Here is a 227,916-nt window from a genome sequence, read left to right as displayed (position 1 = left end):
CCGCCGCGCACCCCAGCCCGCCGGCCACCTGGTCGGCGGCCCGCCAGGCCGGGCCGAGGCTCTCCGCGACCGGGATGGACTGCGAGCTGACGGCGGCGAAGCAGGCGGCGAAGAGGAACAGGGCCAGGTCGGCGGCCCAGTCCCGGCGGGTGCGGTGGATACGGCGCATGTCCCGGGAATCTACGCGGGCGGGCGCGGGAGCAGGCTGCCTCGTCCCGTACCGAATACTTAAGTACGAGCGCGGGCAGCCCTAAGGCCGATGTCCGGCCCGGCACCCGGCTCCTAACGTCGGAGCATGACCTCCACCTCTGCGAAGTCCCCGAAGTCCCCGTTGACCACCGTCACGGGTGCGCTCTGTTTCGTCCTCGTCGTCGGCGGCGCGAGCGGCCTGCTGCACGAGTGGCTCGGCTGGATCCACTTCATGGGCTTCGTCCGGTTCCTCGCCCCCGACGGCTACGAGATCTACAGCTACATCGTCATGATCGTCCTCGGCCTCGCGGTGGGCGCCGCGGGCGACACGCTCACCCGCCGTGGCCGGGCCTGATCCCCGGGCTGCCGGCGCAGCGCCCCGTGACCGGGCCTCCTCCCCCCGTGCGGGGGAGGAGGCCCGGTCACGGGCGGGGAGCGGTCAGCTCTCCTGAGCCGGGCCCTCAGGCTTGGGCTCGGGCTGGGGGGCGGTCCGGGCCGGTTCCGGCTCCGGCTGCGGAGCGACCGACTGCGGGGCGGACGGCGGCGGGGCGGAAGGCCGCGGGGCGGTCGGGCGCGGCGCGGTCGGGCGCGGCGCGGGAGACGCCACGGTCGCCGGAGCCGTGGGAGACGCCACAGCTGTGGGAGACCCGGGAGTCGCAGGCACGGACTTCGGCGTCGGTGACGCCGCAGCCGGCGAGGAGGGCGGCTTCGACGGCGCCTCCGAGGCCGGCTTCGAAGGCGACTTCGACTCGGCGGGCGACGCCGAGGGTGACGCCGAGGGTGACGCCGAGGGTGACTCGGCCGGAGTCTTCTTCGGTGACTCCGACGGGGACTTCGAAGGGGACTCGGAGGGGGTCTTCTTCGGTGACTCCGACGGAGACTCCGAAGGGGACTTCGAGGGCGCCTTCGACGGGGACTCCGAAGGAGACTTCGACGGAGACTCGGACGGGGACTTCTTCGGAGACTCGGACGGGGACTTCTTCGGAGACTCGGACGGGGACTTCTTCGGAGACTCCGAGGGCGACTTCGAGGGTGACTTCGACGGTGTCGGCGTCGTCACGGACGTGCTCGGGGTCGGGGACGTCCCGGACGGGGTCGGCCTCGGCGAAGTCCCGGACGGGGTCGGCCTCGGTGAGGTCCCGGACGGGGTCGGGGCCGTCACGGACGAGGTCGGTGTGATCACGGGATTGGGGGTGAGCGGCGGCGTCGGGACCGGCGGCGGCGGAATCGGCCGGTCGGGCTTGGGCTTGCCCTGGTGGTCGCCCTTGGGGCGCTCGTACCACTGGTTGTCACGGTGGTCGTAGATCACGATCTTGGTGACGACGGTCGGCGCCGGTGCGATGGCCACCACCTTCGCCGGCTGGTAGGAGGGCCACGTCTGCCCGAAACGCTTCGGGGAGGCCTTGAGCGGCACCGGCGGACCCAGCGGGTTCCCGCACGCGCAGCGCACCCGAGGCACGCCCCGGTCGTCCACCAGCACGGCCGTCCCGGCCTGGAGCACCGCCTGGTAGGGGACGAGCGTGCCGTCCCGGTAGCTGTGGTTCGTCACCCGGGTGTCCATCCGCAGCTGCACCGAGGTGAGCGAGCGGAGGTAGCCGGGAACGGCGGCCGGCTGGATGCCTTGCGCCTGGGCGAAAGCCGCGTTCTTGGCGGGATCCGCGCTCAGCGATCCGATCAGCTTCTCGACGTCACAACTGGCGACGTTCCTGGTGCCGCCGTACACGCCCGGCGCGGAACCGCTGACGCTCCTGGTGCCCACCGGCCCGGTCGGGCTGGCGCTCGGGCCGACCGTGCCCTGGGGAGAGGGCGGCGGGCTCTCCGGCGGCGGCGCGTCCTTCACCACCGCGGACTCCGTGAAGGGGTCGGGGCCGGAGGCGGCGACCGGCTGCAGGAACACCTCGCCGCCCGCGTTGTCGGCCTTCCCGCCGGGCCGGGTGAGGACCACGGCCAGAGCCACGACCGCCGCCACCGCGACCAGCGCGGTGACGAGCCGTGGCACGGAGCGCCACCAGGGTCCTCCGGCCGCCGGTCCCGGGGCCGGTCCTCCGGGCCCACCCGGCGGCGCCGGCGGCGGCGGTGGCGGAGGACCCTGCTGCCCGCCCGAGAGCGGGCCCGAAGGCGGCCCGGTGGGGCGTTCTGAAGACGGCGGTCGGCCGGAGGGCTGTGTGGTCACGGGCTCTTCTTCCCAGGAGGAGTGAGTTCCCTGGGGACCATTGTGTGCGCCGTCCGGGTGGTGCCCGCAAGCCGGGGATGTCACGGTGGCAGGGTGAGTCGGACGCCGGGATCGTCATCGTCGGGGGGCTCCGCGAGGGCATGGCGGGACGCCCTCGTCGCCGTCGTCGCGGGATTCGTGGTGATGGCCGCGGTCGCCGCCGCCGGGCTGATGTGCGCGGGCGCGGGCGGCCTTCCGGACGGCGCGTTCCCGCATGTGGTCGCCGCGGTCGTGGTGATGGCGGCGGGCGGTTCGCTGGAGGTGTCGGGCGGTGCCGGTTCACTGGCGGGGGCGGAGGTGAGCCTGTCGGTGGTCCCCCTCTCCGTGAGCCTGGCCGGCGCCCTCGTGACCGGTTACCTCTTCCTGCGCCCCCTGCACAACCGGGCCGTGGCCCGGCCCCGCGAACTCATCGGCCGCGCGGTCCCGTTGGTCGTGCTGTGGCTGCTCGCCCTGACCGGCGCCGCCTTCCTCGCCCGCGAGACCTTCGGCATCTCCACCGGCGACTCCCCCATCGGGACCATCACCGAACTCCTCGACTCCGCGCCCACGGTGGGCTTCCAGGCCGACCTGCCGGCCACCCTCCTGTACGGACTGCTGTGGATCCTCGGCCTGTTGCTGATCGCCCTGCTCGTCTCGCGGCGCGCCCCGCTGCCGGCCCGGCTGGTCCGCTTCCACACGGCGCTGCGCCCGGCCGCCTTCGCCACGATGCTGCTGCTCCTCGCCTACGTCGTCCTCGGCATCGGGGTCGGCGTGGTCGTGGCCGCCACCCAGGGCCATGCCGACCGGACCTTTGCCGTGATCCTGCTCGGGCTGCCGAACCTCGTCTGGCTCGCGCTCACCCTGGGCTTCGGCGGGGCCTGGGAGGGCAACGTCGAGGGACCCTTCGGGCTGCCGATGCCGCAGTTGCTGGACCAGGTCCTGCGCGGCTCCGCCCCGTCCCGGATCGACGTGGCCACGCTCGCGGAGCAGGACTCCCGGGCCTGGTGGCTGGTGGCGGTGGCCGCCGTCCTGCTGCTCGGCACGGGCGTACTGGCCGCCGTACGCTCCCCCGCCCATGTCCGCCCCTGGCAGCACGCTCTCCACCTGGGCGTGGCCCTGGCCCTGGCGACCCTGGCCGTCTGTCTGCTGGGCCGGATCCAGGCGCAGTTCGGCCTCTCCCTGCTGGGTATCGGTGAGGTGGACGGCCTCGGCGGCCAGGTCCAGCTGCAGCCCGTGCTGTGGCGCAATGTCGGTCTCGGGCTCCTGTGGGGCGCGGTGGCGGGGTTCCTGGGCTCCCTGCTGGCCCGTCCGCTGCACCGCGGCGGGCGGGTCGACGAACCGGCCGCCGCGACCCGCGCGACACCCGAATAGCCGAACAAGCCGAGCGTGCCGAACAGGCCGGGAGCGGCTCAGGCCGGGAGCGGTCCGGCCGTCCCTCTGGAGGCCGGCAGACGGAACACCGGCAGGGCCCACGGCGGAACCGGCGGCGGGGCGGGCAACTCGGGCCGCGGGGGCTGCACCGCGCCGCCCGCCGCCTCGCCCACCGCCCCGCCCGGCTCGCCCGTCGTCGGCGGCCGGCCGGCCTCCCCCGCCCGCCGCAGGGCTCCGGTGAACTCCAGACAGCTGTTCCACCGGTCGTCCGGCGACTTGGCCAGCGCCTTCGCCAGGACCGCGTCCACCTCCTCCGGCAGCCCGGGCCGCCGCGAACTCAGCGGTGGCGGGGGGTCGTACTGGTGGGCCCACAGCAGGGCGATGTCGTCGTCCCGCTGGAAGGGCGGTTCCCCGGCGAGGGCCTCGTAGACGACGCACCCCAGGCTGTAGACGTCGCAGCGGCCGTCCACCGGCTTCCCGGAGATCTGTTCCGGGGCCACGTAGGTCACGGTGCCGACGAACTGCCCGTCGGTCGTGAACCCGGTCAGCGACAGCGACTTCTTCGTCAGACCGAAGTCCGTGAGGTAGGCGTGTTCGGGGTGGTCCCGGTCCGTGCCCGGGGCGATCAGGATGTTGCCCGGTTTCACGTCCCGGTGGACCAGGTCGTGGGCGTGGGCGGCGTCCAGGGCGGAGGCCACCTGGCCGGCGATCCGCGCGGCCGTCTCCACCGGCAGCGGGCCCGTCCGGTCCAGCATCACCCGCAGGTCCGGTCCCTCGACGAGGCGCATGGCGATGTAGAGCAGTCCGTCCGCCTCCCCCGCCTCGAACACGGGCACGATGTGCGGGTGCTCGATGGTCGCGGCCACCTTCGACTCGTGGACGAACCGCTTCCTGAAGGTGTCGTTCCGGGCCAGCTCGGGGGCCAGGAGTTTCAGTGCCACCCGCCGGTCGAGGCGCAGGTCCCGCGCCTCGTAGACGACAGCCATGCCGCCGCGCCCGATCTCGCTCTCCACCAGGTACCCGGCGATCTGCTGCCCGCGCAGGTCGGTGGGGGACCCGCCGCTGCGCTCCGCCCGTTCCTCGTCCACCGTCAGCCGCCTCCGGGGTCGTGAGTGTCCACGATCCGCGTCGGGTCATGGGCAGCCGCCCGGTCGGGCTGCTTCCCGGGGGCTTCGCGCGGGACGCCGACCGCGTCGGTCGGTGGCGGCTCCCTGCGTACGGCGGCCCCGCCGCCCGGATCCGTGTCCGCGGGCGGCGGCGGGGCGGGCGGCGGCGCGGGTTCGGGCGCGGACGGGCCGCCCGGGCCGGCGACGACCGCGTAGGTCGTCATGCGGTCCCCGTCGTCGTACAGCCACCGGCCCGACTTCTCGTCGTAGAGCCACACCGACTCCCCGTCGATGACCACCCCGGCCCGCAGCCCGCGCACCGAGCGGCGGAAGGCGTCGGCGTCGATCCGTCCCGAGGCGAGCTCGTCCACGGCCCGCCGGTAGCGCTCCAGGGCCTCGGAGCCGCGGGTGAGCAGCGGCCGCGGGTCCTCGGAGCGCACCGGGGGCCGCCCCCCGGCCGTCGGCGGCGGCTGCGGCACGGCGACCAGCAGCCGCCCGTCCACCCAGGCGGACCACCCGTTGGCGCACAGGACCTCCCCCCACTCCCCGCGCCGGGACAGCAGCTGCACGGGCAGGAACGGGTCCAGGGGCACGGTCGGCCGGGTGACGTCGGGGCCCTCCCAGGCGGGCAGCCCCTCCTGCGGCACCACATGGGTGGGCTGGAAGTCCGCCACCTCGCCTCCGGGTCCCAGCGGGCTGGTCATGAGGCCTACTTCCGCATGATGGTCGGCTCGTGGCGGCGCAGCAGCCGGAGGACCAGCACGCCGAACAGCACGGACAGGACGACGAGCATGCCCATTTCGAGGAGCCACAGATGGGCCTCGTGGTCGAACAGCGGGTCCTGGGTGATCTTTCCGGGCACGATCGCGCCGAGGTCGATGGTGCCGGCCATCGCTCCCATGGCCCACCGGGCCGGCACGAACCAGGCCAGCTGTTCGATGACGGGGACGCCGGTGAGTTTCAGCAGGGAGCCGCAGAAGACGACCTGGACGATCGTGAGGAGGACCAGCAGCGGCATGGTGACCTCCTCCTTGGTCACCAGGGCGGAGATCAGCAGGCCGAGCAGCATCGCGGTGAGGGACAGCAGGGCGACGGCGAGGGTGATCTCAAGCAGTGGTGGCATGAAGAGGCCGCGGCCGCCGGGGGCGTTGATGGTGACGCCTGCGAGGCCGACGAGGGTCAGGACCACGGCCTGGGCGACGGTGATCGCGCCGAGGACGACCACCTTGGACATCAGGTAGGCCGACCGGGACAGGCCGACGGAGCGTTCTCGCTGGTAGATGACGCGTTCCTTGACGAGTTCGCGCACCGCGTTGGCGGCGCCGATCAGGACCCCGCCCACGCACAGGATGAACAGGGCGTTCAGCGCGGTTTCGGCGTTGAGGGTGTTGCCGGCCAGTGCGCGGGTCATGGCGCCCATGACGAAGGGCAGAGCGACCATGATGATCAGGAAGGTGCGGTCGGACCTGAGCACGGCGGCGTACCGGCGGATCAGGGTGGAGAGCTGGGAGCCCCAGCTCTGGGCCTTGGGCCGCGGCTGCGCAGAGGTGCCGGCGGCTCGTTCGGCCTGCGCCGTGAGCGGGGGCCGGCCGGCGGTGACGTCGACGTGGCGGCGGTACAGCGGCGAGGCCCGGTACTCCCCGGCCCAGTCGCGGTCACGCTGGTTCTCGAAGGCTTCGAAGGCCTCGGGCCACTGTTCGAAGCCGAAGAAGTCGAGGGCTTCCCCGGGGGCGCCGTAGTACGCGATGCGCCCGCCGGGCGCCAGGACCAGGAGGCGGTCGCAGCCTTCGAGGTTGAGCACGCTGTGGGTGACGACGATGACCGTGCGGCCGTCGTCCGCGAGGTCGCGCAGCATGTTCATCACCGAGCGGTCCATGCCGGGGTCGAGTCCGGAGGTGGGCTCGTCCAGAAAGAGCAGGGAGGGCTTGGTGAGGAGTTCCAGGGCGACGGAGACGCGTTTGCGCTGGCCTCCGGAGAGGCTGTGGATGGGCTGGTCGGCGCGCTGTTCGAGGCCGAGTTCACCGATCACCTCGTCGACCCGGGCCTGGCGTTCGGCCTTGGCGGTGTCCTGCGGGAAGCGCAGTTCGGCGGCGTAGGTGAGGGCGCGCCGGACGGTGAGCTGGGAGTGCAGGATGTCGTCCTGCGGGACGAGGCCGATGCGGCTGCGCAGTTCGGCGTAGTCGCGGTAGAGGTCGCGTCCGTCGTACAGGACGGTGCCCTGGTCGGCGGGGCGCAGGCCGGTCAGTGCGCCGAGCAGGGTGGACTTGCCGGCTCCGCTGGGGCCCACGACGGCGAGCAGGCATTTGGCGCCGACGGGGAAGGAGACCTGGTCGAGGAGGGTCTTGCGGCCGCGGTCGACGGCGACGGTGAGGCCCTGGACGTCGAGGGATACCTCTCCGGTGTCCACGTACTCCTGGAGCTGGTCGCCGACGAGGCAGAAGACCGAGTGGCCGATGCCGACGATGTCGCCCTCGGTGACGGGGGTGGCCCGGGTCACGGCGGCGCCGTTGAGGTAGGTGCCGTTGTGGCTGCCGAGGTCGACGATCTCGTAGCTGCCGTCGGCGAGGGCGTGCAGCTCGGCGTGGCGGCGGGACACGGTGAGGTCGTCGACGACCAGGTCGCTGTCGGGGGCGCGGCCGATGCGCACGGCGGTGCGGACGGGCAGCGGACGTACGGTCGTCGGCTGCCGGAAGGTGCCGGTCATGGCCGGGTTCGCGATCTGGGAGGGGCGGCCGGTGCCGGGCGCGGGGGGTGGTGCGGGCGCCGGCGGCGCGGGACCGATGACGGCGGCGCGCGGCCCGTCCTCGACGCTGCCGAAGCGCAGCTCGGTGCCGACGCCGACGCTCCACTCGTGGACGCGGTGACCGTCGGCGAAGGTGCCGTTGGTGCTGCCCTCGTCCTCAAGCGTCCAGTGGTCGCCGTCCGGGCGCAGGATCGCGTGGTGCCAGGAGACGCGGGCGTCGTCGAGGCAGATCTCGCAAAGGGGGTCCCGACCGACGTGGTAGATCCGGTCGGGATCCATCTCGGTGGCGCCCCAGTCGGTCACCAGGACGAGCTGGGGCGCGGTCGGCACACTTGGGCGCTGGACCATGACCAGATTTTCCCACGATCGCGAAGGTCCGGCACCGGTCGAGCATCGTCGCAGGTCAGAGCCCTCTTATGGGTAATGACAACGGTCCCCGTTGCAGCCTTTGCCGATCCTGGCGGGGTGCGCTTCACTTCACGCGACGGACCCGAACACACGGGCGCCGCGACGAGACGGGGGACGCCATGAGTGGGCACGACCACGCGCACGACGGCCACGGGCACGGGAACGGCAAGGGGCGCGGCAACGGGTCCGCGGGCCACGACCACGGCCACGGTCCCGGAGGGCACAGCCACGGCGTGGCGGCCGATGCCGACCGGCGCTGGCTGGCGATCGCGCTCGCCCTGATCGGCGGGTTCATGGCCGTCGAGGTGGTCGTCGGCGTCATGGCCAACTCGCTGGCGCTGATCTCCGACGCGGCCCACATGCTGACCGACGCGGTCTCGATCGTCCTGGCGCTGATCGCCATGCGGCTGGCCGCGCGCCCCGCCCGCGGCGGCTTCACGTACGGCCTCAAGCGGGCGGAGATACTCTCCGCCCAGGCGAACGGGCTGACGCTGATCCTGCTGGCGGTCTGGCTGGCGTACGAGGCGGTGCGGAGGCTGATGAACCCGCCGCCGGTGGAGGGCGGGCTGGTCGTCGTGACGGCGCTCGCGGGCATCGCCGTCAATGTGGCCGCGGCCTGGTGCATCTCCCGGGCGAACCGTTCGACGCTCGTCGTCGAGGGCGCCTACCAGCACATCCTGAACGACCTCTTCGCCTTCATCGGCACCGCGATCGCCGGTCTGATCGTGCTGACCACCGGTTTCCGGCAGGCGGACGCGATCGCCACGCTGGTCGTGGTGGTGCTGATGATCAAGGCGGGTTACGGGCTGGTCCGCGAGTCCGGCCGGATCCTCCTGGAGGCCGCCCCGGCCCATGTGGACCCGGACGCGGTCGGCGACCGCCTCGTCGGGCACCCGCCCGTCACCGAGGTGCACGACCTGCACATCTGGACGATCACCTCGGGCCAGGCGGCCCTGTCCGCGCACGTGCTGGTGGAGCCGGCGGGAGACTGCCACGCCGTCCGCCGGGACCTGGAGCAGCTGCTCGACAAGGAGTACGGGATCACGCACACCACCCTCCAGGTGGACCACGCACAGGACTCCCTGCTCACGGTCGGCCGCGCGGGCGGGGGTCCGTCCGACGCGCACTGCGCGGACGCGCACGGTCCGGTCCACCGGCAGGGCCCGCACGCCCACTGACGGCAGAACCCGTACCCGCACCACTGACCCGGGTCCGTACGGGGCATGGATGTACCCATGACGCACAAACGCAGTGCCGGACTGCTCCTCTTCCGGCGGACCGGTCCGGAGCCGGAGCCCGGTGTCGAGGTACTCCTCGGACATATGGGCGGCCCGCTCTGGGCCGGGCGGGTGACCGGGGACTGGGCCATCCCCAAGGGTGAATACGGGCCGGAGGAGACTCCGCGGGACGCGGCCCGCCGCGAGTTCACCGAGGAGATCGGGCTGCCCCCGCCGGAGGGCGAGTACCTCCCGCTCGGCGAGGTACGTCTGACCAGCGGAAAGCTGGTGACCATCTGGGCGGTGGAGGCGGATCTCGACCCCGCGCTGATGGTGCCCGGAACCTTCTCGATGGAGTGGCCTCCGCACTCCGGGAACGTCCAGGAGTTCCCGGAGCTGGACCGGGTGGCCTGGTTTGCTCCACCACTGGCGCAAAACATGCTGATGCCCTCCCAACTTCCGTTCCTGGAGAGGCTGTTGGAGCTCCTGAAGGTTTGACCCACACTTGCACTTGCCAACACCCTTACCTGCATGGACATTGCACACATGACGAACGTCGTGCTGGTGGGAACCTTGGACACCAAGGGTGTGGAGTACGGCTGGCTGCGGGAGAGGCTGCTGCGCGCCGGCGTCGAAGTGGTACTGGTCGACACAGGAATCATGGGCGAACCCCGGGTGCCCGCCGACGTACCGCGTGACGCGGTGGCCCGGGAGGCCGGAACGGAACTGTCGGAACTGCGCACGGCCGCCGACCGGGGTGCGGCCGTGACCACCATGGCGAGGGGCGCGGAGGCGACCCTCTTACGCCTGCACGCCGAGGGCAGGCTGCACGGGGTGCTCGCCATCGGCGGGAGCGGCGGCACCTCCATCGCCACCCGGGCGATGCGCGCCCTGCCGCTGGGCGTACCGAAACTGATGGTCTCGTCCATGGCGTCCGGGGACGTCCGCCCCTATGTGGGCTCTTCGGACATCACCATGATGTACAGCGTGGTGGACATCGCGGGGATCAACAGCATCTCCGCACCGGTCCTCGCGAACGCCGTGGCGGCGATCACCGGGATGGCCCGGGCCTACGCCCGCACCTCCGCGGAGGGCCACCCGCCCCGGCTGGGCGAGGGCGGCCGCCCCCTGGTCGCGGCGAGCATGGCGGGCGTGACCACGGCCGGGGTGGACGCGGCACGCGAGCGGCTGACGGAACTCGGCTACGAGGTGCTGGTCTTCCACGTCAGCGGCACCGGCGGCCGCACTCTGGAGACCCTGGCCGGCCAGGGGATCTTCGCGGGCGTCCTCGACCTCACCCTCAGCGAGCTCGCCGACGACCTGTGCGGGGGCATCCTCACCGCGGGCCCGGACCGGCTCAGCGCGGCCGGGCGGGCCGGAATCCCGCAGGTGGTGAGCCTGGGGGCGCTGGACATGGTGAAGTTCGGCCCGCTGGAGAGCCTGCCCCCGCAGGTCCGCGACCGGGGCGTCCACGTCCACAATCCGTCCATCACGGTGACCCGTACGACCATGGCCGAATGTGCGGAGCTCGGCCGCCGGGTCGCCGCCAAACTGCGCGTGGCGAACGGCCCCACGGCGGTCTGCGTCCCGCTCCGTGGACTGTCCACGCTCGGCGCGCCGGGCGGGCCGTACCATGACGCCGGCGCGGACCGGGCCCTGTTCTCGGCACTGCGCGAGGGCCTGCGGGGCAGTGCCACCAGGCTCTACGACTACGACACGCACATCAACGATCCGGCCTTCGGGCGGGCGGCGGCCGACCGGCTGCACGCCATGATCGGGGCCCTGTCGGCCGCGGCCTGAGCCGTCCGCCGTGGTTGGGAACCGGCCACGGCGGAAACCACGTCCCAGGGGGCGTCCGGTCCGGGGAGGGCCGGTGGACGCCGGTCCGGGACCGGTCGTCCGAGCGATGCGGCGGCGCCACACGGCAGGCAGGGGGCAGGAACGATGAACGACACGCGGGCGGCATGGTCGGTCCCCGGTTACACCGAGGTCCGTGAGCTCGGTTCGGGCGGCAGCGGCCGCGTGGTCCTCGCCGTCCACGACGGCACGGGCACCCCGGTCGCGGTGAAGTACCTCAGCGACCGGCTGCGCCAGGATCCGGCGTTCGTCGGGGAGTTCCGGGCCGAGGCCCGCCTCCTGGGCGGGCTGGAGACCCCGTACGTGGTCAGGCTGTACGAGTACGTGGAGGCGTCCGGCGGCGCGGCCATCGTCATGGAGCTGGTGGACGGCATCTCCCTGCGCGCCCTGCTGAAGCAGTCCGGGCGGGCCGACGCCGAGGCCGCGCTGGTGGTCCTCAAGGGGTCCCTGCTCGGGCTCGCCGCGGCGCACCGGGCGGGCGTCGTCCACCGGGACTACAAGCCGGAGAACGTACTGGTCGCCACGGACGGCTCGTCGAAGCTGGTGGACTTCGGGATCGCGGCGAACCGGGGCAGCACGCCCGGCGTGGCCGGAACGCCCGCCTACATGGCTCCCGAGCAGTGGCAGGGCCGGCCGGCCTCGCCGGCGGCCGACGTGTACGCGGCGACGGCGACCTTCTTCGAGTGCCTCACGGGCCGCAAGCCCTACGACGGGGAGAACTTCGCCGAGCTCGCCGTCCAGCACATCGAGGCGCCGGTACCGGAGACGGAAGCGCCCGAGCCCGTCCGTCCGCTGATCCGGCGGGGCCTCGCGAAGGCGCCCGAGCAGCGGCCGGAGAACGCCGAGGCGTTCGTGGCCGAGCTGGAGGGCGTGGCGCTGGCGGCGTACGGGCCCGACTGGGAGGAGCGCGGGCAGCGCAAGCTGGCGGCGCTGGCCGCCCTGCTGCCGCTGCTGTTCCCCTCGGCGGGCGGCCCGGCGGCGGGTACCACGGCGTTCGCCACGACCAAGGTGCCCAGCGGTTCCGGCTGGGCACCGGGGCGCCGCGGCTGGCTCGCGGCGGGCGTGGCGCTGGTGCTGGGAACCGTGCTGGTCCTGACGACGGACGCGATCGGCGCGGCCCCGGACGCGGCTTCGGCGGTGAGCGCCTTCGCCACGACGAGCGCGGCCCCGCCCGGTTCGGCCTCGCCGAGCCCGAACCCGAGCCCGACGGACTCCGCCTCCCCTTCGCCGAGTCCGAGCCCCTCGGCGTCCCCGAGCCCCTCGCCGTCCGCGTCCACGTCCACCTCCCCGTCGGCTTCTCCGTCGTGGCCGACGAGCCCCACCCCGAAGCCGACGGTGAGCTGGCCGCCCACGCCGACCCCGACACCGACGCCCACACCGACACTGAAGGTCACGGACGTCTCCGTGTCGCTCAAGACCGGCGTCTACCGGGGCGACGCGACGATCTCGGTCACCTCCCAGGGCACCGGCTCGGTCACCGTGACGGTGGAGTGGTTCCTGGACAGTGCGCAAGGCTCCTACTCCGTCCGCGACGGCGACGCGGAGTCGTTCGTCGTCCAGGCCGGCTCGACGGCCACCCAGGTCAGGTCCCACACCTTCGCGCGCGACCGCGGCTGCTACGGCGGGGTCCGGGTCACCACCAAGCCCACCGCCGGGAACAAGTCCGCGTCGGCCTCGCAGTACCTGCTGCGCTGCCAGGAGGTGCCCCGATGAGCGGTTCCGGCGCCCCCGAGGGTGACGACTACAGCGCCACCGTCCTCGGCAGCCACTGGTTCAGCGGTCCCCCGGACACGACCAAGCGGATGGCTCCCGAGGAGGTGGCCCCCGACCGGGTCGAGGGCTCCGTGCTCCGGTTCGGGCCCGGGGTCACCGCGGCCATGCCCGCGCCGTTCCCCGTCGACGTCTCGACGGCCGTCGTACCGCCGCCCCGGCGGCGCCGCCTGGCCGGTCTGCGGCGGTACGCCCTCGCTGCGCTCGTCCTGGCCGCGGTCCTCGCGTACCTCGGGTGGCAGCGGCTCGGGCCCGGCATCGAGGTCCGGGACGTGGCCGTGAGCACCGATCCCAAGGGCCCGGCCTGTGACGCGGCGGCCGATGTGGTGGCCGTGGTGGCGACCAACGGGCGCCCGGGCATCCTCACCTACCGGTGGGTGCGCAGCGACGGCACCCGCTCCGAGCAGCTGACCGAGCGGGTGCCGCGCGGGCAGCGGGAGGCCCGGCTGCACCTGCTGTGGACCTTCCAGGGCAAGGGGAGCTACCCGGCGAAGGCGGAGCTGCAGCTGGTGTCGCCCGGTCAGCGCACGGCCGCGGTGGACTTCACGTACCGCTGTTCCCCGTAGGCCTCTTGCGGATCGTGCCGGGCAGCCGGATGACGGCGAGTCCGCCGTCGAGGTCGACCCGGGTGCGCGGCGGTGCGCCGTCCTCCTCGTCGTCGCGCATGACGAGGGCGCTCTGCCGCTCCTTGAGCTCGTTCTGCTTGCCGGGCGAGAAGCTGGCGTGCAGCTGCTCGAAGCCGGTGGCGGACATCTGCCCCTGGCGGCCGTTCCAGCGCCAGGGCAGCAGCCCGGCGCGGCCCGCGCGGACCAGTGCCAGGTCCAGGAAGGCCATGGCGGTGAGCACCAGAGCCAGACCGGGAAGGGTCATGAAGACGACGAAGCCCATGCGGCGACGGTAGCCGAAGCGGCTGCCGCGTCCGCGCGGGAAGGCCCGCGGCCCCTTTGGGGAGTGGCCGCGGGCCGTTTCGCATTCCGCCCCCGCCGCAACCGGGGGACGGAAGTCAGGGGGCGACCGGGGTCAGAACCGGGCGTGCGCGGTGATGTCCGCCTCGAACTCGCCCGTCATCGCCGGGGTCACCGTCGGCCGGCACTGCCGGACCGCCGCCAGGTAGTCCTCCGTGGTCGCGCCCAGCTGCGCGGCCGCCGCGCCCCGCGCGCCCACCGCCTCCAGGTCCCGCTCGAAGGACACCTGCGCCGCGATCCGCGCCGCGTGCTCGATGTCGGCCGGCGTGAACAGCTCGGTGGCCGCCACCAGGGCGTTCACGTCGACGTCGGCGCGGCCGGCCGTGTAGCGGGACCAGATGGCGGCGCGCGCCCCGGCGTCCGGGGTGCCGATCGGGATGAGGTAGTCGAAGCGTCCGGGCCGCAGGAAGGCCGGGTCGAGGGAGCGGATGGAGTTGGTGGCGCACACCAGCAGCCGCTCGTCGCCCTCCCGGAAGCCCGGTATCAGTTTCAGCAGCTCGTTCGTCACCCCGTGGATCCCGCCGGGCTGCGCGGGCTCGGTGCGCACCGGTGCGATCTCCTCGACCTCGTCGATGAAGACGAGTACGCGCTCCAGCTCGGCGATCCGGGCGAACGCGTCGCGCAGCGCGGCGGCCAGGTTTCCCTCGTCGGCGAGGCGGGAGGGGAGCAGTTCCACGAAGGGCCAGCCGAGCCGGGAGGCGATGGCCCGGGCGAAGGTGGTCTTGCCGGTGCCGGGCGGGCCGAAGAGGGTGATGGCGCGCGGCGGCCGCACCCCGTGCGAGGCGGCCCGCTCGGGCTCGGCGAGCGGCAGCACCACGCGCCGCTCGATGAGGTCCTTCTCCTTCTCCATGCCGGCGACCTTGGTCCACAGGTCGTTGGGCAGGAAGCGGCCGCCGAGGTCGTCGAGGAGGCCCGCGGCCGGTCCGTGCAGCGGCTCGGTCTTCTCGAAGTAGGCGACGGCCGGCTGCCGGGTGTATCCGGCGTTGAGGAGGCCCTCGCCGAGCATGTCCTCCTCGGGCAGGACGTACGCGATGCGGCCGACGCGCGCGGCGATGAGCCGTCGCTCCAGTTCGACGAGCAGGGCGCTGGCCAGGCCCCGGCCGCGCCAGCCGGCGGCGATCGCGATGCGCATGACCCAGGCCCGTTCGCCGGTGACGCAGGCGAGCGCCGCGCCGATGGGGACGCCCTGGTGGACGGCGACCACACAGGGCTGGCGGTCGGTCAGCGCGCTGATGCACTCGGCGAGCGAGAAGACGGACTCCTGTCCGAGTTCGGCCGTGGTGTCGATCAGATGGACCACCGCTGCGAGATCGCTCTCGCGGTAGTCGTGGATGAGCCAGTTCACCGGGTACCGCCCCTCGTTCGTGCTCCTGCGGCGAGGCTAGGGGCGGAGGGGCCGCACGATCACGCTCCGTGGTGCACAACACCCGGTCCGGAAACCGTCCGTGGCGTCCATAGACTGGTGCTTTCCGCCGAAGCCCCGTACCGAGGATCCGCGCACCTTCATGCCTTCCGACATATCCGCCATATCCGAATCCCGAAGTCGGCGCGTCGTGGTGTGGCTGGTCCCCCTGCTGTGGACCCTGGGGCTCGGTCTGTGGGGGCTCTCCCGGCAGGACAGCGTGTGGCGGGACGAGGCGGCTACCTGGCAGGTGGCCGGCCGGTCGGCGGGTGAGATATGGGCGATGCTCGGACACGTGGATGCCGTGCACGGGCTCTACTACCTGCTGATGCACTGCCTCTTCGAGGTCTTCGGGGCGAGTACGGCGACCCTGCGGCTGCCGTCGGTGCTGGCCGTCTCGGCCACCGCGGCGTGCGTGGCGCTGATCGGGCGGCGCCTGGCCGGGTTCTGGGCGGGCCTCGGCGGCGGGCTGGCCCTCGGGCTGCTGCCGGCGGTCCAGTTCTACCTCCAGGAGGGCCGCCCGTACGCGCTGGTCGCGGCGGGGGCCGGGCTCTCCACGCTGCTGCTGGTCTCGCTCCTGGAGCGCGGGCCGGGCAGGCGGGCCTGGCCGCGCTGGGCGGCGTACGGGATCACCGTGCTGGTGTGCGCCCTGCTGAACTGGCTGTCCCTGCTGGTCCTGCCCGCGCACGCGGCGACCCTGGGGTGGGCGCGGGCCGGGCGGCGGGTGTGGCTGCGCTGGGCGGCGTACGGCTCGGGCGCGGTGGCGGGGGCGCTGCCGCTGATCCTGTTCAGCCGCGGCCAGTCCGACCAGGTGTCGTGGATACCGCCCCTGGGCTGGCCCATGCTGATCGGGCCGGGAATCCTCCTGTCGATCGGCGGGCTGGGCGCGTGGGCGGACCGGCCGGACCGCTCGGTCCGCCCGGACCGCAAGGCGCTGTCGGTGGCCGCGGTCGGCCTGCCGCTGCTGGCGGTGCCGCAGCTCGGGCTGATCGGGCTGTCCCTGGTGCAGCCGCTGTTCCAGGACCGGTACGTGCTGTTCAGCATGGTGGGGCTGGCGCTGCTGATCGGCGCCGCGCTGGGCGCCGCCGTACGGGCCTGCGCGCCCCGCCTCCCGAGGGCGGCGGGTCTGCTGGTGCCGGGCGTGGTCGGGGTCTCGGTGCTGGCCCTGCTGCCGGTGGAACTGGACAAGCGGGCCCCGGCCAGCCGGATCGACGACGTGCTCGCGGTGGCCGGCGAGGTGGCCGGGCTGAAGCGGGACGGGGACGCGGTGGTGTTCGTCCCGGCCGCGCGACGGGACACGGCGCTGGTCTCGCCCGGCGCCTTCGGGGGTCTGGCCGATGTGGCGCTGGCCGCGTCCCCGGCCGACTCGGCCACCCTCAAGGGCGAGGAGGCGGACCCCGCGCGGATCCGGGCGGCGCTGCTCGGGCAGCGGCGGGTGCTGCTGGTGACGGACGCGGAGAAGGTGGCGAAGCCGCCGTCGGCGGAGCGGGACCGGGCCAAGGCGGCGGTCCTGCGGGAGCACTTCGCGGTGGTGGCGGACCGGCAGGTGCGGGGGCGCCGGGTGACGGTGTACGAGCGGCTCGGATAGCCGCCGATCGGCTGCCGACATCCGACATAGCGGGGCCTGTCCGGGCATGCCCCGGCCTTCACACGGGCTTCACAGGATTCACAGGGGATTCATACGGAACTCCATCCTCCGGACATAGGTTCGGCGGGCAGGGTGGAAAAATGATCCACTCCACGCTCCTCCGACCGGCCCGGCGCACCCGTGCGCGGCGGGCGTCGCGGATCCTGCTCGCACTGACCGCGATGGCCGCGCTGGTCGGCGTGGACCTGCCCGACGCCGCCGCCGGACCACCGCTCGGCGTCACCGCGTGGGCGCTGCCCGGCGCCACCACCAACCGGGTGGGCGCGCTCTTCGCGGGCGGGCAGGGCGGCGGACATCACTGCACCGCCGCCGTGGTGCACAGCGAGGAGGGCGATGTGATCGCCACCGCCGCGCACTGCCTGGAGAGCCCGGACACCACCGTCTTCGCGCCGGGCTACCGCGACGGCAAGGCCCCGTTCGGATTCTGGAAGCTCACCGGCGCGTACATCGCACCGGGCTGGACGGACGGGCAGGACCCGGACGACGACATCGCCTTCGCGACAGTGGCCCCGGTGGACGGCGGGCGGACCGGGACCGTGGAGGACCTCGTGGGCGGTTTCCCGGTCGCCGCCGAGCAGCCGGACGACGCCAGGGTGACGGTCATCGGCTACCCGCGGACCCTGGAGGCCCCGGTGCGCTGCGCGAACACCACCGACCTGCTCTCCGCGACCCAGCGCCGGATCGGCTGCCCGGACCTCACCGGCGGCACCAGCGGGAGCCCCTGGCTGGTGAACGGGGCACTGGCCGGCGTACTCGGCGGCTACGAGGGCGGCGGAAGCGTCCCGGAGATCTCGTACAGCGCGGTCATGGGCGACCGGGCGGCGCAGCTGTACCGGGAGGCACGGTCCTGAGGCCTTGAGGTCTGCCAGGACACCCCAGCGGACACGGTCTAGTGCTGTGACCGGCAAGGTTTGCCGGGTTGCGGCGTCCGGTGTGGTGCGTCGCAAGGCGGAGGTCCGCGGCTTGTACTGGACGTACTTGCGCGGTCCGACAACGCGGCGAGGTGCCGTACCGGGCGTCGCAACCCGGTGAACCTTGCCGGTCACAGCACTAGCGGCCGGCCGGGATGCGTTCCGCGTCGGGCGCCGAGGGCTGGGCGGGAAGCCGGTCGATCGACGGGCCGCGCGGGGTGGCCGACCGGATGTCCTGCACCCCGCTGCGCAGCCGGTCGCGCAGGCGTCGGCCGAGCGGGCGTTCCACGAGCCGGTGGATGAGCCAGGCGAGCAGCAGCATCACGGCGGTCACGCCGATGACCAGGGGTACGGGCGCCACGTCCCGGCGGAAGTGATGGATGAAGGTCAGCCCGGCCATCATGTGGATCAGGTAGAGCGGGTACGTGAGCGCTCCGGCGTGCGGGAGCCAGCGCCACCGGACGCCGTCGAGGGCGCCGAGCGCTATGGCCGCCATCAGGGCGAACCCCAGCACGATGACCAGGTGGGCGGGCCAGGCGGGCGTCCGGTCGGTGGCGGCCCGGCCCAGGCTGGAGATCATGCGGGCGTGCACATGGTGCTGCGCGAGGAGGAACTGGACGCCGACGACGGCCCACAGGACGGCGTTCGGCCGGAACCGGCGCATGAGGTAGAAGGCGATGCCGGCGATGAAGTACGGGGACGAGGTCGAGACCGCGAAGAAGGACAGCACGCCGTTGTCGGCGGTGGGTGCCACGACGCCGGCCAGGGTCCACGCCGCACAGAACAGGACGCAGTTGCGGTAGGTCACGCCGCGCATGACCACGATCGCGAACAGCATGTAGAACTTGAGCTCGACGAAGAGGGTCCAGTAGGCGTCGTCGATGTTCGGGACGCCGAGGCCGGTCTGGAGCATCGACAGATTCACCAGGACGTCACTGAACGCCTTGACCTGCCTGACCTCGGACCAGGAGTACAGCACGAGGGCCGTGAAGGCGACGGCCGCCCAGTAGGCGGGGAAGAGCCGGGAGACCCGGGACACCGCGAAGTCACCCACGGAGCGGCCCCAGGCGCTCATACAGATGACGAACCCGCTGACGAGGAAGAAGATCTCGACGCCGAGCCAGCCGTAGACGGCGAACGGGTGGGCGGTCGGGAAGATCTCCGCGGGCGCCTTCCCCCAGGCGCTTTCGAGGGCGAAGTAGTGGTAGAAGAGCACGCCGAGCGCGGCGAGCACCCGCACCCCGTCGAGGGCCGCCAGGCGCCCGCCGGGGACGGCTCCGGCCGACGCGCGGCCATGGCCGCCCGCCTGCGACTCTCCGGCTGAACTGCGCGAGCCCATCCTCCGACCACCCTCTCGAATGTACGACTGTCCGATAACCGCCTTGGATCAGCGGAACCATACAGCGCACGTCCGCGCAGCCCGCCATGCCGGTCCGGGTGCTACGTGAGAGCGGCGGGGGCCTCGAACCAGGTCGGCTCATCGAGCAGGGACCGGTGGATCCGGTCCAGGCCGAAGGGATCCAGCGGCGGCAGCGCGTCCACCTCGAACCAGGCCACTTCGAGGGACTCGTGGTCGTTGGCCCGCGCCTCGCCGCCCGTCGCGCGGCAGCGGAAGGTGATGTCCTGGAACTGGCAGATGTCACCGTTGGGGTAGGTCATCGGCTCCGTCATCTGGACGAGGACCACGCGCTCGACGACGCAGCGCACCGCCGTCTCCTCGTACACCTCGCGCACGGCGGTCTCGGCGGGCTGCTCCCCCGGCTCGGCGATTCCGCCGACCACCGCCCACTGCCCGGTGTCGGAGCGCCGGCCGAGCAGCACCCGGCCGAGATCGTCGAAGACGATGGCCGTGACTCCGGGCAGCAGGAGCAGCTGGTGCCCGGCGGTGGCGCGGATCCGGCGGATGAAATCGGGTGTGGTCATGTCCCGACCCTACGAGGCCGCCGGACCGGATCCGGACTCAGGCGGCGCGGCGCGAGCGGATCCGGCGGTTCAGGATCCACCCGAAGCCGCCCGCGGCCAACAGGAGCAGTGCGTACTCCGGGAGCGGACCGACGACCGTGGCCGGGGTGCGGCCGGAGCGCAGCGGGATCTCGGCGACCAGCGCGTCCGCGGTGAACATCCTGGTCTGCGAGACGATCTTCCCGTCGGGGCGGATGACGGCGCTGACCCCGCTGGTGACGGGGACGAGGACGGTGCGGCTGTGCTCGACGGCGCGGATCCGGTCCATGGCGAGCTGCTGGTAGGTCATCTGGGTCCGGCCGAAGGTGGCGTTGTTGCTGGGTACGGCGATCACCTGGGCGCCGTCCTGGACGGTGGACCGGACGGCGTCGTCGAAGGCGGCCTCGAAGCAGGTGACCATGCCGACGCCGGTGCCGGCCATGTCGAAGACGCCGGGGTCCTTGCCGGGACCGAAGTCGCGGCGCACCCGGTCCACGTCGGAGCTGAAGAGGCGGACGACGGAGCGCATCGGGATGCGCTCGCCGAAGGGCTGGATCTTGCGCTTGTCGTAGGTCGCGGTGGGGCCCTTGACCGGGTCCCACAGGATCATCGTGTTGCGCAGCGGGCCCGTCTCCGGGGCCACCACGGCGCCGATGGCGACGGGCACGCCGATGGCCTTGACGGCCTGGTCGATGACGTCGTGGGCGTCGGGCTCGGCGTACGGGTCGAGGTCGGAGGAGTTCTCCGGCCAGACGACGAAGTCGGGCTTCGGGGCGCGGCCGGCCTTGACGTCCTCGGCGAGCTGGACGGTGCGCCGGGCGTGGTTGTCGAGGACGGCCCGGCGCTGGGAGTTGAAGTCGAGGCCGAGGCGGGGCACGTTGCCCTGGATGACGGCGACCACGGCGGTGCCGTCCTCGGCCGCGTCGGAGACCAGCGGGCGGGCGGCGAGGCCCACGCCGATCGGGGCGGCGACGGTGAGCGCGGTCAGCGCGGCGGTGGTGCGACCGGGGTGGCGGCGGGCGGTGCGCAGGACCTCGTAGAGGCCGAATCCGCAGACGGCGACACCGAAGGAGAGCAGGGGGGTGCCGCCGAGGGCGGCGAGGGGGGTGAAGACGCCGTCGGCCTGTCCGAAGGCGAGCTTGCCCCAGGGGAAGCCGCCGAAGGGGGCCCGGGCCCGCAGGGCCTCGCCCGCGACCCAGACGGCGGCGGCGAACAGCGGCCAGGCCGGGAGCCGGCTGACCAGGGCGATACCGAGGCCGGTGAGGCCGATGAGGAGGGCTTCGAGGGTGCTCAGCGCCAGCCAGGGCACCGGGCCGACCTCCTCACCGGTCCAGACGAGGAGCGGCAGCAGGTAGCCGAGTCCGGCGAGGAGTCCGAGGCCGAAGCCGGCCCGGGCGCGGCGGCCGTGGAGGCAGCCGGCGAGCAGGGCGAGGGCGAAGGGGGCCAGCCACCACAGCGGGCGGGGCGGGAAACTGAGGTAGAGCAGTACGCCCGAGAGGGCGGCGAGCAGGGCACGCAGCAGCCACAGTCCCTTCCGGTTCGCGGCGGACCGGGCGGTCGCGGGGGGCGTGGCCGCCTCGGCCCGGGGCCCGTCGGCGGACTGCGAGGGCTCGTTCCCGGTCGCGCGGGTGACACTGCTGCTCATCTGGCGGAGTGTACGTCCCCGCACCTCGCGGAGCGGTATGCGCCCGGCCGCGCTCCGCAGGACACCTCTACCGGGCGAGGGCGCGCAGGTGGGCGCGGATGACGCGGACGGCGTTCTCGGCGTCGTCGACGGTGACGGTGAACCGCTTGCCGTCGTCGAGGACGAGGGCCAGGCCCTCGCCGCGCCGGACGATGATCGCGGTGCCCTTCTCGGGGCGCCAGCGGTGCCCCCAGCCTCCCCATTGCTGCGGGGTGATGCTGGGGACGAACTCGGCGGAGGTGACCTGCGTGAGCCGGATCCTGCGGCGGGGCACCCCTATGTGGCCGCAGCGCACTTCCATGGCCTCGGCGTCGACGGTGACGGCGACGTGCACGAAGGCCAGGGTGCCGTAGAGGATGAGCAGCCCGACGGCGAGGCAGCCGATCACGGACATGAGCAGCGGGATGATGCCGGCGGTCCAGGCGTAGTCGACGGCGAGTTCGACACCGAGCGCCAGACAGGCCGCGCCGACGGCGGCGAGCAGCCACTGCACACGGTTGGAGGCGCGGCCCGCCCAGAGCGGACCCGAAGGGTGACCCGTCATGAGTAGCAGCGTACTCACGTTCCGCTTGCCCGCCACCGTCCCTCGCCCACTCGGTGCAGCGCGGCTCCCGCACGGCGGACGAGCGCGTCGCGCAGGGCCGGGTGGCGGCCGGTCATGAAGCGGTGCAGGTTCCGGGAGGCGAAGGCGACGCGCTGGGCGCTGCGGCGGCGTTCGCTGTCGTACGCGCGCAGGGCGCCGGGCAGCCCGGCCGGCCCGGCCGCGGCGACGGCGCGGGTCAGGGCCTCGGCGTCGAGGAGGGCGGTGCAGGCGCCCTGGCCGAGGTTGGGTGTCATGGCGTGCGCGGCGTCGCCGACGAGGGCGATCCGGCCGTCGGCGACGAAGCTGGGCAGTGCGGGGTACAGGTGGCGCATCTCGTACCGGATCCAGGTCGCGGGATCGGTCTCGGCCAGCACGCGCGGGATGGGGTCGTGCCAGTCGGCGAAGGCCTCCCGTACCTCCTGGGCGGTGGTCGCCCCGGGGACGGCGGCGTACCAGTTGGTGCGGCCGGCCTCGACGGGGGTCATGCCGAAGAAGCGGCCCGCGCCCCAGGTCTCGCCGTAGCGGCCGGTCTCGAATCCGGCGGTGCCGATCCAGGCGGCCGTGCCGACCGGGCGCGGGCCGCAGGCCCGGCCGAAGTGCGCCGTACGCACCGCGCTGTTGATGCCGTCGGCGCCGACGACCAGGTCGGCGGCGAGTGCGGCCGGGTCGGTGAGGTGCCGGCCGTACGCGATCCGCTCGCCGCCGAGCCGGTCGAGCGCGGCGAGCAGCGCGTCGATGAGGTGGGGCCGGGATATGAGCAGTTCGGGGCGGCCCGCCCTGCGCTCGATCCGTTCGAGCGGGAGGGCGGCCAGCACCGTCCCGTCGGGGCGCCGGATCCGGGCTCCCCGGTACGGGACCGCCCGCGCCCGCAGCGCGTCGCCGAGGCCGAGCCGGTCGAGCGCGGTCTGGGCGGAGGGGTGGATCCCGAAGGCGGTTCCGTAGCGTTCGAGCGCGGTGCGCCGTTCGAGGACGGTCACCTCCCAGCCCGCGCGGCGCAGGCCGACGGCGGTGGCGAGTCCGCCGACCCCCGCGCCGACGACCACGGCCGTGCCCGCTCCGTGCCCCGGTCCCCGCCCGCTGGAGGTTTCGCTCATGGCCCGCCCCTTCGCCGCACGCCGGCAATCACCACAGGTGTGGTACTACATCTGTGGTACCACGGTTGTGGTTAAGGTGGCAACGTGAATCAGGACCGGAGGGACCGGCTGCGGGACGCGGCCATCGCCGTACTGGCGCAGGAGGGCGGGCGCGGGCTGACCCACCGGGCCGTCGACGCGGCCGCCGCGGTGCCGACGGGCACCGCCAAGAACTATTTCCCGACCCGCGACGCCCTGCTGCGGGCCGCGGCCGAACGCTGCGCGGAGCAGTACCGGGCGCTGGCGCGGGCCCTGGCGGGCGCCGGGCAGGGGCAAGGGCCCTTTCCCGGACCGGAATCGGGACCGGGACCGGAATCGGGACCGGGACCGGGACCGGGACCGGGACCGAAATCGGGACCGGAATCGGAATCGGGACCGGAGTCCGGGCCGGGACCGGAGTCCGGGCCGGGTTCCGGACCAGTGCCTGCCGACGCGCCGCAGCTCGCGGCTCTGCTCGCGGGGCTGCTGCGCAACACGGCCGGGCCCGGCCGCACCCGCGTGCTGGCGTATCTGGAGCTCCAGGCCGAGGCGGCGCGCCGGCCCTGGCTGGCCGCGCTGCTGGACCATGTCGCGGCGGCCGATTTCACCGCGCACGCCTACCTGCTGCGCGCGGCCGGACTGGCGGCCGGGCCGGAGCGGGCCCGCGCGCTGACCCTCGCCCTGCACGGCGCCATCCCCCACCTGCTGACGGGCGCCCCGGCGACCCTGGCGGCGGCCGGCCTGGACGACCTGGACCGCTTCACGCGCGAACTGCTGGCGTCCGTGTGCGAGGAGGAGACCAGGTGATCACCCGACTGGACCGGGCCGTGGGAGCCGTCATCGGCTCGGCGGCGGGCGACGCACTGGGCGCGCCCTACGAGTTCGGGGCGGCTGGGGAACTGACCGCGCGCGGCGCGGAGATGGCCGGGGGCGGCGGCTGGGACCCCGGCGAGGCCACGGACGACACACAGATGGCCGTCCTGGTCGCGGACTCCCTGCTGGAGTGCGGCGGTCTCGAACTCCCCGACCTCTTCGGCCGGTTCCAGCGGTGGGCGGCCGGGCAGCCCAAGGACATAGGGCTGCAGACCGAGGACGTGCTGACCAACGGCGAGTCCTGGGAGCTCGCCGCGGCCCTGCACTTCCAGCTCAACGCACGGGCGGCGGGCAACGGTTCCCTGATGCGGGCCGCCACCTCGGCGGTCTACTTCGCCCCCGCCGGGCGGGAGGGGACCATGGAAGCCGCCCGGCGGATCGCGGCCCTGACGCACGGCGACCGGGCCGCCTGGGAGGGGACCGCGATCCTCCACGAGCTCGTCCGCGTCGCCCTGGAAGGGGCCGACCCGCTGGCCGCTCTCCCCGCGACGCTCGACGCGGTGCATCCGGACCACCGCGACCGCTACGGTCGCGTGCTCGCCCCCGACTGGCATCCGGAGCTGGCCACGGAGTTCAACGGGGCGGTCTGGCCCTGCCTGGGCTCGGCCGTGTGGGCACTGCGGACCACCACCGGCTTCGCCGAGGCGGTACGGGCCGCCGTGGACCTGGGCGGGGACACCGACACGGTGGCCGCGGTGACGGGTGCCCTGGCCGGGGCCCGGTACGGCCAGGGGGCGGTCCCGGCCCACTGGACGGCGGCGCTGCACGTGCCGCTGCCCGGCTTCGGGGACCGGGTCCTGGACGCGGACGACCTGCGTGCGCTGGCTCAGCGGCTCGCGGCGGCCGGCTCCCACTGATGTTCCCGGCGCCGCCACCCGGAAGGTCCGGATCACACGCAAGACGATTCGTCTCGCCGGGCGGTGGGGCTCCGTCAGCCGACGGGCGCGCCCTGGCCCGCGAGCAGCCTGCCTTCGGCGTACGCGAGCGCGGCGGCGGGCAGGGCCCCCTCGCGCCCGCTGCGCAGCACGGCCAGTCCGCCCGTGCGCGGCAGGTCGGGCTCGGGCCGCAGCCCCAGGCGGCGCAGCGCCTGGACGGCGACGGGCTCGGCGGAACCGTGGTAGACGAGCTCCGCCCCCTGGGTCCGCGCGGCGAGGGCGGCCCGGATGGGGCCCTCGACCAGCTCGTAGTGCGTACAGCCGAGCACCACGTCGGTGATGTCGGCCGGGGTCAGCGCGGCGGCCGCGGCGACGGCGGCCGTCACTGCGGCGTCGTCGGCCGCCTCCACCGCGTCGGCGAGCCCGGGGCAGGGCACCTCGGTGACCCGGGCCCCGGCGGCGAAGTCGCGGATGAGTCCGCGCTGATAGGTGCTGCCGGTGGTGGCGGGGGTGGCCCAGATCGCCACCCGGCCGCCTGCGGCCGCGGCGGGCTTGATCGCCGGCACGGTCCCGATGACCGGGATGGCCGGCTCCAGCTCCGCCCGCAGGACGTCCAGGGCGTGCACGGTGGCGGTGTTGCAGGCGACGATCAGCGCGTCCGGGCGGTGCACGGCGGCGGCCCGGGCGACGGCGAGTGCCCGCTCGGCGAGGTCGGCGGGGGTCCGCGGACCCCAGGGCATCCCGTCGGGGTCGGAGGACACGACCAGATCCGCGTCCGGCCGCAGCCGCCGCACCACCGCGGCCGCCGCGAGGAGGCCGATTCCGGAGTCCATGAGCGCGATCTTCACCGGGCCACCTTAGTCGACCCCCGCCCCGGCGAAGCCCTCCCTCCACCCCACCCGAAGCCGGCCGCCCCCCACCCGGGGCCGGCCACGGCAGGACGGGATGGCCCCGGAGCGCACGACGCGCCGGCCGAATCCGGCACGCGGAGAACAGCAAAGCCGTCACACGCCGGCCGAAAGGCCGGCGCACCCGTGCCGGGAGGCGACGGCACCCCGTGCGCCGGGATGCACAGCGCACCCGCCGGAGCCGGCACGCGAAGACAGCGCAGCCGTCACTTCCAAGCCGGAAGGCCGCACCCCCACCGGAAGGCGTGACATCCTGGCCGAAGGGCCGGCGCACCGGGGCCGGAAGGCCACCGCGCCCGGGGCGCCGTGCGCGCCCGACACGAACCGGGCCCGGTACAGGAAGACGGCAAAGCCGTCACACCCCGGCCGGACGGACGCCACCCCGGGCCGAAAGGCCATCGCACCCGGGCCGGGAGGCCATCGCGCCCCAGCCGGAAACGCCGCACCCGGGCCGGAAGGCCACGCACCCCGGCCGGGAAGCCACCACGGCCGGGCGAGGAGGCCACCGCACACGCGCCGCGAGGCCGCCGTGCCCCCGGCCCAGGAGGCCACCGCGCCCCCCGGCCCGGAGGCCGCCGCACCCGGGGTGTCCGGGTGCGGGACACCCACGCCCCGGCCCGGCACACTGCCGGCATGGGCCTCCTCACCGCCGCCTGCGCGGCCTACGCCTCCCTCGCCGCCTGGCTCTGGCTCACCCTCGCCCAGGGCATGTTCTGGCGGACCGACGTCCGCCTCCCGCCGCGCACGGCCCCCGCCCGCTGGCCGTCCGTCGCGATCGTCGTCCCGGCCCGGGACGAGGCCGAGATGCTGCCGCGGAGCCTGCCCTCGCTGATCGCCCAGGACTATCCCGGCGAGGCAGAGGTGATCCTCGTCGACGACGGCAGCACCGACGGTACGGGCGAGCTCGCGCGCCGGCTCGCCCGCGAGCACCCCGGGCTCCCCCTCACCGTCGCCTCCCCCGGCGACCCCGCACCCGGCTGGACCGGCAAGCTCTGGGCGCTCCGGCACGGCATCGGGATCGCCCGCACCGCGCACGCCACCGAGCCCGATTTCCTCCTCCTCACCGATGCCGACATCGCACACGAACCCGACAGTCTGCGCGAATTGGTCGCCGCCGCCACCTCCGCGGACCTCGACCTCGTCTCCCAGATGGCCCGCCTGCGGGTGGTCGGCCTCTGGGAGCGCCTCGTCGTACCGGCCTTCGTGTACTTCTTCGCCCAGCTCTACCCCTTCCGCCGGATCAACCGGCCCTCCGCCCGGACGGCGGCGGCCGCCGGCGGCTGCGTACTGCTGCGCACGACGGCCGCCGTGCGGGCCGGGGTCCCCGACTCCATCCGCCAGGCGGTCATCGACGACGTGTCCCTCGCCCGCGCGGTGCACCGCTCCGGCGGCCGGATCTGGCTGGGGCTCGCGGAGCGGGTGGACAGCGTGCGCCCGTACCCCGCGCTCGCGGACCTGTGGCGGATGGTCTCCCGCAGCGCCTACGCGCAACTGCGCCACCAGCCCGTCCTGCTGGCCGGGACGGTGGCCGGGCTGGTGCTCGTCTACCTCGTGCCCCCCGCCGCCCTGCTGACGGGGATCGCGGCCGGGCGTCCGGACATCGCCTGGGCGGGCGGCCTGGCGTGGCTGCTGATGACCGGCACCTACCTGCCGATGCTCCGGTACTACCGCCAGCCGGCCGCCCTCGCTCCGCTGCTTCCGTTCACCGCGCTGCTGTACCTCCTGATGACCGTCGACTCGGCCGTGCAGCACTACCGGGGCCGCGGGGCGTCCTGGAAGGGCCGAACCTATGCCCGTCCCAGTGAATCCTGAAACGGCGAACTGCCGCCCGGAACAGCGTCATCCGAGGTCACCGCGTTGTGACGCTGCGTCAGCACGAAGTCGGTGCAACACCCAACCGGTGAGTACGAGTACGAACAAGGTGGGGCGGAAGTGGCGAATTCGTGCACGTGAACGTCAAGTGAAAGGTGAGGCCCTGACCTGCGAATATGCAGGTCAGCGCGGGGTTGACGACACCTCGCTATGGACCCGGTGAAGTCGTGGGCTTAACTTAGGTCCCATGACCTCCCCCCGCTCCACTTATGGCGGCGGTTACTACTCCGCGCCCTCCTTCCCGGACACCCCCATCTACGACTCCCTCGTCGCCGAACGCGGCACTCCGCAGATCGCCCCGATCCGCGTCCCGGCCGCCTACGAGTCCCCGAGTGCCGGATACTCGAGCGGCGGGTACCTGCCGGCTCTCGCATCGTCGATGCCCGCGCTGCCGCCGGCCCAGCCCCAGCAGCAACAGACCTCGGGGTACGGATACCCGTACCAGCAGCAGTCGGCCCCGCAGCCGATGCCGCTGCAGCAGGCCCCGGCCCCGTACATCCCGCAGCAGCAGCCGATGGCGGCCCGCGGCGGATACATGCCGCAGCCCCAGCCGCAGCAGCCCCGCCCGGTCGCCATGGCCACCGGGTACGAGGCGATGCGCCCGGCCGCGCCGCGTCCGATGCAGGTGCCCGCACCGGTGCCGGCCGCCTCGTACGAGGACCCGTACGGCCGCCCCTACCAGGGACGCGGCTACTGAGGGGGCTCTGAGACGCGGGGCAGCGGAAGGGCTGGCAGGATGCCCTCATGTCGAACTTGCACGTCCAGGCGCTCCACGTCCATCCCGTCAAATCGGTAGCGGGGACCGCTCCCGACGAGGTGGCCGTGGAGCCCTGGGGTCTGTCCGGGGACCGACGTTGGGCGCTGATCGATCCCGAGGGCACGGTCATCACCCAACGCCGCCATCCACGCCTCGCCCTGGCCACGGCCCGTCCCGCGGGCGGCGGCCGGATCGCGGTGACGGCGCCGGGTATGGCGGAGCTGTTCGTGGAGGTGCCCGAGCCGGGTCCGCTGGAGCCGGCGATGCTGTTCGGGAAGAAGGTCGAGACCGTGGCCGCGGCGACCACCGCGGCCGACTGGTTCAGCGCGTACCTCGGGGAGCCGGTACGGCTGGTGCACATGGATGATCCGGCGGTACGCCGTCCCGTGGATCCGGACTACGCCCTGCCGGGCGAGATGGTGAGCCTCGCCGACGGCTATCCGCTGCTGATCGCCACGCTCGCCTCGCTGGACGCGCTCAACTCGCTGATCGCGCGGGGGGACCATCCTGAGGAAGGCCCCCTGCCGATGAACCGTTTCCGCCCCAATGTGGTGGTTTCCGGCGCCGAGGCGTGGGCGGAGGACGGCTGGCTCCGCATCGCGATCGGCGATGCCGTCTTCCGCGGTGTGCGCGAATGCGGCCGGTGCGTCGTCACCACCACCGACCAGGAGACGGCGCAGCGGGGCAAGGAGCCGCTGAAGACCCTGGCCAGGCACCGGCGGATCGGCAAGTCGCTCGCGTTCGGGCGGCTCCTGGTACCGGTGCGGCTGGGTACGGTGCGCGTCGGCGACGAGGTCCGTGTCCTCGCGTGACGCGCCCGGCGCCGTCCTGGGGCAGGTGGGACATGAGGGGCGGGCGGGTGGTCGCGGACCGGCGACCGGCCGCCCGGATTGACACCTTCGAGGGGCTCGGCGCCCGCGCTGGAACCAACTGGCACGACCAAGCCGTTGGATCAGTCAGGACAGAGGCGCAGACAGGCGGAGACTGGCACAGGTTGGGGGAGCCGGACCGTGCGGACAGCAATGGGAGTGTGGCGTTGGCGGCGCAATCCGCTGCGCCGGCCGACCGATCTTTTCGAGGCGTGGGTGGCGTTCGCCGCGCTGGTGTGTGTCCTGGTGGTGGCTCCGGCCATCGGCTGGGTCGCGGGCCTGCAGGTGGACGGTACCCTTCAGCAGGCCGCGCACGAGCAGCGGCAGGAGCGTCATCTCGTCCCGGCGGTGGTCCTGCGGCCCGCCCCGGAGCCGGCGGCGGCCACGGGCGCGGGCGCTTCGGCGAGCGCCTCGGCCGACACGTCGGCGCAGCGGACGGCCCCGCACCGGACGCAGATCGTGGCCTCGTGGACCGCGCCGGACGGCAGCAGTCATCAGGGCACGGTGCCGGCCGCGGAGGAACCGCCGCGGCCCGGCGAGCGGTTCCGGATCTGGACCGACGCGCGCGGCCGGCTGGTGGGGCAGCCGCTCGACCCGTCCGCGGCCGTGTTCCACGCGGGGATGGCGGGGCTGGCCGCCGCGATCTGCGTGGCCACACTGGTGGAGACGGTCCGGCGGCTGGTCGTACGGCGGCTCATGCATCGGCGGTACATACGTCTGGACCGGGCCTGGGCGGCGGCAGGACCGGACTGGGGCCGAGCGGGCGCGGGCAGTTGACCTGGCAGCTCATCGGCTCCGCGCGCGCTACGGTGGAGCCGCCGGATCGGTCGCTCCAGTGACTTCGGTGGCTGCGGTGACGTCAGACTTCAGTGGCATCGGTCGTATCGGCAGCGCGAGTACGAGGGTGGGGGCACGACAGCACCATGGTTCAGGGCACGGTCCAGGTGACGCACGGCGGGACTTCGCGGTGGCGGCGCCGCTCCGGTGAGTATCCGACGCTGACCGCCGCGCTCGCCGTCGCGGGCGACGGGGACGTGCTGACCATCGCCCCCGGCACCTACCGCGAGAACCTGGTGCTGGACCATGCCGTCACCCTGCGCGGGCCCGAGGCCGGGGCGGGGTCGGTGCGGATCGCCCCGCTCGACGGGGTCGCGCTGACCGTGCGCGCCTCGGCCGTGGTCCAGGACCTGCATCTGGAGGGCCAGGACCGGGCGGCGCCCGCGCTGCTGGTGGAGGAAGGCTGCCCCGAGCTCACCGATCTACGGGTGAGCACCCACTCCGCCGCCGGCATCGAGGTACGCGGCTCCGGCGCCCGGCCCCTGGTGCGGCGGTGCACGGTGGAGAATCCGGCCGGCGTCGGCATCGCCGTACTGGACGGTGGCGGCGGGGTGTTCGAGGAGTGCGAGGTCGTGTCCGCCGGGCAGAACGGCGTCTCGGTCCGCGGCGGCGGCCGGCCCCGGCTGGAGCGCTGCAGGATCCACCACGCCACGGGCGCGGGCATCGGGGTCACCGGCGAGGGCTCGGGGCTGGAGGCGCTGGGCTGCGAGGTGTACGAGGTCAAGGGCGCCGGGGTGCAGATCGCCGCGCGCGCCACGGCCCGGCTCACCGACTGCTCGGTGCACCGCACCTCGGCCGACGGGGTCACGCTCGACACCGACGCGGTGCTCACCCTGGCCGGCTGCGACATCCACGACATCCCGGAGAACGCGGTCGATCTGCGGTCCCGTTCGGTGCTCACCCTCAGCCGCACCACCGTGCGCCGGTTCGGCCGCAACGGCCTGTCCGTGTGGGACCCGGGCACCCGGGTGGACGCCGAGTCCTGCGAGATCCACGACAGTACGGGTGACTATCCGGCGGTGTGGATCAGTGACGGGGCCACCGTCTCCCTCGACTCCTGCCGGGTGCACGACGTGCCGGACGCGCTGTTCGTGCTGGACCGCGGATCGCGCGTCGACGTGGTCGACAGCGATCTGTCCCAGGTGCGCAACACCGCGGTCTCCGTGAGTGACGGGGCCACGGCGCAGCTCGACGACTGCCGGATCCGCGAGGCGGCGACCGGGGCCTGGTTCCGCGACCACGGCAGCGGCGGCACGCTCTCCGGCTGCACCATCGACGCCGTGCAGACCGGTGTGATCGTCACCAAGGGCGCCGACCCCACGCTGGAGCGGTGCACGGTCACCTCCCCCGCCGAGGCCGGTTTCTACGTGTCGGCCGGTGGCCGGGGCACCTTCTCGGCCTGCCGGGTGACGGGCAGTTCCGGCTTCGGCTTCCACGTCATGGACGGCTGCCGCACCACGCTGACGCGCTGCCACACCGAGCGCTGCGCCCGCGGGGGCTACGAGGTCCCGGAGGACGGGCCGACCGCCGAGGAGTGCACCGGCGACGAGTCCGGTGCCCGTCTCGCGGACCGGGCCGCCCCCGGAGGGGCACCCACCGGGGCGCGGGCGGGTATCCGTACGGCCACCGGGACGCAGAGCCCCGTGGCGCAGCCGGCACAGTCGCCCCCGCCGTCCGTACCGCGGCCGGCGGACGGGGCGGAGGGCGGTCCGGGCGACGCCGCGCCGGATTCCGGCGAGATGCTGGGCCGGCTCGACGCGCTGGTGGGCCTGGACAGCGTCAAACGCGAGGTGCGGGCGCTCACCGACATGATCGAGGTGGGCCGGCGGCGGCAGCAGGCGGGCCTGAAGGCCGCCTCGGTGCGCCGGCACCTGGTCTTCACCGGGTCCCCCGGCACCGGCAAGACCACGGTCGCCCGGCTGTACGGGGAGATCCTGGCCTCGCTCGGGGTGCTGGAGCGCGGGCACCTGGTCGAGGTGTCCCGGGTGGACCTGGTCGGCGAGCACATCGGCTCCACGGCGATCCGTACGCAGGAGGCCTTCGACCGGGCGCGCGGCGGGGTGCTGTTCATCGACGAGGCGTACGCGCTGGCGCCGGAGGACTCGGGCCGGGACTTCGGGCGCGAGGCGATCGACACGCTGGTGAAGCTGATGGAGGACCACCGGGACGCGGTGGTCGTGATCGTCGCCGGGTACACGGCGGAGATGGAGCGCTTCCTGACGGTGAATCCGGGGGTTGCCTCGCGGTTCTCCCGGACCATCACCTTCGGCGACTACGGGCCCGGGGAACTGCTGCGGATCGTGGAACAGCAGGCGGAAGAGCACGAGTACCGGCTCGGGGACGGCACGTCGCAGGCGTTGCTGACGTACTTCACGGAACTGCCCAAGGGCCCGGCCTTCGGCAACGGCCGCACGGCCCGCCAGACCTTCGAGTCGATGGTGGAGCGGCACGCGGGCCGGGTGGCCCAGCTCGCGGAGCCCAGTACCGACGAGCTCACCCTGCTGTTCCCGGCGGATCTGCCGGCGCTGCCGGCACGGCCGGTCCAGCCCGCTCCTTGCTGACCACGACCCGCTGACCCGGTACCTCGGCCCGTGCGGCGGCGTCCAACCGGGCGAGCAGGGCGTCGCGTTCGGCGGCGAAGGCCGGATCGGCCTGGTAGTCGGAGTGGCCCAGGACCGGGGCGGGCAGCGGATGGCGGGCGCTGCGCCCGTAGGCGAGCGGGTCGGCGAGCGGGCCACGGTCCACGTCCGGCTCCGCGCCGGGCAGGGCCGGCCCGCCGATGGGGTCGGTGGCCCGCCAGAGGTTGCGCCAGCAGTCGACTTCGCGGTGCAGGGCGGTGAGCGGCCCCGGGCCGAAGTAGGCGGGGAACCAGCGGCCGTAGAGGCGGCCGAGCGGAGATCCGTAGGTGAGCAGGGCGACCCGGCGGCGGGCGGGCGGCGGCAGCTGCCAGACGGCCGCCGCGGCGAGCACGCTGCCCTGGGAGTGGCCGGAGATGACCAGGCGGCCGCCGGTGCGGCCGGTCCAGCCGGCCATCCGCCAGGTCAGGTCCGGTACGGCCCGCTCGGCGTAGCAGGGCGGTGCGAAGGGGTGGGCGGCGCGCGGCCAGAAGGTGCCGACGTCCCACAGGATCCCTATGGTCCGGCGGGCGGCGGGGTCCCGGTAGGCGCGCCGGCCCCAGGCGATGAAGGCGGCGATGCCCAGACCGATGAGCCAGGACCCGGCGTCCTGGGCGGCGCGGGCGGCGGCTTCCAGCACCGGCACGGTCCCCCGGGCGGCCTCGCCCGGGACCTTGCCGCTGAACCAGGCCCCGGCCAGCGCGCCCGCACCCAGTACCAGGGTGATCCCGGAGACGGCCGCCACGAACCAGGGCGCGGAGTCGGTGAGCGCGGCCGCGGTGCGCGCCCCGGCGATCCTGCGGCTGCGGGCGAGGTCCGGTGTCTCCCCCGGGTACTCGGCGGCCACGGAGGCGGCGAGCCGGCCCCGAGCCCGGGCTCCGAGCACCGCGAACCAGCCCGCGAGCAGCGCCAGTACGAGGAGCAGCGGGGGCAGTACGGCGGCCTGCCAGGACAGCAGGACCGGCGGCCCGGCCAGCGGGGCCCCCGGCATGCCGGGCGTGGCTCCCCCGTCCAGCCAGTCGGCGACGCGCTGCGCGACCCCGCCGGACATCACCCCGCCGAGCGCGCAGCCGAGCATGGCGACGGCGGGCCCGCCGAGGCCGTACAGGGCCGTCGCCGGGTCGGGGGCCCTGCGGTACAGGTGGCGGGCGACGGCGGCGAGGGCGAGCACGCAGAGCCCCTGACCCAGCATGAGCACGCCGAAGGCCAGGTCCCCGGGGAGCCGGCCGCTGGCAATCCAGCCCGGGCGCGACCAGCAGGCGTGCACGAGGACGGCGGCGAGCAGGGCGAGGGCGGCGCCGGGCAGCAGGGTGACGGCGGCCCGGTCGAGGCGGTGGTCGGCCCGGTCCTCGGTGCGGCCGCGCCGGCAGACGACCCAGGCCACGGTGACGGCCCCGGCGGCGAGCAGGACGTGCGTGAGCGTACCGAGGGCCGCGAGGACGGGTGCGCCGGCCCGGCGGTCGTGGCGGGCGGTCGGCACGGAGACGGCCACCGCCACGGTGAGCAGCCCGGCGGCGGTGTGCGCGGCGCGCAGCCGGGCCACGAGGCGGCGGCCGTACCAGAATCCGGGGCGCCCGAGCGCGGGCGCGGGGTCCGACGCGGTGTCCGGATCGGCGGTCCCGGCGGGCGGGGGCTGGGACTCGTAGGCGCTCCAGGTGCGGTTCGACAGGTACCAGAGCAGCCCGGTCAACGCGGCGGGGACCAGGGCCCCGAGGGCGAGGCGCCGCCCGGGCTGGGCCCACCAGCCTGCGCCGGGCGCGAGGAAACCCAGCCAGGAGCGGAATCGGGAGCCGGCACAGGTCCCGGAGCCCGCGCACTGCCAGGCGAGGAGGTCGAGCGCGACCTCGCAGGCGGCGGCGATGAGCAGCACGGTCAGGCTGAGGGCGAGGATCCGTACGAGGACCCCGTACGTGCGGACGGCGCGCGGTGCGGGGTCGGCGGCGGGCGTGGTCGGCCGGGCCCAGTGGGCGAGGTTGGCGATCATGAAGGGCAGGAGCAGCAGCCACAGGGCGCGGGCGCCGTTGCCGGAGGTGAGCCGGGACCAGCAGTAGGCCTCGGGCACGGGCCGCCCGGCGTACCGCTCGGGGTGGGCCTCGGCGTCGGCGTCCTCGGTGCGGCGGAAGACGGCGGCGGTGGAGTCGCCGGTGACACGGACGGTGCGCGGGTCGCCGAGCAGCTCGCCGGGGGCGGCGCCGGCGACTCCGTGGACCAGGAGTTCGAGGGCGAGGGGGGTGTGGGGCGGGGAGGGGTCGGGCTGGGGGCGGTCGGGCACAGCGGCCTCCGCTCGCGGGGCGGGATCGGCGCGGCTCCAGCATCCCGCGCGGCGGACCCGCTGCCCAGGTCCCGCGCGGGGATCGGCAGAGATCGGCAGAGATCGGACGAGGCCGGACAGGGCCGGACAGGGCCGGCCCGGTTCGCTCGCGATCGGTCCGGATCGGTCGGGATCGCTACGGACTTCTCACGGGTACGGGGCTATGGTGACGCGCACGCCTGTTCAGCACCTCACCCCAGGGGGTACCGCCCATGGCTCGCCGACTCCGACCGGTGGGGCTCGACTTCATCGACGACGCGCCGGTCCGGCTGGTCTTCGCGACCGACACCGTGGCGCCGCCCGAAGCCGTGTACCAGGCGCTCGCCGAGGAAGTGGAGGGCTGGGCCGACTGGTTCGGGGCGGTGACACTGGCCCGCCCCACGCACGGGGGCGCGGGCCGCGAGGTCAAGCTGACGGGCGGGGTGCGCTTCCAGGAGACCATCATGGCCGCGGATCCCGAGCGGCGTTACGCGTACCGGGTCGACACCACCAACGTCCCCGGGGTGCGGGCCCTGCTGGAGGAGTGGCGGCTGACCCCGGCCGGTACCGGCACGCACGTCCGCTGGACCTTCGCGGCGGACGGGCCGACCCCGTTCCGCCTCGGCCTGGCCGCCGCCCGCCCGGGCCTGGGCCACTCCTTCCGCACCGCGGTCCGAGCCCTCGACCGGCGGCTCACCGCGCGGCGCGGGGCCGATCAGTGACCGGGGCCACGGCCGCCCCGGACACGCGGTGGACCTCGGCCGGTTCTCCGTAGCCGCCCGCGCTCCGGACGGCCGTGCGGAACTCCTGCGGCGTCATCCCCGGCCCGGCGGCGAAGTGGACCACCGCGCAGCGTGTGCAGCACCAGCCACGGGACCAGACGTCCTCGGCGGCGACCCGCCCGGCCGCGACCCGGGCCCGGAACGCCCGTCGGGTCCGCGCGGTCGAGGCAACCGGCAGGACCGCCCCCAGCAGGGCGAACCCTGAGATCCAGGCCAGGAACAGAAGCTCGGCCCCGGGCTCGGCCGCGGGGGCCCATGTCGCGCCGCCCCAGAGCGTCGTCGGCCCGTGGTTCACTTCGGCCGCCGGCGCGCCGGTGAACCAGTTCCCGCCCAGCGCGCCGCCGATGAACGTACCGATCGACACCAGGACGAGCAGCACGCCCGGCCCGGTGCGCCCCGACGTCTCCGGGGGCGGCAGGTCCGGGGCCAGCGCGTCGGCCGGCCGAGGGACGACCTCGCGGACGTCGGTGCGCCGGTCGCCGTCGCCGGTCTCCTCATGGAACCGGCGCTGCCCGCCGAGACTGACGGCCGGGACGGCGCGGACCTCGTCGGAGCGCCCGCAGCTCGGGCACTCCGGATCGGCTCCCCCGCGCTCGGCTCGGCTCTCCGTTCCGGGCCGGTCGCCCGGACCGGTCGTCCGTGTTCCGAGTCCGCCCGAGCGTAGCCAGGCAACCCCGGTGCCACCAGGGCGTTTTCGTCACGGGCCCGTCACCGCGGCACCACCCGGCCGCGGGCCCCGGGGGAGACCCCAGGGGCGTCAGGCGGCCGGTTCGCGCCAGACCCCGGTGGTCAGCAGCGTGTCGATGGTCTTCGCGTACGGGGCGATGTCGAGCCGCTGCGCCGCCAGCCATTCGTCGGAGTAGTACTTGTCCAGGTAGCGGTCGCCCGGGTCGCACAGCAGGGTGACGACGCTGCCCGTGCGGCCCTCGGCCACCATCTCAGAGATGATCTTCAGGGCGCTCCACAGACCGGTGCCGGTCGAGCCGCCCGCCTTGCGCCCTATGGCGGTCTCCAGCGCGCGGCAGGCGGCGACGCTCGCCGCGTCCGGGACCTTCATCATCCGGTCGATGGCCCCGGGCACGAAGCTCGGCTCCATTCGCGGCCGGCCGATGCCCTCGATGCGCGAGCCGCAATCGCTGCTCGCGTCCGGGTCGTTGTGGGTCCAGCCGTCGAAGAAGCAGGAGTTCTCCGGGTCCGGCACGCAGATGCGGGTGTCGTGCTGCATGTAGTGCACGTAGCGCGCGATGGTCGCCGAGGTGCCGCCGGTGCCGGCGGTCGCCACGATCCAGGCGGGCTCGGGGTACCGCTCCAGGCGCAGCTGCTGGTACATCGATTCGGCGATGTTGTTGTTGCCGCGCCAGTCGGTGGCCCGCTCCGCGTACGTGAACTGGTCCATGTAGTGCCCGCCCGTCCGGGCGGCGAGCTCGGCCGACTCCTCGTACATCTTCATCGGGTCGTCCACGAAGTGGCATGCGCCGCCGTGGAATTCGATGAGGCGGCACTTCTCCGGGCTGGTCGTGCGCGGCATGACGGCGATGAAGGGGACGCCGATCAGCTTGGCGAAGTACGCCTCGGAGACGGCGGTGGAGCCGGACGAGGCCTCGATGACCGGGCGGCCGGGGCGGACCCAGCCGTTGCAGAGCGCGTAGAGGAACAGCGAGCGCGCGAGGCGGTGCTTGAGGGAGCCCGTCGGGTGGGTGGACTCGTCCTTGAGGTAGAGGTCGATGCCCCAGGCCTCGGGGAGCGGGAAGCGCAGCAGGTGGGTGTCGGCGGAGCGGTTGGCGTCGGCCTGGACCTTGCGGACGGCCTCCTTCAGCCAGGCCCGGTAGTCCGCGTCGCTGCGATCGACGTCGATGGTCGTGGCAGTCGTACCGGTGGTACCGGTGGTTCTGGTGGTGCCGGTGGTGCTCATGTGCCGCGCTCCTTCGTGGGTGAACTTCGCCCCCCTTCTTCGCAATGTACCCCTCCCACCTGCACAAACGTTCGCTTTGGGGATCCATGCGAATCCCTTTCGATCGCGTTCGGTTGCACTGTGCGGCACCGTGGGTGACCCTGGTGGAGCATTACCGAGGGTGCAGCACCCGTAACACTCATGTCGGGGAGTCGCAGCCGTGATCACTCATTCCCGCAGGCACTGCGTCGTCGAACTGCAGGCCTTGCCGTCGCGGATCGGCCAAATCCGCAGAATCGTTTCTGCACAACTGCGCCACTGGGAGCTCGACCCGCTCATAGACCGGGCTGCGCTCGGCGTGACGGAGCTGCTCAGCAACGTCCACCGCCACGCGCAGCCGGACAAGACCTGCACCGTGGAGATCGAACTCCGGCTCGGGCGACTGACGGTCTCGGTCATCGACAGCGATCCGCGGCTGCCGGTCGTCCACCGGACGCGGGCGGAGGCGCTGGAGACCTGCGGACGCGGGCTCGCCATGGTGGAGGCGCTGAGCGAGGCCTGGGGGGCGCGCGAGCGGCCCGACGGCCCGGGAAAGGCGGTGTGGTTCTCACTCACGGCGGCCCCGGCCAGGGCGGCGCCGCTACGGCCGGCCCCCCTCAGGGCCACGCCCGTACGGGAACCCGCGCGCGCGGTGCTCCTGGCCGTCGATCCGGCGGCCGTCGCGACAGGCCTGCCGGTGGCATCGCCGGTCGGCGCCCGGCCCGGGTGACCGACCGCCCTGGCCCCGGGGCCAGGCCCGATCCGCGGGAGCGGCCGGGGACGGCCGGGGCCGGCCGGGGACGACCTGGCCCGGCAGGATCGGCCTGATCCGGCCGGATCCCGCTCGGGCCAGGGCTCGCGCTCAGGCCAGGGCTCGCGCTCGGGCCAGGGCTCCCGCTCAGGCCAGGGCTCCCAGCGGGTCGTCGAGCACCGGCTGCCACGCCAGCTCCGCCGCGCCGACCAGGCTGTTGTGGTCCAGGGTGCACGGCAGGATCGGCACCCCGCCGCTGCGTCCCCACAGGCTGCGGTCCGCGACCACCGCGCGCAGCCGCTCCGGGTCGGCGTGCAGCAGCTCCCGGTGCAGCCCGCCCAGGATGATCCGGTCCGGGTTGAGGATGTTCACCAGGCCCGCGAGGCCGAGCCCGAGCCGGTCGATCAGCTCCTCCGTGGCCGCCCGTACCGCCGGTTCCGCGGGCTCGTCGCGCAGCAGGTCTCGGGCCTGCTGGAGCAGCGACACCTCGGGGCCGGGGCTGCGGCCCGCCGCGGTGAGGAAGGCCAGCGGGTCCGCCTCCACGTCCAGGCAGCCGCGGCTGCCGCAGTGGCAGGCCCGTCCCTCGGGGTTCACGGTGAGGTGGCCGACCTCCAGGGCCAGGCCCGAACTCCCGCTGTGCAGGCGGCCGTCCAGCACCAGCGCCCCGCCGACCCCGCGGTGCCCGGTGGCCACGCACAGCAGGTGCTGGGCGCTGCGTCCCGCGCCGTGCCGGTGCTCGGCCAGGGCCGCGAGGTTGACGTCGTTGCCGGTCAGGGCGGGGCCGTCGATCCCGGCCGCCTTCACGCACTCCGCGAAGATGGCCCGTACGGGAGAGCCGGCCGGCCAGGCCAGGTGCAGCGGGTTCAGCGCCGTACCGTCCGGCTCCGCGACCGCCGAGGGGACCGCGAGACCCGCGCCGACGCAGCGGCGGCCGCTCTGCGCGAGCAGCTCCGCGCCCGCCTCCACGACCGCGCCGAGCACCTGCGCCGGATCGGCGGAGACGGTGACCTTGCCGGGGGCGGTGGCCACGATGCGGCCGCCGAGGCCGACCAGGGCGGCGCGGAAGCCGTCCGAGTGCACCTGGGCGGCCAGCGCCACCGGGCCGTCCTCGGCCACCGAGAGCCGGTGCGACGGGCGGCCCTGGGCTCCGCCGGTCCCTCCGGCTCCGCCCGGGCGGGAATCGACGCGGATCAGCCCGAGGGCCTCCAGCTCGGCGGCGACCGCTCCGGCGGTGGCGCGGGTGACCCCGAGTTCGGCCGTCAGCACGGCGCGGGTCGGGGCCCGGCCGGTGTGGACGAGCTCCAGCGCCGGCCCGAGCGCGCCGCGACCCCGTTCCAGCCTGGTCCGCGCAGCCGCACCGGACGCGGATGACGTGGTCGCATCCCCCACCCGCGGCGGGGCCCCGTTGCCGTTCATGGCAACGATCCTCGCATGATCGGAGGGCGCCGGGTGCCGCCGCTCAGCCCAGCCCGCCGACCCGGAGTGTGATGTTCAGCCGCCCGGTCAGCCCGAGCTCCCGCGGGCCCGTGCCCGGCAGGACCTTCGGCACCCCGTGATAGGCCAGTCGGCTCGCCTCCCCGAAGACGAAGAGATCCCCGCTGCGCAGCTCGACGTCCTGGTACGGGCGCCCGCGCGAGGCGGTGTTCCCGAAGCGGAAGACACAGGTGTCGCCGAGGCTGAGCGAGACCACCGGCGCGGTGGACCTCTCCTCGGCGTCGCGGTGCATGCCCATGCGGGAGTCGCCGGCGTAGAAGTTGATCAGCGCGATGTCGTAGGCCGCCCCGGGCTCCGGCGCGGGTTCCGGCCCGGGCGGGTCCCCGTACGCCGCGGCCACCGCCTCCCGCCCCAGCTCGGCGAGCCATGGCGGCATCGGCTTGACCGGTGCCCCGTCGCCGTCGACGGCGGTGCGCGCGTATCCGTACGGGTACCAGTGCAGACCGAGGCACACCTGGCGGGCGGTCATCACCCCGCCGCCCGGGGTGCGTACGGTGCGCAGGCCGGCGGGCGGCCGGGCCCACGCACGGCAGGCCGCCAGCAACTCGCCCTGGCGCCCCGCCCCGAGCCAGTCCGGCACGTGCACGGCGCCGGGGGCGATCACGGTCCGCTCGCGCGGGAAGAGTTCCCCGTCCATGGTGTCCATTGTCGCGGGCGGGCTGATAGGACTCACGCTATGGAGATCACCGAACATGTGAAGACCCTCGCCCTCGAAGGCGAGCTGCTCGCCGAGGTGGCCGAACGCGCCGGTACGGAATCCGCGGTCCCCACCTGCCCGGGGTGGCGCGTCACCGACCTGCTGCGGCACACCGGCTCCGTGCACCGCTGGGCCACCGCGTACGTCGCGGAGCGGCGGCTGGAGCCGGTGGGCTTCCCGGACGCGCCGGAGCTGGTCGGAGGCGAGCTGCTGGCCTGGTTCCGGGAGGGCCACGCGGACCTGGTACGGACCTTGAACGAGGCGCCGGCCGATGTGCAGTGCTGGACCTTCCTGCCGACGGCCCCGCCCTCGCCGGTGGCGTTCTGGGCCCGGCGGCAGGCGCACGAGACCACCGTGCACCGGATGGACGCGGAGGCGGCGCTCGGCGTGGTCTTCTCCGCGGTGGAGCCGGAGTTCGCGGAGGACGGGGTGGACGAGCTGCTGACGGGCTTCCACGCCCGGCCGCGCAGCCGGGTGCGGACCGCCGAGCCCAAGGTGGTGCGGGTGCGGGCCGCCGACACGGGCGCGGTGTGGACCGTACACCTGTCGGCGGAGCCGGCCCGTACGGTGCGGGGCGACACGGGCGAGGCGGCCGACTGCGAACTGACCGGCGAGGCGGCCTGGCTGTACGAGGCCCTCTGGAACCGGACCCCGCTGGCGGGTCCGGGGGTGACGGGCGACCTGGCACTGGCCCGGCTGTGGACGGACACGGCCGGAATCTGACCCGGCCGACGCCGGGCGCGGCAGGGGGGCTTGTGACGGGCAGTGCGCGCTGTGACACTCCATGCATGGAGCGACGTACGCAGGCGGACCGGGACGCGATCACCATCGAGATCGGTTACGCCTTCGTCAGTGCCTGCTTCGCGGCCGCCCTCGCCTTCGGCGCGGTGTACGGGCCCGCGCTCGCGTTCTCCCTCCCCCCGTCGACGCGCCGCACCCTGGCCGTGGCGGGCGTGATCCTGGCGGCGGCCGTGTTCCTGCTCCGGGTCACCCACGTGCTGCTCGGATTCGCCCGCCGTCCGGAGAACGACGGGCGCTGACCATGGGCACGGCGAGGTGGCCTCGGTAGGCTCGGGCCCTCGACGATCACGGGGGTACGCGATGCGGTTCGGTTCAACGGCGGTGGGTACGGCGCTTCTCGCGGTGGCGCTGGCGGGCTTCACGGTCTCCTGCGACCTGGAGCCGGCCGCGCCGCCCGCCCTGTCGGCGCCCCCGGACGGAGGCGCGCTGGGCCCGTCGGATCCGAGCCCGTCGGCCCCCTCGCCGACCGGTGAGCCGATACCCCCCGCCAACCAGCCTGACAAGGTCCGGAACGCCTTCGCAAGACTCCAGGCGACGCTCGACGATTCGTGCGTTCCGGGCAACTGCGCATACGTGCTCGGCCGGCTCGACGACGAACTCCACGGCATGGACCGTGCGATGAAGGCCGACCCGAAGGGCCCCGGCCACTTCCCCGAGCCGATCGCCCTGATCGCGAAGCTCGACGGGGAACTCGCCGGCGACCGGAGCACGGCGAACCTGGAGAAGCACAAGGCGTTGCTGATCGACACCCGCGACAGGATCAACACCTGGATGCAAGGGCACCCCGACGACTACCGCTGACGCGGCACCCGCGAAATTCGGGTGCCGCGCTCGGGTCGGCCCGCCAGGATGACGGGCATGACCGGTGAGACGCGCGCGGGGAGTCGGCAGGGCACGGACGAGGCGGGGCGCCCGCTCGCCTTGGTCACGGGGGCGGGACGTTCGGCGGGGATCGCGGCGTCCGTCGTGCTGAACCTGGCCCGGGCCGGGTGGGACGTGGCCTTCACCTACTGGACCCCGTACGACGCGCGGATGCGGTGGGGCATGGAGTCGGGCGCGCCCGAGGGGCTGCGGACCGAGGTGACGTCCTTGGGGGCGAGAACGCACGCGGTCGAAGCGGACCTGAGCGACCCGGCCGTGCCGGCGCGGCTCTTCGACAGCGTCGAGGAGGCGCTGGGGAACGTCACCGCGCTGGTGCTCTGCCATTGCGAGTCGGTCGATTCGGGCCTGCTGGACACCACGGTGGAGAGTTTCGACCTGCACTTCGCGGTCAATGCGCGGGCCACCTGGCTGCTGATCCGGGAGTACGGGCTGCGGTTCCGCGGGCGGCACGGCAGCGGGCGGATCGTCAGCCTGACCAGCGACCACACCGCCGGCAACCTGCCGTACGGGGCGAGCAAAGGCGCGCTGGACCGGATCACGACGGCCGCCGCCCACGAGCTCGCCCACCTGGGAGTGACCTGCAACGCGATCGATCCCGGGCCGACCGACACCGGGTGGATGGGCGAGGAGCAGAAGGCGGACCTGATCCGTTCGACTCCCCTGGGACGCCTCGGTGTGCCGCAGGACTGCGCGCGTCTCGTCACGTTCCTCTGCTCCGCCGAGGGGGGCTGGATCAACGCCCAGCTCCTCCGGAGCGACGGCGGCCTGGGCCGGGCCTGATGCGCTTCAGGCTTCGTCGCGGTGGGTGAGTCGGCCGTCGGTGAGCCGCCAGTAGTGGCGGTGGGGGGCCTGCCGCCAGGTCTCGTCGGCGGCAATGGCCTGCGTGATCCATGCGTGCAGTTGCGGGAGGGCGTACGCCTGGAGAAGGGCCCGGGTGGCGGCACGCTCGGTGGCGTCGACGGGGTGGACGTCGATGCGGAAGCCGACCATGTCCGGGTGGATGCCGCGCCCGTAGGTGCGGGACTCCGGAGCGACCCACGCGGCTCCCAGGACGATCGTCCCGCTGTTGTGCCCGGTGAGGAACCGGAGTTCCGTGACGCGGTCCAGATGGGCGCCGAGACAGTCGTTGATGTCGGTGGTGGTCAGTGGCCAGGCGCGGTGGCGCGGCAGCCGTCGGTTTCGTGCGGACATGGAAGGAAGAATCGCAGAGGGCCGGTGACGGCCCTCAGCCGAGGGTGGCCGCGTACGTGGTCTGGGTGCGGTACTTCCATGTCGGGCCCGCGTTCCAGGGGTTGGGCATGACCGTGCTGGTCGCGTAGGCGTAGCCCGCGCCGCGGCCGAAGGCCGTGCGCAGGGTGGCGCGCATCGCCGCGGGGTCGGGGACGTCGTGGACCAGGTGCCAGAACGCGGTGCCGCTCGGGTCGAGTTCGGCGCCGGAGCGGTAGCCGGAGAGGTGGTCGAAGACGTTGCCGCCGAGCCAGCCGGCACCGGTGTACGCGGCGTACGTGTCCTCGAACGTGACGAAGATGTCCGCGGTGCGGTGGCCCGGCTCCAGGTAGCAGTCGGCTATGGCGGTGCCGGGGTTGTTGACGACGAGGTCGGGGGCGGCCGGGTCGGCGGCGTCCATCGCGTCCTGGACGTAGCGGCGCAGCTCGGCGTAGTAGTCGCGGGTGGCGTTGGCGGGGCCGCAGTCGCGGCTGACGACGTCGAAGAAGATGCCGTCGACGTGGAGGCGGCCGTCGGGGGTCTTGAGGTAGTTGTCGACGGAGGCCTTGGCCGCGGCGATGTCGCGGTTTCCGTGGTCGGTGTGGACGTAGCCGAGCACCCGGGTCTTCTCGCCGGTGGAGGTGGTACGGGTGCGCAGCGCGTCGGCGCGGGCGCGCCAGGGGCCGTCGAACGGGGAGTCGCCGTTGCCCGGGTTCAGCACGACCACCGAGGGGGCCGGAGCGGTGGCGGTGAGGTCGGTCAGCATGGGGTCGTTCGCCCAGACGTACGCGGGGACGGCGATCTCCAGGCCCCGCACCCCAGGCATCCGGGGGGTGGGGGGCGGGTTGGGCGCCGGCGGGCCGGCCTGCTGGGGAGCGTCACGTGCCGCGGCGATGATGGCGGGCGCCGATGCGGCCAATAAGGCGGCGACCAGGGCGGCGTACAAGGCCTTCACGGCGCGAGGCATGAACGTTCCTTCGGCGGAGGCAGGGGGTCGACCCGAGGAACACTAGACGGGCGGCCCATCGTTCAAGGCTGAACCGCCCGCATTCGTATGAGGAACAGAAGAGCGAGCCGTCCCCTCATCATGTGAAATCTCATGGATCTCCAGGACCTCTTGGGCGTCTTGGGCGTCCCAGCCCTCCCGGACCTCTTGGGCCTCCCGGGCCTCCCGGGCGTCCACAACGGTCCGCGCCGCCGCCCGCCCGTCATACGGCCGGCAGTCCGACCCCGTGCGCGAGCTGGCCGGCGGCGTGCGCGAAGAAGGCGGCGCGGTCCTCGACGACCCGGTTGAACTGGCCGAACAGTTCGAAGGAGACCAGCCCGACCAGCTGGGCCCAGGAGGCGACGAGAGCGGCGGTGACCGCCGGGGGCAGGCCCACGGCGAAGTCGGCCGTCATCCGGTCGGCCTCGGGGCGCAGGGCGGGCGGCAGCGGCGGGAGGGCGAGGCCGGGGCCCTCGTAAGCGGTGCGGAGGATGCCGATGAAGGTGTTGGCGACGCGGGAGGCCGGACCCACGGTGTCGATGGGGGCGCTGTAGCCGGGAACCGGGGAACCGTAGATGAGGGCGTATTCGTGCGGGTGCTCCAGCGCCCAGGAGCGGACGGCCTCGCAGACCGCGATCCAGCGGGCGCGGGGCGGGGCCCCGGCGGCGCGGGCGTGGGCGTCGGCCGCCTCGGCGGCCGCGCCGACGCTGTCGTACGCGTCGATGATGAGGGCAGTGAGCAGTTCGTCCCGGCTGGGGAAGTATCGGTAGAGGGCGGAGGAGACCATGCCCAGCTCGCGGGCGACGGCGCGCAGGGAGAGTTTGGCGGCGCCCTCGGCCGCGAGCATGCGGCGCGCTTCGTCCTTGATGGCGGCGGTGACCTCGATGCGGGCCCGTTCCCTGGCCCCTCGCACGGTGTTCATGCGGGTCAGTCTGCCACGCGAACGGAGCACTGCCCAGGAAACGGATTGCCGCTCCATTTCGAGAGCAGTGCTCTTGTTTTGGCGCACCGATCCGTGCACACTGCTCTCAAGCGAGAGCAGTGCTCTCTCAATGAAGAAAGCGGCCCCGGAGGTCACCATGAACGCGCCCACCCCGTACTACGTCCAGGCGACCCCGTTCGAAACCCGCTTCAACGCGCTCTTCGGCAAGCTGGCCCGCTTCGGCATCAGCCTGGCGGGCAGCGCCGAGCTCTCCGTACGCGGCCGCAAGTCCGGCGCGATGCAGCGGATCCCGGTCAACCCGCACACCTACGAGGGCGCCCAGTACCTGGTCTCGGCCCGCGGCCACTCCCAGTGGGTCCGCAACATGCGGGTGGCGGGCGGCGGCGAGCTGCGCGTGGGGCGCAAGGTGCGCGCGTTCACCGTCACCGAGATCACCGACCCGGTGCAGAAGGCCGACATCCTGCGCACCTACCTGGAGAAGTGGGGCTGGGAGGTCAACCGGTTCTTCCAGGGGGTCACCGCCAAGTCCTCCGACGCCGAACTGCAGGCGGCCGCCGGCGACCACCCGGTCTTCCGGATCACAGTGTCCGGCTGACCCGGGGTCCGGCCGGCCCCGTGGACCACAGGTCGTCGTCGGCCTCGTGGCCCCGGTGGGCGACGACGCAGCAGTGCCGGACAGCGCCGGTCCACCGTGCCGTGGAGCCGCGCGACGTGCGCCAGGGCGATGACCCCTGTCGGCGGACCTCCCGGTCGGCCGGCTCCCACACCCTCCCGACCACGGGGAGCCCGGCCTCGGGGTCGGCGTGGTCGAGGCCGAGCCCGATCACCGCCGCCACCGCGAGGAGATGCGGGCCGCCCCGCCGGTCGGGACCGCCGGCACGGCCCGAGGCCGCCCCGCCGGTCGTACCTCCGCCGCCCCCGCGCACGACAGGAGCCAGGCCGGCCGTCTCTTTCGACCTGGTGCTGTGACCGGAAAGGTTTGCCGGGTTGTGCGTCCGGCGCATGGGGTCTCCCCAGGCCCGCAGGGCCTGGGGGAAACATCGCAAGGCGGAGGGCCGCGGCTCGTACGGGGCGTACTTGCCCGGTCCGACAACCTGGGGGTCCCTCCGGACGGAGTCTGGGGGATGAGGCGCCGTACCGGGCGTCGTGACCCGGCAAACCTTGCCGGTCACAGCACTAGCCCTGGCCGCCGCCGCGGGCCGCCGCCTGCCGGGCGTCCATCATGTGCAGCGCCTTGCGGGCGAGCGGGTACGTACGCACCAGGTCGGCCAGCGTCGTCGAGCCCCGCGTGATCCGGGCGAACGCCCGCCACGCCGGACCGAAGCCGGTGATCGCCGCGTGCAGCATCCGCGGCCGGACCTCGAAGAGGTTCAGCATTCGTTTGCCGACCCCCATCTCCACGCCCAGCCCGGCCTTCACCGCGAAGGCGTAGTTGAGGGCCTGGCGGCGCGCGTCCACCGCGTCCTGCGCCTCGGAGATCTTCACCGCCCACTCCCCCGCCAGCCGACCGGAGCGCAGCGCGAAGGAGATGCCCTCCCGGGTCCACGGCTCCAGCAGTCCGGCCGCGTCGCCCGCCACCAGCACCCGGCCGCGCGAGAGCGGCGAATCGGGCTTGCGGCAGCGGGTCAGGTGCCCGGAGGAGACGGCCGGTTCGAAGCCGGCGAGTCCGAGCCGGGCGATGAAGTCGTCCAGGTAGCGCTTGGTCGCGGCGCCCTCGCCCTTGGCCGAGATGACCCCGACGGTCAGGGTGTCGCCCTTGGGGAAGACCCAGCCGTAACTGCCGGGCAGCGGGCCCCAGTCGATCAGCACCCGTCCCTTCCAGTCCTCCGCGACCGTCTCGGGGACGGGGATCTCCGCCTCCAGGCCCAGGTCCACCTGGTCCATCTCCACCCCGACGTGCGCGCCGATCCGGCTCGCGCTGCCGTCCGCGCCGACCACCGCGCGGGCCAGCACGGTCTCCCCGTCGGCGAGCACCACGGCGACGGTGCGCCGGTCGGGAACGGCCGCCCCGTGCTGTTCGACGCGGGCCACGGCCGTACCCGTACGGACGGTGGCGCCGGCCTTCTCCGCCTCGGCGACCAGGCCGGCGTCGAACTCCGGGCGGTTGATGAGCCCGAACAGCATGTGCTTCGAGCGCCGCGTGCGGGTCAGCTTCCCGTCCATCGAGAAGGTGACCGCATGGATGCGGTCCTTGAAGGGCAGCACGAAGCCCGGGGGCAGGGCGTCGCGCGAGGGGCCGATGATGCCGCCGCCACAGGTCTTGTAGCGGGGCAGTTCGGCCTTCTCCAGCAGCAGAACGCGCCGCCCGGCCGACGCCGCCGCGTACGCGGCCGAGGACCCGGCAGGTCCCGCCCCGACCACGACCACGTCCCACACCTCGCCGGTCTCCCCGGTCTCCCCGGCCGCCTCGCCGCCCGCCTCGTCGCTCGTCGCCCGCTGGGCGTCCCGCCCCGTGCCCGTGCCCACGCCTGCGCCTGCGTCTGCGTCTGCGTCTGCGTCCGCTTCCATGCCCGCTCCTGCGTCCATGCCCGCGCCCTCGCCTGCGTCTGCGTCGCGTACGTCGTCGTCGCTGCTCACGATGTGTTGCCGCTCCTGATCACCCGGTTGCTCCGATGCCGGGGAAATCCTACGGCGAGACACCGCCCGGTCCCGCTGTGCGAGGATCAAGACTGTCTTTCGCCGTACCCGGCATACGCACACCCCGCGGATGCGGGCGGCGTACACGGAGAACAACGTCGCACCCAAAAGGAGCGTGCCCATGTCCCAGAATCCGATCGCCGAGACCATCGCCTCGCTGATGCCCCGCGCCAAGCAGGAGCTGACCGAGCTGGTGGCCTTCCAGTCGGTGGCGGACTGGGCGCAGTTCCCCCAGAGCGAGAGCGAGGCCGCCGCGAACTGGGTGGCCGACGCCCTGCGCGTCGAGGGTTTCCAGGACGTGGCGCTGCTCGACACCCCCGACGGCACCCAGTCGGTCTACGGTTTCCTGCCCGGCCCCGAGGGCGCGCCGACCGTGCTGCTCTACGCGCACTACGACGTCCAGCCGCCGCTCGACGACGCGGCCTGGACCTCCCCCGCCTTCGAGCTGACCGAGCGCGACGGCCGCTGGTACGGGCGCGGCGCGGCCGACTGCAAGGGCGGGTTCATCATGCACCTGCTGGCGCTGCGCGCGCTGAAGGCCAACGGCGGTGTGCCGGTGAGCGTGAAGGTGATCGTCGAGGGCTCGGAGGAGCAGGGCACCGGCGGCCTCCAGCAGTACGCCGAGGCGCACCCGGAGCTGCTGACCGCCGACACCATCGTCATCGGCGACGCGGGCAACTTCCGCCTCGGCCTGCCTACGGTGACGGCCACCCTGCGCGGCATGTGCCTGGTCAAGGTGAAGATCGACACGCTGGGCGGCAACCTGCACTCGGGCATGTTCGGCGGCGCCGCCCCCGACGCGCTGGCCGCGCTGATCCGCGTACTCGACTCGCTGCGCGCGGCGGACGGTTCGACGACCGTGGACGGGCTGGCCTCGGACGAGGTGTGGGACGGTCTGCAGTACCCGGAGGCGGACTTCCGCGCCGACGCGAGGGTCCTGGACGGTGTCGAGCTCATCGGCGAGGGCACGATCGCGGACCGGCTGTGGGCCCGCCCGGCCGTCACGGTCCTCGGCATCGACTGCCCGCCGGTGGTCGGCGCGACGCCGTCGGTGCACGCCAGCGCCGGCGCCCTGATCAGCCTGCGGGTGCCGCCGGGCGTGGACACCTCTGCGGCCGTCAAGCTGCTGCAGGCCCACCTGGAGGCGCACACCCCGTGGAAGGCGCGCCTCGAACTCGAGGTCGTCGGCCAGGGCCAGCCGTTCCAGGCGGACACCGACAGCCCGGCGTACGCGTCGATGCGCACGGCCCTGGAGGCCGCCTACCCCGGCCAGGAGATGCAGATCAGCGGCATGGGCGGGTCGATCCCGCTGTGCAACACGCTGACCTCCCTCTACCCGGACGCGGAGATGCTGCTGATCGGTCTGAGCGAGCCGGAGGCGCAGATCCACGCGGTCAACGAGAGCGTGTCGCCGCAGGAGCTGGAGCGCCTGTCGGTGGCGGAGGCCCTCTTCCTCGTCAACTACGCGGAGTCCAAGCGCGCCTGACCCCCGCGGGGGCGGTGTCGGCCGCAGCGTGTAAGCCCAGGGCGCAGTGCGCCCTGGGCTTACTGCGCTCCCGGCGAACTCGGCGCCGAACGGGGCCCCGCCGTCCGTACGTTGGCCGTATGGATCTTGTCAAAGTGCTCCCGAACCGGCTCCACATGCTCCGCTTCCCCATCGGCCAGGCCTACCTCTGGCAGGACGGGGAATCCCTCACCCTGATCGACGCGGGCCATGCCGGGTCCGCCGACGGGATCGAGGAGGCGATACGTTCCCTCGGGCTGGCGCCCGAGCGGCTGGAGCGGATCGTCCTCACCCACTGCCACCGCGACCACGTCGGGGCGGCGGGTGAGCTCGCCGCCCGCCGGGGCGCGCGGGTGCTGGCGCACCGTCTGGACGCACCGGTGATCCGGGGCGAGCTGCCCGTGCCCGAACCGGTGCTGCTGGACTGGGAGGTCCCGCTGTACGCGCACGGCCTGACGGTCCCCGAGGCCCCGCCCACCCGGGTCGACCACGAGCTGGAGGACGGGGAGGCGCTGGGCTTCGGGGACGGGGCGTACGTGGTGCACGCCCCGGGCCATACGGACGGCAGCATCGGCATCCACCTTCCGCGCCACGGCGTGCTGTTCACGGGTGACTGCGTCGCGGCCGTGGGCCCGCTGATGCCGGGCGTCTTCAACGTGGACCGCGCCCGGGCGATCGAGACCTTCCGGCGCCTGGCCGCGCTCGCCCCTTCGACCGCCTGCTTCGGCCACGGCGATCCGCTGACGGAGAACACGGCGGAGGCCCTCGCCAAGGCGGCGCAGGAGGCGGCCCAGGAGGCGGCCGCTTCCGGCTGAGGCCCGCCCCCCCTGGGGCCGCCCGCACGCTCGCGGCGGCTCCCGCGGGTCAGCACAGCCTCGGTGGTTCCCGGGCGTGGCCACCTCGATCAGGCGGAACCGCAGGCGACGGGCGAGCAGTTCTCCCTCCTGCGCACCGCCGGGGAACCGGTGGACGGCATGGCGCTGCTCACCCGTCGCCGGCTCACCGGGGAGAGCCGCCGCCGCTCGCCCGCCCGGTACGCCTGCACCGTGGAGAGCGAGCGCGACCCGGAGCTGCGCGAGATCCTCGTACCGCGCGCGAACGCCGGACGCGGAGCCGTTCGGCTCTTCCTCGCCGGGCACGGCGTGCGCGCGACGGACGTCGAGGGCCGCACCCACACCCTGCTGACCTGCATCGACGGACTGGCCTTCGACCGGCTGGTCAACGGTGGCGACGTGCCGCGCGAGGCCCTCGAAGGCCTGGTCGCCGTCGCCCTGCGTCCGGCGGGGCGGGCGGGCGGGCGGATCAGCCGGTGGGGACGCCTGCCTCCAGGTAGAGGGGGCGGCCGCGTTCGCGGGCGCGCAGGGCCCAGCGCAGGCGTTCGTGGCGGTGCTGCGGGAGCAGGTCGGCGGCCTCGGCCTCCGTGACGAAGCGCCAGGCCCGCAGTTCCGGGCCGGGCAGCCGGAGCCGGGCCGCCGCCTCGTCCGAGAGGTGGCCGCCGTCGAAGAGCAGGCGCAGCCCGCCGTAGCCGGGCGGCTGGGGCGGCTCCCAGTCGACCACCAGCAGCCCGGGCGCCCGTTCCAGTACGACGCCCAGTTCCTCCGCGACCTCCCGTACGCCCGCGGCCGCGGGTGCCTCGCCCGCTTCGACGACCCCGCCCGGGAACTCCCAGCCCGCCTTGTACGTCGGATCCACCAGCAGCACCCGGTCCTGCTCGTCGAAGAGCAGCACCCCGGCCGCCACCGTCTCCCGGGTGGGCTCCGGGGTCTGCACGATGTCGCAGACCTTCGCCGTCTCCGAGCGGACGGCCTCGGCGACGCGCTCCGCCGTCTCCCGCGGGGTCAGCACCCCGTTGTCGATGACGTGCGCGTCGCCGGCCAGCCAGCCGAGGGCCTGCTGGTAGACCGGGATGTGGTCGTACGCCCACTGCCGGACCCGGAGCTCGACCTCCGCGGGTTCCCCGAGTTCCTGCCGTGTGGCGATCCGCTCCCGAAGGATCGTTTCCTCAGGAGCCAGCAACACATGCCGCACCGGGATCCGCCGAGCCGCCAGCCCGCCGAAGATCTCGTCCCGGTACTCCTGGCGCAGCAGCGTCATCGGTACGACGAGCACCCCGCCCAGTTCGGCGAGCATCGCCGCGGCCGTGTCCACCACCAACCGCCGCCAGCTCGGGAGGTCCTGGTAGTCGGTGACCTCCGCCAGTCGTTTGGCCGGCAGCAGCATGCGCAGCGCGTCGCCGACGAACTCCGGGTCGAACAGGGTGCTGTCCGGCAGGATTCCGGTCAGTTCGCGGGCCGTGCTGGTCTTTCCGGCGCTGAATGTGCCGTTGATCCAGACAATCACGTCTACCCCTTTCCCCATGGCTCGTCCGGAGCCCCCAGTGGCTTGCCCGCCCCAGCCTGCCACGAAAACCTCACGATCGGCCCAGTGCTTATCCTCAAGGTCACAGCCCTGCACGTGAGCCCCGGAGGATTCGCCACCGTGCCCCACAACCGCCGCCCGTCCGAGCCCCGCTACGGCAACCGGCCGACCATGAAGGACGTGGCGTCCCAGGCGGGCGTCGGCCTGAAGACGGTGTCGCGCGTGGTCAACGGTGAGCCAGGGGTGACCCCCGAGACCGAACGACGGGTCCAGCAAGCCATCGAGGCCCTCGGCTTCCGCCGCAACGACAGTGCCCGCGTGCTGCGCAAGGGCCGTACCGCCACTGTGGGCCTGGTCCTGGAGGACCTCGCCGATCCCTTCTACGGTCCGCTGAACCGGGCGGTGGAGGAGGTGGCCCGCGCGCACGGGGCGCTGCTCATCAACGGCTCCAGCGCCGAGGATCCGGACCGGGAGCGGGAGTTGGCGCTCGCGCTGTGCGCCCGCCGGGTGGACGGGCTGATCGTGATCCCGGCCGGGGACGACCACCGCTACCTGGAGCCGGAGATGCGGGCCGGTGTGTCCACGGTGTTCGTGGACCGCCCGGCCGGACGGATCGACGCGGACGTGGTGCTGTCGGACAGCTTCGGCGGTGCCCGGGGCGGGGTGGCCCACCTGATCGCGGGCGGCCACCGCCGGATCGGTTTCATCGGCGACCAGCCGCGCATCCACACGGTGGCGGAGCGCCTGCGCGGCTACCGCGCGGCGATGACGGACGCGGGCCTGCCGGTGGCGGAATCCTGGATCTCGCTCGGGTCCACGGCCCCGGCACGGGTCGCGGCGGCGGCCGGGGCGATGCTCACGGGCCCGGACCCGGTGACCGCCGTCTTCGCGGGCAACAACCGGGTGACGGTGACCGTCGTACGGGTCCTCGCGGCGTACGGCCGGCCGGTGGCGCTGGTCGGCTTCGACGACTTCGAGCTGGCCGATCTGCTCCGCCCCGGCGTGACGGTGGTCGCCCAGGACCCGGCGGCCCTGGGCCGGGTGGCCACGGACCGCCTGTTCCAGCGCCTCGCGGGCGCGGACCTGACCCCGACCCGCATCGAACTCCCGACCCGGCTGATCCCCCGCGGCTCGGGCGAACTCCCCCCGGCCGGCTGACCCTTCACCGGATCAGGCCGCGCAGCACGACGGCGGCGTGCGGAGTCACGAAGGGCGCGTCGACGCCCGAAGGCGTGGACATGCCTCGATGGGAACAGGCCCCGGGCCCGGCCCCGCCTCGGCCGAACGGATCCGCGGCTCGGCGACATCCACCGGCCTCCCTTGATCGGACGGCGGTGTCCGCGACCGATCGGTGACGTTCGGGACCCGGTGGCGGGCGGCCCATCGGCCTGGCGTTCCGCACGGTTCGGGGAGCCGGACGGACGGGCAGAGCGCCTTCGGGTACGAACTGGGCCGCTTCGCGGCGGACTTGCGCCGTCTGCGCATCGAGCGGGGCAGTCCCTCGTACCGGGAGCCGGGTTCGCGTGCGGTGAAGACCGGGGTGGGCGGGCGGCCGCCCGACCGCCGTCCCTTCCCACACGTCCCCCGCGTTGAACCCCTGCCGGCAGCCCTGGCGGGCTCTCGCCGCTCAGCAGCCGCCCGCGCCGGTCCGGTCCGGGAGCGCGGCGTCCGGGCCCCGCAGGGCCAGCCTCCCGCCGAAGCGGTAGCCTCCGGCCCGCCGTCCCCGCCGCCCGGGCCGTCCTCGTCCGAGGCGTACACGAGGACCCACGTACTGACCTGCGCGCGCAGCAACATCGGGGTCACGCTCTCCCCCGCCCCCGGCCTCCTCGCCGTCATGGGCGAGGACGGGACGGTGCAGTTGTGGGACCCCGCCGACAGTCGCCCCGCGGGCGAGATCAGGACCGACGCGTCCCCTTTCACGTTCGCCTTCTCGCCGGCCGGCCCCGGGCTGGCGGTCGGGGCGGAGGGCCTCCAGGGCGCGGTGCAGCTCGGGGAGGCCGAAAGCCTCACCCCGGTGGGTCCCCGTCGCTGCCCTGCGGCAGCGCCATCGACGTGCTCGCGTACACCCCCGACGGCCGGATGCCGGCCGTGGCCGTGCACGACAGGGTCGAGATCTGCCGTCCGGACGCCGCCGGGAAGGTCGGTCCGGTACTGAACGGGCACCGGACCCCGGTCAGGGCCGTGCGGTTCTCCCCGGACAGCGCACTGCTGGCCACCGCCGATGATCAGGGAACCGTACGCCTGTGGGACGCGGGCGGCGATCACCCCGTCGAAGCCCGGGCCGTCGACGCCCACGCCGGCCCCGGCAACGACCTCGCCTCCGCCGGGGAGGACGGCACCCTGCGGTTCTGGATGCTGCCGGGCCCGCACACGGCGGCGGCCCGGCCCCCGTGGTCCGGGGCCGGGCCGCTCACGCCGTGAGCCGGGATCAGCTGGTCGCCGTCAGTGTCGCCGAGCGGCGCGGGATGGCGAAGGCGTCCAGTTCCGCGCGGGTCAGGCCGGTGAGGGCGGTGACCTCGTCGGTGCCCACCGCGCCGCAGTCGAGCCCGCGGACCAGGTAGCCGGCCAGGGCCTTGGCGGTGGCCGGCTCGTCCATCACGTCGCCCTCGATCTTGGCGACGTACGCCTTCAGGCGCGCGGCGGCGGTCTCCAGGCCCTCGCGGTAGAAGGTGAAGACGGCCGCGTACCGGGTCGGCAGGTGCGCCGGGTGCATGTCCCAGCCCTGGTAGTAGGCGCGGGCCAGGGCGCGCCGGGTCAGGCCGTAGTGGAGCTTCCAGGCCTCGTGGACGTGCTCGGTGGTGCCGATCGGCAGGACGTTGGTCGAGCCGTCGGAGACCCGTACCCCGGTGCCGGCGGCCGCGACCTGCATGATCGCCTTCGCGTGGTCGGCGGCGGGGTGGTCGCTCGACTGGTACGCGGCGGACACGCCGACGCAGGCGCTGTAGTCGAAGGTGCCGTAGTGCAGGCCGGTGGCGCGGCCCTGGGAGGCCTCGATCATCCGGGCGACGGTCGCGGTGCCGTCGGAGGCGAGGATGGACTGGCTGGTCTCGATCTGGATCTCGAAGCCGATCCGGCCCGGGCGCAGGCCGCGGGTGGTCTCGAAGGCCTCCAGCAGCTTGACGAAGGCGGTGACCTGCTCGGCGTAGGTGACCTTGGGGAGGGTCAGGACCAGGTTCTCCGGCAGGCCGCCGTGGGCGAGCAGGCCGGAGAGGAAGATGTCCGTGGTGCGGATGCCGCGGTCGCGGACGTTGGACTCCATGCACTTCATGCGGATGCCCATGTACGGGGCGTTGGTGCCGTTGGAGTACGCCTCGGAGATCAGGCGGGCGGCGCGGGCCGCGGCCTGGTCCTCCTCCTCGTCGGAGCGGACGCCGAAGCCGTCCTCGAAGTCGACGCGCAGGTCCTCGACGGGCTCGCTGAGCAGCTTGGCGCGGACGCGGTCGTAAACGGGTACGGCCAGCTCGTCGGAGATGCCGAGCACCTTGGCAAAGGTGGCGGCGTCCGGGGCGTGCTCGTCGAGGGCGGCGAGGGCCTGGTCACCCCAGGAGCGGATGGTGTCGGCGGCGAAGACGTCACCGGGTACGTAGACCGTGTGGATGGGCTGCCGGGTGCCGGGGTCGCCCGGGTAGTGGCGCGCGAGTTCCGCGTCCACCGGCGCGAGGGAGGCGCTGATGCCCTCGCTGACCGCGCCTGCGAGGCTCGTTGCCACCTTCTCCTGCTGACCCATCGTGCACTCTCCTCTTTTCCGCTTCACGGAAGCTTAGATCCGCATAGCAGAATTTAGTCACGGGGTTCCGCTCCGTCAATGGTCCCCCCGCCGTCCTGGACAAACGACTCGGGGGCCACGTGGTGACAAACACCACACAGCCCCGGAGTCGAAGAGTACGCAGGTCAGCAGCTACGGAGCCGGATCAGGCCGGGGCCTGCGCCTCCTGCAGGCGGGGAACGGAGACGGCCGTGACGAGGGCTGCGGCCGGCCACACCGCCAGCCCCCAGCCCACCGCCGCGTAGACGGCCCTGCCGTCGGCCGCCAGGATGCCGGCGAACACCACCGCGTTGAAGAGCCCGGCCTCCGTGCCGAGCCAGGCCACCCAGGGGTCCCGCCGGGTCACCGCGCCGACCAGCCCTCGGACGAAGTGGGACAGGAACAGCAGCACGAACCCCGACAGGAGCAGGACCAGCACCCCCGCCCACCACGGGGCCGGCGGCCAGAACAGCAGCAGCACACCGATGAGGACACCGGCCGTCAGCGCCGCCGCGACCCCCCGGCTGTCCTCGTCGGTCACGTCGGCGGAACTCCTGGAGACGAAGAACGCCAGCAGGCAGGCGAGCAGTGCGGCACCGAGCGCCCGGAGGGTCAGCGAGCCCCATTCGCCGAGGACGACGAGCTGGGTGTACACCCCGGCGGCGGCGAGCAGCGAGCCCCACAGGAGCCGCGGCCGGGTACCGGGTACCGACGAAGCCGGAATCGGGTGGCGGGTCCCGGCGCGCGCAGCGGGGGCCGCCGGAGGCGGATCGGTTCCCAGGGCGGTCTCGGTGTCGCGCCGGGGCGCCGGATCGGTCACCGTCCGGGAGCGGGACCGGGAGCGGGCGCCGGTCGCCCCCTTGCGCAACCGGTCGATCACCTGCTGCGCATCGGCCGGTCGCGCCGCGGGCTCCTTGGCCAGCAGCTCCAGCACCAGCCGTTCCAGTTCCTCGGGCACCGCGGGCCGGAGGTCCCTGATCGGGGCGGGCTCACCGGTGAGGTGCTGCGAGAGCACCGACAGCCCGGAGCCGGTGAACGGCGGCCGGCCGGCCAGCAGTTCGTACAGCATGCAGCCGAGGGAGTACAGGTCGCTGCGGCCGTCGATGCGACGGTCGCCGCGCGCCTGTTCCGGGGACATGTAGGTCGGCGTGCCGATGGCCGCGCCGGTGGCCGTCAGACCGGTCCCGGTCTCCTCCGCGAGGCGGGCGATACCGAAGTCGCAGATGGTGACGTCGGCCTCGGCGGGCCCGTGGACCATGATGTTGGCCGGCTTGATGTCCCGGTGAACCACACCGGCCCGGTGTGCCGCGGCCAGGCCCTCGCAGATCTGGACCGCCCACCGGACCACGGCGGCGGGGTCCACACCCGAGCGGTGGTCGCGCAGCACGGCGGTCAGGGGCCGCCCCCGCACCAGCTCCATCACGAGGAAGAGCACCGGGCTGCCGTCGACCTCGACCTCGCCGTGGTCGTGGACGGTCACGATCCGGGGATGGGTCAGGCCCGCGGCCGTGCGGGCCTCCTTGCGGAACCGCTCCTCCAGGAGGTGGTCACCGGCCACGCCCCGGGAGATCACCTTGACCGCGACCTCCCGGTCGAGCCGCAGGTCCCGGGCCTGCCACACCTCGCCCATCCCACCGGCCCCGAGCCTGCGCTCCAGCCGGTAACGCCCCTCCAGTAACGCGCCCCGCATCGGAAGAACTCCCTCCCCGCTCCCTGGGGGGTGTCGTGTCGATCAGGCCGGGCTCGCGGGCCCGGTCGACACGACACCCCCTAGCCCTCCCCGGGCCGATCGCAGCCTACGCCCCTCCCGCGACCGCACGAGATGGGTTGGAGGAGAGGTCCCCCGCCCCGGGGACAAGGAGGGCACGAAGACGACGAGGGCCTCCCGGTCCGGTGTGGACGTCGCCGTCCCCACCGGCCCCGGAAGGCCCTCGCTCGTTCGTGCACCCGGTACGCGTCGCGTCGTCGTCCCGGGGTCGGGGCGACTAGCCCTTGCGCGCCTTGATCTCGTCCGTGAGCTGCGGGACGACGGCGAAGAGGTCGCCGACGACGCCGTAGTCGACGAGGTCGAAGATCGGGGCCTCGGCGTCCTTGTTGACGGCCACGATGGTCTTCGAGGTCTGCATGCCGGCCCGGTGCTGGATCGCGCCCGAGATACCGGAGGCGATGTACAGCTGCGGGGAGACCGACTTGCCGGTCTGGCCGACCTGGTTGGAGTGCGGGTACCAGCCGGCGTCCACGGCGGCACGCGAGGCGCCGACGGCCGCACCGAGGGAGTCCGCGAGGTCCTCGATGATGTGGAAGTTCTCGGCACCGTTGACGCCACGGCCGCCGGAGACGACGATCGCGGCCTCGGTCAGCTCGGGGCGGCCGGTCGACTCGCGGGGGGTGCGACCGGTGACCTTGGTGCCGGTGGCCAGGGCGCCGAAGGTGACGGCGAGCGCCTCGACCGCGCCGGCGGCCGGAGCGGCCTCGACCGGGGCCGAGTTCGGCTTCACGGTGATGACCGGAGTGCCCTTGGAGACGCGGGACTTGGTGGTGAACGACGCGGCGAAGGCGGACTGCGTCGCGACCGGACCCTCGTCACCCGCCTCCAGGTCGATGGCGTCGGTGATGATGCCCGAGCCGATACGGACGGCCAGGCGCGCGGCGATCTCCTTGCCCTCGGCGGAGGACGGGACGAGCACGGCGGCCGGGGAAACGGCCTCGTACGCGGCCTGGAGGGCGTCCACCTTCGGTACCACGAGGTACTCGGTGAACTCGGGGGCGTCGGCGGTGAGGACCTTGACCGCGCCGTGCTCGGCGAGCACAGCGGCGGTGGCGTCGGCACCGGCGCCCAGGGCGACGGCGACGGGCTCGCCGATGCGGCGGGCCAGCGTCAGCAGCTCAAGGGTGGGCTTGCGGACGGCACCGTCCACGTGGTCGACGTAGACGAGAACTTCAGCCATGGGACTGCTCTCCTGCGATTGCGAAGTGTCTGGGGGCTAAGAGGGGTGGCCGAGGTTCTTAGATGAACTTCTGGCCGGCCAGGAACTCGGCCAGCTGCTTGCCGCCCTCGCCCTCGTCCTTGACGATCGTGCCGGCGGTGCGGGCCGGGCGCTGCGCCGCGGAGTCGACCGCGGTCCAGGAGCCCTCAAGGCCGACCTCGTCGGACTCCAGGTCCAGGTCGGACAGGTCCCAGGACTCGACCGGCTTCTTCTTGGCGGCCATGATGCCCTTGAAGGACGGGTAGCGGGCCTCGCCCGACTGGTCCGTCACCGAGACGAGCGCGGGGAGGGAGGCCTCCAGCTGCTCGCTCGCGGTGTCGCCGTCGCGGCGGCCGGTCACGGTGCCGTCCTCGACCTTGACCTCGGAGAGCAGGGTGACCTGCGGGACGCCCAGGCGCTCGGCCAGGATCGCCGGCAGCACGCCCATGGTGCCGTCGGTCGACGCCATGCCGGTGATGACCAGGTCGTAGCCGGCCTTCTCGATCGCCTTGGCGAGCACCAGCGAGGTGCCCATGACGTCGCTGCCGTGCAGGTCGTCGTCCTCGACGTGGATGGCCTTGTCGGCGCCCATCGAGAGCGCCTTGCGCAGCGCGTCCTTGGCGTCCTCGGGGCCCACCGTCAGAACGGTGATCTCGGCATCGTCGGCCTCGTCGGCGATCTGCAGCGCCTGCTCGACGGCGTACTCGTCGAGCTCCGACAGCAGGCCGTCGACGTCGTCACGGTTGACGGTCAAGTCCTCGGTGAACTGCCGGTCGCCCGTGGCGTCGGGCACGTACTTCACACAGACAACGATCCTCAGGCTCACGCCGGCTCTCCTACCGCATCGTCTTTTCTGGTACCGCCTTATGCAGGCAGCATAGGCGCCTTGTCGGGCGGATCCCGGTCGGGGCGGCCCGCGCTCCGAAGGGAATGTTACTCGTCAGTACACAGTGGGTCCCGCCAAGTCGCAAGGCTGGTGAGCTGTGATCTGCCCAACGCCACCCGACCCTTCCAAGCAGGGACGATTCAGTCGCGCAACGCGTTGAAGCGCCCCTGGTGGTACAGCAGGGGGCGGCCTTCCCCGGCCGGATCCCCGACGACCGCCTCAGCGATGATCACACGATGTTCGCCTGCGGGCACACGTGCGACGACCCGGCAGACCAGCCACGCCAGTACGCCGTCCAGCACCGGCACCCCGTGCGGGCCGGTGGCCCAGCCGGTCGGCGGGCCGAAGCGGTCGGCTCCGCTCCGGGCGAACAGTCCGGCCAGCTCCCGTTGGTGCTCGCCGAGTATGTGGACGCCGAGGTACTCGCTGTCGCGCACCGCGGGCCAGCTGGAGGCCCCGGTGGAGATCGTGAAGGACAGCAGCGGCGGATCGGCGGAGACGGAGTTGAGCGAGGTGGCGGTGAACCCCACCGGGCGGCCGCCGTCCTGGGCGGTGATCACGGCGACCCCTGCGGCGTGCTGCCGGAAGACCGAGCGCAGCAGGTCGGGCGAGCCGGTGCGGACCGTGCCGGTGGCCGCTGCGGCGCCGGAACGGGGGGAAAGAGGGGAACGGGGGGACGGAGCCGTGGGAACGACCGGGACCGTCGGGACTGTCGGAGCAGTCATCAGGGTTCTGCCTTCTGCCGCGGGACACGCGGGCGCTGTCGGGGATCGGGGGCCGGGCTGTTCAGTGGCCCCGACAGCGCGCGCTCGCGTGGCGGACGAGGTCCACATGGACCCGTCCGTAGAGCAGGAGTTCATACCGCATACGGCCAGCGTGGCGATCTCCCGTGGACGCAGTCAAGCGAGATCGGGCAGATGTCAGGCGCGTCACGCTGTGTGCGGGCGCGCGCACCGGCGCCCCCGGTCCTGCCGTGTCGGTCCGCCCGGCGGCCGGGCCGCGCGTCATACGGCGGCCCCGAGGGCGGCGATCACGTCCACCTTGCGCGGCATTCCGGCCGCCCGCCGCACGATCCTGCCGGCCGAGTCCAGGACCAGCACGGTCGGGGTCTTCTCGATCCCGAGGGCCCGCACCAGTTCGAGCCGCTCCTCCGCGTCGATCTCGATGTGCGCCACCCCGTCCACCATCGCGGCGACCTCGGCGAGGATCCGCCGCGTGGCCCGGCAGGGCTGGCAGAAGGCGCTGGAGAACTGCACCAGGCTGGCCCGCTCCCCCGGTTCCGCTCCCAGTTCGGCCGCGCCCAGCCGGGTCCGCGCGTCTTCCTGCCCGGGCACCCCGCGCTCCCCTCGCCGTATTCGTCCGTGCACATCATCCTCGTACGCTCGTCCGTGGATCGGAGCGCCCCACGGGCCCGCGGCATTCCCGGCGTGATGAGAATCTCCCCTGGCAGGGGCTTCTGGACTGGCCAGCGGGCCGCGTATGGGGCACGATCCCCATGGTCGCGTACCTACGCTTCCGTAACTTCCGGCCGGGAGCACCTCCCCAGGCAGAAAGCGGGGTCTCCCCACCATGGCTGAGCTCGTCTACCCTCCCGTGATCGGCGCCGCGCACGGACTCTTCCGCGCGCTGGACATCCGTATCGACATGAAGGGCACCGAGAACATCCCCCGCAAGGGCGGTGCGGTCCTGGTGTCGAACCACATCGGATACCTCGACTTCATCTTCGCCGGCCTGACGGCGCGGCCGCAGAAGCGCCTGGTCCGTTTCATGGCCAAGGAGTCGGTGTTCCGGCACAAGGTGTCCGGTCCGCTGATGCGCGCGATGAAGCACATCCCCGTCGACCGCAAGCAGGGTGAGGACGCGTACCAGCACGCCCTGGACTCGCTGCGGGCCGGCGAGATCATCGGCGTCTTCCCGGAGGCGACGATCTCCCAGTCCTTCACGCTCAAGAGCTTCAAGTCGGGCGCCGCGCGCATGGCGCAGGAGGCCGGGGTCCCGCTGATCCCGGTGGCGCTGTGGGGCACCCAGCGGCTGTGGACCAAGGGCCGCCCGAAGAACCTCAAGCGCAGCCACATCCCGGTGACGATGCGCGTGGGCGAGCCCGTGGAGGCCCCGGCCGACCAGTACGCCGGCGCCATCACCCGCCGGCTGCGCGAGCGCGTGCAGGAGCTGCTGGACGCCGCGCAGCGCGCCTACCCGGACAAGCCCAAGGGCGCCGACGACTCGTGGTGGCTCCCGGCCCACCTGGGCGGCACCGCGCCGACGGCGGCCGAGGTCCGCGAGGCCGGCTGATCCCCTCCGCTCATGACGTCGGTCTCCCGGACCACCACCGGGTCCTGGAGGCCGAGACCGGAGCCCGGATGGCCGGCACTCACTTCCGGGCACCGCTGGGGGGCTCGCACGGAGCGGCGAAGCACTGCCACTGCTGCTCCCCCTCCGGGACGTGCACCCCGCCGCCGTCGTTCCTGCCGGGACGGTGCTCACCGTTCTTGTCGTGGCGGTCCCACTTGTCGTGGCGGTTCCCCTTGTCGTGGCGGTTCCCCTTGTCGTGGCCCCGCTTGTCGTGGTGGTCCCCCTTGTCGTGACCGTCCTTTTCCGGGCCGGTGCTGCCGGGGGGTTCGCACGGGGCGGCGAAGCACTGCCACGTGCCGTCCGCCACGACCTGGTGCGGCGCCGTCGGGGTGGCGGCGAAGGCGGTCGTGGGCAGGAGCGCGCCTCCCGCTGCGATGGCGGTCGAGGCTACGAGCAGGGCGAGGCGTCGGGGGCGCAAGGGGTGGGGCATGGCCGTTCTCCTCGTGAAGGAAGCCGGAATGGTCCCCTCCAGTACGCCCCGCCGGCCGCGTCCCGTCATGCCGCTGGATCTCGTGGCTTGACGGATCGAAGAGCCCGCGACCTCAGCTCGGGTTGTCGGCGTGCGTGAGGGTCTCCCAGGCCTCGAAGTGGTTCTCGGTGCCCGCCGGGCGGCGGCCCTCGGTGAGCCTGCGGGTGTTCTCCAGGGTGACGCCGAGCCGGGTGTGCAGGGCGTTGTAGCCGACCTCGGTGGCCGGGCCGATGCCCGTGGTCAGCTTCCCGCCGCACAGCCAGGAGGGCACGGCCGCGCCGAGTTCGTAGGCCGCGTGGAAGCCGAGCGCGTGCCGGAACCGGTCCTTGAACTGCGGGTAGAGGTCGCGGCCCTGGATCCGTGAGGTCTCGGCGACGTGCATGGCCGCGGCGATCCCCATGCCGGTGTGGCCGAAGTCGCGGCAGGTCTCCTGGGCGAGTCCGTCCACGAAGGTGCTCTGGCCGTGCCAGTAGGCGATCAGCTCGGCGCGGGTGTCGATGGACGAGCGCGGCGGGTACGCGGGCTGCGGGCCGTCGGCGGCCAGGTAGAAGTAGGCGGGGACGCGCCCCAGGTAGACGGCCATCGCCTGGTCGTAGCTCGCGCGGTCGTCGAGGTGGACCGCGATGCCGACGGCCGCGTCCATCATGATCAGCTCCCAGTTGCCGTTGCTGTTCGGCCTGCCGCCGATCACCTCGGGCAGGTAGACGTCGCGCAGCATGGCCGCGAAGCGCCCCTGGTTCGGCCAGCCGCCGGTGTACGTGTGCTTGACGATCTCGGCGGCGCGCGGCCAGGTCGAGCCGGCCCAGCCGCTCTGCAGCGGCGCGTTGCTGTTGGTGTGATCCTTGATCTTCGCAGACCAGGCGTCCATCAGCTCGATCGACTTCTTCGCGTACCTGGCGTCCCGGGTGATGTACCAGGCGAGCGCGTGGCTGTACGCGGCGATGGCGTCCTCGCGCTCCTCGGAGCAGCCGTTGTCCGGGTTGGAGTAGGAGCCGCACTCGACGACCTCGCGCGGCCGGGGGGTGCGCGAGAGCGAGCCGTACCCACTGGCCAGCATCTGGTCGTAGGCCGCCTTCCAGGGCTGTCGGCCGGCCTGCACCTGGGTGCGTACGAAGTCCAGTTGGGCGCGGCTGTTCAGGACTCCGGGGTGGGCGAACTTCGCGGGAGCGGCAGGTGCGGCGGCGGTGGGGGCGGGGGCGGCCGGAGCCGCGGGCGCCGCGAGGGTGGGGAGGGGGATCAGGGTCATCGCCAGGCCGAGGGCGAGGGCGGTGAGACCGGCGGGGATTCCGAAACGCATGGGGGGCCTTCCGGTGGGAGGGGTTCCGGTGGCCCGAAGATACTCATGCCCATGCCAAGTGACAACGATGTCTGACAAGAAAGTTTCCTATCAGCGCCCCGCCTCCCCCTCCCCCTCCCCCTCCTCCCGCCTCCGGCGGCGGTGGGCCGCGACCCGCGCCCGCGTGGCACAACTGCGGGAGCAGTAGCGGCGCGCGCTCCCCGGCCCGGTGGCGAGGAAGAACCGCCCGCAGCCCGCCGCGGCGCAGGCGCCCCAGGCGATCCGCCCGTACTCCGTGAGCAGTTGGGCGAGCGCGAGCGCGCCCGAGGCCAGGAACCAATCGCCCCAGCCGGCCTCCTCGCCCCGGTCGACGTGCAGGTGCCAGGGGTGGCCGTCATGCCGGGTCAGCCGGGGGCGGGTGCCGCACTCCGCGAACAGTGCGTTCAGGGCCTCGGCGGCGCGGTCTTCGTCGCCCTCTCCGAGCACCTCCGCCATCCGCCGGGCCGCGGCGCGCAGTTCGGCCGCGCTCGCCTCGGGGAACGCCTCCTCCGTGAGGTCGGCGGGACGTTCCCCGTGCCCGGCCAGCAGCTCCGCGAGCTCGGCGCGCGGCAGTTCGGGGGTCGCCCGGACCGCTTCGGCGAGGTCGATCAGCCTCCGCGCCGCCGAGAAGCCGTCCCGCGCGTCACCCATCCCCACATCCTTTCGCCCTACACGCGTATGACGTAACGTCTTGTGCGTCTATTGCGTTACAGCATACCGGGGAGGGGTCCCATGGGCGGTTTCGGGCGGTACCTGGCGGCGGCACTGGCCGCGCGCATCGCCTCGGAGGGCATGGGCATGGCCGTGGTGCTGCTGGCCCTGGAGCGCACCGGGAGCGCGGCGCACGGGGCGTTCGTCCTGACGGCCTGGCTGGCCCCGCACGTCCTGGCGGCCCCGCTCGCGGGTGCCGCTGCCGCCCGGGCCCGCCGGCCGCGGCTGTTCCACGCCGGCGCCCTGGCCGGGTTCGCGACGGCCGTCGCGGCGCTGACCGTCCTGCTCGGCCGGGCTCCCGTACCGCTGGTGCTGGCCGTGGCGGCGCTCGGCGGCTCCTGCGGGCCGATGGTGACGGGCGGGCTGTCCAGCCTGATCACCGGCCTGGTTCCGGCAGGACCCGGTCGGGACCGGGCGTACGGCTGGGACGCCGCGACCTACAACGCGGCGGCCGTCACCGCGCCGGCAGCGGTCGGCCTGGTCGCGGCGCTGGGCTCGGCCGGGCCCGCCATGGCCGTCCTGGCGGGGTCCGGAGCCCTGGCGGCCGCGCTGGCGGCCACCCTCCCGTACGAGGGCCGGGGCGCGGGCCCGGTCCCGGGCGCACCCCGGGCCGGGCTGGGCGCGGGGCTCACGGCCCTGTGGCGGGTCCGTGAGCTGCGGGCGGTCACCTCGGCCACGACCCTGGGCTTCGTGGGCATCGGCTCCCTCACCACCGTCTCGGTGCTGCTGGCCACGGAGCTCGGCAGCCCGGGCGGCGGGGGCGTGCTGATGACGGCCTTCGCGGTGGGCGCGCTGGGCGGCTCGCTCACGCTGGGCCGCATCACGTCCATGGACTCCGGCCGGCTGGTGCGGTGGGCGCTGGCCGGGACCGGGGCGGCACTCGCGGCGGCCGCGTTCGCCCCGTCGGTGGCCGTGACGGCGGCGCTGTTCGCGCTCGCCGGGGTGTGCGACGGGCCGCTGCTCACGGCCACACTGCGGATCCGCGCGCGGTACGCGCCGGACGGGGTGCGGACCCAGGTGTTCACCCTGGGCGCGGGGCTGAAGGTGACGGCGGCGTCGACCGGGGCGGCCCTGGTGGGGGTCGCGGCCGACGTGCCCGCGGCGGCGCTGCTGACCGGGATCGCCGGGCTGCTGCTCGCATCGGCGCTGCTGCACGCCCTGACGGCGGTGCGCGAGCCCGGGCGGCCCGGGCTGCCCGGTCGGCCCGCCCGCACCGGGGCTACAGAGCCGTCGGCAGGTTCCGCCACAACTGCGACCGGTCCGCGGACTCCTGAAGGGCCTTGAGCGCGGCCGGGTGCGGGGCGGCGTAGAGCTCGGGATAGTCGATCTCGCCGAGTTCCGGGCGTACGGGAAAGGCCAGTCGTTCCTCGTCGAGGTCGAACCGGGCGTCCACGCCGGGTTTGTTGCCGCGCGGGTCGAGGCGGGACCAGCGTGCGCCGCCGGGCAGCCGCAGGGCGACCAGGCCGTGCACGACGGGGTTCGTGCCGTCGTCGTCGGCGAGGCGCTGGTAGCACAGGGCCCCCGGGATGCCCTGGGCGCGCAGCAGGGCGACGAGGGCGTGGGCTTTCGCGTAGCAGATGCCGCCCGGCGCGCTGAGGACGTCGGACGCGCGCCAGGCGACGCGCGGGTCGCCGGAATCGCCCGAGTGCGGGATGGCGTCGCGGACGAACTCGAAGGCGGCCTTGGCGTATGCATATGCGTCGCCGCTGGCGGACCACAGGGTGTCGGCGGTTTCCTGTACGACCGGATTCCAGTGGTCGATCGCCTCGTCGGACGCCAAGTAGGCGTGAATATCGGGGCTCTGTTGGATCAGCTGCATGGCCGGAGCATAGGCAAACCCCCGACCGTAGATCAATAGATTTACGGTCGAGGGTATAGCTATGCAGATCGCCGTGTGGATCCTCGTGAGGTGCCCGCTAGCGCGCCAGCTCTTCCTTCAGCGCCTGGAGGAAGCCGTCCACGTCCTCTTCCTGGGTGTCGAAACCGCACATCCAGCGGACGTCACCCGCGACCTCGTCCCAGAAGTAGAAGCGGTAACGCTTCTGCAGTCGCCGCGAGACCTCGTGCGGCAGCCGCGCGAACACCGCGTTCGCCTGCACCGGGTAGAGGATCTCCACGCCGTCCGTCTCGCGCACGCCTGCGGCGAGCCGCCGCGCCATCGCGTTGGCGTGCCGGGCGTTGCGCAGCCACAGGTCCTTGGCGAGCAAGGCCTCCAGCTGCACCGACACGAAGCGCATCTTGGACGCGAGCTGCATCGACATCTTGCGGATGTGCTTCATCTGCCGGACCGCGTCCGGGTTGAGCACCACCACGGCTTCGCCGAACATCATGCCGTTCTTGGTGCCGCCGTACGACAGCACGTCCACGCCCACCGCGTTCGTGAAGGCGCGCATCGGCACGTCGAGGGAGGCCGCGGCGTTGGCTATCCGGGCACCGTCGAGGTGGACCTTCATGCCGAGCCCGTGGGCGTGCTCGCAGATCGCCCGGATCTCGTCCGGGGTGTAGACCGTGCCCAGCTCGGTGTTCTGGGTGATCGACACGACCTGCGGCATCGCCCGGTGCTCGTCCTCGAAGCCCCAGGCCTCCTGGTCGATCAGCTCGGGGGTGAGCTTGCCGTCCGGGGTCGGTACGGCGAGCAGCTTGAGGCCCGCCATCCGCTCCGGCGCGCCGCCCTCGTCCACGTTGATGTGGGCGCTCTTGGCGCAGATCACGGCACCCCAGCGGTCCGTCATCGCCTGGAGGGCGGTGACGTTCGCGCCGGTGCCGTTGAAGACCGGGAAGGCTTCCGCGTACGGCCCGAAGTGGCTGCGTATGACCTTCTGCAGGTGTTCGGTGTAGTCGTCCTCGCCGTAGGCGACCTGGTGGCCGCCGTTGGCGAGCGCGATGGCGGCCAGGACCTCCGGATGCACGCCCGCGTAGTTGTCGCTCGCGAACCCGCGCACCGCCGGGTCGTGGTGGCGCCGGGCGTCGGTCTTCCCTGCCTCGGTTCTCACGGTTGCGGAGTGAGCCACAGACGCTGTCCGTTCACATCGATGGCGGGCCGCTCCCAGACGCCGGCGATGGCCTCGGCCAGCTCCGTCACGTCGGTGAAGCCCGCGAACTTCGCATTGGGACGCTCGGCGCGCATCGCCTCGTGCACCAGTGCCTTGATGACCAGGATCGCAGCTGCCGCGCCGGGGCCCTCGTCACCCCCCGCCTTGCGGAAGGAGTCAGCCATGGCCAGGGTCCAGGCCTCGGCCGCCGCCTTGCCCGCGTTGTACGCGGCGTTGTTGGCGACCGGCTTGTGCGCCCCGGACTGGCTGATCAGCACGTAGCGCCCGCGGTCGCTGCGCAGCAGCCCGTCGTGGAAGGCCAGCGAGGTGTGCTGGACCGTGCGGATGAGGAGCTTCTCCAGGAAGGTCCAGTCCGCGAGGTCCGTATCGGTGAAGGTCTTGCTGCCGCGCCAGCCGCCGACGAGGTGCACCAGGCCGTCGATCCGGCCGAACTCCTGCTCGGTCTGCTCGGCCCAGGCCTTGGTGGCGTCCAGGTCGAGCAGGTCGACGGTGTCACCGGTGATGGTGGCGCCACCGTGGGCGTAGCGCGCCGCGTCCACGGCCTCCGCGAGCCGCGCCGGATCGGCGTCGGACGCGATGACCACCGCACCCGCCTCGGCGAGGCGGAGCAGGGTGGCGCGGCCGGCGGGCCCGCCGGCCCCGGCCACCGCCACCACCGCTCCGTGCAGCTTTCCGTTGCCGTTCCCGGAGCCGTTCATCTGTGCAGCCTCCTGTGGGCGAGTGCTCACGCGGCGACTCGCTCGGCCTGCTCTGCGTTCAGGGCGGTGATGCCCTTGGTTGCGGCGATCGTCCCCTTGAGCTTCTTGGCGAGCGCCTCAAAGAACATGCTGAGCGGAAACTCGTCCGGAAGCACGTCGTCCACGAGCTTGCGCGGCGGCTGCGTCAGGTCCAGGGCGTCGGCGCCCTTGGCCCACTTGGAACCCGGGTGCGGGGCGAGGTAGGTGGAGACCAGCTCGTACGCCTTGAACCAGTGCACGAGCTTCGGGCGGTCGATGCCGGCCCGGTACAGGTCCTCGATCTCGCCGCACAGCTGGTTGGTGACCTGCGGGGCGCGCATCCAGTCGATCTTCAGCTTGTTGTCCGTCCAGCGCACGACGTCGTGCTTGTGGAGGTAGGCGAAGAGCAGCTGGCCGCCGAGACCGTCGTAGTTGCGGTTGCGGTCGCCGGAGACCGGGAAGCGGAACATCCGGTCGAAGAGGACGGCGTACTGCACGTCACGGCCGTGCTCGTTGCCCTCGGACTCCAGCTTCACGGCCTCCTTGAAGGCGGTGAGGTCGCAGCGCAGCTCCTCCAGGCCGTACATCCAGAACGGCTGGCGCTGCTTGATCATGAAGGGGTCGAACGGCAGGTCGCCGTGGCTGTGGGTGCGGTCGTGGACCATGTCCCACAGGACGAAGGCCTTCTCGCAGCGCTCCTGGTCCTCGACCATGCGGGCGATGTCCTCGGGCAGGTCGATGCCCAGGATGTCGACGGCGGCCTCGGTCACCTTGCGGTAGCGGGCGGCCTCGCGGTCGCAGAAGATGCCGCCCCAGGTGAAGCGCTCGGGAGCCTCGCGCACGGCGATGGTCTCCGGGAAGAGCACGGCGGAGTGGGTGTCGTAGCCCGGGGTGAAGTCCTCGAAGGTGATGCCGAGGAAGAGCGGGTTGTCGTACCGGGTGCGCTCCAGCTCGGCGAGCCACTCGGGCCACACCATCTTGAGCACGACGGCTTCCAGGTTGCGGTCCAGGTTGCCGTTCTGGGTGTACATGGGGAAGACGACGAGGTGCTGGAGCCCGTCGGCGCGCTCGGCGGCCGGGTGGAAGGCCAGCAGGGAGTCGAGGAAGTCCGGCACCTTGAAGTCGTCCGCGGCCCACTTGCGCAGGTCGGCGACGAGGGCCTGGTGGTACGCGGCCCCGTGCGGGAGCAGCGGCGACAGCGTCTCGACCGCCGTGATCACACGTTCCACCGCGGCCAGGACGGTGGCACGGCCGTGCGCGCCCTCGACCTCGAAGTCGATGGAGCCGTCCTTGGCCTGCCAGGGCCGGATCTCCTCCACGGCGGCCTTGAGCTCGGGCCACGCGGGGTGGTCGACCACCCGCGCTCCAGCGGTTATCACGGCGCCGCCGGTACCGGGCACAAGAGTTTCCGTCATGTCACTTCCTCCACAGGAGAACCTCACGTATGGGCAGCGTATGCGTGCGAGGCTCTCCCCCTCAAGAGGGAACTCGGGAAATTATCCTGCGTCACCCCCCATTTCACCGGAAGTCTTCCCGTTCGTCAGCGCGGAACCGACCACTCCGCCCAATTGCGCCAAGGCTTCCCGGCCAGCGGCAGGCAAAGCGGCCGGGCCGGGGCGGGCGGGACCCGACGGGCGACAGAGGCGCACATCACACACCCATCATGCGCCCCGGAAGTACGGAATGACCTTTTCGCCCCATTGCCTCAGGGTCTCCAGGCAGGCCTCCTGCTCCACCGTGCCCATCTGGATCAGGCACATGATCTCGTCGGCGCCCGCCTCCCTGAGCCGCTCGGCGTACGCGATGGCGTCGTCGGCGGTCCCGTAGGCGTGGTCGGCGTTGAAGGTGGCCGCCCCGGCCGGCCGGACCGGGATGTCCAGCTCGTGCAGCCGGGCCACCACCTGCTCGGCGGCCCTGCGCATCTCCGCGGCCTCGTCGGCGCCCGCCACCACGGCCTCGTCCGGGACGCCGGCCCCGCCGTACCAGTGCCCGATGGACTGGGCGAAGAACCGCTGCCCGCGGGTCCCGATCCGGCGCGCCTCCTCCCGGTCGTCGAGCACGACGGTCGGGCAGAGGACGGAGAAGTGGTCGTTGACCACGGTGGACACGAACCGGCTCCCGTCGCGCCCGGCGATCGCCGCGTCGTAGACGGACCGCATCCGCACGATGGACTCGGGGCCGGCGAAGCCCATCACCAGCGCCCCGATCCCCAGCTCGGCGGCCTGGACCAGGGTCTCGCCCCGGCTGCACGCCAGGAACAGCGGCGGGTGCGGGGTCTGCCGCGGCCTCGGCAGGATCGGGTGCGGGTCGATGTCGATCAGCTCGCCGTGGTACTCCAGCTCCTCCTCCTGCCAGGCGCTGCCGATGATCCGCAGGGCCTCCTCGACCTCGGCCGTGGTGCGGTCCCGGTCCACCCCGCACAGCGAGGTCTCCTGCTCGGTGCCCCCGCGCCCGGCCCCGAGGTCCAGGCGCCCGCCCGAGAGCAGGTCGAGCATGGCTGCCCGCTCGGCGACCCGCACCGGGTGGTTGAAGTTGAAGGGCATGCACACGACGCCGTGACCGATGCGTATGGTGTTCGTCCTGGCCGCGACCCAGGTCAGGAAGATCTCGGGGGCACTCATGTGGGCGTACCACTTGAGCGAGTGGTGCTCGACCGCCCAGATCCGGTCGAATCCCATGCGTTCGGCGAGCACGGCCTGCTCGACGCAGTCACGGATGAGCCGGTGCTCCCGCTCCACCGTCGGGTCGGCAAGCTGAGCTTCGAAGATCACGGAGAATTTCACTGTGCCTCCAGGGTTGCGTCGCGTACCCGGTCTCACTTCAATTCGAAATATGACTAGTAGTCAGGAGTCGAAGAAGCAAGAGCTGCCGCCGACCGCGTGGGCCGTTCTGGGCCTGCTCTCCTTCCCCGGCGAGCGGACCGGCTACGAGCTGAAGAAGTGGGCGGACTCCTCCCTGCGCTTCTTCTACTGGTCACCGGCCATCAGCCAGATCTACGCGGAGCTGCGCCGTCTGGAGGAACTGGGCTACGCGGCCTCCGTGCGCTCGGGACCCGAGGAGGCGCGGGCCAAGCGGCGCTACGCCATCACCGACGCGGGGCGGGGCGCGCTGGCCGGCTGGGCCGCCGACACCGGCGAGGCCGGTCCCCCCGTGCTCAAGCACGGGCTGCTGCTGCGGATCTGGCTCGGCCACCTGGCCGAGCCGCAGCGCCTGCGCGCCATGGTCGGCGAGCACCTGGAGCGCACCCGGGGCGAGCTGGCCGCCGTACGGGAGGCCCTGGAGCACGCGAGCGGCGTACCGGAATGGACCTTCCCGACCCTCGCGCTGCGCTGGAGCGAGCGGCAGCACCTGGCCGAGCTGGAGCTCGCCGAGGCCCTGCTCACCGACCTGGAGGGGCTGGCCGGAACCCAGGAGGACCCGGGCCGTCAAGCCGGCGGGGACGCGCCCACGCCCGGGTGACGCGACAGGCGCGGCACCGGTCCCGGTGGGGCGCACAACCCTGGCGGGAAGCGGCCGGGGCGCTCCTCCGGGGCCGTGCACGCCCGGTCCCTTCGCACCCGCGGCGCACTAGCATGCGACCTCATCGCGCGCGGCCGGTCGGGACACCGAAGCCGCGCGGGGAGCCGCCGTCGACGGAAGCGAGAGAACCTTGACTTTCCTCACCATCGGTCACCGCGGGGTCATGGGTGTCGAACCGGAGAACACCCTGCGGTCGTACCTCCGAGCGGAACGTTGCGGCATGGACGTCATCGCTCTGGATCTGCGCCTGAGCAAGGACGGAGCCCTCGTCGCCGTGCACGACCCCGAGGTGGACCGGACCACCGACGGCTCGGGGGCCGTCGCCGATCTGACCCTGGCCGAGCTGCGCGAGCTGGACGCCGGTCGGGGCGAGCACGTGCCGGTCCTGGAGGAGGTCCTGGACGCGGTCCGGGTGCCGCTCCAGGCCTTCGTCGCCGACCTGGCCACCGCCGCGGTGCTCGCGGAGCTGATCCTGCGCCACGACCTGACCTCCCGGGTGGAGGTGGCCTCCGCCCAGGAGGCGGTGCTCGCCGAAACGGCCCGGCTGGTGCCGGGCGTACGGACCGTCCTGTACGCGGCCTCCCCCGGCGTCGGAGCCGGGTCCGTCGTGGACCGGGCGCTGGCCGTGGGCGCCGCGACGGTCGCCGTGGACATCCACCGGCTCAGCCTGGAGACGGTGGACGCGGCGCACGCGGCGGGCCTGCGCGTGACGGGCCGGGCCGTCGACACCCTGGACCTGCTGCGGCTCGCGCGGGCACTCGGACTGGACGGCGCCGCCACGGACTTCCCGGAGATCCGCAGCACCGGACGCTTCACCGCCTGACGACGGCGCCCCGGCTCCGGACGCAGCTCCGGATACGGCTCCGGCCCCGGCCCCGGCTCAGAGCGACTTGACCAGCAGCTCGAAGGCCAGGTCGTCGCGGAGCGGGACGCCGAAGCGCTCGTCACCGTAGGGGAAGGGGCTCAGTTCGCCGGTGCGCCGGTAGCCGCGGCGCACGTAGTACGCGATGAGCTCCTCCCGTACGTGCACCACCGTCATCCGCATCTCCTTGGCGCCCCACGTCTCGCGGGCGCGGCGCTCGGCCTCGGCCAGGATCTCCTTGCCGAGGCCCCCGCCCTGGAGGCCGGGGCGGACGGCGAACATCCCGAAGTAGACGTGGTCGTCCCGGTGTTCGAGCTGGCAGCAGGCGACGAGCTCGCCCGCGCGCTCGACGACGAGCAGGACCCCGTCCGGGGCGGCGATGACGCCGCGGACCCCGTCCGGGTCGGTGCGCTGCCCGTCCAGGTAGTCGGCCTCGGTGGTCCAGCCGGCCCGGCTCGCGTCGCCCCGGTAGGCGGACTCGACGAGTTCCACCAGTTCCGGCACGTCCGCCTCGACGGCACTTCGGAAACTCAGGGCGGCGGGCTGGGCGGTCGACATCGGGCGCTCCGTTCAGTGCGGCGGCATATGACATGCCTGGAAGGCAGGGAGAGCGTATCCCGGAGCCGCGTGAGCGTGGTGTGAGAGGGGCATCTCTCCCCGTGACGCCGACGAACCGGGAGGTTCTGCCGTGCACGGTTCCGCCACGTCCCTGACCACCTCCGTCTCCTCCTGGCTGGTGGTACTGCTGTGTGCGGTGAGCGGTGCGTACTGCCTGCGCCGGGCGCGGGGTTCGGACGGCGGCGCCGCCGGGGAGGCGGTGATGGGATTCGGGATGGCCCTGATGGCCGTGCCCCTCGGTGGGCGCGGCGACGGGTGGCGGGCGCCCGTGCTGGGTGTGGTCTTCTGCGGTGCGGCCCTGCACGCCCTGTGGCTGCTGCGGGGCGGACCGCACCACGCGCACCACCTGGTGGGCTCGCTGACGATGGTCTACATGACCCTGCCGGCCGGGCCCGGGGCGGGGCACGGGCCGGAGCACTCCCAGGTGGCCGGGCCACCCCTGCTGACGGGTGCGCTGCTCCTCTACTACGCCGGGTACGTGATGCTCGGCGGGACCCGGCTGATCACGGCGGGCGACGCCGTGTCCCCGCGGCCGCCCGCCGGCCGGGGCGGACCCGCCGAACTCGTCCGCGCCTGCCGACTCGCCATGGGAATGGGGATGTTGGCCATGCTGCTCACGATGTGACGGCGCCGGCGGACGTGTCCTGCGTCACCAATGACCCGAGGGCGTACCCGCAGGTAGTCCCTCGCTCATAGGCTGGCGGCCATGATGGTCCCCGCCGTTCTCCTGTTGCTCGGCGCCCTGACCGCGGTGCTCGCCCCCCGCCTGCTGGCCCGGGCCCGATGGCCCGAGCGTGAACCGGTCGTCGCCCTGTGGGTATGGCAGTGCGTGGTCGGCGCCGTGCTCCTGTGCTTCGGACTGTCGATGCTGCTGAGCGCGGCGGCCGCCTGGCAGGCGGTCCGGGGCCGGCTGTTCGCCTCCGCCCCGCACGGGGTGGTCGACGCCTACGCCCTGGGCGCGGCCGGCGGGCCCTGGGCCGCCGTCACCGCGCTCGCGCTGGCGGGCGGCGGGCTGTGGACCGGGGCGATGCTGACCGGCGAGGTGCTGCGGGCCCGGGCCCGGCGGCGTGCGCAGGGCAGCGACCTGCTGGTACGGGCCCCGCTGCTGCCCGGGGAGGACCCGGCGGGCGCGCGGCTCGTCGTCCTGGAGGGTCCCCGGCCGGACGCCTGGTGGCTGCCGGGAGCGGCCCCGCAGCTGGTGGTCACGACGGCGGCGCTGGGCCGGCTGAAGGGCAGCCAGCTGGACGCGGTGCTGGCGCACGAGCAGGGGCACGCGGCGGCCCGGCACGACTGGCTGCTGCACTGTTCGCGGGCGCTGGCCCGGGGCTTCCCGCAGGTTCCGGTCTTCGCGGCGTTCGAGGCGGAGATGCACCGGCTCGTGGAGATGGCCGCCGACGACGTGGCCTCCCGGCGGTTCGGACGGCTGACGATCGCGCTGGCGCTGGTCGGACTCAACGAGGACCGGGGGGTGTTCGGGACCTCCTCGCCCGAGCACGCGCACGTTCCGCAGCGCGTGCGCCGGCTGCTGTCGGCGGCGCCGCGGCTCTCCCCCGGTCGTCGGCTGCGGCTGACGGCACTGGCCACGCTGGTCCCGGCGATCCCGTTGCTGGTGGCCTTCGTACCGGGGCTGAGCGCCCTCGCCCAGTAGGTACGCCCCGGCGCCGTCCGGCGCCGTCCCACGCCGCCCGGCAGGCGGCGGTGCAAGGATCTCCACATGCGGAACGATCACTTGCGGTGGACGGGCATCGGCTGCGCCCTGCTGGGGGCGGTCCTGACGGCGCTGGTGGTCGCGCAGTGGCGGCCACTGCTCGCCTACGACGAACGGGTCGCCCGGGACCTCCACGCCCACGCCGTCACCCACCCCGGGGTCACGCACCTGATGCAGGTGCTCAGCGACTGGGTGTGGGACCCCTGGACCATGCGGGCGCTGGCGGCGATCGCCTGCGTGCTGCTGTGGTGGCGGGGCGACCGGGGGCGGGCACTGCGGGTGGCCCTGGTGACGCTGGCGGCCTCGGCACTGCAGCAGGGGCTGAAGGCACTGGTGGGGCGGGAGCGTCCGGTGTGGCCGGATCCGGTGGACTCGGCGCAGTATGCGGCCTACCCGTCCGGCCACGCCATGACGGCGACGGTGGTGTGCGGGCTGCTCCTGTGGCTGCTCCCCCGCCCGGCCCGGGGCCGGGCGCCGGTCGCCGAGGGGCAGGTGGTCCGGGTGCCGGTCGGCTGGGTCGTGGCCGCCTGGGCGGTGGCCGTGGTCTCGGTGCTCGGGGTCGGCTTCACCCGCGTGTACCTCGGGGTGCACTGGCCGTCGGACGTGCTGGCGGGCTGGCTCCTGGGAGTGGCCCTGGTGGCTCTCGCGACGTCCGTGCCCGTCCGCGAACGCGGCTGCGACCCGGTGGAACGGTGAGGGTACGGCGTGCCTGCCCTGGATGATCCCCCGTGTCACCCAGAGCAGGCGACCCCGTGCGCTGAGTATATTGGCCAGGAGCCAGTCAACGCAGGAGTAAGCATGTCCCCGCGCAGCGCATCGGTCAATGAAGAATTGCGCAGACGTTCCCGGGAGCGGCTGTTGCAGTCCACGGTCGAACTCGTGGCCGAGCACGGCTACGAGGCCACGACGCTCGGCGACATCGCCGACCGGGCGGGCGCGGCACGCGGCCTGGTCTCGTACTACTTCCCGGGCAAACGGCAGTTGCTGCAGTCCGCGGTGCACCGGCTGATGCACCTCACCCTGTACGCCGCGCTGGAGCGGGAGCCCCGCAGCGAGTGCGGGCGCGAGCGGCTCGCGCGTGCCGTCGACGCGGTCCTGGGACTCGCCCGGGACGAACCCCTGCTGATGCGCACGCACATGGCGGGCATCCTCACGGCCGAGGGCTTCGTGCAGTGCCCCGAGCAGCAACGGCTGGCGGAACTGCTGCGGGACACCGTCGTCCGGTACGGCTCGGCGGACCCGGACACGGACTATCCGCTGCTGCGGGCCCTGCTGATGGGCGCGGTCGTGGCGATCCTGCTGCCCGGCGCCCCGATGCCGGCACAGCGGCTGCGGGCGGAGCTGTTCCAGCGCTACGGGCTGGACTGGGAGCTCGGCGTTCCGCCGGACGGCGGGCCGCCCGGCGGAACGTTTCCCTCACCCCCCTCGCACCCCTCGCACCTTTCGCACCCGTCGCACCCCTGAGGTCAGTGGTACTCGGGCTGGGTCTGCACGTTGAGCCGGTCCATCCGCACCCACCTGGCGCTCTCGGTGCGCCGGTCGTCGAGCCGCAGCACGTCGAGGCCCTTGACGATGTCGTTCGAGTAGATGTGCCCGTTGTAGTAGTACGCCGACCAGGACCCGCCGAGTCCGAGCTGGTCCGTCGTCAGCGGTCCGCGCTCGAAGTAGGCGATCTCCCTGGGCCGGGCGGAGTCGGTGAACTCCCATACGGAGACGCCGCCCTGGTACCAGGCCTGCACCATGATGTCGCGGCCGCCGCCTACCGGGACCAGCGAGCCGTTGTGGGCCACGCAGTTCTCGGTGTCGGCCTGGTGGCGCGGGATCTTGAAGTAGCCGCGGAAGGCGAGTTTGCGCTGGTCCCCGCGGCCGGTGATGTCGTAGATCCCGTCGGCGCCGCGGTCGGGGCCGGTCGCCTCGTTGCAGGTGGCACCGCCACCGCCGCCGAGTTCGTCGGTGAACACCACCTTGTTCGCGCGCTCGTTGAAGGTGGCCGAGTGCCAGAACGCGAAGTTCACGTTGTCCTGGACCCGGTCGATGACCCGCGGCTGCTCGGGCCTGCTGATGTCGAAGAGGATGCCGTCACCCATGCAGGCGCCGGCGGCCAGGTTCTTCGACGGCAGCACGGTGATGTCGTGGCAGCCGGTGGTCTTGGAGACGCCGGGGTTGGTGGGCGCGCCCGGGTTGCCGCCGTCGGGGAAGAGGACCGGGAAGGCGACGACCGCGGCCTTCGTCGGCGACTTCTTCGGGACCTTCACGACGGAGATGCCGTCGTGCGGCGGCTTGCAGTCGGGGAAGGCCTCGTTCGGGGAGTACGAGGCGACGTAGAGGTAGATGTCGCGGTCGCCCGGCACCAGGGTGTGGGTGTGTGAACCGCAGGCGGTCTCGACGGACTTGATGTACTTGGGGTTCTTCTTGTCCTTGATGTCGAAGATCTTGATGCCCTCCCACGAGGACTTCTCCGTGGCGGGCTGCGAGACGCTGTTGCAGGAGTCGTCGCTGCGCGAGGAGTCGGTGGAGAGGAAGAGCAGGTCACCGTGGACGGAGATGTCGTTCTGGCCGCCGGGGCAGAGCACCTGGGTGACCGTCTTCGGTGCCTTCGGGTTCGCGATGTCGTAGATGGTGAAGCCGCTGTAGCTGCCCGCGTAGGCGTACCTGCCCTGGAAGGCCAGGTCGGTGTTGATCCCTGCGGGGTCGCTGCTGGGGATGTTGGCCAGGTGCGTGACGTTGGCGCTGTGCACGATCTCGTCCTGGCCGGGGATGTCGCCCGGGGTGAGCTCCCGGCCCTCGGCGAGGCCGGTGCCGTGCTGATGCGCGCTGCCGGGCGCCAAGTCGCCCGGGTCGGGGGTGGCGGCCGCCGGTCCGGCCGCCAGGAGCGTGGTGAGGAGCCCGGCCGCGGCGACGGCCACCCCCACCCTCCTGTTCCGTACCCGCCTGCTGTGTAGCGAGGTCACTGTGCCCTCCCTTGAGAGCCCGATCGGCTCCGCCCGCGAGGGAGCGGAACCAGGACCCCGGCAGTATCTTCCCTTCATGGACATGGCAAAAGACCTCAGGGACCGCCCCCGGTCCTTACCGGCCCCGCCCGTCCGGTCGGCCGCCGTGGTGGCGGCGGCGGCCGCCGGCCTCCTGCTGACGCTCTCCGGCTGCCAGGGGGACCGGGGGCCGGACCGGGCCGACGACGGACGGGCCGCGGTCCTCGCGCCGGGCAGGCCGGGCGAGAAGGCCCGTCACCTCACGCCCGAAGAGGCCGCGAAGGCGAAACCGGACGACAGCCCGAACGCCGCCGACCACGCCTACGTGTCGCGCATGATCGAACACCACCGGCAGGCCCTGACGATGAGCGCGCTGGCCCCCGAGCGGGCCTCGGCGGACGGGGTCAAACGGCTGGCGGAGCGGATCACCGCGGCCCAGAAGCCCGAAATCGGCGCGATGGAGAAGTGGTTGGCCCTCCATCCGGCCCCGGCTGCCGGCTCCGGCGGGCACGGGCAGGGCCACGACCACGGCGCGATGCCGGGCATGGCGACCGAGCGGCAGCTGGCGGATCTGACCGCGGCCAGGGGGACCGGCTTCGACCGGCTCTTCCTGACACTGATGACCGCCCACCACGAGGGCGCCGTGACGATGGCCGGCGAGGCGCTGGCGGGCGGGAACAACGTGGCGGTGGAGGAGATGGCGACCGAGGTGGTGGCCACGCAGAGCGCCGAGATCCACCGGATGCGCACGATGGGCTGACTCCGCGGGGAGCCGGTGTCATGCTGGGACCACCTGCGGGAGGAGCTCCGCCGTGCTTCGAGTCGCCGTTGTCGGATCGGGCCCCAGCGGGGTCTACGCGGCCCAGACGCTGGTGCAGCAGCGCGAGGTGCCCGGGGTACGGGTGGACGTGCTGGACCGGCTCCCCGCCCCCTACGGGCTCGTCCGGTACGGGGTCGCCCCGGACCACGAGAAGATCAAGTCACTCCAGGGCAGCCTGCGCACCGTGCTGGAGGACGAGCGGATCCGCTTCCTCGGCAACGTGGAGGTCGGCGGAGAGGCGCTGCCCACGGACCGGCTGCTGGAGCTGTACCACGCGGTGGTGTACTGCGTGGGCGCGGCCCGCGACCGGATGCTGGGGATCCCCGGTGAGGAGCTGACCGGGGTGCATTCCGCCACGGCCTTCGTGTCCTGGTACAGCGGGCACCCGGACGCCGCCGCCGAGGTCTTCGACCTGCCCGGCGTGGATGCGGCGGTGGTGGTCGGGGCGGGCAACGTCGCGGTGGACGTGACGCGGATCCTGGCCCGGGGCACGGCCGAACTGACGCCGACGGACATGCCGCAGCCGGCGCTCGGCGCACTCGCGGAGAGCGGGGTGCGCGAGGTGGCGATGGTGGCCCGGCGCGGTCCCTCGCAGGGCAGGTTCACCACCAAGGAGCTGCGTGAACTGGGCACCCTGCCGGGCGTGGACACCTGGGCCGATCCGGCCGAACTGGCCCTCGATCCCGTGTACGCCGACCCGGAGGCGGCCGCCGCCCTGCCGGCGGTGGCCCGGCGGAACCTGGAAGTGCTGCGCGGCTGGTCCGGGGCCCGCCCGGACGCGGGGCCGCGCCGGATCGCGCTGCGGTTCTACCTGCGGCCGGTGGAGATCCTGGGCGGGCCGGACGGCCGGGTCACCGGGATGCGCTTCGAGCGCACCGCCCCGGACGGCCGGGGCGGGGTGACCGGGACGGGCGTGCACGAGGACATCGAGGCGCAGTTGGTGCTGCGCTCGGTGGGGTACAAGGGCGTTCCGCTCGCCGGGCTGCCCTTCGACCCCGCGAAGGGTACGGTCCCGCACGCGGCGGGCCGGGTGCTGCGCGCGGGCCGGGCCTCGGTCGGCGAGTACGTGGCGGGCTGGATCAAGCGCGGCCCGACCGGGGTGATCGGCACGAACCGGCCCTGCGCCAAGGAGACCGTGTCCTCCCTGCTCCAGGACGCGGGGGCACTGGCCCGGCGCGACCTCCCCGGGGACCCGCTGGACGCCCTGCGGGCGGCGGGTCTGTGCCCGGTGCGGTGGCCGGGCTGGCTGGCCATCGAGGCGGCCGAGGCCGATCTGGGGCGCTCCCTGGGCCGCCGTTCGGTGAAGATCCCGGACTGGCGGGGCCTGTTGGACGCGGCGCGCTCGGACCGGGCGTAGGCCCCTTCCTGCGGATCGTCCCTCCCCCGGCGTCGCGGCGGGCGGAGATCTCGCGGTGCCCCGGCCTGGCTTCGCGTGACTCACCGTCACGGACGTCGCGGAAGTGCTTCCGGGTGGTGATCCGGCCGGAATGCCCTCGGGCGGGAGTGTCGCCGTCCCCGCCCCGCGCACGCGGGCCGATCATGTCGTTGGAACGAAGGCCCGGAGCAGTATGCGGATGGAGTGTCATGGCACCGAACGGATTCCGCCGGTCATGGAGCGGGTGGCGGCCCTGGGCCCTCGGAGCGGCGACGGCGGCGCTGCTGGTTTCGACCCCCGCGTACGCCGCGGCGGCGGCCGGGGCGGTCACGACCGTCCGGAACCAGCCGGGCATCGCGAGCCAGGCTGCCGGGGGTGCCGCCCGGTGCCCGGACCACACCACGGCCGGCGGCCCTGGGTGGTGCCCTCCGCCGCACTGCGAGACCGGGCCTCCCGGCTGCGAGGGCCCCGGCGTGCCCCTCGGTGACGTCACGGTGATCAAGGAGGACCAGGCGACCGGCGACCCCCTGGGGGGCGGCGTCTTCCAGCTCTGGGAGGAGACCAACGGCATCCCGGGACTCCAGCCCACCGGCAGCGACCCGGACACCTCCATCGGCGACACCTGCACCACCGCGGCCGACGGCACGTGCACCCGCACCCTGCCGACCGGCGTCTACTACTGGCAGGAGACCCAGGCCCCGCCCGGCTACGACCTGCCCCTCAACCCGGTGTTCGGCCCAGGGGTACTGACGGAGGAGAACATCGCCGAAGGCGTGACGGTGACTGCCGACAACACAGCCACGCCCGTGACCGCCGGCGAGGTCGCATAACCCGCCCATCACGGACCCGGCCGGGGCACGGCGGGCCGGCGATGTCGTGCTTGTGCGGCTGGTCTCCGGCAGGCCCGACGACCGGGCCGGCACCGTGCTCGATCGCACCCCGGCCGACGCCGTGCCGGGCCGCTGCCGAGCCGCGCCCTCGCACGCGCCGCGGCTCAGGACGCGAGCCGGGCCGCCTCGGCCGCGGCCGCCGCGAGGACGCTGTCGAGGAGACCGGGGAAGAGCGCCTCCAGTTCCTCCCGGCGCAGGGCGTTGAGCTTGGTGGTGCCGCGGTAGGCCTGGCGTACGACGCCGCTCTCGCGCAGGACGCGGAAGTGGTGGGTGGTCGTGGACTTGGTGACCGGCAGGTCGAAGTACGAGCAGGACAGGTCCTCGGCCGAGGCGGCCAGGTCCAGGACGATGGACAGCCGGACCGGGTCGGACAGCGCGTGCAGCACGCCTTCCAGGCGGATCTCGCCCGCCTCGGGGTGGGCGAGGGTGCGGGAGGTGTCCCGTTCCGTCATGTCCCTGCTCCACTCACTCGGTCGGTCCGCTCCGGATGCCGCGTGGACCCCATCGTACGAGAGTCGTCGAAGAAGGCGGGCCGGTCGGGGAAACCGGCGGTACGGCTCCGGGGCGGGCGCCGCCGGAGCCGTACCCGCGTCACCAGGAGCGGTGGTACTGCTCGGGCGTACGGATCTCCCCGCCCAGCTCCTTGGCGGCGCGGCGGGCCCAGTACGGGTCGCGGAGCAGTTCCCGGCCCAGCAGGACGGCGTCGGCCTCCCCGTTGGCGAGGATCTTCTCGGCCTGCTCCGGTTCGGTGATCAGGCCGACCGCGGCCACGGGAAGGGCGGTCCCGGCCTTGACCCGGGCCGCGAAGGGGACCTGGAAGCCGGGGCCGACGGGGATCTGCGCGTGCGGCGCGAGGCCGCCGGTGGAGACGTCGAGCAGGTCCACCCCGTGCTCCAGCAGCAGATCCGCCAGCCGGACCGTCTCGTCGGCGGTCCAGCCCTCGTCCTCCAGCCAGTCGGTGGCGGAGATCCGGAAGAACAGCGGGAGTTCCCCGGGCCACACCGCCCGCACGGCGTCCACGACTTCGAGGGCGAATCGGGTGCGGTTCTCGAAGGAGCCGCCGTACTCGTCGGTGCGCCGGTTGCTGAACGGGGAGAGGAACTCGCCGATGAGGTAGCCGTGGGCGCCGTGGATCTCGACGACTTCGTAGCCCGCGGCCAGTGAGCGCTCGGCGGCGGCCGCGAACTGGCCGGTGATCTCCCGGATCTCCTCGACCGTCAGCTCATGCGGCACCGGGTGGTCCTCGGAGAACGGCAGCGCGCTCGGGGCGAGCGGCTGCCAGCCGTGCGCCTCGGGCCCGACCGGCCGTCCGCCCTTCCAGGTGCGGTCGGTGGAGGCCTTGCGGCCGGCATGCGCGATCTGGATGCCGGGGACGGAGCCCTGGGCCTTGACGAAGGAGGTGATCCGGCGCAGCGCCTCGACCTGGGTGTCGTTCCAGATGCCGAGGTCGTAGGGGGAGATCCGGCCTTCCGGGGAGACCGCGGTGGCCTCCTGGACGATCAGCCCGGTACCGCCGGTGGCGCGGGCGGTGTAGTGCGCGAAGTGCCAGTCGCCGGCCACGCCCGCGTTCGAGCCGAACGCCTCGGCGCTGTACTGGCACATCGGGGCCATCCACACCCGGTTCGGGATGGTGACGGAGCGGAGCGTGTAGGGCGCGAACAGGGCGGCGAAGGCGGCGGGTGCAGCACTCATCAGGCTCTCCAGATACGACCGGGCATGCCGGGGATCGATCAAGTACGAGAGATACCGTACTACGAATTTCCTCGTACTACGAGACCTCTCGTACAAGCTCGTCGAGTTCCGCGCGCAGCGCCCCCGCCAGGGCTCCCAGATCCGGGACGGCCTCCGCGTCGGCGACCAGTCCGTAGTGGACCGTCCCCTTGTACGTGGAGACAGCGACGGCCAGGGACTGCCCCCGGGCCAGCGGGGCGAGCGGGTACACCTCGCGGACCGGGCTGCCGCCCAGGGTGAAGGTGAAGCCCGGCAGCGGCACGCTGGTGACCAGGATGTCGAAGAGCAGCCGGGCGGCCTGGGCCACGAGCGGGCCGCCGAGCCGGTGGCCGAGCGGATGGACGTGGTCGGCGAGCAGGGCGACGGCCCCGGCGCCGCGGGCGGGCCCGGCGTCCTTGTTGCGGTCCATGGCGGCGCGCACGCTGTCCAGGCGGCGCAGCGGATCGGATTCGGCGAGCGGCAGCCGGAGCAGATAACCGGAGAGCCGGTTCCCGGCGCCCCCCGAGCCTCCGGGCCCGCGGCGGCGGGACACCGGGATCAGCGCGCGCGGGCCCGCACCCCAGGGCTCGGGATCGCCCCGCTCCGCCAGCCAGCGCCGCAGCGCGCCCGCGACCAGGGCGATCAGCACGTCGTTGACGGTGCCGCCGGCGCCCTTGCGGACGAGGTTGACCTCGTCCAGGTCGAGTGCGAGGCCGGCCACCGCACGGGCTCCCGAGCCGGTGGAGCCCGCGGTGAGGGCCGCCGGCACCCCGAGCGGCAATCCGGCACGGGCCACGGCGGCGCCGATCTCCAAGGCCTGGCCGACGTCCTGGACCCGGGCCGCCAGGACTCCGGGGAGGCGGCGCAGGACGGAGCCGCCCCGCTGCTCGGGGACCGGGCGCACGGGCGGCCGCGGGGCCGTCGCCTCGTCGAACAGCGTGGCCGCGAGGGCCAGCGCGCCCAGGCCGTCGGCGAGGGCATGGTGGAACTTGAAGAGCACCGCGAAGGAGTCCGGATCGGGTCCGGCCAGCACGTGCGCCTCCCACGGAGGCAGCGCCCGGTCCAGCGGCCGGGCCATCAGCGGTCCGGCGGCGGCGTGCGGGACGGCCTCGTCGGTACGGACGAGGAACACGTGCCGGGCCGGGTCGAAGCCGGGGTCCGGCGACCAGGCGGCCGCGCCGACCGGCAGCAGCACGTCGCGGATCCGGCGGCGCAGGCGCGGCACGGCCGCGCAGCGGGCGGTGAGCAGGCGGGCGGCCCGCTCCGCGGCGCCGGGCCCGGTCGCATGGAAGACGGCGAGGGCACCCAGGTGCATCGGGTGGTCGGCGGATTCGATCCGCCAGAAGGCGAGGTCGAGCGGGGACAGGTGCTCGGTGGCCACATACATCCTCTCGCGTGCGGCGGCAGTGACCTGAAGTCAATCCATTACGGACACCCGCATGCAAGCAGCAATCATTTCCGGGCGGTAAATGATCGGTATTGATCTGCTCATCAGCGGCCCTGCACGGTCCGCCGGGTCACTGCCACCGGGCGGGTGCAGACTGGCCGAAAAGATACTCCGCAAGGAACGCCCGCCGAGGGCGACGAGGCCCGGAGGTACCGGCCATGGCCGACGCAGTACTGCTCGTGGGAACCCGCAAAGGACTCTTCATCGGCCGCCGCCGGGGCGATGCGCCGTGGGAGTTCGACGGGCCCCATTTCAATGCCCAGGCCGTCTACGCGGTCGCCGTCGACCGGCGCGGGCCGGCGCCCCGGCTGCTGGTCGGCGGGGACAGCTCGCACTGGGGGCCGTCCGTCTTCAGCTCCGACGACCTCGGGGCGACCTGGCGGGAGCCCGCCGCGCCCGCCGTGAAGTTCCCCCAGGACACCGGGGCCTCCCTGGAGCGGGTCTGGCAGCTGCAGCCGGCCGGCCCCGAGGCCCCCGACGTGGTGTACGCGGGGACGGAACCGGCCGCGCTGTTCCGCTCGACCGACCGGGGCGACTCCTTCGAGCTGGTCCGCCCGCTGTGGGAGCACCCGACCCGCGCGAAGTGGGTACCGGGCGGCGGCGGCGAGGGCCTGCACACGGTGATCACCGACCCGCGCGACCCGGACGCCGTGACCGTGGCCGTGTCCACCGCCGGGGTGTTCCGGACCCGGGACGGCGGGGCCAGCTGGGCGCCGTCCAACACGGGGGTCTCGGCGGTGTTCCTGCCGGACCCGAACCCGGAGTTCGGCCAGTGCGTGCACAAGATCGCCCAGGACGCGGGGGACACGGACCGGCTGTACCTGCAGAACCACTGGGGCGTCTACCGCAGCGACGACGCGGGCGGCCGGTGGACCGACATCGGCGGCGGCCTGCCCTCCGACTTCGGGTTCGCGGTCGCGGCCCATCCGCACCGGCCGGACACCGCCTACGTCTTCCCGCTCAACGCCGACTCCGACCGGGTGCCGGCCGAGCACCGGTGCCGGGTCTTCCGCACCCGGGACGCGGGCGCCACCTGGGAGCCGCTGGCGCGCGGGCTCCCGGCCGGGGACCACTACGGCACGGTGCTCCGGGACGCGCTGTGCACGGACGACGCGGACCCGGCGGGCATCTACTTCGGCAACCGCAACGGAGAGGTGTACGCCAGCCACGACGACGGCGAGAGCTGGCAACTGCTCGCCGAGCACCTGCCGGACGTCCTGTGTGTGCGGGCGGCCACGTTCGGCCAGTAGAGTGATCCACCGTGGCAGCACGACCGTTGAACGAGATCGTCGAGCCGGGCTGGGCCCGTGCTCTGGAGCCGGTGGCGGGGCAGATCGCCGCCATGGGCGACTTCCTGCGCGCCGAGATCGCGGCGGGGAGGACGTACGTACCGGCCGGGGCCAATGTGCTGCGCGCCTTCCAACAGCCCTTCGACGAGGTCAGGGTACTGATCGTCGGGCAGGATCCCTATCCCACGCCGGGACACGCGGTGGGCCTGTCCTTCTCGGTCGCCCCCGACGTACGGCCGGTACCGCCGAGCCTCGACAACATCTTCCTGGAGATGCACCGGGACATCGGCACCGGCCGCCCGGCGAACGGGGACCTCACCCCGTGGACCCGGCAGGGCGTCCTGCTGCTCAACAGGTCGCTCACGACCGCGCCCCGGCGCTCCAACGCGCACCAGGGCAAGGGCTGGGAGGCCGTCACCGACCAGGCCATCCGGGCCCTGGCCGCGCGCGGCAAGCCGCTGGTCTCCATCCTCTGGGGACGGGCGGCCCGCAACCTGCGGCCGCTGCTCGGCGAACTGCCCGTCGTGGAGTCCTCGCACCCCTCCCCCAAGTCGGCCGACTACGGGTTCTTCGGCTCCCGGCCGTTCAGCCGGACGAACGAGTTGCTGGTGGGCCAGGGTTCACAGCCTGTGGACTGGCGCTTGCCGTCCGTCAGTTGAACGTATCTGATATTCACCGGATAAATACGGACAGATGCCTCGCGGGAAGGCCCTGCCCGAACACCTTGTTCCGATAAGCCAGTAGCATGCGGCGCCATGAGCTCCCCCACTGGGCCCGCAAATGGCCTGCCCGTACGAATGCCGCGACCCCGCCAGACCGGACGGCACCGCCGGCCCGAGCCCGCGGTGGCGCCCGAGGGCGCGCCCGCGCTGGTGCTCGCCGTGCCCGGTGCCCCCTCGGCCGCCTCGCGAGGGCTCGCGGAAGAGATCATCAGCATCGGCCGCTCCGAGCTGCCGGGCCTCGACGCCCGGATCGGCTTCCTCGAAGGTGACGACGCCACCGAGTTCCCGTCCCTGTCCGGCGTGCTGACCGCCGTCGCGACCGAGCGTGTCGCGCGCGCGGAGTTCGCCCGCGCGGCCGGCCACGAGGTGCCCGCGCCGACCGGCCCGGACGCCGTGGTCGTGCCGCTGCTGGCCGGCCCCGACAGCGACCTGCTCCGCCGGATCCGCCAGGCACTGATGGACTCCTCGGCCGCCGCCGAGCTGGCCGACGTGCTCGGCCCGCACCCGCTGCTCGCCGAGGGCCTGCACGTGCGGCTGTCCGAGGCGGGCCTGGCCCGCGCCGACCGCGCCCGGCTCTTCACCGTGACCACGGCCGCCGACGGCATCGTCCTGGCCACCACCGGTGGCGAGGAGGCCGTACAGGCCGCCGGGATCACGGGCATGCTGCTCGCCGCCCGGCTCGCGGTGCCCGTCATGGCCGCCGCGCTCGACCAGGAGGGCTCGGTGGCCGCGGTCGCCGAGCAGCTGCGCCGCGAGGGCTCCACCCTGCTCGCGCTCGCCCCGTACCTGATCGGCCCGGAGGCGGCCGACGGGCTCCTGGACACCGCCTGCAAGGAGGCCGACTGCGCCACCGCCGAGGTGCTCGGCGCCTACGGCGCGCTCGGCAAGCTGGCCGTCGCGCAGTACGCCGCGGCGCTCGGAATCCCCCAGGACGCCGCCGCACACTGATCCGCCCGTACGACGCGGAGGGCCCCCGGGGGCCACGGGAGACCGTGGCCGCCGGGGGCCCTTTCGCGTGCCCCGCGCGCCCGTGTGTCAGCCGAGGACCACGCAGGTGGCCGCGGGCACGGCCAGCGAGCCGGCCCGGTGCGGCTGCCCGGTCAGCGGGTCCACCTCGAACCAGGTGACGTCCCCCGAGCGCTCGTTGGCCGCGTAGAGCCGGTTCCCCGAGGGGTCGACGGCGAGATCGCGCGGCCACGCGCCGCCGCAGTCCACGGCACCGGTGAGCTGCGGCTTCCCGGGGCCGTCGGCGAGGGAGAGGGTGACGATCGCGTCGGCCCCCCGGACGGCCGCCCAGACGAATCCGCCGTCGGGTGAGGCGACGATCGCCGAGGGGTAGGCCCGTACGGCCCCTGAGGTGCCCCCGGAGGCCATCGGAACCTCGCCGACCGGTTCCAGTTGCCCGGACGCCCCGTTCCAGCGGCAGACGGTCACCTGCGGCTCCAGCTCGTGCAGGACGTACGCCACCGCGCCCTCCGGATGGAAGGCGAGGTGGCGGGGACCGGTCCCGGCCCGCAGCGCGGTCTCGGTGTGCACCCGCAGCGCCCCGGTGGCCGGGTCGAGCGCGCAGACCCGTACCGAGTCGGTGCCGAGGTCCACGCTGAGGACCCAGCGGCCGGTCGGATCGGGCAGCACCTGATGGGCGTGCGGGCTCTCCTGCCGGCCGGTGTCGGGGCCGGAACCCTGGTGCGGCAGGACGTGGGAGGGCCCGCCGGGCCGGCCGTCGGCGGCGAGCGGGAGGCTGCTGACGCTGCCGGAGGTGTAGTTGGCGGTGAGCAGCCTGCGCCCGGCCACGCTGAGGTGGGTGGGCCCGGAGCCCCCGACGCGCATGGGTGCGCCGAGCGGGGCGAGGCCGTCGGCGGTGGGCCGGAAGGCCGCCACCTCACCCCGCTCGGTCTCGCTCACCGCGTAGAGGACGCCGGTGTCCCGGGCGAGGGCGAGGTACGACGGATCCTCGGCGGTGGCGACCGAGAGCGGGGTCAGCGCCCCGGTCTTCGGATCCACGGCCGCGATGGTCACACCGCGGCCGCCCCCCGAGGTGAAGGAGCCGATGTAGGCCCGGTGTTCGCCGCTTCGGTCCTTGCTGTCCGCGCCGCCCACAGGAAACCCCTCTCACCGCTTTCGGATCCGTCCGGAGCCGACGGTAACAGAAGGTCTAGACCAAATCCCGTCCTTGGGCCCGCTCCTGCGCGCCGGGGTGGTGGACGTAGGCCGTACTGCTGCTGCGGTCCTCGTAGGTGCGGTGGAAGACGGGGGTCGCGGAGCCGGAGATCGGCGGCACGATCCAGGACCAGTCCGCACCCACCTCGCGCCCCTTGCGCTCCTCCCGTTCCATGTGGGACAGGAAGCGCCGGGACTCGGTGTGGTGGTCGGCGATCGTGACCCCGGCGCGGTCGAAGGAGTGCAGGACGGCCCGGTTCAGTTCGACGAGCGCGCGGTCCTTCCAGAGGGACCGGTCGCTGGAGGTGTCCAGGCCCAGGCGGCGGGCGACGGCGGGCAGCAGGTTGTACCGGTCGGTGTCCGCGAGGTTGCGGGCGCCGATCTCGGTGCCCATGTACCAGCCGTTGAACGGCGCGGCTGGGTAGTGGATGCCGCCGATCTCCAGGCACATGTTGGAGATGGCGGGTACGGCGTGCCAGCGCAGCCCCCAGTCCGCCCAGCCGTCGCCGTCGCCGTCGCCGTCGCCGTCGGGATGGTCGATCGGCACCTCCAGGACGGCGTCCGCGGGGGTGTCGAACCAGCGGGGTTTGTCGTCGACGCCCTGGACCACCAGCGGCAGGAGGTCGAAGGGGGTGCCGGGGCCGCCCGACCAGCCGAGCTGGAGGAGGGCCTCGGTGAGCGGGGCGTTGCGGGCGTCGCCGACGGTTATCGACGGGTGGTCGCCGTAGCCCGCGTATCTGACCAGCTGCTCGCTCCAGATCAGCGGGCCGGGCCGGGCCGGGGTGTCCGGGGCGAAGACCGTGATCGTGGGCCTGACCCTGCCCCGGTTGGTGGCCTCGCGCAGGTGGTCGAAGCATTCGGCGGCGATGCAGTCGGCGTCGGTGAGCCCGCGGCGGTCGCGGACCCGCAGCGAGTTCCAGTAGAGCCGGCCTATGCAACGGTTACTGTTGCGCCAGGCCACTCGGGCCCCGTGGACCAGTTCCTCGGGGGTGTGCACATAAGTGCCGGTCTCGGCGAGCTCGGCTCTCACGGAGGCGAGCCGGGCGCGCGGATCACCGGCGTCCGCGTTCTCCCGGTGGAAGAGTCGGATGAACTCCTCGGCCGCTTCCCACACCTGAGCGGTGGTGGAGCGCTGTTGAAGAATTTCCATTCCGGGCGGTTACCCCCTGTCCGACCAGATCCACCCTGTACGTGCCGGATGAATGTGCAATAAACAATTACCCGTTGTACATGCCGCAGGTCAGCGTGGGGGGATCGGCAATGAGGGAGCACCCCTCTGGGTGATCCCTCATGGATCGGGCTGCGGCAGGGCGCGCGGAGGCGTACGATCCGGCACATTCCGGGAGTTGGCCGTGCGCCGGGTCAGCAGCAGGGTCGGCTCATGTAGAGCGCCTGCTCGCCGGCCGCCGGCGTGCCGCCGTACAGCGCGGTGTCGAGGCCACAGAAGGTGAATCCCATGCGCCGATAGGCGTGCACGGCAGGAGCGTTGACCGAGCTGACCTCCAACCACAGGTGCTCCGCGCCCCGTTCGCGGGCGAACCGCTCGGCGCACTCCATCAGCGCGCGGCCGATGCCGCGGCCCCGGTGACCGGGCGAGACCTCGATGTCCTCGATGGTCAGCCGCCGGTTCCAGGGGGCGTAGCCGACGGCGGCGAACCCGCAGAGCAGGTCACCGTCGAGGGCCACGAAGGTCCGCACGTCGGCGTCCGAGTCCTTCCCGCCGCCGAAGACCTGCTCGTCGTGCTCCTCCGGCGGGAACACCTTGCGCACGGGCGGGTCCACGGGCACCTCGCGGAGGAGGAAGCCGGAGCCCGCGCCGTCGCCCGAGCCGGGGTCGCTCACCTCGAAGACCGTGGCGGTGGTGAAGGAGCTGTCCAGGGCCTCGATGGCACCCGCGTCCTCGGGACGGGCGAGGCGGTAGACGATTCCGTCGGCTGAGCCGTGTGCGGTGGTCATGAGATCCACGGTACGCAAAAAATCCCCCGGCCGAATTGGCTGCCGAGGGAGAAGAGAGCGTATATTTAATGGCTCACGACTTCGCCTGAAACGAAGTCGTGAAGAAGCTTACGAGGACACCGTATCGCGGCAGGAGTGCAATTGTCAACCGAGGAATTCCGGAAAGAGCAGCAATTCGTCACCGAGCTCTACGAGCGCCTCGACGGTCTGCGTGACCAGGCCGAACGGGCGGTCGAAGGAGCGCTGCGCGATGTCGGTACCGGGTTTCAGGCGCGGCTGGAGCGGGACGTCCTGGTCGCCGAGCAGTCCGGTCTGCTTTCCGCCCTGAATGCGGGCGAGAACGGCCTCTGTTTCGGCCGTCTGGAGTTCTCCGACGGCCGGGACCACCACATCGGCCGGCTCGGAATCCGGGCCGACGACGCGGAACGCACCCCGCTCGTCCTGGACTGGCGCGCGGACGTGGCCCGCCCCTTCTACCTCGCCACCGGTCACACCCCCATGGGGCTGCGCCGCCGCCGGCACATCAGCAGCCGGGGGCGCGTGGTCACCGCGCTGCACGACGAGATCCTCGACCTGACCGACGCGGAGCGCACCGGCCACGAGGGCGCGGACGCGGACGCCGTGCTGCTCGCCGCGCTCGACGCGGCCCGGACCGGCCGGATGCACGACATCGTGCGCACCATCCAGGCCGAGCAGGACCGGATCATCCGTTCCACCCACCGCGGGGTGCTGGTCGTCGAGGGTGGTCCCGGTACCGGCAAGACCGCGGTCGCGCTGCACCGCGCCGCGTACCTGCTGTACGCCCACCGGGAGCTTCTCGCCAAGCGCGGTGTGCTGATCGTCGGACCGGGCCCGGCCTTCCTCGGCTACATCGGCGGGGTGCTCCCGGCCCTGGGCGAGACGGGCGTGCTGCTGGCCACCCCGGGTGAGCTCTTCCCCGGCGTGCACGCCACCGGCACCGACCGCCCCGGGGCGGCCGCGGTGAAGGGGCGGGCCGCGATGGCGGAGGTCCTCGCCCGCGTGGTGGCAGACCGGCAGTGCCTGCCGGAGCACGTCCCCGCGGACACCGGCGAGGAGTACGACACCGTCCCCGAGCCGGCCCTGGAGATCGACCACGAGGAGTACGGGACCCTGCTGCTGGACCGCACCATGGCCTACGAGGCGCGGGACCGGGCCCGGGCCACCGGGCTGCCGCACAACCAGGCGCGGCCCTCCTTCGCCTTCCCGGTCATCGACGCGCTCACCGCGCAGCTCGCCGACCGGCTGGGCGCCGATCCGTACGGCGGTCCGAACCTGCTGGGTTCGGACGACATCGCCCAGCTCGGCAAGGAGATCGCGACGAGCTCCGCCGTGCATGCGGCGATCGATTCGCTGTGGCCCTCCCTCACCCCTCAGCGGCTGATCGCCGACTTCCTGGCGGAGCCCACCCACCTGCCCGCGCACGAGGCCGACCTGATCCGGCGCGCGCCCTCGGCCCGGCCGGACTGGACCCCGGCCGACGTGCCGCTCCTGGACGAGGCGGCCGAGCTGCTCGGCGAGGACGACACGGCCCGGCGGGCCGCCGAGGAGCGGGACCGGCAGCGGCGCATCGCCTACGCGCAGGGCGTGCTGGACCTGTCCGAGGGCTCTCAGTCGTACGAGTTCGAGGACGAGGAGAACGAGTTCCTCGCGGCGCACGACATCATCGACGCGGAGCGGATGGCCGAGCGCCACGAGGAGGCCGACCACCGCAGTACCGCCGAGCGGGCCGCGGCCGACCGTACCTGGGCCTTCGGGCACGTCATCGTGGACGAGGCGCAGGAACTGTCGGCGATGGCGTGGCGGCTGCTGATGCGGCGCTGCCCGACCCGGTCGATGACCCTGGTCGGCGATCCGGCGCAGACGGCCGACGAGGCGGGTTGCGGCTCGTGGGAGCGGATCCTGTCGCCGTACGTGGGCGAGCGCTGGGAGCTGGTCCGGCTGGGGGTCAACTACCGCACGCCGGCCGAGATCATGGAGGTGGCGGCGGCCGTGCTGCGGACGCGTGATCCCGGCTTCGAACCGCCGCGTTCGGTACGGGCCACCGGGGTGCGGCCGTGGGCGCACGCGGCCGGCGACCTGGCGGCGGCGACCCGGGAGGCCGTGGCGCGGGAGCTGCCGGCCGAGGGTCGGCTCGCGGTGATCGCGCCGCGGGCGCGGCACGCGGCGCTGGCCGCCGTACTGCCGGGGGTACGCGCGGGCGCGGAGCCGGACCTGACCGGGGAGGTGGTCCTGCTGGACCCGCGCCAGGCCAAGGGGCTGGAGTTCGACACGGTGATCGTGGTGGAACCGGACGAGTTCCGGCCGAGCGACCTGTACGTGGCGCTGACCCGGGCCACCCAGACCCTCGGGGTGGTGCACACCGCAGGCCGGCTGCCGGCGGGGCTGGCGGACACCCCGGAGGGGCTGCTCAGGCGCTGATGACCAGCGGCGCCCGGGGGTCGGTGCGCAGCGGGGTCGCCAGTGCCACGAGGGTGTGCTCCAGGCCGTGGAGGTGGGCGAGGGCCGGTTCCGCGGCGGCGGGCCGGGGATGCGCCACGGTGGCGATCCCGGGGGTGCCGTGCGGGGCGGTCAGGGCCTCCACCGCGGCCTCCACGCGCCAGCAGGCGGCGGCCAGCCGGGCGTCGTGCGAGGCCTGCGGGTCGGCGGCGACGGCGACCAGCCCGCGCACGTCGCGGGCGCAGTCGTCGAGCAGCGCGAGCACCTGCCGGGCCCGGGCCTTGCGGGCGCGCAGCGGGCTCAGCGGGTGGACGAGCGGCGCGAGCGCCATCCGGACCCGGCCCAGCAGCAGCTCCAGCTCGGCGGCGTGCGGGGCGGGGTCGGCGTCCGGGTCGCCCGCGAGGCGGTCCAGGGCGGCCGCGGTGGAGGCGCGTACGCAGTGCAGGGCGCGCTGGATCCACGCGTCGTTGGCGGCGTGGGTGGTGACCGGAAGGATGAGCACGACGGCGAGGGCGGCGCCGAGCGCGCCGATGGCGGTCTCCTGGAAGCGCAGGAGCAGCAGGCCGGGGTGCAGGACGCCGAGGAGGCCGTAGAGCAGGCCGGCCATGACGGTGACGAAGAACATCATCCAGGAGTACGAGGGCGCGGCGGTGTAGAAGATCCCGAAGACGCATACGGCGACCAGTACGGCGGTGGGCGTGGGCGCGCCGTGCAGGGGTACGGCGATCAGCAGCCCGGCGGCGATGCCGACGACGGTGCCGAGGACGCGGCGGAAGCCCCGTACGAGGGTCTCGCCCCGGGAGGCGGTGTTCACGAAGATCCACCAGGAGGTGCCGACGGCCCAGTACCAGCGGTCGTCGGAGAGCGCCTGGCCGATGCCGAGCGCGAAGGCGCAGGCGGCGGTGGCCTGGAAGGCCTGCCGGGTGGTCGGCCGCGCGAGCCCGGTTCCGGGCAGGCCGGGCGGGGCCGCGGGGGGCGGGGTGCGCCGCTCGATGGGCCACAGCAGGAAGCGCACGGCCCCGGCGGCGAGGAGCGCCAGGCCGACGGCGGCGTACAGCTCGGGCAGTTGCCCGGGCCGGGCGTGCAGGAACTGGGTGACGAAGAACATCATGAAGCCGAAGATCCCGAGGGCGTGTCCGCGCGGGCCGAAGCGGCGGGCGTACACCCCGGCGAACACGACGGCGAGGAAGGCGGCGTCCCGGGCGAGCGGCACCCCGTGCAGGGTGGTGGCGAGGGCGAGGACGGGGAACCCGGCGACGGGCAGCAGGGCGGTGGTGAGGCGCTGGGCCCGGACGTCCGCGTCGAGCACGGTGAAGAGGGCGAGCAGGGCCGCCAGTCCCCCGGTGATGGAAGCGGTCAGGGAGAGACCGCACACCTCGGCGAGGGCTACGGCGGCGGCGACGCCGATCACCGCGCGGGCCGAGTTCCGCAGTCTCATACGCCCCGGATCCGGAGCCACGAACATCCTCTTCACGGCGGTGTGCCGCCCCCCTTGCAGTGCTGCGCGCCGGCCCGCGCCGCCCGGGGGTGGTGGGCGGCGGACGGGCACGGCGAAGGCGCCGCGCTCCGGAACCGGCTTCGTTGCCGTCCGGCGCTGCGCGGCGCCGTAAGTACATGGATACGACACAGATAAGCATCCGGGGGCCCACTGGCTCAACCGGGCTCGCGGACACTGGGCCATTGGTACACCGACTGAGCGGATTTGTCGGCCACGAGCCTACCAACGGACCAGCCCGGCGGGCACCCTCCGTCGACCCGGTCACCGCCCGGACGGGCCCGGCGTACCGCCCGGACGGGCCCGGCGCACCGGCCGGGTCGCGCGGTCGTGGCCGACTCTCGTCCACGTGACCACGCGCTGTTATCGTGCAGCGACCCGCGGGGCGTACGGAAGGGGACCGACGTTGACGCGTACGGCGGAGTCCGGGGAAGCCGAGGCGTTCAGCCGGGCCGCAGTGGCGGTCTTCCGGCTGAACGGACGGTTCACGGCGGCCCTCGACCGGCTCGCGCTCGCCTCGGGGCTCAGTGCCGCGCGCTGGCAGATACTCAGCACGGTGACGGACGAATCACTGTCCGTGTCCGCCGTGGCCCGGCGGGTGGGGACCACCCGGCAGAGCGTGCAGCGCATTGCGGACCTGCTGGTGCGGCAGGGGCTCGCGGTCTACCTGGACAATCCGGCGCACCGGCGGGCCAAGCTGCTCACCGCCACCGAGCAGGGCGTGGCCGCGAAACGGGAGATCGACTCCTGTCTCGCCGGGCTGGCGCGGCAGCTGCGCGAGGGCCTCGGCGGCGAGGACGAGATGCACCGCACGGCCGAGGTGCTGCGGGGCCTGTCCGGCGCGTTGTCGTCGATCGGATCCGACGACTCTCGGTGAGGCCCGCGCACGTGTCCACCGCTATACGGACAAGCTGGCCTGAAACTGCCCGCGTTTTTCCCAAGAGTTGACTGCACCGAGGAACGCTCTTTGCGGTACCGTTCGCGCCTGACGCGGGGTTTCAAGGCCGGGGGACCTTTTGAATCGGTTTGTCTTCAGAGTGCTGGGACCGCTGCTCGTCCAGACCGATGACGGTCCGCTGCGCATCAACGGCCGTCGCCAGGCCACGGTCCTGTCGATGCTGCTGCTCTACGCCGACCGGATCGTGTCGGTGGACACCCTGGTGGACGCCGTCTGGCCGGAATCTCCCCCGGCGACGGCCCGCAACCAGATCGCCATCTGCGTGGCCACCCTCCGCAAGACCTTCAAGCAGGCCGGGGTGACCGATCTGCTGATCACCTCTCCTCCGGGCTACCTGCTGGCCAAGGGAGAGCACCGGATCGACGTCCAGGAGTTCATGGAGCGGGCCGAGCAGGGGCGGGACGCCGCCCGGCACGGACGGACCGAGGAGGCGTGCGCGCAGTTCGAGGAGGCGCTCAGCATCTGGCGGGGCTCCGCGCTGGACGAGCCCTCCGGCTCCCGGCTGGAGGCGGAGACCACCCGGCTGGAGCAGATGCGGCTCGCGCTGATGGAGGAACGCGCCGGTCTGATGCTCCAGCTGGGCCGGCACCGCGCGCTCACCGGTGAGCTCACCGAGCTGGTGGCCCGGCACCCCCTGCGCGAGCAGTGCCGCGAACACCTCATGCTGGCCCTGTACCGGTCGGGGCAGCGGGCCGAGGCCCTCGAAGTGTTCCTGCACGGCCGCCGGTTACTCACCGAGCAGCTCGGGATCGAACCGGGTCCCGGACTGCGTCAGCTGCACGAACTGATCCTGCGCGACTCCCCCGAACTGACCCGGCCCCCCGCCACGGCGGCGCCCGCGCCGGCGGCCCTGAGCACCATCCCGGCACAACTTCCCGCGGACGTCATGGCGTTCACCGGCCGGCAAGGGGAGATGACCTCGCTGGACCGGCTCCTGAAGGAGCCCTACAACCCGCACACCCCGGCGCTGGCGACCATCGTCGGCGTGGGCGGGGTGGGCAAGACCGCTCTCGCGGTGCACTGGGCGAGCCAGGTCGCCGACCAGTTCCCGGACGGCCAGCTCTTCGCCGATCTGCGCGGGTACGACGAGGAGCACGCGCCGGTGTCCCCCGCCGCCGTGCTCGACCGCTTCCTGCGCGCCCTCGGGATCGGCGCACCCCAGATACCGGGGGATCCCGACGAGCGGGCCTCGCTGTTCCGGAGCCTGCTCAGCACCCGCAAGACACTGATCGTCCTGGACAACGTACGCTCCTTCCACCAGCTCAGACCCCTGCTCCCGGGTGGCGGACGCAGCGTGGTGCTGGCCACCAGCCGGGAGAGCCTGGGCGATCTGACGGGGGACTACACCGCGCTGACCCTGCGGCTGCGGATGCTGGAGCCGACCGAGGCGACGGCGCTGCTGATCAAACTGGCCGGGGCCGACCGGTTCGGCAGCGACCCGGTGGCGGTGGAACAGCTCGGCGCCCTGTGCGACTGCCTTCCGCTCGCGCTGCGGATCGCCGGCGCACGGCTGGCGGCCAAACCCAATCTGAGCGTACGGAGCCTGGTGGCGCGGCTGCGCGACCACCGCTCCCGCCTCGACGTGCTGAGCCCGGGCGAGGGCGGGGTGCGCGCCGGCTTCCGCCTCACCTACCGGGACCTGCCGCCGGAGACGGCCCGGATGTACCGCAGGCTCGGCCTGCTGCGCACAGCGGACTTCGCCGCCTGGGCGGGGGCGGCCGTACTGGACACCGATGTGTGGCACGCGGAGGAACTGATCGACCACCTGGTCGACGCGCAGCTGCTGGAGGTGGCCGACGCCGAGCCGGGGCGGGCCGCCCGCTACCGGTTCCAGGACCTGCTGCGGCTGTTCGCCCGCGAACGGGCGGAGTCGGACGAGCCGGAGGGGGAGACCGACGCCGCGCTGGAGCGGGCCTTCGCGTCCTGGCTCTGGCTGGCCGAGGAGGCACACCGGCGGATCGACGGACGGGAGTTCCCGGTGGGCCGGACACCGGCACCGGCCCCGCGCTTCCTGCCGGAGCTGGCCGACGAGCTGCTGGCCACGCCGATGGACTGGTTCGAGTCGGAGCGCACGGCCGTCACGGACCTGGTGGCGCACGCGGCGGAGACGGGACGGGCGCGGTACGCGTGGACGCTGACCGAGAGTGCGGTCCCGCACTTCGAGACGAAGAACTACCTGGAGGACTGGCAGCGCTGCGCCGAGCAGGCGCTGGCCTCGGCCCGGCGCACCGGCGACGCACCGGGCGAGGCGACGATGCTGCGGCTGCTGGGGTCGCTGGCGATCTACCAGCGGCGGTACGAGCAGGCCGAGGGCTGGAACATGGCCGCGCTGCGGCTGCTGCGCAACACCGGTGACGTGGGCGGGGCGGCGCTCGCCCAGCGCAACCTGGCCATGTGCGCGCGTTTCCAGGGGGACTGGGAGCGGGCCCTGGAGTACTGCGAGGCGGCCCTCAGCGGTTTCCACGCGTCGGGTGACATCGGGAACGAGGCCCATCTGCTCGGCTTCCAGGCGCAGATCGAGCTGGACCGGGGCAACGTGGGGGGCGCGCTGCCGCTCGCGGAGCAGGCGGTGGCGCTGAGCCGGCGTACCGGATCGGTGCGGGCGGAGGCGCAGAGCGTGTACCGGCTGGCCGAGGTCCGGCTGCGCGCGGGAGACCTGGGCGAGGCCGCGGAGGCCTTCGGCGCGGTACTGCGGCTGACCCGGGGCGAGGGCGACCGGGTCGGGGAGGCGCACGCACTGCGGGGACTGGGGCAGACGCAGTGGAGCCAGGGCCTGCTGTCGGCGGCCGGAGGGACGCTGCGGCAGGCCCTGGAGATCACGGATGAGCTGGCGGACCGTTTCCTGTACGCCCGGGTGGAGACCGATCTGGGATGTGTGGAGGCGATCGGCGGCCGCTCGGCGGAGGCGGCGGAGAGGTTCCGGCGGGCACGGGCCGCGTTCGGCGAGGTCGGGGCACAGCCCTGGCGCGCGCAGGCGGACCGGCTGCTGGCGGCGGTCCAGGGCGCGGCGGGCGAGCCGGACGGTGCGGGCGCCGGTGAGCTGCCGCATCGTTCCTTCACGGCGGCGGAATTGACCTTGCTGCTGACGCATCCGGAGGACGACAAGGCCTAGGCCGTCTCTATCGGAGGGGAGCCTCGTGGTCGAGGAAACCCCCTGGCAGCAGGCCCTCCGCTACGCCAACCGCGCCGATCCGTACCCCTTCTACGAAGAACTGCGCAAGACACCGGTGGCGCGGCAGCCGGACGGAACCTATGTCGTCAGCACCTACCGGGAGATCGTCACGCTGCTGCATGACCCCCGGGTCAGTTCGGATCCGCGGAAGGGTCCCGCCCCGGCCTCGGCCCGGGCGGAGGGCCCGCCCCATGCGCCCGACCTGATCTCCGACCTGGAGCCCGAGATCCGCCGCATCGTGGACGGCCTCCTGGACCACATGCGGGGCGAGACCCGGATCGATGCCGTCGACGAGTTCGCCTATCCCCTGCCGGTGACGGTGATCTGCAAGGTGCTGGGCGTGCCGCTGGAGGGCGAGCCACGCTTCCACCGCTGGATCGAGACCGCCCTGGACGCCTGGGAGTACGGCCCCGAGACCGCCTCCGCGGAGTTCCAGGCTCGGCTGGCCGGGGGCAATCAGGCCGTGCAGGAGTTCGGACGGTTCGCGGCCGAGCTGTACGACCGGTACGCCCGGCAGCCCGGCCCGGGCATGCTCTCGGCGATGGTGAACGAGGGCGGCCCGGAGGGACGGATGTCCAAGGGCCTGCTCACGAGCAATGCCCTGCTCCTGATCTTCGCCGGGCATGAGACCACGGTCAATCTCATCGCCCACAGCGTGCTCACCCTGCTGCGGCACCCCGACGCGCTCGAGAAGCTGCGCCGCCGGCCCGAGCTGATCGTGCCCGGGGTGGAGGAGCTGCTGCGCTTCGAGGCGTCGGTGCAGTTCTGGCCCACCCGCTCCGCCGTGGAAGACATCGACATCGCCGGCATCACCATCCCGAAGGGGGCACCGATCTTCCTGGCGTACGGCTCGGCGAACCGCGACCCGGAACAGTTCACCGACCCCGACGAGCTCGACCTGGAGCGCCGCGACAACCAGCACCTCGGATTCGGCCAGGGCATCCACTTCTGCTTCGGCGCTCCGCTCGCGCGGCTCGAAGTCCAGAACGCGGTCGGCGCGTTCGTCCGCCGGGTGGAGAACCCCCGGCTCGTCGAGGACCCGCCGCCGTACCGGCGCACCCAGATCTTCCGCGGACCGCGGCACGTCCTGGTCGACATCGACGGCATCCGCGACTGACCCGGTGGGAGCGGGCAGGCCGCGTACCGTCGGCGGCCGGGCCGGGCCGGGCGGGGCGGGGCGGGTCAGCCCCAGGGCATGTCGCCGTGCTTGCCGGCGGAGCCGGGGTGCGGGGGGACCAGCGGCTTGACGACGCCCCAGGGCATGTCGTCGTCGGCCTGCGTGGTGGTGTGCGTGTCCGCCAGGACGGCCGACGCTCCCCCCGCGCCGACGAACACCCCCGCAAGAACGAGCAGGCAGGCCGCCGCCGTCGTGTTCGCCGTCTTCACCGTCCGCGTGCTGCGCATCTGGGAATCCCCTCTCGGTGGAGCATCACTGCCGCTCGCTGCGGCACGAATGGAACAGTAGGGACGCCTCCTTTTTCTTCTGTGTTCCATCGATTTCGTGACCCGGGCCGCCCTCGAAATCGCCACGATATCGAGGAGACAACGCACTCCACTAGCTTCGTTCAGAGATTCTTCTCCATGAATCACGGACGGGGCGGTACATGGAATTCCGAGTGCTCGGGCCAGTCGAGGTACGGCGGGACGGCCGCCGGGTCGCGTTCTCCGGGGCGAAGCTGCACACCGTGCTCGCGGCGCTCCTCGTGGCCCGTGAAGAGGTGATCTCCGACGAACGGCTGTGCCGGCTGCTGTGGGGCTGGGCGCCGCCGGCCACCGTCAGCGCACAGCTCTACACCTATGTTTCCCGCTTGCGCAAGATTCTCGGCGACGATGTTCTGATCGATCGTCGACCACCCGGATATGCCATGAGCATCGGTAATGCGACCCTTGACCTGAGCGAATTCGAGAAGCTGGCGCTCGGCGGCCGCGAGGCGCTGATCGCCGAGGACTTCGAAAAGGCCGGTGAGCTGCTGCGCGGCGCCCTGGCCCGGTGGAACGGCCTGCCCTTCGCCAACGCCACGGAATACCTCGCCGACGCCGAGGCGCCGCGGCTCACCGAGGCCCGGGCGGTCACTCTGGAGCACCGCATCGCGGCCGATCTCGCGCTGGGCCGGCACGAGCAGATCACCGGCGAGCTCACCGGCCTGGTCGCCGAGTTCCCGCTGCGCGAGCGCATCCGGTGCCAGCTGATGACCGCCCTGTGCCGGTCGGGGCGGCAGGCGGACGCCATCCACCTCTACCACCACGGCCGCGCGGTGCTCGCCGACGAGCTGGGAGTGAACCCCGGCGAGGAGCTCCAGGCCACCTACCGGGCGCTGCTGGAGGGCACGCTGGACCGGCAGCCGCGCTCCGCCCCCGCCGTCCTGGCCGGCCCCCGGCGGGACGCGTCCGGCCGCCCGGACGGCGCACCGGCCATGCTGCCCCCCGACACCGTCGACTTCACCGGCCGGGAGCCCGAACTGGAGCTGCTGTGCCGTGCGCTGGCCCCCGATGCGCAGGGTTCCGGGCGGCCCCGCCGGGTCCTGGTCACCGGTATGGCCGGGCTCGGCAAGACCGCCCTGGCCGTCCACGCGGCCCACCGCTGCCAGCGGCACTTCCCCGACGGGCAGTTGTACGCCGACCTGCGCGCGCCCGACGGCACTCCCCGGCACCCCACCCGGGTGCTGCGCGCGCTGCTGCGCGCGCTGGGGCCGATGGACGACGTACCGGCCACCGAGGACCAGGACCAGCTGGTCCGGCTCTACCGGGAGCGGACCCGGGGCCGGCAGCTGCTGATCGTGCTGGACAACGCCTCCGGGGCGGCCCAGTTGGGGCCGCTGCTGCCCAACACCCCGGAGCCGGCGGTCCTGGTCACCGGGCGGACCGCGCTGCCCACCGTGGCGGGGGCGCACACCGTGGCCCTCGCTCCCCTGGCGCCCCGGGACTCGCTGGAGCTGCTCTCGGCCGCGGCCGGTCCCGCCCGGGTGGCCTCGGCACCCGGTGCGGCGTCCGCGATCGTCGAGCACTGCGCCGGTCTGCCGCTGGCCCTGCGGATCGTCGGGACCCGGATCGCCGCCCGGCCGCACTCCACCCCGGACCGGCTGGCCCGCCGGCTGGCGGATCCCGTCACCCGGCTTCGGGAGCTGCACTCGGGCGATCTGGACGTGCACGGCTCGCTGCTGCCGTCCTGGCGGGCGCTGGACCCGGAGGTGCGGGCGGTGTTCCCGGCGCTGGCCGCGCTCGGCCCGCAGCCGTTCCCGGCCGCGGCTGCGGCGATGTCGCTGAGTCTGCCGGAGACCGAGGCCGAGCGGCTGCTGGAGGCGCTCGCCGACGCGGCCCTGCTGGAGGTCAGCGGCGCGGACGAGTGGGGCCAGCCCTGCTACCTGTTCCATCCGCTCGTACGGCTCTTCGCGCTCTCCCTGGGCGAGGGGGCCGCGCCCGATCACGGGCCCGCCGCCACCGCCGCCGCCACCGCCGCCGCCCGGACGGAACATAACCGGCGGCTAACTCACCGCCCCTAGCCTCGCCCTGCCCCGCAGCAGGGCGCTCCGGCCCGTCACCACCCCAGGCAAGCACCAGCCAACGGCCCGTAACACCGAATGGAGTTGGACCATGACCGAGCTCCTGCCCGCTCGCGCGGACAGTGCCGCGTCCTTCCCGATGACCGAGACGCAGCAGGCACTGATGATCGGGCGAGGTGAAGCGGTCGAGCTGGGCGGTATCGGCTGCTACGGATACTTCGAATGGGAGCGTGCGGACCTCGATCCCGAGCGTTTCGCCGCCGCCTGGCGCAAGGTGGTCGCCCGCCACGACATGCTCCGCGCGATCGGCCGCACGGACGGCACCCAGTGGGTGCCGGCCGACCCGCTGCCCTTCGAGATACCGGTCGTGGACCTGAGCGGGCTGTCCGCCGACGCCTCGCGGGAGCGGCTCGCCGCGCTGCGGGACGAGATGAGCCACGTGGTCTTCCCGGTGGGCAGCTGGCCGCTGTTCGACCTGCGGATCATCCGGCTGGGCGGTCCGGGGAACCTGAGCCGGGTCCACCTCGGGATCGACCTGCAGGTGCTGGACGCCTCCAGCGCCTTCCAGGTGCTCTTCCCCGAGCTGGTCGACCTGTACGAGAACCCGGACGCCGAACTCCCGGAGCCCGGCATCAGTTTCGCGGAGTACGCCCGCTGGCGCGCCGACGCCCTGCCGCACACCGAGGCCTTCCGCGCCGCCCGCGACTACTGGGTGGAGCGCGTCCCCACCCTGCCGCCGGCCCCCTCGCTGCCCACGGGCGGCTCCGCCGGCGGCGGGCACGAGGTGCGCTTCGACCGGCGCGAGCACCGCCTCTCCCCCGCGGACTGGCAGCGCTTCTCGGCACGGGCGCGCGAAGCCGGGCTGACGCCGTCGGTCCTGCTCACCGCCGCCTTCGCCGAGGTGGTCCGGTGCTGGGCGGAGGAGTGCGACTTCACCATCAACTACCCGATCTTCCAGCGCCCGGCGGTGCACCCGGACATCACCGGCGTCCTCGGTGACTTCACCAACGCCGTGATGCTCGCCGCCGACGGTTCGGGCGCGACCTTCCTGGACCGGGCGCACGCCCTGCGCGACCAGCTCGCCCGCGACGCGGAGCACGGCGCCTTCAACGGCGTCCGCGTACTGCGCGAGCTGACCCGGCTGCACGGGGTGGGCGCGCAGGCCGGCATGCCGGTGGTCGTGACCAGCCTGCTCGACTACCCGGTGCGCAGGCCCGTCACGGACCTGGGCCGGGAGGTGTACTCGATCTCGCAGACCCCGCAGGTCTCGCTCGACGTACAGCTGCGCGAACTGGCCGGTGAGCTGCGCGTCATCTGGGACTTCGTCGACGGGGCGTTCGCGCCCGGCTTCGTCGACGCCGCCTTCGGCGTGTACGTGGACCTCCTGGAGCGGCTCACGCGGGACCCGGAGTCCCTGCACACCCGGCGCTTCGACCTGGTCCCGGCGGCCGAGCGGACGCTGCGCCGCCAGGTCAACGACACCGCCGGGCAGATCCCGTACACCACCTTGCACGAGCTGTTCGCCCAGCAGGTGGAGCGCACCCCCGGCGCCGAGGCCGTGGTGGACGCCTCCGGGCGGCGGCTGAGCTACGCCGAGCTGGCCTCGTACGCCTGGCGGATCGGGCACACGCTGCGGGACCACGGGGCGGCCCCGGGCGAGCTGGTCGCCGTGGTGATGGAGAAGGGCTGGGAGCAGTACGCCGCCGTGTACGGGATCCTCGCCTCCGGCGCCGCCTATCTGCCGCTGGACCCGTCCGTGCCGCCGGAGCGGCTGCGCCGCCTGCTCACCGAGGCCAAGGTGGACCGGATCCTCACCCAGTCCTGGCTGGACTCCCGGATCAGCTGGCCCCCCACGGCCCGCCGCTACCGGGTGGACAAGGACTTCGAGTCCGGGACCGACGCCCGGCCCGACACGGCGCAGACGCCGGCGGACCTCGCGTACACGATCTTCACTTCGGGCTCGACCGGCGAGCCGAAGGGCGTGATGGTCGACCACATCGGCGTGGTCAACCTGATCCGCGACGTGGCGACACGCTTCGAGGTCGGTGCGCGGGACCGGCTGCTGGCCATCTCCGGGCTGCACTTCGACGCCTCGATCTACGACGTGTTCGGGGTGCTGACGCAGGGCGGGACCGTGGTGCTGCCGCCGCCGTTCGAGCACGCCGAGCCCGACGTCTGGGCCGATCTGGTCCAGGCCGAGCAGGTCACCCTGTGGAACTCCGTGCCCGTGCTGATGGAACTGCTGGTCGGCGAGGCCGAGGTGCGCGAGCGGCGCGGCGGCGGCCGGCCACTGGAGTCCCTGCGGCTGTCCGTGCTCTCCGGCGACTGGATCCCGCTGACGCTGCCGGACCGGCTGCGGGCGCAGAGCCCCCGGATCCAGGTGGTGGGTTCGGGCGGTCCGACCGAGACGATCTGCTGGTCGCTGTTCCAGCCGATCGACGAGGTCGACCCCTCCTGGACGAGCATCCCGTACGGCAAGCCGATCACCAACCAGCGGTACTACATCGTCGACCGGGCCGCCTACGAGCGCCCGCTCGGGGTGGTCGGCGAGATGGCCGTGGCGAGCGACGTCGGCCTTGCGCTCGGCTACTGGAACGACGCGGAGCGCACCGCGAACCGCTTCGTGCACCTTCCGGAGAGCGGCGAACGCGCCTACCTGACCGGTGACCTGGGCCGGTACCTGCCGGACGGCAGCATCGAGATCCTCGGCCGGGACGACTTCCAGGTGAAGATCCAGGGCCACCGGATCGAGCTCGGCGAGATCGAGGCCGTGCTGCGCCAGGACGCCGAGGTCGAGGCTGCCGTGGTGGTGGCCCCGGCCAGCGCGCACGGGGTGCGGCGGCTGCACGCCTTCGCCGTGGCCGGAGCCGAGGCGGCCGGGCCGGTGCTGGAGCGGCTCGCCGCGCAGCTTCCCGGCTACATGGTGCCGGCCGCGCTGACCGTGCTGGAGGAGCTGCCGCTGACCCGCAACGGCAAGGTCGACCGGCTGCTGCTGGCCTCCTCCGCCGGGCGGCAGCAGCAGTCCGCCGACGAGGCGGCCGTACGGGATGCCGGGGACGGGCCGGGCAGCGCGCTGGAGCTCGTGCTGTGCGCGGCGGTCGCCGACATCCTCGGCCTCGACGGGGTGGCGCCCGGTGACAACTTCTTCAGCCTGGGGGGCGATTCGCTCAGCGGTACCCGGCTGGCCGGTCTGCTCAAGGAGCTGCTGGGGGTGCCGGTGCCGGTGAAGACCGTGTTCCAGAACCCGCTGATCTCCGAGCTGGCCGGGAAGATCGCCGCGGACGAGCAGCACGGCGCGGAGGCGGTCGCGGCCGCCGAGGCCTTCGGCGAGCTGGAGGCCGACGAGACGGACACCGCCGATGCGGACGGTTGAGGACACGAGCCGGTTCAGCACGGCCATCACGGACGATTCCGAGAGGGGACAGTCATGAGTCTCACCCTGCCCGCGCCCGTCACCGAGCCGGAGCTGCCCGCGGCATCCGGCCACGGGTCCGAGCCCGATCCCGACCTGGTCGATTTCGCCGCGCACGCCAACACCCGGCTGAGAGAGCGCGATTCCGTCCTGTACGGCCTGCTGGCCCGGGAGTCGGCGCGCCAGCGCGACACCCTGATGATGGTCGCCGCGTCCAGCGTCGCCGATCCCTCCGTCCTGGCCTGCGAGGGCAGCGCGCTCGGCAACCTGACCGCCGAGGGCTTCCCCGGGAACCGCTACCACGCCGGCTGCGGGGTCGCCGACGAGATCGAGCGCCTCGCGATCGACCGGGCGTGCGCGGCGTTCGGGGCGCAGGATGCGATCGTGCAGCCGCACTCCGGTTCCTCCGCCAACCTCGCCGTGATCACGGCGCTGCTGAGCCCGGGCGACAGCCTGCTCGGGCTGGACCTGGACTGCGGGGGCCATCTCACCCACGGCTCCCCCGCCTCGGTGACCGGCCGCTACTACCGCGCCCGCGGCTACCGGGTGACACCGGAGGGGCTGCTCGACTACGACCAGATCCGCGAACTGGCCCTGGAGCACCGCCCGAAGCTGATCGTCTGCGGGGCGAGCGCGTACCCCCGCAGCATCGACTTCGCCCGTTTCCGGGAGATCGCGGACGAGGCCAACGCCTATCTGCTGGCCGACATCTCGCACATCGCGGGACTGGTCGCGGCCGGCCTCCACCAGAGCCCCGTCGACCACGCCCACGTGACCACCACCAGCACCTACAAGCAGCTGTACGGCCCGCGCGGGGGGCTGATCCTCCTCGGCCGGGAGGCCCGCAAGGCCGGACCGGAGCGCGGCACCCTGGCCGCGACCCTGCGCCGCGCCGTGTTCCCCTTCACCCAGGGCACTCCCGACCTGGCGTCGGTGGCGGCCAAGGCGCGCGCCCTGGACTTCGTGGCGAGCCCGGACTTCGCCGAGGTCGCCAAGCGGCTGGCCGACGGTGCGCAGGCGATCGCGGAACGGCTCCTGGACCGGGGGTTCCGGCTGGTCACCGGCGGTACGGACACGCACATGGTGCTGCTCGACCTGCGGGGCACCGGGGTCACCGGGGACGTCGCCGAGCAGGCCCTGGAGTCCTGCGGGATCGTCGTCAACCGCAACCGGGTCCCCGGCGACACCACACCGGTCCGGGTGACCGGCGGGCTGCGGCTCGGCACCAACACGCTGGCCGCGCGCGGGATGGACCACGCGGTGGCCGCCGAGTGCGCCGACCTGGTCGCCGACGTCCTCACGGCGCTGCGCGCGCAGGGCGGCGTACTGCCGGACGCGCTGCGCGACCGGGTGCGGACCCGGGTGTCCGAGCTGTGCGCCGCCCACCCCCTGCCGGGGTATCTGCCGTGACCTTCAGCGGCTTCCCGCCCTCGGCACTGCGCCTGTACGAGGACCTCGCGGCCGACAACAGCAAGGAGGCGTGGCGGCTGCGCCACCGCGAGCGGTACGAGCGTGACGTACGTGCGCCGATGGACGAGCTGGCCGCTGAACTGGGCACGTATTTCGAGGAGTCGACCGGATCGGGCGAGGTGCGGGTGCTCGGCCCGGTCCGGGACACCCGGATGTCGCACGACAAGTCCCCGTACAAGACCTACCAGGGCGCCTATCTGGATCTGCTGCCCTGTCTGGGCCTCTGGGTGCACCTGGACCGGCACGGCCTCTACGCCTCCGGCCGCTGGTACCCCTACGCCGGGGCCGAGGTCGCCCGGTACCGCGCCGCCGTCGAGGAGGAGGACGGCGGCGCGGAGCTGGCCGCGATCGCGGGCCGGCTGGAATACCAGGGGTTCACTCTGGGCGGTGACCGGCTCAAGTCCCGGCCGCGGGGGGTCCCGGCGGACCACCCGCGGCTGGGGCTGCTGCGCCACCGCAAGATCGACGCGGGGCGCCGCCACGGTCCGGACGCCGGGCTGCACACGGCGCGTGCCGGGGAGCTGGTGCGGGAGACCTGGCAGCTGGTGCGCCCGCTGCTGGACTGGGTGGCGGCCCGCGAACTCACCCCACAGCCCCGCGAGCGAGGAGTTGACGTACCGTCATGACCATCGGGAGTTTCGACACTGTCGATCTGCGCAGCGACACGGTGACCAGGCCGGGTCCCGGGATGCGGGCCGCGATGGCCGCGGCCGAGGTCGGGGACGACCTGTTCGGGGAGGATCCGACCGTCCGCGCGCTGGAGGACCGGCTCGCCGGGCTCTTCGGCTTCTCCGGGGCCCTGTTCACCCCGTCCGGGGTGATGGCCAACCAGATCGCCCTCCAGCTCCTCGTCGGGCCCGGCGAGGAGCTGGTGTGCGACGCCGAGGCGCACGTCCTGGCGCACGAGGAGGCCTCCCCGGCCCGCTACGGCGGGATCCAGACGCGCACGGTGTCGGCGGAGCGGGGGGTGATCACCGCGGAGCTGCTGGCCGGGGTGGTCCGGCGGGGGAACCCGTACACGCTCGGCACCCGTGCGGTGGAGGTGGAGCAGACCCACACCCGGGCCGGCGGTACGGTCCACCCGCTGGAGACGCTGCGCGCCGTACGGGAACTGACGTCCGGCGCGGGCCTGGCGGTCCACATGGACGGGGCCCGGATCTGGAACGCGATGGCCGCGACGGGCACTTCGGCGCGCGAGTACGGGCGGACGGCCGACTCGCTGTCCGTGTGCCTGTCGAAGGGCCTGGGCGCCCCGGTCGGGTCGGTGCTCCTGCTGTCGGCCGAAAGGCTCCCGCGGGCCCGGAAGTTGCGGCACGGTCTGGGCGGCGGCATGCGCCAGTCGGGCATCCTGGCGGCTGCGGGACTGTACGCCCTGGACCACCACGTGGAGCGGATCGCCGAGGACCACGCCAACGCCGCGCTGCTGGCGGCGGGGGTGCGGGACGCGGGGTTCACCGTGCGCCCGCCGGAGACCAACATCGTCCTCATCGAGGTTCCCGGCGCCGACGAGGTCGTCGCACGGGCCGCGCAGGAAGGAGTACTGGTGACCGCGCCCGGCCCGGAGACGGTCCGGCTGGTCACTCATCTGGACGCAGGACACAAGGCGTGCCGGCGGGCCCTCGGGGTGCTGGTCGCCGTGATGACCGATGTCGTCGCCGGGGCGCGGGACACCGCGGCCGCGGGACGCTCGTAAGAAGCGGAAGAGAGCGAAGTAGCAGCATGAGTTTAGAAGTACGGCCCGCCACGGCGGATCTGTGGGACGACATCCGCCAGGTGCTCCAGCCGAAGAAGAGCGCGCACACGTGCTGGTGCATGGCGTGGCGGCTGTCCACCGGCGACTACGGGCGGCTCACGGCGGACGAGCGGGGCGAGCACCTGCGCGGCCTGATGGAGAAGGCCGATCCGCCGCCCGGGGTCCTCGGGTTCCTGGACGGCGAGGTGGCCGGCTGGTGCAACGTGGCCCCGCGCCGGCAGCTCGACCGGCTGACCTCCTCGAAGACGATCACACCGGTGGACGATCTGCCCGTGTGGTCGGTGACCTGCTTCGTCGTGCGCAAGGACTTCCGTGGCAAGGGGGTCGCCTCGGGCCTGCTGGAGGGGGCCGTCGAGCACGCCCGCGCCCACGGCGCGCCCGCCGTCGAGGGGTATCCGGTCGATCCGGAGGGCGGCCGGGTCAATCCGACCCTCGCCTATGTCGGGACGATGGACATGTTCGAGCGGGCGGGCTTCCGCCGCGTCCACCGCACCGAGGCCAAGAGCGACAAGCGGCACCGCTGGGTCATGCGGCGCGACCTGGTCTGACCGTCCTGGTCGTACGAGGGAAGGGGCTCCCGCGGTGCGGGGGCCCCTTCCCTCGTGGGCGCCGGTCAGGGCGTGTGCGCCGCGATGTCCCAGAGGTGGGCGGGGCGCCCGCAGCGCATGGCCTCCCAGGCCGCGCGCCGGTAGCAGCCCGCCACCAGGCCGTCCCGTACCAGGCCCGAGGCGCCGTGCAGATGGACCGCGTCACGGGTCACGTCGAGGGTGGTCTCCGCCGTGAGGGCGATCAGTCCGGCGGCCTCCCCCGCGGTGAGCCGGTCCTCGTCGAGGTCCCGGGCCGCGTCGCCCACGGCCCAGCGCACGGCGTCGAGGCGGGCCAGCAGGCCTGCCACGCGCAGCCGGGGGCCCTGGTGTTTGACCAGGGCCTGGCCGAACTGCTGCCGGCCGCGGATCCGGGAGACGACCGCGGTCAGGGCGGCCGCCGTGATCCCGGCCAGGAGCGAGGCCTGGTGGACGGCGGCGCGCAGCCCCACGCGGGCGAGGGCCTGTTCGGCGGCGAGGCCGCTCAGCAGCACCGCCCCGGCAGGCAGCCGTACCTCGTCGAAGACGGCACTGGCGACGGCTCCCCCGCCGTGGTCGCGCAGCGGGCGGACCCGGACGCCCTCGGTGGGCAGGGGTACGAGTGCCACGCACGGGCCGTCGGGGCCGCCAGCCAGGACCAGCAGGGCGCCCGGGCCGACTCCGGCGGCGAAGGGGCCACCGGTTCCGGTGAGGACGACGGCACCGGTGTCCGGGTCCGGCTTCCAGGTGATGCCCGGCGGTACGGTGCCGCGCGGATCGGGCAGCCGGCCCGGCACGGCGAGTTCCAGTTCCCCGGTGCGTACCTGGTCCAGGAGGCTGTCGGCGGCTTCGGGGGCCAGCGGGCCGAGGCCGGAGATCAGGTCCAGGGCGAGGAGGGTGTCGGTCAGCGGGACGGGCTGCATCGCGTTGCCCGCCTCCTCGCACACCATGGCGATGACCGCCTGGCCGAGGTCGAGCCCGTCGTGGCCGATGGGCAGGGCGAACTCCCACGCGCCGACCTGGGTCAGCGCCTCCCAGGCGCCGGCCGGGGTGTCCCCGTCGACCTCCAGGCCCTGGCGCACGGTGAGCCGGAGCTGGCGGAAGAGCGAGTCCTCGTCCTCCCGCTCCCGCCAGCGCTCGGGCGCCGCCGCCGGGCCCTGGCCGCCCATGCCGTTCCCGCCTACCGCCTGTGATGTCACGGCCGTACCTCCGCCCCTGAGTCGAGACGCAGCCGGGCCAGCGTCTCCAGCATCATTTCGGCGGTGCCGCCCGATATCCGCATCCCCGGGGCTTCGCGCAACGCCGCATCGAGTGGGTGTGCCACCCCGTCGACCTCGGGGTCGTCGAGGGTCATGCTGCGGTCGCCGTCGAGTTCCGCGGCCCACCAGGCCACCTCGGCGGCGAGCTCGGTGGTGTACCACTTGGCGGCGGCGGCCTCGTCCTCGTTGAGTTCGCCCCGGTCGAGGCGGGTGAGGACGCGGCGGACCAGTGTGCCGGCCGCGAGCAGCCGGGCGTTGAGTTTGGCCAGGCCGATCTGGTCGTGCTGGCCGGCCTCCAGCCGGTCGGTGTGGACCTCCAGCCGTTCCACGGCGGCCCGGTACCAGCGCAGCGCCTTGACGTAGTAGTCGAGTCCGGTGCGTTCGAAGGCGAGCGTCTTGACGACGATCGCCCAGCCCTGGCCGGTCTCGCCGACCACGTCGTCGGCGGTCACGGCCACGCCGTCGAGGGTGACCTCGTGGAAGGCGTCGTCGCCCATGCCGGGGATCTGCCGGATGGTGACCCCGGGCTGGGCCAGCGGGACGAGGAACAGGCTGAAGGCGTCGTCCTCGCCGCGGGCCAGGCACAGCCCGTAGTCGGCGAGCCGGGCGAAGAGCGAGTGGACCTTGGTGCCGTACAGCTTGTAGCCGCCCTTGCCGTCGGAAACGGCGCGGGTGGAGAGGATGTTGAGGTCGGAGCCGGCCTGGGGTTCGCTGAACAGCACGCAGCCGAAGGCGGTGCCGGCGGCGAAGCCGGGCAGGTGGCGGGCCTTCATCGCCGGGCTCGCGACATTGAGCAGGGTGGATCCGACGATCTGCACGGTGAGGGTGTGCAGCAGGTCGGGGACGTCGTGCATGGCCAGTTCCTCGACCAGGACGGCGGCCGCGACCTGGCTGATGCCGCGGCCGCCGTACTCCTCGGGCCACTGGGGCGCGAGGAGGCCCCGCTCGCCCAGGGCCCGGTGGATGGGCCGGGGGTCGCGGGTGCGCCGGGCCTCGGCCACGGGGGCCGAGACCAGGATGTCGTGGATGTCCTCGCGCAGGGCCCGCATGGGGGTGCGGGGCACGTCGGCTCCGCTCCGTACGAGCCCGCAGTCCGCGGGCGCGCGGTAGAACTCGGTGGTGAGCACGGGCAACTCCCTAGGTGGTGAGCGGGGATGCGGGCGCGGCGACGGCCCGGTCCAGCACGTCCTCGATTCCGGCGAGCAGCCCTCGCACGTCCTCGGGCGTGGCCGCGTGGCGGTTGTACTCGGCGGTGCCGCCGATCGCGCCGTCCCGTTCCACGAGGCCGATGCAGGCGAGGGCGGCGGCCGGGTCGGGGCTGTAGAGCTCCAGGTGCCGGGCGGGGGGCCCGGGCAGCTGGCCGACCTCGATGCCCGGGAGGTCCAGGGGGACCGACGGGTAGTTGTGGAGGGCGAACAGGACGTTGTACGGCGGGGGCGTTCCGTCGCCGAACAGGACGTCCACGGGGAGGCGTTGGTGGGCGAGGGCTTCGGCCACCGCGGCCCGGGTGCGGTGCAGCAGTTCCCGGAAGGTGGGGCCGCCCGCGAGGTCGAGCCGGATCGGCACCACGGTGGTGAACTGCCCGACGGCGCCTTCGAGCGGTGCGGCGAAGCGGCCGGCCGCCGGGGTGCCGATCACCACGGAGGTACGGCCGTCCCGGCGGGCCAGTACGACGGCCAGCGCGGCGAGCAGGGTCATGAACGGGGTGGCTCCCTCGGCCGCGCCCCGCTCCAGCCCGGCGTCGACCGGCCCGCGGGCGAGCCGTACGGGCAGGTGGCCGCGTTCGAATCCGCCGGGCGCCCGGGGTGCGGGCGGGTCGGCGGCGAACACCGCCCGGCGGCGGGCGAGTTCGGCGGAGCCGTCGGGTCCGGCGAGCCACCGGTGCTGCCAGTCGGCGTAGTCGGGGAACTGGAGCTCGGGCGGGACCGGCCTGCCCGGGCCCTCGCCGTCGCGGTAGCCGGCGGCCAGGTCCGCGAGGAAGATCCCGGAGGACCAGCCGTCGAAGACCGCGAGGTGGGAGGCGAGGATCAGGACGTGCTCGTCGGGGGCGAGCCGCAGCAGCCGGAACGCGCTGGTGCGGCCGCTCTCCAGGTCGAGGACGATGGAGGCGCTCTCGGCGCTCTGCAGGGCCACGCGTTCGGCCGCGGCCTGCGGGGTGAAGCCGGAAAGGTCGGCCCGGGTGAGCCGCAGCACCGGTTCCTCGTCCACGTGCAGCCTCGGCTGGCCGGTGGTGGAGACGGTGAGCCGGGTGCGCAGCGCCTCGTGGCGGCGCAGGACCCCGGTGAGGGCCTCGGTGAGCCGCCGCGGGTCGAGCGGGCCGGTCAGCCGGAGCGCGTGCGAGCCGGTGGCGACGGCCGGATGCGTGCGCTCGCGGCGCCAGAGCCGGGACTGGAGGGCGGTGGGCGGGACCGGCCCCGCGCCGGAGCGCGAGGCCGGGTGGGCGGGTACGGGCTGCCGGGCGGCCAGCATCAGGCGGGCGAGCTCGCGCTTCGCCTCGGGGAGCGCGGCGAGCGCTCCTTCGAGCCCGGCCGGGTCGGCCATCAGGGACCGTCCGGGTGCTGGAGGGAGCCGAGGAGGGCGGCGGCCTCGTCGTCGCTCATGTTCTCGATCTGCTCGAAGACCGCGAGCAGCCGGTCCTGTTCGCCGGCCGCCTCGGCCTTGGCGGCGCGGACCAGTTCGGCCAGTCCCGCGACGGTCGGGCGGCCGAAGAAGTCGGCGAGGGCGATGTCGATGCCGAAGAGGGCGCGGACCCGGGAGACCACGATGGTGGCCTGCAGGGAGCTGCCGCCCAGGGCGAAGAAGTCGCCTTCCACGTCCGGGTTCTGCCATTCGAGCAGCGGGGTGAGGATGTCCCGGCAGATCTGCTCCTCGACGGCGTCGCGCGGCGGGGTGCCGCCCTCGCCCGACTGCTCGGTGGGCTGGGGCAGGGCGGCGGTGTCGACCTTGCCGTGCGGGGTGAGGGGCAGTTCGTCCAGGACGACGACGACCGGCACCATGTAGCCGGGCAGCCGGCCGGCCGCGTAGGCGCGCAGGCCCTCGGCGTCGGCGACCTCGGAGGCGTACGAGCCCACCTGTTCGACGGTGACGTAGGCGGCCAGCATGCGCTCGCCGCCCGCGGCGGGCTGGGCCACCACGACGGCCTGCTGCACGGAGGGGTGCCCGGTGAGCACGGCCTCGACCTCGCCGGGCTCGATGCGGTGGCCGCGCACCTTGAGCTGGCGGTCGGTGCGTCCGAGGAAGTCCAGGTTGCCGCCGGGCAGCCAGCGGACCAGGTCGCCGGTGCGGTAGAGGCGGGCCGTCTCGGGGCCGTCCGCGTAGGGGTTGTCGGCGAAGCGGTCGGCGGTGAGCTCGGGGCGGCCCAGGTAGCCGCGGGCCACGCCGGGTCCGGCGACGCAGAGTTCACCGGGTACGCCGGGCGGGACGGGGCGCAGCCGCTCGTCGAGGACGAACGCCTGGTGGCCCGGCATGGGGCGGCCGATCGGCGGGTTGCGGTCGTAGCTGCCGGTGCAGTCCATGAGGGTGACGGCGACGGTCGCCTCGGTGGGGCCGTAGCCGTTGACGAACCTGCGCTCCCCCGCGGTCCATTCGGCGACCAGCCGGCCGGGGAAGGCCTCGCCGCCCACCGAGACCAGACGCAGGTCGGGCAGGCCGGCCTGGTCGAGCAACGGCAGGAGGGCGGGCGGGAGTTCCGCGACGGTGACCGCGTCCTCGCGCATCCGGGTCTGGAGCAGGGCCGGGTCGCGGCGCTCGTCGTCGGTGGCGATGACGAGCGAGCCGCCCGCCAGCAGGGTGGTGAAGATCTCGAAGACGGAGACGTCGAAGGTGAGCGGGGCGAACTGCAGGACCCGGTCCTCGGCCCGGATCTCGTAGGCCTTGGCGATGGTGCGGGAGAAGTGGGTGACCGAGCGGTGCTCGATCATGACCCCCTTGGGGGTTCCGCTGCTGCCCGAGGTGTAGAGCACGTAGGCGAGGTCGGCGGGGGTGGCGGTCGGCGCGAGGGAGGGGACCTCCCGGACGGGGGCCGCCGTCCCGGTGGTCACCAGCTCCAGCAGTACGGGCAGCTGCGCGGCCTCGTCGACGAGGGCGTGGCGGACCTTGGCGTCGGCGAGGACCGTACGGGTCCGCTCGGCCGGGGCGGCCGGGTCGACCGGGATGTAGTGGGCGCCCGCCTTGAGCACGCCGAGGACTCCGGCGACGGCGGCCGGGCCGCGGGACACGCACACCGCGACGGGGTCGCCGTGGCGGACGCCGCGGTCGCGCAGCCGGTGGGCGATGGCCTCGGACCAGCGGTCGAGGGCGGCGTAGTCGAGCCGGGTGGAGCCGTGGCGGACGGCGACGGCGTCGGGGTGGATGGTGGCCCGCTCGCGGAACGCGCGGTCCAGGGTGGTGGTCCAGGCGGCCTCGTCGACGGGGCCGCCGCGGGAGAGCTCACGGGCGTGCCGGGAGGCGGCCGGCTCCTCGACCAGGCTGATGTCGCCCACCTGGAGGTCGGGGTTCTCGGCGACCTGCTCCAGGACCTGGCGGAAGGCGGCGAGCAGGGCGCTCGCCGTGCCGTGCCGGTAGAGGGAGGTGTTGTATTCGAGGGAGAGTTCCAGGCCGTCGTTCTCGCCGACCAGGAAGCTCATGTCGAACTTGGCGGCGCCGTCGTGCAGTTGGTCCATGGTGAACTCGACGTCCGCGGCCTGCGCCCGGTGCGTGCCCCAGCGGCCCAGCGAGGTGAACTCGATCTGGAAGAGCGGGTGGCGCAGCGGGTCGCGCACGGGGCGGACGGCCTCGACGACCTGCTCGAAGGGCAGCTCGCTGTTGGTGAAGGAGTCCATGACGGAGGACGCGGTGCGGGTGACCAGCTCGCGGAAGGTGAGCTGGTCGGTGACCTCGGTCCGCAGGGTGATCATCTGGACGAAGCAGCCGATGACCTGCTCCAGGTCGGGGTGCGGCCGGGAGGCGCTCGCCGTGCCGACGACGACGTCCTCGGTGCGGGTCCAGTGCCGCAGCAGCGCGTTGAAGGCGGCGAGCAGGGTGGTGAAGACGGTGGTGCTGTTGTCGTCGGCGAGTTCGGTGAGGCGGTCCAGCAGCTTCTGGTCCAGGGTCAGCTTCAGACCGCGGCCGTCGCCGCGGGTCTCGGGGCCGCGCGGGTGGTCGGGCAGGACCTCGGTGGCGACGGCGCCGGCCAGGATCTGGCGCCACTTGCCCGCGAGCGCCCGGCCGTGCTCGTCGTTCTCCAGCTTGGCCCGCTGCCAGGCCGCGAAGTCGGCGTACTCGACGGCGAGCCGGGGAGCCTCGGGGCGCTTGCCCGCGGCGGCCGCCGCGTAGCTGGAGGTCAGTTCCTCGGTGAAGATCCGGGTCGAGCCCGGGTCCCAGGCGATGTGGTGGACGACCCAGAGCAGGACGTGGCGCTCCGCGGCGATGCGTACGAGGTGGGCGCGGACGGGCGGGCCGGCAGCCAGGTCGAAGGGGGCGGCGGCGCAGCTCGCGGTGAGCTCGGCGAGTTCGCGGTCCGCGTCCTCGCTGCCCGACAGGTCGGTGCTCTGGACGCCGAGCACGAAGGAGGGGACGGGTTCCTGCCAGGGGACTCCGTCGATCTCGACGAGTTTGCTGTGCAGCACCTGGTGGCGGGCGACGACGGCGTTGAGCGCCTCGTGCAGGGCGGCCCGGTCGAGGGGTCCGCCCAGGCCTATGGCCAGGGCTATGTTGTTGCGGGCCTTGCCGGCGCCGAGCTTGTCGACGAACCACATCTGCTCCTGCTGGAAGGAGGAGCGGGACCGGGGCCCGTGGTCGGCGCGCCCCAGTTCGATGCGGCGGCCCACGCCGGCCGTCATCTGGTTGCGCATCCGTCCCAGCAGCCGGGAGCGCTGTCCCTGGGGCAGACGGCCGAGCCGTTCGGCGAGATCAGACATGGGTTCCTCCGTTGCGGTGCAGGTCGGCGAGGAGAGCGGCGAGCCGGTCGGGCAGGTGCTTGGCGAAGTAGTGGCGGCCCCCGGGGATCACGGCGAGGCGTACGTCGGCCGCGTACCGGCCCCAGGCGCGGTAGCCGTTCTCGTAGCCCTCGGTGGCGTCGTCGGCGTCGCCGATGATGCAGGTGAGCGGGGTGGCCAGGGGGCGGTCGTAGCCTCCTGGGGTGCGGGCGAAGAAGCGGGCGGCCTCGGTCATGTCGTGGCGGACCATCCGCAGGACCGCGGTGAGGTCGCTGTCGTCGAGGACGCCGTCGAAGCCGTCCATGGTGGTCAGGTACGCGACGAGGTCCTCGTCGCCGGAGACGCGTTCCATCTCCAGGGCGTACTCGGGGTCCTCCTCGGGGAGGGCGGCGGCGAGGTCCAGCGCGATCGGGCGCTGCCCCAGCCGTTCCAGTACGTGGGTGGTCTCCAGCGCGGTGACGACTCCGGCGCAGTGGCCGTAGACGGCGTACGGTTCCCGCACGGTGCGGGCGATCTCCTCGGCGGCGAGTTCCGCGAACTCGGGGACCGGGAGCATCGGGCCGGGGCGCAGCGGGTCGTGTCCGGGCGGGGACACGGCCAGGAGTTCGATGTGCGGCGGGAGCTGGGCGGCGAGCGGCTGGTAGGCGATGGCGTCGCCGCCGCCGTGCGGGAAGCAGACGAGGGTCAGTGTGGTGGTGCCGGCGGGGCGTTCGGGGGTGAGCCGGTGCAGCAGCCGGTGGTGCCGGGCACTGGCGCTCGTTCCGGTTCCCGCGAGTTCGGCGGCCCTGGCGGCGAGTCCGGCCGGGGTCGGGTTGCTGAAGAGGTCCACGACGCGCAGGGCGGCGGCTCCGCCGTCCGGCAGGGCCGTGGCGACGGCGCGGACCGCGCGCACGGCGGCGAAGGAGTCCCCGCCGAGGGCGAAGAAGTCGTCACCGGGCGCTACTTCGGCCATGCCGAGCACCTCGGCCCAGACAGCGGCGATCCGCAGCGCGACGGGGTCACCGTCGACGGGTGCGGCGGCGGGCCGGTCCGGGGCGGCGGTGGGGCGCGGGTCGGGCAGGGCGCCCCGGTCGACCTTGCCGTTGGGGCTCAGCGGCAGCCGCTCCAGCAGGACCAGTTCGGCGGGGACGCAGTGCGGGGGCAGGACGGCGGCGAGGGCGGTGCGCAGCGCGGCGGTGTCCAGGTCGGCGCCCTCCTCGGGCACCACGTAGCCGACGAGGCGGTCGGAGCCGGCGGTGCGGCGGGCGGCGACGACGGCCTCGCGGACGCCGGGGCGCTCGCGCAGCGCGCTCTCGACCTCGCCGGGCTCGATGCGGAGCCCGTTGAGCTTGATCCGGAAGTCGGTGCGGCCGAGGAGTTCGATGGTGCCGTCGGCGCCGTAGCGGGCCAGGTCGCCGGTCCGGTAGAGGCGTTCGGTGCGGCCGGGCTCCAGTTCGACCCGGACGAACTTCTCCTCGGTGAGCTCGGGCCGGTTCAGGTAGCCGCGGGCCAGTCCGACGCCGCCGAGGTGGAGTTCGCCGGGGACGCCGACGGGGACGAGGCGGTCCTTCGGGTCGAGGATGTAGGTGAGCTGGTTGGCCATGGGCCGCCCGTACGGGAGCTTCGTCCACTGCGGATCGACCCGGCCGACGGGGAACTCCACCGAATGGATGGAGGCTTCGGTCGCCCCGCCGAGCGCCACGAAGGACAGGCCGGGGGCGAAGGCGCGGATCCGGTCGGGCTGGGTGACGGGGATCCAGTCGCCGCCGAGGAACGCGGTGCGCAGCTTCGGCAGTCGGGGCCCGCCGGCGTGTTCGAGCTGGTCGGTGAGGAGGCCGAGGAGGGCGGGGGCGGAGTTCCAGACGGTGACGCCGTGCCGCTCGACGAGGTCGGCCCAGTGCGCCGGGTCCTTGGCGGCGGCCGGGTCGGGCAGGACGAGTGTGCCGCCCGCGGCCAGGATGCCGAGGGTCTCGTAGACGCTCATGTCGAAGCTGGGCGAGGACAGGGCGAGGACCGAGTCGCCGGGCCCGATGCCGTACGAGCGGTTGAGGTCGAGGATGTTGTTGACGACGCCCCGGTGTTCCAGGGCGATGCCCTTGGGGGTACCGGTGGAGCCCGAGGTGAAGATGACGTAGGCCAGGTCCCGGGCGGTGACCGGGACGGCCGGGCGGGTCGCGGGCAGCTCGGCGAGCGCGGCCCGGTCGGTGTCGAGGAGCACCTGCGCGGTGCCGTCGGGGAGGGGCAGCCGGCCGATCAGCTCCGCGTCGGAGACGACGATGGGCGGCGCGGAGTCCCGCAGCAGCAGGGCCAGGCGCTCGGCCGGGTAGTCCGGGTCGAGGGGGACGTAGGCCCCGCCGGCCTTGAGGACGGCGAGGATCGCGGTGACCAGTCCCGGGCCGCGCCGCAGGCACAGGGCCACGGTCCGGTCGGGGCCCGCGCCGGCCAGGGCGAGCCGGTGCGCGAGCCGGTTGGCGCGCTCCTCCAGCTCCCGGTAGGTGACGTTCCAGCCGCCGAGTCCGCCGAGGATCACGGCGGGTGCGTCGGGCCGCCGGTCGGCGTGCTGCTCGAAGAGCTCGTGCAGGCAGGCGTCCTGGGGGAAGGGGGCGCGGGTGGCGTTCCAGTCGTCCAGGGCGGCCCGGCGCTCGGCGTCGGTGAGCAGCGGCAGGGCGGAGAGCGGGGCGTCGGGGCGGTCGACGGCCCCTTCGAGGGTGGTGAGGAAGTGGCCGAGCAGCCGGTCCACGGTCCCGGCGTCGAACAGGGCGGTGGGGTACTCCACGAGGGCGCGGACGGCGGTGCCGGTGTCGTGGACGCTGATCATGAGGTCGTACTTGGTGGCGTGCGAGGAGAAGTCGATGGGCTCGGTGGTGACGCCCGTGAGGCCCGGGGCGGTGTCCGGGGTCTCGTCGAGGAGGAACATCACGGAGGTGAGCGGCGGCCGGCTGGGGTCGCGGGGCAGTCCGAGGGCGTCGACGATCAGGTCGAAGGGCAGTTCCTGGTGCGCGTACGCCTGGAGGGTGGTGTGGCGGGTGGCGCGGACCAGTTCGGCGAAGCCGGGGTCGCCGCCGGTTCTGATGCGCAGCGGCAGGGTGTTGACGAAGAAGCCGATGAGCTCGCTGAAGGCCGGGTGGTCGCGGCCGGAGACCGAGGTGCCGACGACGATGTCCTCCTGGCCGGTCCAGCGGCGCAGGGTGGCGGCGAAGCCGGCCAGCATCGTCATGTAGAGGGTGGCGCCCTCGGACTTGCCGAACTCCCGCAGCCGGGCGATGAGCCGGGGCGGGAGGTCGATGTAGCGGGAGGCGCCGGCGTGGCCGAAGACGGGCGGTCTGGGCCGGTCGGTGGGCAGGTCCACCGGGGTGGCGCCGCCCAGCTCCTCGCGCCAGAAGGAGGTGAGGCTCTCCAGCCGGTCCCCGCTGACGCGGCGGCGCTGCCAGGTGGCGAAGTCGGCGTACTGCAGGGCGAGCGGGGCCGCCGCCTCGGCGGGCGCCCCGGTGCGGGAGGCGTAGGCGCGCTCCAGTTCGGTGTAGAGGACCCGCATGGACCAGCCGTCGGTGACGATGTGGTGCAGGTTGAGGACGAGGACGTGGTCCTCGGGGCTGATCCGGCCGAGCCGGGCCCGCAGCGGCACGGCGCCGGCCAGGTCGAAGGGGGCGCCCGCGTCGGCGTCGTAGAACGGCCGGGCCGCCTCCTCGTCGGGCAGTTCGGTCAGCGGCAGGGGCAGCCGGTAGCCGTCCACCACGCGGGGTACGGCCTCGGTGGCACCCTCCTGGTAGGTGTAGACGGTCCGCAGCACCTCGTGGCGGTCCACGATGTCCTGGAGCGCCGCGTGCAGGGCGTGGACGTCGAGCGGGCCTCGGATGCGGGTGGCGACCGGCACGTTGTAGGCGGGGCTGCCGGGCTGCAGCTGGTCGATGAACCAGAGGCGGCGCTGCGCGAAGGAGAGCACGGCCGCTTCGGCGGGGTCGCGGGGTGCCGGCTCGGGGTCCTCACGTACGGCGGCGCGCCCGCCGCCTCGGCCGGTCAGGGCCTGGAACAGTGCCCGGCGGGACTTCGGCAGTGCGGCTATGCGTTCGGCGAGGGACTCGCTCACCTTGAGCCTCCGTGCGTCTTCGGGAGAGGGAGTACGGCAGGGCGCGCCGCAGGAACGCGGCGCGGACGTGCGGGTTCCGCAGGTGCGGGTGCGTGAATTTCAGCCCCGCCAGGGGGGCACCTCCCCGCGGTGGCCGGGGGGGTTCGAGGCGCGGGGCCCAGGCGCGGAGCCCCGGCAACGGCGCCGCACCCGCGTACCGTCCGGTGGCGCGGGTTCGGGGCGGAGCCCGGTGGGAGCGGATGCCGATCGGCATGGCACCCGCTCCCGTTGGCCCGCACCGGTCAGGCGGTGATCCGTGAGGCCTCCGCGGCCTCGCCGGCAGGCGACTCGGCGTTGTCGCCGGTGGGCATTTCCTTGATCTTGGCCACCGGACCGGTCAGCAGGGTCAGGCCTCCGACGATGGTCACGGCACCGGCCACCGCGAGGCCCGCGGTGAGGCCGACCCCTTCGCCGAGGGCGCCGCCCGCGAAGTAGCCCAGCGACAGGGCGCCGTAGACCGCGGAGAGGGCGGTGCCGCTGACGCGGCCCATCTGCTCGTTCGGGGTGACACCCTGCACGAGGCTGAGGACGTGGATGTCGAACATCGGGGAGACGAAGCCGATGACGGCCTGGACCACGATCAGGCCGACGAAGCCGCCGATCGCGCCGCCCGTCGGAACCAGGATGTAGCCGGCGCCGAGCACGACCGCGGTGATGACCAGGAGGCGGCCCACCGAGAGGCTCTTGGAGACCACCTCGGAGAGCACCGCGCCGACGATGACGAAGACCGACATGACGGCGAAGGCGACACCGACCTGGCCGGGGCTCAGGTCCAGGACCTTGTACGCGTAGACGATCAGCAGGGCGTCGCCCATCGCGGCACCGAGGTTGACCACGACGTTGGCGGTGAACAGGCCGCGCAGGACCGGGTTGCCGAAGAGGGTCTTCATGCCCTCCTTCATCTCCGCCTTCGCGGAGGCCTTGCGCTCCTCGGTCCGCTCGCGGGTGTCCCGGTGGCGGATGACGAGGAGGGCGATCAGCGAGACGAGGAAGGTGAACGCGTCGGCGGTGATGGCGCGTGCGGCGCCGAGCAGCTGGATGAGGGCGCCGCCGGCGCCGGCCCCGACCGCTTCCGCGACGCTCCGGCTGATCTGGAGTTTGGTATTGCCCTCGATGAGGTTCTCGGTACCGATGAGCTGGGGCAGCCAGGACTGGTACGAGACCTCGAAGAAGGTGGTGAGGCAGCCGGTGACGGCGGCCACGATGTAGATATGCGTCATGCTGACGGAGTCGAGGGCGAATGCGAGCGGAATCGTGCCGAGGGCCAGGAAACGGCCCAGGTCGGCGACGATCATCACCGTGCGCCGCGAGACCCGGTCGGCCACCAGCCCGGCGATCGGGGCGAGCAGCAGGAAGGGGAGGAAGCGCAGCGCGCCCAGCACGCCGACCTCCAGGGCCCCGCCGTCCAGGACCACGACCGCGAGGGTCGGAAGTGCCAGGAGGGAGATCTTGTCGCCGAAGTTGCTGACGGTCTGCCCGAACCACAGGCGATTGAAATCGGAATGCCGACCGAGTGCCATGTCGACGCCCTTTTCTGATTGGGTACGGAATTGTCGGACGGCACTGACGCTATGGTCCGGAAGTTAGGCCCCGGTTATGAATTCCGGGACTATAGAACGCTTGTAGACATGCGATGAGTTCAGCTGGAGAACCGTGCGATGTCGGCGCTCTCGCGGGCGATTCCGGCCGCCACGGCGGGGGTGTGGGGCTCGGCCCCGGGGAAGGGATCAACCGTCACCGGCGCCCCGCGGCGGCCTCCGGACCAGGTGCCGACGGCCAGGCCGTCGACCAGCACGGTGGCGCGGATCTGCCCGCCGCCGGGCCACACCCGGCGTTCGTGTGCGGCGGGCACGGACAGGTCCCGGCTGCGGTAGCCGACGAGGTAGTTGTCGTAGGCCGGCAGCAGGCGTACGTCGGGCTCGCCCGGGGTGGGCGCCGGCTCGGGCCCGGTCTCCCGTACGGCGGCCCACGCGCTCTTGCCCGTGGTGGCCTTGAGCCCCGACCAGTGGACGAAGTCCAGGGCGTCGCAGGGGCCGTACGCCGTGCGGTAGCGGCGCGCGAGTTCGCGTTCGGCGGCGGCTCCGGTGAAGGGCAGGGGTCCGGTGGCGGGCAGCCAGTCGTCGAGGAGGACGAAGGTGGCCTCGCCGCCCTGCTGCGGTCCGTGGCAGATGCGGCCGTTCAGGGCGGCCCGGCGGATCAGGTGGAAGGCGGACTGCCCCTTCGGCTCCACCCCGAGGGTGGTGAGCCGGTCGGTGAGCTGGGCGCGGGTCAACGGCCCCTCGCCGTCGATCGCTTCGGTGATGAGGCGTTCCGAGCGGGTGCACAGGGACTCGTCGAGGCCCAGTTCGCGCAGCCGCCGGGCGGCGAGCGCGAGGTAGACCGGTCCGAAGAGGGCCAGCAGCCAGCGGGCGTCGGCGGCCGGCACCAGCTGGAGGGTGCCGCGCATGAACCAGCCGCGGACGGCGCTGCGTTCGGTGTCGGTGGCCCGGCGCACCGCGTCCTGGGTCACCCCGCGGGCCCGCACCCGGAGCCCGAGCTCCGCCGCGGGCAGGTCCTGCGCCTGCACGGCGAGCACCCGGTCGAGGACGGCGGCCACCGATTCCTCCCGGACCTCGCCCCCGATCGCCTGTGCGCGCGCCCTGAGCAGCCGGTCGGTCGTACGTCGTTCCACGTGTCCAGTCTTTCAGCCGAGCGGCCGTGGCCGCATCTTCTTCCTCGCGGGGAGGACCACCGCAGCTCCGAACGACGCCGAGGCCCTGCGCCGGGCGGCCGAGGAGCCGCCCGGCGCAGAGCCGGACCGGAGCGTGCGGCCGTCAGTGCTTGCGGCGCAGCACCGCGTAGTAGCCGGGCAGCCGCAGCGCGTCGGAGTCCGACCGGGGGTCGATCGCGTGCAGTTCCATCGCCTCGTCCTCGACGACCTCCCACGCGTCCGCGCCGAACGCCTCGGCCAGTTCGGGCCGGGTGAAGCGGTGCGAGTGCCGGACACCGGCCGCCTCCAGCGGGCCGACCAGGTCCTCGGCGCGGCCGCGCTTGCCGCCGACGAAGCCGAGGTAGCCGAAGGAGTTGCTGGAGTAGTCGGGCTCGTGCACGATCAGCGTGCCCTCGTCGCCCAGCAGCCGGCCGGCGACGGCGGCGAGCCGGGCCCGGGCCTCGCTGTCCAGGACGTGGAAGACGCCGCGGACGAAGATGTTGTACGGCCCCTCCCCCAGGACGGCGGCCTGCTCGGCGTCGGTCATGTCGATCGCCAGGTAGTCGACGTTGGGCACGCCCTCGGCCTCGCGCTTGGCGTGGTCGATGGCGCTGACCGATACGTCGACGCCGATGACGGAAGGGTGGTGCGGGGCGAGTTCGCGGCTGTAGCGGCCGTTGCCGCAGCCCAGGTCGATGACCGGCAGGTCGCTGCGGAAGTGGCGTTGCGCCTGGTCCAGCAGCCACTGGAACTCCTCGCCGCTGTCGGCGTCCCAGATGACGTCGCCGCCGCGTCCGGTGCGCCGGATCCCCGCCCAGTACCGCTCCCAGGCGTCGCCGGTGTCACGCTCCTCGGTCTTGCCGGGGGCGGCGCCGTCCTCGCCGGGCGGCAGGGAGTGGCGCTCCCAGATCTCGTCCTCGGCGAGGGCGTCCAGCAGGGAGGTGAACTCCTCGAACATGGCGTCGACGAGTCCGTCCGGGTAGACGGCGGGCAGGAAGTCCCAGTTGAAGGTCAGGCCGTCGGGCTTCTCGAAGACCTGGAAGTCGAGGGAGACCTGCGGGGTCTGGGAGATGCCGTAGACCGGGGCGCCCAGCTCGGTCTCCTCGTACTGCGGCGGGTGGCCGGCCAGGCTGGTCATCACCACGGGCATGGCCGGGGCGAGGGAGCCGCGCAGCTTGGTCAGCTCGCGCAGCACCTGCACCCCGCTGAAGTAGCGGTGCTCCAGGTCGGCCCAGAGCCGGCGCTGGACGGCCTGGGCCCGTCCGGCGAAGGTGGTCTCCGTCTGCTCGACGGCCAGCAGCAGGGTCGTCGTGGTGTCCGCGAGCAGCGAGTTGACCTGCGGGTGCAGCGGAAGACGGTTGAACAGCGGGAAGTTGATGGTGAACCGGGCCTGGCCGGCGGCCCTGCCGAGGATCTCGGCGTAGGCGGCGGCCAGTACCCCGGAGGGGGTCACCTCGCGGGCGTGCGCGCGCTCCTGGATCCGGCTCCACCGCTCCGGGGTGACGACGTGGCTGCGGCGCTCGAAGCGGACCGGCAGCTCGGGGGCGTCGGCCGGGCGCCCGGGCAGTTCGGGGGCGGGCGGAAGGGTGGCGAGGCGGTCGCGCCAGTACCACTCGGAGCGGCGGTAGAGCTCGCTGTCGCGCAGCGAGTTCCCGACGGCCAGGACGTAGTCGCGGAAGGTCAGCTCCAGCGGGGCGAGTTCCGCGCCGGGTTCCACGTAGTAGGTGACCAGGTCCGGGATGAGGACCTGGAAGTAGCTCCAGGCGTCGGCGACGAGGAAGTCCAGGCAGAGGTGGATCCGGGCCCGGCCGCCGCCGAGCAGGCTGATCCGTACGTCGAACAGCGGCCAGGCGTCGGCGTCGAGGACCTGGTGGGAGAGGCGCTCGCGCAGCTCGGCCAGCTCGGCCCGGCGGGACTCCTCGTCGAGGCCGCCGAAGTCGGTGACGGGGATCTCGTACGCCGGGATCTCCTCGAAGACCTGCTGGGTGCCGTCGGGCAGGACGCGGGTGCGCAGGGCGTCGTGGCGTTCGACGAGCCGGCGCCAGGCGCCCTCGAAGCGGGCGACGTCGAGCTGCTCGCTCTCCCACTCGAAGTAGCCGTGGCAGCCGACGTTGCCCAGTTCCACGAGCCCGCCGCGGCCGATCCACAGGGCCTGCTGGCTCTCGGTGAGCGGGAAGGGCTCGAAGCGGGCGCCGGGGTCCGGGACGATCGCGGGGAGTCCGCCGAAGGAGCCGCGGCCGCCCGTGCGTTCGGTGGTGACGAGGGTGGCGAGCTCGGCGACGGTGGGGCAGGTGGAGAGGTCGGAGAGGCTGAGCTCGACGCTGTAGCGGCGGCGGATCTCGTCGATCAGCTGGAAGGCGAGCAGCGAATGCCCGCCCAGCTCGAAGAAGTTGTCGTGGATGCCGACGCCGTCGGTGCGGAACGCCTCGGCCCACAGCCGGCTGAGCCCGTCCTCGACCTCGTTGCGGGGGGCCTCGTAGCCGGCGCCGACCGCGTCGCGGCCCTCCGGGGGCTCGGGCAGGCTGCGCCGGTCGACCTTGCCGTTGGGCAGGCGCGGGAGGGCGGGCAGCACGACGACGGTGGCGGGGACCATGTAGTAGGGCAGGGTGCGGGCGACATCGGCGCGCACGGCGGCGGAGTCCGGGTCGGCCGGGCCGGCCGGGGACACGTAGGCGATGAGCCGCTTGTCTCCGGGACCTCGCTCCTGGGTGACGACGACGGCCTCGGCGATGTCGTCGAGTCGGGCGATGTGCGTCTCGACCTCGCCGAGCTCCACGCGGAAGCCGCGGATCTTCACCTGGGAGTCGGAGCGGCCGAGGAGTTCCACGGCGCCGTCCTCGCGGCGGCGGGCGAGGTCGCCGGTGTCGTAGAGCACCGGGTGCGGGTCGCCGGGGAGGAAGTTGGGGTGGAACTTCGCGGCGGTGAGCTCGGGGCGGCCGTGGTAGCCGGCCGCGACCCCGGCGCCGGAGACGTGCAGACGGCCGACCTCGCCCTCGGGCACCGGGCTGCCGTCCTCGTCCAGGAGGTGCACGCGGAGATTGGCGATGGGCACGCCGACCGGGACCTGGCGGGTGGCGCGGACCTCGTCGGAGGTGGCCTGGCTGGTGAAGTCGACGCCGGCCCCGAGGTCGAGGCAGGACAGGACGTTGGTGGTCTCGGTGGTGCCGTAGGTCATCACGACCCGGAAGGGGGTGGCGGCGGGCGGCCAGCTGTGGACGCGCTCGGCGGTCGTCACCAGGATCCGCAGCGCGGTGTCGGCGGGCCAGTCCAGGCCCCAGGCGGGCTCGGCCAGGGCGGCCACCAGCATCGTGTGGGTGATGCCCTCGCCGACGAGCCAGTCGCGGATCTGCTCGGGGGTCTGTGCCTGTCCGGCCTCGGGGATGTGGATGGCCGCCCCGGCGGGCAGGTAGGCGAGCCATTCCATGATCTGGACGGCGAAGCCGGGGGTGGACATCCAGGAGGCGCGGTCGCCGGGCCGGACCCCGTAGGCGCGGGTGGTCCAGTGCACGAGGTTGGTGAGCGCACCGTGCCGCTCCAGGACGGCCTTGGGGGTGCCGGTGGAGCCGGAGGTGTAGATGAGGTGGCTGACGGTGTCGGGGCCGGTCACGACGGCGGGCGCGGTGTCCGGGAGGTCCTGTCCGGCGGTGGCGACCTCGGCCTGTGGCACGTCCTGCGGTATCCGGCGGCCGAGGCCGTCCGGGGTGAGGACGAGCAGCGGGGCGGCGTCGGCGATCATCGCCGCGAGCCGGTCGTCGGGGTTGACCGGGTCGAGGGCGACGATCGCGGCGCCCGTCTTGAGGATGGCGAGGGAGCCGATGACGTACTCGGCGCTACGGGGGTAGCAGAGGCCGATCCGGGTCCCGGCGGCGGCTCCGCGGGCGATCAGCGCGTGCGCCAGCCGGTTGGTGGCGGCCTCCAGTTCGGTGTAGGTCCAGCTGCGGTCGCCCTGCGCGAGGGCGGTGGCCCGGGGGGTGCGGGCGGCCTGTTCGGCGAGGAGCTGCGGATACCCCGTGGCGGGGAAGGCGGCGTCCGAACGGTTGAAGTCGACGAGTGCGGTGGTCACAGTGCGGGCCCTTTCTTACTTCGCGAAGGCTCGGCTGCGCAGCAGCCGCACGGGGAGACTGTTGATCCCCCAGGTGAAGTTGGAGGAGTTGAAGGTGACGGGTCCGGCCAGTTCGAATCCGTCCAGCACGCCGAGCATCTCGGTGAGCAGGGCGCCGAGTTCGAAGCGGGCGAGCCGCGCGCCGAGGCAGAGGTGACGGCCGTGCCCGAAGGCGACGTGCCGGTTGGGGCGGCGGTCGACGCGGAAGGCGTGGGGGTCGGCGAAGACGTCCTCGTCGCGGTTGGCCGAGACGTTCCACAGCGTCACCCGGGCGCCCTCGGCCACCGGGATCCCGTTGATCTCGGTGTCGCGGACCGCGGTGCGCAGGGCGTGCACCCCGGGGGTGGTCCAGCGCAGGATCTCCTCGACGGCCGGGGCGATGCCGCCCTGGCCGAGGCCGCGCAGCAGCCGCCACTGGTCGGGGTGTTCGGCGAACATGTGGACCGCGCCGGCCGCCGAGTAGCGGGTGGTCTCGTTGGCCCCGGAGAGGACTCCGTTGAGGTTGAAGACGATCTCGTGGTCGCTGAGCGGCCGTTCGGTGCCGTCGCCCTCGTCCACGAGGGTGTCGTGGGCGATCTGGCTGACCAGGTCGTCGCCGGGGCGGGCCCGGCGTTCGGCGAGCAGTTCGATGAAGTAGAGGAAGATCTCCGAGTGCGCGTTGGTGCGCACCTCGTCGTCCGGGGAGTCGAAGGCGTCGGTGGTCAGGGCCCCGATCCAGGCCCAGTCGGCGCGCGGGATGCCCATCATGGCGCACACGACCCGGTTGGGCAGTTGCTTGGCGAGGTCGATGAAGTCCAGTTCGTCGCGTTCGGCGGCCTCGGCCACCAGCTCGCCGACCACCTTCTCGACCATCGCCTCCAGGCGCGGCATCTGCTGCGGTCCGAAGGCCTGGTGCAGGGCTCGCTTGAGGCGGGTGTGGTGGGGGACGTCGGAGACGATGAGCATGCGCTGGGCGACGGCGGCGACGGCGGCCGGGTCGCTGCCCAGCCGCATCCCGCGGGCCGAGCTGAAGGTGTCGCTGTCGGCGTAGACCTTCATGATGTCGCGGTGGCGGGTCAGCGCCCAGAAGCCTCCGTCGTCGCTGCCGGGTTCGGGGTGCCAGTGGACGGGCGAGTGGGCGCGCAGCCAGGTGAAGGCGGGCCAGAAGTCGTTGCGGCCGAAGGGGCCCGGGTCGAGCAGGTCGATCTCCATCTCAGGCTCCTCGCAGGCTGAGCGGGCGGGTGTCGGGCCATTGGGCGTCCACGAAGCCGGCGCATTCGTCCTCGGTGCCGTCGAACCCGGCCGGCGTCCAGCCGTCGGGGGTCTCGCGTGTGGCGGGGTACAGCGCGTACTGCCCCTCGTGGTTCACGAGGACCTGGTGGGTGGTGGGCACGGTGTCCTCCGGACTCGGGCGGGTGGGACGGCCGGGCGCTCAGGCGCCGGTCGCGGTCGCGGTGGGGGCGGGGGCCGGGGCGGGGGCCGGCGCATCGGCGCCCCCGGCCCGCAGCAGGGTGGTCAGGTGGTCCAGTACCGGCCGCGGGCGGCGCAGTACGGCGTGGTGGCCGCCCGTGGTGGTGTGCCGGGTGAAGGCGGCGGTGGTGATGGCGGCCCAGCCGTCCAGGTCGGCGGAGCTGACGGTCTCGTCACCGTCGGCCCCCCAGGCGTGGACGGGCGTGCCGAGGCGGACGCCCGGCTTGTGGACGTAGCTCAGGGACAGCTGGGCGTCCTTGCGGAGCATGGCGACCATCAGGGCGCGGGTGTCCTCGTCGAGCAGTTCGGGGTCGAGGCCGGCCGTGTCGAAGAGCTTGTCCAGCTCCTCGCCGTCGTCGACGATGCCGCGGCCTGCGCCGTCCCAGTGGCCGGGGGCCCGGCAGCCGCTGACCACCAGGGCCCGCGGGGCGACCCGGCGGGAGACCTCGTAGCCGAGGAGGCCGCCGAAGCTGTGGCCGAAGACGATCAGCGGCCGGCCGGTGGCAAGGATGTCCCGCAGTTCCGCGGCGATGGCTTCGACGGCCTCGTCGAAGGTGTCCGGCATCGGGTCCCGCCAGCGGTTCTCCCGGCCCGGCAGTTGTACTCCGTACACCTGGGCGGTGCCGGCCAGTTCGGGCTGCCACGAGCGGAACTGCTGGCAGCCGGCCCCGGCGGGGGGCAGGCACAGCAGCACGGGCAGGGCCTGGTCGGCGGGGTCGTCCGTCCAGGTGGAGATCCAGGCGCCCATGGCTCAGGCCCCTTCGGCGGGGTCTGCGGCGGGATCGTCGGCCAGGGCGGCGGAGACCTCCCGCTCGGCGGAGAGCCGGTCGAGTTCGGCGGCGAAGTGCCGGGCCGTCGGCTCGGCCAGCAGCGCGCCGAGGCCGACGCGCAGTCCGGTGACGCGGCGCAGTTCCGACACCGCGCGGGCGGCGGCCAGGGAGTGGCCGCCCAGCTCGAAGAAGTCCGCGTCGGGGCCGGGGATCTCGGTGGCGAGCACGTCGGCCCAGACGGCCATCACGATGCGCTCGCTCGTGGTCGGACCGGCGCCCGGGGTCACCACCGGTGCGTCGGACGTCCGTTCCGGCGCCGTCAGGGCCGTGGCCAGTGCCTCACGGTCGGCCTTTCCGGTGCTGAGGGTCGGGATCCGGTCGAGCACCCGTACGGCGGCGGGCACCGCGGCCGCGGGCAGCTGCTTGCGGCAGCGTTCCACGACCAGGTCGGCGAGGCCCGCCGGGTCGGCGCCGGGGGCCGCGACCACGGCGAGGCCGAGGGTCTGCCCCGAGGCGAGCGGGCAGCAGGCGGCGGCGACGACCTCGGGGAGTTCGGCGGCGATCCGCTCCACCTCGCCCAGTTCGATGCGGTGGCCGCGGATCTTCACCTGGTCGTCGCGGCGGCCCCGGTACTCCAGTTCGCCGCCGGCCCGGCGGATCACCACGTCGCCGGTGCGGTACATGCGGGTGCCTCCGCCCTGGAAGGGATCGGGCAGGAAGCGGCTCGCGGTGAGTCCGGGGCGGCCCCGGTAGCCGCGCGCCACGGCGGGGCCGCCGAGGTAGAGCTCGCCCTCGGTGCCGGCGGGCACCGGGCGGAGCTCCTCGTCCAGGACGTACGCCCGGTAGCCGGGCAGCGGTCGTCCGATGGTGGTCACGTCGTCCCCTCGTCGGCTGTCGGCCCAGGTCGCGGCGATGGTCACCTCCGTCGGCCCGTACACGTTGAGCAGCCGGCGGCCGCGGGAGAACCGCTCGGCCAGGGCGGCCGGGCAGGCCTCCCCGGCGACCACGACCACCTCGGCGGTGTCGATCCCGGCGCCGTGGGCGGCGAGCAGCGACGGGGTGAGGGAGACGGTGCGCAGGCCGGCGGGCAGGGGCTCGCGGCCCTCGGCGGCGGCCTGGCGCAGGCCGTCCAGGGAGAGGTCGGTGAGGGCGACCCCCTGGCCGTGCGTCAGATAGAGCAGGGTGCACCAGAGCCAGCCGTCGAAGGCGGGTGAGACGGCGTTGAGGCCGAGGCCGCCGGGGGGCAGGCCGAGGGTGCCGAGGGCGTCGACGAAGGTGTCCAGGCCCCGGTAGGTGACCTCGACCCCCTTGGGGCGGCCGGTGGTTCCGGAGGTGTAGATGAGGTACGCGCAGCTGTCGGGGGCGGGTACGGACACGGCGAGCGCGCCGGGGGCGCTGCGGCGGACGTCGGCGGGGGCGAGCAGGGCGATCCCGCCGGGCTCCAGGCCGGTGGGTACCCCGGGGGCGACCAGGACGGCCGCCCCGGCGTCGCGCAGGACGCGGCCGAGGCGCTCGACGGGGTGCGCGGGGTCCAGGGGGACGGCGGTCCCGCCGAGGCTCCAGACAGCGAGCAGGGCGGGCACGCTCTCCCGGGACCGGCCGAGCAGCAGCCCGACGGAGGTCTCCGGGCCGACTCCGGCCCCGGCGAGCGCGGTGGCGTACCGGGCGGTGCGGGCGGCGAGCGCCGCGTAGGTGAGGGTGCCGTCGAAGGCCTTGACGGCGGTCTCGTTCGGCTGTTCGCGGGTCCACCGCTCCAGGCGGGCGAAGAGCGGCGGGAGTGCGCCGTCGGCCCGTCCGGCGGAGCCCGGTCCGGCGGAGCCCGATCCGGCAGAGCCCGGTTCGGCCCGTGCCGCCCGGGGCGGTGCGTCGTCGGCCGGTACGCCCGGGGCGGTGGCCCCGGCGGACTCGGCGTGCCGGTCGGTCATCCGTCGTTCCTCTCGGTGTCCGCCGGGCGGGCGGCCGCGGTGGCCCGCAGGCGCGGGCCGACCACCTGGCCTCCCGTGCCCTGCGGGAGCTGCATCGACTTGGTCTCCAGGAAGGCCTCCAGTCCGGCGGTGCCGCATTCGCGCCCGATCCCGGACTGCTTGAACCCGCCGAACGGGGCGGCCGGGTTGAACTGGCCGCCGTTCACGTCGACCAGGCCGGAGCGGAAGCGCCGGGCGATCCGTTCGGCGCGGGCGCCGTCGCCGGACCAGACGGCGCCGTGCAGCCCGTAGCGGGTCCCGTTGACGATCCGGACCGCCTGGTCCTCGTCGTCGTAGGGGATGACCGAGAGCACCGGCCCGAAGATCTCCTCCTGGCCGATCGTGCTCAGCGGGTCCACGTCGGCGAAGACCGTCGGCTGGACGTAGTAGCCGGTGTCCAGGCCGGCGGGCCGGTCGGGGCCGCCGCGGACCAGCCGGCCGGCGCCCTCGTCGATGCCGCGGCGGATGTGGCCGGTGACGCGGGCGTGCGCGGCGGCGGAGACCAGGGGGCCGAGGTCGGTCGCGGGGTCGCGCGGGTCGCCGGTCACGTACCCGGCCATGGCCTCGCCGGCGAGCTGTACGGCCTCGTCCTGGCGGTCCCTCGGTACGAGCAGCCGGCTCCACTGCAGGCAGGTCTGGCCCGTGTTGAAGAGCATCTGGTCGACGGTGGCGGCCACGGACGCGGCCAGGTCGGCGTCGTCGAGGACGAGGCTCGCGTTCTTCCCGCCGAGTTCGAGGTGGACGCGCTTGACGGTGTCGGCGCCGAGTGCGGAGACCTCGCGGCCGGCCCGGGTGGAACCGGTCAGGGAGACCACGTCGATCAGCGGGTGGGTGACGAGCGCGGTGCCGACGGCGGCGCCGGTGCCGACGACCATGTTGAAGACGCCGGGCGGCAGATCGGCCTCGGCGATGGCCTCGGCGAGCAGCCGGGCGTGCAGCGGGGTGATCTCGCTCGGCTTGTGCACGACCGTGCAGCCGGCCGCGAGCGCGGGGAGGATCTTCTGCACGGTGAGCAGCAGCGGGGTGTTCCACGGGGTGATGCACGCGGCGACCCCGGCGGCCTCGCGCACGACGAGCGAATGGCCGACGCGCTCCTCGAAGGCGTAGGAGGCGGCGGTCTCGACGCAGTGGGCCGCCATGCCGAGGGAGAGCCCGACATGGGTCTGGCGGGCCATCCGGGCGGGCGCCCCGACCTCGGCGGTGATGGTCTCGGCGAAGCGGTCGGCCCGGGCCTCCATGGCCGCGACGACCCGGCGGAGCAGGGTCGTGCGTTCACGCACCGGGGAGGCGGCCCAGCGCGGGAAGGCGGCCGCCGCGGCGCGCGCGGCGAGGTCGGCGTCCCGGGCGGTGCCCGCGGGCACGGTGGCCAGGGCGCGCTCGGTGGCGGGGTCGGTGACGACCAGGCGGCCGTCGGCGTCGGAGGCGACCCAGGCGCCGCCGATCCACTGGTCGGTGTAACGGGGCGGCAGGGGGGCCGCGTCGCTCTCGGCCCCGGCGGGTCTGGAGTCCTGTGGCTCGGTCGGCACGGTCAGCACGGTCACGGTGGGGTCCTCACTCGGTCACGGGATCACGGGCTCGCTGAACAGCTGGGTCGGTGTCACGCGGTCGCCTGGTCGGCCGCGCGGGCCAGGGCGGCCGCGGCCCGGTTGTCGGGCCTGGCCCGCCGCACGGGGCGGGCCAGGGCGGTCGTACGGGCGTCCGGGCTCCAGGCGGGGGTCCCGGCGGGAGTCCCGGCCCGGCGGGCCGCCGGCCGCAGCGCGCGGACGGTGGCGGGCGGGGCTCCGGTCACGGCGGAGACGGGGGCGGAGGCGGCCCGGGCGCGCGCCGCGGCCGGGATCAGGGTGCCCAGCAGCCGCTGGGTCTCGTGGCCGGGTGCCACGGCCAGCTCGTCGCGCATCCGGCGGGCGCACAGCTCGTACCAGCGCCGGACGCAGGCGAGTTCACCGCGCCGGCCGTGTGCGGCCATCAGCGCGCGGTAGGTCTCCTCGTGATGGCGGTCGATCTCCAGGGTGCGCTTGCACACCTCGATCAGCTCCACGAAGTCCTCGCGGGACTCGGCGTCGGCGCGCAGCACTCCCAGGGCCCGCAGCGCGAGCGCCCTGAGGTACTCGCGCTGTTCGACGACCCAGTCGGCGCTCTCGCCGCGCAGGAACTCGCCGCCGTAGAGACCGGTCGCCGCCCGCAGCCGGGTGCGGGCGAGCGGGGTGTCGCCGGCCGCTGCGGCGCGCAGGCCGGTGTGCACCAGTTCCTGGAAGCGGTCGAGGTCGGACCACAGCCCGGTGATGTGCAGGACGTAGCCGAAGTCCCGGTAGACCAGCCGGATCCCGGAGTCGCCGGGGCGGTCGGGGTGGGCGTCGAGCACCCGGCGCAGTGCGTGGGCGGCGACCTTCAGGGAGCTGCCCGCGGCGGCGTCGGCGCCGGGCCACAGAGAGGCGTAGAGCCGGTCGCGGGTGAGCATCTGGCCGCGGTGGACCACGAGGTACTGGAACAGGCCACGGGCCTTGCCGGCCCGCCAGCGCTGGACGGGGGTGCCGTTGACGGTCAGCTCGAAGTCGCCCAGGAAGCGGACCCGTACCGCCGGTCCCGCCGTCCCGTCCGCTGCGGTGGTCATCGCGTCCTCCCGGTGGTATTCAGCCTGCCGCTCTGCCTGCGAGGAGTGTGTCCGGGGGGTCTACAAAGGCCCTACAACGGCCGGATCCGAGCTGTGTAGAGCGGTGATAGGGCGCTTTTCGACACTGATGAGCACGACCACCCGAACCGCCGAATCCGAAATGAGGGCTGTTTCATGACCAGCAGCGACACCCGGCTTCAGAAGGTCGTCATCCTGGGCGGCGGCACGGCCGGCTGGATGACGGCCGCATACCTCGGAAAGGCGCTGCAGGGAACGGTCGACATCACCGTGCTCGAAGCGCCGACGATCCCCCGCATCGGTGTCGGCGAGGCCACCGTGCCCAACCTGCAGCGCTCCTTCTTCGACTACCTGGGCATCGCCGAGGACGAGTGGATGCGGGAGTGCAACGCGAGCTTCAAGATGGCCGTGCGCTTCGTCAACTGGCGGACCGACGGGCAGGGCGAGTCGGCGGCCCGCGAGCTGCCGGGCGGCGGTCCGGACCACTTCTACCACCCGTTCGGGCTGCTCCCCGACTACGACCAGACCCCGCTGTCGCACTACTGGTTCAAGCGCAAGTACGAGGGCCGCACCACCGAGCCGTTCGACTACGCCTGCTTCCGCGAGCCCCCGGTGATGGACGCGATGAAGGCCCCGCGCTGGCTCGACGGCCGGCCGGCCACCCGGTACGCCTGGCACTTCGACGCCCAGCTGGTGGCCGACTTCCTGCGCCGGTTCAGCACCGAGAAGCAGGGCGTGAACCACGTGCAGGACGAGATGGTGCGGGTCGAGCAGGACGAGCGCGGCTACGTGACCACGCTGCACACCAAGGGCGGACTGGCCCTGGACGCCGACCTGTTCGTGGACTGCTCGGGCTTCCGCGGCCTGCTGATCAACCAGGCGATGGAGGAGCCCTTCATCGACATGAGCGACCACCTGCTGTGCGACAGCGCGGTGGCGACGGCCGTCGCGCACGACGACGAGGCGAACGGTGTGGAGCCGTACACCTCGGCGATCGCCATGTCGTCCGGCTGGGCCTGGAAGATCCCCATGCTGGGGCGCTTCGGCACCGGCTACGTGTACTCCAGCAAGTTCACCGACCAGGACACCGCCACCCGCGAGTTCGCGGACATGTGGGGCCTGGACCCCGAGGTGACGAAGTTCAACCACATCCGTTTCCGCGTCGGCCGCAACCGTCGGGCGTGGGTGAAGAATGTCGTCAGCATCGGCCTGTCCTCCTGCTTCCTGGAGCCGCTGGAGTCGACGGGCATCTACTTCATCACCGCCGCGATCTACCAGCTGGCCAAGCACTTCCCGGACAAGACCTTCAACGACGGTCTGATCAACAGCTTCAACCACGAGATCGAGGTGATGTTCGACGACACCCGCGACTTCATCCAGGCGCACTTCTTCTACGCGCCGCGCAACGACACGCCGTTCTGGCAGGCCAACAAGAAGCTGACCCTCCCCGACAACATCCAGCAGAAGATCTCCGCCTACAAGGCCGGTCTGCCCATCAACTCGCCGATCACCGACGAGTCGACGTACTACGGCAACTTCGAGGCCGAGTTCCGCAACTTCTGGACCAACGGCAGCTACTACTGCATCTTCGCGGGCCTCGGCCTGGAGCCGGACGCCCCGCTGCCCTCCCTGGCACACCGGCCGGACTCGGTGGCCAGCGCCGAACCCCTCTTCGACGCGGTCAAGCGCCAGCAGCAGAACCTGCTGGAGACGCTCCCCAGTGCCTACGACTACCTGCGCCAGCTGCACGGCGCGTAAGGCCCACCGCTCCCACGGCCCGGCAGTACGGCTCTCCCGCCGGCTGCCGGGCCGCAGTTGCTTCAGCCACCTCAGGAGTCAGACATGCCCCACCGCTCCGTGCCCCATCCCGCCGCACCGGACGAGTCGGCCGGGGTCCAGCCGGCGGACCTCCGTCCCTTCATGGCCGCCTTCCCGACCGGGGTGTCCGTCGTCACCACCCTGGATTCCGATTCCGTGCCGCACGGCCTGACGTGCACCTCCCTCGCGAGCGTCGCGCTCGAACCGGCGACGCTCGTGGTGTGCATACGGGCGGCGAGCCCGACCCTCGCGGTGCTGCTCGCCGAGGGCCACTTCGCCCTCAACCTGCTGCACGAGCGGGCCCGCGGCACCTCGGACCTGTTCGCCTCCGGGGCGCCCGACCGCTTCGACCGCGTCGAGTGGCGGCTGCCGCTGGGGGCGGGCGGGCCGCACCTGACGGCGGACGCCCACGCCGTCGCGGACTGCGCCGTGGTCAGAACCGTCGGCTTCGGGGACCACACGGCCGTCTTCGCCGAAGTCCGGCGGGTGACCGTACGCGACGACCGGCAGCCGCTGCTCTACGGGCTGCGCCGCTACGCCCCCTGGTCCGCGGCGGCCGCGGCTCCACAGCCGGCCGCACAGCCGGCCCCGCACCGCGATCTGCCCGCAGCCCTGCGCCCTGCCGCGCCCGAAGGAGGTACCCGTGTCGTCCGTTGACCCGCTGCCCGCCCTGCTGGTCGCCGTTCCGGTGGTGATCCTGGCCAGTCAGGTGGGGGCCGCCGTCTGCCGCCGGTTCGGCCAGCCCCCGGTGGTGGGCGAGATCGCCACCGGCATCCTGCTGGGCCCCTCGCTGCTGGGCTGGCTCTGGCCACAGGCTCAGCACGCGCTCTTTCCGCCGTCCGTGCTCCCGTACACCTCGGTGCTCGGGCAGCTCGGGCTGCTCGCCTTCATGTTCCTGGTCGGACTGGAGCTGGACCTCAAGAGCCTGCGCGGTCACACCCGCGTCGCGGTGGCGGTGAGCCAGGCGGGCATGCTGCTGCCGCTGGCCCTGGGCGCCCTGCTCGCCCTCGCGATGTACGGCGGGTTCGCCCCCGAGGGGGTGGGCCGGATGCCGTTCACCCTGTTCATGGCGGTGGCCATGGCCATCACCGCCTTCCCGGTCCTCGCCCGGATCCTCATCGACCGGGGCCTGTACGGGACTCCGCTCGGCGCCCTCGCCATGGCCTGCGCGGCCGTGGACGACGTCGTCGCGTGGTGCCTGCTGGCCCTGGTGGTGGCCCTCTCCACGGCCGGGTCCCCGATGGAGGCGGCCACCACGGCCGCACTCGCCGTGGCCTTCACACTGGTGATGCTGTACGCCGTGCGGCCGTTGCTGGCCCGCTGGTCGGCCCGCGCCGACCGGGCCGGCGACGCGGCGGTGCTGGTGGCGCTCTTCAGCGGGCTGAGCCTGTCCGCGCTGGCAACCGACCTGATCGGCGTGCACGCGCTGTTCGGGGCGTTCCTGTTCGGGGTGGTCACCCCGCGCACCGGGCAGCGCATCGAGGCCTCGGCGGCCCGGCTGCGCGCGTTCACGGTGCCCGTGCTGCTGCCGCTGTTCTTCGTGCACACGGGGCTGCGTACGGACATCGGGGGCCTGACGGCCTCGCCCGGACTGTGGCTCTGGACGGCCGCGATCCTCTTCGTCGCCTTCCTCGGCAAGTGGGGCGGCGCGACGGGCGCGGCGCGCGCGTGCGGAAGACCGTGGCGGGAGGCCCTGTCGATCGGCGCCCTGATGAACTGCCGGGGGCTGACGGAGCTGGTGGTGCTCAATGTCGGTCTGGAACTCGGCGTGATCGGGCCGCAGTTGTTCACCATGCTGGTGCTGATGGCCCTGGTGACGACGGCGATCACCAGCCCGGCCCTGACCCGGCTGCGCGCCGGGAAGGAGGTGGGCGGCCGGGCCCCGGCGCAGGCCGAGCCCGAGAACGCCCTCTCCGGTCCCTGACGGTCGGGCCGCCGGGACCGGAGGGTGTCCGCCCCAGTCGCACCACGGCTGTTCAGGCGCCCTCCGGCCCGGTCGGTACGCACAGCACCGGGATCGGCGACAGGTGCAGGAGCTTGTGCGGGGTGGAGCCGAGCAGCGCTCCGCGCATCGGGCTGTCGCCCCAGCTGCCGACGATGATGACGCGGGCCCGGTGGCGCTCGGCGGCGTCCAGCAGGGCCTGCGCGGGTTTCTCGTCGGCCACCTCGACCGTGGAGGGCACCCCGGCCGCGTCGGCCTCCTCGACGGCGTGCGCCAGCGCGCTGCGGCCCGCCTGGCGGACGGCTTCGCGGTGGGCGCGGGACTCCTCGCCGGTGGCGCCCGGGGCGGCCGCGCCGTAGACGAGGACGAGGGGCTCGCCGAAGGCCGTGGCCACCTCCAGCGCCACCTCCAGCGCCCGTTCCGCGCCGGGCGATTCGTCGTATCCGAGGACCACGGACATCGGGGGCTCCCTAGGGGGTGGACCGGTGCTTCCCGGCATGGACGAGTTCCGGGTCGACGACGCCGCGGCGCTCCTGCCAGAACCTGCCGTCCCGGACCCGCCAGTAGCACATGACGGCCACGCCCACGAGCGCGATGCCGATGCCGATGACCAGCGGCGGGCCGAGCCCGAACCAGGAGACTCCGCTGGCGGAGTTCTCCGGGTTGGACATGTCGCCGATCGACTCCACCAGCAGCCAGGTCAGCAGGCCGGCTCCGACCACCGGGCCGAGTCCGATCAGCAGGAAGTTGTGCAGGTTCTCGAAGAGGTGGCGGCGGTAGTAGATGGCGCAGGCCAGGCCGGTGAGCGCGTAGTAGAAGGCGATGAGCAGGGAAAGCGCGGTGAGCGAGTCCAGGAGCGCGTTCTCGCTGATCTGGTTGACGACGAGGTACCAGCCGATGGCGATGCCGGCCACCCACCACGTGCTCACGTCCGGGGTGCGGAACCTCGGGTGGATGTGGGCGAGCCGGTGGGGCAGCGCGTGCCGGCGGGCCATGGACAGGGCGGTGCGGGAGGCGGGAATGATCGTGGTCTGGGTGGAGGCGAGCGCCGAGGTGCAGACGGCGAGGAGCACCACCCAGTCCCAGCCGCCCATGACCTCGTGGGCGAGGACCGCGAAGATGGCCTCCTCCTCCCCCGCGTTCTCGGCGAGGTAGACGGTGCCCGCGTAGGCGACGACCGCGAAGCCCACGGACAGGTAGGTGACCAGGAGGATCACGGTCGACCAGATGCCCGCCCGGCCGGGTGCGGTGGCGGAGTTCTCCACCTCTTCGGTGAGGTTGACCGCGGACTCCCAGCCCCAGTACATGAACACGCCGAGCAGCAGCCCGCCGGTGAGGGCGGCGCCGCCCGCGCCGAAGGGGTTGAGCCAGGCGAGGGACGGCTCGATCGAGTCCAGGGTGCTGGTGTCGGCGTAGACGCGGTAGATGGCGACCACGGCGAAGGCCAGCAGGAAGAAGACCTGGGCGAGGATGAGGATGTCCTGGAGGTGGGCCGAGAGTTCGGTGCCGATGACGCAGATGCCGGTCATGACCAGGATCACCACGACGGTGAGGATCTGCCGGATCCATGCGTTGGCGGCCCAGCTGTCGAGTCCGAAGGCGAGCAGGCCGAAGTGCACGGCGACGTCCGCGAGTGAGCCGATGACGAGGACGCCGGTCATGGCGATGGCCCAGCCGCCGAGCCAGCCGGCCCACGGGCCCATGGCCCGGGTGACCCACGAGAAGGTCGTCCCGCAGTCCTGGTCGACCTTGTTGAGGTAGTAGAACGCGGCGGCGATGAGCAGCATCGGGACGAAGGAGGCCAGCATCACGCCCGGTGCGTAGATCCCGACCAACGCCACGATCGGCCCGAGGACGGCGGCCAGGGAGTAGGCGGGCGAGGTGGAGTTCAGGCCGATGACGAGCGCGTCGAGGAATCCGATCGCGTTGGCCTTGAGCCTCGCGTCCAGGCCCTCCGGTCCGGCGCCCGCACTGCCGTCGTCCGTGTAGGAGTCGTGACCCATGTACGAATGGTCACGCAGACGGCACCGCCGCGCGAGGCGAGGCGGCCGCGGTCGGGGCGGGGGTCGGGGCCTCTGCCGGGCCTCGGTCGGAGCTCCGGTCAGGGGCGGGTGTTCCATCCGGCGATCACCGGGAGGCCGTGCTCCGTGGAGAGCACGCTGACGGTGCCGGTGCGCAGCAGGAACAGTCGGCCGTGCTCGGGCTCCAGCCGCAGGTAGCGGGCGGTGAGGACGCGCAGGAAGTGGCCGTGGGCGACGAGCACCACGTTGCCGCCGTCCGCGCCGAGCACGGGGGCGACGCGGGCCAGGGCCCGGTCGGCGCGGGCGCCGACCTGGGCGGCGCTCTCGCCGGGGTGCTCGGCGTCGCCGGGCGGAACGCCGTGGGTCCACAAGGACCAGTCCGGGGTGGCCTTCTGGATCTCCGCGGTGGTGATTCCCTCGTAGCCGCCGTAGTCCCATTCGTACAGGTCGGGGTCGGGCTGCCCGCCGGTGAGCCCGGCGAGCTCGGCGGTGGCGACCGCCCGGCGCAGCGGGCTGGTCAGTACCAGGGCCGGCTGCCGGTCCCGGAAGAAGGGGGCCAGCGAGATGGCCTCCTCGACCCCGCGCGCGGTCAGCGGCAGGTCGGTGCGTCCCGTGTGGCGCCCGTTCGCGCTCCAGGCGGTCTCGCCGTGCCTCACCAGCAACAGGTCGCTCATCCTTCGGACCCTATGCCTCCGGCATGTCGGCGCCGGAGCACCCGGGCGGGCGTGTCACTGTCGGGCGTCATGAACGAGAACCGGGAGGCCGGGCGGGCGGCCGGGCGGGCGGCCGGTTCGCCGCTGCTCCCGCCGCGCATGCCCGCGCTGATGGTCGTACTGACCTGGGTGACCGGGATCGTGGAGGCGGCCAGCCTGCTGGCGCTCGGGCCGGCCTTCACGGCGATGCAGACGGGCAACGTGCTGTTCCTGGCCTTCGGCGCGGCCGGGGCGGGGCGACTGGAGACGCTCGCTCCCGGGATCTCCCTGGCCGCGTTCGTCGTCGGGGTGGTCTGCGGGTCGCATCTGGAGTCCGTGAGCGAGATCCGCGGCAGGCGCTGGTTCGTCATCGGCCTCATCGCCGAGGCGGGGCTCATCCTGACCGCCGCGGGGATCGGCTGGGGGCTGGCTCCGCAGTACGGGTCCCCGGCCCCGCGGCATCTGGCGGCGACGGCGGTGCTGGCCCTGGCGATGGGGCTGCGCAACACCACGATCATGCGGGCGAACGTGCCGGGCGTACCGACGACGCTGGTCACCCGGTCCATGACGGCCTTCCTGGGTGCTTCGGCCATGGGGCGGGAGAACGCGTACGGGTTCGGGACGGCCGGCTGGAGGCTGCGCGGCGTATCCGTCCTGGCCATGTTCGCCGGCGGGTTCCTCGGGGCGCTGCTGCTGCGGGCCGGCTGGACCGTCGGCTGGCTGCTGCTGCCGGCCGCCGCGACGGTGCTGGTCGTGGGCCTGCTCTACCGGAGCCAGCCCGGGCTGCACACCGACCAGGCCCCTGGCCGGGAACGATCGGGGTGAACGGGGCCATTGGTACAGTCGTGGCGTGGCGGTGGACGAGCTCGACACCAGAATCCTGCGTCTGCTGATCGAGCAGCCGCGCACCAGTGTCCGCGAGTACGCCCGGATCCTCGGCGTGGCGCGCGGCACCCTGCAGGCACGGCTGGACCGGCTGGAGCGCACGGGCGTGATCACCGGAACCGGGCCGGTGCTCTCCCCCGCCGCGCTGGGCCATCCGGTGCTGGCCTTCGTGCACATCGAGGTCACCCAGGGGCATCTGGACGACGTGGGTGACGCGCTGGCCGCCGTGCCCGAGATCATCGAGGCCTTCTCGATCACCGGTGGCGGGGACCTGCTGACCCGTGTGGCGGCCCGCGACAACGGGCACCTGGAGGACGTGATCCAGCGGCTGATCCAGCTCCCGGGCGTGGTCCGCACGCGTACGGAGGTGGCGTTGCGCGAACGGGTGCCGCACCGGCTGCTGCCGCTGGTCGAATCCGTGGGCAGAAATGCCAACAAAACCTGACAGGATTACCGAGACAGGACACGATCGGCAGGACGGGCCCCTCGCATGATCACCGTCATATTCGATCTCGACGGCACCCTCGTGGACAGCGAGCCGAACTACTACGAGTCGGGGCGGCGCACCCTGGAGCGGCACGGGGTCCCCGATTTCACGTGGGAGCAGCACTCCCGCTTCATCGGCATCGGCACGCTGGAGACCCTGGAGATCCTGCGGGAGCGGTACGGGATCCGGGCGCCGGTCGAGCAGCTGCTCGCCGAGCAGAACGCCGCCTACCTGGAGCTGGCCCGCACCGGGACCGAGGTCTTCCCGCAGATGCGGAAGCTGGTCGAGCGGCTGCGCACCGAGGGCGCGGCGATGGCGGTGGCCTCCGGCTCCTCGCTCCAGGCGATCGACGCGGTGCTGTCGGGCACCGGGCTGGACGCGCTGCTGACGACGGTGGTCTCCGCCGAGGAGGTCGCGCACGGCAAGCCCGCTCCGGACGTGTTCCTGGAGGCGGCCCGCCGGCTGGGCGCCGAGCCCGCCGACTGCGTGGTCGTCGAGGACGCCGCGCCCGGGGCGCGGGCCGCGCACGCCGCGGGCATGGCCTGCGTGGCGGTCCCGTACACCCCGGACATCGCGGGGGACCCGGCCTTCACCTCCGCCGGGCTCCTCTTCCCGGGCGGCCATCCGCAGTTCAGCGCGGACGCGGCGTACGACTGGCTGGCCGCACGCCGGACCGCGTAGCTCCTCCGGGTGGGTGCATCCGCTCGCGGGTGGTGCGCACGGGCCCGGCGGGCGGATCTCAGGTTTCGGGACGGGCCAGGCGGCCGGGCAGGGCCACCGCGTCGGCGATGGGCACCGGCCGGAAGAACCGCGCGTCGGCCTGCTCGACGGCGGCGATCGCCCGTGGGGCCGGCTCGGCGCCGCCACCGGTGATCTCCATCCGGTACACCACCCGGATCCGGTCCTGGCCGATCGGGTGGATCCGGCGGACGGTTTGCGGCAGCAGGTCGCCGAAGCGCGCCTCGTCGACGAACCGTTCGCCTTCGACGGCCTCAACGACGCGGGGCCGGACCCGGCCGAGGAGACCGCCCGGCCGAGGAGACCCTGTCCGCTCTCTGGCGGGCTGCGGGGGCGGCTGTCACCATGCCTGCGTGACCGCGACCCTGACCCCGGGCACCCGGAGCGGCGGACCGCGCCGATGGCCGCTGCTCGGCAATCTGCCCGCCTTCGCCCGCGATCCCCTGGCCTTCTTCGAGTCCCTGCGCGACGGCTACGGGGACTGGGTGCCCTGGGCGCTCGGCCCGCAGCGCAACATCCTGGTCTCCCGGCCCGAGCACGTCGGCGAACTGCTCGGGGCCGTCGAGTCCACCTTCCGGCCGACGGAACTGGGCTGGGCCTTCCGTCAGTTGCTGGGCAACGGGGTGGTCGTCGCCACCGGGGACGACTGGCGCCGCAAACGGGCGCTGGTGCAGCCCTCCGTCCGGCCGCGCCAGGTGCGCTCGTACGCCGCCACGATGGTGGAGTGCGCGGACGCCCTGGCGGGCGGCTGGCGCGCGGGCCAACGGATCGACGTGCACCGGGAGATGGCCGGGCTCACCCAGCGGATCGCCGTGCGCACGCTGTTCGGGAGCGACGCCGCCGGCCGGGAGGCGCCCATCAGTGCGGCCATGGTCACCGCGCAGCGGGAACTGGGGGCGGAGTTCCGCGGGCTGACGCTGTTCCTGCCGCCCTGGGTCCGCACTCCCGGACGGCGCCGGATGAGGGAGGCCGTGGCGGTGCTCGACCGGGAGATCGAGCACGTCATACGGGAGCACGAGGCGGCATCGAGCGCCGGTGCGGAACGGGACGACCTGCTGAGCCGACTGCTCGCGGCCCGCGACGAAACCGGGGGCCCGCTCTCCCGCAAGGAGTTGCGGGACGAGTCGATCACCCTCTACATCGGCGGTCACGAGACCACCTCGACCACCCTGACCTGGGCCTGGCAGCTCCTGTCGGGGGCGCCGTCGGCGCGGGCCCGGCTGACGGAGGAGCTGGACCGGGTGCTCGGCGGACGGCTGCCGACCTACGACGACTACGCGCGGCTGCCCTGGACCCGGCAGGTGGTCAAGGAGGCCCTGCGCATCTATCCGCCGATCTGGCTGATCTCGGCGGTGGCCACGGAGGGGGCGACGCTGGGCGGGCGCGCGGTACCGGCCGGGACCTCGGTATGGACCAGCCCGTGGTCGATGCACCGCGATGCCCGGTGGTTCCCGGACCCGGAGGCCTTCCGCCCCGAGCGGTGGGACGCGGACGCCCCGCATCCGGTGCCCGAACACGCCTGGTTCCCGTTCGGCGGCGGTCCACGGGCCTGCCTGGGAGCACGGTTCGCACTGGTGGAGGCGGCGCTCGTACTCGCCGTGCTGGCACAGCGGTTCCACCTGGACAGCGGGAGCGAACGGGCCGGGGTCTTCCCGGGGCTCACCCTGCAGCCGGCCGGACCGGTCCTGGCGACCCTGCGCCGTGCCGGCAGCGGCACCGGCACGGGGAGCGGCACGGGGAGCGGCACGGGGAGCGGCACGGACGAGGCGAAGGCCCGTTGAGTCACCGGGTTCCCTGGGGCTCCGCCCCGGACCCCGCTCCTCGAACGCCGGAGGGGCTGAACCATGTTTTCGAGACGGCAGGTCCAGTGGGCGAGACGCCATTGACCCCGCCCCGGCCAGGTGGCTAGGTTTCGCCGCATGTTGCGTTCAGCCATGCTCACCACGCGCGGTCACATCGACCTGCTGCGGGTGGCCTCCGCCGCGTGTCGCCGCGGCTGCTGACGCCCTTTTCCTGATCTGTCACGAGCGCTCCGCGCTCTTCCCCGGCGTGCCCGCACACCTCTGAACCCCTCCCCCCGTCCGGCCTCGCCGGGTGCGCCGGGTGCGAGGGCGGTCGGTGTGCGCGCTGCCGCCTGCCTCGCCGTCCTCCTTTCGTGGAGCCTCCATGAGCACCAGCATCAGCCATGCCCCGCCGGACCTGTCACCCGCGCCGACCTCCGCACGGCCCGCCGCCCCCGAGCTCGTGGCCGTCGTGGCGACCTCCGCGCGGCGTCGTCCCGTACCCCGCTGGATCCGCCGGACCGCGGGCCCGCTGCTGCTGCTCGCGCTGTGGCAACTGGCCAGCACACTGGGGTGGTTGCCGGCCGACACGCTCGCGCCGCCGTCGACCATCGCCGCCGCCGGGGCGGACCTGATCGGGGACGGCACGCTGCCCGGAGCAATGGCCGTGTCCCTGCAGCGCGTCGCGATCGGGCTGGTGATCGGCGGTACGGCGGGCACGGTGCTCGCGCTGCTGTCCGGGCTGTCGCGGCTCGGCGAGGACCTGATCGACGCGAGCGTGCAGATGCTCCGCACGGTGCCCTGGGTGGGTCTCATCCCGCTGTTCATCATCTGGATGGGCATCGGCGAGGCGCCGAAGGTCGCCCTGATCGCGCTCGGGACCGCCTTCCACCTGTACTTGAACGTCTACGCGGGGATCCGCGGGGTGGACGAGCAACTGATCGAGGCCGGCGGGGCACTGGGGCTCGGACGGTGGGGTCTGGTGCGGCACGTCGTACTGCCCGGCGCGCTCCCCGGCTTCATGACCGGTCTGCGGTACTCGCTCGCGACCGCCTGGCTGGCCCTGGTCTTCGGGGAGTCCATCAACGCCGACGCCGGGATCGGCTTCCTGATGAACCAGGCGCGCGAGTTCTTCCGTACCGACGTGATCGTCGTCTGCCTCGTCGTCTACGCCTTCCTCGGCCTGACCGCCGACCTCGTCGTCCGTACTCTCGAAAGGCTGCTGCTGCAATGGCGACCGACGTTCACGGGGCAGTAGCCACCACCGCCGCTGCCGTCGAGGTCACCGGGCTGACCCGGTCCTTCGACGGGCGGGCCGTCATCGACGGGCTCGATCTGACCCTGCGCGCCGGGGAGTTCACCGTCCTCCTCGGGCGCAGCGGCTGCGGCAAGTCCACCCTGCTGCGGATCCTGGCCGGCCTGGACCGGGAGATCGAGGGCGAGGTACTCGTACCGGAGCGGCGGGCGGTGGCCTTCCAGGCGCCGCGGCTGATGCCCTGGAAGCGGGTCTGGCGCAACGTCCTGCTCGGGCTGCCGGGCCGGCCCGAGCGTGAGCGGGCCGAGCGGGCACTGGCCGAGGTCGGGCTGGAGCACCGTACGGACGCCTGGCCCAAGACCCTGTCCGGCGGTGAGGCCCAGCGGGCCTCGCTGGCCCGGGCGCTGGTACGCGAACCGGATCTGCTGTTGCTGGACGAGCCGTTCGGCGCCCTGGACGCGCTGACCCGGATCAAGGCCCAGGAGCTGGTGGCCCGGCTGTGGCAGCGGCGCGGCTGCGCGGTGCTGCTGGTGACGCACGACGTCGACGAGGCGGTGCTGCTGGCCGACCGGATCCTGGTGATGAGCGAGGGGCGGATCGCCCACGACACCCAGGTGCCACTGGAGCGGCCGCGCACGGTCGGCGACCCGGGATTCGCGGCGCTCCGCACCCGGCTGCTCGCCGAACTCGGCGTCTTCTGAAGACCTTCCACCCCACGAAGAGAACGAAGAGATACGACATGAGACGCCATTCCCTGCCCCTGCTCGCCACCCTGATCCCGCTGTCCCTGGCCCTGTCGGCCTGCGGCGGCGGCTCCGCCGCCGACAGCGGCGCGGCGACCGCCGAGGGCGGCGCCGGGAGCGGTGCCAAGGTCACCCTCAGCGTCGGGGACCAGAAGGGCGGCAACGAGTCGCTGCTGAAGGCCGCCGGTGAGCTGGAGAACCTCGACTACACCATCAAGTGGTCCACCTTCACCTCCGGTCCGCCGCTGCTGGCGGCCGTCAACGCCAAGGCCGTGGACATCGGCGGCGTGGGCAACACCCCGCCCGTGTTCGCCGCGGCCGCCAAGTCGAAGATCACCGTGGTGGCCGCCACGCACGGCTCCTCGGCGGGCGAGGCGATCCTCGTGCCGAAGGGGTCCGCTCTCCAGTCCGCCGGCGACCTGCGCGGCAAGAAGATCGCGGTGGCGCAGGGCAGTTCGGCCCACTTCCAGCTCATCGCGAGCCTGGAACAGGCCGGCCTGGCGCCCACCGACGTGACGATCAGCTTCCTCCAGCCCGCCGACGCGCTGGCCGCCTTCAACAGCGGCTCGGTCGACGCGTGGGCGGTCTGGGACCCGTACACCTCCCAGGTGCTGCGCACCGGCGCCCGGGTCCTGACCTCCGGCGAGGGGCTCGTCAACGGGCTCGGCTTCCAGGTCGCGGCGCCGGCCGCCCTGGAGGACGCGGGCAAGAGCAAGGCGATCGGCGACTACCTGAAGCGGCTGCAGCGCGCCCAGGACTGGGTGTTCAAGCACCCGGAGGAGTGGGCGAAGGTCTGGGCGAAGGAGACGGGGCTGCCGTACGAGGTCGCCCTCGACGCGGTCCGGCGCAGCAACGGCACCCGTGTGCCGGTCGCCGTCGACGACGCGGCCGTGGTCTCCGAGCAGAAGATCGCCGACACCTTCACCGAGCTGAAGCTGATCCCGGGCAAGGTCGTCTTCAAGGACTTCGCCGACACCCGTTTCAACGGCGACCTGCCGCCGTCCACCACCGCCCCGCGTGCGTACGGGAAGGACTCCTGATGACCGTCCGCCTGCACTGGTTCCTGCCGACCGGCGGCGACGGCCGCACCCTGGTCGACCGGCACGCCTACGCGCACAACACCTCCGCGCCCGGGGTGCGCGAGCCCGACATCGAGTACCTCGCCCAGATCGCCAAGGCCGCCGAACGGCTCGGCTTCGAGGCGGTGCTGACCCCGACCGGCACCTGGTGCGAGGACGCCTGGCTGACCACGGTGGCGCTCTCGCAGCACACCGAGCGGCTGAAGTTCCTGGTGGCCTTCCGGCCCGGGGTGATCTCGCCGACCCTCGCCGCCCAGATGGCCGCGACCTACCAGCGGATCACCCGCGGCCGGCTGCTGCTCAACGTGGTGACGGGCGGCGACTCGGCCGAGCAGCGGCGGTTCGGCGACCACCTCGACCACGACCGCCGCTACGAACGCACCGCCGAGTTCCTGTCCGTCGTACGGGGCGCCTGGCGCGGGGAGCCGTACGACTTCCAGGGCGAGCACTACCGGATCGACGGCGGGCTCACCGCGCTGCCGCCGGACCCGCTGCCGGAGATCTTCTTCGGCGGGTCCTCGGCGGCGGCCGGGCCGGTCGCGGCCGACCACGCGGACGTGTACCTGACCTGGGGCGAGCCGCCGCAGCAGGTGAAGGAGAAGATCGACTGGATCCGCTCGCTGGCGGAGGAGCGGGGGCGGACGGTGCGGTTCGGCATCCGGCTGCACACCATCTCGCGCGACTCGGCGAAGGAGGCATGGGGCGCGGCGGACCGGCTGCTCGGGGAGCTGTCGGACGCGGACATCGCCCGCGCGCAGTCCCTGCTCGGCGTGAGCGAGTCGGTGGGTCAGCAGCGGATGCTGGCCCTGCACGGCGGCTCCCGGGACGGGCTGGAGATCTCGCCGAACCTGTGGGCGGGGGTCGGGCTGGTCCGCGGCGGCGCGGGTACGGCCCTGGTCGGCAGTCACGGCGACGTGGCGGACCGGATCGAGGAGTACCACGCGCTCGGGATCGAGAACTTCGTCCTGTCGGGCTACCCGCATCTGGAGGAGGCGTACTGGTTCGGCGAGGGGGTGACCCCGGAGCTGGCCTCGCGCGGCCTGCTGGCGCCGTAGCCCGGGAAGATCCGGCGCCCACCGCGAGTTGGTAGAACCGTGAACGACATGACGCGGGGCGTGGACGTACCGGTGCACGGGCCGGTCGACGTGGACGTGGTGGCCGACGTGGACGTGGTGGCCGACGTGGACGTGGTGGTCATCGGCGCCGGGCAGGCCGGCCTGTCCAGCGCCTATCACCTCACCCGGGCGGGGATCGACCACGTGGTCCTCGACCATGCGCCCCGCGCGGGCGGCGCCTGGCAGTTCCGCTGGCCCTCGCTCACCTACGGCAAGGTCCACGGCATGCACGCCCTTCCCGGCATGGAGCTGACGGGCGCCGACCCGCTGCGGCCGTCGTCGCAGGTCATCGGGGAGTACTTCGCCGCTTACGAGGACCGCTTCGACCTGCGCGTACGCCGACCCGTGGACGTGTCCGCCGTACGCGAGGGGGACGCCGGGCGGCTGCGCGTGGAGACCTCGGCCGGCATCTGGTCGGCCCGGGCCCTGGTCAACGCCACCGGAACCTGGGACCGGCCGTTCTGGCCGCGCTACCCGGGCCAGGAGGCCTTCCGCGGCCGGCAGCTGCACACCGCGAACTATCCGGGGCCGCAGGAGTTCGCGGGGGCGCGGGTGATCGTCGTCGGCGGCGGCACCTCGGCGGTGCAGCACCTGCTGGAGATCGCCGAGGTGGCGGCGGGGACCACCTGGGTGACCCGGCGGCCCCCGGTCTTCCGCGACGGGAGCTTCGGCGAGGCCGAGGGCCGGGCCGCGGTGGCCCTGGTGGACGAGCGCGTGCGCCGGGGACTGCCGCCGCAGAGCGTGGTCAGCGTGACGGGACTCCCGCTGAACGACGCCGTCCGGGCCGGTCTGGCCTCGGGCGTGCTGGCCCGGCGGCCCGTCTTCGACCGGATCACCGCCACGGGCGCCGTCTGGGCCGACGGGAGCCACGTGGACGCGGACGTCATCCTGTGGGCCACCGGATTCCGGGCGGCCGTCGATCACCTCGCCCCGCTGCGCCTGCGCGAGCCGGGCGGAGGCATCCGGGTCGAGGGGACCCGTGCCGTCCGCGACGAGCGGATCCACCTGGTGGGCTACGGCCCGTCGGCGTCGACCATCGGCGCCAACCGCGCGGGTGGTGCCGCGGTCCGCGAGATCCGCCGGCTCCTGACCCGCGACCGGGCCGGCGCCCCGGTCCTGGTCCCGGCCCCCGCGGCGTGAGCCCGTCGGCGGCCCTCAGCCGGCCCGGGCCTCCGGTTCCTGGAGGGCAATGATCCGGTCCGGGGTGCCGCCGGCCGCTCGGGCCTCACGGGTCGGGTACACCCAGCCCGACCCGTCCCGCACGGCCAGAACGGGATCGGTCCAGCTCTCGGTGGCTTCCGGGACGAGGATGCGCGTGGTGCCCCGCTCCGCGTCGTGGATCAGGAGCGAGACGATGTTGTAGAGCTGGCGGCCCATCTCGCCGAGCCCCTGCTCCGGGTGGTCCTCCGGGCCCTCGATCCGGATGGTGAAGTAGCGCTCGTCCTCCCAGAAGCCGCCCTTGTCCAGCCATTCGCCCTCCCCCACGCGCACGCCGTCCACCCAGAGCCGGGCCTCGCCCGGATGGTCGCGGAACAGGAGCACCGACCGGTGGTCGTCGCCGTCGGCGAAGGTCACGTCGATCTCGTGCTTGGACCAGCAGTCGATGAAGCCGCTGCACGCGCCGGGTATCTCCCCGTGCCGATAGCTCGCGAGTTTCCCGCCCGGCGGTACGACGGGATCCTGACTGCAGACCTCGGCGAAGCGGCAGGCCCGGTCGACACGCCGGTTGCAGCCGAGCCCCATCGCCGCGATGTCGCGCGCCGACGCCTGCGAGAGCAGTTCTCCCAGGCGTTCCACGTACCGTTCCTCGCCGACCAGGGCGGTCAGTTCGGCCTCGTCGAACCACCAGTGGAGCAGGTCCACCCCGACGGGGGAACGGGCCAGCCAGCCGCGCCAGTCGACCACTCTGGTGCCCCAGCGTTCGACCATCCGCTCGTTCCCTGCCCGCTCGGCGGCCGCGGCGGCCTTCGCGTCCGCCTCCCTGCGCGCCTGGATGTGCTTGGTGATGGACTCCTCGTCGAATGCCGGCCCGTCGATCGCTTCCGCACTCTCGTCGGCCTTCGCTTCAGCCTTCGTTTTCGCTCTCCATGGCCATTTCACGGTTCGCCCCCTCGGTCCACACTCGGCAGGCCGCCGATCGTAGGACCGCTGCCGGGGTCGGCGCCCTTCATTTCCCGGCGGGACCGGCCTGACCTGTGCGGGAGCCGGCGCCCGCGCGGATCCGGTTGAACTCCGCTACGTGCTTGCTGTGTTCCTCGTACGTAGCCGAGAAGCGGGTGTCCCCCGGCTTGACGGTGACGAAGAACAGCCAGTCGCCGGGCGTCGGGGCGACGGCGGCCGCCAACGCCTCCAGTCCCGGGCTGTCGATCGGAGTGGGTGGCAGTCCCTGGCGTGCGTAGGTGTTGAAGGGGCTGTCGATCCGGGTGTCGCTCAGTTTGGTGTCCACGGTGCTGCGGTTCAGCGCGTAGTTGATGGTGGAGTCCATCTGGAGCGGCATCGACTTCGCCAGCCGGTTGTGCACCACCCGTGCGACCTTGCCCATGTCGGCGCGGCCCTCGGCCTCCGCTTCGATGATGCTGGCCAGGGTGGCCGTCTGGTACGGGGTCATCCCGTGGGCCTTGCCGCCGTCGGCGACGGCTTGGGTGGCGAGCTTCCGGTTCGCCGTCCGCACCATGTGCGTGAGGAGGGTGGCCGGGGTGGACTTCGAGGTCACCGGGTACGTCGCCGGGAAGAGGTAGCCCTCCGGATTGCCCTTGGCCTCCGCGGGCAGAGCCAGCCCGGCGGTGGCCACCGCCGCCTTCGTGGAGCCCGGCGGGAGCTTCAGCTCGCGGTCGACCGCGGCGTACACCTGCGGGGCCCGCCAGCCCTCGGGGATGAGCAGCCGGCGTGGCGTCTCCGGCACGTCGCCACCGCGCAGTATCGGGATCAGGAGGGCCGCACCGAGGGCGAACAGCGTGCCGACGAAGAGCGCCAGCCGGCCCCGGCGGGTCAGCCGGGAACGGCGCTGCGGCGGCCGGTACTCATGGCGCATGCGGGAACGCTAACCCGCGATTCATAGTATTTCCGGCACCCGCCCCGTGTGCCGGTCGTACGGTCACACATTTACCGGAGCCAGCTGGACGCCCTCGGGCGGTTCGGGCGCCAGCGCGGCGTCCCGGTCCCGGCGGACCAGGGCCGCGTACCGGCCGTCCGCCTTCAGCAGCTCCTCGTGGGTGCCGCGCTCGGCGATGCGCCCGGAGTCCAGGACGACGATCTGGTCGGCGTCGCGGACGGTGGAGAGGCGGTGCGCGATGGTGATGGTCGTGCGGCCCGCGGAGAGGTTGTCGATGGCCCGTTGGACGGCGTGCTCGGTGCGGGTGTCCAGGGCACTGGTGGCCTCGTCGAGGATCAGCACCGGCGGGTCCCGCAGGATGGTGCGGGCGATGGCCAGACGCTGCTTCTCGCCTCCGGAGAACCGGTAGCCGCGCTCGCCGACCAGGGTGTCGTACCCGTCGGGCAGGGAGGCGATGTGGTCGTGGATCTGAGCCGCGCGGGCCGCCTCGGCGATCTCCTCGTCGGTGGCGTCCGGCTTGGCGAAGCGCAGGTTGTCGGCGACCGAGGCGTGGAAGAGGTAGGTCTCCTGGGAGACCACGCCGATCGAGCGGGCCAGCGAGTCGAAGTCGAGGTCGCGCACGTCCACCCCGTCGAGGGCCACCCGGCCGCCGGTGACGTCGTAGAGCCGGGGCACCAGGTAGCTGAGCGTGCTCTTGCCGGAGCCGGTCGGGCCGACGACGGCGAGGGAGCCGCCGGCCGGAACGGTGATGTCGATCCCCGAGAGGGTCGGACCGTTCTTGGTGTCGTACGTGAAGTGCACGTCCTCCAGGGTGACCTCGCCCTTGGCCCGGTCCAGCCGCACCGCGTCCGCGCGCTCGGTGATGTCCACCGGCAGGTCGAGGTACTCGAAGATGCGGGCGAACAGCGCGAGTGAGGTCTGTATCTGCACGCCGGTCGACAGCAGGCTCACGGCGGGCCGGAACAGGCCCTGCTGGAGCGTGACGAAAGCGACGAGGGTGCCGACGGACAGCGAGGGGGAGCCCGTCTGGAGGGCTATGCCGGCCGCCCAGTAGATGAGGGCGGGCATCGCGGCCATGACGATGCCGATGGTGGACATCCGCCAGCGCCCGGCCATGCTGGAGCGCACCTCCAGGCCGACGAGCTCCTCGGACTCGGCGGAGAAGGCCGAGGTGAGGGACTCGGAGCGGCCCATGGTGCGGCCGAGCAGGATGCCGCTCACCGAGAGCGACTCGGTGACCGTCGCGGCCATGGCGGCCATCTGCTTCTGCCGCTTCATCGTGATCTTCTTGCGCTCCCGGCCGACCCGTCGGCTGATCCACACGAAGACGGGGAGCAGGAGGAGCGAGACGAGGGTGAGCCGCCAGTCGAGCGCGAGCATGGCGACCACGGAGGCGATCACGGCCGTCAGGTTCGAGACGAGCGAGGTCGCGGTGGAGGTGACGGTGGCCTGCATCCCGCCGATGTCGTTGGCGATCCGGGACTGCACCTCTCCGGTGCGGGTCCGGGTGAAGAAGGCCAGCGGCATCCGCTGGAGCTGCGCGTAGACGGCGGTGCGCAGGTCGTGCATGACCCGCTGGCCGACGGTGGTGGAGATCAGGGTCTGGAGCACGCCGAAGACGCTGGTGACGACGGCGGTGAGGATCATGCCGAGCGCGAGCAGGCTGAGCAGCCCGGTGCGGCCCTGCGGGATCGCGACGTCGAGTATCTCCCGGAGCATGAACGGCGAGGCGACGCCGACCAGCGAGGAGGCGCCGACCAGCAGGCCGACGACGGCGAGCCGGCCGCGGTAGGGCCGGAACAGCCCCACGATGCGGCGCAGCTCACGCGGCTGCTCCCCCGGGGCGGGTCGGGCGGGGTCGATGGGGTCTTTCGATGGGATCCACTTCGGTTCGTCGTGCGGCATGGGCACCCTCTCGGGGGTCAGGAGTCAGGGTCAGGGTCTTCGCGGCGTCCCCTTCGGCGAAGTCGGAGCCATTGGAGCATAGGTCATTGTTACCTATACTCACAATGAACGGCATCCTGATATCGTTCCCGCATGAGCTCCGCCTCCGCCTCCGCCTCCGCCTCCGCTTCGGCCTCTGACACCGATCGCCTCCTCGCCGAACAGCTCCTGCGCCTGACGCGCAGGCTGCACCGGATCCAGAAGCGCCACATGGTGCCGCTCGGGATCACTCCCGCCCAGAGTCGTTTGCTGCGCCTCGTCTCGCACTACGAGGGCGAGCAGGCACCCCGGATGGCGGATCTTGCCGCCCGCCTGGAAGTCGTGCCGCGCGCGGTGACCACCCTCGTGGACGGCCTGGAGGCGGCCGAGTGCGTACGGCGCGCACCCGACCCCGCGAACCGCCGCGTCATCCGGATCGAGCTCACCGACACCGGCCGCGCCACGCTGCGCCGTCTGCGCAACGCGCGAACCGACGCGGCGGAGGAGATCCTGGCTCCGTTGACCGCCGACCAGCGCGAAGTGCTCGGCGGTCTGCTGAACGCCCTGTCGGACGCCCCGGCGGAGCGCACCTGCTGACTAGGCCACCCGTGGCCTCGACGACGCGAGGGGTCGCAGATGCCGCTGCTGGAACCGAAGCCGGGGGCCCTGCGCCCCCGCAGCGTCAGCGGCCCCGCCCCCGACCGGCTCCCCGGGCACCGGGCCGGCGGCACGCCCGAGCCGCTGCGCACCGAGCTGACCGAGCTGCTCGGCCCCGAGAAGGTGCTGTGGAAGGTCTCCGACCTGATCCGCTACGCCTCCGACGCCTCCCCCTACCGCTTCGTGCCCCAGGTCGTGGTGATCGCCGAGGACATCGACGACGTCTCGGCGGTGCTCTCGTACGCGCACGGCCGCCAGCGCGAGGTCGTCTTCCGCGCCGCCGGGACCTCGCTCAACGGCCAGGCCCAAGGGGAGGACATCCTGGTCGACGTACGCCGCCACTGGGCCGGGATCGAGGTGCTGGAGGAGGGCCGGCGGGCCCGGATCCGGCCCGGCACCACCGTGGCCCGGGCCAACGCGGCCCTCGCCCGGCACGGCCGGATCCTCGGCCCCGACCCGGCCAGCGCCGTCGCCTGCACCCTCGGCGGGGTCGTGGCCAACAACGCGTCCGGCATGACGGCGGGCACCACCCGCAACTCCTACCGCACGCTCTCCTCCCTCACCTTCGTCCTGCCCGGCGGCACCGTCGTGGACACCGCCGACCCGCTGGCCGACGAGGAGCTGTCACGCGCCGAACCGGACCTGTGCCACGGGCTGATGGAGATCAAGCGGGAGATCGAGGCCGATCCCGCGCTCGTCGCCCGGATCCGTGCCAAGTACGAGATCAAGAACACCACCGGCTACCGCCTCGACGCCTACCTGGACGGCACCACCCCCGTCGAGATCCTGCGGGGGCTCATGGTCGGCTCGGAGGGCACCCTCGGCTTCATCTCCGAGGTCGTCTTCGACACCCTCCCGCTGGAGCGCGAAGTCTGCTCCGCCCTGCTGTTCTTCCCCTCGCTGCCCGCGGCGGCCGCGGCCGTGCCGCCCTTCAACGAGGCGGGCGCCGTCGCCGTCGAGCTGATGGACGGCAACACCCTGCGCGCCTGCGTCAGCGTCCCGGGCGTGCCCGCCGACTGGGCGGACCTGCCCCGGGAGACCACGGCCCTGCTCGTGGAGTTCCGGGCTCCGGACAAGGCCGGCCGGGACGCCTGCGCGCAGCGGGCCGCCCGCATCCTCGACGGCCTCGATCTGGTCGCCCCGGCGGCTTCGGTCACGAATGCCTTCACCGGCGACCCGAAGACCGTGGGCGGCTACTGGCAGGCCCGCAGGGCCTTCGTCACCGCCGTCGGCGGAGCCCGCGCCCGGGGCACCACCTTGATCACCGAGGACTTCGCGGTGCCGCCGTCCCGGCTGGCCGAGGCCTGCGAGGCGCTCCTCGCGCTCCAGGCCGAGCACGGTTTCGACGCGGCCGTCGCCGGTCACGCGGCCCACGGCAACCTGCACTTCATGCTCGCCTTCGACGCCGCCGACCCCGCCGACGTCGAGCGGTACGCGGCCTTCATGGAGGCCTTCTGCCGGCTCACCGTGGAGCGGTTCGACGGTTCCCTGAAGGCCGAGCACTCCACGGGCCGCAACATGGCCCCCTTCCTGGAGCTGGAATGGGGCCCCGCGGCCGCCGCCCTGATGTGGCGCACCAAGCGGCTCGTCGACCCGGAGGGGGTGCTCGCCCCGCGCATCCTCCTCGACCGCGACCCGCGGGCCCATCTGCGCGGTCTGAAGACCATTCCGCAGGTGGAGGCGGTGGCCGACCCCTGCATCGAGTGCGGATTCTGCGAACCGACCTGCCCGAGCGGGGACCTGACGACCACTCCGCGCCAGCGGATCGTGCTGCGCCGCGAGATGATGCGCCAGCAGCCCGGCTCCCCCGTGCTGGACGGCCTGCTCGGCGCCTACGGCTACGACGCGGTGGACACCTGCGCGGGCGACTCCACCTGCAAGCTCGCCTGCCCGGTGGGCATCGACACCGGGGCGCTGATGAAGGACTTCCGCCACCGCCGGCACGGCCCGCGCGAGGAGGCCGCCGCCGCGCTGGCCGCTCAGCGGTTCGGGGCCGCCGAGTCCGCCGCCCGGCTGACGGTGGCCGCCGCCGACCGGATCCCCTCCGGGGCCCGCGACCGGCTGCTGGAAGCGGTCACCGAGGGCGCGCGCAAGGCCGTACGTCCGGACCTGGTTCCGCGGTGGCTACCGCAGATCCCCGGCGCCGCCGCTCGTCACCTGCCGCCGACCCGGCGGGCGGGCGCCGCGGCCGTGTACTACCCGGCCTGCGTCAACCGGATCTTCGGCGGCCCGGAAGGCCGGCCCGGACCCTCCCTGCCCCAGGCCGTGGTGGCCGTGTCGGAGCGGGCCGGACGGCCCGTCTGGATCCCCGGCGACGTCGGCGGCACCTGCTGCGCGACGATCTGGCACTCCAAGGGCTACGAGGCCGGCGCCCGGGTGATGGCCAACCGGATCGTCGAGGCGGCGTGGGGCTGGACGGCCGGCGGACTGCTGCCGCTGGTCGTGGACGCCTCCTCCTGCACGCTGGGCATCGCACGCGAGGTGGTCCCGTACCTGACGCCGGAGAACCGGGCCCTCCACACGGAGCTGCGGATCCTCGACTCGGTCGTGTGGGCCGCCGAGGAGCTGCTGCCGCGTCTGGAGGTCCGGCGCAGGGTGGGCTCGGCCGTGCTCCACCCCACCTGCTCGATGCGGCACTTGGGCGACGAGGACCGGCTGCGGGCGGTCGCCGAGGCGTGCGCCGAGGAGGTGGTGGTCCCCGACGACGCGGGCTGCTGCGCCTTCGCGGGCGACCGGGGGATGCTGCACCCGGAACTGACGGCCTCCGCTACGGCGCGCGAGGCGGCGGAGGTGACCGCGCGGGCCTTCGACGCGCACCTGTCGGCGAACCGGATGTGCGAGGTGGGCATGGACCGGGCGACGGGGCGGAGCTACTATTCGGCGCTGCTCGAACTGGAGCACGCCACCCGCCCGTGAGCGCCGGGGCGTGCGACCCCCGTGACCAGGCGTCACGTCCTCCCCCGCAGCCGTAAACCTGCTGGCCGCAGCGTGCGTCCCACGTAAAATCGATTGCCCGGCGCCGGTCCTGAAGGCGAACCTTGCACGGTTTGAACCACTCGACCAGTCATGGGGCGTCATGCAGATCAGCGATCTTCCGTATCCGGATCCAGGGGTACCCGACGCTCGTTCCGGCCCCCGGTTCCTGCTGTGGCTGGGGCGCGGTCAGCTCGGCGGCCAGCTCAAGAGCCTGTGCTGGGGAATGCTGCACTTCACCGGTGTCGCCGCGCTGCCGTACGCCGTCGGCTTCGGCGTCGACGCGGTCGTCGGCCGTGAGCCGAACGGACTGCTGCTCGTCGGCGTGCTCCTCCTGGTCATCGGCATCGCCATCTCGGTCGGCGACGCCATGCTCCACCGCACGGCCGTCACCAACTGGATCACCGCCGCGGCACGGGTGCAGCAGCTCCTGGCGCGCAAGACGGCCGAGCTGGGCTCCGCCCTCACCCGGCGGGTCGCCGCAGGTGAAGTGGTCTCGGTGTCCACGGGCGACGTGGAGAAGATCGGATGGTTCGTCGAGGCGGTCTCGCGTTTCCTCGCGGCCGTCTTCTCCGTCGTCCTCGTCTGCATCGGGCTGCTGTTCTACTCCCCCGAGCTCGGCGTGGTCGTGGCCATCGGCGTGCCGCTGATCGCCCTGGCCTCGCTGCCGCTGCTGCCGCGCGCCACCAAGCGCGCCGACATCCAGCGGGAGAAGGCGGGCAAGGCCACCGAGCTGGCTTCCGACACCGTCGCGGGCCTGCGCGTGCTGCGCGGCATCGGCGGTGAGGAGCTCTTCCTCGGCCGCTACCGCGAGGCCTCGCAGGAGGTCCGCAAGGCAGCCGTGCGCAGCGCCCGGATGTGGGCGCTGATCTCCGCGATCCAGGTGGTGCTCCCGGGCGCGCTGATGATCACGGTGGTCTGGTACGGCGCCACGCTCGTCTCGGACGGGCGCATCGCGGTGGGTGAGCTCGTCGCGGCGTTCAGCGCGGTGGCGACCCTGCTCTACCCGCTGCGGCACTTCCAGGAGATCGCCATGGCGTACTCCTTCTCGCGTCCCTCCGCCCAGCGGGCCGCCCGGGTGCTGTCACTGACCCGGACGGACGCCGCCGCCGCGCGTCCCGCGCGCACCGAGCCGGTGGAGGCACCGGCCGCGGGCGGGGACCTGTACGACCCGCGGACCGGACTGCTGGCCCCCGCGGGGCGGTTCACGGCCGTGGTGTGCGGGGACCCGGACCTGGCCGGGCGGCTCGCCGAACGCCTCGGCGGTCATCCGATGGACGGGGATCCGGCGTCGGACGCCGGGGCCGGTTCGGGGGCCGCCGAGGGGGCTGGTGCGGGGGCCGACGAGGGGGCCGGTTCCAGGGCCGACGCGGCCGGGGCGCCGTCCGTGCTCCTCGGCGGAGTCGCGCTGGACGAGCTCGAACTGGACACCGCGCGCACCCTGGTCCTCGTACAGGACAAGGATCCGGTGCTGCTGTCCGGGACCCTGCGGGAGCTGTTCGACGTACCGGCCTCCGGAGCGGTCGAGTCCGGTGCGGCTCTGGGCGCGGCCCAGTGCGCCGACGTCCTGGACGCGCTGCTGCAGTCGGCGCCGGACGGGGTCGAGGACCCGATGGACGCCCGGATCACCGAGCGCGGCCGGTCCCTGTCGGGCGGCCAGCGCCAGCGGCTCGCCCTGGCGCGCTCCCTGGCCACCGACCCGGAGGTGCTCGTGCTCGACGAGCCGACCTCCGCGGTCGACTCGCACACCGAGGCGCGGATCGCGGACGGGATCGCGGCCCTGCGCGCCGGCCGGACCACGGTGGTACTGGCGTCCTCGCCGCTGCTGCTGGACCGCGCGGACCGGGTCGTGCTCATCGACGGCGACACGGTGGCCGCCGTCGGTACCCACCGCGAGCTGCTGCAGCGCGAGCCGCGCTACCGGGCGGTCGTCACCCGCGAGACCGACGAGGAGCAGCGGCTCGGCGGGCTGGAACTGACAGAGCTGGAAGAAGCACTCACAGAGATCGAGGAATCCGCATGATCGGCGTGGCGCCGCCGGAGTACGACCCGGCGGCCCCCGAGTCGGCCGCGACCCTGCCCGTGGGCACGTCGGCGACCGTACGGGGCTATGTGCGCGGCCTGTTCCGGCGCCACCGGCGGGCCTTCGTGGCGCTGGTGGGCGTCAACGCGGCCGCGGTGATCGCCTCCATGGTCGGCCCGTACCTGCTGGGCCGGATCGTGGACGACCTCTCGGCGGGGGCGCGCGAGCTGCATCTGGAGCGTGTGGCGCTGCTGTTCGCGCTGGCGCTCGCGGTCCAGACGTTCTTCACCCGGCTGGTCCGGCTGCGCGGGGCGATGCTCGGCGAGGAGATGCTGGCCGATCTGCGCGAGGACTTCCTGGTGCGGTCGGTGGGTCTGCCGCCGGGCGTGCTGGAGCGGGCCGGTACCGGCGATCTGCTGTCACGGATCACCACCGACATCGACCGGCTCGCGAACGCCATGCGCGAGGCGGTGCCGCAGCTGGCCATCGGTGTGGTGTGGGCGGGGCTGCTGTTCGGAGCGCTCGCGGTGACCGCGCCGCCGCTGGCGCTGGCCGCGCTGGTGGCGCTGCCGGTGCTGGTGATCGGCTGCCGCTGGTACTTCAGGCGGGCGCCGTCGGCGTACCGCTCGGAGGCGGCCGGCTACGCGGCGGTCTCGGCCGTGCTCACCGAGACGGTGGACGCGGGCCGCACGGTCGAGGCGCACCGCCTCGGGCCGGAGCGGATCGCGCTGTCGGAGCGGCGGATCTCGCAGTGGGTCGCGTGGGAGCGGTACACGCTCTTCCTGCGGACGGTCCTCTTCCCGGTCATCAATGTCACCTTCGTGACGATCCTCGGCTCGGTACTGCTGATCGGCGGCTTCTGCGTGATGCGGGGCTGGATGTCGGTCGGGCAGCTGACCACGGGCGCGCTCCTGGCCCAGATGCTGGTCGATCCGATCGGTCTGATCCTGCGCTGGTACGACGAGTTGCAGGTCGCCCAGGTCTCGCTCGGCCGCCTGGTGGGGGTACGGGAGATCGAACCGGACGCAGGGGACGCGAAGGTCGCGCCCGAGGGCAGGGACGTGCGGGCCCGGGAGGTCCACTTCGGCTACCGGGAGGGCGTGGACGTCCTGCACCAGGTGTCGATGTCCGTGCCGCCGGGCACCCGGATGGCGCTGGTCGGCCCCTCGGGGGCGGGCAAGTCCACCCTGGGACGGCTGCTCGCGGGCATCTACGCGCCCCGGACCGGCGAGGTCACCCTCGGCGGGGCGCGGCTGTCGCGGATGCCCGCGGAGCGGGTGCGCGAGCACGTGGCCCTGGTCAACCAGGAGCACCACGTGTTCGTGGGCACGCTGCGGGACAATCTCCTCCTCGCGCGGACGGGCGCCGGTGACACCGAGTTGTGGGCGGCGCTGGCGGCCGTGGACGCCGACGGCTGGGCGCGGGCCATGGAGGCCGGCCTGGACACCGAGGTCGGTTCCGGCAGCACGGCGCTGACCCCGGCGCAGGCGCAGCAGATCGCGCTCGCCCGGCTGGTGCTGGCCGACCCGCACACCCTGGTGCTGGACGAGGCGACGTCGCTGCTGGACCCGCGCGCGGCACGGCACTTGGAGCGCTCGCTGGCCCGGGTGCTGGACGGCCGTACGGTCATCGCCATCGCCCACCGGCTGCACACCGCGCACGACGCGGATGTGATCGCGGTGGTCGAGGGCGGCCGGATCAGCGAACTCGGCTCGCACGACGAGCTGGTCGCGGCCGACGGGGCGTACGCGGCCCTGTGGCGGTCCTGGCACGGCTGATCCGGGCGGCGCGTGTCCGGGAGCGCCGGACGAAGGGCGGCGGGTGGGACCTGGTCCCGCCTGCCGCCCTTCGCCGTCCGGTCCCTCGGTCTCCAGAATCCGGATGGACGGCGCAGGCCGGGCGCCGCGAGCCCGGCCTGGCCTGGCCTGGCCTGGCCTGGCCGACGAGACACCCCCCGAGGGGCGGCGGACCGGCCGTGTGTCAGATGAAACCGAGGGCCGAGGCGCCGCCGAAGCCGCCGAGCAGGATGAAGACCGGCATGAGGACCTTCAGCTCCACCCAGCTGCCGGCCCGGAATCGGATCGCCTTCGGCGGACCGATCGGGTACCAGCGCTTGCCGGCGATCGGCAGCGGCCACAGGACCGGGCAGCCGGAGACGGTGAGCGCGTCGCCGATGTCGTGGACCAGGGCCCCGAGCACGATCGGCAGGCCGAGCCAGAGGTACTCCTGGCCCGGTTCGGCGAAGAGCCAGTTCGCGCCGTTGCCGGGCTGGTCGAGCACCCCGGCCAGGATCCACGCGCTGGTCGCGCCGAGCAGCCAGACCAGGACGTCGCTGGACATCCGGGCGGCCCGCCACAGCAGGCCTTCGACCGCCAGCACCAGGTGCACGAAGAGCAGGGCGAGCACACCCCAGCGGTCGGCGGTGACGGCGAGCAGGGAGGCACCGCCGCCGATGAGGACGGCCCAGAGCCAGGTGTGCGTCAGGGTGCGGTGGCCGCCGGTGCGGCGGGCGTCCTTCTTGGAGCGGGTGCCTTTGTAGACGGCGTAGGAGATCTTGTCGACCACCTCGCACACGCCTTTGGAGAGCGGGCCGAAGGCGCGCGAGATCGTCGCCGACTTGTGATCGAGGTCGGGGGCGAGGGCCGCCCCGGCGCAGATCAGTGCGCCGACGACGAGGACCGGCCAGGGCATGGGGTGTCCGGCGGCCGCGGTGGCCGCGCCCACCCCCAGCCAGGCCGCTGCCCCGGACAGTGAGTGCGCCGGACCCATCATGGTCGTTTCCCGCCCCGCTGGTGTGTGGTCGGGCCCGGTCGACTGTTTCGTCCGGGCCTCATCGACGGCACAGCGTACCGTCGGCGATCTTCGTTCCGTCCGCCGGTTCCCTGATCCGGGGGGAAGCCAGGCAAGATGGGGGGTGTGACCCTCATTGATCAGCTCCCGCCGAACGCCGACCCCGATGCCCTCTTCGAGGCTTTCTCCTCGTGGGCGGAGAACCAGGGCATCACCCTGTACCCGGCTCAGGAGGAGGCGCTGATCGAGGTCGTCTCCGGGGCGAACGTGATCCTGTCCACCCCCACCGGCTCCGGCAAGAGTCTGGTCGCGGCCGGCGCGCACTTCACCGCCCTCGCCCAGGACAAGGTGACCTTCTACACCGCCCCGATCAAGGCGCTGGTGTCGGAGAAGTTCTTCGACCTGTGCAAGCTCTTCGGCACCGAGAACGTCGGCATGCTCACCGGCGACGCCTCCGTGAACGCGGACGCCCCGGTGATCTGCTGCACCGCCGAGGTGCTGGCCTCCATCGCCCTGCGCGACGGCAAGCACGCGGACATCGGCCAGGTCGTGATGGACGAGTTCCACTTCTATGCCGAGCCGGACCGCGGCTGGGCCTGGCAGATCCCGCTGCTGGAGCTGCCGCAGGCGCAGTTCATCCTGATGTCGGCGACGCTCGGCGACATGAAGCGGTTCGAGGAGGACCTGACCCGGCGCACCGGCCGGCCCACTTCGGTGGTCCGTTCCGCGACCCGGCCAGTCCCGCTCTCGTACGAGTACGTCACCACCCCGATCACCGACACGATCACCGAGCTGCTGGAGACCCGCCAGGCCCCGGTCTACATCGTGCACTTCACCCAGGCCCAGGCGGTCGAGCGGGCGCAGTCGCTCATGAGCATCAACATGTGCACGCGCGAGGAGAAGGACAAGATCGCCGAGCTCATCGGCAACTTCCGCTTCACCACCAAGTTCGGCCAGAACCTCTCCCGCTACGTCCGGCACGGCATCGGTGTGCACCACGCCGGCATGCTGCCCAAGTACCGCCGCCTCGTGGAGAAGCTCGCGCAGGCCGGTCTGCTGAAGGTCATCTGCGGTACGGACACCCTCGGCGTCGGCGTCAACGTCCCGATCCGCACGGTGCTGTTCACCGCGCTCACCAAGTACGACGGCAACCGCGTCCGCACCCTGCGCGCCCGGGAGTTCCACCAGATCGCGGGGCGCGCCGGCCGGGCCGGCTTCGACACCGCGGGCTATGTGGTCGCGCAGGCCCCCGAGCACGTCATCGAGAACGAGAAGGCGCTCGCGAAGGCGGGCGACGATCCGAAGAAGCGCCGCAAGGTGGTGCGCAAGAAGGCTCCCGAGGGCTTCGTCGCCTGGTCGGACACGACGTTCGAGAAGCTGATCGCCGCCGACCCGGAGGCGCTGACCTCGCGCTTCAAGGTCACCAACATCATGCTGCTGTCGGTCATCGCCCGGCCGGGCGACGCCTTCCAGGCGATGCGCCACCTGCTGGAGGACAACCACGAGCCCCGCAAGGCCCAGCTGCGGCACATCCGCCGGGCCATCGCGATCTACCGCTCGCTGCTGGACGGCGGTGTGGTCGAGAAGCTCGACACCCCGGACGCGGAGGGCCGCACCATCCGGCTCACCGTCGATCTCCAGCAGGACTTCGCGCTCAACCAGCCGCTGTCCACCTTCGCCCTGGCCTCCTTCGACCTGCTGGACCCGGAGTCCCCCTCCTACGCGCTGGACATGGTCTCCGTCGTGGAGTCCACGCTGGACGACCCGCGGCAGATCCTCGCCGCCCAGCAGAACAAGGAACGCGGCATCCAGGTCGGCCAGATGAAGGCCGACGGGATCGAGTACGAGGAGCGGATGGAGCGGCTCCAGGACGTCACCTATCCCAAGCCGCTCGAAGAGCTGCTCTCGCACGCCTACGACGTGTACGCCAAGAGCCACCCGTGGGTGCGCGACCACCCGGTCTCCCCCAAGTCGATCATCCGCGACATGTACGAGCGCGCGATGACCTTCACCGAGTTCACCTCCTTCTACGAGCTGGCCCGCACCGAGGGCATCGTGCTGCGCTACCTGGCGAGCGCGTTCAAGGCGCTGGACCACACCATCCCCGACGACCTCAAGTCCGAGGACCTCCAGGACCTGATCGCCTGGCTCGGCGAGCTGGTCCGCCAGGTCGACTCCAGCCTGCTGGACGAGTGGGAGCAGCTGGCGAACCCGGAGGTGGAGACGGCGGAGCAGGCCCAGGAGAAGGCCGACCAGGTCAAGCCGGTCACCGCGAACTCGCGCGCCTTCCGCGTCCTGGTCCGCAACGCCATGTTCCGCCGGGTGGAGCTGGCCGCCCTCGACCACGTCAACGTGCTGGGCGAGCTGGACTCCGATTCCGGCTGGGACGCGGATGCCTGGGGCGAGGCCCTGGACGGGTACTGGGACGAGTACGACGACCTGGGCACCGGACCCGACGCCCGCGGCCCGAAGCTCCTGCAGATCGAGGAGGACCCGGCGCACGGCCTGTGGCGCGTCCGCCAGACCTTCGCGGACCCCAACGGGGACCATGGCTGGGGCATCAGCGCCGAGGTCGACCTGGCCGCCTCCGACGAGGAGGGCCGGGCCGTGATCCGGGTCACCTCGGTCGGTGAGCTCGGAGCGCTCTGACCGTCCGCCGTATCCCGCCGTACCCGCCCGACCCACCGGACCCGCCGGACCCGACCGTGGAGATCCTCTGATGACGAACCCCGCCGAGAGACTGGTCGATCTGCTCGATCTGGAGCAGATCGAGGTCAACATCTTCCGCGGCGCCAGCCCGCAGGAGTCCCTCCAGAGGGTCTTCGGCGGGCAGGTCGCCGGCCAGGCGCTGGTGGCCGCGGGGCGCACCGTGGAGAGCGACCGCCCGGTCCACTCGCTGCACGCGTACTTCCTGCGCCCCGGCATCCCCGGGGTGCCGATCGTGTACCAGGTGGAGCGGGTGCGCGACGGGCGGTCCTTCACCACGCGCCGGGTCACCGCTGTCCAGCAGGGCAAGACGATCTTCAATCTCACCGCCTCCTTCCATCAACCGGAGGAGGGCGGCATCGAGCACCAGCTGCCTCCTCACCACGTTCCTCATCCGGACACGCTCCCCAAGCTCGCGGACGAGATCCGCGAGCACCTGGGGGCGCTGCCGGAGGCGCTGGAGCGGATGGCCCGCCGCCAGCCCTTCGACATCCGGTACGTCAACCGGCTCCGCTGGACTCCCGAGGAGCTCAAGGGATCCGATCCCCGCAGCGCGGTGTGGATGCGCGCGGTCGGTCCGCTGGGCGACGACCCTCTCATCCACACCTGCGCCCTCACCTACGCGAGCGACATGACCCTCCTCGACGCCGTGCGCATCCCGGTGGAACCCCTGTGGGGCATGCGCGGTTTCGACATGGCCTCGCTGGACCACGCCATGTGGTTCCACCGGCCCTTCCGGGCGGACGAGTGGTTCCTGTACGACCAGGAGTCGCCCATCGCGCACGGTGGCCGGGGCCTGGCCCGGGGCCGCATCTACGACGTGGAGGGCAGGCTCCTGGTCTCCGTGGTCCAGGAGGGCCTCTTCCGTCCCTACCACGCCAAGCCGTCCGAGCCCGCCCCGGAGAACTGAGCACACCCATGCCCACCCCTGCCGTCCCCTGCCCCTGCGGGCTGCCCGCCAGCTACCCGGAGTGCTGCGGCCCCTTCCACTCCGGTGCTCGCCCGGCACCCACCGCCGAGCGGCTGATGCGCTCCCGGTTCAGCGCCTTCGCGGTCGGCGACACCGCCTACCTGCTGCGCTCCTGGCACCCCGCCACCCGTCCGGACCGCCTCGACCTGGATCCCGAACAGCGCTGGGAGCGGCTGGAGATCCTCGCCACCGAGCGCGGCGGGATGTTCGAGACGGAGGGCTCGGTGGAGTTCCGCGCCCACTACCGCGAGGGCCGGCACACCGGCTCGCTGCACGAGCACAGCAGCTTCTCCCGCGAGGCCGGGGCCTGGGTCTACGTCGGCCCCCTCTCCCCCGTCGACTTCGACTGACCCCGCGCCCCCGCCAGGGCGAAGTCCAGGCTGGTGCGGTACCAGCGGACCTCGTCCGGCGGGCCGGCCGTCAGCAGCCCCGCCGCCACCGCGGCCGCCGCCGGAACCTGCGGGTGCCCGTACGGCGGGGGCGGACCGAGGGCGGCCAGGACGATCCGCTCCGCCGGGTCGGGCACGGCCTCCAGCAGCTCACCCTCGGGGAGTACGGAAGCCAGTACGGCGGCGCGCTCCCACGGGTCGGCGGTTCGTCTCAGCAGCAGCCCGACATGCCGCCCGCGCCACTTGCGCGGCCGCTGATCCGCCCTGGCCGCCATCAGCTCCCGGTCCGCCGGGGACGCGATCCCGCGCAGCATTCCCGGCTCCCGCGCGGCGAAGCTCCGTAGCTCCGCGGTCAGATAGAGCCACACCACGGCCCGGTACCGGTTGATCCGGTAGCCGACCGGGGTCACGTGCCCGCAGCGCGCGAGCCGTGTGAACCGGCTCGGGCCGACTCCCACCACCTCGGCCGCGGCCTGCGCCCCGGCCACCGTCTCGACCCGCTCGCGCAGCGCGCCCGGCGGGCCCGCCACCGACCTGACCCGGTCCAGCTCGGCCCGTGCGTAGCGCGCGGCCCCGGCGAGTGTGCGCGGCCCGGCCCGCACGATCCCCAGCTGGACGGCCCTGGCGAACTCGCTTCGGCTCAGCCCCAGTTCCTCCGCGGCCTGCGCGCCGCCCACCAGCACGTCCGCACCGCCGCCGGCCGCACCGCCGCCGGCCGCAGCCCCGCAGGCCGCATCGCCGCCGGTCACATCGCCACCGGTCACACCATCCCGAAGTGCGGTCCCCATGTACGTCATCACGGTCCTCCCCCACGAGCAATGATTACTCTGTGTGAAGACCGTAACTCAGCGCAATGACACCCCGCGAGGCCTGTGGACAACTTCCCGAGCGGCGCCGAAGCCGGCCCGGCTCAGCCGCCGGTGATGCGCCGCTCCGCCACACCCAGGTGCTCGCCCACCCGGTTGACCAGCAGCGTCATCTCGTACGCGACCTGACCGATGTCGGACTCGGCGGCGCTCAGCACGCACAGGCTGCTGCCCGCGCCCGCCGCCATGACGAAGAGCGCTCCCTCGTCGTACTCGACCATCGTCTGCCGCACCTCACCGGCCCGGAAGTGGCGGCCGGACCCCTTGGCAAGGCTCTGCAGACCGGCCGCGACGGCCGCCAGGTGTTCGGCGTCCTCCCGCGCCAGCCCCGCGCTCGCCCCCGTGACCAGGCCGTCGTTGGACAGCACCACCGCGTGCCGCACCTGCTGGACCCTGCGCGTCAGGTCGTCCAGCAGCCAGTCCAGTTGCTTGTCCAGTGCCATTCCCGGCCCCTCCCCGTTGACGTCGGCCACGTGGCCGCGCCCCACCCCTCGTACTTGTGCCGCAAGCCTTCCCCACCAGCGCCTTTCGGGCAAGGAGGATGTCCCCATGGCGAAGAAGATGACTCAAGAGGAATGGCGGGCGTTCGTCTCGCACTCGACCCGCACCGGAAAGCTCTCCACCGTGCGTGAGGACGGAAGTCCGCACATCGCTCCCATTTGGTTCGTACTCGACGGCGATTCCTTCGTTTTCAACACCGGAAAGGACACCGTCAAGGGACGCAACCTCGCCCGCGACGGCCGGGTCGCGCTCTGCGTGGACGACGACCGGCCGCCCTTCTCCTTCGTCGTCCTCCAGGGCCGCGCCGAGATCAGCGGGTACACCGACGGCGCCGACGAGCTGCTCACGTGGGCAACCCGGATCGGCGCCCGCTACATGGGCGAGGAACAGGCCGAATCCTTCGGACGCCGCAATGCAGTCCCGACCGAACTCCTCGTCAGGGTCCGGATCGACAAGGTGATCGCCCTCGCCGGTATCGCCGAATGACCAGCCCCTGAAGCCCGATCCCTGACCCCGATGCCGCCGACCGGGCCGGTTCACACGGAGTCGGCCTGCGGCTCCACCGAGTCCAGCAGCCGGGCGGTGTGCACCCGCCCGGCGTACTCGACCAGCCTGATCAGCACTTCCTTCCCCGAGTCCCGGTCCCGTGCGTCACACAGCACCACCGGCGTCCCCTGTTCCAGGTCCAGGGCCCGCGAGACGTCGTGCGCCCCGAACCGCCGGGCGTCCGTGAAGCAGTTGACGGCCACCACGAAGGGGATGCGCCGGTGCTCGAAGTAGTCCACCGCCGGAAAACAGTCCTCCAGCCGCCGCGTGTCGGCGAGTACCACCGCGCCCAGCGCGCCCTGCGACAGCTCGTCCCACAGAAACCAGAACCGGTCCTGCCCCGGCGTGCCGAACAGGTACAGGGACAGCCCGGACCGGATGGTGATCCGCCCGAAGTCCATGGCCACCGTGGTGGTCGTCTTCTGGGCCACGCCGCCGGTGTCGTCGACCAGTTCACCCGCCTCGCTCAGCTGTTCCTCCGTCCGCAGCGGCCGGATCTCGCTGACCGCGCCCACCAGCGTGGTCTTGCCCACCCCGAATCCGCCCGCCACCAGGATCTTCAGTGCGAGTGCGGCCAGTTCGGGATCCTCCTCGGGACCGGGATCCGCGCCCGGGGCCGGTCCGGCAGATCGGTCGTCATGCTGTCCCATCAAAGTGCTCTCAATCCCTCGATGACTTCACGCAGAATCCGCTCGTCCGGCAGTTGTGCGGGCGGTACGGGCCGGCTGACCTTGACGTGCCCGCCCTCCAGCAGGTCCCCGAGGAGCACCCGCACCACCCCCACGGGCAGGTCCGCGTCGGCGGCGAGTTCGGCCACCGACTGTGTCTCGGACCGGCAGAGTCCGAGCAGTGCCCGGTGTTCGGGGCCCAGCAGGGACTCGGCCGCCTCGTCCGTACCCGCCGGATCGACCGCGACCAGCGCGATCAGGTCGAAGCGGACCCCGTGGGGTCCCGGCTTCGTACGCCCGCCGGTCATGGCGTAGGGACGGACGAGCGGGCCCGCGTCGGCGTCGTACCACTGGCCGTTCATGTGCCGGACCGCCGCCCTCAGCCGGCGGCCGGCGGGCGCGCCGCGAACCGGGGCGGGGTGTAGAGGTGCTCGCCGACCCGCTTCACCAGCCGGGCCATCTCGTAGGCGATCAGGCCGATGTCGGCGCTGGCGGCACTGAGCACGGCCAGGCAGGAGCCGTCGCCGGCGGCCGCGACGAAGAGGAAGCCTTCGTCCATCTCGACCATCGTCTGGCGCACGCCCCCGGCGTGGAAGTGCCGGCCCGCGCCCTTGGCCAGGCTGTGGAAGCCGGAGGCCACCGCGGCCAGGTGCTCGGCGTCCTCCCGGCTGAGCGCGCTGGAGGCGCCGACCGCCAGGCCGTCGTTGGAGAGGACCACGGCGTGCCGGACCTCCCGGACCCGGAGCACCAGGTCGTCGAGCAGCCAGTCCAGTTCGCCGGACCTGCGGCCGCCGTCGAGGTCGATCCTTTGGTGTTCGATCATCACACTTCTCCTTCGCTGCCTGCGTGAGGGGAGTTCTCCTGGGCGCCGCGGACCCAGCCGGCCCGGTAGGCCGCCATCCGGTCCCGGGCCTGCTCCGGGCTGCGGCCCGGCGGCTCCTCGGGGAGGCGGGATGCGGCCGGGGCCTTCGGGGCGGGGGCCTCCCGAAGCTGCGGGGCGAGACTGGCCTGGCGCACCCGGCGCGGCAGTTCCGTCACCGAGGCCGGGGGCACAGCGGCCGGGGGCACAGCGGCCGTCTGCGTACGGGTGCCTGCGCCGCCGGGGCCGCCGCGCGGCCGGAGCGAAGCCACCGGGGCCGGGCGCGGCTCCTCGCGTACGGGGTGCGGTGCCGGGGCCGGAGCCGGGGTCAGCGCGTCCTCCCGTACGACGGTCATGGCGGGTGGCTGTTCCGCCTTCCCGCCCGCCTTCCCGCCCGCCTTCGGTGCCTGGACGGAGGACCGCACCGAGGACGGGGACGGGGCTCGGCCCGAAGCGGGAGCCGATGGCTCCGGGCGGGGCGCCGGGTCGGATTCCGCGGCCACGGCGGAGCCTGGAGTCATGGCGGAGCCCGGGATCGAGCCGTGGGCGGAGGCAGAGGCAGAGGCAGGCGATCCGGCGGGGGCGCCGGCCGCGATCGCGCCCTGGAGCATGGAGTTGGGCAGCAGCACCACCGCGGTGGTGCCGCCGTAGGGCGACGTGCGCAGGTGCACCTTCACTCCGTGGCGGGCCGAGAGGCGGCTGACCACGAAGAGCCCGAGCCGGTCGCTGTCGAAGAGGTCGAGGGATTCGGACTGCTCGATACGGCGGTTGGCGTCGCCGAGGGTGTCGGGGCCCATACCGAGTCCGCGGTCCTCGACCTCCAGGACGTAGCCGGTGCCGACGGGCTCACCGCTGACCCGGACCTTGGTGTGCGGCGGTGAGAACTGGGCCGCGTTCTCGATGAGTTCGGCGAGCAGATGGGTGAGGTCGGCGACGGCGCCCCCGACCACGGCGGCTTCCGCGAGCTGCCGGACCTCGATCCGCGGGTAGTCCTCGATCTCGGAGACGGCGGCCCGCACGACGTTCGTGAGGGGGACCGGCATCCGCCAGGCCCGGCCCGGGGTGGCGCCCGACAGGATGATCAGGCTTTCCGCGTGCCGGCGCATCCGGGTGGTCAGGTGGTCGAGGCGGAAGAGGTCACCGAGCTCGTTCGGGTCGTCGGCGCGCCGCTCCATCGAGTCGAGCAGGGTGAGCTGCTTGTGTACGAGGACCTGGCTGCGGCGGGCGAGGTTGACGAAGACCCCGGAGATCCCGCTGGCGAGTTCCGCCCGTTCGACGGCGGCGCTGAGCGCGGCCCGGTGGACGGTGTGGAGCGCCTCGCCGACCTGGGTGATCTCGTCCTCGGCCGGTGGCCCGGGCGGGGTCTCGGCAGCGACGTCGATCTCCTGGCCGGCGCGCAGCCGGTCCATCGCCTGCGGGAGTTTGCGGTGGGCGATCTCCAGGGCGGTGTTGCGCAGCGAGACGAGTTCGACGACCAGCGCCCGGCCGATCCGGACCGAGATGACGAGGGAGGCGGCGACGGCCGCCAGGCCCAGCAGCACGGCGGCCCCGGCCGGGGTGAGCGCCCCTTCGGCGAACGGGTCGGCCCGGTCGGCGGCCGCGGCGTGTGCGGCCGTCTCGACCTCTCGCATCGAGGAGGCGATCCCGTTGTGGGCGGCCTCCCATCCGGCGGGCACCCCGCGGCTCTCCTTGGAGGTGCCTGCGGCCAGCGCCCGGTCCTCGGCACCGGTGAGGTCGGCGTAGGCGGCGCTCTTGGCTGCGGACTGCCAGACAGCTTCCTGTGCGGCGGGGAGGTCACGGGCTGCGGAGTCGGTGAGCGCGCGGCGGGACTCGACGGCGCCGGTCAGCTGCCGAAGCGTTTCGGCGGTGCGCGGGCCGGGGGTGGCGAGCAGCGCGTCCTCCCGGGACAGCAGTTCCGCGGCGCGGGAGAATTCGAGCAGGACCCGGGCGTCGGGGCCGAGTTCGGCCTTCTCCCCGCCGGTCAGCGCGCCGCCCACGGCGAAGGCGGAGTCGACCACGCGGGTGTAGATGGTGTAGGCGGCCTCGGGAGTGGCACGGCGGTCGGTGATGTCCTTGCGCGACGGGCCCAGGCCTTCGACGGCGGCTACGAACGCCTCCAGCCGGACCACGATGTCGGAGCGGTAGTCGCCGGAGTCGGCGACGGTGTGCTGGTCACCGAGCCGCAGCCGCTGCACGGCGGCGTCGGTCCGGCGGGCCTGCTGGTCGAGGGCGCCCGGGTCGGAGGCGGGGTCGGCGAGCAGACGGACGGCGGCGCGCCGTTCGGCCTGGAGCTCGGTGACGGCGGCGGCGACCGGCGTGCGTATCTCGGTGTCGACCTGGTGGACGCGGCTGAGCCGGGCCATGTCCTGGGCGGTGTTGACGGTGGCGAAGGCCCAGAGGGCGAGGAGCGAGACGACCGGGACCATCAGGAGCGAGACGATCTTCGCGCGGACGGTGGCGGGGCGCAGCCGCAACCGCGGCCGGGGTCCGCTCGTGCCCGCGGCGGGCGGGTGGGGCCGCTGGTCCCGGAGCTCCGCCGGTTCCTCGGCCGGCGGCCCTGCGTGGGCCCGGCGGCCGCGTGCCGGGGGCGCGGGCAGCCGCGGCGCCGCTGCTTCCGGTTTCCTGCGGGGTGTGCGCATGGGCTCCTCGTTCCGGGCGGTGCCTACGGGTGCGGTGGGGCGGGTGAAGCGATGGGGCAGGTGAAACGGTGTGGCGGGTGGGGCGGTGAGGCAGTTGGGCTGATGCGGCGGGTGGGGTGCGGCGGGTGGGGTGCGGCGGGTGGGGTGATGCGGCCGCGGCCATGGCCCGTACGCAGCGGTGCGGTGCCGCAGGATCGGCCCGGTACACGGACTGGCGGTGCGTGCGATCAGTGCACGGTCACGGTGTGCTCCCCCAGGTGCCGGGCCGAAGCGGAGGCGGCGCGCTCGTCGACCGTCGGGGACAGCGCGACGAAGGCGGCGGTGATGAACAGGTAGGAGCCCAGCCCGACGGCGAGCGGGAAGATGAACTGCATGGCCGTGGCGCCGGGCAGGACCGCGTCCGAGGGGCTGACGCTGACGGCGACGGCCATCATCCCCGTGTAGTGCATGCTGCTCACGGCGGCGCCCATGACGAGCGAGGCGACGGCGACCGCCACCGGTGACTTGATGTTGAGCGCGGCCCACAGGGCGGCGGTCGCCGCGATCACGGCGATGGCGACGGAGAGTCCGACGGTGAGCGGATCGTAGGAGACGTCGCCGTGCAGACGCAGGGCCGCCATGCCCAGGTAGTGCATGCTGGCGACGCCGAGTCCGGTGGTCAGGCCCCCCAGAACGAGGGACCGGCCGCGCTCCTTTCCGTAGCCGACGGCGAAGACTCCGGCGCCGACGACCAGCACGGCGACGAACAGGCTGAGGATCGTGAGCGGCACGTCGTAGTGGATCTCGGTGCCCGTGACCTCGAAGCCGAGCATCGCGACGAAGTGCATGGTCCAGATGCCGGTGCCGATGGCGGAGGCCGCGGTGAGGAGCCAGTTGCGGCGGGAGGCTCCGGTCGTGGCGAGCGCGCGGACGGTGCAGCGCAGCCCGAGGGCGGCGCCGATCGATGCCATCACATATGACAGCGCGGGTGTCAGCCACCCATAGGCGGCGTGGTCCAGATGTCCCAGGTGTCCCATGGCCACGGGACGCTAGTCCGGGTGAGGGCGCGAACAGGGGGCGCATTTCGAAAGCCGCTGGAACTGCTGGAATATGACAGAGCTACGTTCATCTCCGATCGCACCACGTGCCACCTTGCGCACGGTCCGCAGGAACACGAGCCTGAGCGGGTGGGGGATCATGGGCACATGAGCGACGACCACACAGACGTGCAGGAGTTCTTCGGGGCGCGCGCGGCCGACTGGGACCGCAGGTTTCCCGGGGACGGGCCCGCGTTCACCACCGCCGTGGCCGAGTGCGGACTGCGGCCCGGAGACCGCGTGCTCGATGCGGGCTGCGGCACCGGGCGGGCCATGACCGCGCTGCGCGCCGCCGTCGGACCCGCCGGGACCGTGCTCGGCGTGGACCTCACCCCGCAGATGCTGGCCGCCGCGCGGCGGGCGGGGCGGGACGCCGAGGGCGCGCTGCTGCTCGCCGACGTGGCCCGGCTGCCGCTGGGCGACGAGGTGCTCGACGCGGTGTTCGCCGCGGGGCTCATCGCCCACCTGCCCGACCCGGGGGCGAACCTGCGCGAGCTCGCCCGCGTGGTCCGCCCCGGTGGCGGGCTCGCACTCTTCCACCCGATCGGGCGAGCGGCCCTCGCCGCGCGCCACGGCCGCGAGCTGACCCCGGAGGACATGCGGGCCGAGCACAACCTCGGCCCGCTGCTGACCGGTTCGGGCTGGGACATGGCCTCGTACGCCGATGACGAGGACCGATTCCTCGTGCTGGCCGTACGACGCCCCTGAATACATCCGTACGTCGGCCCCATGCCCGGGGTCCGCGGAGGTGACCGGGATCAGGCCGGAGGCTGGGCCTCGGCTCCGGCGGGCCGGCGGGGATGCGGAACGGGGCAGCCACCCGAGCCGGGCACGGGGAACGTGCCGAGCTCACCCACGTCGTAGCCGTCCGGATAGCCCTTGATCTCCGGGTTCTGGCGGGCGTAGTGCGGGGCCCGGCGCGGGGGCAGGAGCCGGACCGCGCGGCCGCGCAGCCACAGGGCGCCCTGGACGAGGCGCCGGACCGGGGCGCGCGGGGGCTCGTACCGGAAGGCGCCCAGCAGCGACTCGTCCAGGAGGGCGAGACTCGCGCGCCGCACGGCGGGGGCGACCGGCGCCGGATACCAGGAGGCCATGAGGTCGAGGGTGGCGTCGGCGACCTTGCGGGCGCCTTCGTCCCAGTCGAAGTGGGCCTCCTCGTAGGCGTCGAGGGCGGCTTCGAACTCCTCGTAGGAGCCCGGGATGTCCGTGATGCCCAGGTGGCGGCCGAGGGTGGCGTAGTAGTTCGCGCAGGCCCGGCGCTCGTGGTGGGTCAACGGACGCCAGCCGTAGACGTCCAGCCAGCGCGCCGGAATCACCACGAAGGTGCTCAGGACGTACCGCATGTCCTCGTTCGAGATGTCGTAGCTGCGGTGCATCTGGTTGACACGGCGGATGGCGGTGCGCGCGGTGTCGCTCTCGAAGCCGTGCTCGACGACCGCGTCCAGGAGCAGCGCGGTGTCGTCGTAGCGCTTCTGGGTCCGGTCGGTGAACTCGGCTGTCTCGGCCAGCAGGCCACCGATGCTCGGGACGGCGTAGGTCCGGAACAGGGCGAGTTCCAGGGCGCGGCTGAAGTCCCAGGGGAACTCGTAGGTGGCGGTGAGCCTGTAGATGGCGAGGAAATCCTTGTCGGGATCGAGACGGAGGATCTCCCTCAGCCGATCGTAACGCTGCACCAGGTGTCCCTTTCTGTGGCGGGTTCCCAACTCTACGTGCAGGTAGCAGCCTTGGAAATCGTGTCCCGCAAGCTCTCGACGGGCGGGTTACCCGCTGGTTAAGGTGCGCCGACGAGAGAGCTACCAGGAGGCCAGGTGTCCGACGACGAGGGTGGCGGCTCGCTGTATGTGCTGACCGCTGTGCTGCTGACCCCGGCGCAGTTCCCCGGCATTCTGGGCGACGACTTCCCCGAGGCCTGCTCCCTGCTGGGCGTGGCGCCGAACGGGGAGGGGTACGGGCTGGTGCTCGGCCAGGACGAGGAGGGCGCGCGCTGGACGGTCGTCGTGGACGACGTCTCGCTCGTCGCGACGGCCATCGCCTCCTGGGACTGCGGGATGGAGTACGACCTGTCCCCTGACGAGCGGACGATCGTGGTCTCGCTGGCGGGCTGGCCGCTGGAGTTGTCGGTGGCCGCGTCCGGAATCCCGGAGCCGCACGATCCTGAGCAGGGAGCGGACGGTACGGGGCGGGTCCCGCTCGCCCCGCCCTCGGCGGACGCCTGGGGTCCGGTGCAGCGGCGGATGGGCGCGGACCAGATCGCGCGGGAGTGGGCGGACTGGCGGGAGCGCGTGGCCACGGACGGCGGGGCGGCGGCCGCCGCGCACCCCGGGCTCGCGCGGGCGCTGGAGGAGGCCGTGGCGTACACGAAGACCCCGCCACCGCCCGGCCGGGTGCGGTCCTCGTTCGCCGGCGAGGGGGCCCGGACCCTGCGGGTGGACGGGCCCGGCTGGTCGCTCGTGGCGCGCACCGGCGAGGCGGCCTTCGTCCTGCTGGACGAGGAACCGGGCGAGGTGCTCACGGTCCCCCACGAGGGGGACTCGGAACAGCCGGACCTGCCCGACCTGCCGGACCTGCTGACGGCGCTGGACCGCATCGCGGTCCGCCCGTCGTGAAGACAAGCCGGAGCGGGCGCCGGCGGTGACGGCTGGGACGGCGGCGACGGCGGCGGCGGCGATAGCCAATAGCGGCGGCGACGGCATCGGCCCTGATGCGCGACCCATACCGGGCGGTTAGTCGGTAACCGGTCTCCGGGCGCGAACCGTTCCGACCCCTCGGCAATCGAAAAGAACCGGCCAAGAGGGCCGGAAATAGCTCTGGATCCCCTTCCTCCGGAATGATCGAATCGGCCAGTCAAGCGGCTCGAAGGTGCGCACCTCCCACCCGCGCCCATTTCACGACGGAGGCCATTCTTGAATTCCATGTCCTACCTGGACCTGCACCGGGAAGTCTCGCAGGACATCGACGCGGAGATCGACACCGCGCTGGAGCGGCTCGGCCCGGCGGCGGGCACGACCAGGAACTCAGTGGCCAAGCTCTTGGAGCACCGCAAACTGAGACATCCCCTCTCGGTGCTGCCGCTCCTCACACACGCCATGGAGACCGGCAATCCGAGGCCGGCCATTCCACTGTCCGCCGTCCACCTGCTGTGGTGGACCTCGGCCTGCTATCTCGACGACCTGACGGACGCCAACGGCGCCTCCATCCCCGGCGAGCTCAGCGAGAACGAGGCACTGCTCACATCCGTCATCACGGGGAACTCGCTCCCCATCCAGATCCTCCTCGCGCAAGATCTCCCGGAGTCGGCGCGCGGCGCGCTGATAACCGAGATCGTGAATGGCTGGATCATCAGTGTCGACGGCCAGATCGACGACATGCGCAGGGACATCTTCAGCGCCTCGCGGAAATCGGTGGCCGACACGTACCGCAGAAAGTCCGGTGCGCCCTTCGGAATGATCACGGCAATGGCCGCGATATTCTCGGGAACAACGACCGAGAAGGTGGAGCTGTGGCGTGAATTCGGCTACGTCTTCGGCATCCTTTGGCAAATGTTCAACGACCAGGAAGACATCCTGTCCGGCCGCAACGAGGACCTGCTCAACGGCACGGTGACCTATCTCCTCGCCTCCGTCATCGAGGACGCCTCGCCCGATTCCCGGGCCCGCATCCTGGGCCTGCGCGCCGCTGCCGGGCGCTCGCAGCAGGCCAGAGCGGAACTTGAGGGACTGCTGCGGACGCCCGCCGCCCTCGACCGGTACCGGGCGGAGATCGACGCGTTCCGCGCCGAGGGGTACCGGATCCTGGACGAACTGGGCGGCGACGAGACCTACTCGCCGATGCTCCGGCACCTCGTGGACCACGCGTCCCAGATGCTGCTCGAAGCGGACCTCGACCTGTCCGTCGTGAGCGGTGCCGCCTGACCCGGCCGCCGCCCGGGCGGGCCACACCTTTCGGGGCTCACCGCCACAGGACAGGCACGCCCCCGAGTCCCGCCGCGCGGCCATGCCCGCCGGGCTCCGCACCGATGCCGGAGCCCGGCCGCCCCGCCGGGCGACCGCGCGGCGGCCACGGTCAGCGGCCGATCTGCTTCCTGGATATACCCCGCAGCCGACGCCGCTGGGAGGAGTCCAGCAGGAGGTAGGCGGCGACCGGCGCGCCGATCAGGACCAGCAGCCCCGCCCAGAACCCCACGGTCCAGAACAGCACGACGGCTGCCACGACTCCGGCAACCGCGATCTTTCCGCTCGTGGACATCTGCGGACACCTCCTTCTGCCGTCGACCAACTACTACCCGCTCAACGTGCCGTCGAGACCAGGCGTTCCCCGACACCCGAACGTTCTTCGAAGTGACCCGGGGCAAGGCCCCGCCCACACCGTCGGGCGCCCTCGGTGGGGTACGCTCGGCCACCCCGTACCCGGTAGTCAAGTTTGAGGAATGCGTGCTCTCCGAGATCTCCGGCCTCATCCACCACCACTCCGCCGTGTTCCTTCCCGCCGACCCGGCCCGCGGCGGCCGGATCGCCCTCTGGCGGACCGACGGCAAGACGCCCGGCGCCCATGCCGGTGCCGGCGCCTCATCCCGCACCGGCAGCTCGGAGGAGCTCACCGTCATCACCCCCGGCCTGCGCCGGGCCACCGTGGTCGCACGCGTCCTGTCCGTGGATGAAGCCCTGCCCCTGCTCACCCGCGCCCGGTCCGCCGCAGCCGAGGCCCAGGCGGGCGCCGCCGCAGCCGAGGCCCAGGCGGGCGCCGCCGCAGCCGAGGCCGGAACCGCCGACCCGACCGACGGAACCGGGGGCTCCGCCACGGCGTTCTGGGGCGCCGCCGCACTGCTCGCCCTGCGCTTCGCCGCACGCGGACAGCTCCTTCCCGGGCTGAGCCCCGCCGGCCACGACGCCTGGCGGATCGGGCCGCTGCAGGCCGCCGACCTCGACGAGGTCCGGGAACTGGCCGCCGCCATGCCGCCCGCCGCCCACTGCGTGCCGCTGAACGCCGACGGGCCGCCCCGGCTGCCCGCGCCGGAACCGCTGCTGCGGGCCTTCCTCGACGCCGTCGCCGACACCCTCCCCCGCTCCCCCGCCGCGCCGGCGGCCGCCGGTGGCCCCGCCTACGCCGACCGCCCGCCGCAGCTCCACCCCGAACTGCGCGGCTGGGCCGCCGAGGTGGCCGCCGGCCATGACACCGGAGTGCGGATCTCCCTGCGGATCGAACTCGACCGAGTTCTCGACCCGGCCGCGGAACAGCACCCCGAAGCCGCCCCCGCCTTCCGGGCCGTCCTTCAGATGCACAGCCTGGCCGACGCCGCCCTCGTCGCCGATGCCGCCGACGTCTGGGCCGGATCAGGCGCCGCCGCGCGCGCCTTCCCGCCCGGGGCCCGGATGGACGCCCTCCGCGCCCTGCGCCGCGCCTCCCGGCTGTGGCCCCCGCTCACCCCGCTGCTGGGCGCGGCCGTCCCGGACGCGGTCGAACTCGCCGACGAGGAGGTCACGGAGCTGCTCGGCGAAGCCGCCGCCGCCCTGGCCGCCGACGGGGTCCAGGTGCACTGGCCGCGCGGGCTCCGGCGGGACCTGAGCGCGCGGGCCGTCCTCGGCTCCCCCGACGACACGACCGCGAGCGCCCGCCCCTCCGGTCTGCTCTCCCCCGGCGCCCTGCTCTCCTTCAGCTGGCGCCACGCCCTCGGCGACCAGGGCGATCTCACCCGCGCCGAACTCGACCGTCTCGCCGAGGCGAAACGCCCCCTGGTCCGGCTGCGCGACCAGTGGGTCCTGGTCGATCCCGCCGAAGCCCGCCGGGCCCGCGCCCGCCAGGGCCGTGAGATCGCGGCCGCGGACGCGCTGGCCGCCGTACTCACCGGGTCGGCGGAGATCGACGGCAAGCGGGTCGACGTAGAGGCCACCGGTCCGCTGGAAGGGCTGCGCGCGCGCCTCGCCGACGAGCCGCAGGAGGCCGCCGACGCCCCGGCCGACGCCCTCGGCGCGCCGCCGGAGCTGCGGGCCACCCTGCGCGACTACCAGCTGCGCGGCCTGCGCTGGCTGGCCCGGATGACCTCGCTCGGCCTCGGCGCCTGCCTCGCCGACGACATGGGCCTCGGCAAGACCGTCACCCTCATCGCACTCCACCTGCACCGCAACCGGCCCGAGAACCCCGCCACCGCCGGACCCACCCTGGTGGTGTGCCCGGCCTCGCTGCTGGGCAACTGGCAGCGGGAGATCGAGAAGTTCGCCCCCGGCACCCCCGTACGCCGCTTCCACGGCGCGGGCCGCAGCCTCGCCGGGCTCACGGGGCACGCTGGGCAAGCAGGGCAAGCAGGGCAAGCAGGGGGATTCGTCCTCACCACCTACGGCACCATGCGCCTGCACGCGCCCGAACTCGCCGCCACCGGCTGGGGCATGGTCGTGGCCGACGAGGCCCAGCACGTCAAGAACCCGCGTTCCTCCACCGCCAAGGCCCTGCGTACCATCCCGGCCGCGGCCCGCGTGGCCCTGACCGGCACCCCCGTCGAAAACGACCTCGCCGAGCTGTGGGCCATCCTCGACTGGACCACCCCCGGGATCCTCGGCCGCCTCGGCACCTTCCGGTCCCGCTACGCCGACCCCGTCGAGAGCGGCCGCGACCCGCAGGCCGCCGCCCGGCTGTCCGCGCTCGTGCGGCCGTTCCTGCTGCGCCGCAAGAAGTCCGACCCCGGCATCGCGCCCGAGCTGCCGCCCAAGACCGAGACCGACCACACCGTCGCCCTCAGCAGCGAACAGACCTCGCTCTACGAGGCGGTCGTACGCGAGACCCTCGCCGCGATCTCGGAGGCGGACGGGATGGAGCGGCGCGGTCTGGTGGTCAAGCTGCTGACCTCCCTCAAGCAGATCTGCAACCACCCGGCCCACTACCTGCGGGAGCACGGCCCGGCGGAACGCGGCGCCCGGGAGGCCGGTGGCGGTGGTGGCGACGGCGCCCGCTCCGGAAAGCTGGAGCTGCTCGACGAACTCCTCGACACGATCCTGGCCGAGGGCGGCTCGGTCCTCGTCTTCACCCAGTACGTGGCGATGGCCAGGATCCTGGAGAAGCATCTGGCCGGCCGCGGGATCGCCTCGCAGTTCCTGCACGGCGGGACGCCGGTGCCGCGCCGTGAGGAGCTCGTCGACCGTTTCCAGGCGGGCGAGGTCCCCGTGTTCCTGCTGTCCCTGAAGGCGGCGGGCACCGGGCTGAACCTCACCCGGGCCGGGCACGTCATCCACTTCGACCGCTGGTGGAACCCGGCCGTCGAGGAACAGGCCACCGACCGCGCCTACCGCATCGGCCAGACCCAGCCCGTACAGGTCCACCGGATCATCGCCGAAGGCACCGTCGAGGACCGGATCGCACAGCTCCTGGCCCGCAAACGCGCCCTCGCCGACGCCGTCCTCACGGGCGGCGAGGGCGCGCTGACCGAACTGACCGATGCCGAACTGGCCGAACTCGTGGCGCTGCGCCCGACCCGCGCGGGGAGTGAGCGATGAACACCCGGGATCCGTACGAGAAGACCTTCCCGGCCGTGGCGCCCACCCGCGGCCGCGGCTTCGCCGACACCTGGTGGGGCCATGCCTGGCTGCGCGCCCTGGAGGACAGCGCGCTCGACGGGACGCAGGTCAAGCAGGGTCGCCGGTACGCGCGCTCGGGGGCGGTCGGCGCGGTGTCGGTACGCCCCGGCGGGCTCACCGCGGTGGTGCGCGATCCGGACGGGACGGCGCACCGGACGGACGTGCTGGTGCAGGAGTTCACGGAAGCGGAATGGGACCGCCTGCTGAATCTGGCCGCCGCGGAGGCCGGGTACATCGCGGCGCTGCTCGACCGGGAGGTGCCGCCGGAGCTCGCCGAGGACGCGGCCGCGGCCGGGGTGGAGCTGCTGCCCGGCATCGGGGACCTCGATCCGCGCTGCGACTGCGGCGAGTGGGACCACTGCCGGCACACGGCCGCGCTCTGCTACCAGGTGGCCCGGCTGCTGGACCAGGACCCCTTCGTGCTGCTGCTCCTGCGGGGCCGGGGCGAGCGCGAGCTGGTGGACGAACTGGCGCAGCGGAGCACGGCGGAGGCAGCAGGACATGCTCCGCGAACGCCCGCCGAGGAGGGGGTCCCGGCGGCGGAGGTCTTCGCGGCGGGCGCCGTCCTTCCTGCCCTGCCCCCGGTGCCGGGCCTGCCACAGGCGCCGGGCCAGCCGCCGTCGCTGGACACGGAGGTCGAACCGGAACCACATCTCGACGTGGACGCGGTGGAGTTCCTGGCCCAGGCGGCCGCGGCCGAGGCCCACCGGCGGCTCGCGGAGGCGCTGGCTCCGGGACACGCCGATCGCGCCCCGGCGACCCCTCTCACGCGCGCCGAAGACGCCGTACGACTCACAGCCGGGGCTCATGACTTCCGGGTCCGTTCCCGCCTGGCGGCGGCTACCGGGCGCAGCCGGGCCGACATGGAACTGGCCGTACGCGCCTGGGGCTTCGGCGCGGCCCCGGGCCTCGCGGCGCTGGAGGACGACTGGACGCCGGACCGGAGCACACTGGCCCGTGCCCGTGCGGCCCTGGCCGCGGCGTGGGCGGAGGGCGAGGCGCCGGTGCTCCGCCGGGTCCGCGCCCGCTGGACGCAGGCGGGCACCGGCCGCCAGCTCCGGCTGGGCCGGGAGGGGCGCTGGTGGCCGTACCGCCGCGAGGCGGGCCGGTGGATCCCGGCGGGGCCGTCCGCCCCGGACCCGGGCTCGGCGCTGGAGGCCGATCCCGCCCCATGAGGTTTCGGCCCGCGCGGGCCGCGTACCGCCGGCGCCCTGGCCGACGTACGGCTTGCCGGGACCCGGTACGGGGACGACGATGGGGACGCTCCGTAGCTCGGTGGCTCCGCGGCTCCGTCACTCCGCAGCTCGGTGACTCCGCAGCTCGGCTGCTCCGGCATCCCGCAGCTCCGCAACTCCGCAGCTGTGTACCGCGGCACCACGGGAGGGTGACATGGGCGATCCGTCGGTGGCGCTGCCGGGCGGGGCCGATCCGGCCGCGCGCACGCGCGAACTACGGCGGGCCCATGCCGCGTTCACCCGGGACGGGCGGGTCGAGGAGCCGGTCCGGGCGGTCATCGCGCGGTCCTGGCGGCGGTGCGCCCGGGCCCGGCTCAGCCCGGAGTGCGCGCCCCGGGTGGAGCTCGCGGAGGCGGAGCTGCGCTCGTACCGCGAGGAGCACCCGCTGGCCCGGGTGATGCCGCTGTTCCGGGATCTCGTCGGGGCGTTCGCCGCGCACGGGGCCCACCTGCTGGCGGTGTGCGACGCGCGGGGCAGCCTGCTGTGGGTGGAGGGCGAACCGGGCACCCTGCGGAGGGCCGAGGGCCTCGGCTTCGTCCCGGGTGCGCGCTGGGCGGAGTCGGCGATGGGGACCAACGCGCCCGGGACGGCGGTCGCGACGGGCGAGCCCGTGCAGGTCTTCGGGGCCGAGCACTTCAGCCGCCGGGTGCACCTGTGGACCTGCGCGGCGGCCCCGGTGCGGGACCCCCGGACCGGAAGGCTGCTGGGCGCGGTGGACATCACCGGGGGCGACGGCCTGGCCCACCCGCACTCCCTCGGCTTCGTGCAGGCGGTGGCCCGGGCGGCGGAAGCCCAGCTGACCCTGCTCGAACCGGATCCGCCGGCCGCCCGCGACACACTCACAGCCCTCGGCCAGGACGAGGCACTGCTGGTCACCGCCGGTCGCACGCTCCGGCTGGGGCGGCGGCACAGCGAGATCATGGCGCTGCTCGCGCACCATCCCGAGGGCTTGTCGGGCGAGGAGCTGGCGATCGCCCTGTACGAGGACGAGTCGGTGTCACCGGTGACGTTGCGTGCCGAGATCTCCCGGCTGCGCGCCCTGCTGGGGCCTTCGGCGCCGCTTTCGCGCCCGTATCGCACGGCCGGTCCGCTGGACGCGGATTTCACCGCCCTGACCCGGCAGTTGGCCGCCGGGGCGGTGTCCGCGGCCCTCCACCACTACCCCGGCCCCCTGCTGCCGGCCTCCATCGCGCCCGGCATCGTCCGGCTGCGGCGCCGGATCGAGGACCAGGCGCGGGCGGCCGTGATCGCGCGGGCGGATGCCGGGCTGCTGACCGACTGGGTGTGCGGCCCGTGGGGCGCGGACGACCCGGAGGCCTGGCGGGCGCTGGCGGCGGCGCTGCCGCCGGAGCGCAGGCCGGCCGCGCTCGCCCGCGTACGCGCCCTGGACCGGGAGCTCGGCGTGCGCCCGGACCCGGACCCGGACCCCGGTGGACGGCGGCGTGCAACGTATCCGCAACCTGCCCGCTCCTAGCCTCCACCGAGCGCTGTCCGACGGCGGCCGGCGCCCGGCAGGGGAGGACACCATGGCCCGCTACGCTGCGCCCGGTACCGAGGGGGCGCTCATGTCGTACGCGCCCCGCTACGACCACTTCATCGGCGGCGAGTACGTTCCGCCCGCCCGCGGGCGCTACTTCGAGAACCCCTCCCCCGTCAACGGCCAGGTCTTCACGGAGGTCGCCCGGGGCACGGCCGAGGACGTGGAGCGGGCGCTGGACGCGGCCCACGCGGCGGCGCCCGCGTGGGGGCGTACCTCGGTCACCGAGCGGTCGTCGATCCTGCTGCGCATCGCGGACCGGATGGAGCAGAACCTGGAGGCCCTCGCGGTCGCGGAGACCTGGGAGAACGGCAAGCCGGTGCGGGAGACCCTGGCGGCCGACCTGCCCCTGGCCGTCGACCAGTTCCGGTACTTCGCGGGAGCGCTGCGCGCGCAGGAGGGCGCGCTGAGCCAGCTCGACGACGACACCGTCGCCTACCACTTCCACGAGCCCCTGGGCGTGGTCGGGCAGATCATCCCGTGGAACTTCCCGATCCTGATGGCGGTGTGGAAGCTGGCCCCGGCGCTGGCGGCCGGGAACACGGTGGTGCTGAAGCCGGCCGAGCAGACCCCGGTGTCGGTGCACTACTGGCTGAGCCTGGTCGCGGACCTGCTGCCGCCGGGCGTGGTCAACATCGTCAACGGCTTCGGGGAGGAGGCGGGCAAGCCTCTCGCGTCCAGTCCCCGGGTGGCGAAGATCGCCTTCACCGGGGAGACCGCCACCGGCCGGCTGATCATGCAGTACGCGGCCGAGCACCTGAAGCCGGTCACCCTGGAACTCGGCGGCAAGAGCCCGAACCTCTTCTTCGACGACATCTGGTCGACGGACGACGACCTGCGCGACAAGGCCCTGGAGGGCTTCACGATGTTCGCCCTCAACCAGGGCGAGGTGTGCACGAGCCCGTCACGCGCTCTGATCGAGCGGGGCCGGTACGGGGACTTCCTCGACGCGGCCGTGGCCCGCACCGAACTGATCGTGCCGGGGCACCCGCTGGACACGGACACGATGATCGGGGCACAGGCGTCGGAGGAACAGCTGAAGAAGGTCCTGTCGTACGTGGAGATCGGCCAGCGGGAGGGCGCGAAGATCCTGACGGGCGGCGAGCGCCGGCAACTGGAGGGCGATCTCGCGGGCGGCTTCTACGTCCAGCCGACCATCTTCGAGGGCGACAACCGTATGCGGATCTTCCAGGAGGAGATCTTCGGGCCGGTGGTGTCGGTGACGTCCTTCCAGGACTTCGACGACGCCGTACGGATCGCGAACGACACGGCGTACGGCCTGGGCGCGGGCGTCTGGACCCGGGACATCAACACCGCCTACCGCGCGGGACGCGCGATCCAGGCGGGCCGCGTCTGGACGAACTGCTACCACGCCTACCCGGCACATGCTGCTTTCGGAGGCTACAAGCAGTCGGGCATCGGCCGCGAGACCCACAAGATGATGCTGGAGCACTACCAGCAGACCAAAAACCTCCTGGTCTCCTACTCCCCCAAGAAGCTCGGCTTCTTTTAGAGCCTGAAAGACGGCGCCTGACCTGGGCTTTCGCCCGCCAGGCGCCGTCGGCTCAACCCGCTCGACACGGGTGTCAACTCTTTCTGTTCCTCCCGGTTCACCCAGCCCCTCTCCCACGGTCGAGGTACGCGTCAGCTGACCCGAAGACCGACCGCCAGCGTCAGTTCGAGGACCCGGTGTGGCGATGCGAGATCCGGAAACAGCTCCCGCAGCTGCGACATCCGGTACCGGACGGTCTGGGGATGGACGAACAACGCCGCCGCCACCTCGTCCCGCCTGCCGTGGTGAAGCAGCCACGCCCGCAACGTCTCCTCCAGCCGCCGTGCGGTCGCGACAGGCAAGGTCCGCAACGGTGCGAGGGCTCGGGCCCGCAGGTCCGCGAACGCGTCCACGTCGGCGCTCAGCACCAGCTCGGGCAGGTGGTCTTCGGTGTCGCGAATATCGGAGGAGAGGGAACGCGCGCGTGCGGCTCGTGCGTACGAGGCGGACGCACGAGTCCATGGCCGGGCCGGGCCGACCACGGCGGTGCGGTCGGTCAGCTGCCGCAAGAGATGCGACCGGTCGGCATCGGGGACGAGCAGCACGCCGGAGGCGTCCGGCAGATCGTCGAGGACGAGTGTGCTCGGGTCGAGCGCGCGGTAGGCAGGCCGGGTCTGGGCGGCGGGCAGCAAGACGGCGGTCAGTGAAACCGGAGGCTGCCACCCGGCCCGTTGAACAGAGGCCAGCAGCACGTCCGGGCTCGCGCCGGCGAGGAGGTCGCGGGCCAGGTGTTCCAGGTGGCGCTCGTGGTCCCGGCCCCGGGCAGCCAGTTCGTCGGCGTGGCCCGCGGCGCTCGCGGCGGAGAGCTCGTCGATGTAGGCGAAGGTCAGCTCGGCGAACTTGGCGACCTCGGCGGCAGGCAGACCTGCGGGTACGGCACCCGCCGCCAGGCATCGCCAGGCCACGCGGGCGCCGACGCGGTAGGCGCTGAGCAGGGCGTCCATCGAACGCCCGTCGCGCACCTCGCCGCGGCCCAGCTCGTAGGCCGCGTCACCGGCGTCGCCGCCCGTGGCGGTCCCGCTCGCGAGGTCCAGATAGTGCCCCAGGGCGGTGCGGACCGCTCGGCGGATGGTGACGCCCATGCGGCCCGAGAGGGCGTTGGCGTAGGGAGGGACCTCGTCGATGATCGCCTGGACGACCTCATCGGCGGTGGTCTTCAGCCCGGCCCGAATGGCGGTGACCGTCGCCTGCTCCAGGACCAGTTCGGTGACCCTCCGGATTGGATGGCTCATATTTTATTCCCTGCGAACAATCCTGCCGATCAAATTTACGTCTTGCGGTCAGGACTTTACGCCTTGAGGCGCATCAAGCTGGGGTCATGACGAGTGCAGCCCTCCGCAGCAGGGCATGGAAACTGCTGGAGATGGTCACGACGCCGCTGCTGCCGTCGGACTACCTCGACCTGGTCAGCCCGCTGCGTGCGGGCGCTGACCTGCGTGGGCGCATCGAGGCCGTGCACCCCGAGACGGCCGACGCCGCGACCATCGTGATCAGGCCGGGAAGGGGCTGGCGCGGTCACACGGCCGGTCAGTACGTGCGGATCGGGGTCGACGTCGACGGGAGGCGCCTGTGGCGCGCCTACTCGATCACCTCGCCGACGAACCGCCAGGACGGCCGCGTCACGATCACCGTGAAGGCGATCCCGGACGGCAAGGTCAGCAACCACCTGGTCCGCAGGGCGAAGCCCGGCACGCTGGTCCAGCTCGACCGGCCGACCGGTGACTTCGTACTGCCGCAGGCCAAGCCCGCCAAGGTGCTCTACCTGACGGCCGGCAGCGGCATCACGCCCGTGATGGGCATGCTGCGCGACATCGACTTCGACGACGTCGTCATGGTCCACTGCGCGCCACAGCCGCAAGACGTGATCTTCCGCGACGAACTGCACGACCTGGTCGCGGCCAAGAAGCTGCGGCTCACCGAGGTGCACACCGACACGGACGGCGTGCTCGACATCGCCCGACTCGACGAACTGGTCCCCGACTGGGCCGAGCGCGAGACCTGGGCCTGCGGGCCCGCGGGCCTGCTCGACGCCGCCGAGGAGTTCTGGAGCGGCCACGGCGTCGGAGAGCGCCTGCACACCGAGCGCTTCCGCCCCCGCATCGTCGTCGCCGGTGACGGCGGTGAGGTCACGTTCAGCGCCACCGGCAAGACCGTCGACGCGGACGGCGCCACGCCGTTGTTGGACGTCGGCGAGGAGGCCGGCGTGCTCATGCCGTCCGGGTGCCGCATGGGTATCTGCTTCGGCTGCGTCACGCCGCTCAAGGCGGGCGCCGTCCGCGACCTGCGCACCGGCGAGATCACCGAGGCCGAGCCGGGCGTCCTCATCCAGACCTGCGTGTCCGCCGCGGCGGGCCCCTGCGACATCGAACGGTAGGAGCACCTTGACCGCCATCGACCCCACCGCCCACCTGACCGCGGAGCAGATCGAGGAGCTCGGCCGCGAGCTGGACGCGATCCGCGACGAGGTGATCGCCGGCCGCGGCGAGAAGGACGCCGCCTACATCCGGAAGGTCATCTCGGCGCAGCGCACGCTCGAGCTGGTCAGCAGGGGCGTGCTGCTGTTCTCGTTCTTCCCGCCCGCATGGCTGATCGGCACCGCCGGTCTGTCCGTGGCGAAGATCATGGACAACATGGAGATCGGCCACAACATCCTGCACGGCCAGTGGGACTGGATGCGAGACCCGAAGATCCACTCCACCACCTGGGAATGGGATCACGTCTCGCCGGCCGCCCAGTGGAAGCACTCGCACAACGAACTGCACCACACGTACACCAACGTGATCGGCAAGGACAACGACCTCGGCTACGGCATCATGCGCGTCGACGAGGACCAGAAGTGGCACCCGTTCCACCTCGGCCAGCCGCTGTGGAACTTCATCAACGCCTGCTTCTTCGAGTACGGCATCGCAGCGTACGACCTGGAGCTCGGCAAGAACCTGCACAAGCGCCGCCGCAAGAGCCCGGAGTTCCGCGCGCGGGCCAAGGCCGTGGGACGCAAGATCCGCAAGCAGGTGCTCAAGGACTACGTGATCCACCCCCTGCTGTCGGGCCCGTCGTTCCTCACCACGCTCGCCGCCACGTTCACCGCGAACCTGGTCCGCAACATCTGGTCCCACTCGGTGATCATGTGCGGGCACTTCCCCGAGGGCGTGCAGGTCTTCGAGCGCCGGTCGATCAAGGGCGAGACGCGCGGCCAGTGGTACCTGCGCCAGATGATGGGCTCGGCGAACATCAGCGGCAGCAGGGCCATGCACTTCATGACCGGCAACCTGTCGCACCAGATCGAGCACCACCTGTTCCCGGACCTGCCGAGCAACCGGTACGCCGAGGTCGCGGTGAAGGTGCGCGCGCTGTTCGAGAAGTACGAGCTGGAGTACGTCACCGGGCCGCTGCCCAAGCAGGTGTTCTCCGCGTGGCACAAGGTCTTCCGGCTCTCGCTGCCGAACAAGAAGCCCAAGGTCAAAACGCCGGACCGCGAGCAGGAGCTCGTCGCTGCCTGATTCCCGGTAGCCCTCGATCGCCTTCTTCAGCTCCCGGTTCCCGCCCTGGCGGGGGTAGCCGTGGGCAGTGGCGCCTGCTGCCGCGGCTGCGGCCGTGGTGGTCACGAAGATCCCCTTCACGGGATGGATCCCTGACACCCCGAGGGGACACGGAGGCGCGAAGGGGTACCGGAGAAGGACGGCTGCGACCCGTACGGTCGGCCGTTCTCGCTCTGCACGCCGCCCCGCCCACCGGACCTCGGAAGGACCGGGCGGTCCGCAACGACGTCCTGATCCGTGGTGCTGACGGGCTACTCCTCGGGCTCGAGTCACAACTCTCCCCGCGCAACCCGCGTGAGATTCAGACACGGGATGTGGCGGCCCGACCGGTGGGCGTGCTGGACTGCCGGATCCCTGCCGCCCGGGCCGGGGCGTACCAAGATCCGGACCATTTCCGGGCCAGCCCCTGTCAGAAGGCCTCACCGGCTACCGTTTCAGCGGGTCAGGATGAGTACAGCTGCTGTACCACCAGCAGACGAAGAACCTATTAGTAAGCTGTTCCCCCAAAAAGCTCGGCTTCTTCTAAGAAGTAAAGCCCCGGCAGCGACACCGTTCGCCATCAGCCGCCGGTGCGGCCCGACTGCCTGGCCGGAACACGCCGAGACCACGCCCGCCTCTCCGGTCCCGCCACGGCTGGGCCCCCGGGGCGGGCCGTGGCGGGGATGCGGTGGCCCATGGTCGAACGGCCGCTCCCGAGGGCCGAGGGCAGGGCATCCGTCAGCCCGTCAGCGACCTCCACATGGTCAGGGGTCGGTCCTCGACCGTGATCTGGTCCTCGTGGCCGTGGCCGTCGCGGATCACGATGATCCGGTACTGGTCCTGGTGGAACACCCAGAACAGACTCATGCCGTTGATCCGCTGCATGTCCGGGACCGCGAGGAATTCGTCGACCCTTGTGATCCCGGTCAGTGATCGCCATAGGTCGAGCCCTCGGTCGCCGCGCTCGAGGGCGTCCTGGTGCATCCTGCCGTCGGCGATCGAGATGAGCCGGTAGACCTGACGACCCATGAGGGTGTGGAAGACCCAGTAGTGGCTCTTGCCGTCCACCCGCTGCATGTCGGGCACCGGCAGGAAGGCGTCCACCCTTTCGATGCCGCTGAACGAGGCCCAAGCGGAGAGGGAACGGTCCGGCAGGTCGGTCCCGGCCGCCTGCTCGGGAGGGAGCCCGGACTCGGCGCCGTCGGCGATCCAGATCCGCCGGTAGACCTGCCGGCCCTCGACGGTGTGGAACAGCCAGAACCGGCTGCGGCCATTGATCCGCTGTTCGTCCGGGACGGGCAGGACCGCGTCGACCTTCGTCACTCCGATGTAGCACGGCCACATGGTCAGCGGCCGGTCGGGGCGCTCGGTGACGTCCGTGTGCTCGTCCCCGTCGGCGATGGAGACGGTTCGCCAGACGGCGCCGTCACTGCCCGCCCCATACGCCCAGTACCAGCTCTTGCCCTTGTCCCGTTGCATGTCGGGGATGGGCAGGAAGGCGTCGGTCGGCCGGACTACGGTGGGCGGCTTGTCGGTGAGCCGGCCGTCACCGAGCAGCCGTAGCAGGGTCAGCGAGGGAGCGAAGGCGTAGACGGACCCCTCGGTGAAGACGAACTGGCTCAGGCTCAGCTGCGTGGTCTTGCCGGGGGTCTCGTAACTGAGCTTGCCGGCGGCGCCGACCATTCCGTCGGGGCCGGGCTTGTTGGTCCGGTTGGGTGGGAAGTCCGGGCTGTCGATCCATGCCTTCTGGATGAACTCGAACTGCTGCACAAGGTCCGACTGGTAGCAGACGAAGAGCAGGCCGCGCTTCTCGTCGGGCCCTCCGGGGCCCTCCGAGGCGGGGTCGAAGGGCGCGCCGTACGGGGCGCCGCGGCGGATGATCCGGCGGCGGTCCATCACCGGATTCTCGTCGAACGGCGGATCACCGGGCTTCTCCTGCAGGCCGTCCCGGGGGTTGGTCTTGCGCAGATGCGAGAAGAGCGGGGTGATGAAGCCCTCGGGGTCGTTGCGGTAGCCGAAGTCGTTGTCCTCCCCGGCCAGCGCGCTGGAGGGCCGGTCGGCATTCGGGCACGTGGCGACGGGAGTGCCGGACCGCCACCGGCCGACGAGGCGGGCGGCCAGCCACTCCGTGGTGGCCTCGGGCGGCGCCACCTTGGCCTGCTTGAGCGCCTTCAGCTGCCCGGCGACCTGGAACCAGAAGCCGGGGACGTCCTGGCCGAGCCGGCGCACCACCTGGAAGCTGCCGTTGTCAGCCCAGTCGGGCGTCTCGTGCGGCACGCCGCCGACCCGGTCGTGCCCGACGACGAACTCGCCGGGCGGGATCAGCCGGGTGCCGTGATGGCCCTTGACGTACTCGGGCTTGACGGGGTCCGGCTCGTCGAAGCCGATGACACCGGGCTCGCTGACGCCGTCCTTGAAGCCGAAGTGCTCCTTCCCCCTCCGGCTGCCGGACAGGGTGGCGGCGTCCTGCTGGAACACGATCACGATCTTGGCCGCGGCGCACGCCTCGCGCTGCTGTCTGACCGTCGCCTGGAGGTCCTGGACGGTGTCCGAGGCGACGGTGAGCACGGCGTGGACGACCTGGCCCTTGCCGTTGCCGAAGAGCCACATCTCCGGCGAGCTGTCGCCGGTGTCCCCGAGTGCCCGCTTGTCCGAGCCCTGCTTGAAGGCCTCCAGACCGCTGCCGGGCTTGACGGAGGGCAGCGGGTCCTTTCCGGTCAGCTCACGCAGGCCCGCGCAGGTGAAACTGACATTGATCCAGGTGGCCTTCAGCGCCTTCGGGTCGTCGCCGGCCGAGGCCTTCCTGGCCTTGCTGAAGGCGGCATTGAAGGTCGCCACCTGCCTCGTCGTGGAAATCTGCGGTTCCAGCGCCTTGACCCAGGTGCGCGCCCGCGCCGCATCCTCGAACTTGAGGAACAGCAGGGTCATCTGGTCCTTCTTGAAGCCGGCGATCACATCGCCCTGGATGTCGTCGCTCTCACGCAGCTTGAGATCGTCCACCGTGCTCTCCCTAGAAGATCGACACCTCCACGCCAATGCTGCGCAGAGTAATCAACAACGTATGCAGCACTCCCGCGCCCTCCCACCGACCGACTGGCCGATTACGCCGACCGCCACCCATTTACGCCTCGAATGCGCTGGTAGAAGGCGTGAAGAAACCTTTGGGTTGGCCGGAGTCACCCACCTGCACGCCTCGGAGTGACAGCCGACCGGCGCGCCTCATTACTGAAGATCGTCACTGTGCGTGAACATGTGGCAATCCTGGTGCAGCCCGTGTCAGCCGACGTGTCCCCCAGCCGGGGCCGCTGCGCCTTCCTCTCGCCAGCAAGGAGTCCCATGTCCCGCAGCAATCCGCGCCCACCCGCCCGCCGGAGGCTCGCCACGGCGATCTCAGTCTGCGCCGCCACCGCGATGGCCGTGTCCATGGCCCTGGCGTCGGCAGGCCCCGTACTCGCCCACACCGGTCACGGAGACGAGGGCGATGCCGTCCCGTACGGCCCCGCCTCCCGGGCAGCGAGCGCACCGGTCACCGTCGACCCGGAGGAGGCTGCGACGCTCGGCAAGGAACACGCCGAGGAGCACGCCCGCACCCGGATGGCCATGGCCGGCGTCGGCGAGTACCCGCAGACCACCCGTACGGAGCGGCTCAAGGCGCTGACCGCCTCCCAGGAGAAGGCCAACGCGTCCTTCGACGCGGCCGAGTTCGGCCGGTTCCAGGAGTACTTCCAGTCCCCGGACTTCGCGGCCCACATCGCGCTGCTGCCCACCGGCAAGGTCCTGCTGTTCTCCTTCGAGCGGATCGAGACCAACCCGCAGAATGAGCCCGCCCCCACCCAAACCATCGGCAAGGAGAACGCCGGCCGCGCCTGGATCTGGGACCCCGCCAAGGGGACCGGCGCCGGCGCGTTCACCGAGAAGAAGCCGCCGGTCATCAACATGCCCGACGGCAAGAACGAACCCCGCCCGGCCCCGTTCTTCTGCGCCGGCCACTCCTACCTGCCCAACGGCATGCTCGGCGTCTTCGGCGGCAACCTTGGCGGCAACGGAGGCAGTGGCGCCAAGCTGTCCCTGGTCTTCGACCCGTGGGCGGAGGAGTGGTACCTGAACAAGGACATGTCCGTCGGCCGGTGGTACCCGAGCGTGGTCACCGGCGCCGACGGACGCCAGGTGATCATGTCCGGTCAGTCGGAGCTCGGCTGGGGCACCCCCACCGCCGTCGTCGAGCGCTTCCCCGCCGCGACCCACCAGGTGCCCTTCGAGAAGTCGGTCAAGCCGATCGGCTGGGGAGTGGACCAGCTCAAGACCGAAGCCCCCTTCAAGTGGGACTATCCGCAGCTGTTCTCGTTGCGCGACGGGAAGATCTACGGACTCGGCCGCTCCGTGGACCAGCAATGGCTCTTCGACACCGTCGCCGACACCAAGACCGACCTGCCGAACCGCCCGGACATCAACAAGGGCAAGCCGGGCCCGGACGGTGGGGAGTGGAGGCGCAACTACGGCTCCGCCGTCCCCCTGCCGGCCGGCTTCAGAGGCCCCGACTCGGTCCTGGTCCTCGGCGGCGACCGTAACGACCCGAACACCTACCGTCTGGCCGGCGGCAAGTGGAACACCGAGAAGCCCCGCGCCTTCGGCCGTACCCAGGACGACACCCTGCTCCTGCCGAACGGCAACCTGCTCACCGTCAACGGCGCCTTCGACATCCGCGACTACGGCAACGGGCCGTACAACCCCAACGCCGACCTCAAGTACCGCCAGGTCGAACTGCGCGACGAGAACGGCGACTGGAAGCTCGGCCCCGTCCAGCGGCTTCCGCGCGGCTACCACTCCAACGCCGTGGTCCTCCCCGACGGCCGAGTCATGGTCACGGGCGACGAGCTCCAGCAGCTCGCCAACGACCCCGACATCACCGACAACAACAACGGCAGCATCGAGATCTACGAGCCCGCCTATCTCCACCAGGGCAACCGCCCCGCGCTCGGCCTGATCTTCAACCCCAGCGTCGCCTACAACGAGAAGATCACGGTCAGCACCAGCACGCCCAACGACGTCACCCGCGCCGTCCTACTGGCCCCGACCACCGCCACCCACTCGATCAACACCAGCCAGCGTCACCTCGAACTGCGCATCAAGAGCCGCGGCGGCAACTTCCTGGAGCTCCAGGCCCCACCGACCGCCGCCGCGGCCCCGCCCGGCCACTACATGCTCTTCCTCCTCAACGAGGAAGGCGCACCGAGCAAGGCGGGCTGGATCCAGCTCAAGCCCCCGACGGTCGCCGCGGGTGCCACCGCCACGAAGGCGAAGGCCGGCGGCTGACACCCGCCGGCACCTCCGGGACGAACCCCCAGCGTGGTCGCGGGACACGGCTGGGGGCACTCCACGCGTACCGCCCACGTGAGCCCCGCTGCCCCTCAGGGTGGCCGGGGACGGCGGGCGGCCGGTGCAGCCAGCTCCCCGGCACGGCCGGGGCCTGGGCGCAGTCGCCGGAATTCCACCCACGGCTCGTCCGCCGACCAGGCGAGCTCGGTGGGCAGGGAGTCGCCGAGCAGGCCGACGATCGCGTCGTACCCGGCCAGTTCCGCGGGGGCGCCCTGAAATCCCGGTGCCGAGGGTGAGGCTGTACCGTGCCGCTTGCTCCACCAGCCTCGCCGTAACCTGTTCCGACAGCGTCTCCGTCACCTCCTCGGGGAATCCCGCCGTCCCGGAGAGAAGGGGGCCCCACCCAACAGGCCGGGGTACTGCATCTGGTGGCAGCCGTCCGCTCCTGCGGCGCGCCGAAACGATCGGCGACGAAGTCGGCGAACCGGTGGAAGCCCACCACGGGATCGAGTCAGCCCGGATCCTCAGCAGCTCCCGCAGCAACAGAGTCGTGGACCGGCCGTCCGAGATCGCGTGATGGCGGGTCAGCACCAGCCGGTGACTGTCCTCGGCAAGTTTGACCACAGCCTGCCGCAGGAGCGGCGGCTCCGCCGGATCGAAGCCCGCAGTCCGGTCGGTGTCAAGCAGCCCGGCGAAGTCTCCGCCTCCCGCAGGCAGCCCACCGGGCGATCACTGAGATCAGCCTCGCGCCAATGCCAATGCACCGCAGAACCGGACCATGTCCACTGGCCACCGCTGCGGGAGAACCCGCAGGAGAGGTGAGGACGACGACCCGACAGGAGGCCCGCAGCCCTACGCAACCGAGCGGTTCCCGACCAGTCACGGACCAGATCCCGAACGCGGTCGCCTGCTCGCCGACGAGACCGGCTACAGCGCCGACCAGGTGCACCTGCCCATCTCCACCGCACGGCTGACGGCGCCGGCGCGGAAGACTGCCCCCTCCGTGACGGCGCTCTCCGCACGCTCCGGCCGAGGACTGTCGGATGCGTCTGACACGATGCCTGGCCATGAGCCCGACAACAGAGTTGACGCAAAGGACCTTGACCGAACGCGGCTTCCGCGGCTTCATGCCGTTTCGTGAACTGCCCGACGGCAACGTCCCCATCGGGCACGGCATCTACGTGGTGCTCCGCACGGACACCTCGCCCCCGTTGTTCCTCCCCACAAGCCCTGCCGGGCACCGCAACGGCCGCGACCCGTCCGTGACGGCCGACAAGCTCGGCGCCGCATGGGTGGACGGGGCAACGGTCGTGTACATAGGCAAGGCCGCGGGCCGGGACGGACTGAATGAGCGGCTTGCCGCGTACCGCCGCCAAGGCACCGGTCTGCAGGCCGGCCACTGGGGCGGCCGGTACATCTGGCAGTTGGCCGACTCGGACGCGCTGCTCGTCGCCTGGCGGCCGACGACCGAGGAGGACGCGGGTGAGGCTGAGCAGGACTTGATCGACGAGTTCAAAGAACTCCACGGAGGAGCTCTGCCCTTCGCCAACCTCAGGAACAACTCCCGGAAGGCTCCGCAGACGGACGGGCTCCGTCCCGCACGGCGGTGAGCGGAAGGTCCCGTCGGGGGAGGTGCATCCAGCCCTCGACCGCGGCCATGGCGTGCTCCTCGTCCGTGGTCGGCGAATGGGTCATGCCACACGCTGCGGCGCGTGCGACGACCGCCGAGATCAGGGCGTCCAGGTCGTGTTCGCTGCGCGTGCACTGGTCGCGCACGCGTTCGCTGAGGTCGAGGCCCAAGCCGTCGGCGAGGCCGCCGAGGATCTCGGCCCTCACAGGAAGGGCTGCGGGCTTGCGGCCCTTGTAACTGTCCTTGCCCGCGAGCCCCCACTGGATCAGCGCGAACGCCGGGTAGACCTCGACGACCGACCCGGAGCCGTCCCGGGGAATGGCGGGGCCCGCCTCGGCCAGACATTCGAGAAGGCCCACCGCTCGCATCGCGACGACGCCCAACTTGTCAGCAGCGACCGAGAGAGGGCGCTGCCGCCCGGCCCCGGTCCGCTTCCACGCCACGTCGTCGGTCAGACGATGGGTGAACCTGACCAGCCCGTCGCGATCGCCGTGGGGAGCGTATCGGGACCGTGCGGGCAGCCTCGCGCCAGCCTGGTGGGCGGCGAGCAGGGACGTGAACGCGACCGGCCAGCCGATCGGCGAATCCAGGCCGGTCTTGTCGGCGGTGCGCATGGCCGCCAGCAGGTCTGCGTCGTTTCTGGCGTTCAGTGTCTCGACGACCGGTCGCTCCGCCCATGTGACGCGACAGACCCCGGTCGTTCCGGAGTAGCCGGCCAGGTCGACGCCCACCGTCACCATGGGCGGTCTCGTCGCGTCGGTCTCTGCCGGCTTGCTCGCAGCCATGTCCCGCGGCTCTCCTCCGTGCCCGTCTGATCGATCCGGCCCGGACCAAAGTACATGCAGCCGAAGAACGCATCGAGATGCGGGCCAGCCGGAACAGCTCCACCGCCCGCTCATGCGACGGGCGTCGAAGGATCGACCAGGGGTGTCTCACCACCAGCTCCTGACGTCCTCGACTGCCACGAGGCATGCCTCGGCCAGGGCGGGCGAGAGGCGCGCAAGGGGTTCGGCGGTTGCGGCAAGAACTGCGAGGACCGCTTCGCGCGACGATCGGTCAATTGCTGTGCGCAGCAGAGAGACTGTCTCGGCCGCCGGGCGGTCGGGGCGCAGTTCGCAGGCCCTGCGGATGATCGCCGCGGGTGACTTTCCGTCCTCGGCCGGCGCGCTCGCCATTGCCTTCCGAAGGAGTTCTTCGGGGAGCGCGGCCGCGAGTGGGCGGAGCCCTTTGGCCACCCACCAGTCCATGTCCTGTCCGAGGATGACTTCCAGTGCCCTCGGGATGAGCGTTTGCGGCAATTCGGGGTGCCCGAGCTCGAGCCACCACGCGACGATCGAGTCCGGCCATGTCAGGACGGTAGCCATCTGGTCTGCGGGAAGCGCGGCTCCTGCTGTCTCCAGGAACCATCGCTTTGTATCGTAGTCCGCTGCTGCCACGACGGAGAGAGCCTCGTCATACACGGCAGGAGCGGCATCCGGGCTCATGTGGCACGCGAGGAAAACCAGAGCGAGGGCTTGCTCATAGGGAGAGGTGATGGCACGAGCCGCATGAGCTGCGCGTGGGAAGTCGGCGGCCTCAAGGTGAGGTGCCACGAACTCCAGCAAGCGGTACCCGCCGCGTTCCGGGGAGCCGCACGCGAGTTCCAGGCCCGCCTTGGCAACCGAATGCCGCACGGTGTGCGGCAGGCCTGTACCGATGGCCAGCAGGCACCCGATTCGTTCCACAGGATCGCCGACTGACGTACAAAGCGACGTGACGCGGGGCTGGAGTAGAGCCGGGACGAAGGGAGCCCAGTCGCGCAGCAGCTCTGGACTGGGCGGCTCGGCCTCTTCTGCGAAGACGGTGGTGAGAACCCGCAAGGCCAAGTCGTCGGCGAGGTGGGGCAGGAGCACATTGACAGCTGCATGCCTGGAGTCCACGTCCTCAAGAGCCAGAGCCGCTTCCACGGCAACGGCCATCAAGTCCTCGGGCAGCTGCGGGGCAAGGGCATCGAGGGCCGCGGCGGCATCTTCATCCTCGGAGGCCAGGGCTACGTCAAGTGCTGATCGCAACCAGACTTCGGGCAGGTGTGTCGCCATCGCTTCCAGCCCGCGTGCCCGTTCCCTTGCTTCGGGAATCTGGCGAACGATGTCCAGCGCGTCGGCAAAGACGCCGGCTTGGGCATCAGGCAGTTGAGCGGCCAGCGAGACAAGTGCTGCGGCGAGGTGCCGGTCATCCGGAAGACTGCGAACGAGATCAAGGGCCTCTTCGACCTCTTCCTCATCCAGGTAGGGCGTCATCAGGCCGACCAAGTGGCCGCGCATGCCGGCGTCTGTGGTGTGGGCGAGGAGATCCAGAACCTCGCGTACCAAGAGGGGCAGGAGGTCGTCGGGGGCTTCTTCCATGACGTCGATCCAGCGGGAGGCCCGGCCCCAATCCGCGGGCAAGTCCCGGATCATGGTGTAGATCTCCATACGGACCTGCGCTCGCACCTCGTCCTGAAGGTGTTCGACAAGTGCGCAGAAGGCACTGATGCGGGCGTGCCCTGATGGGCACTCGCGTGCCGCAGCCAGCACCTGTTCGATGAGGGAAGCGTCCAGGTGCGGGACAAGGCCGGGCAGGACTTCCCCGAGGTGTTCCCTCGGAACGGAGTCGATCGCGACCTGGACCAGTTCCACCAGACCGTTGGATGACAGGTTGTTCGCAAGACCGTCGAGGACCCAGGCCGTGGTGACATCGAACGGCACCATGTGGGCATCTGCGAGCACTTCAGTCGTGACGGCCTCCCTTTCCTCTCCGGTGAGGTAGGGCAAGACTCGTGCCTTCCATCGGACGCGACTGTCGTGCGTGGTCGCTGCTCCGGCTGCGTTCAGCACCTCTGCTGTCGCGCCGGGCCGGGCGTCCTCGGCGAGGAACGGGAGCAGTTGCAGGAGCGTCCATGTGGACCGATGCAGATCGTCGGTCGCAGACAGCCCCTCCAGTACTTCCCGGACAGGGCCCTTTCTCGCCTCAGGGGACAGGAACGGGATCAGTTCGAGGAAGGTTCGCAGGCGAGACTCCCCTTTGGGCAACGACTCGATCGCTGCCCGCGCCACCTCGACTTCGTCCGGTTGCACGCGGTCTGCTCGCCAGAAGACCGCACCTGTCAGCACCCCTGCGCCCGCAGGATCGCCTCGCCGTGAGCTGCACTCGGCAGCTACCTCTTGGAGGACTTGAAGGGACATCTGCTCGGGGAGGTAGGGACGTAGGTCCAGGAGGATTCGCGGACGGACCATCGAATCGATCAGGCGGCGCGCGTGATCGAGCGCACGAGCGGGCGTCCAATGTCCGGACTCCACCAGTTCGATGGCAAGTTCGGGCGGGAAGCTGTCGGCGAGGCTGCCCATGCACGACCGCATGAGCGCGTACCTCGCCTCCAAGGCCCAGGAGAAAGGGGGTATTCCGCTTGCCAGTTCCCTGTCGGTGGCGGCCTCGGCGGCCCGGCGTGCCGATGCCAGATCCTCCAGGTATTCGTCGAGGCCGTCGGTATGATCGTGGGCGGCGAACCACACATTGGACCGCCCCTCACCTGGCCCGTGCCGCTCGATACGCAGCAATGAATGAAGGTCCTTGCCACGCTCGGCGCGGATCAGATGGTACGTCAGGTTCCGCAGGGCGAAACCGCTGTCCTGTCCGGCCAGCGACGGGTCTGCCGCGAGATGCGGAAGGCCTTCGCCGAGACCTCCATAGATGTCGATGTACACGTTCGCGATGCGGCTGTGCGCTGATCGACGCCCCCTGCGCAAGCCTTCCGCGCGCGCCATCCAGTGGTCGGGGTGACCATCGACGGCCGGGGGTAGCCCGCCCCCGAAGAACTCCCGCGCGCTGGCGTGGTAGATCGCGTACACGCGCTCTGCAGCGGAATCGACGGTGAGAAATGGGCGCAGCCACCGATCGCACCAGAGGTGTACGGCGTGGACTTCCTTGACGCCGGCCAGGCGCCGGATGTGATCTGCTGTCGCTGGTTCACGCAGAGCGGCCAGGACGGCGACCAGCCGAGCGCCTACTTGCACCCAGCTGTCCTGCGCTTCCCAGCGCACCATTTGCGAGGCGTAGTAGTGCGGCAGTCCAGCCTCGAGCGTGGCGACGTCGGCTGGGTGGCGCAGGCCGATGCGTACTTCGTCGAGCACATAGCGGAGGTACACCCATACGCCCGCACATTGACGCGCCAGAGCGCGGGTGAAGTCCTCGCCTGTGACGTCGGCCGCAGCGAGCGCCGCAGACAACCTCTTCTCGGTCACGGCGATGTGCAGGTACTCGTGAATGTCTGCCTGATTGCGCGGGTCGTCAACGTCGAGGCGGAGCGTCACCGTGTTCGAGTCGGTGGGCCCCAACGGGTGTCCGGTGCGGTATGTGCCCAGGACGAACACGCCGTTGGGAAGAAGCGCCGGAATGCCCCAGGGGAGCTCGTGCCCCTCCTGCTCTGCTTCGTCGAGTCCGTCCAGGACGAGTACGAGCACGCTCCCGGCTTCGACGACCGCGGTGGCCGCTGCGGTGAGAACTGCCTCGAAGCCCTCCGGCGAGTGGGCCCACTCAGGCAGCATGCCCCCGGGAGCGAAGCCGCCAAGGCCGTAGGCCTCGATGAGTTGGCCGGCCAGATTGCGCAGTGCCACCCGCGTCGTCGTGCCGCCGGCGAGCCGCGCGAAGTGCGCCACATATCCGCGTCGTGACACCAGGTGGGCAGCGAGCGCTGTTTTCCCCACACCTGCGTCTCCCTCGATCCAGACGAAGCCGCAGCGGTGACGAGCGCAGAAGGCATCGATCCGATCGATGAGCCAGGTTCGTCCCCGGAACATGTCGACGCCGACGTCTGCGAAGACCGTGCTCGGGTCTTTCACAGCCACTGCCATGGGGACTGCACCAGCAGCGAAGACGGGGTTGGTGAGGACCGACCCGTGAACAGTCCCCTGGACGGCCACGGAGTTGTCGCCCGCTGCGAAAACACGGCCGCTCACGACTGGAGGGTCCCGTTCCCCTCGACATCGGTGGAGATGTCGCCGTCTACTTCACCTTCCGCCGCGACCGCTCCGGGAGCGACAGCCGCCACGCCGCCGCCGGGGGGCGGTGGGGGAGCGCCTTGTACAGTGCCCCGTACCCGTGTGGACACAGTTCCGGCGACGTGGCCCTTCACGGCCACGGATCCGGCTGCCGCCCAAGCCCGCGCCCTCATCGCTCCGCTCACGACGGCCACTCTCCTGCCACTCGACGGACCTCTTGTCCATTGTTCCGCCGCTGCCCCGACCGGGTCGGTCTTTGGCGTAACCCGTACCACTGGCATGTGCGTGCTCAGCGGGCCGAGGGCGACGCGTTGCGGCCCTTCCAGGGGCCTTCCAGGGGTGTTCCCCGGGCCGATCACCAGGGCATCAGGTGGGTGTGTGGGCGGCCTTGTCCGCCGTGGTGCCGTCTTCGTCCTGGGCCTCCGACGCAGCAGGCTGTTGCGGAGCGGGCGGGGTGCGGATCAGCAACGCGACCAGCACGGCCAGGGCGCCGAGCACGGCGCCGACGCCGAATCCCCACCGGATGCCCGTGGCGAGGGCGCCGGTGGCGTCGGCGCCATCGGCTGCTGCCGTGGCGGCGTGCCCCGACATGACACTGATGACCAGCGCGGTGCCTGCGGCGGCCGCGACCTGTTGGAGCGAGCCCAGGATGGCGGAGCCGTGGGGGTAGAGGTGCGGCGGCAGTACGGACAGACCGGAGGTGAAGACGGGGGTGAAGACGAACGCCATGCCCGCACTCAGGGCCACGTGAAGGACGAGCACCACCCACGGCGAGGTCTGTTCGCCCGTGAGGGCGAACAGCGCGAGGCAAAGCGCTGTGAGGACGGCTCCGGGTACGACCAGGCGTGGCGCGCCGAGTCGGTCGTAGAGCTTGCCGACCTGTGGTCCGAGCAGGCCCATGGTCAGACCGCCGGGGATGAGGAGCAGTCCGGTCTGCAGCGAGGTCAGGCCGCACACCTCCTGCAGGTAGATCGGCAGCACGATGAACGCACCCATGAGCGCCATGAAGGACAGGCACATCAGGCCCAGTGCCACGGAGAAATGACGAAACGTCAGTGTGCGCAGGTCCAGCAGCGGGGTGGAGGAGCGCTGCAGTGCCAGTTGTCGCCACACGAACAGGCCTACGAGCACGGCGCCGGCCAGGGTGGTGGCCTCCGGGGGCACGGGAGCCTGGGCCGCGTTCTCGGCACCGAGCCCGCTCAGGCCGTAGACCAGGGCGCCGAAGCCCGCTGCCGCCAGGGGCACGGACATCCAGTCGATGGGGGCGGCCTGCGGCTCGCCGATGTTGACCAGGTTGCGCCGACCGAATACGGCCATCGCTCCGGCGATGGGAAGCACGGCCAAGAACAGCAGGCGCCATGACCCCAGCTGCAGCAGCACACCGGAGACGGCGGGACCGAGCGCGGGTGCGACGGAGATGACGAGGGTGATGTTGCCCATGACACGGCCGCGGTCCTGCGGGGGCACGAGGGTCATCAGCGTCGTCATGAGCAGCGGCATCATGACGGCGGTACCGCTGGCCTGGATGACGCGGGCGGCCAGCAGTACGGAGAAGGCGGGCGCGGCCGCGGCCAGGGCGGTGCCGGCGATGAACAGCGCCAGGGCGAGACCGAAGGCGGTTCGGGTCGTCACGCGCTGGAGGAACCACCCCGTCACCGGGATGACGACGGCCATGGTGAGCATGAAGGCCGTGGACAGCCACCCTGCGGCTGCCGCGGTGACCTCGAACTCGCGCATGAGCCGCGGGATCGCGTTGACCATGATCGTCTCGTTGAGGAGGACGACGAACGTGGACAGCACGAGAATCCGCAGCACGGAGGTGACGCGGGCGGGCGAGAGGGTGGGCGTTTCGTGTGGTGAGGGCATGGTGCCTTCCGTCATGTGAGTGTCCTCCGCGCGTGGCGGTCACACTGACAGACTGCGGCGCCGGGAAGAACTCATCGGTCTTCTCCGATCCTGTCGGTGCCGCCGCCCGAGCTCAAATCATTTTGCCGACCCGGAACGGCCAGGACATGGCTTGTGGAGCAGGCCGGCGCCGAGCTCCAGGACGACTGGCAGCAAGCGCACCCTTCCGTCCGGGCGCCTGGACCGGGGGCTTCCACCGCGCTGCCGGCCATGGATGGAGCCATGAGGTACAGCGCCGGTGGCGTGCGCCGTCGCCGACGCGCAGCGACGAGAAGCTCGCCACCTGGTTCCCCGCCGGCGGGGAACCAGGTGCATCCGTCGTTCAGTCGCAGCAGTCGCAGCAGCACTTGCACGGATTGCAGCAGCCACCGCCATCGCCACAGCCATCACCCGAGCCGCCGCCGGAACCACCAGAGCCACTCGACCCATGACCGCCGCCCGAACCGCCGGAGGAGCCACCCGGGTTGCCGCCGCCCTGGCCGCCGAACCAGCCGTCGCCGCCGGAGCCGTCCCTGCCGGAACCATCCCGGCCGGAGCCGGCGTTGCGGTTGGTGTCGCCGGACTGCCAGGGCTCTGAGTCGTCCTGGCCGGCGTCTTCGTTGCAGCGGCAGCACCTGGGGCACAACCTGCATTCGCCGCACAACCGGCCCCACTCGCGACACCGCCGGCACTGCCCGTCCGACGGCCGGCCCGATGCCGTCACCCCGCCCGTCGGGGCCGCGCCCGCAAGCTCCCCCACGCCGCAGGCCGCCCCCGTGCCGGTCCCCGAGGGCGTTTCCGTCTCCGGACGGCGTCCCAGCCAGGGCAGCATGCGCAGGCCCCGCACCTGGCGGCGGTGCTGATGGTGACGGTGGCGAGGGTCGAAGACTCGATCGACGGCACGCTCCAACTCGCCGCCCAGAAGCGCCCGCACCAGCCGCTCGTCGACGAACACGGCGTCGGACAGGGCGAGTCGGATCCCACGGACGGCATCGTCGCAGAGCCGGCGCACCTCGGCGTGGTCCGTGCCGGTCACGGCGATCGGGTTCCACGCGCCGGAGGCCTCGTCCGCGTCCAGGTCCTCCACCGCGTCCAGCAGATGCGCCAGCCGACCGAACAGACGGCCGGCTTCCGCCAGCGGTTCGGCGTTGCCCGGGCGGTTGGTGAGCACTGCCGTGTACGCGAAGGCGGCTGCGGTCGCCGTCTCCGCGGGCTCCGTGACCGTCAGCAGCGAGCCACCGGGGCCCGTCGACCGCTCGACGTCCGGCTGGCGCTCGACCGCCCCGAGCAGCAGCGCGGTGTCGAAGCCGAGTCGTTCGCCGCCTGCGACGCCCGCCCGGTCCCAGTTGCGGGCGATCCGGCGTGCCGCCAGCGCCACCGGGCGGCGCCCCACCAGGCCGTCGCCATCGGCCACGTGGTCACGCATCTTTGCTGCGGCCAGCACCAGCGACACCGTCGCCGCCAGCCGCGCACCCTCACCCTGCGCCACGTCCGCCGACCGCATCCCGCGCAGCGGGCACGGTCCGGCACCCCGCCGCCAGTCCCCGGTACGCTCCGACTGCGCTTCGGTCAGCACCGAGACGATCAGCCCATCGTAGTTGGTGGCCACCCTCGCGAACTGCCCGTACTCGCTGCGCAAAGCCAGGCACAGCCCGCACAGATGCGCCATCCACTCGGTACGCAAGCCCTCGCCCAGGCGATGACGGCATGGTCTGATGATTCCGAACACCGAAGTTCTCCCCCGTAGGAACAGCTACCCGGACGCATCCGGTCGGACGGCTCACGGACCCAAGAGTTCACATGAGACACGACCCAGCGTGACGTCAACCGCACGTGACATCAACGCGCGGCCGACATCCTAGATGGTCCGTTCCGAGGGGTGTCCGCGGCGTCGAGTACGACGGCGTCCGAGGTCGTTGCGCGACGAACAACCGGGAACGCCTTCGCGAGGCGCGCCGCGCCGTGTTCCGTGGGGTTTGATGTACTTCGGTCGATCAGCGTTCTCGGTAGCGTGATCATCCATTCCGGCGGAGAGTAATGAGACTGCGATGAGTGAGCCGACGAAGCCCGAGATCGAACGTCCGAAGGGTGATGCTCCCCAGGAGCTGACCATCCGGGACCTCGTCATCGGGGACGGTCCTGAGGCGAAGCCGGGCAGGGTGGTCCGGGTGCACTACGTAGGGGTCACCTTCGAGTCCGGACTGGAGTTCGACGCCTCCTGGGACCGGGGCCGGCCGTTCAAGTTCGCCGTGGGGGGCGGCAGTGTCATCAAGGGCTGGGACCGGGGAATCAGGGGGATGAAGGTCGGCGGTCGGCGCGAGATCATCGTTCCCCCGCGCCTCGGCTACCGCAACGAGTCCCCCTCGCCGTTGATCCCGGCGGGTTCCACGCTGGTCTTCGTGGTGGACCTGCTCTCCGTGGTCTGAGGAAGGCCTGCCACGCGTGGAATCCGTTCATGAAAGCGGTGTCAGGTCCCCAGCAGGTGTCCTTGTGCTCAGGTCACAGGGAGAGCCTCACCTCGGTGTTGGGCATGACGGCCAGGAACAGGGCGTCCAGGACCGTGCCTATGGGCGGGAAGCGGTCGGGGGTGACGTGTTCGCGTTCATCGGTCAGATTGATGAAATCGATGAACGCGGCCCTCCCCGGCTGCGGGGAGAGCATTTCCACCTCCACCCCGAACCGGTCCCGATGGCCCGTGACCACGCAGCGCACGGGCTGGAGGAACTCCAGCCCGTCGTACGGTTCGGTCGGATTCTCGCTCACCAGTTGAGCTCCCCCAATACGGTGCGAGAAGCGTCAGGCTCGCCGCACTCGGTTCGGTCATGGCAAGTATCGCAATCATCGTGACCGGTGGCATCGTCCGCGTCACAGGATCCGGTCTCGGCTGCACCGACTGGTATGGATGCGGCTGAGCCCGTACATCGTCGCCGCGCACTTCCTCGCCGCCACGCTGCTGCTCACCGCCGCTGTGTACACCTGGCATGCGGCGTACGCCGATGTCGACGGCGCGGGACGTGGCGCCGGAGGCGGGAGCTCTGCTGTCGGCGCTGCCCAGGGGCGGCTTCGGCGCCGCGCGCCGCAGGACGCTCACCTTCCTGGCCGTGCTCCTGGGCCAGGGCCTCGTGGGGCTGGTGCAGTCGGTGACGGCCCTGCCCTCGCTTCTCGTGATGCTCCACCTGCTGGGCTCGGCGCTCGTCTGGACCGGAGCGCTTCAGGTGCACCTCACGGTCCGGAGGGACCATTTCAGCGATTCGGGACCGCTCGGCGGTGCACCGCCGCCCCGTCCGGCCCCGATGGCACCCACGCCCTCACGCCACGCCTGAGGCACGCCCGCCCGAGGCGCGCCCGCCCGAGGCACCCGGCGGCAGCCCGGTGAGGAAGGTGCGGATCTCGTCGGCCTCGGGGACGGCGAGGGCGGTGTAGAGGTCGAGGGCCTGTCGGGCGTGGTCGTGGGCGAGGTCGATGCGGCCGAGGTCGCGGTGGACGTGCGCCAGGCCGTCGTGGGCGCGGGCCTGCTCGGGGCGGTAGCTGAACTCGCGGGCGAGGGTCAGCGCGGTGTCGTGTTCGGCCACGGCCCGCACGAGGTCGCCCATGGACCGGGCGGCCTCCGCGAGGGCGTTGAGCGACTCGGCCTCGTCTCCCGGGAAGTCGAACCTCCGGCTCAGCTCCAGGGCCTGGTGGTGCCGGCGCCGGGCCTCGTCGTGGCGGCCTTGTCGTTGGTACAGCAGCCCGATGTTGTTCAGCACGACGGTCTCGCCGATGCGGGATCCTGTCTCCCGGTAGGCGTGCAGCGCCTGCCGGTGGTGCTCGTGGGCGGCCCCGTACCGTCCTTGGCGTTCGTGGACGATGCCGAGGTCGGTCAGGCATCTGGCTTCACCACCGCGGTCGCCGAGCTCCCGGAAGAGCGCGAGCGACTGCGCGCAGTGGTCGTGGGCCCGGTCGTATTCCCGCCGCCGCCTGGAGACGGTTCCGAGGGCTTGCAGTGCGGCGGCTGCGACGCCCTGGTCACCGATCTCGCGCGCCAGGTCCAGGGCATGACGGTAGTGCTCGGCCGCCTGCTCGTAGGCGCCGTGCCACCAGAAGTGCACCTGGCCGAGATCGATGAGCGTGCGGCCTTCGGCGGCCGTGTCGCCGCTCCGGCGGGCGGCTCGCAGTGCCAGGCCGCAGAGGGCCAGCGCATCGGCCTGGTGGGCGTGGCCCAGCAGGTAGCGGTGCAAGGTGGCGGCCAGTTGGCCGGCGTACGGGAGCCGGTCGTGCTCGGCCGCGTACTGGGCGGACGCCATGAGGTTCACGCGTTCGCCGTCCAGCCAGGTGATCGCCTCGGCCTCGTCCTGTGGTGGGGGCGAGGCCGGGGTGTCCGGCGCGGGAATGCGTGGCCTGCGGTTCTTGCCCTCGGGGTAGAGGTGGTCGACGGCCGCGCACGCGGTGTGGAGATAGTGGTGGAACAGCCGGCCGAGGGCCTCGTACTGGGCGCCCGGGGGTTCCTGGGCGGCCGCGGTGGCGAGGGCGTGTTCGCGCAGCAGGTCGTGGAAGGTGTAACGGCCGAGCTGGTACTGGGTCAGGACGTGGGCGTCCAGGAGGTCTTCCAGGAGGGTCTCGGCCTGTTCCAGCGGGAGGTCGGCCAGCGCGGCGGCCGCCTGGGGGCTGATGTCACGGCCCGGCTGGAGCCCCAGGAGCCGGAACATGCGCTGCTGATCCGCGGTCAGCTGCTCGTAGGACAGAGTGAACGCCGCCGCCACTCCTCGCTCCGAGGTGGCCAGCTCGGAGAGTCTGCGGCGCTGGTCGCGGAGCCGGTCGGCCAGATGGGCGACGGTCCAGCGCGGGCGGTGGTGCAGGCGGGCGGCGGCGATGCGGACGGCCAGTGGCAGGAACCCGCACAGCTGCAGGACGTCGAGGACGGCCAGGGGTTCGGCGGCCGCCCGTTCACCGACGATCGCCGTGAACAGCTCCACGGCGTCCGCGGCAGGCAGCACGTCCAGGGACAGGGCGTGTGCCCCGTCCAGGTCGGTCAGCCGTCGGCGGCTGGTGATCAGGACGAGGGTGCGGGAGGATCCGGGCAGCAACTGGCGTACCTGGTCGGCGCCGAGGGCATTGTCCAGGACGGCCAGCACGCGACGGCCGGAGAGTTCGGACCGCCACAGCGCGGCGCGATCGGCGACCGCGGCGGGTATCCGCTGGGTGGGCACGCCGAGTTGTCCCAGGAGGATCTCGAGCGCGGCACCGGCGTCGAGCGGCGACTGACCGGCGGTGTGCGCCTGCAGGTCGATGAAGAGCTGTCCGTCCGGAAAGTGGTCCGCGAGGCGGTGCCCGGCATGGACCGCGAGCGTCGTCTTGCCGACGCCGGCCATCCCGTCGATCGCCGAAATCGTCACGACACCGCCGTTGTTGTCCGACCACATGCGGATCAGGCCGTCGAGCTCGTCTTCGCGTCCGGTGAAGTCCGGGACGTCGTAGGGCAGGAAGTTGATCCCCTGCGGCTTCACCGGCGCGGTGACCGGCGGCCGCAGATCGGGGGCGTCCCGCAGGATGTCCTGTTCGAGCTTGCTGAACGCGTGGCCGGGGTCCAGTCCCTGCTCTTCGGCCAGGGTCGCCCGGAAGGTTCTTGCCACGTCCAACGCGTCGGTCTGGCGTCCGGCGCGGTGCAGGGCGAGCATCAGCTGGCAGCAGAGCCGTTCCCGCAAGGGGTTGGCCGCCGTGTGGACGGACAGTTCCTCGATGAGGTCGTCGTGCCGCCCCCGGGCCAGCTCCAGCTCGGCCAGGCGCTCGACGGCGGTCAGGAGCTGCCCGTTCAGGCGTGCTCTGGCGCTCTGGACGTAATGGGCGGTGATGTCGGCCAGCGGCTCTCCCCGCCACAGCGCCAGCGCGGCACGTATCTGGTCCGCGGGGTCCCCCGGGGCGCCGGGGACGGTCGGCGCCTTGGCGATCAGGCTGGTGAACTCGTCCAGATCGAGTTGCCCCGGCTCGGGGGTGATCACGTACCCGGCCGGCCGCGTGGCCAGCATCCGGTCGGCTCCTGAAGCGCGCAGCATCCGTCGGATCGCGGCGATCGTGGTCTGGATCTGCGCGCGGGCGGAATCCGGCGGCAGCGGCCCCCACATCGCGTCGATGAGCCGATCCGTGCTGACCGCGGAACCGGCGTGCAGCAGCAGGTAGGCGAGCACCGCACGATGACGGGGCGCCAGGCCGGGCGCATCCGAACCGGAGGCCACGGCCTCCACCGGGCCGAGGATCGTGAACCGCATGCCGTCCCTCCCGGGGTCACCAGCGCGTGCATCGGAGAAGCATCGCGAATGTATCAAGATCAACCTGCAGGGTTGCCGGCATGCCACTCCACACCGTTGAACCGGAGATCGCGACCGGTGAAACCGCAGCCCTGTTCACCGCAACGCACCATGCCCTGGGGGTCGTCCCCAACCTGGCCAGGGTGATGGCCACCAACCCGGCCGTCCTGAAGGGGTACTTGGGCGTCGTCACCAGCCTGAACGCGGAGGGAAGCCTGTCGGCGGACGTGCGCGAGCGCATCGCGTTGCTGGTGGCGCAGGAGAACGGGTGCGACTACTGCCTGTCCGTCCATGCGTTCCGCGGGACCAGGACGGCCGGACTGAGTGCGGCCGAGGCCACCCGCGCGCGCCGGGGAGAGGCCGACGACCCCTGGGCCGCCGCCGTCCTGGATCTGGCCGCCGCGATGGTCCGTGACCGCGGAACCGTTGCCGATGAGCAGCTGGCCGCGGCCCGGCGCGCCGGTCTGTCCGACGGGCAGATCGTCGAGGTCGTCGCCCATGTCGCTCTGAACGTGTTCACCAACTACCTCGCCACGGCCGCCCGCGTCGACATCGACTGGCCGCTCGTACGCCACACCGACTGACAAATCGCGAACCGACTCGACCACGAAGGCGATCACTGTGCCCACAGCAGTACAAGTCAATCCGCTCCAGCGCGTTTCGGCCGCCGACGCCGCCGCGTGGCATCAGGTCGTCGCCGCCTCGACGGCCCACGACCTGCCCGGAGTACCGATCCCCGACCCAGGACAGATCCACGCCCAGCTCACCCGGCCCGCACTGGGCAGCCACCGGCTCACCTGGCTGGCCACCGCGGCGCACGGCGCCGCGGTCGCCGTCGCCGGCCTGCGGGTGTTCACGTCCCCGGGCCGGCAACACCTGGCCGAACTCGAACTCCACGTCGACCCCGCACACCGGCGCCGGGGAACCGGCTCCCGCCTGCTGTCCGCGGCCGTCGCGGCCTGCCGCGCCGAGAGCCGGCGCGCCCTGATCACCACAGCCGCTGCCGACAGCCCGGGCGAAGCCTTCTGCGAACGACGGGGATTCCGCGGGGCACTGACCCTGGACCACCTCCTCGTGCGCCTCGACGAGACGGACCGGGCCGACCTCCTCCGGGCCGCCGATGCCGAGCACCCCGGCTACCGGCTGACCGGCTGGAGCGGAACGGTCCCCGACCGCCTCGCCGACGTCTTCGCCGAGGCCAAGAACGCGATGAACGACATGCCCATGGGAGACCTGGACTACGGCAGCGTCGCGTGGGACGGCGACCGCGTCCGCGCCATGGCGATGGTGATCGCCGACCGCGGGGACACCCTGCTGACCGTCGCCGCCGTCCACGACGACGGCACCATGGCCGGCTACACCGAGATCCTGCTCCCCCGGGGGACGCCGGCGCGGGCCCAGCAGTACGACACGGCGGTCGTCCCCGCCCACCGCGGCCACGGGCTGGGCCTGTGGGTCAAGGCCGCCATGGTGCGCCGGCTGCGCGCCGAGCACTCCGGCGTCACCGAGATCGAGACGGACAACGCGGAGGACAACGTCCACATGCTCGCCGTCAACCACCGACTGGGCTTCCGCTCCTACCGGCGCACACGCGAGTTCCAGCTCGACATGCCCACGCCCTGACCGCCGTACCCGCGCCCTCACCCGTACCCGAATCCGAATCCGTACTGCATCCGCATCCGCATCGAAGAAGCGAGAACCGCTTGCGTCAGCTGTCCTGCTACCTCACCGCCACCCTCGGCCGGGCCGCCCAGCGGTTCGACACCCTCGCCGTCAAGCGCCACCCCGTCGTCATCGTCGGGTCCGGCGTCCCCCTGTTCGAGCGCCCCGGCACATCCGCGAACCACGCCCGGAGCACCACGCGCACCATCGACTCCGGCCTCACCATCACCCACTTCTCCAGGGGGCTGTCATGAACGTCTCCGCCTCCCCCTCTCCCCGTGAAGGGCCCGGGGCTCGGTGGCTCAGGAGACACTGTTGATCACCCCCGCTGCCTCCGCCGTCTCGAGTGCAGGGGGAAAGCAACACCATTGGCTGCCCGGGTCGTCCCTCAGAGCGGTCGGCCTGGCCAGGAAACCACGAAACAGGAGAGTCACGAAGTGCGTGTGCTTTTGTCGACGTATGGGTCGCGCGGGGACGTCGAACCGCTGGTGGGGCTCGCTGTGCGGTTGCGGGAGCTCGGCGCGGAGGTGCGGGTGTGCGCGCCGCCGGACGAGGACTTCGCGGAGCGGCTGGCCGGGGTCGGCGTGTCCGTGGTGGGGGTCGGGAAGTCGGCGCGTGCGCTGACGACCGCGGCTCCGCCGCCGTCGAAGGACAATCTGCCGCAGCGGGCGGCCGAACTGATCGCCAGTCAGTGGCAGGTGATGCCCGCGGCGGCAGAGGGGTGCGACGTGCTGCTCGCGACGGGGGCGATGCCGGCTGTCGCCGGTGCGCGGTCGGTGGCCGAGAAGCTCGGCATCGGCTACGTGTCCGCGATCTTCCAGCAGCTGACCCTGCCTTCGCCGCAACGCCCGCCGCTGGCGTACCCCGGGCGGCCGTTCCCGCCGGAGGTGACCGACAACCGGGCACTGTGGGAACTGGACGCCCGGAGCATCAACGCGCTGTTCGGTGAGGCGCTGAACACCAGCCGGGCGTCGATCGGCCTGCCCCCGGTGGGCAACGTCCGCGACTACGCCTTCGGCGACCGGCCGTGGCTGGCGACGGACCCGGTGCTGGACCCATGGCTGAAGACGCCGGACCTCGACGTCGTACAGACCGGCGCGTGGGTGCTGCCCGACGAGCGGCCGCTCCCGGCGGAGCTGGTGGCCTTCCTGGACGCCGGCGCGCCGCCCGTGTACGTGGGGTTCGGCAGTATGGCCGTGCGGGCGGGTGAGGGGGCGGCCCGGGTGGCCATCGAGGCGGTCCGCTCGATGGGCCGCCGGGTCCTCGTCGGGCGTGGCTGGGCGGACCTGGGCCTCATCGACGACCGGGACGACTGCTTCGCCGTCGGCGAGGTCAACCATCAGCAGTTGTTCGGACGAGTGGCTGCCGTCGTGCACCACGGCGGTGCGGGTACGACGACGACGGCCGCTCGGGCCGGCGCTCCGCAGGTGGTGGTGCCCCAGTTGGCGGACCAGCCGTACTGGGGCACCCGGGTGGCCGGACTGGGCATCGGCGTGGCCCACGACGGCCCGGTTGCGACCTTCGAGTCCCTGTCGGCCGCGCTCAGGACAGCCCTGGACCCGGAAGTCGGCAGCCGGGCGAAGGCCGTGGCCGCCGCGGTCCGCACCGACGGGGCGATGCTGGCGGCAAGACTGCTCCTCGACACCGTCGGCTGAGGAAGCCGGGGCGGGCCCGCGCGTTCCTGCCCGCCCACGCCGCCCGAGCGGCGTCTGGCCGACGTCCTGCCGACGTCTGGCAGTGTGAGCTGGACGCCTACGGGTGGGCCTGCCGGGGCTCGCCGGCCGGCCCTTATCGTCCCACCGGCACCCGCCGGCGTCGCTCACCCGGTCGGTCGTGCGAGGAACTTGCCGATCGCCGTGGCGACTTCCGGGTGGGCGAGGTACTCCTCGATGCTGTGGGCCCGGTCGCTCGCGTTCACCACGGCGTGCTCCTCCGTCAGCTTGCCCCAGACGGGCTCCAGCGGGCAGCCGATGGCCACGGCGTCGGTCGGGCACCAGACGTTGACCCACGCCTCGACGGTCCCGGGGCGGTCGGTGCCGGGCGGGGCGAGCCGGCTGTTGACCGCGTTCATCCCCAGGGGGCTGCCCGCGGTGACGAGGAGGGTGACCTTCATGCCCGGGGGGAGCCGGTTGGCGACGAGGTCCATGCCGACCACCGTGCCCAGGCTGTGGGTCACCAGGACCAACTCGCCGTCGTGCGGGATCTCCTCGAACACACGGTCCAGGACGGCCTGGCGGACCGCCTGATCGCTGAGGTAGGCGTCCACGTCACGGAAGATGGTCGCGATGGCCAGCGCGTCCACGTCGGTCTTGGCCGCCAGCCAGCTCAGGGCGCCCTGAAGGGATCCGACGAGCGTGCTGCCGAGGTTCTCCGTGGCCGCCTGCCCGTCCTGCGGCATGCCGGCCAGGACCGCCGCCTCCATGACGAGCTGCTCGTACGTCCCCTCCTCGGACTCGGCGGCGAAGGCCTCCACGGCCGCCACGGCGGGCGAGTCGGCGTAGGAGGCGGGGAGCGCCTCGTGCTGCCCGGTGACTTCGACGATCCGGTCGCCGTAGTACGGGAACCAGACGTGCGCCGGGTCGACGGTGGGGAGCCCCGCGCGGGTGAGGCCGTGGTTGAGTCCGCCGGTCCAGCCACGGCGGAGCAGCTCCGGGTCCTTGCCCTGCTGGCTCCGGCCGTGCAGGAAGACCAGGTGCCGCCGGCCGCCGAAGGCGTCCTTCGGGGCGCGCAGGCCGACGTGGGCCCCGGCGGCCGCGGGGCCCGGGGCGGCGGCGACCGCGGCGGCCTCCTGCGGGGTGGGGGCCGGGACCACGACCGGTGCGACCGGCATCTCCACCGGGCCGGCGGCGGCGTCCTGCCGGAGCCCGGATTCGGGACCCATCTCGGCCAGCAGCGCACGCCGCTGGGGGTCCAGCGGCAGCGTGGCGAGGTGCTTGAGGATCGAACTGGTGCGGGCGCCTTCGTTCGAGACGTAGTCGATGGTGTCGTCGCTGTCGACGCCACCGCGCCAGATCTGGCCGTCCTTGCGCAGGATGCGGCCCTGGGTGTCGGTGTTCGGCACGCCCATGTGGTGCAGCGCCACGACCTCCCACTGGTCGTTGAAGACCGGGGACCCGGAATTGCCGGGCTCGGTGTCGGTCCGGTAGTGGAGGAAGTCGTCCAGCCGCTGTACGAGGGCGTTGTCGCGGAGCGCGATCTCCTTCAGCCGGCCCATCGGGTGGCCGATGACGTTCACCGGTTCGTTCTGGACCAGTTTGCCCTGCTGGTTGCTGAGCCGGTTCCATCCGAATCTCGCGCCTGCGAGGCTGCCGTCGGCGGCGGGTTCGACCGCCACCAGGGCGTAGTCGAGATGCTCGTCGGCCGTGAAGAACGTATCGGGGTCGCATGCGAACCGGATCGCGGCGTCGGGTGCGTTGTCGATGGTGACCTGGGCGTTGAACTCCAGGAAGCAGCGCCGTGCCGTCTCCGTGTCCGGCAGCACGTGGTGGTTGGTGAGGAGCAGCCGGGGGGAGACCAGGAAGCCGGTGCCGTGCGGCCGTTCGAGGCCGCCCCGGAGGATCGAGATCCGGGCGACGGTGGCGGCCGCGCGGGCGCCGCGGGGCAGGAAGCTCCACGGCTGGAGATCCTTGGTGAGACCGATGACCCGCTCCAGGGTTTCGGGCACGTCCAGCGCGTCCGCGTGGACGCTCTCCACGGCCGCGGCCGGAGGGACCCCGCCCCGTTCGAGCAGCCGGTTGACCCGGGAGGCGATCCGCTCCGGGGTGTCCGGGTACAGCACCCCGGCTGCCAGCTTCGCCTCGATCTCCTGCCGCTCCGCGGACGCCTCGCGGTACCGCCGTGCTGCCGCGGTCCGCTGTTCCTGCTCTTCCCGGGATTCATCGGATGGGAGCATGTCACTCACCGTTCTGTTCCTGAGGGTGTGCCGACGGATTGCCGACGGGTGCGCCGACGGGTGTGCCGACGCCCTCCAGAAGGCGGACATGCGCCTCGGTGCCGCAACAACAGCGGATGCGGCCACGGCTCCGCCAAGCGGAGCGAAGCGCACGCACCCTTCCCGGTCGCTGGGGCGACGACGCTCCGGCGCGGAAGATTCCCGGGCGCTGCGCCGGACGGGTGGGGACGGGCTGCCCTGCACCGTGGTGCTCCACGGCCGCGGGATCACTGCGCCGTTCCCCGCGGCGTTCGCCTGTCTGCCCCGCTCCGCACGACAGCAGCCCCGAGCTGGGGCAGCGTCGTGAGGAGTGCACGGAAGAATCCCCTCCGGGAAGAGGCTCGCATGGACGAGGTCGAACAGTACGAGCGCTACGCCGGCGGCAGCCCGGAGGCGGAGCGGCTGGTCTTCGAGCGGCTGGCGCGTGAGCTCCTGCGGGTGCAGCTCAAGGTGAAGAGGCGCAGCGGCGCCGCCGCCGTCGACCGGACCTTCCACGCCAAGGCTGTCCTCGGCGTGGAGAACGCCCGGCTGAGGTTCCGCGAGGACCTTCCGGAGGCACTGCGGGCGGGTTTCGCCCTGCCCGGAGCCGAGTACCCGGTCACGGTACGGCTGTCCAACGCGAGCGGGGTCCGTCAGCCCGACTTCGCGCCCGATCTGCGCGGGGCGGCCCTGCGCGTCGAGGTGGGCCCCGGTGAGACCCACGATCTGCTGATGACGAGCTTCCCGGTCTCCCACGCCCGCGACGCGCGCGAGTTCGTCGCCTTCGCCAAGGCCATGGCAGGTGCCGACTCGCGGCTGCGCAAGGGGGTCGCCCTGTTCCTCAAGCTGCCCCTGGCGGTCGGCTGGCCCACGGCCACCCGGATGCGGCGCAACATCGTCGCGGGAACCAGGCGCACGGTGCCCAGCCTGGCTCTGGAGACGTACTGGAGCCGCGGCGCGATCCTGTGGGGCGACCGCGGACCGGTGCGCTACCAGCTGCGGCCCGCCGCGGACGCCCCGCCGGCCCCGGAGGCCTCGCGCACCGATCCCGACTACCTGCGGCGCGAACTCTCCCAGCGGCTGCGCCGGACGGATGTCGTCTTCGAGCTGTGCGTGCAGCGCTACGTGGACGCCCGGCGCACGCCCGTCGAGGACGGTGCGGCCGAGTGGAAGGAAGGTGACGCACCCCTCCTGCCGGTGGCCACGCTGACCATCCCGCGCCAGGACATCCACACCGCCGAGGCCCGCGCCGGCGCGGGGCGGGTCGACCTGCTGGCGTTCAACCCGTGGCACACCTCGGAGGGGTTCCGCCCCCTGGGCAACCTCAACCGTGCCCGCAAGGCCGCCTACGAGGCCGGTAGCGCCCACCGGCTGGGCCGGCGCTTCATGACCGTCGAGCCGCGGCGCAACGCCCTGCTCGGGGCACCGCTGCGGGCCGGTTTCCGCACGGTCAACCGCTTCGTCCCGTGGCACAGGCTGCCCACGCCGCTCGGTCTGCTCAACCTCATGGCCTTCCGGCAGACACTGCGGCGGCACAACCTCATCGACACCGAGACCCACGAGGCGCCGCCCGAAGCCGGTCCGGTGGAGGCCTCGCCCGACGAGGAGCTGCTGGTCAGGCGCAGCTACGACGGCTCGTACAACGATCTGTCGGCGCCGCGGATGGGCGCGGTCGGGGCGACGTTCGGCCGCAGCATGCCGCCCGTCTACCGGCCGGACCGGTTCGACTCACCCAACCCGGTCACCGTGAGCCGGGAACTGCTCCGGCGTGAGGCGTTCATCCCCGCGACCTCGCTGAACGTCATCGCCGCCGCGTGGATCCAGTTCCAGGTGCACGACTGGGTCAAGCACAAGAGGCTTCCGGTGGCCACGCGCAGCGTCGAGGTGCCGCTGCCACCCGGCGAGACCTGGCAGAACACCCCGGGCGGGCCGCGGGAGACGGTGATGCGCTTCGGTGCGGACGAGGCGGTGCCCACGCCCGGCGACGGACGGCCGCCGATCGTGTTCGCCGGCGACGTGTCGCACTGGTGGGACGGCTCGGAGGTCTACGGCGGTGACCGGTCCACCGCGATGTCGCTGCGTGAGCCCGACGGCGGCGCCGGCCTGAGGCTGGAGGAGGGACACCTGCCGAACGGCTCGAACGGCTCCCCGCTCACCGGGTTCACCGACAACTGGTGGCTCGGCCTCAGCGCCATGCACACCCTCTTCGCCCGCGAGCACAACGCGGTGTGCGAAGCCCTGCGGCACGAGTATCCGCGCATGGACGAGGACCGGGTCTACCACACGGCCCGGCTGATCGTGTCCGCCCTGATCGCAAAGATCCACACGGTCGAGTGGACCCCGGCGATCCTCGCCACCAAGACGCTCGACATCGGCATGAAGACCAACTGGCAGGGGCCGCCGAAGAACTGGCTCGACCAGCTGGGCGTCTGGCTGCTGGAGGCGAACGGGCGCCAGGGCATCCCGAAGACCCTGCCCGACCACCACGGTGCCCCGTACTCCCTCACGGAGGAGTTCGTCACCGTCTACCGGATGCACCCGCTGCTGCCCGACGACTACGAACTCGTCGACCACCGGTTCGGCCGCCGGCTCGACACCCTGGACTTCACCGCCCTCCAGGGCGCCGCGACGGAGCCGCTCATCCGCAAGACCGGGCTGGTGAACACCTTGTACTCGCTGGGCATCGCCCATCCGGGGGCGATCACCCTGCACAACTTCCCGCGCGCCTTGCAGGCGTTCCAGCGGGACGGGGAGGTGATCGACCTCTCCGTGGTCGACCTGGTGCGCACCCGGCGCCGCGGCGTCCCGCGCTACAACGACTTCCGGGCCGGCCTGCACAAGCCGCGGATCCGGCACTTCGAGGACCTCTCCTCCGATCCGCAGACGGTCGCACGGCTGCGGGACGTCTACCGCTCGGTGGACGACATCGACACCATGGTGGGGCTGTTCGCCGAAAATCCGCCGGAGGGCTTCGGCTTCAGCGACACCGCCTTCCGCGTGTTCATCCTGATGGCGAGCCGACGCCTGCAGAGCGACCGCTTCCTCACGGTCGACTTCCGGCCGGAGGTCTACACGCCGCTGGGCATGGACTGGATCGAGCGGGGCGGCATGACGAGCGTCATCCTGCGGCACTGTCCCGAGCTGGCGGGCATCCTGCCGCGCGGGGGCAACGCCTTCGCACCCTGGCGTCCGGTCGCGCCGGTCCGCAACGGCAGCGGCCGCGGCTGAGCGGGAGAGGGTCATGTCCACATCCGAGAACGCGGGCCACCCCGGCCTGGAGGATCTGCTGTCCCGTCCCTTGTGGCAGACGCTCTTCGAGCGGCGCACCCACCGGGTCAGCAGGGGCGCGTCGGTGCCGGCCGGATCGATGAGCTACGACTCCCCGCACCGGCCGCAGCCGCTGGGCGAGCTGGAGGAGGCGGTGCTCATCGCCCTCACCGGGTCCTCGGGCCTCACCATGCCCGACCGGCCCTTCGAGGACCCCCGCGACCACCAGCCGATCATGGCCAAGCCGAACCTGAACATGACGGGCCGGACGGCGGGCAGCCCCGACAACGCGCAGGCCACCCACTTCTTCATGATCAACGACACGGGCACCTACTACCTGAGGAAACTGCCGCCCGCCCCGGACCGTGCCTTCGGCCCCGACACGCTGATCGAACGCGCACGCCTCTCGAAGGTCCGGGTGCTGGACCACCGCCTGGACGTCGCCGAGGGCATGCGCGACTTCCCGGCGTACCTGGACTCCAACCGGTTCCTGTCCAACCTCCCGGGCACCACCCTCTTCCTGCCGGTGGTCGACCTCTCCCACCAGTACGTCAACGCGCTGATGTACCTGCTCACCCAGCCCGAAGGGGCCCGGCCCACCCTCGTCGACGACCGCAACTTCTACCGCCCGGCCGGGGTGAAGAAGTGGGTGCGCAGCGGCTTCCTCAACCCCGCCGTCAAGCTGCCGCTCGGTTCCCTGGGGCCGATGCGCACCCAGATCGAGGCCGACCTGCTGCTGCAGAACATGATGCTGGCCGCGGACGCCATGGGACTCGGCGCCTGGATCCACGCGTCGATCAGCCCCCAGATCATGCTGGGCGACCCGAAGTTCTCGCGCGCGTACGGCCGCATGCTGGGCTTCGACTTCGCCACGCCGAGGTTCCGCCCCGCCGACATCCTGCGCTGGCAGGTACCGCTGCCGAAGTACGCCGGGCTGCGCTCCCATCCGGTGGGACTGCGGGCCGGCGGGGAACACCTCATCAAGAGCGCCTGCCCGCCCAACTACCCGTCGATGCACGAAGCCGTGGACGCCGTCGTCCGCGCCAAGTTCGGGGAGCGGGGCATCTACACCGACAAGGACCTCTTCGCCCGCATCTACAAGGACGACTACGCGCAGCGGTACCTCGCCGAGGCCAGTGAGTACGACCGCCAGGTGGTCGAATGCGCGCGGGACGTCTGCGTGTACATCCACGAGACCCACGGGCGCTTCCCGGCGCACACCGACGCCATCCACGTACCGGGCATCTGGCTGCAGGCGCACCACGTCGAGTCCGAGTACTACGAGCGCTTCTTCCGGAACGGCCTGACCGACGCCCACCGCCGGCACGCCGTGCGCTGGGACGGATGAGGCGACGAGGGCATGCCATGAGGGAGATCCGGTGAGAGTCTACGAGGCCATCGTCAAGGGGCTGGAAGGCATCGGCGTACGGGCGGCCTTCGGCGGTGCCGGGGAGAACGCGGCGGGTCTGATGCTGGCACTGAAGCATTCGCAGCTGATCCGGCCGATCATCACCCGGCACGAGCAGGCCGCGTCGTTCATGGCCTGCGGATACGCCATGTACACCAACCAGCTGGGCTTCTGCTTCGCGACCGCCGGGCCGGGCGCGTTCAACCTGTTCTCGGGGCTGGCCGTGGCCATGTCCGACTCCTATCCGGTCCTCGCGGTCTCGGGGTACGCGAACACGCGGTGGCGCGGATGGGGTTCGCTCAACGAGACGTCGGGGCTGAACCGCACGCCCGATTCCCAGGCCATGTTCGCGGCCACGACCAAGAGGTCCTTCCTGCTCACCGACATCGCCGACACCTGCGACGTCCTGGAGGAAGCGGTCAACACCGCGTTCGAGGGAAGGCCCGGTCCCGTGCACATCCACGTGCCCGAGGACCTGACCCACCGCGGTGTCGAGGTGACGGACTTCCGCCCGGTCAGGCTCGACGTACGGCCGGTGCTGCCGGACCCGGCACGGGTGGCGGAGATCGCGGCGGTCCTGGCGGACGCCCTGGCGCGGCGCAAGCGCATCGTGGCGCTCGTCGGCTTCGGTGCGGTGCGCAGCGGGGCGGGCCCGGAGGTCCAGCGGCTGATCGAGCGGTTCCAGATCCCGCTGCTCACCACCTTGGACGGCAAGGGCATCGTGTCGGAGGGGCACCCGCTCGCGGTGGGCGTCTTCGCCGACAGCGGCCATTCGAGTGCGTGGAAGGCCTTCCGTGAGGCCGACGTCGTGCTGTGCGTGGGCAATTCCCTCAACCAGCACGCCACGTTCAACTACCGCGCGGACCTGTTCGAGAACAAGCTGCTCATCCATGTGAACATCTCCGAGGGCGAGTTCCACAAGGCCTACCGGCCCGACCACACCCTGTTGTCCGATGCGCGTCCCGCCGTGGCCGCCCTGGCCGACGAGCTGGAGCGGCTGGTCGGCCAGGTCCCTGCGGCCGAGGTCGACGGCCGGGACTACGAGGCCCGCAGGATCCACCACCTGCCGGGGAAGATCCACCCCGGAGAACTCGCGCAGTCGATCGGGCGCATGCTGCCGCCCGGGGGTGTGCTGCTCGCGGACGCGGGCGCCCATCTCGCGTGGCTCGGGTACTACGTGGAGCTCGAACAGGGGCAGAACTTCCGCAAGGCGGGCTCCTTCGGGCCGATGGCCGGGCACGTCAACGGAGCCATCGGCCTGAAGGTCGCCCACCCGGACCGGACCGTCGTCGTCGGGTGCGGCGACGGATGCTACTCGCTGTCCGGGTTCGAGCTGATGACCGCCGTCGAGCACGAGATCCCCGTCATCTGGGTCATCTTCAACGACGGGGAGTTCAAGCTGATCAAGCTCTTCCAGCTGGTCACGTACGCCGAATCCGGTCTGGTCGAGTTCCGGAACCCGGACTTCGCCGCGTACGCCCGCGCGTGCGGCGCGGACGGGTACCGGGTGGAGACGCTGGAGGAGTTCGAGGAGGCGTTCCGCGCGGCCCTGGCCTCAGGCCGGCCCTCGCTCATCGACGCGAGGATCACGCGCTGGGCCGTGCCGCACTACAGCCCGTCGCCGGACGGCGTGATCGACGGTCTCGTCGAGACCGTCGAAGCACGCTTCCGGGACTGACGGCACACCCAGGGGGCCGTGCCGGTCAGGGCGGGCTCAGGGGCGGCGGCCGCTCCCGTGCAGCCCGGCGGCGCTCTCCTCCAGCCGGACGGACTCGTAGAGCGCCGTGATGTTGCCCCCGCCGAACGTCCGGCCGCCCTGGCGCTCGATGATCTCGAAGAAGAGGGTGTTCCGCCGGTGCACCGACTTCGAGAAGATCTGGAAGAGCTGCCCGTCGTGGTCGGCGTCCACCAGGATGCCGAACTCCTTGAGCCGTTCGACGGTGTACCTTGCCGGTGCCAGCCGCCGGCTGAGCAGTTCGTAGTACGTGTCGGGGGTGCGCAGGAACTCGACACCGCTCTGGACGAGGGACCGGACCGTCTCCACGATGCTCCCGGTGGTGAACGCGACGTGCTGGACGCCGGCCCCGCCGTGGTCGTGGAGGAAGCGGTTGATCTGTCCCGGGTCCCGCGTGATGTCGGGCTCGATCAGCGTCAGCGTCACGCCGCCCGCGCGGCTCCGGACCGCCGTGGTCCGGACGGCCTGCGTACCCACCACGATCCGTTCCGTGAAGGTCGTCTCGAAGTCGAGCACGCGCTCGTAGAACGCGGCCAGGGGCTCCATGTCACCGGGCCGGACACAGACCGCCAGGTGATCGATCCGGATCAGGCCGGGGTGCCGGGGCGCAGGAGCTCCACCGGGCGCCAGCGCGGCAGGCGGGACGGTCGGACCGAGGGCGTCGACGCCTTGGACGAAGGTGTGCGTCACGTCGTCGAAGCCGGCGATCGTGGCGGTGACACCGCCGCCGTGGGCGGCCGGTCCGGACACCGGGCGGGCACCGCGCCGCACCGCCTCGTGGAACGCGGCCGAGGCGTCCGGCACGCACAGGGCGATGTCGGCCACGCCGTCACCGTGCCGCTGCGTGAACGCCGTCCCGGCCCGGTCGTCCGCCGCCGGCTGCACCAGTTCGAGCCGGATCCGGTTCGCCCGCAGCGTCGCGGCCCGGCCGCTCGCAGCCGTACGGGCGGTGAATCCGCAGGCTCCGGTGAACCACGCGGCGCTCTCCGTGAGGTCGGTGACGTACAGCCTCAGGTGGTCGACGCTCATGTCCGTGAAGACGCCCGTGTCCCTCGTGGTCACGCTCGTTCACTCTCCTTCGACAGGTGGCGGGGGGTCTGGCGGGGAGCGGCCGGGCGGACCGCCGGATCCGTGGGCAGTGCGACCGGCAGGCGGTCGAAGGACCGCTGGGTCGCCTTCCTGCGCCGGACGGGAGGGCCGGCCAGGGCGAGGCCCGGCAGGTGGGCGTGGAGCCGGGAGAGGTACACGGCGATCTCCATCCGGGCCAGCCCCGCTCCCACGCACCGGTGGATGCCCTCGCCGAACGTGAGGTAGCCGGGCGCCCCTCTGGCGGGGTCGAAGCGGTCGGGGTCGGGGAAGACCGCGGGGTCCCGGTTCACCGAACCGATCAGAACGTGGACCCCCGCCCCACGGGGGATGGTGGTCCCGGCCAGTTCCACGTCCTGGACGGGGACGAGCTGGGAGGCCGCCATCCAGATCGGCGGTTCGTGGCGCAGGCACTCCTCCACGAAGCCGGCGGCCTTCTCCCCGCCGGGATCCGCGAGGGCGGCTCGTGCGGCCCGGGGAAAGCGGATGACTTCGAGGGTGGCGTTGTCCATGGCGGCGGCGGTGCTGTCGGAGCCCGCCATCCACAGCCCCCAGAGCATGTTGATGAGCTCGGCCTGGCCGAGCGCCGCCCCGTCGTCCCCGCCACCGCCGCTGCCGTTCGCGAGGGCGGAGACCGCGTCCGCCCGAGGGCGCAGACGCCGCTCGGCCGCGAGCCCGGTGAAGTACTCCTCGATGGCGAGCGTGGCCTCGTCGGCCTCCCGCAGGGCCGTCTCGTCCGCCGTCGGGTGGGCCGCCCCCAGGGTCCGGGAGACCAGCGGCGCGAGGGAGGACCGGTCCGCCTCGGGTACGCCGATCAGGTCGGCCATCACGTGCACGGCCAGCGGAGCGGTCACCTCGGTGTGGAGGTCCACGCTCTGCCCGTCGCGCAGGCGGGCGACCACGGGGTCGAAAAGCCTGTCGCACCACCGCTGCGCGGTGCCCCGCAGCGCCTCCACCGCCTGGGGCGTGAAGAACGGGGACATCGCCCGGCGCAGCCGGGTGTGCTCGGGACGGTTGGTGTTCGTGATGCCCGCCAGGAAGTTCTGGAGGGTGCGCGACCGCCCGATCCTCGGCTGCTTGGCTCGCAGTTCCTCCTGGGTGAGGCTGCGGAAGGCGGGATCCCGCATCACCAGCCGCGCCTCCTGGTGGCGGCTGATGAAGTACACCCCGCCGGTCGGGTTCGGATGCACCGGCGAGTTTTCGCGCAGCCATGCGTACAGCGGATAGGGGTCGTCCATGGTCGGGGGGTCCTGCATGCAGGCCAGGACATCGACCCGCCCGTCGCCGTCGACGGGAAACGCTGACACTGAACCTCCGGTGGAGGGAACGGGAGGGGACGAAGGAGAGGGTGGCCGCCGGCGCGTGTCACACGGGCAGGGCGGGGTCCAGCTGCCTGCTGCCGCTGAAATGGCAGCTCCATCGTTCGAAGGCGGAGAGCATGTCGCCGTAGCAGCTGCGCTCCGCCTTGATGTACGTGCCGTCGCCGGGGCCGAAGGACCAGCCGATGACCGTGCAGCCCTCTGCGTCGTAGGACGGTGCGGTGGTGAGGAAGGTGGCGATCCGCTCGGGGATCCGGGGCAGCCGGTCGTCCGGCACGTTGAGGGCGTAGAAGCAGACGCGTGCCACCCTGCCCGTGTCGAGGGAGACGGTGACCGAGATTCCGTAGTCCTGCGGCATGAGCGTCCGCATCTCCGCGACGTCTTCCGGGAGCGGGGGCGCGACTGCGACGAGCGAGACGATGTCGGCGCACTGGGCGGGCGTGACGGGGCCCTGCACACGGAAGTAGATGTTGACGGAGTGGTGGCGGTGGTCCACCGCGAGGAAGCGGATGTGCGCGAGACCGGCCCGGGCGAAGGCAGGCAGGTTGCGCCGCAGGGCGTCCGGAACGGGCGCCGCGTCGAGGACTTCGGCTGCCGGGCGGGTGCCGCCCAGCCACACCCATGTCTTGTCCAGTCCGGTGCGGGCGGTGAAGTCGCAGGACTGCTCGGCCGCGCCGTCGTAGAGGCCGCTCCAGAACTCGATCAGGGGTGCGAGGGGCGTGTCACGGGGCAGCAGGCCGGCGTCGATCGCCGTGGCGAGGGTGTCGGTGCGGGTCCGCGTGTAGAACCGGTAGCTGAGGTCGTCTCCAGGGCGGCCGGTCGTCTTCCACACCACCGCGCTGTCAAGGAAGTCGTCGGCGTAGGCGGCCAGGCATGTGCGGGTGACCTCTTCGTCGAAGGGGGCCTGCAGGGCGGCGGAGGTCGCTCGGATGTCCTCCAGGAACTGGAGCTGGGTGACGTACGTGGTCGGTGTGGCCATCGTGACTCCAAGGTCGTGCTGACGTGCTGACGTGCGACGGTGCAGACGTGCCGGGGTGCTGGGTACTGGGTGCCGGGATGCTGATGCGCCCGTGGCGGTACGCCGGAACGGGCGGAGCGTTTCAGGCGCGCCGGGCGACAATGACTCCGTTGGCCCCCGCGGCGTCGAACCGGAGGATCTCGGTGTCGGCGAAGCCGGCCTCGTGCAGCCACCCCAGGTACTCGTCCTCGGCGTAGTTGCGGCCCGCTGCGGTTTCCACCAGCATGTTCACGCCCATGAGGGCGGCGTCGAGGGGGCCGGTCCGCTCACGGTTGACGAGCAGCTCGCAGACCAGGAGGACGCCGCCGGGCGCGAGGGCCTCGTGACACTTGCGTACGAGGGCCCGGCCGTCCCGCTCGTCCCAGTCGTGGAGGATCATGCTGAGCAGGATCAGGTCGTGGCCCCCGGGCAGCGCCGCCTCGCGCTGGAAATCGCCGGGCGTGATCCGGACGTGCTCCGCCATGCCCGCGGAGGCGATCCGGTCCCGGGCGAAGTCGCAGACGTGCGGCAGGTCGTACAGGGTGCCGGTCAGGTGCGGGTGCTGCCGGCGCAGCTCGATCAGGAAGGCCCCGGAACCGCCGCCGACGTCGAGCACGCTCCTGTGCGGCCGGAAGTCGTAGGTCTGACCCAGGACGCGGGCGGTGGCCGCGGACAGGGAGTGCATGCCGTTCCAGAACAGTCCCGTGAAGTCGGGGTCCCCGGACGAGAAGAGAGTGGTCTGGATGTCGGGGTCCCAGGTGAGCGGCCGGTTCGAGCGCACCGCCGCGCCGAGGTCGTGCCAGGCCAAATACGCCCGGTCGTTGAAGCGCACGACGCCGCCGAAGTAGCAGTCCTTGCCTTCCACGAGGAACTGCTCCGCCAGCGGCGTGTTCCGGTAGGCGTCCCCGTCCTTCTCCAGAAGACCCAGTGCCGTGCAGGCGGTCAGCAGCATGTCGGCCGGCCGGTCCTGGAGGCCCAGTTCCGTGGCGAGTTCGGCCCTCGTGCGGTGCGGACCTGCGGACAGCCGGGTGAAGAGGGACAGTTCGAGGGCCACGGCCAGGGTCTTGAACGTCCAGAAACCCGTGGCCATGCGCATCAGGGGAGCTGCGGACGGCACGGGAGCGTCCTCCCGGTGTGCTGCGGGGCTTTCCTCATGCTCGTGTACGAGCGTCATCCTGGTATTCCTTTCCGGCGGACGCGACGAGGGGGGCGGGGCGCTTCGAGGCGAGTTCAGTGCCAGCGGACGGGCAGGCTGCGCGGCCCTCTCAGCAGGGTCCCCGGCCGCCAGGCCAGCGCTGCCGGGTGCGCGTCCAGCTCCAGCGCGGGGAAGGTCTCCAGAAGTGCGCGCACGGCGGTACGCGCCTCCAGGCGGGCGAGGGCCGCCCCTGGGCAGAAGTGGCTGCCGTGGCCGAAAGCCACATGGCCGCGGGCGTCGCGGGTGATGTCGAAACGGCCGGGCCGGTCGAACCGGGCCGGGTCGCGCCCGGCGTCGGCGATCACCGGGAGCACGATCTCGCCGCCCCCGGGGACCACGGTGCCGGCGATCTCGACGGGTTCGACGGTGAAGCGGAAGGTGGCGACTTCCAGCGGGCCTTCGTAGCGGAGCATCTCCTCGACCGCCGGGTCGATGAGCGCCGGGTCGGCGCGCAGCGCGGCCAGCTGCTCGGGGTGGGTGAGCAGGGCCAGGACGCCGTTGGAGATGAGATTGGCCGTGGTTTCGTATCCGGCGATCAGCAACACCTGTGCCATGCCGAGGAGTTCTTCCCCGCTGAGCCGGTCGCCGTCCTCGTCGCTGACGGCGATGAGGTCGCTGAGCAGGTCGTCGCCGGGCCGGCCTCGCTTGGTCTCCACCAGGCCGGCGAGGTAGGACGTCATGCCGGCCAGGGCGTCCGCGGTCCGCGGGGTGGCGGCGCCGACGACCAGGACGTCGGACCAGCCGCGGAAGGCGTCGCGTTCGAGGAAGGGCACGCCCAGGAGTTCACAGATGACCGTCATGGGCAGGGGGAACGACAGGGCCTCGACGAGGTCCGCGCGGCCCTGGGGCTCCTCGCGCATCGTCTCCAGCAGCTGTGTGGTGATCTCCCGGATCCGCGGGGCCAGGGAGGACACCCTGCGTGCCGTGAAGGCGCGGGCGACCAGGGCCCGCAGCCGTGTGTGCTGCGGAGCGTTGGCACGGAGCATGGACACCCCCGTGGTCACCGCCTGCACCTGCTGTGCGGGTGAGGCGTGGCGCCACTCCTTCGACAGCCGGGTGTCCGCGAGCGCCGCACGCACCTCCTCGTACCCGAGGACCAGCCAGACGACGGTCCCTTCGGGGAGGCGGACGCGGTGGACGGGGCCGCGTGCACGCAGTCGCTCGTAGACCGGATACGGATCGCGGGTGAAGTCGTCCCCGATCGCCGCCAGATCGATCGGCTCGGCCGAGTCGGCCGCTCCGGCCGGCGGGGCCGTGCCCACGGTCACCGGCCCCGCTCCCGTGGTCCGCCGCCGGTCCCGGGCGCGGGCGTCACCGCAACCGCTGCCGTGCCGGTGGCGCGGCCGTTCCGGATGAGATCGGACGCCTTCTCCGCGACGGCGATGGCAGGGGCGTTGGTGTTGCCCCGCGGAACGGTCGGCATCACCGAGGCGTCCACCACCCGCAGCCCTTCGACGCCGCGCACGCGCAGTTCGAGGTCGACGACCGAGGCGGCGTCCGCTCCCATCGCGCAGGTACCCACCGGGTGGTACGCGGTCTGGGCGCGGGCACGGATGAACGGGATCACGTCCTCGTCCGCGTCCGAATCGGGCGCGGACAGCGGTCCGGTGAGCCGCCCCGCGAGCGGCCGTGCCGCCGCCCACCGCATCGTCAGCCGCACCCCTTCGATCTGGGTGCGCAGATCCTCCGGTGCCGTGAAGTAGTTGTGGGTGATCAGCGGCTTGGCGGTGGGATCGGGGGACGCCAGCGCGACGCGTCCCCGGCTGCGGGGCCCCAGTACGGACGCCCCCATCGAGAGCGCGTGGCGGGGTACGGGCACCAGCCCCTCGCCCGCGAACCCCACCGGGATGACGTACAGCTGGAGATCGGGAGCCGTCAGCCCTGCGCTGCTGCGGACGAAGCCGCCGCCCTCCACCAGGTTGGAGGTGAGGGGTCCGTTGCCCTCGGCGAACGCCGCGATGCTGTCGGGGCGGCCGTGGATCCCGTGGAGGCTCTCGGGCCGGGCCGTCGCGTAGACCTGCGGTACGACGGTGTGGTCGCTGAGGTTGGCGCCGACGCGGGGCGACTCGACGAGCGGGGTGATGCCCATCGCCACGAGTGCGTCGGGATCACCCACGCCGGACAGCAGGAGCAGGTGGGGCGATCCGTACGCGCCGGCGCTGAGGATCACTTCACGGTCGGCGGTGAAGGTGACCGGACTGCCCAGCCGCAGGCCGTGGACGCCGGTGGCCCGGCCGTTGTCGATGCGTACGCCGGTGACCTGGACGTGCGTCACGACGGACAGGTTGGGACGGTCGGCGACGGGACGGAGGTAGCAGGCGGCCGTGCTCGCACGGAGGCCACCCCGCTGGGTGACCTGGAACCTGCCGACGCCGTCCTGTACCGGACCGTTGAAGTCGTCGTTCGCCGACAGTCCGCAGCTGAGCGCCGCCTGTAACGCGACGTCGACGAGGGGGGTCGGGTGCCGCTGATCGGACACGGCGAGCGGGCCGCCGACTCCGTGGAAGGCACTCGCCCCGCGTTCGTTGTCCTCGGCGCGCAGGAACATGGGCAGCAGGTCCGACCAGCCCCAGCCGGTGCACCCGAGAGCGCGCCATTCGTCGTAGTCCGCGGGGTTGCCCCTGACGTAGACCATGTAGTTGGTCGAGGACGATCCGCCCAGCACCCGTCCACGGGGCAGGTAGATCCGCCGGCCGCCCAGCTCGGGCTCGTAGTGCGTGCTGTGGTCC

184 protein-coding genes and 5 pseudogenes (2 of these 189 running past the window's edge) are annotated in these 227,916 nt (G+C 72.8%); 94 read left to right on the top strand and 95 right to left on the bottom strand.

Annotation, left to right across the window (positions count from 1 at the left end; genetic code table 11):
* Nucleotides 1–169 carry the 5' end (the start) of a sensor histidine kinase gene (locus tag ACFY0D_RS03675; RefSeq protein WP_390796763.1) on the bottom strand. 1,031 nt of this gene lie to the left of the window's left edge, so the window shows 169 of its 1,200 coding nt (coding positions 1–169); it begins with the start codon at nt 167–169; its stop codon lies off the left edge, out of view.
* Nucleotides 170–295: 126 nt separating this feature from the next.
* Between ACFY0D_RS03675 and ACFY0D_RS03670 the strand changes: the two genes are divergently transcribed.
* Nucleotides 296–544: a hypothetical protein gene (locus ACFY0D_RS03670; RefSeq protein WP_390796762.1), complete on the top strand. Its 249-nt coding sequence runs from the start codon at nt 296–298 to the stop codon at nt 542–544.
* Between the two features lie 588 nt (nt 545–1,132).
* On the opposite strand, the pseudogene ACFY0D_RS03665 reads toward ACFY0D_RS03670, so the two are convergent.
* A pseudogene (locus tag ACFY0D_RS03665) lies at nt 1,133–2,362 on the bottom strand (DUF6777 domain-containing protein); the annotation flags it as partial.
* A 93-nt stretch (nt 2,363–2,455) separates the two neighbouring features.
* Here ACFY0D_RS03665 and ACFY0D_RS03660 point away from each other — a divergent pair.
* Nucleotides 2,456–3,751: a streptophobe family protein gene (locus tag ACFY0D_RS03660; protein WP_390796761.1), complete on the top strand. Its 1,296-nt coding sequence runs from the start codon at nt 2,456–2,458 to the stop codon at nt 3,749–3,751.
* Between the two features lie 38 nt (nt 3,752–3,789).
* Here the strand turns inward: ACFY0D_RS03660 and ACFY0D_RS03655 are convergent, their stop codons facing one another.
* The 3 genes from ACFY0D_RS03655 to ACFY0D_RS03645 are packed head-to-tail and all read right to left on the bottom strand — an operon-like array spanning nt 3,790 to nt 7,948.
* A complete protein-coding gene (locus ACFY0D_RS03655; RefSeq protein WP_390796760.1) occupies nt 3,790–4,839 on the bottom strand; it encodes a serine/threonine-protein kinase in 1,050 nt (349 codons plus the stop codon).
* A 2-nt stretch (nt 4,840–4,841) separates the two neighbouring features.
* Nucleotides 4,842–5,561 (bottom strand): hypothetical protein, encoded by a 720-nt coding sequence (locus ACFY0D_RS03650; RefSeq protein WP_390796759.1) that lies wholly within the window; start codon nt 5,559–5,561, stop codon nt 4,842–4,844.
* 5 nt (nt 5,562–5,566) lie between these two features.
* On the bottom strand, nt 5,567–7,948 hold the full coding sequence (locus ACFY0D_RS03645) for an FHA domain-containing protein (protein WP_390796758.1): 2,382 nt from the start codon (nt 7,946–7,948) through the stop codon (nt 5,567–5,569).
* A 179-nt stretch (nt 7,949–8,127) separates the two neighbouring features.
* On the opposite strand from ACFY0D_RS03645, the gene ACFY0D_RS03640 reads away from it, so the two are divergent.
* The 5 genes from ACFY0D_RS03640 to ACFY0D_RS03620 all read left to right on the top strand — a co-directional run bounded on the left by ACFY0D_RS03640 (nt 8,128) and on the right by ACFY0D_RS03620 (nt 13,418).
* Nucleotides 8,128–9,186, top strand: coding sequence for a cation diffusion facilitator family transporter (locus ACFY0D_RS03640; protein WP_390796757.1), 1,059 nt, complete (start codon nt 8,128–8,130; stop codon nt 9,184–9,186).
* 57 nt (nt 9,187–9,243) lie between these two features.
* Nucleotides 9,244–9,723, top strand: a complete 480-nt coding sequence (locus tag ACFY0D_RS03635) for an NUDIX domain-containing protein (protein ID WP_373042342.1) — start codon at nt 9,244–9,246, stop codon at nt 9,721–9,723.
* A gap of 48 nt (nt 9,724–9,771) precedes the next feature.
* Entirely contained in the window at nt 9,772–11,025 is a 1,254-nt protein-coding gene (locus ACFY0D_RS03630) for a Tm-1-like ATP-binding domain-containing protein (RefSeq protein ID WP_390796987.1), read from the top strand.
* Nucleotides 11,026–11,169: 144 nt separating this feature from the next.
* Nucleotides 11,170–12,795, top strand: a complete 1,626-nt coding sequence (locus ACFY0D_RS03625) for a serine/threonine-protein kinase (protein WP_390796756.1) — start codon at nt 11,170–11,172, stop codon at nt 12,793–12,795.
* Entirely contained in the window at nt 12,792–13,418 is a 627-nt protein-coding gene (locus ACFY0D_RS03620; protein ID WP_390796755.1) for a hypothetical protein, read from the top strand. Before ACFY0D_RS03625 ends, ACFY0D_RS03620 begins: the two co-directional genes overlap by 4 nt.
* Here ACFY0D_RS03620 and ACFY0D_RS03615 read toward each other — a convergent pair.
* On the bottom strand, nt 13,396–13,740 hold the full coding sequence (locus ACFY0D_RS03615; RefSeq protein WP_390796754.1) for a DUF6191 domain-containing protein: 345 nt from the start codon (nt 13,738–13,740) through the stop codon (nt 13,396–13,398). The genes ACFY0D_RS03620 and ACFY0D_RS03615 overlap by 23 nt on opposite strands.
* A gap of 132 nt (nt 13,741–13,872) precedes the next feature.
* Nucleotides 13,873–15,162: an ATP-binding protein gene (locus ACFY0D_RS03610; RefSeq protein ID WP_373042335.1), complete on the bottom strand. Its 1,290-nt coding sequence runs from the start codon at nt 15,160–15,162 to the stop codon at nt 13,873–13,875.
* 160 nt (nt 15,163–15,322) lie between these two features.
* On the opposite strand from ACFY0D_RS03610, the gene ACFY0D_RS03605 reads away from it, so the two are divergent.
* Both ACFY0D_RS03605 and ACFY0D_RS03600 read left to right on the top strand, forming a co-directional pair.
* Nucleotides 15,323–16,807: a hypothetical protein gene (locus ACFY0D_RS03605; RefSeq protein ID WP_390796753.1), complete on the top strand. Its 1,485-nt coding sequence runs from the start codon at nt 15,323–15,325 to the stop codon at nt 16,805–16,807.
* A 140-nt stretch (nt 16,808–16,947) separates the two neighbouring features.
* The gene (locus ACFY0D_RS03600; protein WP_390796752.1) at nt 16,948–17,718 is read left to right on the top strand and encodes a trypsin-like serine peptidase; all 771 of its coding nucleotides are present in this window, start codon (nt 16,948–16,950) and stop codon (nt 17,716–17,718) included.
* Nucleotides 17,719–17,917: 199 nt separating this feature from the next.
* Here ACFY0D_RS03600 and ACFY0D_RS03595 read toward each other — a convergent pair whose 3' ends face one another.
* The 5 genes from ACFY0D_RS03595 to ACFY0D_RS03575 form a co-directional block, all read right to left on the bottom strand.
* Entirely contained in the window at nt 17,918–19,117 is a 1,200-nt protein-coding gene (locus ACFY0D_RS03595; RefSeq protein WP_390796751.1) for an acyltransferase family protein, read from the bottom strand.
* 101 nt (nt 19,118–19,218) lie between these two features.
* Nucleotides 19,219–19,701 (bottom strand): NUDIX domain-containing protein, encoded by a 483-nt coding sequence (locus ACFY0D_RS03590; protein WP_390796750.1) that lies wholly within the window; start codon nt 19,699–19,701, stop codon nt 19,219–19,221.
* A 37-nt stretch (nt 19,702–19,738) separates the two neighbouring features.
* Entirely contained in the window at nt 19,739–21,364 is a 1,626-nt protein-coding gene (gene lnt, locus ACFY0D_RS03585; protein WP_390796749.1) for an apolipoprotein N-acyltransferase, read from the bottom strand.
* 67 nt (nt 21,365–21,431) lie between these two features.
* Nucleotides 21,432–21,947 (bottom strand): hypothetical protein, encoded by a 516-nt coding sequence (locus ACFY0D_RS03580; RefSeq protein ID WP_390796748.1) that lies wholly within the window; start codon nt 21,945–21,947, stop codon nt 21,432–21,434.
* A 14-nt stretch (nt 21,948–21,961) separates the two neighbouring features.
* On the bottom strand, nt 21,962–23,080 hold the full coding sequence (locus tag ACFY0D_RS03575; protein WP_390796747.1) for an FAD-dependent oxidoreductase: 1,119 nt from the start codon (nt 23,078–23,080) through the stop codon (nt 21,962–21,964).
* An 84-nt stretch (nt 23,081–23,164) separates the two neighbouring features.
* Here ACFY0D_RS03575 and ACFY0D_RS03570 point away from each other — a divergent pair, with 84 nt between their 5' ends.
* Both ACFY0D_RS03570 and ACFY0D_RS03565 read left to right on the top strand, forming a co-directional pair.
* Complete coding sequence (locus tag ACFY0D_RS03570) at nt 23,165–23,905, top strand: TetR/AcrR family transcriptional regulator (protein WP_390796746.1); 741 nt, start codon at nt 23,165–23,167, stop codon at nt 23,903–23,905.
* Nucleotides 23,905–24,828 carry an ADP-ribosylglycohydrolase family protein gene (locus ACFY0D_RS03565; RefSeq protein WP_390796986.1) on the top strand — a complete coding sequence of 308 codons (924 nt, stop codon included), beginning with the start codon at nt 23,905–23,907 and terminating at the stop codon, nt 24,826–24,828. The genes ACFY0D_RS03570 and ACFY0D_RS03565 overlap by 1 nt, the downstream gene beginning before the upstream one ends.
* Before the next feature lie 74 nt (nt 24,829–24,902).
* Here the strand turns inward: ACFY0D_RS03565 and ACFY0D_RS03560 are convergent, their stop codons facing one another.
* Nucleotides 24,903–25,694 carry a glutamate racemase gene (locus tag ACFY0D_RS03560; RefSeq protein WP_390796745.1) on the bottom strand — a complete coding sequence of 264 codons (792 nt, stop codon included), beginning with the start codon at nt 25,692–25,694 and terminating at the stop codon, nt 24,903–24,905.
* A gap of 693 nt (nt 25,695–26,387) precedes the next feature.
* On the opposite strand from ACFY0D_RS03560, the gene ACFY0D_RS03555 reads away from it, so the two are divergent.
* The 5 genes from ACFY0D_RS03555 (at nt 26,388) to ACFY0D_RS03535 (ending at nt 32,650) form a co-directional block, all read left to right on the top strand.
* Nucleotides 26,388–27,566: a glycosyltransferase gene (locus tag ACFY0D_RS03555; RefSeq protein ID WP_390796744.1), complete on the top strand. Its 1,179-nt coding sequence runs from the start codon at nt 26,388–26,390 to the stop codon at nt 27,564–27,566.
* A gap of 247 nt (nt 27,567–27,813) precedes the next feature.
* A complete protein-coding gene (locus tag ACFY0D_RS03550; protein WP_030713698.1) occupies nt 27,814–28,323 on the top strand; it encodes a DUF6643 family protein in 510 nt (169 codons plus the stop codon).
* A 47-nt stretch (nt 28,324–28,370) separates the two neighbouring features.
* Complete coding sequence (locus tag ACFY0D_RS03545) at nt 28,371–29,195, top strand: MOSC domain-containing protein (RefSeq protein WP_390796743.1); 825 nt, start codon at nt 28,371–28,373, stop codon at nt 29,193–29,195.
* A 198-nt stretch (nt 29,196–29,393) separates the two neighbouring features.
* A complete protein-coding gene (locus tag ACFY0D_RS03540; protein WP_390796742.1) occupies nt 29,394–30,029 on the top strand; it encodes a hypothetical protein in 636 nt (211 codons plus the stop codon).
* Between the two features lie 146 nt (nt 30,030–30,175).
* Entirely contained in the window at nt 30,176–32,650 is a 2,475-nt protein-coding gene (locus tag ACFY0D_RS03535) for a right-handed parallel beta-helix repeat-containing protein (protein ID WP_390796741.1), read from the top strand.
* Here ACFY0D_RS03535 and ACFY0D_RS03530 read toward each other — a convergent pair.
* The gene (locus tag ACFY0D_RS03530) at nt 32,583–34,976 is read right to left on the bottom strand and encodes a hypothetical protein (RefSeq protein ID WP_390796740.1); all 2,394 of its coding nucleotides are present in this window, start codon (nt 34,974–34,976) and stop codon (nt 32,583–32,585) included. The genes ACFY0D_RS03535 and ACFY0D_RS03530 overlap by 68 nt on opposite strands.
* A gap of 251 nt (nt 34,977–35,227) precedes the next feature.
* On the opposite strand from ACFY0D_RS03530, the gene ACFY0D_RS03525 reads away from it, so the two are divergent.
* On the top strand, nt 35,228–35,716 hold the full coding sequence (locus tag ACFY0D_RS03525; RefSeq protein ID WP_390796739.1) for an SRPBCC family protein: 489 nt from the start codon (nt 35,228–35,230) through the stop codon (nt 35,714–35,716).
* Here the strand turns inward: ACFY0D_RS03525 and ACFY0D_RS03520 are convergent.
* A complete protein-coding gene (locus ACFY0D_RS03520) occupies nt 35,688–36,155 on the bottom strand; it encodes a hypothetical protein (RefSeq protein ID WP_390796738.1) in 468 nt (155 codons plus the stop codon). The two genes, ACFY0D_RS03525 and ACFY0D_RS03520, sit on opposite strands and share 29 nt — an antisense overlap.
* A gap of 378 nt (nt 36,156–36,533) precedes the next feature.
* The gene (locus ACFY0D_RS03515) at nt 36,534–37,688 is read right to left on the bottom strand and encodes a PLP-dependent cysteine synthase family protein (protein WP_390796737.1); all 1,155 of its coding nucleotides are present in this window, start codon (nt 37,686–37,688) and stop codon (nt 36,534–36,536) included.
* A 199-nt stretch (nt 37,689–37,887) separates the two neighbouring features.
* Here ACFY0D_RS03515 and ACFY0D_RS03510 point away from each other — a divergent pair, with 199 nt between their 5' ends.
* Complete coding sequence (locus ACFY0D_RS03510) at nt 37,888–38,436, top strand: ATP-binding protein (protein WP_390796736.1); 549 nt, start codon at nt 37,888–37,890, stop codon at nt 38,434–38,436.
* Nucleotides 38,437–38,604: 168 nt separating this feature from the next.
* Here the strand turns inward: ACFY0D_RS03510 and ACFY0D_RS03505 are convergent, their stop codons facing one another.
* Nucleotides 38,605–39,873, bottom strand: a complete 1,269-nt coding sequence (locus ACFY0D_RS03505) for an ROK family protein (RefSeq protein ID WP_351160682.1) — start codon at nt 39,871–39,873, stop codon at nt 38,605–38,607.
* Nucleotides 39,874–39,916: 43 nt separating this feature from the next.
* A complete protein-coding gene (locus ACFY0D_RS03500) occupies nt 39,917–40,588 on the bottom strand; it encodes an alpha-ketoglutarate-dependent dioxygenase AlkB family protein (protein WP_390796735.1) in 672 nt (223 codons plus the stop codon).
* A gap of 39 nt (nt 40,589–40,627) precedes the next feature.
* Here ACFY0D_RS03500 and ACFY0D_RS03495 point away from each other — a divergent pair, with 39 nt between their 5' ends.
* From ACFY0D_RS03495 to ACFY0D_RS03480, 4 genes are all read left to right on the top strand, one after another.
* Complete coding sequence (locus ACFY0D_RS03495) at nt 40,628–41,371, top strand: maleylpyruvate isomerase family mycothiol-dependent enzyme (protein ID WP_390796734.1); 744 nt, start codon at nt 40,628–40,630, stop codon at nt 41,369–41,371.
* Between the two features lie 65 nt (nt 41,372–41,436).
* The gene (locus ACFY0D_RS03490; RefSeq protein WP_373042299.1) at nt 41,437–41,688 is read left to right on the top strand and encodes a DUF6332 family protein; all 252 of its coding nucleotides are present in this window, start codon (nt 41,437–41,439) and stop codon (nt 41,686–41,688) included.
* A gap of 82 nt (nt 41,689–41,770) precedes the next feature.
* Nucleotides 41,771–42,250, top strand: coding sequence for a hypothetical protein (locus tag ACFY0D_RS03485; RefSeq protein WP_390796733.1), 480 nt, complete (start codon nt 41,771–41,773; stop codon nt 42,248–42,250).
* A 57-nt stretch (nt 42,251–42,307) separates the two neighbouring features.
* Nucleotides 42,308–43,111, top strand: a complete 804-nt coding sequence (locus ACFY0D_RS03480; protein ID WP_390796732.1) for an SDR family oxidoreductase — start codon at nt 42,308–42,310, stop codon at nt 43,109–43,111.
* 6 nt (nt 43,112–43,117) lie between these two features.
* Here the strand turns inward: ACFY0D_RS03480 and ACFY0D_RS03475 are convergent, their stop codons facing one another.
* The 3 genes from ACFY0D_RS03475 to ACFY0D_RS03465 all read right to left on the bottom strand — a co-directional run bounded on the left by ACFY0D_RS03475 (nt 43,118) and on the right by ACFY0D_RS03465 (nt 45,444).
* The gene (locus ACFY0D_RS03475; protein WP_390796731.1) at nt 43,118–43,522 is read right to left on the bottom strand and encodes a hypothetical protein; all 405 of its coding nucleotides are present in this window, start codon (nt 43,520–43,522) and stop codon (nt 43,118–43,120) included.
* A gap of 34 nt (nt 43,523–43,556) precedes the next feature.
* Nucleotides 43,557–44,504: a spherulation-specific family 4 protein gene (locus tag ACFY0D_RS03470; protein ID WP_390796730.1), complete on the bottom strand. Its 948-nt coding sequence runs from the start codon at nt 44,502–44,504 to the stop codon at nt 43,557–43,559.
* A 241-nt stretch (nt 44,505–44,745) separates the two neighbouring features.
* The gene (locus ACFY0D_RS03465) at nt 44,746–45,444 is read right to left on the bottom strand and encodes a TetR/AcrR family transcriptional regulator (protein WP_390796729.1); all 699 of its coding nucleotides are present in this window, start codon (nt 45,442–45,444) and stop codon (nt 44,746–44,748) included.
* A gap of 157 nt (nt 45,445–45,601) precedes the next feature.
* Between ACFY0D_RS03465 and ACFY0D_RS03460 the strand changes: the two genes are divergently transcribed.
* Entirely contained in the window at nt 45,602–46,060 is a 459-nt protein-coding gene (locus ACFY0D_RS03460) for a nitroreductase/quinone reductase family protein (RefSeq protein WP_390796728.1), read from the top strand.
* On the opposite strand, the gene ACFY0D_RS03455 is transcribed toward ACFY0D_RS03460, so the two are convergent.
* On the bottom strand, nt 46,044–46,469 hold the full coding sequence (locus ACFY0D_RS03455) for a hypothetical protein (protein ID WP_390796727.1): 426 nt from the start codon (nt 46,467–46,469) through the stop codon (nt 46,044–46,046). The genes ACFY0D_RS03460 and ACFY0D_RS03455 overlap by 17 nt on opposite strands.
* A 172-nt stretch (nt 46,470–46,641) precedes the next feature.
* Complete coding sequence (locus ACFY0D_RS03450; protein WP_390796726.1) at nt 46,642–48,042, bottom strand: geranylgeranyl reductase family protein; 1,401 nt, start codon at nt 48,040–48,042, stop codon at nt 46,642–46,644.
* Between the two features lie 181 nt (nt 48,043–48,223).
* Between ACFY0D_RS03450 and ACFY0D_RS03445 the strand changes: the two genes are divergently transcribed.
* The 3 genes and pseudogenes from ACFY0D_RS03445 to ACFY0D_RS03435 form a co-directional block, all read left to right on the top strand.
* Nucleotides 48,224–49,588: a dipeptidase gene (locus tag ACFY0D_RS03445; protein WP_390796725.1), complete on the top strand. Its 1,365-nt coding sequence runs from the start codon at nt 48,224–48,226 to the stop codon at nt 49,586–49,588.
* Between the two features lie 119 nt (nt 49,589–49,707).
* On the top strand, nt 49,708–50,421 hold the full coding sequence (locus ACFY0D_RS03440; RefSeq protein ID WP_390796724.1) for an MBL fold metallo-hydrolase: 714 nt from the start codon (nt 49,708–49,710) through the stop codon (nt 50,419–50,421).
* Between the two features lie 63 nt (nt 50,422–50,484).
* A pseudogene (locus ACFY0D_RS03435) lies at nt 50,485–50,883 on the top strand (TetR family transcriptional regulator C-terminal domain-containing protein); the annotation flags it as partial.
* Between the two features lie 25 nt (nt 50,884–50,908).
* On the opposite strand, the gene ACFY0D_RS03430 reads toward ACFY0D_RS03435, so the two are convergent.
* Nucleotides 50,909–51,946, bottom strand: a complete 1,038-nt coding sequence (locus tag ACFY0D_RS03430) for an NUDIX domain-containing protein (protein ID WP_390796723.1) — start codon at nt 51,944–51,946, stop codon at nt 50,909–50,911.
* Nucleotides 51,947–52,135: 189 nt separating this feature from the next.
* Between ACFY0D_RS03430 and ACFY0D_RS03425 the strand changes: the two genes are divergently transcribed.
* Nucleotides 52,136–53,122: a LacI family DNA-binding transcriptional regulator gene (locus tag ACFY0D_RS03425; protein WP_351160767.1), complete on the top strand. Its 987-nt coding sequence runs from the start codon at nt 52,136–52,138 to the stop codon at nt 53,120–53,122.
* Nucleotides 53,123–54,016: 894 nt separating this feature from the next.
* Nucleotides 54,017–54,385 (top strand): WD40 repeat domain-containing protein, encoded by a 369-nt coding sequence (locus tag ACFY0D_RS03420; RefSeq protein ID WP_390796722.1) that lies wholly within the window; start codon nt 54,017–54,019, stop codon nt 54,383–54,385.
* A 7-nt stretch (nt 54,386–54,392) separates the two neighbouring features.
* Here ACFY0D_RS03420 and ACFY0D_RS03415 read toward each other — a convergent pair whose 3' ends face one another.
* From ACFY0D_RS03415 to ACFY0D_RS03390, 6 genes are all read right to left on the bottom strand, one after another.
* Complete coding sequence (locus tag ACFY0D_RS03415) at nt 54,393–55,691, bottom strand: DUF6986 family protein (protein WP_390796721.1); 1,299 nt, start codon at nt 55,689–55,691, stop codon at nt 54,393–54,395.
* A gap of 184 nt (nt 55,692–55,875) precedes the next feature.
* Nucleotides 55,876–57,399 carry a serine/threonine-protein kinase gene (locus ACFY0D_RS03410; protein ID WP_390796720.1) on the bottom strand — a complete coding sequence of 508 codons (1,524 nt, stop codon included), beginning with the start codon at nt 57,397–57,399 and terminating at the stop codon, nt 55,876–55,878.
* A gap of 295 nt (nt 57,400–57,694) precedes the next feature.
* The gene (locus ACFY0D_RS03405) at nt 57,695–58,657 is read right to left on the bottom strand and encodes an electron transfer flavoprotein subunit alpha/FixB family protein (RefSeq protein ID WP_351160722.1); all 963 of its coding nucleotides are present in this window, start codon (nt 58,655–58,657) and stop codon (nt 57,695–57,697) included.
* Nucleotides 58,658–58,715: 58 nt separating this feature from the next.
* Nucleotides 58,716–59,501, bottom strand: coding sequence for an electron transfer flavoprotein subunit beta/FixA family protein (locus ACFY0D_RS03400; protein WP_030012969.1), 786 nt, complete (start codon nt 59,499–59,501; stop codon nt 58,716–58,718).
* Nucleotides 59,502–59,701: 200 nt separating this feature from the next.
* Nucleotides 59,702–60,286 (bottom strand): flavin reductase family protein, encoded by a 585-nt coding sequence (locus tag ACFY0D_RS03395; RefSeq protein ID WP_390796719.1) that lies wholly within the window; start codon nt 60,284–60,286, stop codon nt 59,702–59,704.
* 279 nt (nt 60,287–60,565) lie between these two features.
* Nucleotides 60,566–60,895, bottom strand: a complete 330-nt coding sequence (locus ACFY0D_RS03390) for a thioredoxin family protein (RefSeq protein WP_351160729.1) — start codon at nt 60,893–60,895, stop codon at nt 60,566–60,568.
* Nucleotides 60,896–61,130: 235 nt separating this feature from the next.
* Between ACFY0D_RS03390 and ACFY0D_RS03385 the strand changes: the two genes are divergently transcribed.
* Nucleotides 61,131–61,853 (top strand): lysophospholipid acyltransferase family protein, encoded by a 723-nt coding sequence (locus ACFY0D_RS03385; RefSeq protein WP_390796718.1) that lies wholly within the window; start codon nt 61,131–61,133, stop codon nt 61,851–61,853.
* 79 nt (nt 61,854–61,932) lie between these two features.
* Here ACFY0D_RS03385 and ACFY0D_RS03380 read toward each other — a convergent pair whose 3' ends face one another.
* The 3 genes from ACFY0D_RS03380 to ACFY0D_RS03370 all read right to left on the bottom strand — a co-directional run bounded on the left by ACFY0D_RS03380 (nt 61,933) and on the right by ACFY0D_RS03370 (nt 64,348).
* Nucleotides 61,933–62,343, bottom strand: coding sequence for a hypothetical protein (locus ACFY0D_RS03380; protein WP_390796717.1), 411 nt, complete (start codon nt 62,341–62,343; stop codon nt 61,933–61,935).
* A gap of 112 nt (nt 62,344–62,455) precedes the next feature.
* The gene (locus ACFY0D_RS03375) at nt 62,456–63,679 is read right to left on the bottom strand and encodes an alginate lyase family protein (RefSeq protein ID WP_390796716.1); all 1,224 of its coding nucleotides are present in this window, start codon (nt 63,677–63,679) and stop codon (nt 62,456–62,458) included.
* Between the two features lie 90 nt (nt 63,680–63,769).
* Complete coding sequence (locus ACFY0D_RS03370) at nt 63,770–64,348, bottom strand: CGNR zinc finger domain-containing protein (RefSeq protein WP_390796715.1); 579 nt, start codon at nt 64,346–64,348, stop codon at nt 63,770–63,772.
* Nucleotides 64,349–64,429: 81 nt separating this feature from the next.
* Between ACFY0D_RS03370 and ACFY0D_RS03365 the strand changes: the two genes are divergently transcribed.
* Complete coding sequence (locus ACFY0D_RS03365) at nt 64,430–65,692, top strand: MFS transporter (RefSeq protein ID WP_390796714.1); 1,263 nt, start codon at nt 64,430–64,432, stop codon at nt 65,690–65,692.
* On the opposite strand, the gene ACFY0D_RS03360 is transcribed toward ACFY0D_RS03365, so the two are convergent.
* The 5 genes from ACFY0D_RS03360 to ACFY0D_RS03340 all read right to left on the bottom strand — a co-directional run bounded on the left by ACFY0D_RS03360 (nt 65,628) and on the right by ACFY0D_RS03340 (nt 70,960).
* A complete protein-coding gene (locus ACFY0D_RS03360) occupies nt 65,628–66,227 on the bottom strand; it encodes a transglutaminase family protein (RefSeq protein WP_390796713.1) in 600 nt (199 codons plus the stop codon). The genes ACFY0D_RS03365 and ACFY0D_RS03360 overlap by 65 nt on opposite strands.
* Before the next feature lie 97 nt (nt 66,228–66,324).
* On the bottom strand, nt 66,325–67,419 hold the full coding sequence (locus ACFY0D_RS03355) for a threonine aldolase family protein (RefSeq protein WP_390796712.1): 1,095 nt from the start codon (nt 67,417–67,419) through the stop codon (nt 66,325–66,327).
* Complete coding sequence (locus ACFY0D_RS03350) at nt 67,398–68,159, bottom strand: SDR family NAD(P)-dependent oxidoreductase (protein ID WP_351160740.1); 762 nt, start codon at nt 68,157–68,159, stop codon at nt 67,398–67,400. Before ACFY0D_RS03350 ends, ACFY0D_RS03355 begins: the two co-directional genes overlap by 22 nt.
* Before the next feature lie 26 nt (nt 68,160–68,185).
* Nucleotides 68,186–69,592: a DUF6421 family protein gene (locus ACFY0D_RS03345; RefSeq protein ID WP_390796711.1), complete on the bottom strand. Its 1,407-nt coding sequence runs from the start codon at nt 69,590–69,592 to the stop codon at nt 68,186–68,188.
* Nucleotides 69,593–69,838: 246 nt separating this feature from the next.
* A complete protein-coding gene (locus tag ACFY0D_RS03340; protein ID WP_390796710.1) occupies nt 69,839–70,960 on the bottom strand; it encodes an LLM class flavin-dependent oxidoreductase in 1,122 nt (373 codons plus the stop codon).
* 49 nt (nt 70,961–71,009) lie between these two features.
* Between ACFY0D_RS03340 and ACFY0D_RS03335 the strand changes: the two genes are divergently transcribed.
* Nucleotides 71,010–71,636 (top strand): PadR family transcriptional regulator, encoded by a 627-nt coding sequence (locus tag ACFY0D_RS03335; protein WP_390796709.1) that lies wholly within the window; start codon nt 71,010–71,012, stop codon nt 71,634–71,636.
* Nucleotides 71,637–71,826: 190 nt separating this feature from the next.
* Entirely contained in the window at nt 71,827–72,519 is a 693-nt protein-coding gene (locus ACFY0D_RS03330) for a glycerophosphodiester phosphodiesterase (RefSeq protein ID WP_390796708.1), read from the top strand.
* Between the two features lie 57 nt (nt 72,520–72,576).
* Here ACFY0D_RS03330 and ACFY0D_RS03325 read toward each other — a convergent pair whose 3' ends face one another.
* Nucleotides 72,577–73,116: a GNAT family N-acetyltransferase gene (locus tag ACFY0D_RS03325; protein ID WP_390796707.1), complete on the bottom strand. Its 540-nt coding sequence runs from the start codon at nt 73,114–73,116 to the stop codon at nt 72,577–72,579.
* Between the two features lie 130 nt (nt 73,117–73,246).
* On the opposite strand from ACFY0D_RS03325, the gene ACFY0D_RS03320 reads away from it, so the two are divergent.
* From ACFY0D_RS03320 to ACFY0D_RS03305, 4 genes are all read left to right on the top strand, one after another.
* Nucleotides 73,247–73,801 carry a DUF5134 domain-containing protein gene (locus ACFY0D_RS03320; protein ID WP_390796706.1) on the top strand — a complete coding sequence of 185 codons (555 nt, stop codon included), beginning with the start codon at nt 73,247–73,249 and terminating at the stop codon, nt 73,799–73,801.
* An 81-nt stretch (nt 73,802–73,882) separates the two neighbouring features.
* Nucleotides 73,883–74,824, top strand: coding sequence for a M56 family metallopeptidase (locus tag ACFY0D_RS03315; protein ID WP_390796705.1), 942 nt, complete (start codon nt 73,883–73,885; stop codon nt 74,822–74,824).
* A 66-nt stretch (nt 74,825–74,890) separates the two neighbouring features.
* Nucleotides 74,891–75,580: a phosphatase PAP2 family protein gene (locus ACFY0D_RS03310; RefSeq protein ID WP_390796704.1), complete on the top strand. Its 690-nt coding sequence runs from the start codon at nt 74,891–74,893 to the stop codon at nt 75,578–75,580.
* Between the two features lie 102 nt (nt 75,581–75,682).
* A complete protein-coding gene (locus tag ACFY0D_RS03305) occupies nt 75,683–76,348 on the top strand; it encodes a TetR/AcrR family transcriptional regulator (protein ID WP_390796703.1) in 666 nt (221 codons plus the stop codon).
* A 2-nt stretch (nt 76,349–76,350) separates the two neighbouring features.
* On the opposite strand, the gene ACFY0D_RS03300 is transcribed toward ACFY0D_RS03305, so the two are convergent.
* Nucleotides 76,351–77,835: an LVIVD repeat-containing protein gene (locus ACFY0D_RS03300; RefSeq protein ID WP_390796702.1), complete on the bottom strand. Its 1,485-nt coding sequence runs from the start codon at nt 77,833–77,835 to the stop codon at nt 76,351–76,353.
* A gap of 82 nt (nt 77,836–77,917) precedes the next feature.
* On the opposite strand from ACFY0D_RS03300, the gene ACFY0D_RS03295 reads away from it, so the two are divergent.
* The 3 genes from ACFY0D_RS03295 to ACFY0D_RS03285 all read left to right on the top strand — a co-directional run bounded on the left by ACFY0D_RS03295 (nt 77,918) and on the right by ACFY0D_RS03285 (nt 80,878).
* On the top strand, nt 77,918–78,613 hold the full coding sequence (locus ACFY0D_RS03295; protein ID WP_390796985.1) for a DUF305 domain-containing protein: 696 nt from the start codon (nt 77,918–77,920) through the stop codon (nt 78,611–78,613).
* 52 nt (nt 78,614–78,665) lie between these two features.
* Nucleotides 78,666–80,030 (top strand): FAD-dependent oxidoreductase, encoded by a 1,365-nt coding sequence (locus tag ACFY0D_RS03290; protein WP_390796701.1) that lies wholly within the window; start codon nt 78,666–78,668, stop codon nt 80,028–80,030.
* A 227-nt stretch (nt 80,031–80,257) separates the two neighbouring features.
* On the top strand, nt 80,258–80,878 hold the full coding sequence (locus ACFY0D_RS03285; protein ID WP_390796700.1) for a prealbumin-like fold domain-containing protein: 621 nt from the start codon (nt 80,258–80,260) through the stop codon (nt 80,876–80,878).
* Nucleotides 80,879–81,042: 164 nt separating this feature from the next.
* Here ACFY0D_RS03285 and ACFY0D_RS03280 read toward each other — a convergent pair whose 3' ends face one another.
* The 3 genes from ACFY0D_RS03280 to ACFY0D_RS03270 all read right to left on the bottom strand — a co-directional run bounded on the left by ACFY0D_RS03280 (nt 81,043) and on the right by ACFY0D_RS03270 (nt 84,029).
* On the bottom strand, nt 81,043–81,390 hold the full coding sequence (locus ACFY0D_RS03280) for an ArsR/SmtB family transcription factor (RefSeq protein WP_390796699.1): 348 nt from the start codon (nt 81,388–81,390) through the stop codon (nt 81,043–81,045).
* A gap of 139 nt (nt 81,391–81,529) precedes the next feature.
* Complete coding sequence (locus ACFY0D_RS03275) at nt 81,530–82,630, bottom strand: NADH:flavin oxidoreductase/NADH oxidase (protein ID WP_390796698.1); 1,101 nt, start codon at nt 82,628–82,630, stop codon at nt 81,530–81,532.
* Nucleotides 82,631–82,706: 76 nt separating this feature from the next.
* A complete protein-coding gene (locus ACFY0D_RS03270) occupies nt 82,707–84,029 on the bottom strand; it encodes a wax ester/triacylglycerol synthase family O-acyltransferase (protein ID WP_390796697.1) in 1,323 nt (440 codons plus the stop codon).
* Between the two features lie 224 nt (nt 84,030–84,253).
* Here ACFY0D_RS03270 and ACFY0D_RS03265 point away from each other — a divergent pair, with 224 nt between their 5' ends.
* The 3 genes from ACFY0D_RS03265 to ACFY0D_RS03255 all read left to right on the top strand — a co-directional run bounded on the left by ACFY0D_RS03265 (nt 84,254) and on the right by ACFY0D_RS03255 (nt 87,054).
* Nucleotides 84,254–85,345, top strand: a complete 1,092-nt coding sequence (locus tag ACFY0D_RS03265) for a WD40/YVTN/BNR-like repeat-containing protein (protein WP_390796696.1) — start codon at nt 84,254–84,256, stop codon at nt 85,343–85,345.
* A gap of 11 nt (nt 85,346–85,356) precedes the next feature.
* On the top strand, nt 85,357–86,043 hold the full coding sequence (locus ACFY0D_RS03260) for a uracil-DNA glycosylase (protein WP_389118016.1): 687 nt from the start codon (nt 85,357–85,359) through the stop codon (nt 86,041–86,043).
* Between the two features lie 96 nt (nt 86,044–86,139).
* A complete protein-coding gene (locus ACFY0D_RS03255; protein WP_390796695.1) occupies nt 86,140–87,054 on the top strand; it encodes a sirohydrochlorin chelatase in 915 nt (304 codons plus the stop codon).
* Nucleotides 87,055–87,141: 87 nt separating this feature from the next.
* Here the strand turns inward: ACFY0D_RS03255 and ACFY0D_RS03250 are convergent, their stop codons facing one another.
* The 3 genes from ACFY0D_RS03250 to ACFY0D_RS03240 form a co-directional block, all read right to left on the bottom strand.
* The gene (locus ACFY0D_RS03250) at nt 87,142–88,206 is read right to left on the bottom strand and encodes a lactonase family protein (RefSeq protein ID WP_390796694.1); all 1,065 of its coding nucleotides are present in this window, start codon (nt 88,204–88,206) and stop codon (nt 87,142–87,144) included.
* A gap of 55 nt (nt 88,207–88,261) precedes the next feature.
* Nucleotides 88,262–89,416, bottom strand: a complete 1,155-nt coding sequence (locus ACFY0D_RS03245) for a nitric oxide synthase oxygenase (protein ID WP_390796693.1) — start codon at nt 89,414–89,416, stop codon at nt 88,262–88,264.
* A gap of 212 nt (nt 89,417–89,628) precedes the next feature.
* The gene (locus ACFY0D_RS03240; RefSeq protein ID WP_390796692.1) at nt 89,629–90,222 is read right to left on the bottom strand and encodes a GNAT family N-acetyltransferase; all 594 of its coding nucleotides are present in this window, start codon (nt 90,220–90,222) and stop codon (nt 89,629–89,631) included.
* A gap of 141 nt (nt 90,223–90,363) precedes the next feature.
* Here ACFY0D_RS03240 and ACFY0D_RS03235 point away from each other — a divergent pair, with 141 nt between their 5' ends.
* Nucleotides 90,364–92,661 carry a HelD family protein gene (locus tag ACFY0D_RS03235; RefSeq protein ID WP_390796691.1) on the top strand — a complete coding sequence of 766 codons (2,298 nt, stop codon included), beginning with the start codon at nt 90,364–90,366 and terminating at the stop codon, nt 92,659–92,661.
* Here the strand turns inward: ACFY0D_RS03235 and ACFY0D_RS03230 are convergent.
* Nucleotides 92,651–94,144, bottom strand: a complete 1,494-nt coding sequence (locus tag ACFY0D_RS03230) for an FUSC family protein (RefSeq protein WP_390796984.1) — start codon at nt 94,142–94,144, stop codon at nt 92,651–92,653. The genes ACFY0D_RS03235 and ACFY0D_RS03230 overlap by 11 nt on opposite strands.
* A 436-nt stretch (nt 94,145–94,580) precedes the next feature.
* Here ACFY0D_RS03230 and ACFY0D_RS03225 point away from each other — a divergent pair, with 436 nt between their 5' ends.
* The 3 genes from ACFY0D_RS03225 to ACFY0D_RS03215 all read left to right on the top strand — a co-directional run bounded on the left by ACFY0D_RS03225 (nt 94,581) and on the right by ACFY0D_RS03215 (nt 99,421).
* Nucleotides 94,581–95,051: a MarR family winged helix-turn-helix transcriptional regulator gene (locus tag ACFY0D_RS03225; protein WP_390796690.1), complete on the top strand. Its 471-nt coding sequence runs from the start codon at nt 94,581–94,583 to the stop codon at nt 95,049–95,051.
* Between the two features lie 160 nt (nt 95,052–95,211).
* Entirely contained in the window at nt 95,212–98,244 is a 3,033-nt protein-coding gene (locus ACFY0D_RS03220; RefSeq protein ID WP_390796689.1) for a BTAD domain-containing putative transcriptional regulator, read from the top strand.
* Between the two features lie 25 nt (nt 98,245–98,269).
* On the top strand, nt 98,270–99,421 hold the full coding sequence (locus ACFY0D_RS03215) for a cytochrome P450 (RefSeq protein ID WP_390796688.1): 1,152 nt from the start codon (nt 98,270–98,272) through the stop codon (nt 99,419–99,421).
* A gap of 65 nt (nt 99,422–99,486) precedes the next feature.
* Here ACFY0D_RS03215 and ACFY0D_RS03210 read toward each other — a convergent pair whose 3' ends face one another.
* Entirely contained in the window at nt 99,487–99,708 is a 222-nt protein-coding gene (locus ACFY0D_RS03210; protein WP_382535600.1) for a hypothetical protein, read from the bottom strand.
* Between the two features lie 212 nt (nt 99,709–99,920).
* Between ACFY0D_RS03210 and ACFY0D_RS03205 the strand changes: the two genes are divergently transcribed.
* The 6 genes from ACFY0D_RS03205 (at nt 99,921) to ACFY0D_RS03180 (ending at nt 108,987) form a co-directional block, all read left to right on the top strand.
* Nucleotides 99,921–101,804, top strand: coding sequence for a BTAD domain-containing putative transcriptional regulator (locus ACFY0D_RS03205; protein WP_390796687.1), 1,884 nt, complete (start codon nt 99,921–99,923; stop codon nt 101,802–101,804).
* A 91-nt stretch (nt 101,805–101,895) separates the two neighbouring features.
* Nucleotides 101,896–105,177 (top strand): amino acid adenylation domain-containing protein, encoded by a 3,282-nt coding sequence (locus ACFY0D_RS03200; RefSeq protein ID WP_390796686.1) that lies wholly within the window; start codon nt 101,896–101,898, stop codon nt 105,175–105,177.
* Nucleotides 105,178–105,231: 54 nt separating this feature from the next.
* Complete coding sequence (glyA, locus tag ACFY0D_RS03195) at nt 105,232–106,626, top strand: serine hydroxymethyltransferase (protein ID WP_390796685.1); 1,395 nt, start codon at nt 105,232–105,234, stop codon at nt 106,624–106,626.
* Nucleotides 106,623–107,312 carry a DUF2461 domain-containing protein gene (locus ACFY0D_RS03190; protein ID WP_390796684.1) on the top strand — a complete coding sequence of 230 codons (690 nt, stop codon included), beginning with the start codon at nt 106,623–106,625 and terminating at the stop codon, nt 107,310–107,312. The genes glyA and ACFY0D_RS03190 overlap by 4 nt, the downstream gene beginning before the upstream one ends.
* Nucleotides 107,309–108,379: a threonine aldolase family protein gene (locus tag ACFY0D_RS03185; protein ID WP_390796683.1), complete on the top strand. Its 1,071-nt coding sequence runs from the start codon at nt 107,309–107,311 to the stop codon at nt 108,377–108,379. Before ACFY0D_RS03190 ends, ACFY0D_RS03185 begins: the two co-directional genes overlap by 4 nt.
* 26 nt (nt 108,380–108,405) lie before the next feature.
* Complete coding sequence (locus ACFY0D_RS03180; protein WP_030713495.1) at nt 108,406–108,987, top strand: GNAT family N-acetyltransferase; 582 nt, start codon at nt 108,406–108,408, stop codon at nt 108,985–108,987.
* Between the two features lie 65 nt (nt 108,988–109,052).
* On the opposite strand, the gene ACFY0D_RS03175 is transcribed toward ACFY0D_RS03180, so the two are convergent.
* The 14 genes and pseudogenes from ACFY0D_RS03175 to ACFY0D_RS03110 form a co-directional block, all read right to left on the bottom strand.
* Nucleotides 109,053–110,201: an acyl-CoA dehydrogenase family protein gene (locus ACFY0D_RS03175; protein ID WP_390796682.1), complete on the bottom strand. Its 1,149-nt coding sequence runs from the start codon at nt 110,199–110,201 to the stop codon at nt 109,053–109,055.
* A complete protein-coding gene (locus ACFY0D_RS03170; RefSeq protein ID WP_266388124.1) occupies nt 110,198–111,388 on the bottom strand; it encodes an acyl-CoA dehydrogenase family protein in 1,191 nt (396 codons plus the stop codon). Before ACFY0D_RS03170 ends, ACFY0D_RS03175 begins: the two co-directional genes overlap by 4 nt.
* Before the next feature lie 10 nt (nt 111,389–111,398).
* Complete coding sequence (locus ACFY0D_RS03165; protein WP_390796681.1) at nt 111,399–112,802, bottom strand: condensation domain-containing protein; 1,404 nt, start codon at nt 112,800–112,802, stop codon at nt 111,399–111,401.
* The gene (locus ACFY0D_RS03160; protein ID WP_390796680.1) at nt 112,802–116,158 is read right to left on the bottom strand and encodes an amino acid adenylation domain-containing protein; all 3,357 of its coding nucleotides are present in this window, start codon (nt 116,156–116,158) and stop codon (nt 112,802–112,804) included. The genes ACFY0D_RS03165 and ACFY0D_RS03160 overlap by 1 nt, the downstream gene beginning before the upstream one ends.
* Nucleotides 116,151–120,242, bottom strand: a complete 4,092-nt coding sequence (locus tag ACFY0D_RS03155; RefSeq protein ID WP_390796679.1) for an amino acid adenylation domain-containing protein — start codon at nt 120,240–120,242, stop codon at nt 116,151–116,153. The genes ACFY0D_RS03160 and ACFY0D_RS03155 overlap by 8 nt, the downstream gene beginning before the upstream one ends.
* Nucleotides 120,243–120,523: 281 nt before the next feature.
* Nucleotides 120,524–121,801, bottom strand: a complete 1,278-nt coding sequence (locus ACFY0D_RS03150; RefSeq protein ID WP_390796678.1) for an MFS transporter — start codon at nt 121,799–121,801, stop codon at nt 120,524–120,526.
* 119 nt (nt 121,802–121,920) lie between these two features.
* A complete protein-coding gene (locus ACFY0D_RS03145) occupies nt 121,921–122,952 on the bottom strand; it encodes a winged helix DNA-binding domain-containing protein (protein ID WP_390796677.1) in 1,032 nt (343 codons plus the stop codon).
* A 142-nt stretch (nt 122,953–123,094) separates the two neighbouring features.
* Complete coding sequence (locus tag ACFY0D_RS03140; RefSeq protein WP_390796676.1) at nt 123,095–127,033, bottom strand: amino acid adenylation domain-containing protein; 3,939 nt, start codon at nt 127,031–127,033, stop codon at nt 123,095–123,097.
* A gap of 15 nt (nt 127,034–127,048) precedes the next feature.
* Nucleotides 127,049–128,263: a cytochrome P450 gene (locus ACFY0D_RS03135; protein ID WP_390796675.1), complete on the bottom strand. Its 1,215-nt coding sequence runs from the start codon at nt 128,261–128,263 to the stop codon at nt 127,049–127,051.
* Between the two features lies 1 nt (nt 128,264).
* Nucleotides 128,265–128,447 (bottom strand): annotated as a pseudogene (locus ACFY0D_RS03130) (MbtH family protein); the annotation flags it as partial.
* A gap of 36 nt (nt 128,448–128,483) precedes the next feature.
* Nucleotides 128,484–129,269, bottom strand: coding sequence for a thioesterase II family protein (locus ACFY0D_RS03125; protein WP_390796674.1), 786 nt, complete (start codon nt 129,267–129,269; stop codon nt 128,484–128,486).
* Nucleotides 129,270–129,272: 3 nt separating this feature from the next.
* Entirely contained in the window at nt 129,273–131,216 is a 1,944-nt protein-coding gene (locus tag ACFY0D_RS03120; RefSeq protein ID WP_390796673.1) for a non-ribosomal peptide synthetase, read from the bottom strand.
* Nucleotides 131,213–132,724, bottom strand: a complete 1,512-nt coding sequence (locus tag ACFY0D_RS03115) for an aldehyde dehydrogenase family protein (protein WP_390796983.1) — start codon at nt 132,722–132,724, stop codon at nt 131,213–131,215. The genes ACFY0D_RS03120 and ACFY0D_RS03115 overlap by 4 nt, the downstream gene beginning before the upstream one ends.
* A 128-nt stretch (nt 132,725–132,852) precedes the next feature.
* Nucleotides 132,853–133,866 (bottom strand): BTAD domain-containing putative transcriptional regulator, encoded by a 1,014-nt coding sequence (locus ACFY0D_RS03110; protein WP_390796672.1) that lies wholly within the window; start codon nt 133,864–133,866, stop codon nt 132,853–132,855.
* Nucleotides 133,867–134,040: 174 nt separating this feature from the next.
* Here ACFY0D_RS03110 and ACFY0D_RS03105 point away from each other — a divergent pair, with 174 nt between their 5' ends.
* The 3 genes from ACFY0D_RS03105 (at nt 134,041) to ACFY0D_RS03095 (ending at nt 137,626) form a co-directional block, all read left to right on the top strand.
* On the top strand, nt 134,041–135,642 hold the full coding sequence (locus ACFY0D_RS03105) for a tryptophan halogenase family protein (RefSeq protein WP_390796671.1): 1,602 nt from the start codon (nt 134,041–134,043) through the stop codon (nt 135,640–135,642).
* A gap of 84 nt (nt 135,643–135,726) precedes the next feature.
* On the top strand, nt 135,727–136,359 hold the full coding sequence (locus tag ACFY0D_RS03100) for a flavin reductase family protein (protein WP_351156766.1): 633 nt from the start codon (nt 135,727–135,729) through the stop codon (nt 136,357–136,359).
* Nucleotides 136,346–137,626, top strand: a complete 1,281-nt coding sequence (locus ACFY0D_RS03095) for a cation:proton antiporter (RefSeq protein ID WP_390796670.1) — start codon at nt 136,346–136,348, stop codon at nt 137,624–137,626. Before ACFY0D_RS03100 ends, ACFY0D_RS03095 begins: the two co-directional genes overlap by 14 nt.
* A 52-nt stretch (nt 137,627–137,678) precedes the next feature.
* Here the strand turns inward: ACFY0D_RS03095 and ACFY0D_RS03090 are convergent, their stop codons facing one another.
* The 3 genes from ACFY0D_RS03090 to ACFY0D_RS03080 form a co-directional block, all read right to left on the bottom strand.
* Nucleotides 137,679–138,104, bottom strand: coding sequence for a universal stress protein (locus ACFY0D_RS03090; RefSeq protein WP_301372903.1), 426 nt, complete (start codon nt 138,102–138,104; stop codon nt 137,679–137,681).
* A gap of 10 nt (nt 138,105–138,114) precedes the next feature.
* Nucleotides 138,115–139,647: an APC family permease gene (locus tag ACFY0D_RS03085; protein ID WP_390796669.1), complete on the bottom strand. Its 1,533-nt coding sequence runs from the start codon at nt 139,645–139,647 to the stop codon at nt 138,115–138,117.
* A 98-nt stretch (nt 139,648–139,745) separates the two neighbouring features.
* Nucleotides 139,746–140,339, bottom strand: a complete 594-nt coding sequence (locus ACFY0D_RS03080) for a histidine phosphatase family protein (protein ID WP_390796668.1) — start codon at nt 140,337–140,339, stop codon at nt 139,746–139,748.
* Nucleotides 140,340–140,408: 69 nt separating this feature from the next.
* On the opposite strand from ACFY0D_RS03080, the gene ACFY0D_RS03075 reads away from it, so the two are divergent.
* From ACFY0D_RS03075 to ACFY0D_RS03065, 3 genes are read left to right on the top strand one after another with little or no spacing between them, the layout of a single operon-like run.
* A complete protein-coding gene (locus ACFY0D_RS03075; RefSeq protein ID WP_390796667.1) occupies nt 140,409–141,182 on the top strand; it encodes a YoaK family protein in 774 nt (257 codons plus the stop codon).
* A 25-nt stretch (nt 141,183–141,207) separates the two neighbouring features.
* Nucleotides 141,208–141,687, top strand: coding sequence for an Lrp/AsnC family transcriptional regulator (locus ACFY0D_RS03070; RefSeq protein WP_266599738.1), 480 nt, complete (start codon nt 141,208–141,210; stop codon nt 141,685–141,687).
* A 45-nt stretch (nt 141,688–141,732) separates the two neighbouring features.
* Nucleotides 141,733–142,410 (top strand): HAD family hydrolase, encoded by a 678-nt coding sequence (locus tag ACFY0D_RS03065; protein WP_390796666.1) that lies wholly within the window; start codon nt 141,733–141,735, stop codon nt 142,408–142,410.
* Between the two features lie 58 nt (nt 142,411–142,468).
* Here the strand turns inward: ACFY0D_RS03065 and ACFY0D_RS03060 are convergent, their stop codons facing one another.
* A complete protein-coding gene (locus ACFY0D_RS03060) occupies nt 142,469–142,609 on the bottom strand; it encodes a hypothetical protein (protein ID WP_390796665.1) in 141 nt (46 codons plus the stop codon).
* Between the two features lie 211 nt (nt 142,610–142,820).
* On the opposite strand from ACFY0D_RS03060, the gene ACFY0D_RS03055 reads away from it, so the two are divergent.
* The 7 genes from ACFY0D_RS03055 (at nt 142,821) to ACFY0D_RS03025 (ending at nt 149,580) form a co-directional block, all read left to right on the top strand.
* Complete coding sequence (locus tag ACFY0D_RS03055) at nt 142,821–144,248, top strand: cytochrome P450 (protein WP_390796664.1); 1,428 nt, start codon at nt 142,821–142,823, stop codon at nt 144,246–144,248.
* 138 nt (nt 144,249–144,386) lie between these two features.
* A complete protein-coding gene (locus ACFY0D_RS03050; RefSeq protein WP_351276907.1) occupies nt 144,387–144,470 on the top strand; it encodes a putative leader peptide in 84 nt (27 codons plus the stop codon).
* 163 nt (nt 144,471–144,633) lie between these two features.
* On the top strand, nt 144,634–145,506 hold the full coding sequence (locus tag ACFY0D_RS03045) for an ABC transporter permease (protein ID WP_390796663.1): 873 nt from the start codon (nt 144,634–144,636) through the stop codon (nt 145,504–145,506).
* Nucleotides 145,479–146,204, top strand: coding sequence for an ABC transporter ATP-binding protein (locus tag ACFY0D_RS03040; RefSeq protein ID WP_389118086.1), 726 nt, complete (start codon nt 145,479–145,481; stop codon nt 146,202–146,204). Before ACFY0D_RS03045 ends, ACFY0D_RS03040 begins: the two co-directional genes overlap by 28 nt.
* Nucleotides 146,205–146,242: 38 nt before the next feature.
* Complete coding sequence (locus ACFY0D_RS03035) at nt 146,243–147,286, top strand: ABC transporter substrate-binding protein (RefSeq protein ID WP_390796662.1); 1,044 nt, start codon at nt 146,243–146,245, stop codon at nt 147,284–147,286.
* Entirely contained in the window at nt 147,286–148,380 is a 1,095-nt protein-coding gene (locus ACFY0D_RS03030) for an LLM class flavin-dependent oxidoreductase (RefSeq protein WP_390796661.1), read from the top strand. The genes ACFY0D_RS03035 and ACFY0D_RS03030 overlap by 1 nt, the downstream gene beginning before the upstream one ends.
* 126 nt (nt 148,381–148,506) lie before the next feature.
* Nucleotides 148,507–149,580 (top strand): FAD-dependent oxidoreductase, encoded by a 1,074-nt coding sequence (locus ACFY0D_RS03025; protein WP_390796982.1) that lies wholly within the window; start codon nt 148,507–148,509, stop codon nt 149,578–149,580.
* Nucleotides 149,581–149,595: 15 nt separating this feature from the next.
* Here ACFY0D_RS03025 and ACFY0D_RS03020 read toward each other — a convergent pair whose 3' ends face one another.
* From ACFY0D_RS03020 to ACFY0D_RS03010, 3 genes are all read right to left on the bottom strand, one after another.
* Nucleotides 149,596–150,540: a hypothetical protein gene (locus tag ACFY0D_RS03020; RefSeq protein WP_390796660.1), complete on the bottom strand. Its 945-nt coding sequence runs from the start codon at nt 150,538–150,540 to the stop codon at nt 149,596–149,598.
* Between the two features lie 67 nt (nt 150,541–150,607).
* A complete protein-coding gene (gene mltG / locus ACFY0D_RS03015; protein ID WP_390796659.1) occupies nt 150,608–151,471 on the bottom strand; it encodes an endolytic transglycosylase MltG in 864 nt (287 codons plus the stop codon).
* A 63-nt stretch (nt 151,472–151,534) separates the two neighbouring features.
* Nucleotides 151,535–153,397 carry an ABC transporter ATP-binding protein gene (locus ACFY0D_RS03010; protein WP_390796658.1) on the bottom strand — a complete coding sequence of 621 codons (1,863 nt, stop codon included), beginning with the start codon at nt 153,395–153,397 and terminating at the stop codon, nt 151,535–151,537.
* 132 nt (nt 153,398–153,529) lie between these two features.
* Between ACFY0D_RS03010 and ACFY0D_RS03005 the strand changes: the two genes are divergently transcribed.
* The 4 genes from ACFY0D_RS03005 (at nt 153,530) to ACFY0D_RS02990 (ending at nt 160,846) form a co-directional block, all read left to right on the top strand.
* A complete protein-coding gene (locus ACFY0D_RS03005; RefSeq protein ID WP_390796657.1) occupies nt 153,530–154,012 on the top strand; it encodes a MarR family winged helix-turn-helix transcriptional regulator in 483 nt (160 codons plus the stop codon).
* A 39-nt stretch (nt 154,013–154,051) separates the two neighbouring features.
* Entirely contained in the window at nt 154,052–156,988 is a 2,937-nt protein-coding gene (locus tag ACFY0D_RS03000; RefSeq protein WP_390796656.1) for an FAD-binding and (Fe-S)-binding domain-containing protein, read from the top strand.
* Nucleotides 156,989–157,148: 160 nt separating this feature from the next.
* Nucleotides 157,149–159,068 (top strand): ABC transporter ATP-binding protein, encoded by a 1,920-nt coding sequence (locus tag ACFY0D_RS02995; RefSeq protein ID WP_390796655.1) that lies wholly within the window; start codon nt 157,149–157,151, stop codon nt 159,066–159,068.
* Complete coding sequence (locus ACFY0D_RS02990) at nt 159,065–160,846, top strand: ABC transporter ATP-binding protein (protein WP_390796654.1); 1,782 nt, start codon at nt 159,065–159,067, stop codon at nt 160,844–160,846. Before ACFY0D_RS02995 ends, ACFY0D_RS02990 begins: the two co-directional genes overlap by 4 nt.
* Nucleotides 160,847–161,048: 202 nt before the next feature.
* Here the strand turns inward: ACFY0D_RS02990 and ACFY0D_RS02985 are convergent, their stop codons facing one another.
* Nucleotides 161,049–161,840, bottom strand: a complete 792-nt coding sequence (locus ACFY0D_RS02985; RefSeq protein WP_390796653.1) for a metal-dependent hydrolase — start codon at nt 161,838–161,840, stop codon at nt 161,049–161,051.
* Between the two features lie 144 nt (nt 161,841–161,984).
* Between ACFY0D_RS02985 and ACFY0D_RS02980 the strand changes: the two genes are divergently transcribed.
* The 3 genes from ACFY0D_RS02980 to ACFY0D_RS02970 all read left to right on the top strand — a co-directional run bounded on the left by ACFY0D_RS02980 (nt 161,985) and on the right by ACFY0D_RS02970 (nt 165,884).
* A complete protein-coding gene (locus ACFY0D_RS02980; RefSeq protein WP_390796652.1) occupies nt 161,985–164,507 on the top strand; it encodes a DEAD/DEAH box helicase in 2,523 nt (840 codons plus the stop codon).
* Nucleotides 164,508–164,577: 70 nt separating this feature from the next.
* Nucleotides 164,578–165,474 (top strand): acyl-CoA thioesterase, encoded by an 897-nt coding sequence (locus ACFY0D_RS02975; protein ID WP_390796651.1) that lies wholly within the window; start codon nt 164,578–164,580, stop codon nt 165,472–165,474.
* Nucleotides 165,475–165,482: 8 nt separating this feature from the next.
* Nucleotides 165,483–165,884: a YchJ family protein gene (locus tag ACFY0D_RS02970; RefSeq protein ID WP_390796650.1), complete on the top strand. Its 402-nt coding sequence runs from the start codon at nt 165,483–165,485 to the stop codon at nt 165,882–165,884.
* Here the strand turns inward: ACFY0D_RS02970 and ACFY0D_RS02965 are convergent.
* Both ACFY0D_RS02965 and ACFY0D_RS02960 read right to left on the bottom strand, forming a co-directional pair.
* A complete protein-coding gene (locus ACFY0D_RS02965; protein ID WP_390796649.1) occupies nt 165,848–166,720 on the bottom strand; it encodes a DUF6397 family protein in 873 nt (290 codons plus the stop codon). The two genes, ACFY0D_RS02970 and ACFY0D_RS02965, sit on opposite strands and share 37 nt — an antisense overlap.
* A gap of 113 nt (nt 166,721–166,833) precedes the next feature.
* On the bottom strand, nt 166,834–167,232 hold the full coding sequence (locus ACFY0D_RS02960; protein ID WP_189734290.1) for a roadblock/LC7 domain-containing protein: 399 nt from the start codon (nt 167,230–167,232) through the stop codon (nt 166,834–166,836).
* Between the two features lie 106 nt (nt 167,233–167,338).
* Here ACFY0D_RS02960 and ACFY0D_RS02955 point away from each other — a divergent pair, with 106 nt between their 5' ends.
* Nucleotides 167,339–167,776 (top strand): PPOX class F420-dependent oxidoreductase, encoded by a 438-nt coding sequence (locus tag ACFY0D_RS02955; RefSeq protein ID WP_390796648.1) that lies wholly within the window; start codon nt 167,339–167,341, stop codon nt 167,774–167,776.
* 50 nt (nt 167,777–167,826) lie between these two features.
* Here ACFY0D_RS02955 and ACFY0D_RS02950 read toward each other — a convergent pair whose 3' ends face one another.
* The 5 genes from ACFY0D_RS02950 to ACFY0D_RS02930 all read right to left on the bottom strand — a co-directional run bounded on the left by ACFY0D_RS02950 (nt 167,827) and on the right by ACFY0D_RS02930 (nt 173,009).
* Nucleotides 167,827–168,489, bottom strand: coding sequence for an ATP/GTP-binding protein (locus ACFY0D_RS02950; RefSeq protein WP_390796647.1), 663 nt, complete (start codon nt 168,487–168,489; stop codon nt 167,827–167,829).
* The gene (locus tag ACFY0D_RS02945) at nt 168,486–168,866 is read right to left on the bottom strand and encodes a DUF742 domain-containing protein (protein ID WP_351156820.1); all 381 of its coding nucleotides are present in this window, start codon (nt 168,864–168,866) and stop codon (nt 168,486–168,488) included. The genes ACFY0D_RS02950 and ACFY0D_RS02945 overlap by 4 nt, the downstream gene beginning before the upstream one ends.
* Nucleotides 168,867–168,883: 17 nt before the next feature.
* Nucleotides 168,884–169,327, bottom strand: coding sequence for a roadblock/LC7 domain-containing protein (locus tag ACFY0D_RS02940; protein WP_161289274.1), 444 nt, complete (start codon nt 169,325–169,327; stop codon nt 168,884–168,886).
* A complete protein-coding gene (locus ACFY0D_RS02935; RefSeq protein ID WP_390796646.1) occupies nt 169,327–172,002 on the bottom strand; it encodes a nitrate- and nitrite sensing domain-containing protein in 2,676 nt (891 codons plus the stop codon). Before ACFY0D_RS02935 ends, ACFY0D_RS02940 begins: the two co-directional genes overlap by 1 nt.
* Nucleotides 172,003–172,229: 227 nt before the next feature.
* Nucleotides 172,230–173,009, bottom strand: coding sequence for an MHYT domain-containing protein (locus tag ACFY0D_RS02930; protein WP_390796981.1), 780 nt, complete (start codon nt 173,007–173,009; stop codon nt 172,230–172,232).
* A gap of 177 nt (nt 173,010–173,186) precedes the next feature.
* Between ACFY0D_RS02930 and ACFY0D_RS02925 the strand changes: the two genes are divergently transcribed.
* Nucleotides 173,187–173,786 (top strand): class I SAM-dependent methyltransferase, encoded by a 600-nt coding sequence (locus tag ACFY0D_RS02925; RefSeq protein ID WP_390796645.1) that lies wholly within the window; start codon nt 173,187–173,189, stop codon nt 173,784–173,786.
* Nucleotides 173,787–173,836: 50 nt separating this feature from the next.
* Here ACFY0D_RS02925 and ACFY0D_RS02920 read toward each other — a convergent pair whose 3' ends face one another.
* Nucleotides 173,837–174,754: an oxygenase MpaB family protein gene (locus ACFY0D_RS02920; RefSeq protein WP_390796980.1), complete on the bottom strand. Its 918-nt coding sequence runs from the start codon at nt 174,752–174,754 to the stop codon at nt 173,837–173,839.
* Nucleotides 174,755–174,886: 132 nt separating this feature from the next.
* Here ACFY0D_RS02920 and ACFY0D_RS02915 point away from each other — a divergent pair, with 132 nt between their 5' ends.
* Nucleotides 174,887–175,684 carry a hypothetical protein gene (locus ACFY0D_RS02915; RefSeq protein ID WP_390796644.1) on the top strand — a complete coding sequence of 266 codons (798 nt, stop codon included), beginning with the start codon at nt 174,887–174,889 and terminating at the stop codon, nt 175,682–175,684.
* A gap of 306 nt (nt 175,685–175,990) precedes the next feature.
* Nucleotides 175,991–176,989 carry a polyprenyl synthetase family protein gene (locus ACFY0D_RS02910; protein WP_390796979.1) on the top strand — a complete coding sequence of 333 codons (999 nt, stop codon included), beginning with the start codon at nt 175,991–175,993 and terminating at the stop codon, nt 176,987–176,989.
* A gap of 151 nt (nt 176,990–177,140) precedes the next feature.
* Here ACFY0D_RS02910 and ACFY0D_RS02905 read toward each other — a convergent pair whose 3' ends face one another.
* Complete coding sequence (locus tag ACFY0D_RS02905) at nt 177,141–177,323, bottom strand: hypothetical protein (protein ID WP_390796643.1); 183 nt, start codon at nt 177,321–177,323, stop codon at nt 177,141–177,143.
* Between the two features lie 185 nt (nt 177,324–177,508).
* Here ACFY0D_RS02905 and ACFY0D_RS02900 point away from each other — a divergent pair, with 185 nt between their 5' ends.
* The 4 genes from ACFY0D_RS02900 (at nt 177,509) to ACFY0D_RS02885 (ending at nt 184,925) form a co-directional block, all read left to right on the top strand.
* A complete protein-coding gene (locus ACFY0D_RS02900; RefSeq protein WP_390796642.1) occupies nt 177,509–180,559 on the top strand; it encodes a DEAD/DEAH box helicase in 3,051 nt (1,016 codons plus the stop codon).
* A complete protein-coding gene (locus ACFY0D_RS02895; RefSeq protein ID WP_390796641.1) occupies nt 180,556–181,815 on the top strand; it encodes an SWF or SNF family helicase in 1,260 nt (419 codons plus the stop codon). The genes ACFY0D_RS02900 and ACFY0D_RS02895 overlap by 4 nt, the downstream gene beginning before the upstream one ends.
* 214 nt (nt 181,816–182,029) lie before the next feature.
* On the top strand, nt 182,030–183,349 hold the full coding sequence (locus ACFY0D_RS02890) for a GAF domain-containing protein (RefSeq protein ID WP_390796640.1): 1,320 nt from the start codon (nt 182,030–182,032) through the stop codon (nt 183,347–183,349).
* Between the two features lie 52 nt (nt 183,350–183,401).
* Nucleotides 183,402–184,925 (top strand): aldehyde dehydrogenase family protein, encoded by a 1,524-nt coding sequence (locus tag ACFY0D_RS02885; protein WP_390796639.1) that lies wholly within the window; start codon nt 183,402–183,404, stop codon nt 184,923–184,925.
* 131 nt (nt 184,926–185,056) lie between these two features.
* Here the strand turns inward: ACFY0D_RS02885 and ACFY0D_RS02880 are convergent, their stop codons facing one another.
* Nucleotides 185,057–186,196: a helix-turn-helix domain-containing protein gene (locus tag ACFY0D_RS02880; protein ID WP_390796638.1), complete on the bottom strand. Its 1,140-nt coding sequence runs from the start codon at nt 186,194–186,196 to the stop codon at nt 185,057–185,059.
* Nucleotides 186,197–186,282: 86 nt separating this feature from the next.
* Here ACFY0D_RS02880 and ACFY0D_RS02875 point away from each other — a divergent pair, with 86 nt between their 5' ends.
* The gene (locus ACFY0D_RS02875; protein ID WP_390796637.1) at nt 186,283–187,338 is read left to right on the top strand and encodes a ferredoxin reductase; all 1,056 of its coding nucleotides are present in this window, start codon (nt 186,283–186,285) and stop codon (nt 187,336–187,338) included.
* Between the two features lie 7 nt (nt 187,339–187,345).
* On the top strand, nt 187,346–188,464 hold the full coding sequence (locus tag ACFY0D_RS02870; protein WP_390796636.1) for a fatty acid desaturase family protein: 1,119 nt from the start codon (nt 187,346–187,348) through the stop codon (nt 188,462–188,464).
* 756 nt (nt 188,465–189,220) lie between these two features.
* Here ACFY0D_RS02870 and ACFY0D_RS02865 read toward each other — a convergent pair.
* The gene (locus tag ACFY0D_RS02865) at nt 189,221–191,482 is read right to left on the bottom strand and encodes a Dyp-type peroxidase (RefSeq protein ID WP_390796635.1); all 2,262 of its coding nucleotides are present in this window, start codon (nt 191,480–191,482) and stop codon (nt 189,221–189,223) included.
* 336 nt (nt 191,483–191,818) lie between these two features.
* Between ACFY0D_RS02865 and ACFY0D_RS02860 the strand changes: the two genes are divergently transcribed.
* A complete protein-coding gene (locus tag ACFY0D_RS02860; protein WP_390796634.1) occupies nt 191,819–193,795 on the top strand; it encodes a galactose oxidase-like domain-containing protein in 1,977 nt (658 codons plus the stop codon).
* Nucleotides 193,796–194,332: 537 nt separating this feature from the next.
* Here ACFY0D_RS02860 and ACFY0D_RS02855 read toward each other — a convergent pair.
* Nucleotides 194,333–194,485: pseudogene (locus ACFY0D_RS02855) on the bottom strand (condensation domain-containing protein); the annotation flags it as partial.
* Between the two features lie 380 nt (nt 194,486–194,865).
* On the opposite strand from ACFY0D_RS02855, the gene ACFY0D_RS02850 reads away from it, so the two are divergent.
* Nucleotides 194,866–195,408, top strand: coding sequence for a hypothetical protein (locus ACFY0D_RS02850; RefSeq protein ID WP_390796633.1), 543 nt, complete (start codon nt 194,866–194,868; stop codon nt 195,406–195,408).
* Here the strand turns inward: ACFY0D_RS02850 and ACFY0D_RS02845 are convergent.
* The 4 genes from ACFY0D_RS02845 to ACFY0D_RS02830 all read right to left on the bottom strand — a co-directional run bounded on the left by ACFY0D_RS02845 (nt 195,350) and on the right by ACFY0D_RS02830 (nt 204,056).
* Nucleotides 195,350–196,213 carry a DUF429 domain-containing protein gene (locus ACFY0D_RS02845; RefSeq protein ID WP_390796632.1) on the bottom strand — a complete coding sequence of 288 codons (864 nt, stop codon included), beginning with the start codon at nt 196,211–196,213 and terminating at the stop codon, nt 195,350–195,352. The genes ACFY0D_RS02850 and ACFY0D_RS02845 overlap by 59 nt on opposite strands.
* Nucleotides 196,214–196,360: 147 nt before the next feature.
* A complete protein-coding gene (locus tag ACFY0D_RS02840; protein WP_390796631.1) occupies nt 196,361–200,296 on the bottom strand; it encodes a hypothetical protein in 3,936 nt (1,311 codons plus the stop codon).
* 513 nt (nt 200,297–200,809) lie between these two features.
* Nucleotides 200,810–202,309 (bottom strand): DHA2 family efflux MFS transporter permease subunit, encoded by a 1,500-nt coding sequence (locus ACFY0D_RS02835; RefSeq protein ID WP_390796630.1) that lies wholly within the window; start codon nt 202,307–202,309, stop codon nt 200,810–200,812.
* Between the two features lie 361 nt (nt 202,310–202,670).
* On the bottom strand, nt 202,671–204,056 hold the full coding sequence (locus ACFY0D_RS02830; RefSeq protein WP_390796629.1) for a DUF5685 family protein: 1,386 nt from the start codon (nt 204,054–204,056) through the stop codon (nt 202,671–202,673).
* A 319-nt stretch (nt 204,057–204,375) separates the two neighbouring features.
* Between ACFY0D_RS02830 and ACFY0D_RS02825 the strand changes: the two genes are divergently transcribed.
* Nucleotides 204,376–204,753 carry an FKBP-type peptidyl-prolyl cis-trans isomerase gene (locus ACFY0D_RS02825; protein WP_390796628.1) on the top strand — a complete coding sequence of 126 codons (378 nt, stop codon included), beginning with the start codon at nt 204,376–204,378 and terminating at the stop codon, nt 204,751–204,753.
* Nucleotides 204,754–204,826: 73 nt separating this feature from the next.
* Here ACFY0D_RS02825 and ACFY0D_RS02820 read toward each other — a convergent pair whose 3' ends face one another.
* Nucleotides 204,827–205,090, bottom strand: coding sequence for a hypothetical protein (locus ACFY0D_RS02820; protein ID WP_390796627.1), 264 nt, complete (start codon nt 205,088–205,090; stop codon nt 204,827–204,829).
* A 56-nt stretch (nt 205,091–205,146) separates the two neighbouring features.
* On the opposite strand from ACFY0D_RS02820, the pseudogene ACFY0D_RS02815 reads away from it, so the two are divergent.
* Nucleotides 205,147–205,239, top strand: a pseudogene (locus ACFY0D_RS02815) (COX15/CtaA family protein); the annotation flags it as partial.
* A 69-nt stretch (nt 205,240–205,308) separates the two neighbouring features.
* Nucleotides 205,309–205,650, top strand: coding sequence for a hypothetical protein (locus tag ACFY0D_RS02810; RefSeq protein ID WP_390796626.1), 342 nt, complete (start codon nt 205,309–205,311; stop codon nt 205,648–205,650).
* Here ACFY0D_RS02810 and ACFY0D_RS02805 read toward each other — a convergent pair.
* On the bottom strand, nt 205,636–208,569 hold the full coding sequence (locus ACFY0D_RS02805; RefSeq protein WP_390796625.1) for a BTAD domain-containing putative transcriptional regulator: 2,934 nt from the start codon (nt 208,567–208,569) through the stop codon (nt 205,636–205,638). The two genes, ACFY0D_RS02810 and ACFY0D_RS02805, sit on opposite strands and share 15 nt — an antisense overlap.
* Nucleotides 208,570–208,649: 80 nt before the next feature.
* Between ACFY0D_RS02805 and ACFY0D_RS02800 the strand changes: the two genes are divergently transcribed.
* The 4 genes from ACFY0D_RS02800 to ACFY0D_RS02785 all read left to right on the top strand — a co-directional run bounded on the left by ACFY0D_RS02800 (nt 208,650) and on the right by ACFY0D_RS02785 (nt 211,925).
* The gene (locus ACFY0D_RS02800) at nt 208,650–209,192 is read left to right on the top strand and encodes a carboxymuconolactone decarboxylase family protein (RefSeq protein WP_390796624.1); all 543 of its coding nucleotides are present in this window, start codon (nt 208,650–208,652) and stop codon (nt 209,190–209,192) included.
* A 37-nt stretch (nt 209,193–209,229) separates the two neighbouring features.
* Nucleotides 209,230–210,231: a GNAT family N-acetyltransferase gene (locus tag ACFY0D_RS02795; protein ID WP_390796623.1), complete on the top strand. Its 1,002-nt coding sequence runs from the start codon at nt 209,230–209,232 to the stop codon at nt 210,229–210,231.
* A gap of 80 nt (nt 210,232–210,311) precedes the next feature.
* Nucleotides 210,312–210,524 carry a hypothetical protein gene (locus tag ACFY0D_RS02790; RefSeq protein WP_390796622.1) on the top strand — a complete coding sequence of 71 codons (213 nt, stop codon included), beginning with the start codon at nt 210,312–210,314 and terminating at the stop codon, nt 210,522–210,524.
* 183 nt (nt 210,525–210,707) lie between these two features.
* Entirely contained in the window at nt 210,708–211,925 is a 1,218-nt protein-coding gene (locus tag ACFY0D_RS02785; RefSeq protein WP_390796621.1) for a glycosyltransferase, read from the top strand.
* A gap of 164 nt (nt 211,926–212,089) precedes the next feature.
* Here the strand turns inward: ACFY0D_RS02785 and ACFY0D_RS02780 are convergent, their stop codons facing one another.
* Nucleotides 212,090–214,162, bottom strand: a complete 2,073-nt coding sequence (locus ACFY0D_RS02780) for a trypsin-like serine peptidase (RefSeq protein WP_390796620.1) — start codon at nt 214,160–214,162, stop codon at nt 212,090–212,092.
* Between the two features lie 384 nt (nt 214,163–214,546).
* Here ACFY0D_RS02780 and ACFY0D_RS02775 point away from each other — a divergent pair, with 384 nt between their 5' ends.
* Genes ACFY0D_RS02775 through ACFY0D_RS02765 form a run of 3 tightly spaced genes read left to right on the top strand, consistent with a single transcriptional unit; the run spans nt 214,547 to nt 220,533 of the window.
* Nucleotides 214,547–217,408: a peroxidase family protein gene (locus tag ACFY0D_RS02775; protein ID WP_390796619.1), complete on the top strand. Its 2,862-nt coding sequence runs from the start codon at nt 214,547–214,549 to the stop codon at nt 217,406–217,408.
* 13 nt (nt 217,409–217,421) lie between these two features.
* Complete coding sequence (locus ACFY0D_RS02770; protein WP_390796618.1) at nt 217,422–218,795, top strand: hypothetical protein; 1,374 nt, start codon at nt 217,422–217,424, stop codon at nt 218,793–218,795.
* Nucleotides 218,796–218,826: 31 nt separating this feature from the next.
* On the top strand, nt 218,827–220,533 hold the full coding sequence (locus ACFY0D_RS02765; RefSeq protein WP_390796617.1) for a thiamine pyrophosphate-binding protein: 1,707 nt from the start codon (nt 218,827–218,829) through the stop codon (nt 220,531–220,533).
* A 36-nt stretch (nt 220,534–220,569) separates the two neighbouring features.
* Here ACFY0D_RS02765 and hppD read toward each other — a convergent pair whose 3' ends face one another.
* The 6 genes from hppD to ACFY0D_RS02735 form a co-directional block, all read right to left on the bottom strand.
* On the bottom strand, nt 220,570–221,652 hold the full coding sequence (gene hppD / locus ACFY0D_RS02760) for a 4-hydroxyphenylpyruvate dioxygenase (protein WP_390796616.1): 1,083 nt from the start codon (nt 221,650–221,652) through the stop codon (nt 220,570–220,572).
* Entirely contained in the window at nt 221,649–222,983 is a 1,335-nt protein-coding gene (locus tag ACFY0D_RS02755; protein WP_390796615.1) for a cytochrome P450, read from the bottom strand. The genes hppD and ACFY0D_RS02755 overlap by 4 nt, the downstream gene beginning before the upstream one ends.
* Before the next feature lie 58 nt (nt 222,984–223,041).
* Entirely contained in the window at nt 223,042–223,974 is a 933-nt protein-coding gene (locus ACFY0D_RS02750) for an aromatic prenyltransferase (RefSeq protein ID WP_390796614.1), read from the bottom strand.
* A 121-nt stretch (nt 223,975–224,095) separates the two neighbouring features.
* Complete coding sequence (locus ACFY0D_RS02745; RefSeq protein WP_390796613.1) at nt 224,096–225,166, bottom strand: methyltransferase; 1,071 nt, start codon at nt 225,164–225,166, stop codon at nt 224,096–224,098.
* 56 nt (nt 225,167–225,222) lie between these two features.
* Nucleotides 225,223–226,449, bottom strand: coding sequence for a cytochrome P450 (locus tag ACFY0D_RS02740; RefSeq protein ID WP_390796978.1), 1,227 nt, complete (start codon nt 226,447–226,449; stop codon nt 225,223–225,225).
* Nucleotides 226,450–226,451: 2 nt separating this feature from the next.
* On the bottom strand, nt 226,452–227,916 hold the 3' portion of the coding sequence (locus ACFY0D_RS02735; RefSeq protein ID WP_390796612.1) for a GMC family oxidoreductase. 185 nt of this gene lie beyond the right edge of the window; the window shows 1,465 of its 1,650 coding nt (coding positions 186–1,650); its start codon lies beyond the right edge, outside the window; its stop codon occupies nt 226,452–226,454.

Source organism: Streptomyces sp. NPDC001502, from assembly GCF_042894785.1.
GTDB lineage: Bacteria > Actinomycetota > Actinomycetes > Streptomycetales > Streptomycetaceae > Streptomyces > Streptomyces kutzneri.
Note: the sequence above shows the minus strand (reverse complement) of the source record. Positions and strands in the feature narration are given on the sequence as shown.

What these genes read in the sequence shown, in the direction of transcription:
- ACFY0D_RS03325 (WP_390796707.1), bottom strand. Translation starts at nt 73,116, where the DNA reads ATGTCGACCGCCCAGCCCGCCGCCCTGAGTTTCCGAAGTGCCGTCGAG.
- ACFY0D_RS03265 (WP_390796696.1), top strand. Translation starts at nt 84,254, where the DNA reads ATGGCCGACGCAGTACTGCTCGTGGGAACCCGCAAAGGACTCTTCATC.
- ACFY0D_RS02810 (WP_390796626.1), top strand. Translation starts at nt 205,309, where the DNA reads ATGCGGCGTACGCCGATGTCGACGGCGCGGGACGTGGCGCCGGAGGCG.
- ACFY0D_RS02905 (WP_390796643.1), bottom strand. Translation starts at nt 177,323, where the DNA reads ATGTCCACGAGCGGAAAGATCGCGGTTGCCGGAGTCGTGGCAGCCGTC.
- ACFY0D_RS03490 (WP_373042299.1), top strand. Translation starts at nt 41,437, where the DNA reads ATGGAGCGACGTACGCAGGCGGACCGGGACGCGATCACCATCGAGATC.
- ACFY0D_RS03045 (WP_390796663.1), top strand. Translation starts at nt 144,634, where the DNA reads ATGAGCACCAGCATCAGCCATGCCCCGCCGGACCTGTCACCCGCGCCG.
- ACFY0D_RS03060 (WP_390796665.1), bottom strand. Translation starts at nt 142,609, where the DNA reads ATGGAGATCACCGGTGGCGGCGCCGAGCCGGCCCCACGGGCGATCGCC.
- ACFY0D_RS03100 (WP_351156766.1), top strand. Translation starts at nt 135,727, where the DNA reads ATGCCCCACCGCTCCGTGCCCCATCCCGCCGCACCGGACGAGTCGGCC.
- ACFY0D_RS03210 (WP_382535600.1), bottom strand. Translation starts at nt 99,708, where the DNA reads ATGCGCAGCACGCGGACGGTGAAGACGGCGAACACGACGGCGGCGGCC.
- ACFY0D_RS03065 (WP_390796666.1), top strand. Translation starts at nt 141,733, where the DNA reads ATGATCACCGTCATATTCGATCTCGACGGCACCCTCGTGGACAGCGAG.
- ACFY0D_RS03555 (WP_390796744.1), top strand. Translation starts at nt 26,388, where the DNA reads ATGGGCCTCCTCACCGCCGCCTGCGCGGCCTACGCCTCCCTCGCCGCC.
- ACFY0D_RS02825 (WP_390796628.1), top strand. Translation starts at nt 204,376, where the DNA reads ATGAGTGAGCCGACGAAGCCCGAGATCGAACGTCCGAAGGGTGATGCT.
- ACFY0D_RS03670 (WP_390796762.1), top strand. Translation starts at nt 296, where the DNA reads ATGACCTCCACCTCTGCGAAGTCCCCGAAGTCCCCGTTGACCACCGTC.
- ACFY0D_RS03545 (WP_390796743.1), top strand. Translation starts at nt 28,371, where the DNA reads ATGTCGAACTTGCACGTCCAGGCGCTCCACGTCCATCCCGTCAAATCG.
- ACFY0D_RS02890 (WP_390796640.1), top strand. Translation starts at nt 182,030, where the DNA reads ATGGGCGATCCGTCGGTGGCGCTGCCGGGCGGGGCCGATCCGGCCGCG.
- ACFY0D_RS03230 (WP_390796984.1), bottom strand. Translation starts at nt 94,144, where the DNA reads ATGTTCGTGGCTCCGGATCCGGGGCGTATGAGACTGCGGAACTCGGCC.
- ACFY0D_RS02885 (WP_390796639.1), top strand. Translation starts at nt 183,402, where the DNA reads ATGGCCCGCTACGCTGCGCCCGGTACCGAGGGGGCGCTCATGTCGTAC.
- ACFY0D_RS03440 (WP_390796724.1), top strand. Translation starts at nt 49,708, where the DNA reads ATGGATCTTGTCAAAGTGCTCCCGAACCGGCTCCACATGCTCCGCTTC.
- ACFY0D_RS02895 (WP_390796641.1), top strand. Translation starts at nt 180,556, where the DNA reads ATGAACACCCGGGATCCGTACGAGAAGACCTTCCCGGCCGTGGCGCCC.
- ACFY0D_RS03255 (WP_390796695.1), top strand. Translation starts at nt 86,140, where the DNA reads ATGAGCTCCCCCACTGGGCCCGCAAATGGCCTGCCCGTACGAATGCCG.
- ACFY0D_RS03600 (WP_390796752.1), top strand. Translation starts at nt 16,948, where the DNA reads ATGATCCACTCCACGCTCCTCCGACCGGCCCGGCGCACCCGTGCGCGG.
- ACFY0D_RS03640 (WP_390796757.1), top strand. Translation starts at nt 8,128, where the DNA reads ATGAGTGGGCACGACCACGCGCACGACGGCCACGGGCACGGGAACGGC.
- ACFY0D_RS03385 (WP_390796718.1), top strand. Translation starts at nt 61,131, where the DNA reads ATGGCTGAGCTCGTCTACCCTCCCGTGATCGGCGCCGCGCACGGACTC.
- ACFY0D_RS03090 (WP_301372903.1), bottom strand. Translation starts at nt 138,104, where the DNA reads ATGTCCGTGGTCCTCGGATACGACGAATCGCCCGGCGCGGAACGGGCG.
- ACFY0D_RS03505 (WP_351160682.1), bottom strand. Translation starts at nt 39,873, where the DNA reads ATGAACGGCAACGGGGCCCCGCCGCGGGTGGGGGATGCGACCACGTCA.
- ACFY0D_RS03085 (WP_390796669.1), bottom strand. Translation starts at nt 139,647, where the DNA reads ATGGGTCACGACTCCTACACGGACGACGGCAGTGCGGGCGCCGGACCG.
- ACFY0D_RS02850 (WP_390796633.1), top strand. Translation starts at nt 194,866, where the DNA reads ATGAGCCCGACAACAGAGTTGACGCAAAGGACCTTGACCGAACGCGGC.
- ACFY0D_RS02960 (WP_189734290.1), bottom strand. Translation starts at nt 167,232, where the DNA reads ATGGCACTGGACAAGCAACTGGACTGGCTGCTGGACGACCTGACGCGC.
- ACFY0D_RS03200 (WP_390796686.1), top strand. Translation starts at nt 101,896, where the DNA reads ATGACCGAGCTCCTGCCCGCTCGCGCGGACAGTGCCGCGTCCTTCCCG.
- ACFY0D_RS02940 (WP_161289274.1), bottom strand. Translation starts at nt 169,327, where the DNA reads ATGATCGAACACCAAAGGATCGACCTCGACGGCGGCCGCAGGTCCGGC.
- ACFY0D_RS03620 (WP_390796755.1), top strand. Translation starts at nt 12,792, where the DNA reads ATGAGCGGTTCCGGCGCCCCCGAGGGTGACGACTACAGCGCCACCGTC.
- ACFY0D_RS03425 (WP_351160767.1), top strand. Translation starts at nt 52,136, where the DNA reads ATGAAGGACGTGGCGTCCCAGGCGGGCGTCGGCCTGAAGACGGTGTCG.
- ACFY0D_RS03645 (WP_390796758.1), bottom strand. Translation starts at nt 7,948, where the DNA reads ATGGTCCAGCGCCCAAGTGTGCCGACCGCGCCCCAGCTCGTCCTGGTG.
- ACFY0D_RS02875 (WP_390796637.1), top strand. Translation starts at nt 186,283, where the DNA reads ATGACGAGTGCAGCCCTCCGCAGCAGGGCATGGAAACTGCTGGAGATG.
- ACFY0D_RS02995 (WP_390796655.1), top strand. Translation starts at nt 157,149, where the DNA reads ATGCAGATCAGCGATCTTCCGTATCCGGATCCAGGGGTACCCGACGCT.
- ACFY0D_RS03495 (WP_390796734.1), top strand. Translation starts at nt 40,628, where the DNA reads ATGGAGATCACCGAACATGTGAAGACCCTCGCCCTCGAAGGCGAGCTG.
- ACFY0D_RS03010 (WP_390796658.1), bottom strand. Translation starts at nt 153,397, where the DNA reads ATGCCGCACGACGAACCGAAGTGGATCCCATCGAAAGACCCCATCGAC.
- ACFY0D_RS03605 (WP_390796753.1), top strand. Translation starts at nt 15,323, where the DNA reads ATGCCTTCCGACATATCCGCCATATCCGAATCCCGAAGTCGGCGCGTC.
- ACFY0D_RS03650 (WP_390796759.1), bottom strand. Translation starts at nt 5,561, where the DNA reads ATGACCAGCCCGCTGGGACCCGGAGGCGAGGTGGCGGACTTCCAGCCC.
- ACFY0D_RS03040 (WP_389118086.1), top strand. Translation starts at nt 145,479, where the DNA reads ATGGCGACCGACGTTCACGGGGCAGTAGCCACCACCGCCGCTGCCGTC.
- ACFY0D_RS03365 (WP_390796714.1), top strand. Translation starts at nt 64,430, where the DNA reads ATGGGCGGTTTCGGGCGGTACCTGGCGGCGGCACTGGCCGCGCGCATC.
- ACFY0D_RS02840 (WP_390796631.1), bottom strand. Translation starts at nt 200,296, where the DNA reads ATGGCAGTGGCTGTGAAAGACCCGAGCACGGTCTTCGCAGACGTCGGC.
- ACFY0D_RS03110 (WP_390796672.1), bottom strand. Translation starts at nt 133,866, where the DNA reads ATGACCACCGCAGCGGACGGGACGGCGGGACCGGCGGTACGGGTCCGC.
- ACFY0D_RS02970 (WP_390796650.1), top strand. Translation starts at nt 165,483, where the DNA reads ATGCCCACCCCTGCCGTCCCCTGCCCCTGCGGGCTGCCCGCCAGCTAC.
- ACFY0D_RS02770 (WP_390796618.1), top strand. Translation starts at nt 217,422, where the DNA reads ATGTCCACATCCGAGAACGCGGGCCACCCCGGCCTGGAGGATCTGCTG.
- ACFY0D_RS03595 (WP_390796751.1), bottom strand. Translation starts at nt 19,117, where the DNA reads ATGGGCTCGCGCAGTTCAGCCGGAGAGTCGCAGGCGGGCGGCCATGGC.
- ACFY0D_RS02955 (WP_390796648.1), top strand. Translation starts at nt 167,339, where the DNA reads ATGGCGAAGAAGATGACTCAAGAGGAATGGCGGGCGTTCGTCTCGCAC.
- ACFY0D_RS03480 (WP_390796732.1), top strand. Translation starts at nt 42,308, where the DNA reads ATGACCGGTGAGACGCGCGCGGGGAGTCGGCAGGGCACGGACGAGGCG.
- ACFY0D_RS03135 (WP_390796675.1), bottom strand. Translation starts at nt 128,263, where the DNA reads ATGGAGATCGACCTGCTCGACCCGGGCCCCTTCGGCCGCAACGACTTC.
- ACFY0D_RS03245 (WP_390796693.1), bottom strand. Translation starts at nt 89,416, where the DNA reads ATGGAAATTCTTCAACAGCGCTCCACCACCGCTCAGGTGTGGGAAGCG.
- ACFY0D_RS03360 (WP_390796713.1), bottom strand. Translation starts at nt 66,227, where the DNA reads ATGCAGCTGATCCAACAGAGCCCCGATATTCACGCCTACTTGGCGTCC.
- lnt (WP_390796749.1), bottom strand. Translation starts at nt 21,364, where the DNA reads ATGAGCAGCAGTGTCACCCGCGCGACCGGGAACGAGCCCTCGCAGTCC.
- ACFY0D_RS03415 (WP_390796721.1), bottom strand. Translation starts at nt 55,691, where the DNA reads ATGGGTCAGCAGGAGAAGGTGGCAACGAGCCTCGCAGGCGCGGTCAGC.
- ACFY0D_RS03185 (WP_390796683.1), top strand. Translation starts at nt 107,309, where the DNA reads ATGACCATCGGGAGTTTCGACACTGTCGATCTGCGCAGCGACACGGTG.
- ACFY0D_RS03240 (WP_390796692.1), bottom strand. Translation starts at nt 90,222, where the DNA reads ATGACCACCGCACACGGCTCAGCCGACGGAATCGTCTACCGCCTCGCC.
- ACFY0D_RS02805 (WP_390796625.1), bottom strand. Translation starts at nt 208,569, where the DNA reads ATGCGGTTCACGATCCTCGGCCCGGTGGAGGCCGTGGCCTCCGGTTCG.
- ACFY0D_RS03615 (WP_390796754.1), bottom strand. Translation starts at nt 13,740, where the DNA reads ATGGGCTTCGTCGTCTTCATGACCCTTCCCGGTCTGGCTCTGGTGCTC.
- ACFY0D_RS02745 (WP_390796613.1), bottom strand. Translation starts at nt 225,166, where the DNA reads ATGACGCTCGTACACGAGCATGAGGAAAGCCCCGCAGCACACCGGGAG.
- ACFY0D_RS03000 (WP_390796656.1), top strand. Translation starts at nt 154,052, where the DNA reads ATGCCGCTGCTGGAACCGAAGCCGGGGGCCCTGCGCCCCCGCAGCGTC.
- ACFY0D_RS03350 (WP_351160740.1), bottom strand. Translation starts at nt 68,159, where the DNA reads ATGAACGGCTCCGGGAACGGCAACGGAAAGCTGCACGGAGCGGTGGTG.
- ACFY0D_RS03050 (WP_351276907.1), top strand. Translation starts at nt 144,387, where the DNA reads ATGTTGCGTTCAGCCATGCTCACCACGCGCGGTCACATCGACCTGCTG.
- ACFY0D_RS03470 (WP_390796730.1), bottom strand. Translation starts at nt 44,504, where the DNA reads ATGCCTCGCGCCGTGAAGGCCTTGTACGCCGCCCTGGTCGCCGCCTTA.
- ACFY0D_RS03180 (WP_030713495.1), top strand. Translation starts at nt 108,406, where the DNA reads ATGAGTTTAGAAGTACGGCCCGCCACGGCGGATCTGTGGGACGACATC.
- ACFY0D_RS02945 (WP_351156820.1), bottom strand. Translation starts at nt 168,866, where the DNA reads ATGAACGGCCAGTGGTACGACGCCGACGCGGGCCCGCTCGTCCGTCCC.
- ACFY0D_RS03380 (WP_390796717.1), bottom strand. Translation starts at nt 62,343, where the DNA reads ATGCCCCACCCCTTGCGCCCCCGACGCCTCGCCCTGCTCGTAGCCTCG.
- mltG (WP_390796659.1), bottom strand. Translation starts at nt 151,471, where the DNA reads ATGCGCCATGAGTACCGGCCGCCGCAGCGCCGTTCCCGGCTGACCCGC.
- ACFY0D_RS03120 (WP_390796673.1), bottom strand. Translation starts at nt 131,216, where the DNA reads ATGACCGACCGGCACGCCGAGTCCGCCGGGGCCACCGCCCCGGGCGTA.
- ACFY0D_RS03160 (WP_390796680.1), bottom strand. Translation starts at nt 116,158, where the DNA reads ATGTCTGATCTCGCCGAACGGCTCGGCCGTCTGCCCCAGGGACAGCGC.
- ACFY0D_RS03455 (WP_390796727.1), bottom strand. Translation starts at nt 46,469, where the DNA reads ATGCGCCGGACGCACAACCCGGCAAACCTTTCCGGTCACAGCACCAGG.
- ACFY0D_RS02835 (WP_390796630.1), bottom strand. Translation starts at nt 202,309, where the DNA reads ATGCCCTCACCACACGAAACGCCCACCCTCTCGCCCGCCCGCGTCACC.
- ACFY0D_RS03465 (WP_390796729.1), bottom strand. Translation starts at nt 45,444, where the DNA reads ATGAACACCGTGCGAGGGGCCAGGGAACGGGCCCGCATCGAGGTCACC.
- ACFY0D_RS03635 (WP_373042342.1), top strand. Translation starts at nt 9,244, where the DNA reads ATGACGCACAAACGCAGTGCCGGACTGCTCCTCTTCCGGCGGACCGGT.
- ACFY0D_RS03295 (WP_390796985.1), top strand. Translation starts at nt 77,918, where the DNA reads ATGGCAAAAGACCTCAGGGACCGCCCCCGGTCCTTACCGGCCCCGCCC.
- ACFY0D_RS03125 (WP_390796674.1), bottom strand. Translation starts at nt 129,269, where the DNA reads ATGGGCGCCTGGATCTCCACCTGGACGGACGACCCCGCCGACCAGGCC.
- ACFY0D_RS02845 (WP_390796632.1), bottom strand. Translation starts at nt 196,213, where the DNA reads ATGGCTGCGAGCAAGCCGGCAGAGACCGACGCGACGAGACCGCCCATG.
- ACFY0D_RS03280 (WP_390796699.1), bottom strand. Translation starts at nt 81,390, where the DNA reads ATGACGGAACGGGACACCTCCCGCACCCTCGCCCACCCCGAGGCGGGC.
- ACFY0D_RS03535 (WP_390796741.1), top strand. Translation starts at nt 30,176, where the DNA reads ATGGTTCAGGGCACGGTCCAGGTGACGCACGGCGGGACTTCGCGGTGG.
- ACFY0D_RS03150 (WP_390796678.1), bottom strand. Translation starts at nt 121,801, where the DNA reads ATGGCACTCGGTCGGCATTCCGATTTCAATCGCCTGTGGTTCGGGCAG.
- ACFY0D_RS02975 (WP_390796651.1), top strand. Translation starts at nt 164,578, where the DNA reads ATGACGAACCCCGCCGAGAGACTGGTCGATCTGCTCGATCTGGAGCAG.
- ACFY0D_RS02800 (WP_390796624.1), top strand. Translation starts at nt 208,650, where the DNA reads ATGCCACTCCACACCGTTGAACCGGAGATCGCGACCGGTGAAACCGCA.
- ACFY0D_RS03460 (WP_390796728.1), top strand. Translation starts at nt 45,602, where the DNA reads ATGAACGCGCCCACCCCGTACTACGTCCAGGCGACCCCGTTCGAAACC.
- ACFY0D_RS03035 (WP_390796662.1), top strand. Translation starts at nt 146,243, where the DNA reads ATGAGACGCCATTCCCTGCCCCTGCTCGCCACCCTGATCCCGCTGTCC.
- ACFY0D_RS02750 (WP_390796614.1), bottom strand. Translation starts at nt 223,974, where the DNA reads ATGGCCACACCGACCACGTACGTCACCCAGCTCCAGTTCCTGGAGGAC.
- ACFY0D_RS03375 (WP_390796716.1), bottom strand. Translation starts at nt 63,679, where the DNA reads ATGCGTTTCGGAATCCCCGCCGGTCTCACCGCCCTCGCCCTCGGCCTG.
- ACFY0D_RS03500 (WP_390796735.1), bottom strand. Translation starts at nt 40,588, where the DNA reads ATGGACGGGGAACTCTTCCCGCGCGAGCGGACCGTGATCGCCCCCGGC.
- ACFY0D_RS02780 (WP_390796620.1), bottom strand. Translation starts at nt 214,162, where the DNA reads ATGCTCCCATCCGATGAATCCCGGGAAGAGCAGGAACAGCGGACCGCG.
- ACFY0D_RS02935 (WP_390796646.1), bottom strand. Translation starts at nt 172,002, where the DNA reads ATGCGCACACCCCGCAGGAAACCGGAAGCAGCGGCGCCGCGGCTGCCC.
- ACFY0D_RS03410 (WP_390796720.1), bottom strand. Translation starts at nt 57,399, where the DNA reads ATGCGGGGCGCGTTACTGGAGGGGCGTTACCGGCTGGAGCGCAGGCTC.
- ACFY0D_RS03165 (WP_390796681.1), bottom strand. Translation starts at nt 112,802, where the DNA reads ATGGCCGACCCGGCCGGGCTCGAAGGAGCGCTCGCCGCGCTCCCCGAG.
- ACFY0D_RS03405 (WP_351160722.1), bottom strand. Translation starts at nt 58,657, where the DNA reads ATGGCTGAAGTTCTCGTCTACGTCGACCACGTGGACGGTGCCGTCCGC.
- ACFY0D_RS03335 (WP_390796709.1), top strand. Translation starts at nt 71,010, where the DNA reads ATGACTAGTAGTCAGGAGTCGAAGAAGCAAGAGCTGCCGCCGACCGCG.
- ACFY0D_RS03005 (WP_390796657.1), top strand. Translation starts at nt 153,530, where the DNA reads ATGAGCTCCGCCTCCGCCTCCGCCTCCGCCTCCGCTTCGGCCTCTGAC.
- ACFY0D_RS03305 (WP_390796703.1), top strand. Translation starts at nt 75,683, where the DNA reads ATGTCCCCGCGCAGCGCATCGGTCAATGAAGAATTGCGCAGACGTTCC.
- ACFY0D_RS02880 (WP_390796638.1), bottom strand. Translation starts at nt 186,196, where the DNA reads ATGAGCCATCCAATCCGGAGGGTCACCGAACTGGTCCTGGAGCAGGCG.
- ACFY0D_RS02910 (WP_390796979.1), top strand. Translation starts at nt 175,991, where the DNA reads ATGTCCTACCTGGACCTGCACCGGGAAGTCTCGCAGGACATCGACGCG.
- ACFY0D_RS03445 (WP_390796725.1), top strand. Translation starts at nt 48,224, where the DNA reads ATGTCCCAGAATCCGATCGCCGAGACCATCGCCTCGCTGATGCCCCGC.
- ACFY0D_RS02775 (WP_390796619.1), top strand. Translation starts at nt 214,547, where the DNA reads ATGGACGAGGTCGAACAGTACGAGCGCTACGCCGGCGGCAGCCCGGAG.
- ACFY0D_RS03345 (WP_390796711.1), bottom strand. Translation starts at nt 69,592, where the DNA reads ATGACGGAAACTCTTGTGCCCGGTACCGGCGGCGCCGTGATAACCGCT.
- ACFY0D_RS02985 (WP_390796653.1), bottom strand. Translation starts at nt 161,840, where the DNA reads ATGATGGGTCCGGCGCACTCACTGTCCGGGGCAGCGGCCTGGCTGGGG.
- ACFY0D_RS03590 (WP_390796750.1), bottom strand. Translation starts at nt 19,701, where the DNA reads ATGACCACACCCGATTTCATCCGCCGGATCCGCGCCACCGCCGGGCAC.
- ACFY0D_RS03550 (WP_030713698.1), top strand. Translation starts at nt 27,814, where the DNA reads ATGACCTCCCCCCGCTCCACTTATGGCGGCGGTTACTACTCCGCGCCC.
- ACFY0D_RS03075 (WP_390796667.1), top strand. Translation starts at nt 140,409, where the DNA reads ATGAACGAGAACCGGGAGGCCGGGCGGGCGGCCGGGCGGGCGGCCGGT.
- ACFY0D_RS03395 (WP_390796719.1), bottom strand. Translation starts at nt 60,286, where the DNA reads ATGACTGCTCCGACAGTCCCGACGGTCCCGGTCGTTCCCACGGCTCCG.
- ACFY0D_RS03630 (WP_390796987.1), top strand. Translation starts at nt 9,772, where the DNA reads ATGACGAACGTCGTGCTGGTGGGAACCTTGGACACCAAGGGTGTGGAG.
- ACFY0D_RS03275 (WP_390796698.1), bottom strand. Translation starts at nt 82,630, where the DNA reads ATGAGTGCTGCACCCGCCGCCTTCGCCGCCCTGTTCGCGCCCTACACG.
- ACFY0D_RS03105 (WP_390796671.1), top strand. Translation starts at nt 134,041, where the DNA reads ATGACCAGCAGCGACACCCGGCTTCAGAAGGTCGTCATCCTGGGCGGC.
- ACFY0D_RS02965 (WP_390796649.1), bottom strand. Translation starts at nt 166,720, where the DNA reads ATGACGTACATGGGGACCGCACTTCGGGATGGTGTGACCGGTGGCGAT.
- ACFY0D_RS03285 (WP_390796700.1), top strand. Translation starts at nt 80,258, where the DNA reads ATGGCACCGAACGGATTCCGCCGGTCATGGAGCGGGTGGCGGCCCTGG.
- ACFY0D_RS03030 (WP_390796661.1), top strand. Translation starts at nt 147,286, where the DNA reads ATGACCGTCCGCCTGCACTGGTTCCTGCCGACCGGCGGCGACGGCCGC.
- ACFY0D_RS03525 (WP_390796739.1), top strand. Translation starts at nt 35,228, where the DNA reads ATGGCTCGCCGACTCCGACCGGTGGGGCTCGACTTCATCGACGACGCG.
- ACFY0D_RS03475 (WP_390796731.1), bottom strand. Translation starts at nt 43,522, where the DNA reads ATGTCCGCACGAAACCGACGGCTGCCGCGCCACCGCGCCTGGCCACTG.
- ACFY0D_RS02860 (WP_390796634.1), top strand. Translation starts at nt 191,819, where the DNA reads ATGTCCCGCAGCAATCCGCGCCCACCCGCCCGCCGGAGGCTCGCCACG.
- ACFY0D_RS02990 (WP_390796654.1), top strand. Translation starts at nt 159,065, where the DNA reads ATGATCGGCGTGGCGCCGCCGGAGTACGACCCGGCGGCCCCCGAGTCG.
- ACFY0D_RS03575 (WP_390796747.1), bottom strand. Translation starts at nt 23,080, where the DNA reads ATGAGCGAAACCTCCAGCGGGCGGGGACCGGGGCACGGAGCGGGCACG.
- ACFY0D_RS03080 (WP_390796668.1), bottom strand. Translation starts at nt 140,339, where the DNA reads ATGAGCGACCTGTTGCTGGTGAGGCACGGCGAGACCGCCTGGAGCGCG.
- glyA (WP_390796685.1), top strand. Translation starts at nt 105,232, where the DNA reads ATGAGTCTCACCCTGCCCGCGCCCGTCACCGAGCCGGAGCTGCCCGCG.
- ACFY0D_RS03580 (WP_390796748.1), bottom strand. Translation starts at nt 21,947, where the DNA reads ATGACGGGTCACCCTTCGGGTCCGCTCTGGGCGGGCCGCGCCTCCAAC.
- ACFY0D_RS03310 (WP_390796704.1), top strand. Translation starts at nt 74,891, where the DNA reads ATGCGGAACGATCACTTGCGGTGGACGGGCATCGGCTGCGCCCTGCTG.
- ACFY0D_RS02925 (WP_390796645.1), top strand. Translation starts at nt 173,187, where the DNA reads ATGAGCGACGACCACACAGACGTGCAGGAGTTCTTCGGGGCGCGCGCG.
- ACFY0D_RS03625 (WP_390796756.1), top strand. Translation starts at nt 11,170, where the DNA reads ATGAACGACACGCGGGCGGCATGGTCGGTCCCCGGTTACACCGAGGTC.
- ACFY0D_RS03515 (WP_390796737.1), bottom strand. Translation starts at nt 37,688, where the DNA reads ATGAGCACCACCGGCACCACCAGAACCACCGGTACCACCGGTACGACT.
- ACFY0D_RS03370 (WP_390796715.1), bottom strand. Translation starts at nt 64,348, where the DNA reads ATGGGTGACGCGCGGGACGGCTTCTCGGCGGCGCGGAGGCTGATCGAC.
- ACFY0D_RS03315 (WP_390796705.1), top strand. Translation starts at nt 73,883, where the DNA reads ATGATGGTCCCCGCCGTTCTCCTGTTGCTCGGCGCCCTGACCGCGGTG.